Annotated in this window: 215 protein-coding genes, 2 tRNA genes, 1 other RNA gene, 3 pseudogenes and 1 other annotated feature (2 of these 222 running past the window's edge); of the genes and pseudogenes, 126 read left to right on the top strand and 95 right to left on the bottom strand. The window is 50.5% G+C overall.

What is annotated here, in order from left to right; genetic code table 11:
* A protein-coding gene (emtA, locus tag ACU8YC_RS03415) for a membrane-bound lytic murein transglycosylase EmtA (RefSeq protein WP_151225551.1) crosses the window boundary here: on the top strand, nucleotides 1-277 show its end. 335 nt of this gene lie to the left of the window's left edge; 277 of the gene's 612 nt are visible here — the last part of the coding sequence; its start codon lies off the left edge, out of view; its stop codon occupies nucleotides 275-277.
* A gap of 11 nt (nucleotides 278-288) precedes the next feature.
* On the opposite strand, the gene ycgR is transcribed toward emtA, so the two are convergent.
* Nucleotides 289-1,023: a flagellar brake protein YcgR gene (gene ycgR, locus ACU8YC_RS03410; RefSeq protein WP_187258845.1), complete on the bottom strand. Its 735-nt coding sequence runs from the start codon at nucleotides 1,021-1,023 to the stop codon at nucleotides 289-291.
* Nucleotides 1,024-1,224: 201 nt separating this feature from the next.
* Here ycgR and ACU8YC_RS03405 point away from each other — a divergent pair, with 201 nt between their 5' ends.
* Complete coding sequence (locus ACU8YC_RS03405) at nucleotides 1,225-1,479, top strand: GlsB/YeaQ/YmgE family stress response membrane protein (protein WP_151219512.1); 255 nt, start codon at nucleotides 1,225-1,227, stop codon at nucleotides 1,477-1,479.
* Between the two features lie 45 nt (nucleotides 1,480-1,524).
* Here ACU8YC_RS03405 and ACU8YC_RS03400 read toward each other — a convergent pair whose 3' ends face one another.
* The 11 genes from ACU8YC_RS03400 to ACU8YC_RS03350 all read right to left on the bottom strand — a co-directional run bounded on the left by ACU8YC_RS03400 (nucleotide 1,525) and on the right by ACU8YC_RS03350 (nucleotide 15,609).
* Nucleotides 1,525-3,231, bottom strand: coding sequence for an alpha,alpha-trehalase (locus ACU8YC_RS03400; protein WP_446895005.1), 1,707 nt, complete (start codon nucleotides 3,229-3,231; stop codon nucleotides 1,525-1,527).
* A gap of 171 nt (nucleotides 3,232-3,402) precedes the next feature.
* Entirely contained in the window at nucleotides 3,403-4,833 is a 1,431-nt protein-coding gene (gene dhaM, locus ACU8YC_RS03395; RefSeq protein ID WP_446895004.1) for a dihydroxyacetone kinase phosphoryl donor subunit DhaM, read from the bottom strand.
* Nucleotides 4,834-4,843: 10 nt separating this feature from the next.
* The gene (gene dhaL, locus ACU8YC_RS03390) at nucleotides 4,844-5,476 is read right to left on the bottom strand and encodes a dihydroxyacetone kinase subunit DhaL (RefSeq protein WP_020996617.1); all 633 of its coding nucleotides are present in this window, start codon (nucleotides 5,474-5,476) and stop codon (nucleotides 4,844-4,846) included.
* Nucleotides 5,477-5,487: 11 nt separating this feature from the next.
* Nucleotides 5,488-6,558 (bottom strand): dihydroxyacetone kinase subunit DhaK, encoded by a 1,071-nt coding sequence (gene dhaK / locus ACU8YC_RS03385; protein ID WP_151219433.1) that lies wholly within the window; start codon nucleotides 6,556-6,558, stop codon nucleotides 5,488-5,490.
* 325 nt (nucleotides 6,559-6,883) lie between these two features.
* Nucleotides 6,884-8,158 (bottom strand): Glu/Leu/Phe/Val family dehydrogenase, encoded by a 1,275-nt coding sequence (locus tag ACU8YC_RS03380; RefSeq protein WP_151219432.1) that lies wholly within the window; start codon nucleotides 8,156-8,158, stop codon nucleotides 6,884-6,886.
* Nucleotides 8,159-8,479: 321 nt separating this feature from the next.
* The gene (locus tag ACU8YC_RS03375; protein ID WP_286544661.1) at nucleotides 8,480-9,448 is read right to left on the bottom strand and encodes a Csu type fimbrial protein; all 969 of its coding nucleotides are present in this window, start codon (nucleotides 9,446-9,448) and stop codon (nucleotides 8,480-8,482) included.
* Between the two features lie 13 nt (nucleotides 9,449-9,461).
* A complete protein-coding gene (locus ACU8YC_RS03370; protein WP_446895161.1) occupies nucleotides 9,462-11,747 on the bottom strand; it encodes a fimbria/pilus outer membrane usher protein in 2,286 nt (761 codons plus the stop codon).
* A 55-nt stretch (nucleotides 11,748-11,802) separates the two neighbouring features.
* Nucleotides 11,803-12,525 carry a fimbrial biogenesis chaperone gene (locus ACU8YC_RS03365; RefSeq protein ID WP_151219430.1) on the bottom strand — a complete coding sequence of 241 codons (723 nt, stop codon included), beginning with the start codon at nucleotides 12,523-12,525 and terminating at the stop codon, nucleotides 11,803-11,805.
* Between the two features lie 14 nt (nucleotides 12,526-12,539).
* Complete coding sequence (locus tag ACU8YC_RS03360) at nucleotides 12,540-13,070, bottom strand: Csu type fimbrial protein (RefSeq protein WP_151219429.1); 531 nt, start codon at nucleotides 13,068-13,070, stop codon at nucleotides 12,540-12,542.
* Between the two features lie 373 nt (nucleotides 13,071-13,443).
* Nucleotides 13,444-14,175 (bottom strand): MerR family transcriptional regulator, encoded by a 732-nt coding sequence (locus ACU8YC_RS03355; protein ID WP_187253008.1) that lies wholly within the window; start codon nucleotides 14,173-14,175, stop codon nucleotides 13,444-13,446.
* 222 nt (nucleotides 14,176-14,397) lie between these two features.
* On the bottom strand, nucleotides 14,398-15,609 hold the full coding sequence (locus tag ACU8YC_RS03350; protein ID WP_151219428.1) for a diguanylate phosphodiesterase: 1,212 nt from the start codon (nucleotides 15,607-15,609) through the stop codon (nucleotides 14,398-14,400).
* A gap of 321 nt (nucleotides 15,610-15,930) precedes the next feature.
* Between ACU8YC_RS03350 and ycgZ the strand changes: the two genes are divergently transcribed.
* From ycgZ to ACU8YC_RS03325, 5 genes are all read left to right on the top strand, one after another.
* Nucleotides 15,931-16,167: a regulatory protein YcgZ gene (gene ycgZ / locus ACU8YC_RS03345; RefSeq protein WP_151219427.1), complete on the top strand. Its 237-nt coding sequence runs from the start codon at nucleotides 15,931-15,933 to the stop codon at nucleotides 16,165-16,167.
* A gap of 42 nt (nucleotides 16,168-16,209) precedes the next feature.
* The gene (locus tag ACU8YC_RS03340) at nucleotides 16,210-16,482 is read left to right on the top strand and encodes a hypothetical protein (protein WP_286539798.1); all 273 of its coding nucleotides are present in this window, start codon (nucleotides 16,210-16,212) and stop codon (nucleotides 16,480-16,482) included.
* Nucleotides 16,483-16,516: 34 nt separating this feature from the next.
* Nucleotides 16,517-16,783, top strand: coding sequence for a biofilm/acid-resistance regulator YmgB/AriR (locus ACU8YC_RS03335; RefSeq protein ID WP_151219425.1), 267 nt, complete (start codon nucleotides 16,517-16,519; stop codon nucleotides 16,781-16,783).
* A gap of 123 nt (nucleotides 16,784-16,906) precedes the next feature.
* The gene (locus ACU8YC_RS03330; protein ID WP_151219424.1) at nucleotides 16,907-17,122 is read left to right on the top strand and encodes a hypothetical protein; all 216 of its coding nucleotides are present in this window, start codon (nucleotides 16,907-16,909) and stop codon (nucleotides 17,120-17,122) included.
* A 32-nt stretch (nucleotides 17,123-17,154) separates the two neighbouring features.
* Nucleotides 17,155-17,703: a LuxR C-terminal-related transcriptional regulator gene (locus ACU8YC_RS03325; RefSeq protein ID WP_151219423.1), complete on the top strand. Its 549-nt coding sequence runs from the start codon at nucleotides 17,155-17,157 to the stop codon at nucleotides 17,701-17,703.
* Nucleotides 17,704-17,781: 78 nt separating this feature from the next.
* Here the strand turns inward: ACU8YC_RS03325 and ACU8YC_RS03320 are convergent, their stop codons facing one another.
* The 3 genes from ACU8YC_RS03320 to ACU8YC_RS03310 all read right to left on the bottom strand — a co-directional run bounded on the left by ACU8YC_RS03320 (nucleotide 17,782) and on the right by ACU8YC_RS03310 (nucleotide 21,520).
* Complete coding sequence (locus ACU8YC_RS03320) at nucleotides 17,782-19,041, bottom strand: oligosaccharide MFS transporter (RefSeq protein ID WP_210905178.1); 1,260 nt, start codon at nucleotides 19,039-19,041, stop codon at nucleotides 17,782-17,784.
* A 64-nt stretch (nucleotides 19,042-19,105) separates the two neighbouring features.
* A complete protein-coding gene (locus tag ACU8YC_RS03315; protein WP_151225541.1) occupies nucleotides 19,106-20,053 on the bottom strand; it encodes an aminoimidazole riboside kinase in 948 nt (315 codons plus the stop codon).
* 30 nt (nucleotides 20,054-20,083) lie between these two features.
* The gene (locus tag ACU8YC_RS03310; RefSeq protein WP_446895003.1) at nucleotides 20,084-21,520 is read right to left on the bottom strand and encodes a glycoside hydrolase family 32 protein; all 1,437 of its coding nucleotides are present in this window, start codon (nucleotides 21,518-21,520) and stop codon (nucleotides 20,084-20,086) included.
* 173 nt (nucleotides 21,521-21,693) lie between these two features.
* Here ACU8YC_RS03310 and ACU8YC_RS03305 point away from each other — a divergent pair, with 173 nt between their 5' ends.
* The 7 genes from ACU8YC_RS03305 (at nucleotide 21,694) to fucO (ending at nucleotide 29,784) form a co-directional block, all read left to right on the top strand.
* Complete coding sequence (locus tag ACU8YC_RS03305) at nucleotides 21,694-22,689, top strand: LacI family DNA-binding transcriptional regulator (protein WP_210905177.1); 996 nt, start codon at nucleotides 21,694-21,696, stop codon at nucleotides 22,687-22,689.
* A gap of 516 nt (nucleotides 22,690-23,205) precedes the next feature.
* Complete coding sequence (locus ACU8YC_RS03300) at nucleotides 23,206-24,060, top strand: amidohydrolase family protein (RefSeq protein WP_446895002.1); 855 nt, start codon at nucleotides 23,206-23,208, stop codon at nucleotides 24,058-24,060.
* A 13-nt stretch (nucleotides 24,061-24,073) separates the two neighbouring features.
* A complete protein-coding gene (locus ACU8YC_RS03295; protein ID WP_151219419.1) occupies nucleotides 24,074-25,450 on the top strand; it encodes a PTS transporter subunit IIC in 1,377 nt (458 codons plus the stop codon).
* 32 nt (nucleotides 25,451-25,482) lie between these two features.
* Nucleotides 25,483-26,478 carry an aldo/keto reductase gene (locus ACU8YC_RS03290; RefSeq protein ID WP_151219418.1) on the top strand — a complete coding sequence of 332 codons (996 nt, stop codon included), beginning with the start codon at nucleotides 25,483-25,485 and terminating at the stop codon, nucleotides 26,476-26,478.
* 48 nt (nucleotides 26,479-26,526) lie between these two features.
* Complete coding sequence (locus ACU8YC_RS03285; RefSeq protein ID WP_151225538.1) at nucleotides 26,527-27,627, top strand: mandelate racemase/muconate lactonizing enzyme family protein; 1,101 nt, start codon at nucleotides 26,527-26,529, stop codon at nucleotides 27,625-27,627.
* 29 nt (nucleotides 27,628-27,656) lie between these two features.
* Nucleotides 27,657-28,553: a dihydrodipicolinate synthase family protein gene (locus ACU8YC_RS03280; RefSeq protein WP_252837651.1), complete on the top strand. Its 897-nt coding sequence runs from the start codon at nucleotides 27,657-27,659 to the stop codon at nucleotides 28,551-28,553.
* 79 nt (nucleotides 28,554-28,632) lie between these two features.
* A complete protein-coding gene (fucO, locus tag ACU8YC_RS03275; protein ID WP_151219415.1) occupies nucleotides 28,633-29,784 on the top strand; it encodes a lactaldehyde reductase in 1,152 nt (383 codons plus the stop codon).
* A 52-nt stretch (nucleotides 29,785-29,836) separates the two neighbouring features.
* Here fucO and ACU8YC_RS03270 read toward each other — a convergent pair whose 3' ends face one another.
* Nucleotides 29,837-30,493 (bottom strand): GntR family transcriptional regulator, encoded by a 657-nt coding sequence (locus tag ACU8YC_RS03270; RefSeq protein WP_151219414.1) that lies wholly within the window; start codon nucleotides 30,491-30,493, stop codon nucleotides 29,837-29,839.
* A gap of 546 nt (nucleotides 30,494-31,039) precedes the next feature.
* Between ACU8YC_RS03270 and ACU8YC_RS03265 the strand changes: the two genes are divergently transcribed.
* The 4 genes from ACU8YC_RS03265 to ACU8YC_RS03250 are packed head-to-tail and all read left to right on the top strand — an operon-like array spanning nucleotide 31,040 to nucleotide 34,977.
* Nucleotides 31,040-31,960 (top strand): helix-turn-helix transcriptional regulator, encoded by a 921-nt coding sequence (locus tag ACU8YC_RS03265; protein ID WP_151219413.1) that lies wholly within the window; start codon nucleotides 31,040-31,042, stop codon nucleotides 31,958-31,960.
* 38 nt (nucleotides 31,961-31,998) lie between these two features.
* Nucleotides 31,999-33,096 (top strand): chemotaxis protein, encoded by a 1,098-nt coding sequence (locus ACU8YC_RS03260; protein WP_151219412.1) that lies wholly within the window; start codon nucleotides 31,999-32,001, stop codon nucleotides 33,094-33,096.
* Nucleotides 33,097-33,142: 46 nt separating this feature from the next.
* Complete coding sequence (locus ACU8YC_RS03255; protein WP_252837650.1) at nucleotides 33,143-34,714, top strand: cobalamin adenosyltransferase; 1,572 nt, start codon at nucleotides 33,143-33,145, stop codon at nucleotides 34,712-34,714.
* Nucleotides 34,711-34,977: a YkgJ family cysteine cluster protein gene (locus ACU8YC_RS03250; RefSeq protein ID WP_003020821.1), complete on the top strand. Its 267-nt coding sequence runs from the start codon at nucleotides 34,711-34,713 to the stop codon at nucleotides 34,975-34,977. Before ACU8YC_RS03255 ends, ACU8YC_RS03250 begins: the two co-directional genes overlap by 4 nt.
* A 172-nt stretch (nucleotides 34,978-35,149) precedes the next feature.
* Here the strand turns inward: ACU8YC_RS03250 and ychF are convergent, their stop codons facing one another.
* On the bottom strand, nucleotides 35,150-36,244 hold the full coding sequence (gene ychF, locus ACU8YC_RS03245; protein ID WP_016153303.1) for a redox-regulated ATPase YchF: 1,095 nt from the start codon (nucleotides 36,242-36,244) through the stop codon (nucleotides 35,150-35,152).
* A gap of 115 nt (nucleotides 36,245-36,359) precedes the next feature.
* Nucleotides 36,360-36,944, bottom strand: a complete 585-nt coding sequence (pth, locus tag ACU8YC_RS03240; protein ID WP_016153302.1) for an aminoacyl-tRNA hydrolase — start codon at nucleotides 36,942-36,944, stop codon at nucleotides 36,360-36,362.
* Nucleotides 36,945-37,219: 275 nt separating this feature from the next.
* Between pth and ychH the strand changes: the two genes are divergently transcribed.
* A complete protein-coding gene (gene ychH / locus ACU8YC_RS03235) occupies nucleotides 37,220-37,501 on the top strand; it encodes a stress-induced protein YchH (protein WP_003020810.1) in 282 nt (93 codons plus the stop codon).
* Nucleotides 37,502-37,614: 113 nt separating this feature from the next.
* Here the strand turns inward: ychH and lysC are convergent, their stop codons facing one another.
* Nucleotides 37,615-38,976, bottom strand: a complete 1,362-nt coding sequence (gene lysC / locus ACU8YC_RS03230; RefSeq protein WP_187259577.1) for a lysine-sensitive aspartokinase 3 — start codon at nucleotides 38,974-38,976, stop codon at nucleotides 37,615-37,617.
* A gap of 608 nt (nucleotides 38,977-39,584) precedes the next feature.
* Between lysC and ACU8YC_RS03225 the strand changes: the two genes are divergently transcribed.
* Nucleotides 39,585-40,970 (top strand): diaminobutyrate--2-oxoglutarate transaminase, encoded by a 1,386-nt coding sequence (locus ACU8YC_RS03225; protein ID WP_370620159.1) that lies wholly within the window; start codon nucleotides 39,585-39,587, stop codon nucleotides 40,968-40,970.
* A gap of 15 nt (nucleotides 40,971-40,985) precedes the next feature.
* Nucleotides 40,986-42,449 carry a pyridoxal phosphate-dependent decarboxylase family protein gene (locus ACU8YC_RS03220; protein ID WP_278238113.1) on the top strand — a complete coding sequence of 488 codons (1,464 nt, stop codon included), beginning with the start codon at nucleotides 40,986-40,988 and terminating at the stop codon, nucleotides 42,447-42,449.
* 54 nt (nucleotides 42,450-42,503) lie between these two features.
* Here ACU8YC_RS03220 and dauA read toward each other — a convergent pair whose 3' ends face one another.
* From dauA to lolB, 4 genes are all read right to left on the bottom strand, one after another.
* The gene (dauA, locus tag ACU8YC_RS03215) at nucleotides 42,504-44,228 is read right to left on the bottom strand and encodes a C4-dicarboxylic acid transporter DauA (protein ID WP_151225536.1); all 1,725 of its coding nucleotides are present in this window, start codon (nucleotides 44,226-44,228) and stop codon (nucleotides 42,504-42,506) included.
* Between the two features lie 124 nt (nucleotides 44,229-44,352).
* A complete protein-coding gene (gene prs, locus ACU8YC_RS03210; RefSeq protein ID WP_001518537.1) occupies nucleotides 44,353-45,300 on the bottom strand; it encodes a ribose-phosphate diphosphokinase in 948 nt (315 codons plus the stop codon).
* A 266-nt stretch (nucleotides 45,301-45,566) separates the two neighbouring features.
* Nucleotides 45,567-46,418 carry a 4-(cytidine 5'-diphospho)-2-C-methyl-D-erythritol kinase gene (gene ispE / locus ACU8YC_RS03205; protein WP_151219405.1) on the bottom strand — a complete coding sequence of 284 codons (852 nt, stop codon included), beginning with the start codon at nucleotides 46,416-46,418 and terminating at the stop codon, nucleotides 45,567-45,569.
* Nucleotides 46,415-47,038: a lipoprotein insertase outer membrane protein LolB gene (gene lolB / locus ACU8YC_RS03200; RefSeq protein WP_151219404.1), complete on the bottom strand. Its 624-nt coding sequence runs from the start codon at nucleotides 47,036-47,038 to the stop codon at nucleotides 46,415-46,417. The genes ispE and lolB overlap by 4 nt, the downstream gene beginning before the upstream one ends.
* Before the next feature lie 211 nt (nucleotides 47,039-47,249).
* Between lolB and hemA the strand changes: the two genes are divergently transcribed.
* From hemA to kdsA, 6 genes are read left to right on the top strand one after another with little or no spacing between them, the layout of a single operon-like run.
* Complete coding sequence (gene hemA, locus ACU8YC_RS03195) at nucleotides 47,250-48,506, top strand: glutamyl-tRNA reductase (protein ID WP_446895001.1); 1,257 nt, start codon at nucleotides 47,250-47,252, stop codon at nucleotides 48,504-48,506.
* Nucleotides 48,507-48,547: 41 nt separating this feature from the next.
* Nucleotides 48,548-49,630 carry a peptide chain release factor 1 gene (prfA, locus tag ACU8YC_RS03190; RefSeq protein ID WP_446895000.1) on the top strand — a complete coding sequence of 361 codons (1,083 nt, stop codon included), beginning with the start codon at nucleotides 48,548-48,550 and terminating at the stop codon, nucleotides 49,628-49,630.
* A complete protein-coding gene (gene prmC, locus ACU8YC_RS03185; RefSeq protein ID WP_187259579.1) occupies nucleotides 49,630-50,463 on the top strand; it encodes a peptide chain release factor N(5)-glutamine methyltransferase in 834 nt (277 codons plus the stop codon). Before prfA ends, prmC begins: the two co-directional genes overlap by 1 nt.
* Nucleotides 50,460-50,852 (top strand): invasion regulator SirB2, encoded by a 393-nt coding sequence (gene sirB2 / locus ACU8YC_RS03180; RefSeq protein ID WP_187259580.1) that lies wholly within the window; start codon nucleotides 50,460-50,462, stop codon nucleotides 50,850-50,852. The genes prmC and sirB2 overlap by 4 nt, the downstream gene beginning before the upstream one ends.
* A 2-nt stretch (nucleotides 50,853-50,854) precedes the next feature.
* Nucleotides 50,855-51,664 carry an invasion regulator SirB1 gene (sirB1, locus tag ACU8YC_RS03175; RefSeq protein WP_187252325.1) on the top strand — a complete coding sequence of 270 codons (810 nt, stop codon included), beginning with the start codon at nucleotides 50,855-50,857 and terminating at the stop codon, nucleotides 51,662-51,664.
* A 35-nt stretch (nucleotides 51,665-51,699) separates the two neighbouring features.
* On the top strand, nucleotides 51,700-52,554 hold the full coding sequence (gene kdsA, locus ACU8YC_RS03170) for a 3-deoxy-8-phosphooctulonate synthase (protein WP_003020772.1): 855 nt from the start codon (nucleotides 51,700-51,702) through the stop codon (nucleotides 52,552-52,554).
* Between the two features lie 97 nt (nucleotides 52,555-52,651).
* On the opposite strand, the gene chaA is transcribed toward kdsA, so the two are convergent.
* Nucleotides 52,652-53,752 carry a sodium-potassium/proton antiporter ChaA gene (gene chaA, locus ACU8YC_RS03165; RefSeq protein ID WP_003020769.1) on the bottom strand — a complete coding sequence of 367 codons (1,101 nt, stop codon included), beginning with the start codon at nucleotides 53,750-53,752 and terminating at the stop codon, nucleotides 52,652-52,654.
* Between the two features lie 402 nt (nucleotides 53,753-54,154).
* Between chaA and ACU8YC_RS03160 the strand changes: the two genes are divergently transcribed.
* Nucleotides 54,155-54,850 (top strand): gamma-glutamylcyclotransferase, encoded by a 696-nt coding sequence (locus tag ACU8YC_RS03160; protein WP_252837647.1) that lies wholly within the window; start codon nucleotides 54,155-54,157, stop codon nucleotides 54,848-54,850.
* A 54-nt stretch (nucleotides 54,851-54,904) separates the two neighbouring features.
* Here the strand turns inward: ACU8YC_RS03160 and ACU8YC_RS03155 are convergent, their stop codons facing one another.
* Both ACU8YC_RS03155 and ACU8YC_RS03150 read right to left on the bottom strand, forming a co-directional pair.
* Nucleotides 54,905-55,150, bottom strand: a complete 246-nt coding sequence (locus tag ACU8YC_RS03155) for a DUF1883 domain-containing protein (RefSeq protein WP_003020763.1) — start codon at nucleotides 55,148-55,150, stop codon at nucleotides 54,905-54,907.
* A gap of 262 nt (nucleotides 55,151-55,412) precedes the next feature.
* Nucleotides 55,413-55,766, bottom strand: a complete 354-nt coding sequence (locus tag ACU8YC_RS03150) for a DsrE/DsrF/TusD sulfur relay family protein (protein ID WP_151219398.1) — start codon at nucleotides 55,764-55,766, stop codon at nucleotides 55,413-55,415.
* 175 nt (nucleotides 55,767-55,941) lie between these two features.
* On the opposite strand from ACU8YC_RS03150, the gene ACU8YC_RS03145 reads away from it, so the two are divergent.
* A complete protein-coding gene (locus ACU8YC_RS03145) occupies nucleotides 55,942-57,327 on the top strand; it encodes a YchO/YchP family invasin (RefSeq protein WP_210905166.1) in 1,386 nt (461 codons plus the stop codon).
* A 7-nt stretch (nucleotides 57,328-57,334) separates the two neighbouring features.
* On the opposite strand, the gene narL is transcribed toward ACU8YC_RS03145, so the two are convergent.
* Together narL and narX are read right to left on the bottom strand one after the other, a co-directional pair.
* Nucleotides 57,335-57,985, bottom strand: a complete 651-nt coding sequence (gene narL / locus ACU8YC_RS03140) for a two-component system response regulator NarL (RefSeq protein ID WP_045443652.1) — start codon at nucleotides 57,983-57,985, stop codon at nucleotides 57,335-57,337.
* A complete protein-coding gene (narX, locus tag ACU8YC_RS03135; protein ID WP_446894999.1) occupies nucleotides 57,978-59,774 on the bottom strand; it encodes a nitrate/nitrite two-component system sensor histidine kinase NarX in 1,797 nt (598 codons plus the stop codon). The genes narL and narX overlap by 8 nt, the downstream gene beginning before the upstream one ends.
* Before the next feature lie 336 nt (nucleotides 59,775-60,110).
* Here narX and ACU8YC_RS03130 point away from each other — a divergent pair, with 336 nt between their 5' ends.
* The 5 genes from ACU8YC_RS03130 (at nucleotide 60,111) to narI (ending at nucleotide 68,560) form a co-directional block, all read left to right on the top strand.
* The gene (locus ACU8YC_RS03130; RefSeq protein ID WP_252837646.1) at nucleotides 60,111-61,502 is read left to right on the top strand and encodes a NarK family nitrate/nitrite MFS transporter; all 1,392 of its coding nucleotides are present in this window, start codon (nucleotides 60,111-60,113) and stop codon (nucleotides 61,500-61,502) included.
* Nucleotides 61,503-61,897: 395 nt separating this feature from the next.
* Entirely contained in the window at nucleotides 61,898-65,641 is a 3,744-nt protein-coding gene (locus ACU8YC_RS03125; protein ID WP_151219394.1) for a nitrate reductase subunit alpha, read from the top strand.
* Complete coding sequence (gene narH / locus ACU8YC_RS03120) at nucleotides 65,638-67,176, top strand: nitrate reductase subunit beta (protein WP_151219393.1); 1,539 nt, start codon at nucleotides 65,638-65,640, stop codon at nucleotides 67,174-67,176. The genes ACU8YC_RS03125 and narH overlap by 4 nt, the downstream gene beginning before the upstream one ends.
* Nucleotides 67,173-67,883: a nitrate reductase molybdenum cofactor assembly chaperone gene (gene narJ / locus ACU8YC_RS03115; protein ID WP_446894998.1), complete on the top strand. Its 711-nt coding sequence runs from the start codon at nucleotides 67,173-67,175 to the stop codon at nucleotides 67,881-67,883. Before narH ends, narJ begins: the two co-directional genes overlap by 4 nt.
* Nucleotides 67,883-68,560 carry a respiratory nitrate reductase subunit gamma gene (gene narI / locus ACU8YC_RS03110; RefSeq protein ID WP_151219391.1) on the top strand — a complete coding sequence of 226 codons (678 nt, stop codon included), beginning with the start codon at nucleotides 67,883-67,885 and terminating at the stop codon, nucleotides 68,558-68,560. The genes narJ and narI overlap by 1 nt, the downstream gene beginning before the upstream one ends.
* A gap of 94 nt (nucleotides 68,561-68,654) precedes the next feature.
* Here narI and ACU8YC_RS03105 read toward each other — a convergent pair.
* The 5 genes from ACU8YC_RS03105 to ACU8YC_RS03085 all read right to left on the bottom strand — a co-directional run bounded on the left by ACU8YC_RS03105 (nucleotide 68,655) and on the right by ACU8YC_RS03085 (nucleotide 70,542).
* Nucleotides 68,655-68,785: non-coding RNA, RtT sRNA (locus tag ACU8YC_RS03105), on the bottom strand.
* Nucleotides 68,786-68,829: 44 nt separating this feature from the next.
* Nucleotides 68,830-68,914: transfer RNA gene (locus ACU8YC_RS03100), tRNA-Tyr, on the bottom strand.
* A 34-nt stretch (nucleotides 68,915-68,948) separates the two neighbouring features.
* A tRNA-Tyr gene (locus ACU8YC_RS03095) sits at nucleotides 68,949-69,033 on the bottom strand.
* Nucleotides 69,034-69,188: 155 nt separating this feature from the next.
* Complete coding sequence (gene purU, locus ACU8YC_RS03090; protein ID WP_151219390.1) at nucleotides 69,189-70,031, bottom strand: formyltetrahydrofolate deformylase; 843 nt, start codon at nucleotides 70,029-70,031, stop codon at nucleotides 69,189-69,191.
* A gap of 55 nt (nucleotides 70,032-70,086) precedes the next feature.
* Complete coding sequence (locus tag ACU8YC_RS03085; protein ID WP_151219389.1) at nucleotides 70,087-70,542, bottom strand: YchJ family protein; 456 nt, start codon at nucleotides 70,540-70,542, stop codon at nucleotides 70,087-70,089.
* 111 nt (nucleotides 70,543-70,653) lie between these two features.
* On the opposite strand from ACU8YC_RS03085, the gene rssA reads away from it, so the two are divergent.
* The 3 genes from rssA (at nucleotide 70,654) to galU (ending at nucleotide 73,782) form a co-directional block, all read left to right on the top strand.
* The gene (rssA, locus tag ACU8YC_RS03080; RefSeq protein ID WP_210905164.1) at nucleotides 70,654-71,565 is read left to right on the top strand and encodes a patatin-like phospholipase RssA; all 912 of its coding nucleotides are present in this window, start codon (nucleotides 70,654-70,656) and stop codon (nucleotides 71,563-71,565) included.
* Nucleotides 71,566-71,655: 90 nt separating this feature from the next.
* Complete coding sequence (gene rssB / locus ACU8YC_RS03075; RefSeq protein WP_151219387.1) at nucleotides 71,656-72,669, top strand: two-component system response regulator RssB; 1,014 nt, start codon at nucleotides 71,656-71,658, stop codon at nucleotides 72,667-72,669.
* 204 nt (nucleotides 72,670-72,873) lie between these two features.
* Complete coding sequence (gene galU / locus ACU8YC_RS03070) at nucleotides 72,874-73,782, top strand: UTP--glucose-1-phosphate uridylyltransferase GalU (protein WP_446894997.1); 909 nt, start codon at nucleotides 72,874-72,876, stop codon at nucleotides 73,780-73,782.
* A 137-nt stretch (nucleotides 73,783-73,919) separates the two neighbouring features.
* Here the strand turns inward: galU and hns are convergent, their stop codons facing one another.
* Nucleotides 73,920-74,333 carry a histone-like nucleoid-structuring protein H-NS gene (gene hns, locus ACU8YC_RS03065; RefSeq protein ID WP_003020723.1) on the bottom strand — a complete coding sequence of 138 codons (414 nt, stop codon included), beginning with the start codon at nucleotides 74,331-74,333 and terminating at the stop codon, nucleotides 73,920-73,922.
* Between the two features lie 622 nt (nucleotides 74,334-74,955).
* Here hns and tdk point away from each other — a divergent pair.
* The gene (gene tdk, locus ACU8YC_RS03060; protein WP_151219510.1) at nucleotides 74,956-75,573 is read left to right on the top strand and encodes a thymidine kinase; all 618 of its coding nucleotides are present in this window, start codon (nucleotides 74,956-74,958) and stop codon (nucleotides 75,571-75,573) included.
* A 235-nt stretch (nucleotides 75,574-75,808) separates the two neighbouring features.
* Here the strand turns inward: tdk and adhE are convergent, their stop codons facing one another.
* Complete coding sequence (gene adhE / locus ACU8YC_RS03055) at nucleotides 75,809-78,487, bottom strand: bifunctional acetaldehyde-CoA/alcohol dehydrogenase (RefSeq protein ID WP_151219386.1); 2,679 nt, start codon at nucleotides 78,485-78,487, stop codon at nucleotides 75,809-75,811.
* A gap of 489 nt (nucleotides 78,488-78,976) precedes the next feature.
* Between adhE and ychE the strand changes: the two genes are divergently transcribed.
* The 7 genes from ychE (at nucleotide 78,977) to ACU8YC_RS03020 (ending at nucleotide 86,903) form a co-directional block, all read left to right on the top strand.
* A complete protein-coding gene (gene ychE / locus ACU8YC_RS03050; RefSeq protein WP_003020714.1) occupies nucleotides 78,977-79,624 on the top strand; it encodes an NAAT family transporter YchE in 648 nt (215 codons plus the stop codon).
* A 773-nt stretch (nucleotides 79,625-80,397) separates the two neighbouring features.
* On the top strand, nucleotides 80,398-82,029 hold the full coding sequence (gene oppA, locus ACU8YC_RS03045) for an oligopeptide ABC transporter substrate-binding protein OppA (protein WP_151219384.1): 1,632 nt from the start codon (nucleotides 80,398-80,400) through the stop codon (nucleotides 82,027-82,029).
* 121 nt (nucleotides 82,030-82,150) lie between these two features.
* Nucleotides 82,151-83,071 carry an oligopeptide ABC transporter permease OppB gene (gene oppB / locus ACU8YC_RS03040; RefSeq protein ID WP_003020708.1) on the top strand — a complete coding sequence of 307 codons (921 nt, stop codon included), beginning with the start codon at nucleotides 82,151-82,153 and terminating at the stop codon, nucleotides 83,069-83,071.
* A gap of 14 nt (nucleotides 83,072-83,085) precedes the next feature.
* On the top strand, nucleotides 83,086-83,994 hold the full coding sequence (gene oppC, locus ACU8YC_RS03035) for an oligopeptide ABC transporter permease OppC (protein ID WP_151219382.1): 909 nt from the start codon (nucleotides 83,086-83,088) through the stop codon (nucleotides 83,992-83,994).
* An 11-nt stretch (nucleotides 83,995-84,005) separates the two neighbouring features.
* Complete coding sequence (gene oppD / locus ACU8YC_RS03030; protein ID WP_003833364.1) at nucleotides 84,006-85,019, top strand: murein tripeptide/oligopeptide ABC transporter ATP-binding protein OppD; 1,014 nt, start codon at nucleotides 84,006-84,008, stop codon at nucleotides 85,017-85,019.
* Nucleotides 85,016-86,020: a murein tripeptide/oligopeptide ABC transporter ATP-binding protein OppF gene (gene oppF, locus ACU8YC_RS03025; RefSeq protein ID WP_151219381.1), complete on the top strand. Its 1,005-nt coding sequence runs from the start codon at nucleotides 85,016-85,018 to the stop codon at nucleotides 86,018-86,020. The genes oppD and oppF overlap by 4 nt, the downstream gene beginning before the upstream one ends.
* A 46-nt stretch (nucleotides 86,021-86,066) precedes the next feature.
* Complete coding sequence (locus ACU8YC_RS03020) at nucleotides 86,067-86,903, top strand: ion transporter (protein WP_151219380.1); 837 nt, start codon at nucleotides 86,067-86,069, stop codon at nucleotides 86,901-86,903.
* Nucleotides 86,904-86,940: 37 nt separating this feature from the next.
* Here ACU8YC_RS03020 and ACU8YC_RS03015 read toward each other — a convergent pair whose 3' ends face one another.
* Both ACU8YC_RS03015 and cls read right to left on the bottom strand, forming a co-directional pair.
* Nucleotides 86,941-87,270 carry an HI1450 family dsDNA-mimic protein gene (locus ACU8YC_RS03015; RefSeq protein ID WP_151219379.1) on the bottom strand — a complete coding sequence of 110 codons (330 nt, stop codon included), beginning with the start codon at nucleotides 87,268-87,270 and terminating at the stop codon, nucleotides 86,941-86,943.
* Nucleotides 87,271-87,304: 34 nt separating this feature from the next.
* Nucleotides 87,305-88,765 (bottom strand): cardiolipin synthase, encoded by a 1,461-nt coding sequence (gene cls / locus ACU8YC_RS03010; protein WP_151225524.1) that lies wholly within the window; start codon nucleotides 88,763-88,765, stop codon nucleotides 87,305-87,307.
* A gap of 142 nt (nucleotides 88,766-88,907) precedes the next feature.
* On the opposite strand from cls, the gene ACU8YC_RS03005 reads away from it, so the two are divergent.
* Nucleotides 88,908-89,081, top strand: coding sequence for a YciY family protein (locus ACU8YC_RS03005; protein WP_016153268.1), 174 nt, complete (start codon nucleotides 88,908-88,910; stop codon nucleotides 89,079-89,081).
* A gap of 52 nt (nucleotides 89,082-89,133) precedes the next feature.
* On the opposite strand, the gene ACU8YC_RS03000 is transcribed toward ACU8YC_RS03005, so the two are convergent.
* Nucleotides 89,134-89,430: a YciI family protein gene (locus ACU8YC_RS03000; protein WP_151225523.1), complete on the bottom strand. Its 297-nt coding sequence runs from the start codon at nucleotides 89,428-89,430 to the stop codon at nucleotides 89,134-89,136.
* Nucleotides 89,431-89,653: 223 nt separating this feature from the next.
* On the opposite strand from ACU8YC_RS03000, the gene tonB reads away from it, so the two are divergent.
* Nucleotides 89,654-90,370: a TonB system transport protein TonB gene (gene tonB, locus ACU8YC_RS02995; protein WP_151219509.1), complete on the top strand. Its 717-nt coding sequence runs from the start codon at nucleotides 89,654-89,656 to the stop codon at nucleotides 90,368-90,370.
* A gap of 87 nt (nucleotides 90,371-90,457) precedes the next feature.
* Here tonB and yciA read toward each other — a convergent pair whose 3' ends face one another.
* The 4 genes and pseudogenes from yciA to ACU8YC_RS02975 form a co-directional block, all read right to left on the bottom strand.
* Complete coding sequence (yciA, locus tag ACU8YC_RS02990) at nucleotides 90,458-90,859, bottom strand: acyl-CoA thioester hydrolase YciA (RefSeq protein ID WP_151219378.1); 402 nt, start codon at nucleotides 90,857-90,859, stop codon at nucleotides 90,458-90,460.
* 165 nt (nucleotides 90,860-91,024) lie between these two features.
* Nucleotides 91,025-91,564, bottom strand: a complete 540-nt coding sequence (locus tag ACU8YC_RS02985; protein WP_151219377.1) for a septation protein A — start codon at nucleotides 91,562-91,564, stop codon at nucleotides 91,025-91,027.
* A 54-nt stretch (nucleotides 91,565-91,618) separates the two neighbouring features.
* Complete coding sequence (locus tag ACU8YC_RS02980) at nucleotides 91,619-92,362, bottom strand: YciC family protein (protein ID WP_423390996.1); 744 nt, start codon at nucleotides 92,360-92,362, stop codon at nucleotides 91,619-91,621.
* A gap of 28 nt (nucleotides 92,363-92,390) precedes the next feature.
* Nucleotides 92,391-92,477, bottom strand: a pseudogene (locus ACU8YC_RS02975) (YkgJ family cysteine cluster protein); the annotation flags it as partial.
* 284 nt (nucleotides 92,478-92,761) lie between these two features.
* On the opposite strand from ACU8YC_RS02975, the gene ompW reads away from it, so the two are divergent.
* On the top strand, nucleotides 92,762-93,415 hold the full coding sequence (ompW, locus tag ACU8YC_RS02970; RefSeq protein ID WP_151219375.1) for an outer membrane protein OmpW: 654 nt from the start codon (nucleotides 92,762-92,764) through the stop codon (nucleotides 93,413-93,415).
* A gap of 459 nt (nucleotides 93,416-93,874) precedes the next feature.
* Here the strand turns inward: ompW and ACU8YC_RS02965 are convergent.
* Nucleotides 93,875-94,015, bottom strand: a pseudogene (locus ACU8YC_RS02965) (DinI family protein); the annotation flags it as partial.
* Between the two features lie 544 nt (nucleotides 94,016-94,559).
* Between ACU8YC_RS02965 and ACU8YC_RS02960 the strand changes: the two are divergent.
* Nucleotides 94,560-94,835, top strand: a complete 276-nt coding sequence (locus ACU8YC_RS02960; protein WP_151225522.1) for a hypothetical protein — start codon at nucleotides 94,560-94,562, stop codon at nucleotides 94,833-94,835.
* A gap of 186 nt (nucleotides 94,836-95,021) precedes the next feature.
* Nucleotides 95,022-96,491, top strand: coding sequence for a GGDEF domain-containing protein (locus ACU8YC_RS02955; protein ID WP_187252331.1), 1,470 nt, complete (start codon nucleotides 95,022-95,024; stop codon nucleotides 96,489-96,491).
* A 32-nt stretch (nucleotides 96,492-96,523) separates the two neighbouring features.
* Here the strand turns inward: ACU8YC_RS02955 and trpA are convergent, their stop codons facing one another.
* The 6 genes from trpA to trpL form a co-directional block, all read right to left on the bottom strand.
* Nucleotides 96,524-97,330 carry a tryptophan synthase subunit alpha gene (trpA, locus tag ACU8YC_RS02950; RefSeq protein ID WP_187252332.1) on the bottom strand — a complete coding sequence of 269 codons (807 nt, stop codon included), beginning with the start codon at nucleotides 97,328-97,330 and terminating at the stop codon, nucleotides 96,524-96,526.
* Nucleotides 97,330-98,523, bottom strand: a complete 1,194-nt coding sequence (gene trpB / locus ACU8YC_RS02945) for a tryptophan synthase subunit beta (RefSeq protein WP_151225521.1) — start codon at nucleotides 98,521-98,523, stop codon at nucleotides 97,330-97,332. Before trpB ends, trpA begins: the two co-directional genes overlap by 1 nt.
* 10 nt (nucleotides 98,524-98,533) lie before the next feature.
* On the bottom strand, nucleotides 98,534-99,892 hold the full coding sequence (trpCF, locus tag ACU8YC_RS02940) for a bifunctional indole-3-glycerol-phosphate synthase TrpC/phosphoribosylanthranilate isomerase TrpF (protein ID WP_286540750.1): 1,359 nt from the start codon (nucleotides 99,890-99,892) through the stop codon (nucleotides 98,534-98,536).
* A 3-nt stretch (nucleotides 99,893-99,895) separates the two neighbouring features.
* A complete protein-coding gene (gene trpD / locus ACU8YC_RS02935; protein WP_446894996.1) occupies nucleotides 99,896-101,491 on the bottom strand; it encodes a bifunctional anthranilate synthase glutamate amidotransferase component TrpG/anthranilate phosphoribosyltransferase TrpD in 1,596 nt (531 codons plus the stop codon).
* The gene (locus ACU8YC_RS02930; RefSeq protein ID WP_187252333.1) at nucleotides 101,491-103,053 is read right to left on the bottom strand and encodes an anthranilate synthase component 1; all 1,563 of its coding nucleotides are present in this window, start codon (nucleotides 103,051-103,053) and stop codon (nucleotides 101,491-101,493) included. The genes trpD and ACU8YC_RS02930 overlap by 1 nt, the downstream gene beginning before the upstream one ends.
* Nucleotides 103,054-103,076: 23 nt before the next feature.
* Nucleotides 103,077-103,171 (bottom strand) — a sequence feature (Trp leader region).
* A complete protein-coding gene (gene trpL, locus ACU8YC_RS02925) occupies nucleotides 103,148-103,192 on the bottom strand; it encodes a trp operon leader peptide (protein ID WP_133087228.1) in 45 nt (14 codons plus the stop codon). Its footprint overlaps the feature before it by 24 nt.
* 135 nt (nucleotides 103,193-103,327) lie before the next feature.
* On the opposite strand from trpL, the gene rnm reads away from it, so the two are divergent.
* The 3 genes from rnm (at nucleotide 103,328) to rluB (ending at nucleotide 105,799) form a co-directional block, all read left to right on the top strand.
* Nucleotides 103,328-104,206 (top strand): RNase RNM, encoded by an 879-nt coding sequence (rnm, locus tag ACU8YC_RS02920; RefSeq protein WP_446894995.1) that lies wholly within the window; start codon nucleotides 103,328-103,330, stop codon nucleotides 104,204-104,206.
* On the top strand, nucleotides 104,203-104,823 hold the full coding sequence (locus ACU8YC_RS02915) for an L-threonylcarbamoyladenylate synthase (RefSeq protein ID WP_187252335.1): 621 nt from the start codon (nucleotides 104,203-104,205) through the stop codon (nucleotides 104,821-104,823). Before rnm ends, ACU8YC_RS02915 begins: the two co-directional genes overlap by 4 nt.
* 100 nt (nucleotides 104,824-104,923) lie before the next feature.
* Nucleotides 104,924-105,799, top strand: coding sequence for a 23S rRNA pseudouridine(2605) synthase RluB (gene rluB / locus ACU8YC_RS02910; protein ID WP_187252336.1), 876 nt, complete (start codon nucleotides 104,924-104,926; stop codon nucleotides 105,797-105,799).
* A 42-nt stretch (nucleotides 105,800-105,841) separates the two neighbouring features.
* Here rluB and cobO read toward each other — a convergent pair whose 3' ends face one another.
* Nucleotides 105,842-106,432: a cob(I)yrinic acid a,c-diamide adenosyltransferase gene (gene cobO, locus ACU8YC_RS02905; RefSeq protein WP_187252337.1), complete on the bottom strand. Its 591-nt coding sequence runs from the start codon at nucleotides 106,430-106,432 to the stop codon at nucleotides 105,842-105,844.
* Entirely contained in the window at nucleotides 106,429-107,190 is a 762-nt protein-coding gene (locus tag ACU8YC_RS02900) for a YciK family oxidoreductase (RefSeq protein WP_187252338.1), read from the bottom strand. The genes cobO and ACU8YC_RS02900 overlap by 4 nt, the downstream gene beginning before the upstream one ends.
* A gap of 219 nt (nucleotides 107,191-107,409) precedes the next feature.
* On the opposite strand from ACU8YC_RS02900, the gene sohB reads away from it, so the two are divergent.
* Nucleotides 107,410-108,456: a protease SohB gene (gene sohB / locus ACU8YC_RS02895; RefSeq protein ID WP_151219367.1), complete on the top strand. Its 1,047-nt coding sequence runs from the start codon at nucleotides 107,410-107,412 to the stop codon at nucleotides 108,454-108,456.
* A 107-nt stretch (nucleotides 108,457-108,563) separates the two neighbouring features.
* Here sohB and ACU8YC_RS02890 read toward each other — a convergent pair whose 3' ends face one another.
* Nucleotides 108,564-108,815, bottom strand: a complete 252-nt coding sequence (locus ACU8YC_RS02890; RefSeq protein ID WP_003020616.1) for a YciN family protein — start codon at nucleotides 108,813-108,815, stop codon at nucleotides 108,564-108,566.
* Between the two features lie 398 nt (nucleotides 108,816-109,213).
* On the opposite strand from ACU8YC_RS02890, the gene topA reads away from it, so the two are divergent.
* From topA to acnA, 5 genes are all read left to right on the top strand, one after another.
* Nucleotides 109,214-111,811 (top strand): type I DNA topoisomerase, encoded by a 2,598-nt coding sequence (gene topA / locus ACU8YC_RS02885; protein WP_151219366.1) that lies wholly within the window; start codon nucleotides 109,214-109,216, stop codon nucleotides 111,809-111,811.
* 208 nt (nucleotides 111,812-112,019) lie between these two features.
* The gene (gene cysB / locus ACU8YC_RS02880; protein WP_151219365.1) at nucleotides 112,020-112,994 is read left to right on the top strand and encodes an HTH-type transcriptional regulator CysB; all 975 of its coding nucleotides are present in this window, start codon (nucleotides 112,020-112,022) and stop codon (nucleotides 112,992-112,994) included.
* A gap of 293 nt (nucleotides 112,995-113,287) precedes the next feature.
* Nucleotides 113,288-113,449, top strand: a complete 162-nt coding sequence (locus ACU8YC_RS02875; protein ID WP_247605000.1) for a YmiA family putative membrane protein — start codon at nucleotides 113,288-113,290, stop codon at nucleotides 113,447-113,449.
* Nucleotides 113,450-113,452: 3 nt separating this feature from the next.
* On the top strand, nucleotides 113,453-113,623 hold the full coding sequence (locus ACU8YC_RS02870) for a hypothetical protein (RefSeq protein ID WP_187252339.1): 171 nt from the start codon (nucleotides 113,453-113,455) through the stop codon (nucleotides 113,621-113,623).
* Nucleotides 113,624-113,927: 304 nt separating this feature from the next.
* Nucleotides 113,928-116,603 (top strand): aconitate hydratase AcnA, encoded by a 2,676-nt coding sequence (acnA, locus tag ACU8YC_RS02865; protein ID WP_446894994.1) that lies wholly within the window; start codon nucleotides 113,928-113,930, stop codon nucleotides 116,601-116,603.
* Between the two features lie 49 nt (nucleotides 116,604-116,652).
* Here acnA and ribA read toward each other — a convergent pair whose 3' ends face one another.
* On the bottom strand, nucleotides 116,653-117,243 hold the full coding sequence (ribA, locus tag ACU8YC_RS02860; RefSeq protein WP_003020601.1) for a GTP cyclohydrolase II: 591 nt from the start codon (nucleotides 117,241-117,243) through the stop codon (nucleotides 116,653-116,655).
* 202 nt (nucleotides 117,244-117,445) lie between these two features.
* Between ribA and pgpB the strand changes: the two genes are divergently transcribed.
* From pgpB to yciH, 5 genes are all read left to right on the top strand, one after another.
* A complete protein-coding gene (gene pgpB, locus ACU8YC_RS02855) occupies nucleotides 117,446-118,210 on the top strand; it encodes a phosphatidylglycerophosphatase B (RefSeq protein WP_151219363.1) in 765 nt (254 codons plus the stop codon).
* 149 nt (nucleotides 118,211-118,359) lie between these two features.
* Nucleotides 118,360-118,668, top strand: a complete 309-nt coding sequence (locus tag ACU8YC_RS02850) for a LapA family protein (RefSeq protein WP_006684318.1) — start codon at nucleotides 118,360-118,362, stop codon at nucleotides 118,666-118,668.
* Between the two features lie 6 nt (nucleotides 118,669-118,674).
* Nucleotides 118,675-119,844 carry a lipopolysaccharide assembly protein LapB gene (lapB, locus tag ACU8YC_RS02845; RefSeq protein ID WP_151219362.1) on the top strand — a complete coding sequence of 390 codons (1,170 nt, stop codon included), beginning with the start codon at nucleotides 118,675-118,677 and terminating at the stop codon, nucleotides 119,842-119,844.
* A gap of 190 nt (nucleotides 119,845-120,034) precedes the next feature.
* Nucleotides 120,035-120,772: an orotidine-5'-phosphate decarboxylase gene (pyrF, locus tag ACU8YC_RS02840; protein ID WP_446894993.1), complete on the top strand. Its 738-nt coding sequence runs from the start codon at nucleotides 120,035-120,037 to the stop codon at nucleotides 120,770-120,772.
* A complete protein-coding gene (gene yciH / locus ACU8YC_RS02835) occupies nucleotides 120,773-121,099 on the top strand; it encodes a stress response translation initiation inhibitor YciH (protein ID WP_151219360.1) in 327 nt (108 codons plus the stop codon). It begins immediately after the preceding gene.
* 107 nt (nucleotides 121,100-121,206) lie between these two features.
* Here the strand turns inward: yciH and osmB are convergent, their stop codons facing one another.
* From osmB to fabI, 7 genes are all read right to left on the bottom strand, one after another.
* Complete coding sequence (gene osmB / locus ACU8YC_RS02830; protein ID WP_003020583.1) at nucleotides 121,207-121,425, bottom strand: osmotically-inducible lipoprotein OsmB; 219 nt, start codon at nucleotides 121,423-121,425, stop codon at nucleotides 121,207-121,209.
* Between the two features lie 267 nt (nucleotides 121,426-121,692).
* Nucleotides 121,693-122,445 (bottom strand): DNA-binding transcriptional regulator YciT, encoded by a 753-nt coding sequence (gene yciT / locus ACU8YC_RS02825; protein WP_151225515.1) that lies wholly within the window; start codon nucleotides 122,443-122,445, stop codon nucleotides 121,693-121,695.
* Between the two features lie 95 nt (nucleotides 122,446-122,540).
* On the bottom strand, nucleotides 122,541-122,723 hold the full coding sequence (locus ACU8YC_RS02820; RefSeq protein ID WP_151225514.1) for a YciZ family protein: 183 nt from the start codon (nucleotides 122,721-122,723) through the stop codon (nucleotides 122,541-122,543).
* A gap of 182 nt (nucleotides 122,724-122,905) precedes the next feature.
* Nucleotides 122,906-124,897 carry a cyclic di-GMP phosphodiesterase gene (gene pdeR, locus ACU8YC_RS02815; protein WP_187259592.1) on the bottom strand — a complete coding sequence of 664 codons (1,992 nt, stop codon included), beginning with the start codon at nucleotides 124,895-124,897 and terminating at the stop codon, nucleotides 122,906-122,908.
* A 266-nt stretch (nucleotides 124,898-125,163) separates the two neighbouring features.
* Complete coding sequence (locus ACU8YC_RS02810) at nucleotides 125,164-127,098, bottom strand: exoribonuclease II (RefSeq protein WP_151219357.1); 1,935 nt, start codon at nucleotides 127,096-127,098, stop codon at nucleotides 125,164-125,166.
* An 89-nt stretch (nucleotides 127,099-127,187) separates the two neighbouring features.
* Nucleotides 127,188-128,333 (bottom strand): CMD domain-containing protein, encoded by a 1,146-nt coding sequence (locus ACU8YC_RS02805; RefSeq protein WP_446894992.1) that lies wholly within the window; start codon nucleotides 128,331-128,333, stop codon nucleotides 127,188-127,190.
* A gap of 199 nt (nucleotides 128,334-128,532) precedes the next feature.
* A complete protein-coding gene (fabI, locus tag ACU8YC_RS02800; RefSeq protein WP_187252345.1) occupies nucleotides 128,533-129,321 on the bottom strand; it encodes an enoyl-ACP reductase FabI in 789 nt (262 codons plus the stop codon).
* Nucleotides 129,322-129,770: 449 nt separating this feature from the next.
* On the opposite strand from fabI, the gene ACU8YC_RS02795 reads away from it, so the two are divergent.
* A complete protein-coding gene (locus tag ACU8YC_RS02795) occupies nucleotides 129,771-130,460 on the top strand; it encodes an EAL domain-containing protein (RefSeq protein WP_286544724.1) in 690 nt (229 codons plus the stop codon).
* A gap of 40 nt (nucleotides 130,461-130,500) precedes the next feature.
* Here the strand turns inward: ACU8YC_RS02795 and sapF are convergent, their stop codons facing one another.
* From sapF to ACU8YC_RS02765, 6 genes are all read right to left on the bottom strand, one after another.
* Complete coding sequence (gene sapF / locus ACU8YC_RS02790; RefSeq protein ID WP_151219354.1) at nucleotides 130,501-131,307, bottom strand: peptide ABC transporter ATP-binding protein SapF; 807 nt, start codon at nucleotides 131,305-131,307, stop codon at nucleotides 130,501-130,503.
* A gap of 1 nt (nucleotide 131,308) precedes the next feature.
* A complete protein-coding gene (gene sapD, locus ACU8YC_RS02785; RefSeq protein WP_003020556.1) occupies nucleotides 131,309-132,301 on the bottom strand; it encodes a peptide ABC transporter ATP-binding protein SapD in 993 nt (330 codons plus the stop codon).
* Nucleotides 132,301-133,191, bottom strand: coding sequence for a peptide ABC transporter permease SapC (gene sapC, locus ACU8YC_RS02780; protein ID WP_151219353.1), 891 nt, complete (start codon nucleotides 133,189-133,191; stop codon nucleotides 132,301-132,303). Before sapC ends, sapD begins: the two co-directional genes overlap by 1 nt.
* Entirely contained in the window at nucleotides 133,178-134,143 is a 966-nt protein-coding gene (gene sapB / locus ACU8YC_RS02775; protein ID WP_151219352.1) for a peptide ABC transporter permease SapB, read from the bottom strand. Before sapB ends, sapC begins: the two co-directional genes overlap by 14 nt.
* Nucleotides 134,140-135,783 (bottom strand): ABC transporter substrate-binding protein SapA, encoded by a 1,644-nt coding sequence (gene sapA / locus ACU8YC_RS02770; RefSeq protein WP_151219351.1) that lies wholly within the window; start codon nucleotides 135,781-135,783, stop codon nucleotides 134,140-134,142. Before sapA ends, sapB begins: the two co-directional genes overlap by 4 nt.
* 340 nt (nucleotides 135,784-136,123) lie before the next feature.
* Nucleotides 136,124-136,516: a YdeI family stress tolerance OB fold protein gene (locus ACU8YC_RS02765; RefSeq protein WP_187259596.1), complete on the bottom strand. Its 393-nt coding sequence runs from the start codon at nucleotides 136,514-136,516 to the stop codon at nucleotides 136,124-136,126.
* Nucleotides 136,517-136,875: 359 nt separating this feature from the next.
* Here ACU8YC_RS02765 and ACU8YC_RS02760 point away from each other — a divergent pair, with 359 nt between their 5' ends.
* A complete protein-coding gene (locus tag ACU8YC_RS02760; protein WP_446894991.1) occupies nucleotides 136,876-137,784 on the top strand; it encodes an SDR family oxidoreductase in 909 nt (302 codons plus the stop codon).
* Nucleotides 137,785-137,875: 91 nt separating this feature from the next.
* Here ACU8YC_RS02760 and ACU8YC_RS02755 read toward each other — a convergent pair whose 3' ends face one another.
* Together ACU8YC_RS02755 and pspF are read right to left on the bottom strand one after the other, a co-directional pair.
* On the bottom strand, nucleotides 137,876-138,520 hold the full coding sequence (locus tag ACU8YC_RS02755; RefSeq protein ID WP_187259598.1) for a quinolone resistance pentapeptide repeat protein QnrB97: 645 nt from the start codon (nucleotides 138,518-138,520) through the stop codon (nucleotides 137,876-137,878).
* Between the two features lie 95 nt (nucleotides 138,521-138,615).
* Entirely contained in the window at nucleotides 138,616-139,605 is a 990-nt protein-coding gene (pspF, locus tag ACU8YC_RS02750; protein WP_446894990.1) for a phage shock protein operon transcriptional activator, read from the bottom strand.
* Nucleotides 139,606-139,760: 155 nt separating this feature from the next.
* Here pspF and pspA point away from each other — a divergent pair, with 155 nt between their 5' ends.
* The 15 genes and pseudogenes from pspA to ACU8YC_RS02675 all read left to right on the top strand — a co-directional run bounded on the left by pspA (nucleotide 139,761) and on the right by ACU8YC_RS02675 (nucleotide 154,172).
* Nucleotides 139,761-140,429, top strand: a complete 669-nt coding sequence (pspA, locus tag ACU8YC_RS02745; protein ID WP_151219347.1) for a phage shock protein PspA — start codon at nucleotides 139,761-139,763, stop codon at nucleotides 140,427-140,429.
* A 54-nt stretch (nucleotides 140,430-140,483) separates the two neighbouring features.
* Nucleotides 140,484-140,708: an envelope stress response membrane protein PspB gene (pspB, locus tag ACU8YC_RS02740; RefSeq protein WP_151219346.1), complete on the top strand. Its 225-nt coding sequence runs from the start codon at nucleotides 140,484-140,486 to the stop codon at nucleotides 140,706-140,708.
* A complete protein-coding gene (gene pspC, locus ACU8YC_RS02735) occupies nucleotides 140,708-141,067 on the top strand; it encodes an envelope stress response membrane protein PspC (protein WP_151219345.1) in 360 nt (119 codons plus the stop codon). The genes pspB and pspC overlap by 1 nt, the downstream gene beginning before the upstream one ends.
* Before the next feature lie 8 nt (nucleotides 141,068-141,075).
* Entirely contained in the window at nucleotides 141,076-141,306 is a 231-nt protein-coding gene (gene pspD / locus ACU8YC_RS02730) for a phage shock protein PspD (RefSeq protein ID WP_151219344.1), read from the top strand.
* Between the two features lie 190 nt (nucleotides 141,307-141,496).
* Nucleotides 141,497-143,176, top strand: a pseudogene (locus ACU8YC_RS02725) (sugar phosphorylase).
* A gap of 16 nt (nucleotides 143,177-143,192) precedes the next feature.
* Nucleotides 143,193-144,485, top strand: coding sequence for an ABC transporter substrate-binding protein (locus tag ACU8YC_RS02720; RefSeq protein WP_187252351.1), 1,293 nt, complete (start codon nucleotides 143,193-143,195; stop codon nucleotides 144,483-144,485).
* Nucleotides 144,486-144,505: 20 nt separating this feature from the next.
* On the top strand, nucleotides 144,506-145,387 hold the full coding sequence (locus tag ACU8YC_RS02715; RefSeq protein ID WP_151219342.1) for a carbohydrate ABC transporter permease: 882 nt from the start codon (nucleotides 144,506-144,508) through the stop codon (nucleotides 145,385-145,387).
* Entirely contained in the window at nucleotides 145,374-146,216 is an 843-nt protein-coding gene (locus ACU8YC_RS02710) for a carbohydrate ABC transporter permease (RefSeq protein WP_414077911.1), read from the top strand. Before ACU8YC_RS02715 ends, ACU8YC_RS02710 begins: the two co-directional genes overlap by 14 nt.
* Nucleotides 146,217-146,243: 27 nt before the next feature.
* Complete coding sequence (locus ACU8YC_RS02705) at nucleotides 146,244-147,296, top strand: zinc-dependent alcohol dehydrogenase (protein ID WP_252838820.1); 1,053 nt, start codon at nucleotides 146,244-146,246, stop codon at nucleotides 147,294-147,296.
* Nucleotides 147,297-147,312: 16 nt separating this feature from the next.
* Entirely contained in the window at nucleotides 147,313-148,101 is a 789-nt protein-coding gene (locus ACU8YC_RS02700; protein ID WP_151219340.1) for a sugar phosphate isomerase/epimerase family protein, read from the top strand.
* A gap of 10 nt (nucleotides 148,102-148,111) precedes the next feature.
* Nucleotides 148,112-149,167, top strand: a complete 1,056-nt coding sequence (locus tag ACU8YC_RS02695) for a Gfo/Idh/MocA family protein (protein ID WP_446894989.1) — start codon at nucleotides 148,112-148,114, stop codon at nucleotides 149,165-149,167.
* The gene (locus tag ACU8YC_RS02690) at nucleotides 149,164-151,440 is read left to right on the top strand and encodes a glycoside hydrolase family 65 protein (RefSeq protein ID WP_446894988.1); all 2,277 of its coding nucleotides are present in this window, start codon (nucleotides 149,164-149,166) and stop codon (nucleotides 151,438-151,440) included. Before ACU8YC_RS02695 ends, ACU8YC_RS02690 begins: the two co-directional genes overlap by 4 nt.
* The gene (gene pgmB / locus ACU8YC_RS02685) at nucleotides 151,437-152,105 is read left to right on the top strand and encodes a beta-phosphoglucomutase (RefSeq protein ID WP_151219338.1); all 669 of its coding nucleotides are present in this window, start codon (nucleotides 151,437-151,439) and stop codon (nucleotides 152,103-152,105) included. Before ACU8YC_RS02690 ends, pgmB begins: the two co-directional genes overlap by 4 nt.
* A gap of 10 nt (nucleotides 152,106-152,115) precedes the next feature.
* Nucleotides 152,116-153,198: an ABC transporter ATP-binding protein gene (locus ACU8YC_RS02680; protein ID WP_151225504.1), complete on the top strand. Its 1,083-nt coding sequence runs from the start codon at nucleotides 152,116-152,118 to the stop codon at nucleotides 153,196-153,198.
* A gap of 68 nt (nucleotides 153,199-153,266) precedes the next feature.
* Nucleotides 153,267-154,172, top strand: coding sequence for an OmpG family monomeric porin (locus ACU8YC_RS02675; protein ID WP_151219336.1), 906 nt, complete (start codon nucleotides 153,267-153,269; stop codon nucleotides 154,170-154,172).
* Nucleotides 154,173-154,202: 30 nt separating this feature from the next.
* Here the strand turns inward: ACU8YC_RS02675 and ACU8YC_RS02670 are convergent, their stop codons facing one another.
* Nucleotides 154,203-155,213, bottom strand: a complete 1,011-nt coding sequence (locus ACU8YC_RS02670) for a LacI family DNA-binding transcriptional regulator (RefSeq protein WP_187252355.1) — start codon at nucleotides 155,211-155,213, stop codon at nucleotides 154,203-154,205.
* A gap of 228 nt (nucleotides 155,214-155,441) precedes the next feature.
* On the opposite strand from ACU8YC_RS02670, the gene pspE reads away from it, so the two are divergent.
* The 4 genes from pspE to tyrR all read left to right on the top strand — a co-directional run bounded on the left by pspE (nucleotide 155,442) and on the right by tyrR (nucleotide 160,049).
* Nucleotides 155,442-155,759 (top strand): thiosulfate sulfurtransferase PspE, encoded by a 318-nt coding sequence (gene pspE / locus ACU8YC_RS02665; RefSeq protein ID WP_446894987.1) that lies wholly within the window; start codon nucleotides 155,442-155,444, stop codon nucleotides 155,757-155,759.
* Between the two features lie 142 nt (nucleotides 155,760-155,901).
* Complete coding sequence (locus ACU8YC_RS02660; protein WP_151219333.1) at nucleotides 155,902-157,299, top strand: YcjX family GTP-binding protein; 1,398 nt, start codon at nucleotides 155,902-155,904, stop codon at nucleotides 157,297-157,299.
* Entirely contained in the window at nucleotides 157,296-158,357 is a 1,062-nt protein-coding gene (locus tag ACU8YC_RS02655; RefSeq protein ID WP_446894986.1) for a TIGR01620 family protein, read from the top strand. Before ACU8YC_RS02660 ends, ACU8YC_RS02655 begins: the two co-directional genes overlap by 4 nt.
* A gap of 147 nt (nucleotides 158,358-158,504) precedes the next feature.
* Complete coding sequence (gene tyrR / locus ACU8YC_RS02650; protein ID WP_187252357.1) at nucleotides 158,505-160,049, top strand: transcriptional regulator TyrR; 1,545 nt, start codon at nucleotides 158,505-158,507, stop codon at nucleotides 160,047-160,049.
* Between the two features lie 52 nt (nucleotides 160,050-160,101).
* Here tyrR and tpx read toward each other — a convergent pair whose 3' ends face one another.
* Nucleotides 160,102-160,608: a thiol peroxidase gene (gene tpx / locus ACU8YC_RS02645; protein WP_151219330.1), complete on the bottom strand. Its 507-nt coding sequence runs from the start codon at nucleotides 160,606-160,608 to the stop codon at nucleotides 160,102-160,104.
* Between the two features lie 115 nt (nucleotides 160,609-160,723).
* Here tpx and ycjG point away from each other — a divergent pair, with 115 nt between their 5' ends.
* Nucleotides 160,724-161,689, top strand: a complete 966-nt coding sequence (gene ycjG / locus ACU8YC_RS02640; protein WP_151219329.1) for an L-Ala-D/L-Glu epimerase — start codon at nucleotides 160,724-160,726, stop codon at nucleotides 161,687-161,689.
* On the opposite strand, the gene mpaA is transcribed toward ycjG, so the two are convergent.
* The gene (mpaA, locus tag ACU8YC_RS02635) at nucleotides 161,664-162,392 is read right to left on the bottom strand and encodes a murein tripeptide amidase MpaA (protein WP_252838816.1); all 729 of its coding nucleotides are present in this window, start codon (nucleotides 162,390-162,392) and stop codon (nucleotides 161,664-161,666) included. The genes ycjG and mpaA overlap by 26 nt on opposite strands.
* A 184-nt stretch (nucleotides 162,393-162,576) precedes the next feature.
* On the opposite strand from mpaA, the gene mppA reads away from it, so the two are divergent.
* Nucleotides 162,577-164,190 carry a murein tripeptide ABC transporter substrate-binding protein MppA gene (gene mppA, locus ACU8YC_RS02630; RefSeq protein WP_151225502.1) on the top strand — a complete coding sequence of 538 codons (1,614 nt, stop codon included), beginning with the start codon at nucleotides 162,577-162,579 and terminating at the stop codon, nucleotides 164,188-164,190.
* A gap of 64 nt (nucleotides 164,191-164,254) precedes the next feature.
* Nucleotides 164,255-164,545, top strand: coding sequence for a Rho-binding antiterminator (locus ACU8YC_RS02625; RefSeq protein ID WP_187252359.1), 291 nt, complete (start codon nucleotides 164,255-164,257; stop codon nucleotides 164,543-164,545).
* Between the two features lie 8 nt (nucleotides 164,546-164,553).
* Here the strand turns inward: ACU8YC_RS02625 and ACU8YC_RS02620 are convergent, their stop codons facing one another.
* A complete protein-coding gene (locus ACU8YC_RS02620; protein WP_151219327.1) occupies nucleotides 164,554-165,324 on the bottom strand; it encodes a DeoR/GlpR family DNA-binding transcription regulator in 771 nt (256 codons plus the stop codon).
* A gap of 118 nt (nucleotides 165,325-165,442) precedes the next feature.
* Here ACU8YC_RS02620 and ACU8YC_RS02615 point away from each other — a divergent pair, with 118 nt between their 5' ends.
* Nucleotides 165,443-165,826 (top strand): VOC family protein, encoded by a 384-nt coding sequence (locus tag ACU8YC_RS02615; RefSeq protein ID WP_151219326.1) that lies wholly within the window; start codon nucleotides 165,443-165,445, stop codon nucleotides 165,824-165,826.
* Nucleotides 165,827-165,864: 38 nt separating this feature from the next.
* On the opposite strand, the gene ACU8YC_RS02610 is transcribed toward ACU8YC_RS02615, so the two are convergent.
* Nucleotides 165,865-166,896, bottom strand: a complete 1,032-nt coding sequence (locus tag ACU8YC_RS02610; RefSeq protein ID WP_187252360.1) for a mechanosensitive ion channel family protein — start codon at nucleotides 166,894-166,896, stop codon at nucleotides 165,865-165,867.
* A 244-nt stretch (nucleotides 166,897-167,140) separates the two neighbouring features.
* Here ACU8YC_RS02610 and ACU8YC_RS02605 point away from each other — a divergent pair, with 244 nt between their 5' ends.
* Nucleotides 167,141-167,401: a DUF2534 family protein gene (locus ACU8YC_RS02605; RefSeq protein WP_003020403.1), complete on the top strand. Its 261-nt coding sequence runs from the start codon at nucleotides 167,141-167,143 to the stop codon at nucleotides 167,399-167,401.
* Nucleotides 167,402-167,447: 46 nt separating this feature from the next.
* On the opposite strand, the gene uspE is transcribed toward ACU8YC_RS02605, so the two are convergent.
* From uspE to ogt, 8 genes are all read right to left on the bottom strand, one after another.
* The gene (gene uspE, locus ACU8YC_RS02600) at nucleotides 167,448-168,398 is read right to left on the bottom strand and encodes a universal stress protein UspE (RefSeq protein WP_151219325.1); all 951 of its coding nucleotides are present in this window, start codon (nucleotides 168,396-168,398) and stop codon (nucleotides 167,448-167,450) included.
* Nucleotides 168,399-168,677: 279 nt separating this feature from the next.
* Nucleotides 168,678-169,298 (bottom strand): tetratricopeptide repeat protein, encoded by a 621-nt coding sequence (locus tag ACU8YC_RS02595; protein ID WP_151219324.1) that lies wholly within the window; start codon nucleotides 169,296-169,298, stop codon nucleotides 168,678-168,680.
* Entirely contained in the window at nucleotides 169,295-170,101 is an 807-nt protein-coding gene (locus ACU8YC_RS02590) for an SDR family oxidoreductase (RefSeq protein ID WP_286540494.1), read from the bottom strand. Before ACU8YC_RS02590 ends, ACU8YC_RS02595 begins: the two co-directional genes overlap by 4 nt.
* Nucleotides 170,088-170,753: a TenA family transcriptional regulator gene (locus tag ACU8YC_RS02585; RefSeq protein WP_286540496.1), complete on the bottom strand. Its 666-nt coding sequence runs from the start codon at nucleotides 170,751-170,753 to the stop codon at nucleotides 170,088-170,090. The genes ACU8YC_RS02590 and ACU8YC_RS02585 overlap by 14 nt, the downstream gene beginning before the upstream one ends.
* Complete coding sequence (locus tag ACU8YC_RS02580; RefSeq protein WP_286540499.1) at nucleotides 170,750-172,192, bottom strand: AMP-dependent synthetase/ligase; 1,443 nt, start codon at nucleotides 172,190-172,192, stop codon at nucleotides 170,750-170,752. The genes ACU8YC_RS02585 and ACU8YC_RS02580 overlap by 4 nt, the downstream gene beginning before the upstream one ends.
* Nucleotides 172,173-172,829, bottom strand: coding sequence for a thermostable hemolysin (locus ACU8YC_RS02575; protein WP_151219320.1), 657 nt, complete (start codon nucleotides 172,827-172,829; stop codon nucleotides 172,173-172,175). Before ACU8YC_RS02575 ends, ACU8YC_RS02580 begins: the two co-directional genes overlap by 20 nt.
* A 416-nt stretch (nucleotides 172,830-173,245) precedes the next feature.
* The gene (fnr, locus tag ACU8YC_RS02570; protein WP_003020397.1) at nucleotides 173,246-173,998 is read right to left on the bottom strand and encodes a fumarate/nitrate reduction transcriptional regulator Fnr; all 753 of its coding nucleotides are present in this window, start codon (nucleotides 173,996-173,998) and stop codon (nucleotides 173,246-173,248) included.
* A 194-nt stretch (nucleotides 173,999-174,192) separates the two neighbouring features.
* Complete coding sequence (gene ogt, locus ACU8YC_RS02565; RefSeq protein WP_151219319.1) at nucleotides 174,193-174,708, bottom strand: methylated-DNA--[protein]-cysteine S-methyltransferase; 516 nt, start codon at nucleotides 174,706-174,708, stop codon at nucleotides 174,193-174,195.
* Between the two features lie 213 nt (nucleotides 174,709-174,921).
* Here ogt and smrA point away from each other — a divergent pair, with 213 nt between their 5' ends.
* The gene (smrA, locus tag ACU8YC_RS02560) at nucleotides 174,922-175,485 is read left to right on the top strand and encodes a DNA endonuclease SmrA (RefSeq protein WP_151219318.1); all 564 of its coding nucleotides are present in this window, start codon (nucleotides 174,922-174,924) and stop codon (nucleotides 175,483-175,485) included.
* Between the two features lie 12 nt (nucleotides 175,486-175,497).
* On the opposite strand, the gene ACU8YC_RS02555 is transcribed toward smrA, so the two are convergent.
* Both ACU8YC_RS02555 and ACU8YC_RS02550 read right to left on the bottom strand, forming a co-directional pair.
* The gene (locus tag ACU8YC_RS02555) at nucleotides 175,498-176,730 is read right to left on the bottom strand and encodes a GGDEF domain-containing protein (protein ID WP_187252364.1); all 1,233 of its coding nucleotides are present in this window, start codon (nucleotides 176,728-176,730) and stop codon (nucleotides 175,498-175,500) included.
* 66 nt (nucleotides 176,731-176,796) lie between these two features.
* A complete protein-coding gene (locus ACU8YC_RS02550) occupies nucleotides 176,797-178,911 on the bottom strand; it encodes a putative bifunctional diguanylate cyclase/phosphodiesterase (RefSeq protein ID WP_446894985.1) in 2,115 nt (704 codons plus the stop codon).
* Nucleotides 178,912-179,322: 411 nt separating this feature from the next.
* Here ACU8YC_RS02550 and ACU8YC_RS02545 point away from each other — a divergent pair, with 411 nt between their 5' ends.
* The 4 genes from ACU8YC_RS02545 (at nucleotide 179,323) to dbpA (ending at nucleotide 183,416) form a co-directional block, all read left to right on the top strand.
* On the top strand, nucleotides 179,323-180,432 hold the full coding sequence (locus tag ACU8YC_RS02545; protein WP_187252366.1) for a methyl-accepting chemotaxis protein: 1,110 nt from the start codon (nucleotides 179,323-179,325) through the stop codon (nucleotides 180,430-180,432).
* A gap of 155 nt (nucleotides 180,433-180,587) precedes the next feature.
* The gene (gene zntB / locus ACU8YC_RS02540; protein WP_446894984.1) at nucleotides 180,588-181,571 is read left to right on the top strand and encodes a zinc transporter ZntB; all 984 of its coding nucleotides are present in this window, start codon (nucleotides 180,588-180,590) and stop codon (nucleotides 181,569-181,571) included.
* 275 nt (nucleotides 181,572-181,846) lie between these two features.
* Nucleotides 181,847-182,014, top strand: a complete 168-nt coding sequence (gene ynaL, locus ACU8YC_RS02535; protein ID WP_187252367.1) for a proline-rich small protein YnaL — start codon at nucleotides 181,847-181,849, stop codon at nucleotides 182,012-182,014.
* 28 nt (nucleotides 182,015-182,042) lie between these two features.
* Nucleotides 182,043-183,416, top strand: a complete 1,374-nt coding sequence (dbpA, locus tag ACU8YC_RS02530; protein ID WP_187252368.1) for an ATP-dependent RNA helicase DbpA — start codon at nucleotides 182,043-182,045, stop codon at nucleotides 183,414-183,416.
* Between the two features lie 105 nt (nucleotides 183,417-183,521).
* Here the strand turns inward: dbpA and ttcA are convergent, their stop codons facing one another.
* The 5 genes from ttcA to nifJ all read right to left on the bottom strand — a co-directional run bounded on the left by ttcA (nucleotide 183,522) and on the right by nifJ (nucleotide 190,543).
* Complete coding sequence (gene ttcA, locus ACU8YC_RS02525; RefSeq protein ID WP_016156617.1) at nucleotides 183,522-184,457, bottom strand: tRNA 2-thiocytidine(32) synthetase TtcA; 936 nt, start codon at nucleotides 184,455-184,457, stop codon at nucleotides 183,522-183,524.
* A gap of 198 nt (nucleotides 184,458-184,655) precedes the next feature.
* Complete coding sequence (gene uspF, locus ACU8YC_RS02520) at nucleotides 184,656-185,090, bottom strand: universal stress protein UspF (RefSeq protein ID WP_003020369.1); 435 nt, start codon at nucleotides 185,088-185,090, stop codon at nucleotides 184,656-184,658.
* A gap of 81 nt (nucleotides 185,091-185,171) precedes the next feature.
* Nucleotides 185,172-185,384 carry a KTSC domain-containing protein gene (locus ACU8YC_RS02515; protein ID WP_005126657.1) on the bottom strand — a complete coding sequence of 71 codons (213 nt, stop codon included), beginning with the start codon at nucleotides 185,382-185,384 and terminating at the stop codon, nucleotides 185,172-185,174.
* Between the two features lie 145 nt (nucleotides 185,385-185,529).
* Complete coding sequence (gene ompC / locus ACU8YC_RS02510) at nucleotides 185,530-186,654, bottom strand: porin OmpC (RefSeq protein WP_151219315.1); 1,125 nt, start codon at nucleotides 186,652-186,654, stop codon at nucleotides 185,530-185,532.
* A gap of 364 nt (nucleotides 186,655-187,018) precedes the next feature.
* Entirely contained in the window at nucleotides 187,019-190,543 is a 3,525-nt protein-coding gene (gene nifJ, locus ACU8YC_RS02505; protein WP_446894983.1) for a pyruvate:ferredoxin (flavodoxin) oxidoreductase, read from the bottom strand.
* Between the two features lie 276 nt (nucleotides 190,544-190,819).
* Between nifJ and ACU8YC_RS02500 the strand changes: the two genes are divergently transcribed.
* The gene (locus ACU8YC_RS02500; RefSeq protein WP_446894982.1) at nucleotides 190,820-191,086 is read left to right on the top strand and encodes a putative hemolysin; all 267 of its coding nucleotides are present in this window, start codon (nucleotides 190,820-190,822) and stop codon (nucleotides 191,084-191,086) included.
* 13 nt (nucleotides 191,087-191,099) lie between these two features.
* On the opposite strand, the gene hslJ is transcribed toward ACU8YC_RS02500, so the two are convergent.
* Nucleotides 191,100-191,519: a heat shock protein HslJ gene (gene hslJ / locus ACU8YC_RS02495; RefSeq protein ID WP_151219312.1), complete on the bottom strand. Its 420-nt coding sequence runs from the start codon at nucleotides 191,517-191,519 to the stop codon at nucleotides 191,100-191,102.
* Nucleotides 191,520-191,631: 112 nt separating this feature from the next.
* Nucleotides 191,632-192,621 carry a 2-hydroxyacid dehydrogenase gene (locus ACU8YC_RS02490; RefSeq protein ID WP_151219311.1) on the bottom strand — a complete coding sequence of 330 codons (990 nt, stop codon included), beginning with the start codon at nucleotides 192,619-192,621 and terminating at the stop codon, nucleotides 191,632-191,634.
* A 690-nt stretch (nucleotides 192,622-193,311) separates the two neighbouring features.
* On the opposite strand from ACU8YC_RS02490, the gene ACU8YC_RS02485 reads away from it, so the two are divergent.
* From ACU8YC_RS02485 to ACU8YC_RS02440, 10 genes are all read left to right on the top strand, one after another.
* Nucleotides 193,312-195,951 (top strand): YdbH family protein, encoded by a 2,640-nt coding sequence (locus ACU8YC_RS02485; protein ID WP_151219309.1) that lies wholly within the window; start codon nucleotides 193,312-193,314, stop codon nucleotides 195,949-195,951.
* Entirely contained in the window at nucleotides 195,948-196,139 is a 192-nt protein-coding gene (locus tag ACU8YC_RS02480; RefSeq protein ID WP_003020350.1) for a YnbE family lipoprotein, read from the top strand. Before ACU8YC_RS02485 ends, ACU8YC_RS02480 begins: the two co-directional genes overlap by 4 nt.
* Nucleotides 196,140-196,146: 7 nt before the next feature.
* A complete protein-coding gene (locus ACU8YC_RS02475) occupies nucleotides 196,147-196,473 on the top strand; it encodes a YdbL family protein (RefSeq protein ID WP_151219308.1) in 327 nt (108 codons plus the stop codon).
* Nucleotides 196,474-196,582: 109 nt separating this feature from the next.
* Entirely contained in the window at nucleotides 196,583-197,188 is a 606-nt protein-coding gene (locus ACU8YC_RS02470) for a CDP-alcohol phosphatidyltransferase family protein (protein WP_187252370.1), read from the top strand.
* Nucleotides 197,185-198,102 (top strand): phosphatidate cytidylyltransferase, encoded by a 918-nt coding sequence (locus ACU8YC_RS02465; RefSeq protein ID WP_286544810.1) that lies wholly within the window; start codon nucleotides 197,185-197,187, stop codon nucleotides 198,100-198,102. Before ACU8YC_RS02470 ends, ACU8YC_RS02465 begins: the two co-directional genes overlap by 4 nt.
* Before the next feature lie 3 nt (nucleotides 198,103-198,105).
* A complete protein-coding gene (locus tag ACU8YC_RS02460) occupies nucleotides 198,106-198,747 on the top strand; it encodes a lysophospholipid acyltransferase family protein (RefSeq protein WP_151219306.1) in 642 nt (213 codons plus the stop codon).
* Complete coding sequence (locus tag ACU8YC_RS02455) at nucleotides 198,740-200,500, top strand: bifunctional alpha/beta hydrolase/class I SAM-dependent methyltransferase (protein WP_187259613.1); 1,761 nt, start codon at nucleotides 198,740-198,742, stop codon at nucleotides 200,498-200,500. Before ACU8YC_RS02460 ends, ACU8YC_RS02455 begins: the two co-directional genes overlap by 8 nt.
* Nucleotides 200,490-201,794, top strand: coding sequence for a phosphatase PAP2/dual specificity phosphatase family protein (locus ACU8YC_RS02450; protein WP_255588568.1), 1,305 nt, complete (start codon nucleotides 200,490-200,492; stop codon nucleotides 201,792-201,794). Before ACU8YC_RS02455 ends, ACU8YC_RS02450 begins: the two co-directional genes overlap by 11 nt.
* Nucleotides 201,770-202,171 carry a hypothetical protein gene (locus ACU8YC_RS02445; RefSeq protein WP_210905128.1) on the top strand — a complete coding sequence of 134 codons (402 nt, stop codon included), beginning with the start codon at nucleotides 201,770-201,772 and terminating at the stop codon, nucleotides 202,169-202,171. Before ACU8YC_RS02450 ends, ACU8YC_RS02445 begins: the two co-directional genes overlap by 25 nt.
* Nucleotides 202,172-202,269: 98 nt before the next feature.
* Entirely contained in the window at nucleotides 202,270-202,461 is a 192-nt protein-coding gene (locus tag ACU8YC_RS02440; protein ID WP_151219303.1) for a hypothetical protein, read from the top strand.
* 44 nt (nucleotides 202,462-202,505) lie between these two features.
* On the opposite strand, the gene azoR is transcribed toward ACU8YC_RS02440, so the two are convergent.
* Nucleotides 202,506-203,111 (bottom strand): FMN-dependent NADH-azoreductase, encoded by a 606-nt coding sequence (gene azoR, locus ACU8YC_RS02435; RefSeq protein WP_151225490.1) that lies wholly within the window; start codon nucleotides 203,109-203,111, stop codon nucleotides 202,506-202,508.
* Between the two features lie 200 nt (nucleotides 203,112-203,311).
* On the opposite strand from azoR, the gene hrpA reads away from it, so the two are divergent.
* From hrpA to ACU8YC_RS02390, 9 genes are all read left to right on the top strand, one after another.
* On the top strand, nucleotides 203,312-207,214 hold the full coding sequence (hrpA, locus tag ACU8YC_RS02430) for an ATP-dependent RNA helicase HrpA (RefSeq protein WP_446894981.1): 3,903 nt from the start codon (nucleotides 203,312-203,314) through the stop codon (nucleotides 207,212-207,214).
* A gap of 79 nt (nucleotides 207,215-207,293) precedes the next feature.
* Nucleotides 207,294-208,091 (top strand): YdcF family protein, encoded by a 798-nt coding sequence (locus ACU8YC_RS02425; RefSeq protein WP_187252375.1) that lies wholly within the window; start codon nucleotides 207,294-207,296, stop codon nucleotides 208,089-208,091.
* A 200-nt stretch (nucleotides 208,092-208,291) separates the two neighbouring features.
* The gene (gene aldA / locus ACU8YC_RS02420; protein WP_151225488.1) at nucleotides 208,292-209,731 is read left to right on the top strand and encodes an aldehyde dehydrogenase; all 1,440 of its coding nucleotides are present in this window, start codon (nucleotides 208,292-208,294) and stop codon (nucleotides 209,729-209,731) included.
* A gap of 147 nt (nucleotides 209,732-209,878) precedes the next feature.
* Nucleotides 209,879-210,409, top strand: coding sequence for a cytochrome b561 (cybB, locus tag ACU8YC_RS02415; RefSeq protein WP_151219299.1), 531 nt, complete (start codon nucleotides 209,879-209,881; stop codon nucleotides 210,407-210,409).
* A gap of 171 nt (nucleotides 210,410-210,580) precedes the next feature.
* Nucleotides 210,581-211,000 (top strand): translesion error-prone DNA polymerase V autoproteolytic subunit, encoded by a 420-nt coding sequence (locus ACU8YC_RS02410; RefSeq protein WP_005126708.1) that lies wholly within the window; start codon nucleotides 210,581-210,583, stop codon nucleotides 210,998-211,000.
* 2 nt (nucleotides 211,001-211,002) lie between these two features.
* On the top strand, nucleotides 211,003-212,271 hold the full coding sequence (locus tag ACU8YC_RS02405) for a Y-family DNA polymerase (RefSeq protein ID WP_151219298.1): 1,269 nt from the start codon (nucleotides 211,003-211,005) through the stop codon (nucleotides 212,269-212,271).
* Nucleotides 212,272-212,716: 445 nt separating this feature from the next.
* The gene (locus ACU8YC_RS02400) at nucleotides 212,717-212,992 is read left to right on the top strand and encodes a metal/formaldehyde-sensitive transcriptional repressor (protein WP_003833178.1); all 276 of its coding nucleotides are present in this window, start codon (nucleotides 212,717-212,719) and stop codon (nucleotides 212,990-212,992) included.
* 32 nt (nucleotides 212,993-213,024) lie between these two features.
* On the top strand, nucleotides 213,025-214,143 hold the full coding sequence (locus ACU8YC_RS02395) for an S-(hydroxymethyl)glutathione dehydrogenase/class III alcohol dehydrogenase (protein WP_151219296.1): 1,119 nt from the start codon (nucleotides 213,025-213,027) through the stop codon (nucleotides 214,141-214,143).
* 169 nt (nucleotides 214,144-214,312) lie between these two features.
* Nucleotides 214,313-216,001 (top strand): methyl-accepting chemotaxis protein, encoded by a 1,689-nt coding sequence (locus tag ACU8YC_RS02390; protein ID WP_151219295.1) that lies wholly within the window; start codon nucleotides 214,313-214,315, stop codon nucleotides 215,999-216,001.
* 40 nt (nucleotides 216,002-216,041) lie between these two features.
* Here ACU8YC_RS02390 and pcaQ read toward each other — a convergent pair whose 3' ends face one another.
* Nucleotides 216,042-216,965, bottom strand: a complete 924-nt coding sequence (gene pcaQ / locus ACU8YC_RS02385; RefSeq protein ID WP_151219294.1) for a pca operon transcription factor PcaQ — start codon at nucleotides 216,963-216,965, stop codon at nucleotides 216,042-216,044.
* Nucleotides 216,966-217,196: 231 nt separating this feature from the next.
* On the opposite strand from pcaQ, the gene ACU8YC_RS02380 reads away from it, so the two are divergent.
* From ACU8YC_RS02380 to rimL, 5 genes are all read left to right on the top strand, one after another.
* Nucleotides 217,197-218,099: a DHHA2 domain-containing protein gene (locus ACU8YC_RS02380; protein WP_187252377.1), complete on the top strand. Its 903-nt coding sequence runs from the start codon at nucleotides 217,197-217,199 to the stop codon at nucleotides 218,097-218,099.
* Nucleotides 218,100-218,219: 120 nt separating this feature from the next.
* Nucleotides 218,220-219,563, top strand: coding sequence for a 2-oxoadipate dioxygenase/decarboxylase HglS (hglS, locus tag ACU8YC_RS02375; RefSeq protein WP_210905125.1), 1,344 nt, complete (start codon nucleotides 218,220-218,222; stop codon nucleotides 219,561-219,563).
* Nucleotides 219,564-219,756: 193 nt separating this feature from the next.
* Nucleotides 219,757-221,412 (top strand): glucan biosynthesis protein D, encoded by a 1,656-nt coding sequence (locus tag ACU8YC_RS02370; RefSeq protein ID WP_151225483.1) that lies wholly within the window; start codon nucleotides 219,757-219,759, stop codon nucleotides 221,410-221,412.
* Between the two features lie 164 nt (nucleotides 221,413-221,576).
* Complete coding sequence (locus tag ACU8YC_RS02365) at nucleotides 221,577-221,801, top strand: YdcH family protein (protein WP_003833168.1); 225 nt, start codon at nucleotides 221,577-221,579, stop codon at nucleotides 221,799-221,801.
* Nucleotides 221,802-221,902: 101 nt separating this feature from the next.
* A complete protein-coding gene (rimL, locus tag ACU8YC_RS02360; protein ID WP_151225482.1) occupies nucleotides 221,903-222,448 on the top strand; it encodes a 50S ribosomal protein L7/L12-serine acetyltransferase in 546 nt (181 codons plus the stop codon).
* Here rimL and ydcK read toward each other — a convergent pair.
* Nucleotides 222,440-223,420 carry a YdcK family protein gene (ydcK, locus tag ACU8YC_RS02355; RefSeq protein WP_187252380.1) on the bottom strand — a complete coding sequence of 327 codons (981 nt, stop codon included), beginning with the start codon at nucleotides 223,418-223,420 and terminating at the stop codon, nucleotides 222,440-222,442. The two genes, rimL and ydcK, sit on opposite strands and share 9 nt — an antisense overlap.
* Before the next feature lie 113 nt (nucleotides 223,421-223,533).
* On the opposite strand from ydcK, the gene tehA reads away from it, so the two are divergent.
* From tehA to ACU8YC_RS02340, 3 genes are all read left to right on the top strand, one after another.
* The gene (gene tehA, locus ACU8YC_RS02350; RefSeq protein ID WP_446894980.1) at nucleotides 223,534-224,535 is read left to right on the top strand and encodes a dicarboxylate transporter/tellurite-resistance protein TehA; all 1,002 of its coding nucleotides are present in this window, start codon (nucleotides 223,534-223,536) and stop codon (nucleotides 224,533-224,535) included.
* Nucleotides 224,535-225,131 carry a tellurite resistance methyltransferase TehB gene (gene tehB, locus ACU8YC_RS02345; protein ID WP_187252382.1) on the top strand — a complete coding sequence of 199 codons (597 nt, stop codon included), beginning with the start codon at nucleotides 224,535-224,537 and terminating at the stop codon, nucleotides 225,129-225,131. Before tehA ends, tehB begins: the two co-directional genes overlap by 1 nt.
* 142 nt (nucleotides 225,132-225,273) lie before the next feature.
* A complete protein-coding gene (locus ACU8YC_RS02340) occupies nucleotides 225,274-225,945 on the top strand; it encodes a DUF3313 domain-containing protein (RefSeq protein ID WP_151219288.1) in 672 nt (223 codons plus the stop codon).
* Nucleotides 225,946-225,981: 36 nt separating this feature from the next.
* On the opposite strand, the gene ACU8YC_RS02335 is transcribed toward ACU8YC_RS02340, so the two are convergent.
* Complete coding sequence (locus ACU8YC_RS02335) at nucleotides 225,982-226,890, bottom strand: DMT family transporter (RefSeq protein WP_187259624.1); 909 nt, start codon at nucleotides 226,888-226,890, stop codon at nucleotides 225,982-225,984.
* 186 nt (nucleotides 226,891-227,076) lie between these two features.
* Between ACU8YC_RS02335 and ACU8YC_RS02330 the strand changes: the two genes are divergently transcribed.
* The gene (locus ACU8YC_RS02330; RefSeq protein ID WP_151225481.1) at nucleotides 227,077-227,946 is read left to right on the top strand and encodes an AraC family transcriptional regulator; all 870 of its coding nucleotides are present in this window, start codon (nucleotides 227,077-227,079) and stop codon (nucleotides 227,944-227,946) included.
* Here the strand turns inward: ACU8YC_RS02330 and ACU8YC_RS02325 are convergent.
* Nucleotides 227,929-229,095, bottom strand: coding sequence for a benzoate/H(+) symporter BenE family transporter (locus ACU8YC_RS02325; protein WP_446894979.1), 1,167 nt, complete (start codon nucleotides 229,093-229,095; stop codon nucleotides 227,929-227,931). The two genes, ACU8YC_RS02330 and ACU8YC_RS02325, sit on opposite strands and share 18 nt — an antisense overlap.
* A 105-nt stretch (nucleotides 229,096-229,200) precedes the next feature.
* On the opposite strand from ACU8YC_RS02325, the gene ACU8YC_RS02320 reads away from it, so the two are divergent.
* A complete protein-coding gene (locus ACU8YC_RS02320; RefSeq protein ID WP_151219286.1) occupies nucleotides 229,201-229,737 on the top strand; it encodes a helix-turn-helix domain-containing protein in 537 nt (178 codons plus the stop codon).
* 79 nt (nucleotides 229,738-229,816) lie between these two features.
* On the top strand, nucleotides 229,817-230,686 hold the start of the coding sequence (locus tag ACU8YC_RS02315; protein ID WP_151219285.1) for a peptidase U32 family protein. Its footprint extends 1,092 nt past the window's final position; only the first 870 of its 1,962 coding nucleotides appear in the window; its start codon is at nucleotides 229,817-229,819; its stop codon lies off the right edge, out of view.

Raw genomic sequence — 230,686 nt, 5'->3', positions numbered from 1 at the left:
CAATATCTCGATGGGGGCCGCCTACCTGAGCATTCTGGAGACCGGACCGCTGGCCGGGATCGAAGATCCGCAGGTGATGCAATATGCACTGGTGGTCTCGTACGCCAACGGCGCGGGCGCACTGCTGCGGACGTTCTCATCCGACAGGAAAAAAGCCATCAATAAGATCAACGATCTCAGCCCGGATGAATTTATTGAACATGTTGCGGATAATCATCCGGCGCCGCAGGCTCCGCGTTATATCTGGAAGCTTCAGCAAGCGCTGGATGCGATGTAAAGCCGGGGATGCTAACCGCGCACCTTGTTCGACTTTTCCCGGGCTTCGCGCTCAAGGGAAAAAATAATCCGCTGTAAGTTCCGCTCCACCGCCGGGCCGACGTTGAGAAAACGAAAGCTCAGGCGGGGAGTGGTAATAGTTTCGTTTTTACTGTCGATAACTTTGCGTTCGCTAATGGAAATAAGCTGGGCGTCAACGTGATACACCCCCCATTGCTCCATGTTCAGCTCAACCTGCGAGAAACGCATGCCTTCTGTCAGGCCTTCCGGTTTTGCCGTTTCTAACAGCCCGCCCATACCACCGAGAGACAAATCGAATAAGCGAAAACACAGCGTACTGTTGTCCGGCATTTTTACCGTGCAGCGATAGGGGGGATGCAGTGGAGCACCGATGCGGAAATACTCCCGACGCTGGACGAACCACAGGGAAGGCGGCAACGATGAGATAAATGCTGGCAGCCGCTGATATTCGCCTTTCTTAAGCTGCGGCAGGGTGAATTCCACTTTGGCGCCCTGCGTTTCGGCGATAATCGAGATCTGAGTGGCTCGCTGCACAGCCTGGTTTTCGTATTCCTGACTGCCAAAATCCATGATCAGTTCGTCCGGGCTGACCGCCAGTATTTTGCTGATGAACTGGCCACCTGACCAGGATATACGCAGCGGAACCTGCTGCGAATTCAAGTCCCGGAGTACGCCTAACACCGCTAACGGATTTTGCTTCAGGAACTGCTCATTGTAGTTACTCACACCTAATGACTCCTGGATGCCTGGTTTATCGTTGGATTATCGGCATCAATCAACGGAACTTAATACAAATGAATGAAATTTTTTACCCACGCCAATGAATTCAGTCTGCGTGAAAACAACATATAACGATGGTTTGCCTATACTTTAAAGGCTGGCGCAAGAATGTCTTGCGCGTGCGTTCACTGGAAAGAGGGCCTGAAAATGGGAATTATTGCCTGGATTATTTTTGGTCTGATTGCGGGGGTTATCGCCAAACTGATTATGCCGGGGCGCGATGGCGGTGGATTTATCCTGACCTGTATTCTCGGTGTTGTCGGCGCTGTGGTCGGTGGATGGTTGGCAACGATGTTTGGTATCGGCGGTGATGTCAGCGGATTTAATCTCCACAGCTTCCTGGTGGCCGTGGTCGGCGCGATTATTGTGCTGGGTGTCTTCCGGCTTGTACGACGAGATTAATCGAACGGCCCCTCAAGGGGCCGTTTCTCTATAATAGAAAGTTGATCAAGGCGTCGGTTGAGTCTGTTTGTTAGGCTCAGCTGGTGTTGTACTTGCCGGGGTTGGTCGCGATGCGGGTACGCTGTCACAAGGCTTTTCTTTGGCGCAGATCAGGTCGAGCATTTTTAGCGTTACGCCGTTGGTCCAGCCAAAACCATCCTGCAACGGATATTCCCCACCGCCGGTACCTGTGGTGCTCACATCATACTTTTCAACCAGCTTTTGCTCACGATCGTAGGTGTGCTGCACGTTAGTGAGGAATCGCCAGGTCACGTCCATCGCAACGTCATCCTGGCCGTAATTCTGTAACCCGGATGCTGCGACCCACTGCAGCGGGGCCCAACCGTTGGGGGCATCCCACTGCTGACCGCTTTTCACCGATGTGGTAGCAAGGCCGCCGGGTTGTAGCAGATGCGCCTGGGTTGCCGCGGCCACTTTGCTGGCGCGATCTTTAGCCGCGGCATTGACATACAGCGGGAACAGGGCAGCGGCAGTGAGTTGGTTGCGTACTTTATGACTCTTCAGATCGTAGTCGGCATACCAGCCTTCTTTGTCGTTCCACAGATACTTTTCGATCCCTTTTTGTCGGGCATTGGCGAAGCCTTCATACTGTGCCGCTTTAGCATCATCACCTGCGGCTTTGCTGGCGAGGGCGATCATCTTTTCCATTTTGAACATCAATGCATTGAGATCGACCGGAACAATGCTGGTGGTTCGCAGGGTGCCTAATTGATTAGGGTTATCCATCCAGCGGGAACTAAAGTCCCAGCCAGAAGCAGCGGCAGAACGCAGATCGCGGTAGATTTCTGTGGCCGGTCGGTTCGGGTTGCTTTTAGCGGTGGCGATATCCTCCACCCAGGACTCTGGCCTTGGCGTATCGCGGTCATCCCAGTAGCGGTTCAAAATGGTGCCGTCATCCAGTTTTACCACGCGCTTATTCTGCTGACCGGGCTGGAGCGTGTCGACGCCTTCCATCCAGTATGTGTGCTCTTTGAGCATTTGCGGGAGGTATTTTTTCAGCGCGTCATCCCCGTCGTGCTGTGCCAGCAGCTCAACCATAAAGGCAAAGAACGGTGGTTGGGAACGGCTCAGATAGTAGGTGCGGTTGCCGTTAGGAATGTGTCCCCAGGCGTCTATCTCGTAAGCGAAGTTTGCCACCATGTCCGAGACCTTATCCCAGTGATTGCTTTCGGCAAGCCCCAGCATGGTGAAATAGCTGTCCCAATAGTATATTTCGCGAAATCGCCCGCCAGGCACCACATACGGCTCCGGAAGTGGCAACAGAGAGTCCCATTTTTCAGCGTCGGTTGTCGAACGGGTGAGGACCGGCCACAGTCCGTCAATGTGCTCGCGTAATGATTGCCCGGCCGGGGGAACGTATTTCTCGCCGTCTTTCGGCAAAGTGAAATTCACCTCCACAAAATGGCGTAAATCAAATCCGGATTGATTTTTCTGCATCCGGTAATCGGCAAGGATCATGAGAGGATCGCTGTTAGGAACCGCATCAGCAAAGGTTTTCTGGTCAGGAAACAGTTTGGCCGTTTGTATATCGTTAAACAGAGGTCCAAGCAGGATATCTGGCGGCTGCGGCGGAGCGGCTGGTGCGTCTTCTGCATTGACGGCAAAAGAGGAAAGGGCAAAAAAGGTACTGGCGAGTGTCAGTTTTATTGCAACAGAAAGCAGGCCTGGATGGCGAGTTGCAGGTGTTATCATCGGTTAATCTCCTTAGCGGCGTGCCAAAGTAGCGGCATTTACCATGAGAAAACCTTAGTTCAGGATCGACTGTTGCGTGTGATTGACGCCCCATTTTGCGAATAAACAGACATTTCCCGACGTGGGCAAACAGGATGCACACCCTTGGTTGGGAAGGGTGTGCAACCGTCATCAATCCGCGTGGGTGATTCGTTGCGTCACGCAGTCAAGAGTCAGGGCGTCACCCATTTTGATGCTATCAACAGCCTTGCCCTGCTGACATACGTAACACAACCCCATGGCACGGGCGATAATTGCCGGGTGGGAGGCATCGCTCCCGTCTCGCAGACAGACGCCCTGGACTGCCTTCGGATCGAGTTGCAGGATCGTAGATGGATAGATGACATCAGCGACCAGAATAGTGGGGCGAATGAAGGCGGGAATTTGCACGATCTCCCCCGTCAAATGCTGCAGCGAACGCGATAATAAATCTTCTATATCAATGTATCGGGCCTGCAGGTAGGGATCGTCGAGCTGTAAATACTGCTGGCTGAGATCGCTCAGCACGTGATGCCAGGCCCAGGCAGCGCTACACTGTGTCTCCTGCATTAAATCGCAGGCCATATCAAACAGATCGGGATCGTCCAACAGCGTGTGATGACCGGAGAAAATAGCGGCGATATCAGCGGAATATCGCTCTTCCGCAAGCGCGGTTAGTGCGCTTAAATCGTTCAGCGTGTTTTGGATAGCGACCCGTAATCGCTGCTGGTCTGCCTGAGGTGATGCTGTAGGCTGCTGGCTGACCTCTGGTGAGAACGGTGTATAACAGAATGCCGTTCCCGTTGCCTGTGGGGGGACCTGCGTGGCTACGTTATCAGCATTCGCGGGCTCGAGCGATTCACCAAAATTCTCTGCCGCCAGCCGTTTGAATGCGGCCAGCGCATCTTCTGCCTGTTCGCCCTTGGCAATCAGGCGCAGCATATCGTTACAGCGCACCTGCAGCAGAGCTATCTGATTCAGGCTATCAGGCACGACGCACTTGCCATTTTTCTCCAGCCACATGTCGGCGTTAAAGCCGGACAGCGCGGAAACCAGCCGTGAAGCTGGGCGAACGTGGATGCCGTTAGGGTTTTTCACCACAATGGCAACTGAACGTGCATCTGCATCGGGTACTAATTCAGGAGACGTTGACTTTGCTGCAGATGGCGAAGGTAAACCCAATTGCTCACATTTGGCGTCGAGGGCGTTCATGGCATCACAAATGACCCGTTCGATATTCGCCCCTGCGGCAGCACTCACCGTTGCGGCCAGCGTGCCTTCAACCAGCGGCGCGGCACACAGACGCACTTTGGCGGCAATCGCAGGATCGAGCAGTTCCAGCGCGGTTTCCGCACTCAGTAGCGCACTCCCAATATCCATCATCACCAGCACGTGATCTGTGTCGGCTACGGACTCGATGGCTCCCATCACCTTAATAGGATCGGTGCCAATCGGATTCTCAGGATCGTCAATGCCTGCGGCAATGGCGATTTTGCAACCATCACCCATTAACATCTGCCGGGCTAGCGTGCCGACGCCTTCGCCCAACTGGGCGCTGTGAGAAACAATAACCAGGTTTACCATCGCTTTATCCTTACTCTCTGGACGCCTGAGCCAGCATTTGCATCATAAACATAACGGAGGTTGCGCCGGGATCCTGATGTCCAATGCTGCGCTCACCAAGATAGCTGGCGCGACCTTTGCGGGCCTGCATGGTGATGGTGCTTTGTGCAGCGGCTTCCGCTTGTTGGCTTGCTGCTTCCAGAGCCGCCTGGACGCTCAGCTTCTGCTCGCAGGACTGGCGTAAAGACTCCACTACCGGCAGCCAGACATCACACATGGTTTTGTCGCCAGGTTCAGCTTTACCGCGGCTAATCACACCCTCTGCGCCATCTCGCATCATTTGATATAACTCTTCAAGCGTCAGGCTTTGATGGGCCTGCGTTACCTGGGCGGCGCGGATAAAAAAGGTGCCAAACAGTGGACCACTGGCACCCCCGACGCTAGAGAGCAGTACCATGCCGGTATTTTTCAAAATAAAACCGATGTCTTTATCGGCGATGGACGGGAGCTTTTCGACGACTTTGCTAAAGCCACGATGCATGTTCAGACCGTGGTCGGCATCGCCGATTTCCCGATCGAGACCGGTGAGAAAATCACTTTCGGTGGTGAAAATTTCACCGCAGCGATAGAGCCAGTTAACAATCTGCGTTCTGTTGAGGGACATCATGAATCTCCTTATTTACCCCAGTTGAGGGCGGGGGTGTGAACCGGTGCATCCCATAAGTTCAGCGTTTCGTCATCCACCTGTAACAGGGTGATTGAGAAGCCGGTCATATCCAGAGAAGTACAGTAAGAGCCGATCAGGTTGCGCTCAATGACAATACCTGCATCCTGGCAACGGCTTTCGAGGCGGTTGTACACGCCGAAGAGTTCTGACAGCGGCGTTGCACCGAGATTATTGACCAGCGCAATGACGCGGTCGCCGCTTTGTAACGCACGTTTGCTTTCTTTACCTTCCTGCCACGCGCCCTGAACGTTGTCCCAGTGGCGGAGTGTACGACTGTAGTTGCCGTTTGCCAGCAGGGTATCGAACATTTCATCTACGGTCTGATCAAGAGAGGTGAAGGTGCGGCGGTCAATGCCCGGCTCCCCATGAATACCCACGCCAAACTCCATTTCGTTATCCTGCAACGTGAACGACGGTTGTCCGGCGGCCGGAACGGTACAAGCACCAATGGCTATCCCTATGGAGTGGCCCAGGTTATTCAGTTTACGACCCAGCGCTGCGCAGACTTCGAGTGAGTCACCGCGTTCGGCAGCCGCGCCGACCAGTTTTTCGATCAATACGGTATTCGCCACGCCACGCCGACCGGCGGTATACAGACTGTCTTTCACTGCTACGTCATCATCCACTACCATGGTGGTGACCTTGACGCCGCTTTCGTGCAACAGCTCGGTGGCGGTTTCGAAATTAAGAATGTCACCGGTGTAATTTTTGATGATCAGCAGTACGCCTTCGCCGCCATCAATTTGCATGGCGCATTCGAACATTTTATCCGGGGTAGGTGAGGTAAAAATCTCTCCCGGACAGGCGCCAGAGAGCATACCCTGACCAATATAGCCGCAGTGCATCGGCTCGTGCCCGCTGCCGCCGCCGGAAAGCAGCGCCACTTTGCCCATTACCGGCGCATCAGCGCGGGTGACATAGACCGGATCCTGATGCAGCGCCAGGGAAGGATACGCTTTCGCCAGTCCGGCGAGTTGTTCATTCAGTACGTCTTCAACACGGTTAATCAATTTTTTCATTATTTATGCTCCGCAGACAGTCCTGGATGGCTGCCGGATTCGGGCAGGCATCTGATGTAGGGTATCGGTTTGTACATCGCCACGGCGACTGCTCGCTGCCGATAAAGTAATTTTGCACACGGGTTTGCAAAAGAAAATTGCTGTAAATGGCGTTTCAATACGAAACATAGCAGCATAATAATGTTCCGTATTGGAACGTCATGGTGCATAAAACAGCGAAAGTGAGAGGTCGGGTGGTATTTGTGCGGAAAGTATTTGAACGGGTTTTTATGGAAAACACACCACCTGCAGAGCGGGTGGTGTGGAGGCATGGTTGATTTCGGCGTTAGCCCGGATAAATTCCGCGATCTTTACGTGCCAGCAGAATGCGTTCGCAGGCAACGATGTAGGCTGCAGTACGCAGGGAGCAGGATTTCTCTGCGGCTTTTTCCCACACGTGCACCATCGCATCGGTCATAATTTTGTCCATGCGATTGTTGATCTCTTCTTCGCTCCAGAAGAAGCTTGCCATATCCTGAACCCATTCGAAGTAGCTGACGGTTACGCCGCCGGCGTTACATACCACGTCAGGGACAACGATGATACCGCGGTTTGCCAGAACGTCGTCGGCGTCCGGATAGGTTGGACCGTTGGCACCTTCGAGTACCAGTTTACAGGTCAGCGTTTCCGCGCGTTGGCGGGTGATCTGCCCTTCGAGTGCAGCCGGGATCAGAATATCCATCTCCAGACTCCAGAAGGCTTCGCTGGCAATGGTTTCAGCGCCCGGGAAACCGGCAATCTGTTTGTGCTCCAATTGCCAGGCAGACAACGCGGCCATGTCGATTCCAGTGGTGTTAAACAGCGTAGCGGTGTGATCCTGAATCGCGACGACGCGTGCGCCAGCTGCCGCGAACAGTCTGGCTGCTTCGCTGCCAACGTTACCAAAACCTTGCACCGCGACGCGGGCACCTTCAACGTCGATATTGGCACGACGCGCCACTTCCAGACCGCTGACGAAAACGCCACGACCGGTGGCTTTATCACGGCCTAACGAGCCGCCGAGGTGAATTGGCTTACCGGTGACCACGCTGGTCACAGTGGTGCCGTGGTTCATGGAGTAGGTGTCCATCATCCAGGCCATTACTTTTCCGTTAGTCCCTACATCCGGCGCAGGAATGTCTTTCTGTGGCCCAATGATAATGCCAATTTCGCTGGTATAACGGCGGGTCAAGCGTTCCAGTTCGCCTTCGGACAGCGAGAACGGATCGACGCGCACGCCGCCTTTTGCACCGCCGTAAGGCAGGTTCAACGCTGCGCATTTGATGGTCATCCATGCGGACAGAGCCATCACTTCATTAAGATCAACATCAGGATGATAACGCACACCGCCTTTGCCCGGACCACGGGAGAGGTTATGTTGCACGCGATACCCTTCAAAATGACGGATAGTACCGTCATCCATCTGCACCGGTATATCGACAATCAGCGCGCGTTTTGGGTGGCGCAGGGTATCCACCCAATGGGAAAGTTCGCCCAGGTAAGGGGCCACACGCTCGATTTGTTGCAGGTAGGTATTCCAGGCAGATGTGCTGCTATCTGAAGCGTAAGATAACTTATCCATGATAAACCTTAGTTATAAAAGTAATATGTTCTTAATTTGGCCGTGGTATACAGTGAATCTCACCATATAAACTTAAATTTAACATTTTTTTCATAGGGCGGTCTGTCCAACCAACACGGATTATCACCATGATTAGTATGGTCTTTAACTTATGATTGAATAATTATTCTTTGTTTTTGCTTGTATTTGGGTTGTTTTGCGTGACTGATAATTTAATATGCAGAATATATAAAAATCGTAATTTGTCAGATTTATGACGCACCTCTAAAAGTAAACAATATGATAACAAAATGTATTTGCTTTATTGCGTTTAAGCTGAAGTCAGTAGGTTACAGCGATGGTGACGGTATCGGCATAGCTGTCAGGCGTGTAGTTCGCACTGGGAACGGTGGCGTAAACCGGGTAGGAGGTGGTTGTCCCTGTACCGTTCCCCGTAACGGTATTGAGTGAAGTATTGCCCCAGACCGTACCGGAAGGTCCTGGCGTCGAGCTAAGCTGGTAGGGGACTTTGTCCGTATTTGACCCCGTGCCCGTCATCACGCCGTTGCCTGTTGTATTACCGTTGGAGGGCTGAAGCCCGATGGTGTAGGGCGTGTTATTGGAACATGCTACGCCCACGGTATTTGACGCCGTTAGATTACGTCCGGTTGCCCTGGCTGGTGCAAAGCTAATGTCGGTAGCAGAGGTGATGTTGCACTGTTTGCTGACGGTCGCCGATACCGTGAAAGGAAGCCTGGCAGCAACGGTATCACCACAGGTGGTTGGCGGGAGAAGTAATCCAGGATTGAGGGTGACAAAGGCTGTCGCCGTCGTATAAGTATCCTGATAGTTACCGGGAACGGCTGAGGTTTGTGGCGTGGCGATCTGTGCTGATACCGTGAGTGAGCCTGTCACTGGCGTCAGATTCAGCAGGTTAAGCTGAACCATTGGGAAAGTCGTTCCCGACTGATACTGGCTCCCCCAGATTTTAGTGTGTCCGGGATCCTGGTAAAGCTGATATGCCAGCGTTTGGGCAGGTGTTCCATTTAATGACATATTCCGGGGTGTTACCTGACCACTGACGGCTGAGGCACCAATATTAAAACAGAGATTGATCCCTGCCAGCGCGTCGCCAAGCTCTTTGGCGCAGGTGTAATTGAACGTCATTGATGACGTTGCGCCCGTTGCCGACAGCGGATTCACCGAACCCAAATTTATGGGCTGCACATTGCTCACCGAACAGGTCACCGCATGGCTAATTGCCGGACAAAAGAGTACGGTAGCGATGAGTAGCAGATGTCTTAATCTCATGAGCGCACTCCTGTTATTGTGGTCGGCAAGCCAGCGGTCCTATTTGCGCAATCCCTTTCGTTGACGCAGGATAGTCAAATTGCACGCGACAACTGCCAGTGTCCGTATCAACGCGTAGCGTATTGTGCTGCTCCAGCGCGTCGAACCAGGTCATCCCATCAAAGCCAACGACAGATGATTGTCCCGTTCCGCTGACGGAATAAGCCATGCTGCCTTCGGGAATGGGGTTACCCTGATTGTCGACAAGAAGGATCTGCGCGGCGCGTACGGCAGTGATGCCAAAGCTGACCAACGCGCCGGAACGATCGGCAGGCGTAGCGTTCGCCTCGACGCGTGCGATCCGCATATTGGCGGGTAGATCCATCGGGTCAATACTGATCAGGTTTTTTTGATAGCTATTCAGCGGCGAGACCAGCAGTAGTCCCTGGTCGTTGCTGCGGCCAATCAGGTTATTTTGCAATTTAATCGGAACATCAGGAACGCCGTCAGTGGATACGACGGCAAAACCATTATTGATTTCCCGTGCTGCAAACAGGCCGCCCCCCATGGTTACCAGCGATCCGGTTGCGCCAGCATAGCCATAATGGTTATGCGGTAAACAGCTGAATCCCGCGTACGCTTTGCCATAACGCCCCAGATATCCGACTTCGCCCTGACCGCTTTGCCGGGAAGCTTGCTGACTGGTGGCCAGATTCCAGCCCCAACCGCCGTCGGCAGGGGGCGTCTTGCTGGCGTTGAGCTGGTAGCTGGTTTCATCGTTGGTGCGTTGTAGCGTGCTGCTGGCGCTCAGATTGTGATCAGTGGTAATCGTTACCATCAAATAAAGACTGCGATCGCGGTTGTCGTCAATGTTCTGATTGAGTCCGGCGTTCAGTGAGATGTTGTCTGTAACTGATTTGAACCAGCTGGCGTTAGCATAGCGCACCGCATTTTCGTGCGGGTAACGAAACTGCAGGTAACTCAGGCTGACGTTACCGGCAGATTCCAGCGAATAGCCAATGACCGTGTTGCTGTTAAGCGTTGGAGGCGGCTCACCATAATGGGTGGCGACATCGCGATAATCACCAGAAGTTGCCGTTGTACTGGTACTGAAATTAAACCGTTCGCCGGACCAACGATAACCAAAACTGTACAGAAATCCGTTCTGCCCTGAATCGGTGCTTGCGGCAAGTGACGTCGAAAATGTGCCGCTGCGGGTTCCCGGGATCCAGTCGTTACTAAAGCCTGCGTTAATCAGTCCATCGCTGGTTTCCGCGTGAGTTCCGGCGGTGAACGTATTGCTAAACCCGCGACGCCATGTACCACTCAATACCGGTGCGCTGGCATAATCGAAAGAGGAGTAACCATAGTTTTCGCGTACCGCGCCTAACTCAGCCGACCAGGCGGTTAATCCTTCTCGCAGAAGTTGTTGATCGTTGTAGAACGAGAAATTTTGTACGCTCGTTCTGCCCAACGCGTCTGTCATCATCACCTGACCCGTTCCCGCGCCGCTGATGTTAGGCAGGGTATTGATCTGAAAGCTACCGGCAGGGACTTCTCCGTTATAGTACCTGACGCCATCGACGTACAGCTCTACGTTTGACGGCAATGTTGCAGAGCCCAGATAAGCAGGGAGGGGTGTAGTTGGCATATAGGGCTGCAGACCAAAATCAGTTCCAATCTGAATGCCGCCGATACGCGTCGGCCGAGACCAGATAAGTGAACTGGTCAGGGTATCGCCAGCGGTTATCGCCAACATCGTTTCGGGAAATGATGTACGCCAGCTGGTATCAAGGCGCTCAACGCTGTTATTTGCATATTCCTCGGTGGAATACTGTGTCAACTGGGTCGTGCTGAGTACGCCTGCGGCACTGAAGGCGCGAAGTTCGCTGAAGGTATTGATTGCGCTTTCATCACCCTGTTGGCTATAGATATCGTAATTGAGCAGCGCTCCGCGTGAGGTTGTCGCCGTCGGCGCGGTTTCTGTGGGCGAGCTAAGCTGCGTGGTCGCAAGATTGAGTGAACTCAGCGGGGCGGTAAGCGAAAGCGTTTGCAACTGAGCGTTGTAGTCTATGGTAAGCTGAGGGATATCGTTCAGGCAGACGACATGAGTGGCGTCTGGCGCAAAGCGAAAGCCCATTTTTCGTAGGGTGTCTGCTCCTGCATAGAACTTTCGATCATCGTAACCCAGATGCACCAGTCCAACGGAATTTCCATTTAAGGTGACGTCGAGATACAGATCGATACCCACAAGTCGCGATGCGCCATTAATAACACCGTTTTCATTCTGGTGATTGTTCTGCGTTTGTGCGCAAACCATTCCCGAAATTAATACCCCATTGAGAAAGCAATAGTTCAGCAGAAGCCAGGATCTGTTAAAGGTCTTGTACTGTTTTTTGGCCATTGATTGTTACTTCGACTTTCCCGCCATAATGCGTATCACTGGCTGACGGAGAGACTATCCAGCGCATTGTTGAGCCGGGCAAAACGTAGCCTAACAGTCCGGGTGTAATGACTTTTTTAGCCCCGCCAGGGCTTATAAAAGTTGCCGCAGATAATTGTGCATGACCATTTCCCAGGTTGCTGACTTCAATAAATTTTTTGCCATCCAGTTGTTGTAATTTCCATTGCAGTTTTGCCTGCGTTTGCGCAGATGATGCCGGTTGGATGAAAACGGGGACGGAATAACGCAGTACAAATTGAAGCTTGTTTTTCTCAACTTTTGCAGGCGGCAACTCATCTATCGATAACCGATAAGCGTCTTCTGCCTGTGTCGAGGGTGGCCCCGTTCGAATAACGCGAATCAATTGACGTTCTCCGGGGGCCAATGCCAGCATCGGCGGACTAATGACCAGCCCCTGAGAGGGCGAAAGTTTGTCGTCGTAAGCGCTTTGGCTCCAGCGAAAAACCCGAACCTGGGCATTAAGCACATTTTCACCTGCGTTACTCAGCCAGATACCATCGGCATTTTGCGTCGCTTGCAGCGTCAACGTGACCGGTGCGATTTGCAATCCGCTGGCGGAGGCAAAGTTGACGTTCGCAACCATCCCTAACAGGCATGCGCAGGCATACTGCGCAACAGGCAGTTTTACTTTCATGTGGTTTCCTGAAGTTAGTAGTTAACGTTAACTGTTACCGTGTCGGCATAGTCGTCAGGAGTGAAGTTGGCGCTCGGTGCGGTGGCATAAACAGTATAAATTTGCGCCAGGCCGGTCCCCGTAGCTGCTACGCCGTTTCCCGGCGCAGTGTCGGTGGCTGTGTTCCCCCACACCGGACCTGTTGCTGATGTACGATTTAGTTGATAGGGCACTTTATCAGTATTGGAGGCAGCATTAGCCACGGAGGACATGGCACCTGAGCCTGTCGTCGTCCCTCCATTAGCGGCTGACGGCGCCAGACCGATAAAATAAGGCGTGGTCTTTGAGCAATTAACCGAAATCGTGTTGCTTGCGCTAGTATTCGTTGCCGTGGTATTCACTGGTCCAAGAGTGATATTTGAAGCCGAACCGGCGGTCACGGTACAGGCCTTTTGAATCGTCATCAGTACCTGAAATGTTCCATTAACGGTTGCTGCATGAGCCACAGGAATAATGGAAAAGGCGCAGCAACAAAGAATTAAGCGTTTGTTTAAGACCAGGGCCATATCCTATACCTTTTTCAAATAACCACATTTATTACCTTAGAAAAACAACAATGTGGCATAAGAAGACATGATTTAACCCTAGAATAAGTATTAGGCCTACGCCAGTTGGACTAATGAAGTTTACTTATGAAAAAGGTGATGGCGTCTACAAAACAATAATACCAATGGGTGAGTATTTTGTTTTTTTTCTGTGCTACGCGCGGGTTAAGACAGGTGAAAAGGGACAATTGATTCGTTCGATGGCACTCAAAATAAGCATCATAAATCAGAATTTGTAAGATCTGTTCTCTTCAGTGTGAAAAAATGAGCAAGTGATAACCCACCTATTTTGGGGGCATCAACATTATGATGCTGTTATGGCCACCCTCGATAGTTACGGACAGTGGAAAATGACTTTGTAACCTTGCTCATTCCAGTGTTGTAGCAGCTCATTTTGTCTTCGGGTTGGCGTAATACCGGTCCAGACAAAAAGCGTTTGCCCTGGGAAAAGTTCTGGTCTTGGTGTTTCAATGGGTTCAGCAAGCACGGCAATATGCCAGCCTGATTGCGATAATCGCCAGGATTCGAGCCATAAACGAGTTCTGTCTTCAACATCCCAGGCCATCAGGATGGCATCTTTCCCTGATTTGCGTCGCGTCTCAGACAGCAGTGTTGCAACATATTCAATCAATGCACCGTCAAGCATACTGTTCATAATGCGGGATGTATTATGGTCAAGCATCAGCCGTTGACGTACGGGAAGAAAAACGTGATCAATTAATGCTTCAACTGGGTAGACACGACCGAGTGAGATAATTTTGGCTCGAAGTTTCGGCGGGTTCACCATGCGAAGAATGCCCATCATCTCTTCTTGCAGTTGATTCCAGTCGTCGTCAGTTTCACGAGTGCTGGTTTCGAGCAATGCTTTAACTTTGCCAACAGGCGTGCCATTGTTAATCCAACGTTTTATTTCCTCTATACGTTGGATATCTTCTTCATCAAAGAGTCGGTGACCACCTTCGCTGCGCTGGGGTTTGAGTAAACCGTAACGCCGCTGCCATGCCCGGAGAGTGACAGGATTTATCCCGCAACGTTCTGCGACATCCCCAATACTGTAATACGCCATAACTCCCCCAAACATTCCCGATTCTCCGTCACCGATATGCAATTCCTGTCAGTTTGTACAACATGCATCAAATTGTACAAAACTGACATATGATTCTAGCAAAATTAAGATTTACTTTACTATCATGTATGGCGCAAATGCTGAAATTTATATTCAACATGAAGGCGTGTGGGGGATATTTTTGTTAAAGAACAGTTAGTTGAATTTAGTAACGATGGGGAATTATTTTTTCTCAGGCCATGCAACAGACGGTGTTCCATTCAGGCAGGCTTGTGCAAAAAGGTTGCCCTGGAAGATTTCAATGCCCGCGGATTCAAGCCACATCCACTCTTCAGGTTTTTCAACGCCGACTGCGGAAATCATAATCTCCAGTGAAGCGCAGCATTTGATAATTGCCTGAATGATGGCCTGCCGTGGTCCACTTTTATGCACATCAGTGATGAGCTCGCGGCTGATCTTAATTCGGTCGGGTTGAAAACGAGACAGAAGCTGAAGCCCGGCAAAACCTGCGCCAAAATGATCTATCGCTACACATATTCCCGCAGCCTTGAGTGACTTCACGGCCTGCGAGAACGTATCAAAGCGCGAAATAACTTCACTTTCGGTAAACTCTACAATGATTTGCTCAGGTACCAGTCCATGCGCCGTGATTTCGTCTATAAGAAAACTCACTGCATCGGGTTCGTTTACCAGGGTCATGGGGAGCAGATTGACTGACAACATTTTGCCATTAAGTCCCAGCGCGCTTGCCATCGCAAAGGCTGTCTTTTTACTCTGCAGGTCTGCAGAATACACATCCTCAGGTTTTAAGCTGCCAAAATATGTTGTGGGGGTATCACCGTCTTTACCGCGGATAAGCGCTTCCAGTGCGATGACTCGCTGCGACATAGGATCGATAATAGGTTGAAAAGCAAAGCTGAAATCTGCATCGGAGGGAAATGTGTCTTCATCCAGGAGGGTACAAGTATTGTCGGTAATAAAACTCCAGTAATCAGGTGCGGGTATTTCAAAATAGCTCGACTTGTCTGTCGCAAGGACAAATGTGCGGAAAAACTGTAATGCCCTGTCATCATAGGTGAGCTGAAACTTCGATGTTCCCTTATTCAGCACGGCTTGCAGGACGTCATTGCGCTCATGTCTTTGTAAATCAAATAACTCCATCCCCACTTTTCCAAATCTTCTCGCTGGAGCGTAATCACACATCAGCTCAACGACATTGTGGTGTCGTGGATCATTACAAATACAACGATAGATCTCTTTTACCTGCTCCTCAGGGCCTTCAAGCAGTTGGAAAAAGTGGCGACCATTAAAGAGTAAGATCCCCGTAACATCTGAGAGTCTGTTTTTAATATTTGCGGCTGTCACCATATCTTCAAGCGCTTTAAGAGGTGCGTCATCACGTAGATGGCTACGATAAATTATGGTTGTGAGCATGGAAATTCCGGGACTATAAGCGGGAAGAAGAAGTATGGACAGTATCAGACAAACCTGATTATGTCGTGATTTTAATACTTTATTCTAACTTTAATTTCACATTTTAAAGACCTTATGAAGATAAAGCCTACCCTGGGTGAGGATCGATTTGTACAATGCGTTCAGTGTTTTAAGTAAGTTGTAATTATTATAACTATTTGATTTAAAACAATTAGCATATTATGGTAAAAATTAATTCATCACGTTGTACACATTTTCGGTACAACTTTGCTACTGTTATAAAACTTAATATTCACCAGCATTTTGTTACAGGAGAAGTACATGCAGCAGCATACTGTTCTTACTGATTCCGCAGGCGCGATTTCTCGTTACTTTGCTAAAGCGCATCTTCCTACCCAGCAGGAAACCTTGGGCGAAATCGTTACTGAGATCCTAAAAGATGGGCGCAATCTCAGCCGCAAATCACTGTGCACCAAACTTCTTCATCGTCTTGAAAAAGCATCAGGAGAGAACGAACAGAAACATTACAATGCGTTGATCGGCCTGCTTTTTGAATAAATGAAAACCCTAATAAGATAATGGGTAAGTAGTGAAGGAGTTATGAAGAAACCTGACAGTGAACGCTTGAAACATGAAATTACAGGTTTGGCTGTGCTAGAAATTTTACGCATGCATACAGACGTTTCTTTAATGGTACTGATTAAGCAATTGCGACTTATGCAGGCCGGTGAAATGGACAGGACACGCAAACAACTAATTGAAAGCGTTATCAATGAATTCACAAATTTTAATCCGGACAAAATAAAAATAAAACCGGACAGAACTATTGATGAGAGTGATTTCAGTGCCAGCAAAAAACCTAAATTACATTAAAGATAATTTTCCAGACTATACAAGCGAGGTTACTATGCTTCATGAAATTAATGTCCACAGTGTTATGGCGGATAAAGCGTTATCAAGTTATTTCCACAATGCCGGTGAGCTTTTAGCCGATGAGTCGGTGGTACTGGGTCAGGCGGTGACAAATGTTATTTTAGCAGGTGATAATGTTAACAATAAAAACATTATTTTAAGCCTGATCGGTTCTCTGGAATCGACAACTGATGTTGTCCAGGCTGATATTATAAGAAAAACCCTGGAAATAGTGTTGCGTTATACAGCTGATGACGTTTAATTTGTTATTATATTAAAATAATAATCAACTTTGTTATATGCAGCAAACTCTACTGCTTCGCTTTTTAGATTAAGACTATGCACAGCAGCCTCTTTTTTATAAATGCATTTCTATGGGGGGGATATGGCTAATTCAATTCCGGAGAATTATATTTTCCGCTGCGCGCTATATAAGGATGTAGAGCGAAAAGTAATGTTAAAACAGGGTTATATAAACAACGATATTCTTGCTCAGGCATTTAGTACGCAGTTGAAGAATGAGAAAAATGTGATATTAACCGATATCTATGCGCAGATTCTGGCCCATCTTCAGCCCGATAAAACTGCGCAGCCCGGTTAGGTCAATGGTGATTTTTCATTGGGGCCATAAAAATGAACATAATTCAGGAACATGCTGGAAACGCGGAATTATGGGTTGATGATATTTTTATCAGGCAAGGATTAAAGAACATCATTGCCGATATCGTTTTTGAAGATGACAAGGCGCGGCTAGTGTTCTTCACCGCTAATCACTTTGAGGCGGTAAAAAAGCAAAATTACGATCTGAATACGCACCGGTTGGTGCTGCTGATCGATGGCCATCTGTATCAGTATCTCAATGAGATTTCATTTTACAGATTGCCGATAGATATTAGCGTTGCCACACTCAAACAGTTTATTATTGATATTACTGGTTTTGCTAGTAATCACGAAAATCAATCAGAGCTAAATATCTCATTGACCGCGCGGGATAAATATATTTTAACGCAGTTAGGGGAGGGGAGAACCATTTTTGAGATATCTGCCCTGTTAAATCTACACTTAAAAACGATTTATCAGGCCAGGCAGAATTTGATCAAGAAACTGGGTTGCTCTGGGCTGATTGATTTTCAGAGGATACTGCAAGCGCAAATTTTCCGGAACTGGCTGAAACATGCCTGAGCTCACCGACAGTTTGTACTTGATGTTGGGGATGTACGACAGGGCCAGTGGCCCTGTCGCGGTATAAACTAAACTTTGCTATTCCATTACGAGTTCATTCCCGCCCTCCTGCTGATGATGCTTTTTACTCAGCGAGAAGAAGCCAAATATCAGCGTTATTACCACAATGCTGGCCATAATCAGGAAAATTTCCTGATAGCCCACCATATCAAACAGCTTACCGACAGGCAGCGACAGCACGATGATGCCAATGGAACTGGCAATATTAAAGCCAATCAGGTATATCGTTGACGATAGGCGCTTATCAAAATTTGCGACGCTGAATTTAAAAACTGAAATAACAAACAGTGGGACTTCCAGCGCGTGCAGCATTTTGATTAAGGAAATAATATAGATATCAGTGAACAACGCAGAGCCCAGGATTCGGCAGGTCATGATTGTGCCACCCAGCAGCAATGCGGATTTAGGCCCAATGCGGTTAATCAGGAATGGAATCATCGCCATGCCAACGGCTTCCATAAACACCTGTACTGAGTTGAGGTAGCCGTAGACGCGCGGAGCCAGTTCAGGGTCGTCAAATAAGCTGGCGTAAAACACCGGGAACATCTGCTGATCGTAGATGCTATAGAACGACCAGGTGCCGACGACAAAGATAACGAAAAACCAGAACTGCGAATCTTTAAAGATGGTGAGAAAATCCTTTCGGGTCAGCGCGTCTGGCTCGGGCGAACGTGTATCCGCGGATGCCGGGGCCGGTGCGTTGGTTTTGAACACCACGTTAATCACCAGGAATAACACCCCCATGACCGACACACACCAGAAGTTAATGTGCGGGTTGATACTGAAGAAGATGCCACCCACAAACGTCCCTGCGGCGTAGCCAAGCGATCCCCAGAAGCGGGCGGTGCCGAATTCAAAGTTGAATTTGCGGCTCACTTTCTCGACGAAGCTTTCCACCAGACCGCAACCGGCGAGATAGCCAAGACCAAAGAAAATGGCGCCTAGTACCATGCCAAGCTTGAAGTTGGAGACCAGCAGCGGTTCATAAACATAAATCAGGAACGGACCGCTGAGCGTGATGACAGTCCCCATCATCCAGATAAGGGGCTTGCGGGTACCGAGCTTATCCTGCAGAAAACCGTAGCCCAGCATAAACAGCATGCTGAAAAACTGGTTTACGGCATACAACATTCCCAGCTCCGTTCCGGACAGGCCTAATTTGCTTTTTAGCCATATGGCATAAAAAGACCACCACAGCGACCAGGCGGCAAAGAAAAAGAGCAGATACCCGGAGGAATACCGGTATTTATCATTACTGAACGGCATCGTTATTTTCATGTTTTTCCAATCCAGATTAGGTCATTGTAAGGTCTTGCTGCCGCGACGTAACGCGTGCTCGGTATTACGGGTTTATCGTTCTGTTTAGTGAAGGTTGTGACTGAATAAAGCGGCTCAGCTGTTGGTTGTTGGGGAACGCGCTAAGCGCGCCACGCTGGGTAGTTGCCAGAGCACCGCAGGCGCTGGCCTGCTCGAGAAGGGAGGACAACGCCGCCGTTGACGCAGGCCAACCTGCACCAGCAAGCGCCGCCAGCAGCCCGGCCATAAAGGCATCACCTGCTCCGGTGGTATCAATGCTTTCGACGTGATAGCCGCTTAAAATCAGCCTATGGTTTTGCCAGAAAGCGATAGCGCCATCGGCACCGCGGGTGATGATTTTCAGGCGTGCGGGAAAACCAGTCAGGCGCTCGCAGGCGGTGTTCAAATCATCGGTCTGTGTTAGCCAAAGCAGTTCTTCCTCCGACATCTTCAGTATGTCGCTCTGCCGCGCGAAGTCGCTCACCTGGTCAAACATCTGCGTCTCATTGCTCCACATTTGCGGACGCAGATTGATGTCGAAGCTTAGCGTGCCACCGGCCTGGCGCATAGCAGCCATCGCCTGGGTAAGCGTGGCTCGGCAGTCAGGGGCGACCAGCGCCAGCGAGCAGAAGTGCAGAATATCGCGGCCAAAGTCGGGCAGGCTCGCCGGGCTGAGAAACTGATCGGCAGATGGATTGACCAGAAAATCAAATTGCCGCTCACCGTCAGGATCCAGCGACACCAGTACGGTGCTGGTGTGTCGCTTCGGATCAAACTCCAGGCTTTTGGTGTCCACCTGCGCTGTCACCAGCGTTTGGTGCAGAAAGCGGCCGAAGGCGTCATTGCCTACGCGGCCGATAAAGCCGCTGTCATGGCCGAGGCGGGCGACGCCGATGGCCACATTGAAGGGCGCGCCTCCCGCACAGGCTTCAAACTGCATATTGTCGCGCGGTAGCAAATCCACCACGGCATCTCCGAGCGTCCAGATTGTCATTATTTTTCCCCAAAGCAGTGAGACGGGTGGTTATTTGGCGGCGAGCGGCCAGGCATGCCCGTTATTAAAAATGGCGTGTCCGTTCTGGCTAAATAAGGTCAGTTGGCGATCGTCCGGTTCAGGATAAATACGGCTGCTGAGGGTGTACTCGCCGTGATTAACAAAGACTTCTACCGACGAACTATCGATAAACAGGCGCAGGTCCAGCACATCATTGGCGGGCAGCGGTACGCTACGGCAGCCCAACAGGCCGTGTTGCGGATAGCGGCGTTCCAGCACCAGACGCTGAGCCTGGGTATCGACGAAGACGCGCAGCCCGTCACCCAGCGCGATGCCGTATTGTTCAGCGTGGCTGCGGGCGATATCGAGGCTCAGTTCGACTTCGAGAGCATGCGCCTGTTCTTCTACCATCAGGGTGCGATTGTTCAGGTCGCTGACCGGCCAGACATGAAGCTGACCGCGTAATGACTCCAGCTCTTTGACCGGGTTCATGCGCAGACGCAAATCTGCATCGAGCGTCACTTCCCGGGGAAGAGTAAGCATGCCCGCCCAGCCGTCGGCCTGTTCTGGCATCGGCGACTCCCACATCGATAGCCAACCGATCACCACGCGGCGACCGTCCGGTGTGAAAAATGACTGAGGGGCGTAAAAATCATGCCCGTGATCCATCTCCCGGAAGGGGTGGGTCACGTGGAACTGATGGTTATCCTGCCATTCGCCGACCATATAGCCGCTCTGGAACAGGTTACGGTAATCGTAGCCGTCGGCGGCGATACCCTGCGGCGAGAACATGAAGACGAGCTTATCGTCCAGCGGGAAGAGGTCCGGGCACTCCCACATGTAGCCCATGCCGTCATTGGCCTGGGCAAGCGTGCTCGCAAACTGCCAGTGCTGCAGATCCTGCGAACGATAGAGCTGTACTTCGCCCACGTCATCGACCCGGGCGCCCACAACCATGTACCAACTGTCTCCCTCTCGCCAGACTTTCGGATCGCGAAAATGGTGAACGCCCTGCGGGGTATCCAGAATCATGCCCTGGCGTTCAAAGAGAACTCCATCGGTGCTGGTGGCCAGACATTGCACCTGATACAGGTTTTCCTCTTTTGCCTCGCCGTCGAATTTGTGCCCGGTGTAGATCAGGGCCAGTTTATTGCCGTCAACCACCGCTGAACCGGAAAAACAGCCGTCTTTATCCTCTGGCCCTTCGGGGGCCAGTGCGATGGGTAGGTGCTCCCAGTTCACCATATCGCGGCTGCGCGCATGGCCCCAGTGCATCGGCCCCCAAACCGGTTGCCACGGATAGTGCTGATAGAACGCATGGTAGTAACCATCAAACCAGGAGAGGCCGTTAGGGTCATTCATCCAGCCCGCCGGAGGGGCGAGGTGATAGCACGGATACCAGCGCGGATTGATACGATCTTTTTGCTGGTTTAGGGCCTTATTGGCCGTTAAGAGTAATGACGTCATTTGCGTGTCCCTGTCAGTGAATTGAGTAGAAGGTAACGTTAACATTCTCAGCTTTCTCGCAGAATTGATGGTAATATCGATGTTAATCACAAAAGTTAACGTTAACATTTTGCGAGTGTTATCAAGATCGCATTTTCAGACCCGGCAAGGTGAACGCCGTTAAAGGAGAGGGTATGGCATCTTTAAAGGATGTGGCGCAACGGGCTAACGTCTCGTTAATGACCGTATCACGAGCGATTAACGAGCCCGAGAGACTGCGGCCAGAAACCTATAAAAAGGTGATGGAAGCGGTAGATGCGCTGGGGTATGTCTCCGATCTCTCCGCGAAAAAAATTCGTGGCGCGAAAACCACGGCTAACACTATCGGGGTGTTAGCGCTGGACACCATGACCACGCCATTTTCCGTGGAGATAACGCTCTCTATCGAAGAGACCGCGCGGGCGCACGGTTGGAATAGCTTTGTGGTGAATATGTTCAGCAATGACCAGCCAGAGAAAATGGTGGATCTGCTGCTGGCGCATCGCCCTGACGGCATTATCTATACCGCGATGGGGTTGCGTCAGGTTCCGGTACCGGAAAAGCTGCATAAGTATCGCTGCGTGCTGGCAAACTGCGAAAGCATCAGTGGTCCTTTTCCCACCTATATTCCTGATGATGAGCAAGGGCAATACCTTGGCGTGAAGGCGCTATTAGCCGCAGGCTATCGTCGGCTGCTGTGCATCCACCTGCCGAAAGGGATTGTGGCGACCGATCGCCGCCGGGCGGGAATGGAGCGCGCCTGTCGTGAGGTGGGGGTTGACCCTGATGCCATGCTCCACCATTATCTCCCACCCGGCGAAAGCCACCATATTGATGCAGCGGAGATTGTCGGCCGCTATATCCATGGCGCGCGACCGATATTTGATGCTGTGGTTTGCGGGAATGACCGCGTGGCTTTTGTTATCTACCAGGTATTGCTGGGCCGTGGGCTGCGCATTCCGCAGGACGTCGCTGTGCTGGGCTATGACAATATGGTGGGCACCGGTGAGTTGTTTTTACCGCCGCTGTCGACGATACAGTTGCCGCATTATGAAATTGGCCGTCTCAGTGCACTGCATCTTATCCAGGGACTCGATCACCGGGATACTGTGCGAGTCGACAGCCCCTGGCTTCCCCGGTCGTCAATATGATTAGCTTAACTGCTTCGTTTCAATAACCGGAGGGATGTGTGCATTCTGTTGAGGGTATCGCTAATTTGCTGGTGGATGTTATAAAACTGAAACTTGGGGGTACTGTTTAGTCACTGTTGAGCGCGCAAGGCTCAAAGTTGGGTCGTATATTAAACTCTCGCCGTAATTTAGGGGTTTCAATAAAATAACCATTATTTATTAATGTTAACGTATCAATATATTGTAACTTACGAAACGTTTACATTTTTTTCCGTTCTTACCCATCCATCGCTCTTCTTTGCTTCTGTAACTTCAGTGGGACGTACAAGCGTCCACCACATTAACCACATGCAATAGTTCATCTTAGTGACATTGGATTTTACGGCGGTTATAGGCATTTACGTCCCCCTTTTTTAGCCTACAGATAAACCGTGAAAATTGTGATCCCGTACTCAGATAGTGCATTCCGTGGTTGCCTTTTAATCACAGACTTTTATTGTATTCTCATTGTATACAATAAAAATACAGAGAGTGAGTATGAGAGTGATTGATACCCATAACCATGTTTGGCAGTGCCGGGGGGAACATTTTTCCTGGATTACAGACGACCTGGCGGCAATTCGACGTGATTTTCTTATTGACGATTTGCAGGCGGTATTGGCTGAAAACAGTATCGAAGGCGCCATTTTAGTACAAGCCATCCCTTCAATTGAGGAGACCGAATGGCTGCTGGATATAGCTGAGCACCACGATGAAGTCAAAGGTGTTGTTGGATGGGTGGATATAAACCACGGGACTGAGATCGTAGAGGATTTGCAGAGACTGCTGAGAAAATCCCGCTATCTGAAAGGGATCCGCTATATGTCTCAAGGCTTGCCTGAGAGTCATTTAGTGACCCCGCAATTTATTCAGGGGGTTCGCAGTGTTGGGGAGCAAGGGTTGGTGTATGAAATGTTGGTTACGCACCAACAGCTTGAGGCGGCAAATCAGCTAATTTCTGCTTGTCCAGAGGTGACCTTTGTTATCGAACATGCGGCAAAACCCGCAGTTCGCGACAGGGAAATTATCCGCTGGCGTGAACAGTTAATGTTGATTGGTGAGGCTTACAGCAATGTTTTTTGCAAACTATCAGGCCTGGTCACGGAAGCAGATTACGCCCGCTGGACGGGACCTGAGCAGGCGAGCCAGGAGCTTGAACCTTATTTTAGCTCGGTTTTTGCCGCATTTGGCCATGAGCGAGTGATGTATGGATCCGACTGGCCAGTTTCTCTACTGGCATTACCGTACGCCGGCACTTTAGGGCTTTACCAGAACTACCTGCAATCTCACCAGGCTCTTTCCAGCGATAACTTCTTTTATCGCGTGGCAGAGAAGGTTTACTCATTAAAGTAACAGGGGGGCACTTATGGAAGTCGTTCAATATATTCTCGGATTTGGCCCGGCAGTGGTCATTCCAATGATTATGTTTTTATTTGCCGTGCTTTTTGGCGCGAAACTTGCCGACGCGGCGAAAAATGCAATGACGGTAGGTATTGGTTTTCTCGGTCTTTCGTTGCTGATTGGTTTTATGGTGACATCACTCAGCAGTTCGACAGAAGCGATGGTAAAAAACCTCAATCTTCATTATGAAGTGTTGGATCTGGGGTGGCCGCTAATTAGCGCCTTCAGTCTGGCTGCACTCTCTCTACCGATAGTTTATACGTTATGTTTTGTCACTAATTTGTTGATGATTTCAACCAACACCACTAAAACCCTTAACGTTGATTTTTGGAATTATTGGCACTTTGTATTTGCCGGAATCATTGTTGAACAGGTGACGGGTTCATTTTGGATGGGGATTTTCGCCAGTTGGATCACATTTATTATTACGCTAAAAATCGCCGATTACATTGCCCCACATGTGCAGAAATTCTGTGACACGCCGAACGTGACTATTACTCAGGCGGAGATCGTCGCCTGGGCTCCGTTGGCATTTTTAATGGATCGTGTAATTGATCGTATTCCGTTGATTAACAAAATTGACCTTAATCTCAGCAAAATTGAAGCCAAACTAGGTTTTTTTGGTAGCCCGTTAGCCATGGGAGCCATTCTGGGGGTAATTATCGGTATGCTTGGTGCGCTACCGTTCAGCGATATTATTAAGAGTGGGATGAATTTTGCGGCGGTAATGGTGTTATTGCCGACGATGGCGGGGGTACTGGTCAGTGGTCTGGTACCAATTACTGAAATTGCCTCTGAATGGGTAAAGAAACGTTTTCCAACAAAGTCACTTTATTTTGGTATTAGTGGTGAAATTGCTTTTAAAAATCCTGCGGTATTGTCTGTAGGTATTTTGATGGTACCACTCACTATCCTGATTAGTACTATTTTGCCTTTTAATACCATGATGCCATTCGCCGATATTCCTTATCTGCCGATATTTGTCGTCTTTGGCACGGTTGCATGCAACGGAAACATGTTCCGTGGATTAATTAATGGCATTGTCATCGTGTGTGGGATCCTATGGTTTGGTTCGGATCTCGCTGTTGTGTCGCAGGCTTTGGCCGAAAAGGCGCAATTGAATGTGCCAAAAGAGATGATGGCCTCATCAATCGATGGCGGCTCACACGCTATATCCTATATTTTCTACAAAATGTTCGAATTGTTAAAAGGAATGAATCCTGCACTCTTGTGTATTTTTTCTATCGTAGCGACCGGGATTATTATTTATGTGCTGAAGTTGATTTTCAATATTAATAATAAATCAATTACAGCACCCTCATTAACTGCAAAAAAAAGTTGACTAAGAATACTGATAAACATCAGGGGAATATTATGATTACTCAGAATACAATTAAAAGTGTAGGGCTTAGTGTACCTTCTTTAACCTTCGGTGCAGCCAGCTTGGCTAATTTATTCAGAACGCTGAGCAATAACGAAGCCATGGACATTGTTGATAAGGCCATTCAGGTTGGCTGGCGCTACTTTGATACTGCACCACATTATGGCAGCGGACTTTCTGAACTGCGTTTAGGTCTGGGATTACGGGGACTGGATCGTAGCGAATATGTTTTGTCCACCAAGGTTGGTCGTCTGCTGCAATCGCGGAAACAAGAGCCTGGTCTTGAGGCGGGGGAGTTCTTCTATGATGAGAACCCGTTTAACCGACTGGCTGATTACTCCTATGAGGGCATCATGCGCTCATACGAAAACTCTATCCAGCGCCTGGGAACCCGTTTTATCGACATTCTCTATGTACACGATCTCGGTACCTATACCTACGGCAATACGGAACTGGAACGTCAACATTTTAGAACCTTCTGTGAGTCAGGGCAGAAAGCACTAGAAGAGCTTAAGCGCAATGGCGATATCAAAGCCTGGGGCGCAGGTGCGAATGAAGAGGCAATCCTTATGGAGGTGATGGATAACGCTGCCCCGGATATCTTAATGCTCGCCAACCGCTACAACCTGCTGGAAACAGACCGCCAGGCGTTCTTTGCTAAATGTGAAAGCAACAATGTTTCGGTGGCTGTTGCTGCACCTTTCGCTACCGGAGTTTTAGTCGCCAAAGATAAATCTAAGGCGTTGTATGAATACGGTTCAGCGCCAGCGCAGGTTATTGAAAAAGTAAATGCGATAGAAGCGCTATGTGCAAAATATGCCGTGCCGATTGGTGCCGCGGCGCTGCAATTCCCATTAAGAAACCAAAATGTGGTCACTGTAACCTGCGGCATTCAATCCGTGGAGCAGGCGTTGACTAATTTTACATGGGCTAACTGGGATATTCCGCAGGGATTGTGGGATGAACTGGTCAGTATTGGTATTCAGTAAGCATCATTTGTAACTTTGCGAAAAAAATAAACAGATATTGAGGATGTAATGAAAATAGTTAAAGCCGAAATCTTTATGGTTGATTTGAAACCTAAAGTGAAACGTGTCGATGCGATTCAGTCTTTTGTATCACAAGAGACGCCGATTATTCGTTTAACAACATCGAGTGGAGAAATAGGTGAAGGTTACACCTACACCATTGGCACTGGAGGCTCATCTGTGGTTGCGCTGTTACGAGATCATCTGTTACCGAAATTGATTGGTCAGGATGCGACGATGATTGAGGGCATCTGGGAATCATTGCTATTCTCAACTCATGCGACCTCGGTTGGCGCCATTACGTCTCTGGCACTGGCAGCCATTGATACCGCATTATGGGATTTGAAGTGTAAGCGCATGAATTTGCCGTTGTATAAAGTCGCAGGTGGCGCGAAATCGCGCATGAAATTATACACCACCGAGGGGGGCTGGCTGCATTTAAGCACTCAGGAATTAGTTGATGATGCGCTAGCCGTTAAGGCGCAGGGATTCTGCGGTTCTAAAATCAAAATTGGTTCTGAAAGTCCGGTGCGTGATATCGAGCGCTTGACTGCTGTACGTGAAGCGGTGGGTGATGAGTATGTGATCATGACTGATTGCAACCAGGCGTTTAAATTCTCGGAAGCCAAACAGCGAGCAACGTTGTTGGAACATATTAATCTTTCATGGATTGAAGAGCCGTTTCTTGCGCATGATGTTGATTCTCACCAGAAATTGTGTGAGTCAACCTCTATTCCTGTTGCTGTGGGTGAGTCCATTTATTCCATCCAGCACTTCAAAGAGTATTTACAGAATAATGCCGCAGATATTATTCAAGTTGATGTGGCTCGTATTGGTGGTATTACACCATGGCTTAAAGTTGCACATATGGCGGAATGCTTTAACAAAATTGTCTGTCCGCATTTCTTGATGGAATTGCATATATCATTATGTTGCGCCATTACTAATAGCCGTTGGTTGGAATATATCCCACAACTCGATAGTGTTACTCTGAATAAGGTGAACATTCGCGAGGGATATGCTTTTCCACCAGAGGAACCTGGTTTGGGTATTCAGTGGGACTGGCAGAAAATACAGGCTGATACTGTTGTTTACCATGTCATTGAATAAAACAATTTTTATTTTCTCAGGAATATATTATGTCTGAAAATCATGCTCAATTTCACGGTGCATGGTGCCCATCAATTACGCCTTTTGATCAACAAGGAAATATTGATTTATCGGCACTGCAACAGCATTTGCGACGATTGAAAGAGGCAGGGACTCGTGTCGTATTGCTAATGGGAAGTATTGGGGAGTTCACTGCATTAACGCTGGATGAACGACTGATGCTTATCCGTGAGACACGGAAAATGTCATCGCTGCCGCTGGTGGCAAATATCTCAGCTACCTGTATGGCGGATATGATACGTCTGGCAGAAGAGGCCTCGCATTGCGAGTATCAGGCAGTGATGATTCTACCTCACTACTATTTTCAACAAACGCCGGCCCAACTATTGGCATACTACCGCGATCTGGGGCAACGCCTGAATGGAAAATGGTTCGCATACAACTTTCCTGCCCGAACTGGATGCGATCTGGACGCGTTACTGGTGGCGCAATTAGCGGCAGAATTTCCCAATTTTGTGGGTGTTAAAGATACTGTTGATTGCCTCTCTCATACTCGCGCCATCATTCAGTCAGTCGCGTCCGTTAGAGACGATTTTGTTGTTCTGTCCGGTTATGATGAATATCTCATCCCAAATCTACTCGCGGGTGGCGCGGGAGTTATTTCAGGATTAAATAATATTTGTCCCGAACTTTTTGTGCGGGCAATTAAAGCCTGGGATGAAAATGATCTTACCCAGCTTACTGGTATACAGCGTGAGATAAGCCGACTTTCTGCTATTTATAATATTGGTAATGATTTTGTTACCACAATTAAAACCGCGGTGGCTCATAAGTTTCAGTATTCTGGAGGGGGGTCAAGAAGCTTTGCGGGGAAATTAACCTGTCAGGAATCGCAACAGATCGACATAATGTTCAGTATCAAATAATCAAAAATCAATAACGGCATTCATTATGCTACGGCAATACAGTATTGCTGTTATACATCTCTGTTATAAGGTATAGAATATGTCTTATAGAATGATATTAAATGAAACCTCATATTTTGGCGTGGGTTCAATTAACGCTATCGTTGATGAAGTTAAAAAGCGAGGCTTTAAAAAAGCGCTGGTAGTTACTGACCACGATCTTATCCAGTTTAATGTGGCGACTAAGGTCCTTGATATTCTTGATAGCGCAGGGTTGCCTTACCAAATTTTTGATAAGGTCATACCTAACCCTACGATTGACATCGTGCAGCAAGGTGTTGAAGCATTTCGTCAGGCGGGCGCGGATTACCTGGTCGCCATTGGTGGTGGTTCACCGCAGGATACGTGCAAAGCGGTAGGGATAATTATTAGCAACCCTGAGTTTGCCGATGTCCGCAGCCTCGAAGGTGGGGCTGACACTCAAAATGCCGCCGTACCGATGATTGCCATTCCAACGACCGCGGGTACGGCAGCAGAGGTGACTATTAACTATGTAATTACCGATGTAGAGAACCGCCGTAAGTTCGTTTGCTACGATCCTCATGCTATTCCGGTCGTTGCTATTATTGATGCTGACATGATGGCCAGCATGCCGCCCAGTTTAAAGGCGGCAACCGGGGTTGACGCATTGACTCATGCAATTGAAGGTTATATTACGAAAGGGGCATGGGAATTAACCGATACGCTTCATTTAAAGGCAATTGAGATGATAGGGCGTTCGCTACGCGGTTCGATACAGGGAATAGACCAGGACGCTGAAGGCATGGCGGTGGGGCAGTATATTGCCGGGATGGGTTTCTCTAATGTCGGGTTGGGTCTGGTACATGGTATGGCCCATCCTCTGGGGGCATTCTATGGTACACCGCATGGCGTTGCCAATGCGGTGCTACTGCCGCATATCATGGCTTACAATGCTGAGTTTACAGGAGACAAATATCGCCAGATTGCGCAGGCTCTGGGCAATACTCAGGCCATGGTGATGCCGATCGAAGAGGCGCGTCAGGCGGCCGTTGAAGCCGTGGAACAACTTAACCGAGACGTTAATATTCCTGTCCGACTGCGTGATATCGGCATGAAATATGAAGATATCGATGCATTGGCCGTTGCGGCAATGGCGGACATCTGTACCGGTGGAAATCCTCGAGATACCTGTATTGAAGAGATTAAAGTGTTGTACCGACAGCTCTACTAATTTTTAATTTTCCAAATGACCGGTAGAAATACCGGTCATTTTATATGTATGCCTATTTAAAGCTGGAGAACAGACGGTTGTATGAGTTGTTGACGTGGTGGGCAATGGCTTCACGGGTTTGTTCTATATCACGGGAAATAATACCGGCGCAAATTTTCAAATGTTCTTTGGATGAATCAATTATTGAATCATTTTTCATTTTGTCTGAACGCAGCATGCGTAACCGGTCATACATGAAGGTCAGTGTTTTAGTCACGATAGCGTTGTGGCAATCGGATAGCATTTGTTCATGTAGTTCGTTATCAGCTTCGAGTAATAAAGACACATTCGAATCATGAAAACCGACTTCAATTTTATCTTTAATTGTCTGGTAGCGTTGCGGATCCTGGTTCTCCCATGACAAATTCAATACCATAATTTCAATGTCTTTTCGGATCTGAAAAATATCGCGTATTTCACTGAGTGTAATGGGCTTAATGGTTTTCGTTTTGTTTTTGGAAGGCTCAATCCAGCCTTCCGTCATCAGACGAAACAAAGCCTCACGCAACGGCGTTCGACTGACATTAAGTTCCTGACATAGCTCATTTTCTGAGATAGCCCCTACCAACTCATTTGCGATGATTTTGGCCTTCAATTGATGATATGTTTTTTCGCTGATGTTCATAGTCTGGCTTTGATGGGGGTCATAATCATGTTTAATGAGATACAAATTAGCCCCTTGTCACTATGAAATCAATGGGTAAGCCTGGTTCTACAACGAATTAGCTTGTGTTTCAACGCCTCAATCAGCAGCACTAACAGCTGCAACCGCGTAAACAGATGGGGAGTTGTTGAAGTGTAAAACCCCCCATTTAGCTCTTCTGCTGCCAGCGCATCCACATCCTTCTGCGGATGATGTTTTTTTACTCAGCGTGAAGAAGCCAAATACCGGCGTTCATATCACGGTGCTGGCCATCATTAAGAAATTCTCCTGACAATCCACCTTTGCAAACTCAACGTTGAATTTGGCTTAGTGGAAGAGATAGCCGTTAGCCAGTTTGTTGAGGATGTATGCAGGCGGTCTTTCTGCTGTCATACCTCTGGCATTTACTCTTGATGAGGAGAGCTTTTTGCCCCTAAAAATTGCCTAATGTGACTAACGGTTAAATAAATTGCCGATTTCTCTAAAAAAAATGATTAGCGTGCCGATACACTGACAGGATATGTCAGTATTTTATATATAATTTGTGTAAGGAAAACAGAAAAGTAGGTGCTTATGGCTGATTCAGCAAGGAGTTGCTCAGCAGAACGTTTAGTCGATATCCTAATAGAGCTACAAACTTGTGGCGTTGTGAATCGCTATCAGTTGATGAAAAAATTTAATATCACTGAACGAACGGTCTATCGTGATCTTAATATGCTTTCCTCTTTTATTGAGGGGAGTGGTGGCGGAGAGTATCGATTGATACCGGTTCGAGCGCAGAATAATAGCGCCTATGCCCTTCATGGCCCACTGGCAAAGCTGCTGGACGCCGATGCGGTTTTTCCTGAGAGAGATGAAGATTTTTGGCTTAACTTAGAAAAAAGAGCTGAAGAACAGCACGTTAGAGTTCAGTTTGGTCGCCCTGAACATTCAGTCAGAAATGATTTGCGAAAGTATTTTAACTTATTAGAAAAAGCGATTCAGAAAAACAGAGTCTGTCATATTTTATATAAAGACAAAACGCGCACTGTTCACCCTTATAAATTAGTTAACCAGAAAAATATTTGGTATCTGCAGGCGACTGAGGACGGAAAACTTAAGTCTTTTTCGTTAAGTAAAATTCGGTGGTTGGATATCCGGAAAGAGCATTTTGCGGTTGATATACCCACACTGTCATTAATTGACGAGCATCGCGATCCCTGGGTGAGTGAAGATACGTTTGAAGTGCGGGTGCGTATTAAACACAGCATTGCTGGCTACTTCGCAAGACGAGATTTACTGCCTCAGCAAGAATTGGTTCGCGAAGAGAATGATGGCGTGACTTTGCTTTGCAAGGCAGCACATCAGAATCAAATTATTCCACTAATTCTATTCTGGTTACCAAATATAGAAATTCTGGAACCAGAATGGTTGAAAAAAACGGTCATCAATATACTGCATAACTACATCACTGGCGATCGCGACCCCGTTCCTGTTCTGGAATGTGATGCGTAGCAGGTAACAACGATTTATTGCAAAGGAGATTATTATCTATGGCATTACCATTCATTATTCTGGGCGTCGCGGCAGCGGCAACGGCGTTTGGCGGCAAAAAAGCTTATGATGGCTATCAGAAAAAATCGGAAGCTGATGATGTATTAGATCGCGCGCAACGTCGCTTTGATAAGCATAAAGAGAGTTTTGATCAGGCAAATGAAACAACGTCGAAAAAACTGGCCGAACTGGGTGAAAAAGAGCTGAAAATCGGTAAAGATTTCAATGAATTTAAAACGATTGCCGACGATCTGTTGGCGCGTATGGCTAAGGATGGGCATAAAGATCTTCGTCTGAAGGTACCGCAGCACAATATCAATAAAATTCAAAGTCTGGCGATTTCCGCCACGGAATACTTGACGACAGTCGTCGGTGCCGGGGTTTCTGGTGCTGCCGCTGGTTTTGCCGTGTACAGCGGTGTTATGGCGTTTGCCGCAGCTTCTACCGGTACGCCGATCGCCGCCCTGTCTGGTGCGGCGGCGTATAACGCCACAATGGCGGCTATTGGTGGTGGTTCCCTGGCCGCAGGTGGGTGGGGGATGGCGGGCGGCGCGATGGTGCTCGGCGGTGCGGTAGTGGCTCCGCTGATTGCTATTGCGGGCTGGGCTTACGATAGCCATGCCGAAAAAGCACTTAACAATGCTTATCAAAGCTCTCGTGAAGTGACCGCGGCGGTGGAAAAAATGAATGCGGCTGAAGCGCATCTGACGAAGGTGCAGCGGTATGTAAATAGTATTTATGAATCAATTACCCGTATGCATAGCGTCTTTGTTCAACACTACTTTGAACCGCTGAAAGCAATGCATGCCATCATTGTTGAACGTCATGAGAAGAATATCACCACCGAAATTAGTGAGTCGGAAGAGATCATGGCGATTATCGACCATGGTTATGAATTAGCCGCCATCATGACCGACGTGATCACCACGCCGCTGTTCAAGCCGGTGACGCAGGAAAACGGAGAAGCCGTTATCGAAGATGGGGTGATCCAACTGCAGACCGACAGCAACGGTATGAACCTGCTGAACAAAGAGATTCTGGACGAAAAACTGTCGGCTTCTGCTTCTGAGTTTGACGCATTTTCTTCTCGTATTTAATCGACCTGCCGGGCGATTCTGCCCGGCATTGCTATGGGTGAGCACAATGAACACAGCCAGGTTTGACTGGGGTGAAGAGTTACATCAGACGGTGGTCAAGAGTCTGACCACCTCTTTTGGGTTGGATTTTCTCTTGCTGGAGGATAAACACGGCGGCGATGTGAATACCATCCATAACGCTCGCGAGGGAGTGTATGCTACCGATGCCGAGCGTCAACGATACGAGCAACGTGAAGGGTATGATTCTCATCATTATCATAGCCACGAAAACTACATTGCCACCAATCGGGCGGGAAAAAAGGCGCACGAAGCTGGTACGTTGACTGATACCTACACCGGTGAGAGATTTGCTGCTAATGATAAAAAGAACCTCGACCATATTATTGCCGCCCATGAAATTCACAACGATCCAGGGCGTATCCTTGCCGAATGCGATGGTGCCGATCTGGCTAATGATTCATCAAATCTGACCTTCACGAATGAGTCGCTGAATAAGGCGAAGAAGGCGAAAACGATGGATGCCTTCGTGCAAACGCTACAAGAACAGTATGCTGCGACTACGCAGGAAATTGCCCGTTTACGCAGCCAGCTAACGCTTTCCGAGCAAGAGCAAAAAAAACTTAATAAGCTGGAAAATAAAGCCGCCGCCGATTTTGAACGGATGAAAGAGGCCGACAAAAAGGCGCGGGCAAAATACAACAGTACGATCAATCGGGAATATTACACCAGCAGCAAGTTTGCGAAGAATGTCGCCACTGCCACAATGAACAATGCGTTTCGCATGGGAACGCGGCAGATGTTGGGGTTGGTTCTGGCAGAGACCTGGTTTGAGTTCCGCGAGCGTATTCCCGTGATCTTTGAGAAGCATCGTCGTTCATTCGATGCCGGAGACTTCCTGCAAGATGCGGCGGAGGCATTACGCGCAGTCTGGCAGCGAGTGCAGGGTAAATTCAACACTTTCCTGACGTCCTTTAAAGACGGTGCCATCGGTGGCGTGCTCTCCAGCATTACGACGACGCTCTTCAATATCTTCTTTACGACTAAGAAGATGATGGTGCGCCTGATTCGTGAGATGTGGAACAATTTGGTACAGGCCTTTAAAGTTATGGTCTTTAATCCTGAGGGGTTAGCGCCGGGGCAGCTAGCTAAAGCGGTGAGCAAGCTGGTGGCTGCGGGTGTGTCCGTGGCTGCTGGGGTGGTGGTTAATGATGCTTTAGCCAAGATGCTCGTCTTTCCTTTTGGCCCGGAACTGGCCGCTTTCTGCGGTGCGCTGGCGACAGGTATTCTGACGCTGGTAATGAACTACTTCCTGGAACACAGCAAATTGATGAAAAAGGTCTGGGAGTTTCTGGATACGTTTAAAGATAAGTATCAGAAAGCACTAGAGTATTATCAGCAGGTGAATGCTGCACTCGATCGTTATCTACTGGAGCTTTCGGCGTTAGAGTTTGCTATTGATACGTCTGCGTTATCGCGCTTCTCGCTGCATCTTAACGCGGTGAATAGTGAAATTGAGCGCGGTTTGTTGCTGCGTGCAGAGGTTGAGCGCCGTAATATTGCGCTACCCTTTGAAGCAGGGAATACCCGCTCTGTGCGTAGCTGGTTAAGTAAGCTATGACGCTAACACCCGCGTTTCCCTGTAACCAGTGCGGCGCTTGTTGTCGCCACGTCGATCGCGCCAGTGAAACGCAATTTCTAGATCGCGGTGACGGCATTTGTCAGCACTATCAGATGGAGACAAAGTTGTGTGCGATTTATGAAACACGCCCGCTTATTTGCCAGGTAGAGAAGCAGTATCAGCTTAACTATCAACAGCAATATAGCTGGCAGGAGTTCATTACGCTTAATCGTGAAGCGTGTTTAATTCTGGAGAAACTGTAGGGCTATGTGCTTCACGAAGGAGTCAGCCTCAATATGTACTCATTTTTGACAGCGTTGTTACGAGATGAATTGAGACATTGTGAAATGAAAAATCCACGCAATTGCGTGGATTTCATAAGTTTTTTCGGTCCCGACGAGGTTCAATGAAACCTCATGAGACAGCAGGTTCTATTTAGACGTTGAACAGGAAGTTCATTACATCGCCATCTTTAACGATGTAATCTTTACCTTCTGCACGCATCTTGCCGGCTTCTTTCGCACCTTGTTCACCTTTATAGGTGATGAAATCTTCAAACGCGATGGTTTGTGCGCGGATAAAGCCTTTCTCGAAGTCTGTGTGAATTTTACCGGCGGCCTGTGGAGCCGTGGCGCCGACCGGGATGGTCCATGCACGAACCTCTTTCACGCCAGCGGTGAAGTAGGTTTGCAGGTTCAGCAATTCGTAACCTGCGCGGATAACACGGTTCAGGCCTGGTTCTTCCAGACCCATTTCCGCCATGAATTCTTCGCGGTCAGCATCATCGAGTTCAGCAATGTCAGCTTCAACAGCAGCACAAACGGCAACCACAACGGAACCTTCGGCAGCCGCGATTTCGCGTACTTTGTCGAGGTACGGGTTGTTCTCAAAACCGTCTTCGTTGACGTTAGCGATATACATGGTTGGCTTCAGGGTCAGGAAGCTCAGGTATTTGATGGCCGCTTTGTCTTCGTCAGTCAGCGTTTTTAGCGCGCGCAGCATACCGGCGTTTTCCAACTGCGGCAGGCATTTTTCCAGTGCAGCCAATTCTGCTTTAGCGTCTTTGTCACCGCCTTTGGCTTTCTTCTGTACGCGATGGATAGCGCGCTCACAGGTATCCAGATCAGACAACGCCAGTTCGGTATTGATAACCTCAATGTCGTCAGCCGGATCCACTTTGTTATTAACGTGGATGATGTTGTCGTTTTCAAAGCAGCGAACAACGTGGCCGATCGCTTCGGTTTCACGGATGTTAGTCAGGAACTGGTTTCCCAGACCTTCGCCTTTAGACGCGCCTTTTACCAGACCGGCAATGTCGACGAATTCCATCGTTGTTGGCAGAATACGCTGCGGTTTGACGATTTCGGCCAGCTGATCCAGACGCGGATCGGGCATCGGGACAACACCGGTGTTCGGCTCGATAGTACAGAACGGGAAGTTTGCCGCTTCAATACCCGCTTTTGTGAGCGCGTTGAACAGGGTGGATTTGCCTACGTTTGGCAAACCGACGATACCGCATTTGAATCCCATGTTTAAATCACCTTAATCTTTTGATATTCAACCTGTTATAGAAAACAGATTGTAGAAAAGTAAATAACTCTGCCCATTATACACAGCACGCGAGAAAAATGCCGCACATCGCTGCTTATTGCGCTTTAAAGGTGTGCAACCGACTCGTTGCTTTGGTCAGGCCATCTTTGAATAGAATCTCGGTACAACGTGCCGCTTCGTCAATCGCTTCATCAATTAACTTCTGTTCTGAAACAGGTGGTTTGCCTAAAACGAACCCGACAACTTTGTTTTTATCACCCGGATGACCAATTCCAACGCGTAATCGGTGAAAGTTAGGGTTATTGCCCAACTTGCTAATAATATCTTTCAGGCCATTATGCCCGCCATGGCCGCCGCCAAGCTTAAATTTGGCAACGCCAGGTGGCAGGTCTAATTCATCGTGCGCGACCAAAATTTCATCGGGATTAATACGATAAAAACTGGCCATTGCACCGACGGCCTTACCGCTAAGATTCATAAATGTGGTCGGTACCAGCAGACGGACATCCTCACCTTCAAGCGTTACTCGGGAGGTGTAGCCGAAGAATTTCGGCTCATCGCGCAGGGGAGCGCGTAATCTCTCTGCCAGTAGATCGACATACCATGCGCCTGCGTTGTGTCGCGTTGCCGCATACTCTGCGCCGGGGTTCGCCAGACCGACAATCAGTTTAATCGTCACGTGTTTTATCCTGAGTGTTTCCATAAACGACGTGTAGTTTACTGTCTGAAGGTGCGCTTGACAAAAAACTGCGTGTTTATCACTAAAAACTGAATAATTGCACGAGTGGACTATTGGAAAATTAGTGTGTTCAGTAGTTTATTTGTAAAGTTTTGTTGCGCGAGTGTTTGTTATTGTGATCGCTGGCGCACTTGCGAATGGAAGTGTTGTCTATACTTTACACATAAGGATTAGGGGTATTTCCTGTAACAACCCAAAAGTTCCGGAGGTGACACATGAAACGCAAAAACGCTTCGCTACTCGGTAACGTGCTCATGGCTTTGGGGTTGGTGGTGATGGTTGTGGGAGTGGGTTATTCAATTTTAAACCAACTGCCGCAATTTAATCTGCCACAGTTTTTCGCACATGGTGCAGTGCTCAGTATTTTTGTTGGCGGTATTCTCTGGTTAGCAGGCGCCAGAGTGGGTGGGCACGAACAAATCAGTGACCGTTACTGGTGGGTACGTCATTATGACAAACGATGCCGTCGTGGTGACACCAATCACCGTCATAACTAAATCGTCCCTCTGTTAAGAGTCCGGCGGTCTGAATGCAAAGCCTTGGTTGTAAAACCAGGGCTCTGCTGGTTTATAAATCTTGCTTGATAGCGCGTTACGGAATAATAGAAGAATTACTCGAATAACCGAGAATGTAATGCTCTAACCGCGCTATCCGCATCGTCAGCGGGTAACAGGATGCACAGGTTGTCATTCGATGCTCCATGGCAAATCATTCGTACCGTATGCTCTTCAAGCCAGGCAAAAACGTCTTTGCAAACCCCCGCAGCCTGAGTCAGTTGATTCCCAACCAAAGTGACGAGTGCCAGTCCGGTTTCTACTTCCACGCGACAGTGGGAGGACAATGCGGTAAATAATGCCGTGGTTAATATATGGTCTTCGCCTGACGTCGCATGAGTGGCATCTAGTGCCAGCGCAATACAATTCTCCGAGGTTGTGACTAAATCTACCGCGACCGTGTGGCGGGCTAAAATGGCAAATACTTGCGCCAGGAAAGCACAGGACGGTTGTGATTCCAGACTGTGTAATCGCAACAGCGTCTGCTTACGGCGCACGGCGAGCGCACGATAACGCGGCGGATTATCGGTGGTGTTATGCACCAGCGTTCCGCCGGCAGCTGCATCCTTACTTGAGCCAACAAAGACCGGAATGCTTTTACGCATCGCCGGAAGCAGTGTTGCCGGATGGAGCACTTTCGCACCATAGGCGGCCATATCGCTGGCCTCGGAGAATGAGATGTGATCAATGCGTTTGGCCCGCGGCGCAATACGCGGATCGGTGGTATATATCCCCGCCACATCGGTCCAAATGTCCACGCGTGCGGCGTGAAGCGCCTCACCGAGAAGCGTCGCCGTGTAATCACTCCCACCGCGTCCAAGCGTAGTAGTGTGTCCGGCGGCATCACGCCCGATAAATCCCTGGGTCACTATGATTGCGTGTTCAAGACGAGGGCGAAGATGGGCCTCGACCTGGTGGTGCAGGGTACTAAGTTCAGGTTCGGCGCAGCCAAAACTCGAGTTGGTACACATCACGCTGCGAGCGTCAAACCACCCAGCTTCGGCATATCGTTCACGTAAAACTTCAGTAAACAACAAAGAGGACATAAGCTCGCCGTGGCTGACCAATTCATCGCTTAGCGCATCGGACGGTGAGACCGTCGCCATTTGCGCAAGGTGGCGTATGTTGTTGAGAAGATTATCGATTTCCGTGCTGATAACGGAGGGCTGCTTCAGGCGGGAAATAATGTTGTATTGAATGGCGCGTAAGGTCTCAAGTTTATCTAATTGCTGATGCGTTTCCAGACCTTCAGAAAGCTCGACCAGTAAGTTTGTGACGCCTGCAGAAGCAGACAGTACGACTAAACGGACATCTTGATCAGCAAGGACAATGCTGGCGCTGCGGTTCATCGCATCAAAATCAGCGACGCTTGTGCCGCCAAATTTGGCAACGACGGATGGTGGATAAATGCGAGTCATAACAATCTCATATCAGGGCGCCATAAAAGTATGGCTAGAAAATTTTCATTCTCGGCATAAGGGAACGATGTTCACCTTACGAAATGTCCGCCCGCGAACATTTCTGCTGACAACCCAGGGAATTCCTGTTGTCGATAACACGTGTCGCCTGTACGCGTTACCGGGTGCTGCGCATTAATTTTATTTACATAGCCTGTAAATAAGCGCGCCATACTAAGTGATTTATATTAAGGGATCGACTTTTTTATTCGATTTATCGGCAAATAAGTGAAAAATCATGTCGTAACAAGAAAGTGCGTACATCATTAATGGTAAAAACGTGTAAAAAAATAATAAAAACATGAAAATCTCATGGTTTTTATAACATCGTATGCGTTGCAATTGGCTACGGCATTGTTAATTAAATAGCTATATTTGTTTAGGATTTAGTAATGGTTGGAGAGGTTTACATATTGAAATTTAAGGGGAAAGTGATTATTTGAGACGTCTAAAAATAAATGATTGAGTCCTAAGCTAAAACAACATATATTAGCCGCGCTTTTTTACAGGTAATCCTTATAACCATTTATTCAATCAGGCGTTAATCTACACCTGGTTGTAGGAGTGATATGATGACGGATAAAGTCCGTATTGATACTTTAAGTGCTAATTCATTACCACAGAGCAATGATACCTTTTTAGCAAGACAGGCTGAGTTTGAATCTAATGTCCGCAGCTATCCACGTAAACTGCCATTGGCGATTGCTAAAGCGCAGGGCGTCTGGATTACCGACGTAGAAAATAATCAATATCTTGATTGCCTGGCAGGTGCCGGAACCCTGGCGCTTGGTCATAATCATCCTGAAGTGCTGCAGAGCATTCAAAGTGTCATCACAAGCGGCTTACCGTTACATACGCTCGATCTTACTACCCCGTTAAAAGATGAATTTTCATCTTATTTACTGTCTTTATTACCGGGCCAGGGCAAAGAATATTGCCTGCAGTTCACCGGACCGTCCGGTGCAGATGCCGTTGAAGCGGCCCTGAAGCTGGCGAAAAAAGTGACTGGTCGTTCCAGCGTGATCAGCTTCTCCGGCGGCTACCACGGGATGACTCACGGCGCGCTGTCTGTGACCGGTAACCTGTCACCGAAAGAAGCCGTCAGCAACATGATGGCGGAAGTGCAGTTCATGCCGTATCCGCATCAATACCGCTGCCCGCTGGGTATCGGCGGCGAGGCTGGCGTTAAAGCATTAACCTATTACTTCGAAAACCTGATCAACGACGTTGAAAGCGGCGTGCGTAAACCGGCTGCCGTGATCCTCGAAGCCGTGCAGGGCGAAGGCGGCGTGAACCCGGCTCCGGTCGAGTGGTTACAGCGTATTCGTAAAGTGACCCAGGAACACGGCATTCTGCTGATCATTGATGAAGTACAGGCTGGTTTCGCGCGTACCGGTAAACTGTTCGCCTTCGAACACGCCGGTATCGAACCAGATATCATCGTGATGTCCAAAGCGGTTGGCGGTGGTCTGCCACTGGCGGTTCTCGGTATTAAAAAACAATTCGATGCATGGGCACCAGGGCACCACACCGGTACTTTCCGCGGCAACCAGTTGGCGATGGCGACCGGCCTGACAACGTTGAAAATCCTCAAAGACGACAAGATTGCCGATAAAGTGGCTGCCCAGGGCGAGTGGCTGAAAGGCAAGCTGGCTGACCTGCAGAAACGCTACCCGGTGATTGGCCATGTACGTGGTCTGGGTCTGATGATTGGTATTGAAATCGTTAAGCCGAAGGAAGCGCAGGATCACATGGGCTGCTACCCGGCCGATGGCGAGCTATCCGCGCTGCTGCAGAAAAAATGCTTCGAAAATGGCCTGATTCTGGAGCGCGGCGGTCGCAACGGTTGCGTGCTGCGTCTGCTGCCGTCACTGCTGATCACCAACGCTGAGCTGGAAATTTTCCTCGATAAATTCGAAAACGCCCTGCTGGGCGCTGGCATTAAGCCGGTTTAAACGGAGTTGGATCGAATGTCAGACCTAAACCCGATTCTGTCCGGCTCGGCGCAAAGCATCGCAGCCTATCAGGATGCTATCGAGCAGAGTACGAGAGCGGTGGTTGAATGGTTGAAGCAGCCTGAGATGTATCAGGGCAAAACCGTTGAACAGCTGCGCGAACGCATCAACCTGAATTTTACGTCTCAGGGCCTGGGCAACCAGGCCGCTATTGAGCGTGCGGTTGAATACTTTCTGAAAGACAGCCTGTTAGTGCACCATGCCCAGTGCGTGGCGCACCTGCATTGTCCGAGCCTGGTGATTAGCCAGGCGGCGGAAGTGCTGATCAACGCCACTAACCAGAGCATGGACTCCTGGGACCAGAGCCCATCCGCCACCATCATTGAGATCAAATTGATCGAATGGCTGCGCGAGCAGGTGGGCTATGCGGCGGGCGACGCCGGCGTGTTCACCAGCGGCGGCACTCAGAGTAACCTGATGGGCCTGATGCTGGCGCGTGATGCTTTCTTTGCACGCCAGGGTCATTCCATTCAGCAGGATGGTTTGATCGGCGATCTGAGCAAAATCAAAGTGTTTTGCTCAGAAAGCGCTCACTTCTCCGTGCAGAAGAACATGGCGCTGATGGGGCTGGGTTACCGCTCAGTGACCCAGGTGAAGACCGATGCGTTCTCCCGCATGGATGTGGCTGACCTGAAAGATAAGCTGGCCCAGGCGAAAGCGAACGGCGAGCAGGTGATGGCGATTGTTGCCACCGCAGGGACCACCGATGCAGGCGCCATCGATCCGTTAGCGGATATCGCGGCGTTGTCGGCGGAGCATCAGATTTGGTTGCACGTGGATGCAGCCTGGGGCGGGGCGTTATTGCTGTCTGAGAAGTATCGCAACTTCCTGAACGGCCTTGAGCTGGCAGATTCTGTCACTCTGGATTTCCACAAACAGTTCTTCCAGACCATCAGTTGCGGCGCGTTCCTGTTAAAAGATGCTCGCCACTATGAACTGATGCGCTATCAGGCGGCGTACCTGAACTCTGATTTCGATGAAGAAGCTGGCGTGCCGAATCTGGTGTCGAAGTCGCTGCAGACCACGCGCCGTTTTGATGCGTTGAAGCTGTGGATGGGGCTCGAAGCGCTGGGCAAAAAGCAGTATGCCGAAATCATTGATAATGGCGTAACGCTGGCACGCGATGTAGCTGAGTTTGTCAAAACTCAGCCGCACCTGGAACTGGTGATGGAGCCGCAACTGGCAAGCGTGTTGTTCCGCTTCCGTCCTGAAAGCGACGATATGGCGTTCGTTGCACTACTGAACCAACGTATTGGCGACGTTCTGCTGGCTTCGGGGAGCGCCAACGTCGGGGTGACTGAAGCGGATGGCATCACCTGCCTGAAGCTGACGCTGCTGAACCCGACGGTGTGTCTGGAGGATGTGAAAGTCCTGTTGGCCAGCGTTAAGGTAACGGCTGAAAAGTTGCTGAAAGCGTAAGCAATAAGCTTGTTATAAAAATGGCTCCCACTACGGGAGCCATTTTTTTGTCTGTCATTTATGGCCTTGCGGCGCTTCCCTTAGCCGGGATAGACGTCCGTTGATGTCCGCCAGCGCGGCGTCTTTATTCGGGAAGAATGCCAGACGCCCGGGGATCGGCTGAATACCTGCGCGAGCCATGGTACGCAGCGGCTGGAATTCCAGGTTAGATACCCGCAGTTCGCAGCCTTCAGGCAGCTTTTTGACAAAGCGCTGGAAGGCGTCCAGACCACCGGCATCCAGTACCGGGACGGCGTCCCATTTCAGCACCACAATGCGTTTACCTGCAATACGCGACTCGAGATCGGTAAATAATCCCTCCGCAGCGGCAAAGAACAGTGGGCCAATGACGCGCAGCACCAGCACATCATCCGGTACGTCTACGTTGACCGGTGCCAGACGCGTCATGCGGGCAATACGGCGCATAAACAGCAGAGAAGCGAGAACGATACCGACGCTGATGGCGATAACCATATCGAACAACACCGTCAGCGACATACACATCAGCATGACAATGATGTCGTCTTTTGGCGCATGACGCAGCAGATCCACCACTTTATGCGCTTCACTCATGTTCCATGCCACCATTAGCAACAGCGCGGCCATGGCGGAAAGCGGTAACCAGGAAAGCAGTGGCGCAAGCACCAGCAGGGCGAGGATCACCAGAATTGCGTGGATGACCGCAGAAATTGGCGAGGTCGCTCCGGCACGGACGTTTGCCGCTGAACGGGCAATTGCCGCCGTGGCAGTGATACCGCCAAAGAACGGGGCGACGATATTGCCCAGACCCTGGCCAATCAGTTCGCTGTTGGCTTTATGCTTGGTGCCGGTCATCCCATCGAGGACGACAGCGCACAGCAGAGATTCGATTGCCCCGAGCATTGCCATCGAGAAGGCTGCCGGTAACAGCGCCTGTAACGAGCTCCAGCTAAGGGTAAAGTTTGATTCTGGCATATTCCACGGTAAAACCAACTGCGGCAGCAGTTGTGGGATACCATTGCCTTGCGAGCCATCGGCCAGAATATAGTGGAACTGAGATCCGATGGTGGCGACATGGCCGCCGGTCAGGTTCACGATCCCCATCACTGCGCAGCCTGCCAGCAGTGCAGGAAGGTGTCCCGGTAATCGGATACCCAGACGTGGCCAGAAAATCAGGATCCCCAGTGTTACTACGCCAATCGCGGCATCACCCACGTTGATGGTCGGCAAGGCCATAAACAGCGCGCCAACCTTCTGCAAATAGTGCTCTGGAACATGGGGCATTTGCAGGCCGAGAAAATCTTTAATCTGCATGGTACCGATGGTGATACCAATACCCGAGGTAAAACCTAATGTCACAGACAGCGGAATATATTCGATCAGGCGGCCAAAGCGGGCGAGGCCGAAAAGGATCAGGAATATCCCGGACATTAACGTGGCAACCAGCAGGCCTGCCAGTCCAAACTGTTGCGACACCGGATACAGAATCACCACGAAGGCGGCGGTAGGGCCAGATACGCTAAAGCGCGAGCCCCCGGTAAGGGCGATAACGATCCCAGCGACGGCTGAGGTATACAGGCCGTACTGCGGAGCAACGCCACTGCCTATTGCCAGCGCCATCGCCAGTGGAATGGCAATGATCCCAACCGTTATCCCGGCGATCAGGTCGCGGGTAAAGCGGGAAGCAGTATATTTTTCTTTCCAACAAGCGTCGATGAGGGCGCGGAAAGGCATCACATGTGAGGAAAATAATCTGTTCACAATAATGTTTCATCCATGGGCGCATCATCTGTCAACTGAATGGCAGGTGAAGGAGGCAAAAGTCATACAAATAAATATTACAGATAAAAAAACCCGCCGCAGCGGGTTTTTGAGCCGGGCTCGATTAATGCTCGAACATAGCAGAGATGGATTCTTCGTTGCTGATACGACGAATCGCTTCGGCCAGCATACCCGACAGGGTCAATGTACGCACGTTTGGCAATGCTTTGATTTCGTCAGTCAGTGGAATGGTGTCACAGACAACGACTTCATCAATCACAGAGTTGCGCAGGTTGTTTGCCGCATTACCTGAGAAGATCGGGTGGGTTGCGTAAGCAAATACGCGTTTTGCACCACGTTCTTTCAGTGCTTCTGCTGCTTTACACAGCGTACCGCCGGTATCGATCATGTCATCAACCAGTACGCAGTCACGACCTGCAACGTCACCAATAATGTGCATCACCTGAGAAACGTTCGCACGCGGGCGACGTTTGTCGATGATAGCCATGTCGGTATCGTTCAGCAGTTTAGCGATAGCGCGGGCACGCACGACGCCACCGATATCCGGAGAAACCACAATCGGGTTGTCCAGATTCAGCTGCAGCATGTCTTCTAACAGGATCGGGCTACCGAATACGTTATCAACCGGTACGTCGAAGAAGCCCTGGATCTGTTCAGCATGCAGGTCAACGGTGAGGACGCGGTCAACGCCAACGCTGGACAGGAAATCAGCGACGACTTTAGCGGTAATCGGAACACGAGCGGAACGTACGCGACGATCCTGACGTGCATAGCCGAAGTAAGGAATAACGGCGGTGATACGGCCTGCGGAAGCACGGCGCAGCGCATCAACCATAACGACCAATTCCATCAGGTTGTCGTTAGTAGGGGCACAAGTGGACTGGATGATGAAAATATCACCACCGCGTACATTTTCATTGATTTGTACGCTGACTTCGCCGTCGCTAAAGCGACCTACAGCGGCGTCGCCGAGTGAAGTGTACAGGCGGTTGGCAATACGTTGTGCTAGTTCCGGGGTGGCGTTACCAGCAAAAAGCTTCATATCAGGCACGAGAAGAACCTCAGGCATGCGTCCATTGGTGGAAAGAATCTGCCGAAAACTGTGCGGGCCGGGCAGAATCCTCTCCATGCGGTGTATTAAAGAGCGCGATGCAACGTCTGGAACAGGGTGACGTTGTCACCGCAACTCAGCTTGCCCGGCTTACTCGGTATCCTTCACGTTTCATGTGCGCTGGCATCAATTCCTCGCACCAGTGACATACGTTTGTATGCTCCTGGCGACTCGTCATTTCGCCATCTTCCTGAAACCCGAAGGATTTAGAGTAACGCTCTTTGCAATGGGGAGAGGTTGACGCCTTTCGCCACAAAGCCTTTGAGCCATTCCGGGGCTTGCTCAAGCACCTGGCGAGCACGAGACTCAGTGTCAAATTCAGCAAAGACACAAGCCCCTGTACCAGTCAGGCGCGACGGCGCGTATTCTAACAGCCAGGAAAGCGCCGCATCAACCTCGCGAAAACGTTTTCTTGCGATAACCTCGCAATCATTGCCGAATTCACATTTTAGTAACGTTTCTATTGACCTTTTTGGCGTATTACGCGGGAGGTCGGGATCTTTAAAAATCACCGGCGTTGGAATGCTGACTCCCGGATGAGCAACCAGATACCACTTTTCCTTCGGCTCGACCGGCGTCAGAATTTCTCCCACACCTTCGGCAAAAGCCGCATGACCGCGTACGAACACAGGAACATCCGCCCCCAGCGTCAGGCCGATCGCCGCTAGCTCATCCACGGAAAGTCCGCACTGCCAGAGATGATTCAGCGCCACCAGAACGGTCGCCGCATTTGATGAACCACCCCCGAGGCCACCGCCCATCGGCAGGCGCTTTTCGATACTGATGTCCGCGCCGATTCCTTTGGGAAGGCGATTGCTTTCAGATGCCGTCGTCATTAGCAAACGCGCCGCACGGACGATCAGGTTGTCTTCATGCGCAACGCCTTCCACCGGAGTTAAAAGGTGAATTTCATCGTCGCTACGCAGCGCAATATCTATCGTGTCGCCGTAATCCAGAAACTGGAACAACGTCTGCAGCGTATGGTAACCGTCCGCACGCTGCCCGGTGATGTATAAAAACAAATTCAGTTTTGCCGGAGAGGGCCAACGGGTCATCATTTCACAATCCAGTTGTCCATTTTCAGCTTAATACGCTGGGAGCCATCGGACAGTTCCATGTTCGCCGGCATCGCCGGCTGGATTTTGCTGTCGTAGGCGCTATAGACCACTTTCCAGTTTTTACCGTCTTTGCTGTAGTTCACTTCACTCAGACGATATTGGTCGTCGAGTTTATAATCGGTGGCGTCTCCCGGCAGTCCCAGGATCCACTGGCGTAAGCTGTTCAATGGAATAGGCATGCCGGTCAGTTTACCAATCATCTCTTCGGCGTCGTCGGCGGTGTAATGCTTACCTTTGTTATCGACAAGCTCGACGTTGCCCGGCTGCGCATTGAGTTCCAGTTCAGTGCTGCCCAGCGGGTTGGTCAGCAAGAGGCGATAGCGATCCTGTCCGGTTTGCTGCCAGAAAAAGCGGGCATACACCTTCTGTTGATCGGAAATATAGGCAAACGCACCGCGCGTCTGATATTGGTTCAGGGCGCGTACTTCCTGCTGGTGCTGTCGCCACTGTGGAGAGTCGGGGCTTTTGCCAGGACCTTTCGGCGCGTTGAGCGTACAGGCAGTAAGAACCAGGGCCGCCAGCGGCAGCAGGCGAATCAGGCGAAAATCAGGCAGGGTCATAATGATGACAAATCCTTGAGATACGTTGCAGTTATAACGCTTAATGCTAGCGCCACCATCAGACATCGTCTACGTTCAAGTTATCTTAATTCGCTTAAATTTGTGCACTAAGCTATTACTCCAAAAGGGGTCAGTCTCTTTTATTGACCGCACGCATCCTGTATGATGCACCTAGTCTAACCTTATCAACGCTGGTACTATTCCCGCAGACATGACCCTTTTAGCGCTTGGTATTAACCATAAAACGGCACCTGTATCGCTGCGAGAACGCGTAACGTTTTCGCCGGATACGCTCGATCAGGCGCTGGACAGCCTGCTTGCGCAGCCAATGGTGCAGGGCGGGGTGGTATTGTCGACGTGTAACCGCACGGAGCTGTATCTCAGCGTTGAAGAGCAGGATAACCTGCAAGAAGCGCTGGTTCGCTGGCTGTGCGAATACCATAATCTCAATGAAGAAGACCTGCGCAATAGCCTGTACTGGCACCAGGACAACGACGCCGTCAGTCATCTGATGCGTGTCGCCAGCGGCCTGGATTCGCTGGTGCTCGGTGAGCCGCAGATTTTGGGGCAGGTGAAAAAAGCCTTTGCGGACTCGCAAAAAGGCCATCTGAACGCCAGCGCACTGGAGCGCATGTTCCAGAAATCATTCTCTGTCGCTAAACGTGTACGCACAGAAACGGACATCGGCGCCAGCGCCGTGTCCGTCGCGTTTGCCGCCTGTACACTGGCGCGGCAGATCTTTGAATCGCTCTCTACGGTAACCGTGTTGCTCGTCGGCGCTGGCGAAACCATCGAACTGGTGGCGCGACACCTGCGCGAGCACAAAGTGAAGAAGATGATCATCGCTAACCGTACGCGCGAGCGTGCGCAGGTGCTGGCTGATGAAGTCGGCGCAGAGGTGATTTCGCTGAGTGATATCGACGCGCGTTTACAGGATGCCGATATTATTATCAGCTCCACCGCCAGCCCGCTGCCGATTATCGGCAAAGGAATGGTGGAGCGCGCGCTTAAAAATCGTCGTAACCAACCTATGCTGCTGGTGGATATCGCCGTACCGCGCGATGTCGAGCCGGAAGTGGGTAAGTTGTCCAACGCCTATTTGTACAGCGTTGATGACCTGCAAAGCATCATTTCGCATAACCTGGCGCAGCGCAAAGCGGCAGCCGTGGAAGCCGAAACGATTGTGGCGCAGGAAACCAGCGAGTTTATGGCCTGGCTACGCGCTCAGGGCGCAAGTGACACAATCCGCGAGTACCGCAGTCAGTCAGAACAGATCCGTGATGAACTGACCGCCAAAGCGTTGGCCGCTCTTCAAAAGGGTGGTGATGCGCAAGCCATTATGCAGGATTTGGCCTGGAAACTGACCAACCGCCTGATTCATGCACCAACCAAATCACTTCAACAGGCCGCCCGTGACGGGGATAGTGAACGCCTGAATATTCTGCGCGACAGCCTCGGGCTGGAGTAGCAGCACACCAATCTTATTTTTTACAGGGTGCATTTACGCCTATGAAGCCTTCTATCGTTGCCAAACTGGAAGCCCTGCATGAACGCCATGAAGAAGTTCAGGCGCTGCTCGGTGATGCGGGTACTATCGCAGACCAGGAACGCTTTCGTGCACTGTCGCGCGAATATGCCCAATTAAGCGATGTATCCCGCTGTTTTACGGACTGGCAACAGGTTCAGGAAGATATCGAGACCGCTCAGATGATGCTCGACGATCCTGAAATGCGTGAAATGGCGCAGGATGAACTGCGCGAAGCAAAAGAGAAATGCGAACAGTTGGAACAGCATCTGCAGGTACTGCTGTTACCTAAAGATCCCGATGATGAACGTAACGCCTTCCTCGAAGTGCGTGCGGGAACCGGTGGTGATGAAGCGGCGCTGTTTGCGGGGGATCTGTTCCGCATGTACAGCCGCTATGCTGAAGCGCGTCGCTGGCGGGTAGAGATCATGAGCGCCAGTGAAGGCGAGCACGGCGGCTATAAAGAAGTCATTGCCAAGATTAGCGGCGAAGGCGTTTACGGCCGACTGAAATTTGAGTCAGGCGGTCATCGCGTGCAGCGTGTTCCGGCGACGGAATCACAGGGCCGTATTCACACCTCTGCCTGTACGGTTGCGGTCATGCCGGAACTACCGGATGCAGAACTGCCGGACATCAACCCGGCCGATCTGCGTATTGATACCTTCCGCTCATCCGGCGCAGGGGGTCAGCACGTTAACACCACCGACTCCGCTATCCGTATTACTCACTTGCCGACCGGTATTGTGGTTGAGTGCCAGGACGAACGTTCACAGCATAAAAACAAAGCGAAAGCGATGTCGGTACTGGGGGCGCGAATTCGTGCTGCGGAAGTGGCGAGACGCCAGCAGACGGAAGCCTCTGAACGTCGTAACCTGTTAGGCAGCGGCGATCGCAGCGATCGCAATCGTACCTATAACTTCCCGCAGGGGCGCGTGACCGATCACCGCATTAATCTCACGCTCTACCGTCTGGATGAAGCGATGGAAGGTAAACTGGATATGCTCATTGAGCCGATTGTCCAGGAATATCAGGCCGACCAACTGGCGGCATTGTCCGAGCAGGATTAATGGATTATCAGCACTGGCTGCGTGAAGCGATAAGCCAATTACAGGCAAGCGAAAGCCCGCGCCGTGACGCCGAGATTTTACTCGAGTTTGTGACCGGTAAGGGGCGCACCTTTATTCTGGCGTTTGGCGAAACGGTGTTAACCGAGGCGCAGCGTCAGCGGCTCGATACATTACTGGAACGCCGTCAGCGGGGGGAGCCTGTGGCACATCTGACCGGCGTGCGCGAGTTCTGGTCGCTGCCGCTGTTTGTGTCTCCGGCTACGCTTATTCCACGTCCGGATACCGAGTGTCTGGTTGAGCAGGCGCTGGCTCGTCTGCCTGCCTCTGCGTGTCGTATTCTCGATTTGGGAACCGGTACGGGCGCCATTGCGCTGGCGCTGGCAACCGAGCGTCCGGATTGCGCGGTGACCGCGGTTGACCGCATGCCCGATGCTGTAGCACTGGCAACCCGCAACAAACAGCATCTGGCTATCGACAATGTTTGCGTGCTGCAAAGCGACTGGTTCAGTGCTTTGCAGGGGCAGCAGTTTGACATGATTGTCAGCAATCCGCCGTATATCGACGAACAAGACCCGCACCTCGAGCAGGGCGATGTACGTTTTGAGCCGCTATCGGCACTGGTGGCGGGCGAGCAGGGAATGGCGGATATCGTGCATATCATTGACCAGTCTCGACAAATGCTAACGCCCGGCGGTTATCTGCTGCTGGAGCACGGCTGGCAGCAGGGACAGGCCGTCCGCGACGCCTATACTCATGCCGGTTACCAGACAGTTGAAACCTGCCGTGACTATGGCGGCAACGAGCGAATTACGCTTGGACGCCTTCCATCATGAGTTCCTTCAGAGTGTTACTCAACGTCCATCTCATCAGCATTGCGCTTTCTGTTGGTCTGTTGACGCTGCGTTTTTGGTGGCGTTACACCGACTCACGTCTTGCCTGCGCACGCTGGACGCGCATTGTGCCGCCAGTTGTGGATACCGTTTTATTACTCAGCGGCGTGGCGTTAATGCTTAAAGCGCACATCCTGCCATTCACTGAGCACGGGACATGGCTGACTGAAAAGCTGTTTGGGGTTATCATTTACATCGTTTTGGGTTTTATTGCGCTCGATTATCGTCGGGCGCGCAGTCAGCAGGCGCGATTAGTCGCATTTCCGCTGGCGCTGGTGGTGCTGTACATCATCATTAAACTCGCCACCACAAAAATACCGTTACTGGGGTAAGCATGAGGTCGTTAGCTGATTTCGAATTTAATAAAGCGCCATTGTGTGATGGGATGATCCTGGCGTCGGAGACAATCCGTCTGGATTTTCCAACACAAACTGTCTATGACGAACTGGAACGTCTGGTTAGTCTGGCGCAAGAAGAAATTAGCCAGCTCCTGTCTCAGGATGAGCAACTGGAAAAACTGCTGGCACTTTTTTATGGCGAATGGGGGTTTACGGACACCCACGGCGTCTATCGTCTTTCTGATGCACTATGGCTTGACCAGGTTCTGAAAAATCGTCAGGGCAGCGCCGTGTCGCTGGGCGCGATCTTATTATGGATTGCCAACCGACTGGAACTGCCGTTGGTGCCGGTGATTTTTCCGACACAACTCATCCTGCGTATTGAATCGCTCGATGGCGAAATGTGGCTAATCAATCCGTTCAATGGCGAAACGTTAAATGAGCACACGCTGGAAGTCTGGTTGAAAGGGAATATCAGCCCGGTTGCGGAGTTATTTAACGAGGACCTGGATGAAGCGGATAACGCGGAAGTGATCCGCAAACTGCTGGACACGCTGAAATCATCGCTGATGGAAGAGCGGCAAATGGAACTGGCCCTGCGTGCCAGCGAAGCATTATTACAGTTTAATCCTGAAGACCCGTATGAAATACGCGACCGTGGATTAATCTACGCGCAGCTGGAGTGTGAGCATGTTGCGCTGACCGATTTAAGCTATTTCGTTGAACAGTGTCCGGAAGACCCGATCAGCGAAATGATTCGTGCGCAGATTAATACTATTTCGCACAAACAAATTGTATTGCATTGATTAATGACACTTTACCTACCGTTTAAGGCGATCCTATGAAACAAAAAGTGGTTAGCATTGGCGACATCAACGTGGCAAATGACCTGCCGTTCGTGCTGTTTGGCGGAATGAACGTGCTGGAATCCCGCGATCTGGCGATGCGCATTTGTGAGCACTACGTAACCGTTACTCAAAAGCTGGGTATCCCTTACGTGTTCAAAGCCTCCTTTGATAAAGCCAACCGTTCTTCCATCCACTCTTACCGTGGACCGGGTCTTGAAGAAGGGATGAAAATCTTCCAGGAACTGAAGCAAACTTTTGGCGTAAAAGTGATCACCGACGTCCACGAAGCCAGCCAGGCGCAACCTGTTGCTGACGTGGTGGATGTGATTCAGTTGCCGGCATTCCTCGCTCGCCAGACCGATCTGGTGGAAGCGATGGCGAAAACCGGTGCCGTTATTAACGTGAAGAAACCGCAGTTCGTAAGCCCTGGTCAGATGGGTAATATCGTGGATAAATTCCATGAAGGCGGTAACGATAAGGTTATTCTCTGCGACCGTGGCGCGAACTTTGGTTATGACAACCTGGTTGTGGATATGCTGGGCTTTAGCGTGATGAAAAAGGTCTCCGGCAACTCGCCGGTGATTTTCGACGTGACCCATGCGCTGCAGTGTCGCGATCCGTTTGGTGCAGCAAGCGGTGGGCGTCGTGCGCAGGTTACCGAACTGGCGCGTGCAGGTATGGCAGTCGGTCTGGCAGGCCTGTTCATTGAAGCGCATCCGGATCCAGCCAATGCGAAATGCGATGGCCCATCCGCGCTGCCGCTGGCGAAACTGGAACAGTTCCTGACGCAGATTAAAGCCATTGATGACCTGGTGAAAAGCTTCGACGAGCTGGATACCGAGAACTAAGTCATTTTGTATACCTGACAGAGCTTGTGCTTATCAGGCCTACGAAAGGAAATAAAAAGCCGGACCCGACAAGTTGAGTCGGGTCCGGCTTTTTTCATCAGGCAAATATTGTCATCAGATAGGCGATAAACAGCGCCAGATGAGCCGCACCGTTAAGCACATTGGTGCGTCCAGTGGAGAAAGAGATATGGCACAGTACCAGTGATGAAACCATCACAATCATCTCTGGCGCGCCCAGCGCAAACACTAAATCATTTCCGGTTGCCCATGCGATCAGCGTCACCACCGGTACGGTCAGTGAAATAGTGGCTAATACCGAACCGAAGAACAAATTCATCGCCCGCTGTACCTGATTGCTCAGCACCGCTTTTAGCGCGCCCAGTCCTTCAGGAGAGAGGATGAGTAACGCGACCAGGAAACCGGTAAAGGCTACTGGTGCATTCAGTTCTGTCAGCAATGTCTCCAGTGGGCTGGCGTTCATCTTGGTTACGGCGATAACGGCGATCAGATGAATGATAAGCCAGGCGGCGTGCCACATATTGCTGTGTGCTGACGGCTTACCGTGATGCGGGTCGTCATCGTCGCCTTCGTCTTCATGCTCGTAAATAAACAGGCTTTGGTGGGTTTTGGTTTGAATCAGCAAAAATACACCGTACATTGCCGCAGAAATTAATGCGACCAACAGCGCCTGCGCCGTCGTGAAATTCGCGCCCGGTAAAGCCATTGGGAACACCAGTACAATAATGGCCAGTGGGAACAGGGCGATTAAATACTGTTTAATACCAAACAGGTTCATATACTGTGTAGCAAATTTACGTCCACCCAACAGTAATGAAAAACCGACCAGACCGCCGGTGACGATCATAATGATTGAATACAGCGTATCGCGCATGAGGGTAGGCGCAGCATCACCGGTCGCCATTAATGCCGAGATCAAACTGACTTCAAGAATAACAACGGACAGGCTGAGGATCAGTGACCCGTAGGGTTCGCCAAGTCGATGCGCTAATACATCCGCATGACGGACAACGCTGAATGCGCTGCTTAATATACCAATAAGGGCCAGCGCATTAATACCGATGACCACTGGTAGTGACTGACTGCTCCCCCAGAAGAACAGGACTACCAGCGCCAAAATCGGGAAGACGAGAGAGGTCTCCTTGTGGCGGGTTTTTACCGCCTCATGTACTTGTGTCATTGAACTAATTCTCCATCTCTGCAGGTATTTATAATTATAAAAGTATTAAAGAATGTAAAAAATAACAGATCTTTCGGTAATTCCGATCTGATTTTACGTAATTTTACGGCATGGAACATTTTTTGCATCAAAGCGAACAAAATTGCATATCTTGTTTATAGAGTATTTAAATAACAAAGCATTAGATTTTACCGTCAACAAGAATTGCTAATAGTACTGATACAAATGATAGTGCAGGGTTTAGCAACGCGAGAGGATATAAAGTGCCGTTGACGCTTTGTTGCCTTGCAAGCGAGCGGCGAATTGCCTATTGTCCAGCTATTGGTTTCAAAATGAGCAGTAAAAAGCCTGGAAGGCGTCAAAAAAGTTGTCGCACGGAAGCAGTAGTGGCGGAGGTGTAAGGTGTTAACGCGTGATTTTTTATTGAATGCCGACTGTAAGACGGCGTTTGGTGCTATTGAAGAATCACTACTCTGGTCAGCGGAACAACGGGCAGCTTCACTGGCCGCCACGCTTGCTTGCCGACCCGATGATGGACCGGTGTGGATCTTCGGTTATGGATCGTTGATGTGGAATCCGGCCTTAGAGTTTGATGAGTCCTGTACCGGGACGTTAGTCGGCTGGCACCGTGCTTTTTGCCTACGCCTGACGGCGGGGAGAGGAACGGCGGGTCAGCCTGGACGCATGTTGGCCTTGAAAGAGGGCGGACGCACCACCGGCGTAGCCTACCGCTTACCGCACGCGTCGTTGGAACAAGAGCTTTCTTTACTGTGGAAGCGTGAAATGATAACCGGATGCTATCTGCCCACCTGGTGCCAGTTGGCGCTGGATGATGGTCGGACGGTGAACGCGCTGGTCTTCATTATGGATCCGCGCCATCCGCTGTTTGAGTCAGACACGCGTGCGCAGGTGATCGCTCCGCTTATTGCTGCGGCGAGCGGGCCTTTAGGCACCAACGCCCAGTATTTGTTCTCGCTGGAACAAGAGCTGGTTAAGTTGGGGATGCAGGATGACTGTCTTAACGATCTGGTGATTACGGTCAAACGATTGTTGGGAGAGAATCTGCCGGAGGGCGTTATGCGACCAGGGTATGCCTGAACCCCGCCAGGAACTGAATGCCCGAAAGCCAGACGCTTTTCGGGCATTTAACGCTTAGGCTGCAATATAACTTATCGAATGCTCAAGCGACTGGCTGTGGCTGTCGATCAGCACATTCCAGATGCCCGTATAGGGCACGGTCAGCCATGCGTTATCACGATCCTGCACGCTTAAAATGTCGGACTGCGTGTCTTTGACGTGATTTTTCTCGCTCATCAAATGGATATGACAGCGCTCAGAACAGCGCACAACCACCGTATCGCCACCAAATAACTTTAAACTCGCCTTCACTAATGCCATTTTTCACCCCGTTCTTGAAAACAACGTACTTTCTGTCGAAAGTGCTGCGTGATGTTGTTCACATTTCACTCATTGCATAACACCAAAGGGGGAGCAACAGGATGCTGATTTTGATCAAAAAATGGCATAACGATTAAACAAAAGTGACAAAATCCCTCAAAAGGGTTGAAAGGGCGTGCTAACGTTCAACGAAACCGCGCCCATCTACAATTAAATCCGGAAATTATCGACACTTTCAGTGCGCTTGCCTGAAAACGTTGTATCAGAAGGTCAATACCTTATCTGCATCCAGCGTCCATTGCGCCAGTTCAACCAGCGTGCCGACGGCCACTCCGTCAATTAACGGTAGCGCCGTGATCCCACGGCCATCGGTGCAGGTTTTGCACAGTTTCACCGGAACATTTTGCGCCGTCAGAATCTCCAGCATTTGCTGAATATTGTATCCTTCAGCGGGTTTCTGGCCACGCAATCCCGCAGTTACCGCGTCTGACATTAAAAACAGACGCAGGTCGAGAGAGCCTTCTTGTTCGCGCAAGGCGATAGCCAGACGCAGGCTGTTGAATAACGATTCGCTTCCGTAGGCCGCACCGTTCGCGACGATCACTATCTTTTGCATTTTTACTCCTTTTGCTGCATATGAGCGTTAATAACTGACACGTATGTTACACCTCTTTCTCGATGCCAGGATAATGCCGAAAAAGGTGGGAAGGGCTGAAAATCAATGCTGAAGACGTTATGGTTTAAGGTAAGTATGCCGCTGTGGCTAATTGATGTAAGAAACCGCTAACGATTTGAGCCATAATATTTATTTATCTCTCGCTGTATTCTCACTCTTGCCGTTGGCAGGCGGTACTGCCAGTGCGCAATCGTCTTTCATTCATCAGGCGGAAAACCCTTTCGATAACAATAGTGATGGCTTGCCCGATCTCGGCATGGCACCGGAGTCGCGGGCGGGCGAAAAGCACTTTGCCGAAATGGTCAAAGCGTTCGGTGAAGCCAGCATGACCGATAACGGGCTTGATACGGGTGAACAGGCGAAGCAGTTCGCGTTTGGTCAGGTGCGTGATACGGTTAGCGAGCAGGTGAATCAGCAACTGGAATCCTGGCTCTCTGTGTGGGGAAATGCCAGCGTTGGGTTGCAGGTTGATAACGAAGGCAGTTTTAACGGGAGTCGGGGGAGCTGGTTTATCCCGTGGCAAGACAATCAACGTTATCTCACCTGGAGCCAGCTGGGACTGACGCAGCAGGATGAAGGACTGGTCAGTAATGCGGGGATTGGGCAGCGCTGGGTACGTGACGGTTGGTTACTGGGTTACAACACCTTTTATGACAACCTACTGGATGAAAATCTGCCCCGGGGAGGTCTCGGTGCAGAGGTATGGGGCAAAAATTTGCGCTTATCTGCTAACTATTATCAGCCGTTTTCCTCCTGGCAGGAGCGCTCTGTGACCCAGCAACAACGGATGGCCCGCGGCTATGATCTGACCGCGCAAATGCGCATGCCATTTTACCAACACCTCAATACCAGCATCAGTGTGGAGCAGTATTTTGGCGACCAGGTAGATCTTTTTCATTCGGGCACCGGGTACCACAACCCGGTGGCGATGAATCTCGGGCTGAGCTATACGCCGGTGCCGCTGATCACAGTGACAGCGCAGCACAAGCAAGGTGAAAGCGGCATCAGCCAGAATAACCTCGGCTTCACGCTCAATTACCGATTTGGCGTGCCGCTAAAAAAACAACTGATGGTCAGCGAGGTGGCAAACAGCCGTTCGCTGCGCGGCAGTCGTTATGACGATCCGCAGCGTAACAATCTGCCGACGCTGGAATATCGCCAGCGTAAAACCCTGTCGGTATTTTTGGCCACGCCACCGTGGGATCTCAAAGGGGGAGAGACGGTGGCGCTGAAATTGCAAGTACGTAGTCAGTATGGGATTCGCCACCTGACGTGGCAGGGCGATACCCAGGCGTTGAGCTTAACGGCTGGCAGTAATAGCAGAAGCGCGCAGGGCTGGACAATTATTATGCCAAAATGGGACAGCAGAGAAGGGGCGATGAACCGCTGGCGGTTGTCCGTGGTGGTAGAAGATGAGCTGGGCCAGCGTGTCTCTTCCAATGAGATCACGCTCTCACTGACCGAACCGTTTATTAACGTTTCGGAAAATGATCCTCGTTAATGCATTATCAGAAAATGCGTTCCTGATGCACCCATACCGCCGCTTCAACGCGTGATTTGAGCTTCATTTTCTTCAGCATATGTTTCACATGAACTTTTACCGTACTTTCGGTGATGTCCAGACGGCGGGCGATCATTTTGTTCGGCAGGCCCTGGGCGATCAGCTTAAGAATATCGCGTTCGCGCGGTGTCAGTTGGGTGACATCACGATCCGACGTTGCACGATTGGCGCGCAGGCTGGCGGCCAGAACCGGGGTTAGTGCTTCGCTTAGCACCATTTCACCAGCGGCTGCCTGCTGCAATGCTTTCAGCAAATCTTCCGGCTCCATATCTTTCAACAGATAGCCGTCGGCGCCACGCTTCAGTGCGGTAACCACGTCTTCTTCATGATTGGATACGCTAAACACCACGATACGGCCCGACAGCGATTTCTCACGCAGCTTGTCGAGTGTTTCCAGACCGTTCATGCCGGGCATGTTGAGATCGAGAAGGATCAGATCGGGATCAAGGGATTCTGCCAACTCAATACCCTGCTCGCCATTGCTGGCTTCACCGACCACGGTGATATCGGGCGCCATGCTGACAAGCTGTTTTACACCGGTTCGCAGCATCGGATGATCGTCAATCAACAGGATGGTTGCCGGTTCCTGATTACTCATGGGTATCTCCTTGGACTTCTGTGAAGTTTGTTTCGGGAATAAAAGTGACAGCAACTTCAGTACCGCCTGTCTCGCGACGGCGTACACGGCAATCGCCGCGCAAGCTCTGCGCGCGGTCACGCATGATTATCATACCGTAGTGGTTACTGCGTTCGGCGTTTTCTGGTACGCCACAGCCGTTATCTTGTACTGTCAGTTTGACCTGCTTGCCATTTTGCACCACCGTCACGACCACTTCATTGGCTTGCGAGTGTTTAAGAGCGTTGCTCAGGGCTTCGCGGGCAATTTGTAGCAGGTGAATCGCCTGATGTGAAGGGACCAGACGCGGCGGCAACTGATAATCCAGCTTAACCGTAAATCCAAAACGGGCGCTGTATTCCTGACAGCTGGCTTCCAGCGCGGGTCGCAATCCAGGTTCCGTCAGCTGTAAACGGAAGGTCGTCAACAGCTCACGCAGTTGCGCCCACGAAGCATTCAGCTCATTACGAATTTGGCTGAGCAGCTCGCGGCAGTTATCTGAAAGCGCATCGCCCTGCATCTGCAAACAGCTAACCTGCATCTTCATACAGGAGAGCGATTGTGCAATAGAATCATGAAGTTCGCGCGCAATGGTGGCACGCTCTTCCATCACGATCAACTGCTGCTGACGCTCCTGATGCCTGTCGAGTGCAAGCGTTGCGGTCAGTTGCTCAACCAGCGTATCGACCAGCTGCTGTTGATCGTGGCTGAGATGGCGTCCGTACGGCAACGTGGCGAGCAGAATACCATATTGTGTATGTGTATCGGTCAGACGCCATTTCAGTGTGATACCGCCGTCAATGGCAGGTAGCGTCCCACGTGGACACAAATGACAGCCTTTCTCATCACAACTGGCATCGGACTGACAGGTAAATTCCTGGTGGTTATCTTCATCTTCCAGGTCATAGACCCGCAGTTCTATATCATGCAGCAGGGTTAAATTTTGCAGGCCGTTCAATACCGGGGAGAGGCGTTCGCATAACGGCACCTGTGAGTGCAGACGGCGGTTGGCTTGCCACAGGAAAGAGAGGATTTGATTTTTATGCTCCAGCCCCGCCGTTTTCTCCTGTACGCGTTGTTCCAGCACGGCATAACTCTCAGCCAGTTCTTCCGACATGTTATTCAGTGCCGAACCCAGAGCCGCCATCTCATTACGCCCGCTAATATGCGCGCGTTGGGTAAAATCACGCTGGCTGACCGCTCGCGCCATTATCAGCAGCTGTTTCCAGGGCTGTAACAGACGCACCCGCAGCCAGATAATAGTGAAGACCAGCAGCAATGCCATAAATATGGCCATCAGGCGATGCAGCAGGACGACGCGTTCAATACGTAATTCGGTAGTATGATCAAAGGCGGTAACCAGTTTATCCAGTCCAACCACAAAGCGCGTAACATCCTGCGCGACCGCATCAGGTGTCTGCGCATGTAAAAGCCCCGGTGCCAGTTCGGTATGCCAGTAATCCTGTAATGCTTTTAACTGCATTTGCTGTCCGTCGCGCTCAGCAGCACGCGTCAATTCCGGACTAAACGCCGTTTTCTCCATTTCATCCAGTAGCGGTTGATCATTAGCATCCAACGGGATAGCTGCCAGCAGGCGATAGCTTTGCATACGTAGCGAGCCTGCTTTGTTGATTGCATGCGCGCTACCCTGAACGCCCTGAACCAGCCAGCCGGAGACAGCCATACCTGCCACGCCGATGGCAGTGGACAACAAAACAATCAGCGCCACCTGGTTGACCAGCGTCAGCGGAGAGAGACAACGTTTAAACATGGTGACTTGTTCCTTCGGATTTCGCAGAACAGAAAACCTTATTGAATGACGATGCTGCAGGCAGTGGCGTTATTCTCGACGATACACTGGAGTATACCCATACCTCAAACGGGCTACCTCTTAATTGCCGTCAGGGGGAGTGTTCATGGACGAGGGGGAGTAGGGGACGGCAGAGGCGTGAAAAACCACATATTTTTTACCTAAGTTATGTACTCACTTAGGGTAATGACAAATTTTAGGCCTGAATAATGACACCTTTTCCTTTGATTTATATCAACTTACCTCCAGCTGTAAACCCTAATGTTGCAGGCATCGAAACAAGTATCAGAGGTGTCTATGAGTCACTCATCTGCCCCGGAAAGGGCATCTGGAGCTGTAATTACCGAATGGCGGCCGGAAGATCCCGCCTTCTGGCAACAGCGTGGTCAACGAATCGCCAGCCGTAACCTGTGGATTTCCGTTCCTTGCTTGCTGCTGGCGTTTTGTGTGTGGATGTTATTTAGCGCCGTGGCGGTGAATTTACCGAAAGTTGGATTTGATTTCACTACCGAACAACTGTTCATGTTGACGGCATTACCCTCGGTGTCCGGCGCGTTGCTGCGTGTACCGTACTCCTTCATGGTTCCCCTGTTTGGTGGCCGTCGCTGGACGGCATTCAGTACCGGTATCCTGATCATTCCTTGTGTATGGTTAGGCTTTGCGGTGCAGGATACCTCCACGCCATTTAGTACCTTTATAATTATCTCTCTGCTGTGCGGTTTTGCCGGCGCGAACTTTGCTTCCAGCATGGCAAATATCAGTTTCTTCTTTCCAAAACAGAAACAGGGTGGCGCGCTGGGGCTGAACGGTGGCCTGGGCAACATGGGTGTCAGCGTGATGCAGTTGGTCGCTCCGCTGGTGGTTTCACTGTCAATCTTTGCCGCGTTCGGTAGCCACGGCGTTGCACAACCGGATGGCACGCAGTTGTATCTGGCAAATGCCGCATGGATTTGGGTGCCATTCCTCGCTATTTTCACGCTGGCCGCATGGTTCGGTATGAACGAACTGGCAACCTCCAAAGCCTCGCTGAAAGAGCAATTACCAGTGCTGAAACGCGGGCATTTGTGGATTATGAGCCTGCTGTATCTGGCGACCTTCGGTTCCTTTATCGGTTTCTCAGCTGGATTTGCGATGCTGTCGAAAACGCAATTCCCTGAGGTGCAGATCCTGCATTACGCCTTCTTTGGCCCGTTCATTGGTGCTTTGGCGCGTTCTGCAGGTGGCGCAATCTCTGACCGTCTGGGCGGAACCCGTGTCACACTGGTGAACTTCATGCTGATGGCTATTTTCAGTGCCTTATTGTTCCTGACGCTGCCATCAAATGGTGTCGGAGGCAACTTCATTGCTTTCTTCGCAGTGTTCCTGGCGCTGTTCCTGACGGCCGGGCTGGGGAGTGGTTCAACCTTCCAGATGATCTCCGTTATCTTCCGTAAACTGACGATGGACAGAGTAAAAGCTGAAGGCGGTTCAGAAGAGAAAGCGATGCGTGAAGCAGCAACCGATACGGCGGCGGCGTTGGGCTTTATCTCTGCTATTGGTGCGATCGGCGGCTTCTTTATTCCGAAAGCATTTGGTACATCCCTGGCATTAACCGGTTCTCCGGTCGGTGCGATGAAAGTCTTTTTGATCTTCTATGTCGCTTGTGTGGTTATCACCTGGGCGGTATACGGACGTCATTCTAAAAAGTAAAAAAGCAGTAACTGTTGATTATCCATTGCGCGGCGTTAGACCGCGCTTTTTTTTGCTTATCATTAGTTACAACATACTTATCATGTGGGCACAACAACTGCCTGTGAGTATGGTGCTTTCACGATGCCAGGCAGGGGGGATACCCCTTAATACCCACTTATAAAGAATTTAACATTTGTATGATAAGTGTATTTAAAAAAAATTATTATAATTCAGTTAGTTGACTGATTTATAGGTATCCCACTAAGGGGGTATGTGAAAATTGTCCCTCATTTTTCATCCCTGTCTGCCTTGATCGTTATCAATTCTTACGTCCTTTCAGAGCGTTACCTTCGCTCTCAATCAAGCAATGTCGATTTATCAGAGAGCCGTCAGGCTCCTACAGGAGAAAACCGATGAGTAAATTCCTGGACCGGTTTCGCTACTTCAAGCAGAAGGGCGAAACCTTTGCCGATGGGCACGGCCAGCTTCTCAATACTAACAGGGACTGGGAGGATGGATATCGCCAGCGTTGGCAGCATGACAAAATCGTGCGTTCAACCCACGGGGTAAACTGCACCGGCTCATGCAGCTGGAAAATCTACGTCAAAAATGGTCTGGTAACCTGGGAAACCCAGCAAACTGACTATCCTCGCACTCGTCCGGATATGCCAAACCACGAGCCTCGCGGCTGTCCGCGCGGTGCAAGCTACTCCTGGTATCTCTACAGCGCTAACCGTCTGAAGTACCCGCTGATGCGTAAACGTCTGATGAAGATGTGGCGTGAAGCAAAAAGATTACACAGCGATCCGGTAGATGCCTGGGCGTCTATTATCGAAGACGCCGACAAAGCAAAGAGCTTCAAACAAGCGCGCGGTCGTGGTGGTTTCGTTCGTTCTTCCTGGCAGGAAGTGAACGAACTGATTGCTGCGTCTAACGTGTATACCATCAAGACCTATGGCCCTGACCGCGTCGCTGGCTTCTCGCCCATCCCGGCAATGTCCATGGTCTCTTACGCTTCTGGCGCGCGCTACCTGTCGCTGATCGGCGGTACCTGCCTGAGCTTCTACGACTGGTATTGCGACTTACCGCCAGCATCTCCGCAAACCTGGGGTGAGCAAACAGACGTACCTGAATCCGCCGACTGGTACAACTCCAGCTATATTATTGCCTGGGGATCCAACGTACCTCAGACCCGTACCCCGGATGCGCACTTCTTCACTGAAGTTCGGTATAAAGGCACCAAAACGGTAGCAATTACGCCGGACTATGCAGAAATTGCCAAACTGTGCGACCTGTGGCTGGCACCGAAACAAGGGACCGATGCGGCGATGGCGATGGCGATGGGCCACGTCATGCTGCGCGAGTTCCACCTCGATAATCCGAGCCAGTACTTCACCGACTACGTACGTCGCTATACCGACATGCCAATGCTGGTGATGCTGGAAGAGCGCGACGGCTACTATGCTGCTGGTCGTATGCTGCGTGCGGCGGATTTGGTTGATGCTCTGGGCCAGGAAAACAATCCAGAATGGAAAACTGTTGCTATCAACAGCAACGGCGAAATGGTTGCGCCAAACGGTTCAATTGGTTTCCGTTGGGGCGAAAAAGGCAAATGGAACCTTGAGCAGCGTGACGGCACATCTGGTGATGAAACCGAACTGCAGCTCAGTCTGCTGGGGAGTCAGGATGACATCGCTGAAGTAGGTTTCCCATACTTTGGCGGTGAAGGTACTGAACATTTCAGCAAAGTAGAACTGGAAAACATTCTGCTGCATAAATTGCCGGTTAAACGTCTGCAACTGGCCGATGGTTCTACCGCACTGGTGACCACCGTTTACGACCTGACCATGGCCAACTACGGTCTGGAACGTGGTCTGAACGATGAAAATTGCGCGACCAGCTACGATGACGTGAAAGCGTATACCCCAGCATGGGCAGAGAAAATTACCGGCGTATCACGTGCTCAGATTGTGCGCATCGCCCGTGAATTTGCGGATAATGCCGACAAGACGCACGGTCGTTCGATGATTATCGTCGGTGCGGGCCTGAACCACTGGTACCACCTCGATATGAACTATCGCGGCCTAATCAATATGCTGATTTTCTGCGGTTGTGTGGGTCAGAGTGGTGGCGGCTGGGCACACTATGTCGGCCAGGAGAAACTGCGCCCTCAGACCGGCTGGCAGCCGCTGGCGTTTGCCCTTGACTGGCAGCGTCCGGCGCGTCACATGAACAGCACCTCCTACTTCTATAATCACTCCAGTCAGTGGCGGTATGAGACGGTCACCGCGCAGGAACTGCTGTCTCCGCTGGCAGATAAATCCCGCTATAGCGGCCACCTGATTGATTTTAACGTTCGCGCTGAACGTATGGGCTGGCTACCATCTGCGCCGCAGTTGGGTACCAACCCGCTGTATATCGCGCAAGAAGCGCAGAATGCAGGTATGACACCGGTGGATTACACCGTGAAATCCCTGAAAGAAGGCTCGATTCGCTTTGCGGCGGAACAACCTGAAAACGGTAAAAACCATCCGCGTAACCTGTTCATCTGGCGTTCTAACCTGCTCGGTTCTTCAGGTAAAGGACATGAGTACATGCTGAAGTACCTGCTGGGTACCGAGCACGGTATTCAGGGGATGGATTTGGGCCAGCAGAACGGCGTGAAGCCAGAAGAAGTGGAATGGCATGACAACGGACTGGACGGCAAACTGGATCTGGTGGTGACGCTGGACTTCCGTCTGTCGAGCACCTGTCTGTATTCCGACATCGTGCTGCCTACCGCAACCTGGTATGAAAAAGATGATATGAATACTTCGGATATGCATCCGTTTATTCATCCGCTGTCTGCCGCCGTTGACCCAGCCTGGGAGTCGAAAAGCGACTGGGAAATCTACAAAGGCATCGCGAAGACATTTTCTGAAGTCTGCGTAGGCCACCTCGGGAAAGAAACCGACGTCGTTACGCTGCCAATCCAGCACGATTCTGCCGCCGAACTGGCGCAACCGCTGGATGTAAAAGACTGGAAAAAAGGCGAATGCGACCTGATTCCGGGTGTTACCGCGCCGCACATCATGACCGTTGAGCGTGACTATCCGGCAACCTATGAGCGCTTTACTTCTATCGGTCCTTTGATGGAAAAAATCGGTAACGGCGGTAAAGGTATTGCCTGGAACACCCAGAGCGAAATGGATCTGCTGCGTAAGCTCAACTACACCAAGGCGGAAGGCCCGGCGAAAGGACAGCCTTGTCTAAACACGGCTATTGATGCCGCTGAGATGATCCTGACACTGGCCCCTGAAACCAATGGTCAGGTCGCCGTGAAAGCCTGGAAAGCGTTGAGTGAATTTACCGGACGTGACCATGCACATTTGGCGTTGAATAAAGAAGACGAAAAAATTCGCTTCCGTGACATTCAGGCGCAGCCGCGAAAAATTATTTCCAGCCCGACCTGGTCTGGTCTGGAAGATGAACATGTGTCTTATAACGCCGGTTATACCAACGTTCACGAACTGATCCCATGGCGTACGCTTTCCGGTCGCCAGCAGTTGTATCAGGATCATCAATGGATGCGTGATTTCGGTGAAAGCCTGTTGGTTTACCGCCCACCTATCGACACACGTTCAGTGAAAGAGGTGATGGGTGAGAAGTCTAACGGTAACCCGGAAAAAGCGCTTAACTTCCTGACGCCGCACCAGAAATGGGGTATCCACTCCACCTACAGCGACAACCTGCTGATGCTGACATTGTCACGCGGTGGTCCGATCGTGTGGATGAGTGAAGTCGATGCGAAAGAACTGGGTATCGAAGATAACGACTGGATCGAAGTTTTCAACAGCAACGGTGCGCTGACCGCACGTGCGGTTGTCAGCCAGCGTGTGCCGGCCGGGATGACCATGATGTACCACGCGCAGGAACGCATCGTTAACCTGCCGGGTTCAGAAATCACCCAGCAGCGCGGCGGGATCCATAACTCGGTGACCCGTATTACGCCGAAACCGACCCACATGATCGGCGGCTATGCGCAACTGGCATACGGTTTTAACTACTACGGTACCGTCGGTTCAAACCGCGATGAGTTCGTAGTTGTACGTAAGATGAAGAACATTAACTGGTTGGATGGCGAAGGCAATGACCAGGTACAGGAGAGCGTAAAATGAAAATTCGTTCACAAGTCGGCATGGTGCTGAATCTCGATAAGTGCATCGGCTGCCACACCTGTTCAGTGACCTGTAAAAACGTCTGGACCAGCCGCGAAGGTATGGAATACGCCTGGTTCAATAACGTCGAAAGTAAGCCTGGTGTTGGTTTCCCGAATGACTGGGAAAATCAGGAAAAATGGAAGGGCGGTTGGATCCGTAAAATCAACGGTAAGTTGCAACCGCGCATGGGTAACCGTGCGCTGCTGCTGGGTAAAATCTTTGCTAACCCGCATCTACCGGGCATGGATGACTACTACGAGCCGTTTGATTTCGACTATCAGAATCTGCACACCGCGCCGGAAGGCAGCAAAGCGCAGCCGATTGCCCGTCCGCGCTCGCTGATCACCGGTCAGCGGATGGACAAAATTACCAGCGGTCCTAACTGGGAAGAAATTCTGGGCGGCGAGTTCGAAAAACGCGCCAAAGACCAGAACTTCGAAAACATGCAGAAGGCAATGTACGGCCAGTTCGAAAACACCTTCATGATGTATTTGCCGCGCCTGTGTGAGCACTGCCTTAACCCGGCGTGTGTGGCGACCTGCCCGAGTGGCGCTATCTACAAGCGTGAAGAAGATGGCATCGTGCTGATCGACCAGGACAAGTGCCGTGGCTGGCGTATGTGCATCACCGGCTGCCCGTACAAGAAGATTTACTTCAACTGGAAGAGCGGGAAGTCCGAGAAGTGCATCTTTTGCTATCCGCGTATCGAAGCGGGTCAACCGACCGTTTGCTCCGAAACCTGTGTTGGTCGTATCCGTTATCTCGGCGTACTGCTGTATGACGCAGATGCGATCGAAAGCGCGGCCAGCACCGAGCACGAAAAGGATCTGTACCAGCGTCAACTGGACGTGTTCCTCGATCCGAACGATCCAGCGGTTATTGAACAGGCGCTGAAAGATGGTATTCCGCTGAGCGTCATTGACGCTGCACAACAGTCTCCGGTTTACAAAATGGCGATGGACTGGAAGCTGGCGCTGCCGCTGCATCCGGAATACCGCACGCTACCGATGGTCTGGTATGTGCCGCCTTTGTCACCGATTCAGTCTGCCGCGGACGCGGGTACGCTTGGTAGCAACGGTATTCTGCCGGACGTTGAGAGTTTGCGTATCCCGGTTCAATACCTGGCGAACCTCCTCACCGCAGGCGACACACAGCCGGTACTGTTGGCGCTGAAACGTATGCTGGCGATGCGTCACTACAAACGTGCGGAAACCGTTGACGGTAAAGTTGATACCCGTGCGCTGGAAGAGGTGGGATTAAGCGAAGCGCAGGCACAGGAAATGTATCGTTATCTGGCGATTGCTAACTACGAAGATCGTTTCGTGGTACCGAGCAGTCATCGTGAACTGGCGCGTGAGGCGTTCCCGGAGAAAAGCGGTTGCGGCTTTACCTTCGGTGACGGTTGCCACGGTTCTGATACTAAATTCAATCTGTTCAACAGCCGCCGCATCGACGCTGTTGATGTGACCAGCAAAACGGAGCCGCACCAATGATTGAACTCGTCATTGTTTCGCGTCTGCTCGAGTACCCGGATGCTGCCTTATGGCAGCATCAGCAGGAACTTTTCGATGCACTCGCGTCATCTGAAAACCTGGATAAAGAGGATGCCCAGACCCTGGGCGTTTTCCTGCGCGATCTCACTGCGCAGGACATGCTGGATGTGCAGGCAAGCTATAGCGAACTGTTTGACCGTGGTCGCGCCACCTCGCTGCTGTTGTTTGAACATGTACACGGCGAGTCCCGCGATCGTGGTCAGGCGATGGTCGATCTGATGTCGCAGTATGAGCAGCACGGTTTGCAGCTCGACAGCCGCGAGCTTCCCGATCATCTTCCGCTGTATCTGGAATACCTTGCGCAACTGCAGAAAAGCGAAGCGTTAGCTGGATTACAGGATATAGCACCAATTCTGGCGCTGCTCAGCGCACGTTTGCAACAGCGTGAAAGCCGTTATGCGATGCTGTTTGATCTGCTGTTAAAACTGGCGAATACCGTTATCGACAGCGATAAAGTGGCTGAAAAGATTGCGGATGAAGCGCGTGATGATACCCCACAAGCGCTGGATGCAGTTTGGGAAGAAGAGCAAGTGAAATTCTTCGCCGATCAGGGGTGTGGCGAGTCGGAAATCACCGCTTATCAGCGTCGTTTTGCCGGGGCCGTTGCGCCGCAGTATCTGAATATCACCACCGGAGGACAGCAATAATGCACTTCCTGAATACGTTCTTCTTTGACATCTATCCGTACATTGCAGGTTCAGTCTTTCTGATCGGCAGCTGGCTGCGTTATGACTACGGACAGTACACCTGGCGTGCGGCGTCCAGCCAGATGCTGGATCGTAAAGGGATGAACATGGCGTCAAACCTGTTTCATATCGGGATTCTGGGTATTTTTGCCGGTCACTTCCTTGGTATGTTAACGCCGCACTGGATGTATGAAGCGTGGCTGCCGCTCGAAGTGAAGCAGAAGATGGCGATGTTTGCGGGCGGGGCATCCGGCGTGATGTGCCTGGTTGGTGGCGTTTTACTGCTTAAACGCCGTCTGTTCAGCCCACGTGTGCGGGCAACCACGACTGCAGCAGATATTTTGATTCTTTCCCTGCTGGTGGTTCAGTGTGCGCTGGGCCTGTTGACCATTCCGTTCTCTGCCCAGCATATGGACGGCAGCGAGATGATGAAGCTGGTGAACTGGGCACAGTCTGTGGTGACTTTCCACGGCGGAGCGTCTCAATATCTGGATGGTGTTGCGTTTATTTTCCGTATGCACCTGGTGTTGGGGATGACGCTGTTCCTGTTGTTCCCATTCTCGCGCCTGGTGCACATCTGGAGCGTTCCGGTCGAGTACCTGACGCGTAAATACCAGATTGTACGAGCGCGTCACTAATCGGTTATCTGTATTAGACAAACCCTGCTTCGGCGGGGTTTTTTTATGGTTGTTTGCAAGAAGATGTATTTAGCTGAAGTGTTACTGGAGAAGTAGGTGGTGGGGGAAGGATTACTCAGCGCTGCGCGCTTCGCCCTTCGGGTCGTTGCCTGCGGCAACGCTTTCTCGCTACGCTCGAATCGAACCTTAGTCGAAGCTTCTCATCCTTCCCTATTGGGCGGTTCATGGGGCACTACAGATGAATTCGGTGTTGGTGCTATATGAAATGATGGTGGTGGGGGAAGGATTCGAACCTTCGAAGTCGATGACGGCAGATTTACAGTCTGCTCCCTTTGGCCGCTCGGGAACCCCACCTGGGGTATACTGATTTTGTGAACTAGCTGAATAATGGTGGTGGGGGAAGGATTCGAACCTTCGAAGTCGATGACGGCAGATTTACAGTCTGCTCCCTTTGGCCGCTCGGGAACCCCACCACGGGGTAATGCTTTTACTGGCCTGCTTCCGTTGGAAGCGGGGCGCATCATATCAAATGATGCGCCGCTGTAAAGCATTCCTTTGCTTAACATGAACTGTTTGCGTACTTTTCATCCGTAACGCAGTAAAGCTAATCAATTCATATTATTGGTGATTACAGAATAATCGTTCGGTTACCGTAAACAAAGACGCGTTGAGCCAGAACCTGATACAGCGCGCGGCTTAATACATTTTTCTCAACGTCACGACCTGCGCGCATCATATCTTCTGCACTGTAGGTGTGATCCACATGAATCACGTCCTGCATAATAATTGGACCTTCATCGAGATTATCATTCACATAATGCGCCGTCGCACCGATGATCTTCACGCCGCGCTCATAGGCTTGATGGTAAGGGCGAGCACCAATAAACGCTGGCAGGAATGAATGGTGGATATTGATAATCTTATTCGGGAAGCGGGAAACAAATGTAGGTGTCAGAACGCGCATGTATTTTGCCAGCACGACATAGTCCGGTTGGTGCGCGTCGATAGCGTCGGCCATTTTCTGGTCATGCTCGTCACGCGTTAAACCTTCATGGCTGACCAGCTCAAACGGAATATCGAATCGCTCAACCAAGGAGCGCAGCGTCTCGTGGTTGCCGATCACCGCAGCGATTTCAACATCCAGTCCGCCATAATTGGCCTTCATTAACAGATCGCCCAAACAATGAGCTTCTTTAGTGACCAAAATGACGATGCGACGGCGGCCTGCTGGCGTTAATTCACGAATGGAGCCTTCGGGTAAGGCGCTATCCAGATCGGCAAGCAGCGTGACGTCGTTAAAAATACCCTCCAGTTCGGTACGCATAAAAAAACGCCCGGTACGGTGGTCCACGAACTCATTGTTTTGCACGATATTCAGCTCGTGTTTGTAACAGATATTCGTAATGCGTGCGATCAGACCTTTTTGGTCCGGGCAAATAGTACGCAGTACTTTTCGTTGTAATGAATGCATTTGCAGCGGTGATCCTGTTGAGAATGTTTGCAAAATTGATACTGTCGGGCGTTGACTAGCCGCAGCACTTTTTAAATTTTTTACCGGAGCCACAAGGGCAGGTATCGTTTCGTCCAATTTGAGGGCGTGTACCGTCTATATAGTACCACTGACCGTTTTCTTTTAGAAAACGAGAGCGCTCGATAATTACGCCTGTTTTACCTTGTTCTGTAAACCGTGCGACAAAGCTGACATAGCCGGTATTTTCTGCGTCTGTCGTCTCTTGTTCAAAAACGGTCAGTCCGAGCCATTCGGTATGGCTAAATCCTGCGATAATGTCGTCGCGAAACGCGGTTGCATGACAGTCTGGATGCCAGGTTTTGATCAGGTAATCTGCGTCCTTCATCACAAAAGCGCAGTAGCGAGAACGCATGAGGTGTGACGGCGTAGGTGCTACTTGTTCGCCAGACACATAACGGTAGCAACATAGGCTATACTCGACAGCGCTACCACAGGGACAAACCTGAGACACAAAATACTCCCTGGAATAAAAAAACGGCGTAAAAACGCCACGGTGGCACTATGTTAACTGAGCCGTAGTGATGTTGCTACGTCTGCAAGCCAGGGGAAGTCTGTAGGTACAATGAGAAAAATAAAAATTGGGCTGGCGCTAGGTTCCGGCGCAGCGCGAGGCTGGTCGCATATTGGTGTGATTAAAGCCCTGAAACACATGGGCATTGATATTGATATCGTTGCGGGTTGTTCTATCGGCTCGTTGGTGGGCGCCGCTTATGCCTGCAATAAATTACCTGCCCTTGAGCAGTGGGTTTGCTCATTCAGCTATTGGGATGTTTTACGCCTGATGGATCTCTCGTGGCGTAGAGGTGGATTGCTGCGCGGTGAACGTGTATTCAATCAGTATCGTAATGTCATGCCGGTAGAAGCTATTGAACAATGCTCACGTCGTTTCGCAACGGTTGCCACAAACCTGAGCACGGGTCGGGAGCTATGGTTCACCGAAGGTGATTTGCATCTCGCTGTCCGAGCCTCCTGCAGTATTCCCGGTCTGATGTCTCCCGTGGCGCATAATGGTTACTGGTTGGTCGATGGTGCAGTGGTGAATCCCGTACCTGTGTCCCTGACCCGCGCGCTGGGTGCTGACATCGTTATTGCCGTCGATCTGCAACACGATGCGCATCTTATGCAGCAAGATTTACTCTCCTTCAACGTCAGCAGTGATAGCGAATTGAGTGGTGACACTGACGAGCTTTCCTGGCGTGCCCGCCTGAAAGAGCGTTTGAGCAACATTACGGCCAGGCGTGCGGTCACCGCACCGACGGCGATGGAAATCATGACGACCTCTATTCAGGTTCTGGAAAACCGTCTGAAACGTAACCGCATGGCTGGCGACCCGCCGGATATTCTGATTCAGCCGTTTTGTCCGCAAATATCCACGTTGGATTTCCACCGCGCTAGCGCAGCAATTGCTGCCGGACAACTGGCGGTCGAGAAGAAAATGGATGAACTTCTACCCTTGGTGAAAACCAACGTCTAACGCATTTTTTATCAACACTTAAGCAAATTCTGACAGGCGTGAGTAGCAATAGCATGCCACTATTTACTAAAGCCAGTCAGGGGGGAGAATATGACGCAGCCATTGGTCGGAAAACAGATTCTTATCGTTGAGGATGAGCCGGTATTTCGCTCACTCATGGACTCATGGTTTTCCTCTTTGGGGGCGACAACAGCGGTAGCTGGCGATGGGCTTGAAGCTCTGGAATTACTCGGACACTTTAACCCAGACTTGATGATCTGTGATCTGGCTATGCCAAGAATGAACGGCCTCAAACTGGTGGAGTATCTGCGTAATCGTGGCGATCAGACCCCGATACTGGTGATCTCCGCAACGGAAAACATGTCCGACATCGCTAAGGCGCTGCGCTTGGGGGTGGATGATGTGCTACTGAAACCAGTAAAGGACCTTAACCGCCTACGTGAAACCGTCTTTGCGTGCTTGTATCCCAATATGTTTAATTCACGTGTGGAAGAAGAAGAACGGCTGTTTCGCGACTGGGATGCGATGGTCGGCGATCCGGCTGCTGCGGCAAAGCTGTTACAAGAATTACAGCCTCCGGTGTCACAAGTGATTTCACACTGTCGAATCAATTATCGCCAGTTAGTGGCCGCCGATCAGCCGGGGCTGGTACTGGATATTGCGCCGCTCTCGGACCATGACCTTGCGTTTTATTGCCTTGATGTGACAAGGGCAGGGGATAACGGTGTCCTGGCAGCATTATTACTGCGCGCGCTATTTAACGGTTTGTTGCAGGAACAGTTGGCACATCAAAATCAACGGTTACCGGAGCTCGGTGCGTTATTGAAGCAGGTAAACCATTTACTGCGCCAGGCTAATTTGCCTGGACAGTTTCCCTTGCTGGTGGGCTATTACCACAGCGAATTAAAAAACCTGATTTTGGTATCTGCAGGGCTGAATGCGACATTAAATACGGGTTCCCACAACGTACAAATCAGTAATGGCGTTCCGCTGGGCACTTTAGGTAATGCGTATCTTAATCAACTAAGTCAACGCTGCGAGTCCTGGCAATGCCAAATTTGGGGGGCTGGTGGTCGTTTGCGCCTGATGTTGTCTGCGGAATGAACAATTGACAGGTGTGGGAATCAAATTGGTTCACCTCTCTCATGCTGCGGGTGCTACTATCAGCGCCAGATTTATTCGTATTTATCTTAATTATACCGACGCGCGTCCTTTTCAGACCAGAAGCTTGTCGCTGTACTGATATACTGGGATGCGATACAGATTGATGAACACGTTCAATACATGAACAGTCCAGGAGAGTTTTAAATGGCTGCCCTTAATTCGAAAGTCAAAAAGGCTGTTATCCCGGTAGCGGGATTAGGAACCAGGATGTTACCGGCTACGAAAGCTATCCCGAAAGAGATGCTACCGTTGGTTGATAAGCCATTAATTCAGTACGTCGTAAACGAATGTATTGCTGCGGGCATCACTGAAATTGTGCTTGTTACTCACTCGTCTAAAAATTCGATTGAGAACCACTTTGATACCAGCTTTGAACTTGAAGCTATGCTGGAAAAACGTGTAAAACGTCAACTTCTGGAAGAAGTGCAGTCTATTTGTCCGCCGCATGTCACTATTATGCAGGTGCGTCAGGGGCTGGCCAAAGGTCTGGGTCACGCGGTATTGTGCGCACATCCGGTAGTGGGTGATGAACCAATTGCGGTTATCCTGCCGGACGTAATTCTTGATGAATACGAATCTGATTTATCACGCGACAACCTTGCCGAAATGATTCATCGTTTTGATGAAACAGGCAGTAGCCAGATTATGGTTGAGCCGGTAGAAGATGTTACCGCTTATGGTGTTGTTGATTGTAAGGGCGTTGAATTAGCTCCTGGCGAAAGCGTACCGATGGTTGGCGTTGTTGAAAAGCCGAAGGCCGATGTAGCGCCATCTAATTTGGCCGTTGTGGGGCGTTACGTGCTGAGCGCAGATATTTGGCCTCTGCTGGCTAAAACCCCTCCGGGAGCGGGTGATGAAATTCAGCTGACTGATGCTATTGATATGCTGATTGAAAAAGAAACGGTTGAAGCTTATCACATGAAGGGCAAAAGCCATGACTGTGGTAATAAGCTGGGTTATATGCAAGCGTTCGTAGAATATGGTATTCGCCATAATACACTGGGTGCTGAATTTAAAGCCTGGCTGGAAGAAGAGATGGGTATTAAGAAGTAACCTCCAGGTATTACCAGGTAAGAACGGCGCTGTTAACCCAGCGCCGTTTTTTTATACCTAATCCAGGTATGGATAGAGCGAAGTAGCGGCAAAAAAAATCCCGCCATTGGCGGGATTTTGAACAGCGTAATTCTGAATTATTCCTTGATCAGGAAGTCATCCAGTTGTTTACCTTGTTCTTCCATCGCTTTTTTGATCACAGCCGGTGTACGACCCTGGCCAGTCCAGGTTTTAGTTTCACCGTTTTCGTCAACATAGCTATATTTAGCCGGACGCGCAGCACGTTTAGCTTTGGTGCCAGATTTAACAGCAGCCATGCTATTCAGCAGTTCGTTCGGATCAATGCCGTCAGCGATCAGCATTTCACGATATTGTTGCAGTTTACGAGTACGTTCTTCAACTTCAGCAGCGGCAGCGCTTTCTTCTTCACGGCGCTCGCTAACTACAACTTCTAATTTTTCCAGCATTTCTTCAAGCGTTTCCAGAGTACATTCTCTTGCCTGCGCACGAAGAGTACGGATGTTGTTCAGAATTTTAAGTGCTTCGCTCATTGTAGTAATCTCAAACTTATATTGGGGGTGGTTTGTTGAGCTAATAATAGAGCGATAAATTCAGTTGTGCAATAGCCAGGAATGTAAGGAATTCAAAATTGCGCTTTATTTAGTATCAGAATTAATTCTTCTGTCATAAATTCCACGTGCTGTTGGGCATAAAAAAGGCTTATTGGTGAGGGGGCTTCTCAGCAGTTGAGAGTAAAAATTCAAGATTCAGGTCACATTTTATGGTGTACAAATAGTATCTCTTTGCAGTGATTTCAACCTTTTGTATTAGTTTTGCTTACGTGAATTCACTAATACAAGGCGACTGTGGGTAGATTCAATAACAATAAGGAAAGGGTTTCTTTATTGCCACAGGATGAAAAACCGCATGGATAAATTTCATGAGCACTATTTGTGAAAGAGTATGTATATACACATCCAGTTTCAGGTTATCTGGGCTATGGCAGAGTGTACTCATGCTCTCATGTAACTTAAAAAACTGGTTATTAAGGCGACACTGAGCGAGCCTGTATGCGCATTTATACGCCTTTGGGAGCAACGCTACGCCGACACTTTCGTGAAATATGATACAATCCCGCCCATATTTATTTCCCCAGGTGAGGGCCTTCGGTCAATGGCACAGCTATATTTTTACTATTCTGCAATGAATGCCGGTAAGTCGACTGCATTGCTGCAATCTTCGTACAATTATCAGGAACGTGGGATGCGTGCTGTTGTATATACAGCGGAAATTGATGACCGTTTTGGCGCTGGAAAAGTAAGTTCACGTATAGGTCTGTCGTCACCTGCAAAATTGTTTAACCAAAATTCATCATTGTTCGAAGAGATTCGTGCTGAAAACGAGCTGCAAAGAATTCACTGTGTACTGGTTGATGAGTCGCAGTTTCTGACTCGGCAACAGGTTTATGAATTATCTGAAGTAGTCGATCGGCTGGATATTCCCGTGTTGTGCTATGGTTTACGCACAGATTTCCGTGGTGAATTATTTGGCGGCAGCGAATACCTGCTTGCATGGTCTGATAAGCTGGTTGAATTAAAAACCATTTGTTTCTGTGGGCGTAAGGCCAGTATGGTTTTACGTCTTGATCAGGCTGGAAGACCCTATAACGAGGGCGAGCAGGTCGTTATTGGCGGGAATGAACGTTATGTCTCGGTTTGTCGTAAACATTATAAACAAGCGCAGTCTGAGGGCTCTCTGACGGCGATACAAGAGCGACACAGCCACGATTAACCCTTAGCGCTTACGCGCGCTTAGTCACGCAGGGTAGGCCGCGACATTCGACAATGTTCTCTACCCTGTCAGGTTCTCTCTGACGCAATTCTTACACCGTACTGGCCCCACTCCAACAGAACCATCCTCTATACGCCTCTGAATTACGTATATGCCTGTTCCGATAGAGTAGGACATAAAAAAACGGCCCCAATGTGGGGCCGTTTAGAGTGAAACTAAAACTTATCTGGTCGAATTAAGCGGATTTCTTCGCTTTCTTCTCAGCTTTCGGTGCTGCTACTGTTTCAGTCTTAGCTGCGGCCTGGCCTTCGCTGTACTCACGACCGTAGTAGGTATCCAGCAGGATCTGTTTCAGTTCAGAAATCAGCGGGTAACGCGGGTTAGCACCAGTACACTGGTCATCAAACGCATCTTCAGACAGTTTGTCCACGTGTGCCAGGAAGTCAGCTTCCTGAACGCCAGCTTCACGGATAGACTTAGGAATACCCAGTTCAGCTTTGATTTCTTCAAGCCAGCCCAGCAGTTTCTGGATTTTCGCAGCAGTGCGGTCGCCCGGTGCGCTCAGACCCAGATGATCTGCGATTTCAGCATAGCGACGACGAGCTTGTGGGCGGTCATACTGGCTGAATGCAGTCTGTTTAGTCGGGTTGTCGTTGGCGTTATAACGAATAACGTTGCTGATCAGCAGGGCGTTCGCCAGACCGTGAGGAATGTGGAACTGAGAACCCAGCTTGTGCGCCATTGAGTGACATACACCCAGGAAGGCGTTAGCAAACGCGATACCGGCGATGGTTGCTGCACTGTGTACACGTTCACGAGCTACCGGGTTCTTAGAACCTTCATGGTAGGACGCCGGCAGGTTTTCTTTCAGCAGTTTCAGCGCCTGCAGTGCCTGACCGTCAGAGAACTCAGAAGCCAGTACGGAAACGTAAGCTTCCAAAGCGTGAGTTACGGCATCAAGACCACCGAACGCACACAGGGACTTCGGCATATCCATGACCAGGTTAGCATCAACAATCGCCATATCCGGAGTCAGCGCATAGTCTGCCAGCGGGTATTTCTGCCCGGTTGCGTCGTCAGTAACAACAGCAAACGGAGTCACTTCAGAACCGGTACCGGAAGTGGTAGTAACGGCAACCATCTTCGCTTTGACGCCCATTTTCGGGAACTTGTAGATACGTTTACGGATGTCCATAAAGCGCAGCGCCAGTTCTTCAAAGTGAGTTTCCGGATGCTCGTACATAACCCACATAATTTTCGCGGCGTCCATCGGGGAACCACCACCCAGCGCAATGATCACGTCTGGTTTGAAAGAGTTAGCCAGCTCAGCACCTTTGCGTACAACGGTCAGAGTTGGGTCAGCTTCGACTTCAAAGAACACTTCAGTTTCAACGCCAGCAGCTTTCAGCACGGAAGTGATTTGATCAGCATAACCGTTGTTAAACAGGAAGCGGTCGGTCACGATCAGCGCACGTTTGTGACCATCGGTAATCACTTCATCCAGTGCGATTGGCAGAGAGCCACGACGGAAGTAGATAGATTTCGGAAGTTTGTGCCACAACATGTTTTCAGCTCGCTTAGCAACGGTTTTCTTGTTGATCAGGTGCTTAGGACCAACGTTTTCAGAGATGGAGTTACCACCCCATGAACCACAACCCAGAGTCAGGGAAGGTGCGAGTTTGAAGTTGTACAGGTCACCGATACCACCCTGAGATGCAGGGGTGTTAATCAGGATACGTGCGGTTTTCATCATCTGGCCGAAGTAAGCAACGCGTTCTGGCTGGTTGTCCTGGTCGGTGTACAGGCAAGAGGTATGACCGATACCGCCCATCGCAACCAGTTTTTCAGCTTTATTAACGGCGTCTTCAAAGTCTTTCGCACGGTACATCGCCAGCGTCGGAGACAGTTTTTCGTGAGCAAACGGTTCGCTTTCGTCAACAACCTTCACTTCGCCGATCAGAATCTTGGTGGTTTCTGGTACGGAGAAGCCTGCCAGTTCAGCAATTTTGTATGCCGGCTGACCAACGATGGCCGCGTTCAGCGCGCCATTTTTCAGGATAACGTCCTGAACAGCTTTCAGCTCTTTACCCTGCAGCATGTAGCCACCGTGAGTCGCGAAACGCTCACGTACTGCGTCATATACAGAGTCAACAACAACAACAGACTGTTCAGAAGCACAGATTACGCCGTTATCGAAGGTTTTAGACATCAGAACGGAGGCAACAGCACGCTTGATATCTGCGGTTTCATCGATGACAACCGGGGTGTTACCTGCGCCTACGCCGATAGCTGGTTTACCGGAGCTGTATGCAGCTTTCACCATGCCTGGACCACCAGTAGCAAGGATCAGGTTGATGTCCGGGTGGTGCATCAGCGCGTTAGACAGTTCTACGGAAGGTTGATCGATCCAGCCGATCAGATCTTTCGGCGCGCCAGCAGCGATGGCTGCCTGCAGAACGATATCAGCGGCTTTATTGGTCGCATCTTTAGCACGCGGATGCGGAGAGAAGATGATGGCGTTACGCGTCTTCAGGCTGATCAGCGATTTGAAGATGGCAGTAGAAGTTGGGTTAGTGGTTGGAACGATACCGCAGATAATACCAATCGGTTCAGCGATGGTAATGGTACCGAAAGTGTCGTCCTCAGACAGCACACCACAGGTCTTTTCATCTTTATATGCGTTATAGATGTATTCTGAAGCGAAGTGGTTTTTAATCACTTTATCTTCGACGATGCCCATGCCGGATTCGGCAACGGCCATTTTCGCGAGAGGGATTCGAGCGTCTGCGGCAGCCAGAGCGGCGGCACGGAAGATTTTGTCAACCTGTTCTTGAGTGAAACTGGCATATTCACGCTGGGCTTTTTTTACGCGCTCTACAAGTGCGTTAAGTTCAGCGACATTAGTAACAGCCATAATGCTCTCCTGATAATGTTAAACTTTTTTAGTAAATCATCTGCTCGATACGAGAGTATAGACAGATCGACGAAAATTTGTGTAACGTTTTGAAAATCAAACGGTTAATTAACGTCCGTTTTACCTTGATTTACTAAAAGAGCTTATGCGTTAGCGTCAGTTAACTCTAACGCGTTACCTCCAGGTGGCGTAAGCAAGATTACTCACTTCTGAGTAGTAATTGCGTGATCTGGATCAATATTTCGCAAAGCTGACACCTTTCAGCAGGCCCTTTTAGCGTTTATCGGTAAGTGTTAATGAATTGATGTGATGAATTCCAATGACATTAGCATATTCAATACATATTAATAACACTCACTATTGGTAGCGTATTTACGTAGATAAACGCAGATAGAAGGTGAAGTATGCTGACAAAAAGCGTATCTTCAGCGCGGATTTTATCAATTTTTTTATGACTCATTTTATCCGGCTAACGCTTCGGAGCTAACCGTGATCCAAACGCTATTTGATTTTCCTGTCTATTTTAAATTTTTCATTGGGTTATTTGCGTTGGTCAACCCGGTGGGGATTATCCCTGTCTTTATCAGCATGACCAGCTACCAAACGGCTGCAGCGCGCAACAAAACCAACCTTACGGCAAACCTTTCGGTTGCCATCATCCTGTGGACTTCGCTGTTCCTTGGTGACGGTATTCTGCAACTTTTCGGTATCTCGATAGACTCGTTCAGGATTGCCGGCGGCATCCTGGTGGTGACTATTGCGATGTCGATGATTAGCGGAAAACTTGGCGAAGATAAGCAAAATAAACAGGAAAAATCAGAAACCGCTATTCGCGAAAGCATCGGTGTTGTGCCACTGGCCTTGCCTCTGATGGCAGGGCCGGGGGCGATAAGCTCAACTATCGTTTGGGGCACGCGGTATCATAGTGCGATTAACCTGTTTGGTTTTTTTGTGGCAATTGCGCTGTTTGCCCTGTGCTGTTGGGGGCTGTTCCGTATGGCGCCATGGTTAGTTCGCCTGCTGGGCCAAACGGGCATCAACGTCATTACGCGTATTATGGGATTGCTGTTAATGGCTCTGGGGATTGAGTTCATTGTTACTGGAATCAAGTCTATTTTCCCCGGTTTGCTTGCCTGATATCCCTCTTTTGCATCAACGGAGCCACTATCGGCTCCGTTTCCTTTCATTATCAGTAAAACTTCTCACTAAAGTTGAAAAGTAGCACAACAAAAATAATAAAAACTTATGTTTAGCTCTTTTGTTATTCATTGAATTTATAGATATAACTCTCAACAGTCCGCCTGTGGTGGCTAAGTGTCGCTGTTATTTTAGTAACATCATACTCTGGGGCTTGCTGTAGGATTATCGAAATGTTATTAGTTATTTCAGCGTTTTTTTTAGATGAATGTGCTAATTAATAACCAATTGTTAAATTAATGTGTATTTGAGCGCGGTGTTGATACCGGACAGGGTAGTTAACAATGCTTGATGTTCAACGTTATGATTTTTAATGATTTTTTGTGATAAATCTTCATTCGAAAGACTTTTCTACTGAGATTTATTTTCAATAAAAGAGAATTGGTTAACAAATTTGTAAAATGTATTGGCGGTTAAGAAACGCATTTGATACTTTCCGGTCAGGTATTTTGCAGAAGATTTCACGTTGATGAGAATCATTTTCAATTGATTTCTCTCAACAGGGTAACAGCGTGTTTCCGGCAGGGGAAACACGATCGATAATCGACGCAAGGCGGTCGTACGAATCGCCAGAATAAATAGAGTCGGTGATAGCAAGCAGTAAAACAATAAACCACCTGACGGCAGAAAATCTCCGATGCCGTACAGGGATCCTGACAGGATTAACAGTCTGGTTAAAAAGCCAGCCATAATAATGAGGGAGTACAAACACAATGACTAACATCACTAAAAAAAGTTTAGTAGCTGCGGGGATCCTAACTGCGCTAGTCGCTGGAAATGCTGCCACAGCAGCAGTTGTGCCAGCCGGTGTGCAGCTTGCTGAAAAGCAGACTCTGGTGCGTAATAACGGTTCGGAAGTTCAGTCGCTCGATCCACATAAAATCGAAGGTGTGCCTGAATCCAACATCAACCGTGACCTGTTTGAAGGTTTATTAATCAGTGATGTTGATGGCAAACCATCACCAGGCGTAGCTGAAAAATGGGAAAATAAAGACTTTAAAGTCTGGACATTCCATCTGCGTAAAGATGCAAAGTGGTCTGACGGTACGCCAGTCACCGCGCAAGATTTCGTGTATAGCTGGCAGCGGCTGGCTAACCCAAATACCGCGTCACCGTACGCCAGCTATTTGCAGTACGGCCACATCGTCAATATTGATGATATTATCGCCGGTAAAAAGCCGGTCACCGATCTCGGCGTTAAAGCTCTCGACGATCATACATTTGAAGTCACCCTGAGCGAGCCGGTTCCTTATTTCTACAAACTGCTTGTGCACTCATCCGTTTCACCGGTTCCTAAAGCCGCAGTTGAAAAATACGGTGAGAAGTGGACCCAGCCAGCTAACATCGTCACTAACGGTGCTTATAAACTGAAAGACTGGGTTGTCAACGAGCGCATTGTGCTTGAGCGTAATACTAACTACTGGGACAACGCGAAAACCGTTATAAACCAGGTTACCTATTTGCCAATTGCTTCTGAAGTGACTGACGTGAACCGCTATCGCAGCGGTGAAATCGACATGACCTATAACAACATGCCGATCGAGTTATTCCAGAAACTGAAAAAAGAGATCCCGAACGAAGTTCACGTTGACCCGTACCTGTGCACCTATTATTACGAAATCAACAATCAGAAAGCACCGTTCAACGATGTTCGCGTTCGTACTGCCCTGAAACTGGCGTTGGATCGTGACATTATCGTCAATAAAGTGAAAAACCAGGGCGACCTGCCTGCATATAGCTTTACTCCTCCTTACACCGATGGGGCAAAATTGGTTGAACCAGAGTGGTTCAAATGGTCTCAGGAAAAACGTAATGAAGAAGCGAAAAAACTGCTGGCTGAAGCAGGCTTCACCGCTGAAAAGCCGTTGACCTTTGACCTGCTGTATAACACCTCAGACCTGCATAAGAAGCTGGCCATCGCAGCGGCATCCATCTGGAAGAAAAATCTGGGTGCCAACGTGAAGCTGGAAAATCAGGAGTGGAAAACATTCCTCGATACGCGCCATCAGGGTAACTATGATGTTTCGCGTGCGGGTTGGTGTGCGGATTACAACGAACCAACATCCTTCCTGAACATGGTGCTGTCCGACAGCTCCAACAACACTGTGCACTATAAGAGCCCAGCGTTTGATAAGCTGATTGCCGATACCCTGAAAGTGACTGATGAAGCACAGCGCAGCGAACTGTATTCAAAAGCGGAACAGCAATTGGATAAAGATTCTGCGATTGTACCGGTTTATTACTATGTTAACGCCCGTCTGGTGAAACCGTGGGTTGGCGGATACTCTGGTAAAGACCCGATGGATAATATCCACGTCAAAGACTTGTATATTATCAAGCATTAATGGCAAGACGTGGGGCATTTTTATTGCCCCACAGTGTCTTTTTTCTTCGAACTATTAATACCGCTTTACCTGAAGGTCGGGGTAGAAGGGGTATAAAGGCACACGCCAGAAGGTACGGGCAATGTTAAAATTCATACTACGTCGCTGTCTGGAAGCGATTCCGACGCTATTTATCCTTATTACGATTTCATTCTTTATGATGCGCCTTGCGCCGGGAAGCCCATTTACCGGGGAACGCGCGTTACCGCCAGAGGTACTGGCAAATATTGAAGCGAAATATCATCTTAACGATCCTATCTCAACGCAGTACTTCAGCTATCTGAAGCAGCTGGCACATGGCGATTTTGGGCCCTCCTTCAAATACAAAGACTACACTGTCAACGATCTCGTTGCCTCGAGCTTTCCGGTTTCAGCGAAGCTGGGTGCGGCAGCCTTTATTCTGGCGGTACTCGTCGGTGTAAGCGCTGGGGTGATAGCCGCGCTCAAGCAAAATACGCGCTGGGACTACACGGTGATGGGAGTAGCAATGACCGGGGTCGTTATCCCCAGCTTTGTAGTCGCTCCATTGTTGGTCATGATATTTGCCATAACCTTGAAATGGTTGCCTGGCGGGGGCTGGAACGGCGGGGCGCTGAAATTTATGATCCTACCGATGGTGGCGTTGTCACTGGCCTATATCGCCAGTATCGCCCGTATTACTCGTGGTTCGATGATTGAAGTGCTGCACTCTAACTTTATTCGCACTGCGCGCGCAAAAGGGCTGCCGATGCGGCGGATTATTTTCCGCCATGCGTTAAAGCCGGCGCTGTTGCCCGTCCTGTCCTATATGGGACCGGCATTTGTCGGCATTATCACCGGTTCAATGGTTATTGAGACCATTTACGGCTTGCCGGGCATTGGCCAGCTATTCGTCAATGGTGCCTTAAACCGCGACTATTCGCTGGTTCTGAGCCTGACCATTCTGGTGGGTACGCTGACCATTGTGTTTAACGCGATTGTCGACGTGCTGTATGCCGTTATCGACCCAAAAATTCGTTACTGATACTGGAGCTCGCTATGATGTTAAGTAAGAAAAACAGCGAAGCGCTGGAGAATTTCAGTGAAAAGCTGGAGGTCGAAGGCCGCAGTCTGTGGCAGGATGCGCGTCGACGCTTCATGCATAACCGCGCTGCGGTCGCAAGCCTGGTGGTGTTAGTGATTATTGCGCTGTTCGTGACGCTGGCACCAATGCTGTCGCAGTTTACCTACTTCGATACCGACTGGGGCATGATGTCCAGCGCGCCGGACACGGAATCAGGACACTATTTCGGCACCGATTCGTCGGGTCGCGACTTGTTGGTTCGCGTGGCGATTGGCGGACGTATCTCGCTGATGGTCGGTATTGCCGCAGCGCTGGTGGCGGTAGTCGTCGGTACACTATACGGCTCTTTGTCGGGCTATCTCGGCGGCAAAGTCGACTCGGTAATGATGCGTCTGCTGGAAATCCTCAACTCCTTCCCGTTCATGTTCTTCGTGATCCTGCTGGTTACCTTCTTTGGGCAAAACATCCTGCTGATTTTTGTTGCTATTGGGATGGTCTCCTGGCTGGATATGGCGCGTATCGTGCGTGGACAAACGCTGAGTCTCAAGCGCAAAGAGTTTATTGAAGCGGCGCAAGTGGGAGGGGTATCTACCGTGCGCATCGTTATCCGCCATATCGTGCCGAACGTACTGGGCGTGGTGGTGGTCTACGCTTCATTGCTGGTGCCCAGCATGATCCTGTTTGAATCCTTCCTGAGCTTCCTGGGATTAGGTACACAGGAGCCATTAAGTAGCTGGGGTGCACTGCTGAGTGATGGTGCCAACTCGATGGAAGTCTCGCCATGGCTGCTGCTGTTCCCGGCAGGTTTCCTGGTGGTAACTTTATTCTGTTTTAACTTTATTGGCGATGGCCTGCGTGACGCCCTCGACCCGAAAGACCGTTAAGGAGTGCAGTCATGAGCGTAATTGAAACCTCAACCGCACCGCTCGCGCAACAACAGGCTAACGCACTGCTGAATGTAAAAGATCTGCGCGTGACGTTTGCTACCCCCGATGGCGATGTGACCGCGGTTAACGATTTAAACTTTTCTCTTCGAGCAGGAGAAACGCTGGGTATTGTTGGGGAATCCGGTTCCGGTAAATCGCAAACAGCCTTTGCCCTGATGGGCCTGCTGGCGGCGAATGGCCGTATCGGGGGCTCTGCAACCTTCAACGGGCGTGAAATTCTGAATTTACCGGAACGCGAACTGAACAAACTACGTGCCGAGCAAATTTCGATGATTTTCCAGGATCCGATGACGTCTCTTAATCCGTACATGCGGGTCGGCGAGCAGTTGATGGAAGTTCTGATGCTGCATAAAGGCATGAGCAAAGCGGAAGCTTTTGAAGAATCGGTCAGAATGCTGGATGCGGTGAAGATGCCGGAAGCGCGTAAGCGTATGAAAATGTACCCGCATGAATTCTCAGGCGGGATGCGCCAGCGCGTCATGATCGCCATGGCGCTGCTGTGCAGGCCAAAACTACTGATAGCCGATGAGCCGACTACCGCGCTCGATGTGACGGTACAGGCGCAAATTATGACGCTACTGAATGAACTGAAAAGCGAATTCAACACGGCGATTATCATGATCACCCACGACCTTGGCGTTGTGGCTGGTATTTGCGATAAAGTTCTGGTGATGTACGCCGGACGTACCATGGAATATGGTAGTGCGCGGGATGTGTTTTATAAGCCCGTTCATCCGTATTCGATTGGGTTGCTGAACGCTGTACCTCGTCTGGATGCCGAAGGGGAAGAGATGCTGACTATCCCGGGCAACCCGCCGAACCTTCTGCGTTTGCCAAAAGGTTGTCCATTCCAGCCGCGTTGCCCGCATGCGATGGAAATCTGTAGCAGTGCTCCGCCACTGGAGGAGTTTAGTCCGGGCCGCCTGCGCGCCTGCTTTAAACCGGTGGAGGAACTGGTATGACTGCGGTGACCGAACAACGAAAAGTGCTCCTTGAAATTGCCGATCTTAAAGTCCATTTCGACATTAAAGACGGCAAGCAGTGGTTCTGGCAGCCGGCTAAAACCCTGAAAGCAGTTGATGGCGTGACCCTACGGCTGTATGAAGGCGAAACCCTGGGCGTGGTCGGCGAATCAGGTTGTGGTAAATCGACCTTTGCCCGTGCGATTATCGGCCTGGTGAAAGCCACCGATGGAAAGGTTGCCTGGTTGGGTAAAGATTTGCTGGGCATGAAACCCGATGAATGGCGGGAAGTGCGTAGTGATATCCAGATGATTTTCCAGGATCCGCTGGCATCATTAAACCCGCGCATGACCATTGGTGAAATTATTGCCGAACCGCTGCGGACTTATCATCCGAATCTGCCTGGTCAGGAGGTCCGTGACCGTGTGAAGGCGATGATGATGAAAGTTGGCTTGCTACCGAATCTGATTAACCGCTACCCCCATGAGTTTTCCGGTGGTCAGTGTCAGCGTATTGGTATTGCCCGCGCGCTGATCCTTGAGCCTAAATTGATTATTTGCGATGAACCGGTTTCCGCGTTGGACGTATCAATTCAGGCTCAGGTGGTGAACCTGCTGCAACAGTTACAGCGTGAAATGGGATTATCGCTCATCTTCATTGCTCACGACCTGGCGGTGGTTAAACACATCTCCGACCGCGTGCTGGTCATGTATCTTGGACACGCGGTGGAATTAGGGACCTATGATGAGGTGTACCATAACCCGCTGCACCCTTATACCAAAGCCCTGATGTCTGCGGTACCCATTCCCGACCCTGACCAGGAAAGGAACAAGGTTATCCAGCTACTGGAAGGCGAATTGCCGTCGCCTATTAATCCTCCTTCCGGCTGCGTGTTTCGTACGCGCTGTCCGATTGCCGGGCCGGAATGTGCAAAAACGCGCCCGGTTCTTGAAGGAAGTTTCCGACACGCTGTTTCCTGCCTGAAAGTAGACCCGCTATAATCCTGAGGGCTGACAAAGGTCAGCCCTTCTTTTTGGTGAGGTATTTGTGCCAGGTCTAGTCTCTTCTGTCCGCCGTGGGCTCTATCGCAAATTATTCGATTTAAACACCCGTTCGGGGCGTCGCTTTGAAGGTATGTGCGCGCTGTTCGCATTGCTTAGCGTTATTGTTATCTTCATTGAGTCCGGAGTAGGGACGCAATACCATTTAACGTATGATGAATGGCATATTTTTATTTGGCTGGAGGTCTTTATTACTCTGGTCTTTACCCTCGAATACTTTCTACGTTTATGCTGCTGGGCCAATCCCGCAAAGTATGTGTTTAGCTTCTGGGGAATAATCGATCTTGCCACCATTTTGCCGCTGTATGTAATGTGGTTGTGGCCTGAAATCAGTCTGAGTTATGTCTTCGCCTGGCGCGCGATGCGCGTTCTACGTGTGCTGCGTATTCTGAAGTTGCTGCGCTTTATGCCTTCCCTGCGAGTGTTCTGGAACGCCATCAAAAGCGCCCGCCATCAGCTCATACTGTTCTATTCCTTTATTGCCATTCTGATGATTGTTTTCGGTGCGTTGATGTACCTGATCGAAGGACCAAAATATGGTTTTACCACGCTAAATGCGTCGGTGTATTGGGCCATTGTCACGGTCACTACTGTTGGCTATGGCGATATCACGCCACACACGCCATTGGGGCGCATGGTCGCGTCTTTGCTTATCCTGATTGGTTACTCTGTGATTGCGATACCGACTGGATTGATTACCACACATATGAGCAGCGCGTTTCAGAATCGCCAGAATTTACGTAAATGTCCGCAGTGTCAGCAAGGCCAGCATGAACATAGTGCGCAGTTTTGTAACCGCTGTGGAAGTAAACTGCCGGGTTAAAAATGAAAAAAGCTGCGAGAGCAGCTTTTTTGTTTGATTATTCGCGCCAGAGAATATGGCACAGCTTGTGATCTTTTTCGCGACACAATAAAACGCGCGCAAAAATATCGTTAATCTCGCCGTCTTCAGTATCTGCAAGACCAATCACCACTTCGGCAAAGAAATCAGGGTTCAGATCAAAATCAACGTGATCCTGCCAGTCTTCTGCCGGGTCGAATAACTCCGCACCGCCGCGTTCTTCAAACTGCAAATTGAACAGAATGATGTCGGCTGGATCCAGGTTGTCCGCAGCCAGTTCGAGAAAAATGTCGTAAGCCTGCTCAAGCGTTTCGTCTTCAGTCAGGCGATTGTTCAAATCCATATCCATAATGACTACCTGTTTACTGTCTGATGGGCACGTTTTACAGCAACGGACTAAAGAAGTAAAACAGTCGCTCTGCAATCCGCTGCCAGAGTGGTCGTTTTAACCACAAACGGGCATCAAGCAGGCGAGAACGCGAAATATAATCATCCTGCACTGCGGCGAGATCGCCGCCGAATCCTGCATCGTCAATCACCAGCGTAATTTCAAAATTCAGCCAAAGGCTACGCATATCCAGATTAACGGTACCGACGAGGCTCAGTTCGCCATCGACCAGTACGCTTTTGGTATGCAACAAACCGCCTTCGAACTGATAAATTTTAACGCCTGCCGCCAGCAACTCAGTGAAAAAAGCCCGGCTTGCCCAGCCAACCAGCAGGGAGTCATTCTTACGCGGAAGAATGATACTGACGTCGACCCCGCGCTGCGCCGCCGTACAGATCGCATGCAACAAATCGTCGCTGGGAACGAAGTAGGGCGTGGTCATAATTAAATATTCACGTGCGGAATAAGCTGCAGTTAACAGCGCCTGATGAATCAAATCTTCAGGGAAACCAGGACCCGAGGCGATAGTGTGAATGGTATGACCGCTGGCTTGCTCAAACGGCATGATATTAACGTCCGGCGGCGGGGGCAAAATGCGCTTGCCGGTCTCAATTTCCCAGTCGCAGGAATAGACAATACCCATCGCGGTAGCTACAGGGCCTTCCATTCTCGCCATTAAGTCAACCCATTGCCCGACGCCAGCATCTTGTTTGAAAAAGCGCGGATCGACCATATTCATGCTGCCGGTATATGCAATGTAGTTATCGATCATGATCATTTTGCGATGCTGGCGCAAATCCATACGGCGTAAAAACACACGCATCAGGTTCACTTTCAGCGCTTCAACAACCTCAATACCTGCGTTACGCATCATTGCCGCCCATGGACTGCGGAAGAACGCAACACTGCCCGCGGAGTCCAGCATCAGTCGGCAGTGAATCCCGCGTCTGGCGGCAGCCATTAATGACTCAGCGACCTGATCGGCCATACCACCCGGCTGCCAGATGTAGAACACCATCTCAATGTTGTGGCGCGCCAGTTGAATATCGCGGATCAATGCCTGCATTACGTCATCTGAGCTGGTGAGCAGTTGCAGTTGATTTCCCTTAACGCCAGCGATTCCCTGGCGACGCTCGCACAGCTTAAATAAGGATGAGGCGACGCTGCTGTTTTCTTGCGCAAAAATATGCTTACAGGCTTTAAGATCGTTCAGCCATTTGGCCGTTGACGGCCACATTGCCCGGGCGCGTTCGGCGCGACGTTTACCCAGATGGAGCTCACCGAAGGACAGATAAGCAATGATCCCTACTAATGGCAGAATATAGATGATCAAAAGCCAGGCCATTGCGGAGGGCACTGCGCGTCGTTTCATTAGAATGCGTAATGTTACGCCAGCAATGAGTACCCAGTAACCCAGAATGACCAGCCAACTCACCACGGTGTAGAAGGTTGTCATAAATTTAAAAATCCTTTTGAAAGCGTATTGTTAAGAGTTTACGCATCAGGATTCATCTGGCAAATAAAAACACGGGAAAACCACTGGTCTGCATGCGGTGTGGCGTTATAATGGCCGCTCAGTGACTGAAAGAGTAGTAAACATGAAGCGTAGTAGAACGGAAGTGGGACGCTGGCGGATGCTGCGTCAGGCGAGCCGTCGTAAAGCACGTTGGCTTGAAGGGCAATCGCGTCGTAATATGCGCATCCACACCATCAGAAAGTGCATCCTCAACCATCAACGTAACTCGTTGCTGTTTGCGATCCACAATATCTGATCTAAAAGGGCACCGCTGGCGGTGCCCAAAGTCTCAGCTTTTTGTTCTGTTTTTAAAAAACTTTCTTATACGGTTTTACTGAAACCTGTGCATAAACGCCTGCCGCCACATACGGATCGGCTTCTGCCCACGCCTGTGCGGCTTCTAAAGATTCAAATTCAGCAATCACCGTCGAGCCGGTAAAGCCCGCAGCGCCTGGCTCATTACTGTCAACCGCTGGCATAGGACCTGCCGTGAGCAAACGGCCTTCATCATGAAGAAGTTGCAGACGGGCCAGATGAGCAGGGCGTACGGAAAGACGTTTTTCGAGAGAATCTGCGATATCTTGAGCATAAATAACGTACAGCACGGGTAGAGCTCCTTGAACGGTAAAAGTCATATTTACGTTATTGGAAAGGCCCGGTAACTGCAACGGAAAGATTGCTGATATGTTAAGGCCACACTCCGAAAATGGTTATTTTTCATAAAATCGCGTTTTAAATCTGAGTTACCTTCACGGTCTTATTGAATATGATTGCTATTTGCATTTAAAATCGAGGCCTGGTTTTTTTACTGAAACGATTATGACTTCAATGACCCTTGATTTACCTCGTCGCTTTCCCTGGCCAACGTTACTTTCTGTCGGCATTCACGGTGCTGTAGTGGCAGGTTTGCTGTATACCTCGGTACATCAGGTTATTGAACTGCCTGCACCAGCGCAGCCTATTTCCGTTACGATGGTCGCGCCTGCCGATCTTGAACCGCCTCAGGCGGTTCAGCCACCGCCTGAACCCGTCGTCGAGCCAGAGCCGGAACCAGAGCCGATCCCGGAGCAGCCAAAAGAAGCACCGGTAGTGATTGAGAAACCGAAGCCCAAACCTAAGCCGAAGCCAAAACCGGTGAAAAAGGTTGAAGAGCAACCGAAACGCGATGTGAAGCCCGCAGAACCGCGTCCGTCGTCTCCGTTTGAAAATACGGCACCTGCGCGTCCAATGACCAGTGCTGCTCCGGCAACCACTAAGCCAGCGGTAAGCGCGCCTTCCGGGCCGCGCGCCTTAAGTCGTAATCAGCCACAGTATCCTGCGCGTGCCCAGGCGCTGCGTATTGAAGGTCGTGTTAAGGTCAAATTTGACGTGACCCCAGATGGTCGTGTCGAAAATGTGGAAGTTCTGTCCGCGCAGCCTGCAAATATGTTTGAACGTGAAGTGAAAAATGCGATGCGCAGATGGCGCTATGAGGCCGGTAAGCCAGGTTCTGGCCTGGTGGTGAATATCGTTTTCCGCCTGAACGGCACAACGCAGATCGAGTAAGCATTATGCCGGATTTGGTGGTACGCCGCCATCCGGCAATGAGCGAAAGATTGAAATACTACTGGATGGCGCTGCTAATGCGTACTGTCAGGACAAGGTTGGGATCGGACGCGGTTTACCGTCTTTATCAACAGCTACGTAGATAAACAGGGCTTCGGTAGCTTTATAGCGCTGACCGATAGGTTCAGAAGCAACTTTCTTCACCCAGACTTCAATATTAATGCTGATCGAGGTCGTCCCGCGTTTTACGCAGCGCGCATAGCAACACACTACGTCGCCTACGGCAACCGGGCGCAAAAAGCTCATTCCTTCAACCCGCACTGTTACCACACGACCGTGTGCGATCTCTTTGGCCTGAATAGCGCCACCTATATCCATTTGTGACATCAGCCAGCCACCAAAAATATCGCCGTTCGCGTTGGTATCGGCAGGCATAGCCAGAGTGCGTAAAACCAGTTCGCCCTGGGGAGTGTTATTCGTTGTTGTCATTGTAGAACCGACTATAGAGAAAGATTACAGGCGCGATGCTACTAGAATTTACGTGCTGAGAACAGAGGGGATACGGCGTGCGCAGCGGATGTGAGCCGGGTTTATAGCAACAAGGAACGCGAGGGGATAAAAATTCGCCAGATCCGTAGATCTGGCGAACATTAATTACGATTTATCTTCCTGCGGAAGGTGGCGGTAAATATAAACTCCGCTCAGCAACGTAAAGAGTAAGGTCAGGGCGGTCAGGCCGAATACCTTGAAGTTGACCCAAATGTTCTGCGGCAGCCAAAACGCGATATAGATGTTTGCCAGACCGCACAGGATGAAGAAAACGGCCCAGGCTAAATTAAGCTTTGACCATACCGGCTGCGGCAGGGAAAGCTCTTTACCTAACATGCGCTGAATGAGCGGCTTTTTCATCACCCACTGGCTAACCAGCAGCGCACCGGCAAATAGCCCGTAAATCACCGTCACTTTCCATTTAATGAATTCATCATTGTGGAAGAAGATAGTCAGGCCACCGAACACGGCTACCAGAATAAAGGTGATTAATGCCATCTTCTCGACCTTACGATAGCGAACCCAGCTGTAAATCAAAACCACAGCCGTCGCGACAATCAGTGCCGAGGTTGCCGCATAGATGTCGTAAAGCTTATAAAAAGCAAAAAAGACAACCAGCGGTAAAAAATCAAGAAACTGCTTCATTCTTCGATTCCGTCATCAAAAGCACCGGGTACAAGCCCGGTATGCGTTCAGGGTTTATTGGCGAATCAGCATATATAGGCGAAACAAATAGATCAGCAACACGGCGGAGATCATGTTGCTCAGCGTATTCGCCAAGACCGCGCCTACATTCGGCGTAAGTACCGCAAAACTTGGCGCAAAAAGCAACAGCAACGTTTTTGCCAGCAGCCAGCCAATCACCGCGGGCGCAACCAGACGCATATTTGACCACGCCAGACGCATACTGTTGCGCATAGCAGCAAAGACACCCATTTTGTCCTGTACCATCATCACCGGCGCGAGTGCCAGCAGGATGGCCAGCAAAATACCGGGTACAACGACCAGCATAATACCGATTTGCACCAGCAGAGTAGTCAGAAAAATCAGAATAAACAACTTAGGCAAAACTGGCGCGCTGGCACCAATGGCACGTAATGCGCTGACCCGATGCCCTGCTGAAATGAGCTGAATCATCAGGATGATACCTCCCGCGAGGATGGCATTACCAATCAGACCGGAAAACGTCGACGCAGCAGAAGCGCGTAGCAAAATTTGCTGTTGCTCCGGGGTCATGTTTTGCACCAGATCGAACAATCCCACACTGCTGGTTAACTGATCGCCTTCACTGAGATGCGCAATTTGAGCGTCAGTGGGAGAAAAGGCATGCCCTAACACCACTGTGATAAACGCGCACAACAACGATACCAGCAAGATGGTAATGAATTGATTACGGAAAAAGTTTCCCGCGTCACGGTAAACGGATTTCGCCGTGATAGACATGCACTCTCCTTGAGTTTTGCAGGTGTTCATTTGCGGGCAATTGTACCCTGGATAACTCTACAGTGGCAGCATCACGCGATGTATGGAAAAGCATATCTTTGTAAAGCCCTGGTAATTTTCGACTATCCGTTCAGCATCATGCCAGAGCGCTGTGTGTTATTTGCGCATCGCGACCAAAAAACATCGTCTGAAAGGCAAAAATGCGAGGGGTGTTTGCGAAGTGAAAATATATCAAAATTGATCTGAATTAATTTAACCTGGATTTTGAATGCAAGTTCTAACTTAATCTGGATCAATAAATGTTAAATTATCAAAGTCAATGTGATCCAGGTTTGATCACTTATTACTCCAATGTGGGTATATTCGTTCCGCTTTTATAACCATAACGATGGAGCGGACATGAAAAAATTAACAGTTGCAGCATTGGCTTTAACAACTCTTCTCTCTGGTAACGCATTTGCGCATGAAGCCGGAGAGTTCTTTATTCGTGCGGGTTCTGCCACCGTCAGACCGACGGAAGGCGCAGGTGGCACGCTGGGTAGTCTGGGTGGCTTCAATGTCAGCAATAACACCCAGTTGGGGCTGACATTTACCTATATGGCAACCGACAATATCGGTGTAGAACTCCTGGCCGCTACGCCGTTTCGCCATAAGATTGGCACTGCCAAAACAGGTGATATTGCGACCGTTCACCACTTACCGCCAACCTTAATGGCACAGTGGTATTTCGGTGATTCCAGCAGCAAACTGCGTCCTTATGTTGGTGTCGGGGTGAACTACACCACTTTCTTCGATGAAGGTTTTAACAATAACGGTAAAGAAATCGGTTTATCGGATCTGAGCCTGAAAGATTCCTGGGGTGCAGCAGGGCAAGTTGGTATGGATTATCTGATCAACCGCGACTGGTTGATTAATATGTCAGTCTGGTACATGGATATCGATACTACTGCGAAGTACAAATCTAATGGTGCTGTTCTGCCGCAAGCCCGTTATAGCGACAGTGTACGCCTCGATCCGTGGGTGTTTATGTTCTCTGCGGGTTATCGTTTTTAAGTTCTTCTGCAAAACTGGTCATCAAATGACCAGTTTTTTTCCATTTTTTTACACGCGTGTCGTTGTAGCGATCGGTCATAACTTTACTGCTATGGCCCAACAAAATTTGTGTGTCGACATCTTGCTCCCTGAAGATACTCTGGATACCTTTCGCAAATCATTATAAAAAAAAGGGGCTGCGATAAGACGCCCCAATGCTTGCATGTTATTCAACTTTTTATTGTTATTCAGGGAATTTACGGGTAGGTAAACTCCACAAATAACACTAAAAAAATGGGCCACACACAGCCCGAATATGAGTCAAAGCAATTATGATCCAATCAAGAAAGGCGTGTTTCACCAGGCTTAGCACCACTACTGTTCCTGATGCCCATTCTTTATGTCATGAGCAGGAGGGAACATATATGATAAATATCAATAATTCAGCCATGTATGACGGTGCTGCCTGCACTTTCAGATAATGCTAAAAGGCGGTGTAACCCGAACATCAGCATCGTGGAAGATCCGGTGAATCCTCTCAGTCAACTCGCCCAGAATGATATCTTTTGCATCTGGCAGACCATCAAAATTCTTTTTGTCATAAACCCGTTCCACGAACATTGCTTGTCGGGGAATTCAGGATCAAGCGATACCGAAATCGCCCTCAGCCCCACCTGTTATTTTAGTTAAAAATATTAGATATCAATCACAAAGATTTAATGACAACCGGCTTCGAAATGACTATAAATCTACCCACTCGCTACGGATATAGCGTATCCAATATGCACTGCTGTGTGATTACGGGTGTCTGTGGATGTCAGCAGGCACCCGGTTTTTCATCATCGACTACACACAGCAGCTACCATGTCTGGCAAATTCTGTATTTGGGCGGTGTTTCTCCCCATTATTTCCCCAGAGCTTCCCCACTTATAAAGATGCAACGCTGTCCTTAATCAAGGGAGACATTTGCAATGAAACGAAAAACTTACAGCCCAAAGCGGAGGTTTATGTTCTCTGCGGGTTATCGTTTCTAAGTTAGTGATTCAAAAGCTGAAAGGCTGATCGCTTCCTGGTAAGCTTTTTTATTGTCCGTTTTCACTCCCTGCCTTTCCTCAATTCGATGAGATGCTACTCTTTAAGCAAACTGGCTTTAAGGGGATTGACGATGAGGTTGACCCGTCACCAGCTGCAACACAAAATTTCCCTTCTGGAAGCATCCATAAACGATGATACGGCAGAGTTTGCCGTGTATGCTGCGCGCGAGTTATTGAAATACATGAACAAGGTTGAAATTCTGGAGAAGAGCCTTGCCGTAACGATCACGCTGCCTTACTGCAGCGCCAGTCCGGTTTGCGAGATTGAGGCGGGCTATGCCGCAGGCGTGAGCGACTGTCGTGAGGCCATTCGTCGTGCAGGGTATCCGATTGAAGGTGATGATTAGTTTGCATTTATGTTAACAAAAATGTTCTTTTATTGTATAAACCTGTAACTTTCGTGCACGAGTGCGCTTACTATTTCAACTCATTAGTCTCTGGATAGTTAACATTTTTATCCAAGTACAACGCTGTTATGCAACAACATAAACGGGTAACCGGTTTGGTGATACTGTTAACTATCGGGGGGACTCGTGAAGATTGTGCAGGATAAGCTCCGAAACAGGCAGGCTCTGCTGGTATCTGGGCTCATTACGTTGGTTTTTACCTCGTTGTTTCTGTTTATCATTTATGAACAGCGTATGGCGGCCGCCAGTGAAGGCGTTAGCCGCCTGCAAGCTCACATGTTGGATATTTTTAACGATAATGAACTGATTGCCGATGCGATTGGCGAGCGTTACTACCACATCAAAACCGGCGAACAGTGTGGTGTTATGGCACAGTTTGTTCCACGAAATAAAGATGAATGGGGAATTAACGCCGACCCAAAGCGGGTTCATTCTGCAACAGGGACGATTATTGCTCAGCAACCCAGCCATAATGCGCTGTGTATGTATGCTGCAGCGGAGTTCATTCGTGGAATGGTTAATGAGCTAAATCCAGGCAGCTTCGATGCGCACCGTTACATTATCGCCAGCAATTCAGATTATTTTTACTGGTTTATGGCTTCCGACTCGCGCAATTTTAGTTTTTCTGACTCCGAAATGGCGATGGATATTACTCATTTTTTCTATCCTCCCGTCGATTTCTATACCCGGTTGTTGCAAAAAAACGTCAAAAATAAAGCCCTAAGTTCAACAAACTTCTATACCGATAAAATTACTGGTGAAAAAGCCTACAGCGTGGTGAGCTATATTTACGATCTTTCTGGTAAAGAGATATCAGATCAAATCGTGGCCTATCTGGTCTATGATCATTCGAAACCCGAGCTGGAGGAAGCGTTGGCAGAGGCGTTTGATAATCAAATTCTTCCCGGATTGAACGTTGAGTTGGTGAATCTGACCAACAAAGAGAGCCTCTGCTTATCCGGCAAATGTGCGGGACAATCCAGCTATTTGGTGCGCAATTTTTCAGAAAAATATGCGCTGCACTATTCGATATCATTAGGCCGTTTCATGGCGCGCGATACGCAAGCCGGTATTGTTATTCTGCTGGCGCCGTTCTTTTTCATCATCATTACTTTCTCGCTAAAATCATGGCTGAATGAAAGCGACCTGAAAGTTTATATTGATACGCTGACCGGCTGTTTTAATCGCCGAATTCTCGACATTATCAAACGCCGGGATTTATCACATTGCTCGGTAGTGTTACTGGATTGCAATAAGTTTAAGGCCGTCAATGATACCTGGGGGCACGCAGCAGGGGATCGTGCGCTGCAAATTATCGCCAACAGAATGTTGTCTAACACCCGTACCAGCCACGATCTTGTGATTCGCACCGGCGGAGATGAATTTATGATCCTGCTGTTTCGCTCTCAGGCCAGTGATGCGGTCGCAATTGCGGAGCGTATAAGTGGACAGGTGACCAGCCATGTATTTGTGGTGGAAGGCAATACTATACCCTTGTCAGTGTCGTGGGGGATTGCAGAGGTGAAGGGTGATCTGGATGCGGCAATCCAGAATGCGGATACGGCCATGTACAAAATGAAGCAGGCCAGGGAGTAAAACCGCCAGAAGCCTCTGGCGGTTTAATTAACTTACTGTAGGGTAGCGGCTTTCATCGCGCTGACAAACGCTTTCAGCTCAGCCAGCATCTGTTCTGGTGCCGCAACATTCTTCTCAATGATTTTCACAATCGCCGAGCCGGAAATCGCGCCAGCAGCGCCAGCTTCAATTGCACCGGCTACCTGTTCAGGCGCAGAAATACCGAAGCCTTGTAAAGAAGGCGGAGCATTATATTCTTTCAGCTTTTCGACTAAATGATGCAGGGGTAGTGCCGCACGGTTTTCTGCACCGGTCACTCCTGCTCGTGAAAGCAGGTAGGTATAACCTCGGCCATAAGAGGCAATCTGACGCAGTAGCTCTTCATCGGCATTCGGTGGGCAAATGAAAATGGGTGCGATGCTATGACGTAGTGCCGCCGCTCTGAATGGCGCGGACTCCTCAACGGGAACATCGGCCACTAATACAGAATCTACACCCACTTTTTCACACTGAGCGTAAAACTCGTCAATGCCCTTGCTAAACACCAGGTTGGCATACATCAGCAAGCCAATGGGAATCGTCGGGTGCTTCTGGCGAATCAGGGCCAGCATTTCAAAGCATTGTGACGGCGTAACGCCTGCGGCAAACGCACGCAGTGTAGCCTCCTGAATGGTTGGACCATCAGCCAGCGGATCGGAGAATGGAATGCCGAGCTCAAGTGCGTCGGCACCGGCTTCAATCAGCGTATCTATGATTTTCAGTGACTGTTCAACAGACGGATCGCCCAGGGTGACGAAGGGGACAAAAGCACCTTCCTTGCGGTCCTTCAGCTGTGCAAACAGGTTTTCGTAACGTTCCATCAGATTTCCCCTCGCGCTTTCAGAATATCGTGTACGGTGAAAATGTCTTTGTCGCCGCGACCGGAGAGATTAACCACCAGTAGCTGCTCTTTTTCAGGGGTTTCACGCATCATTTTCAACGCGTGCGCCAGGGCGTGAGAGGACTCTAGTGCCGGAATTATCCCCTCGTGCAGACACAGTGTTTTGAAGGCTTCCAGCGCTTCATCGTCGGTGATCGAAACATAATCGGCGCGACCAATGCTGTTCAGATACGCATGCTGTGGCCCGACCGATGGGAAGTCCAGCCCGGCGGAAATAGAGTAAGACTCTTCAATCTGTCCTTCATCGGTCTGCATCATCGGGGACTTCATACCGAAGTAAATCCCAACACGACCATGTTTCAACGGCGCGCCATGTTCCCCAGACTCAATCCCGTGACCGCCAGGCTCTACGCCGATCAGCCCGACGCTGGTTTCATTAATAAAGTCGGCGAACATACCGATAGCGTTAGAACCACCGCCCACGCAGGCGATAACGGCATCCGGCAGGCGCCCCTCTTTTTCAAGGATTTGTGCTTTGGTTTCTTCACCGATCATGCGCTGGAATTCACGCACAATGGTCGGGAAGGGGTGCGGACCTGCCGCCGTCCCGAGCATATAGTGCGCAGTATCGTAGCTGCCAGACCAGTCGCGCAGCGCTTCATTACAGGCATCTTTCAGCGTTGCGGAACCGCTGTGAACCGGGATCACTTCAGCGCCCATCAGACGCATACGGAAAACGTTAGGCGACTGACGTTCAACGTCTTTCGCACCCATATAAATACGGCATTTCAGTCCCAACAGGGCGCTGGCAAGGGCAGACGCCACGCCGTGCTGACCCGCACCGGTTTCGGCGATGATCTCAGTTTTACCCATACGCTTCGCCAGCAACGCCTGACCCAGAACCTGGTTGGTTTTGTGCGCGCCGCCGTGCAGTAAATCTTCACGTTTAAGGTACAACGTGGTGTTGGTGCCTTGAGTAATGTTCTGGCATTTGGTCAGCGCCGTTGGGCGGCCAGCATAGTTTTTTAGCAGGTCTGTAAACTGCGCCTGAAATTCAGGATCCTTTTGTGCGCTAACAAAAGCTTCTTCCAGTTGGCGCAGGGCAGGCATCAGAATCTGTGGCACATACATACCGCCAAATTCACCAAAGTACGGATTGAGTAATGTTGTCATGTCCTTTTCCTTAATATGCGCGCAGCGTCTGAAATACCGAAGCCAAAAGACGTGCATCCTTGATGCCCGGCTGTGACTCTACGCCAGAATTGAAATCGAGACCGGCACAGCCGGCTTTTGCCGCGTCAACGCAGTTATCTGCGCCAAGTCCGCCAGCCAGTAATACGTTATCCAGCGATTGTCCGCCTAAGAGAGACCAGTCGAAGCGTTGTCCGCTGCCGCCCTGACCGTTGTCGAATACGTATTTATCGACATACTGATAATCACGGGCTGGCAACGTCTCGCTGACGCTCAGCGCCTTCCAGATTTGTACCTGTGCGGGTAGCGCATTGCGTAGCGCGTCTACGTAGGCCTGGTCTTCACTACCATGCAGTTGCACTGCAGTGAGTCCCAGAGCAGCCGCTGTATCACGCACGTCGCTAATTTCTGTGTTGCGAAACACCCCGACGTATTGCAGCGGCGCGCCGGTCATGACCTCTCGCGCCTGATCAACGCTGACCGCGCGTGGCGATGTGGGTACAAAAATCAGTCCGCCATAAATCGCGCCGGATTTATACGCCGCGTTGGCATCCTGAGCCCGGGTTAAACCGCAGACTTTATTCTCGCCGAGCAGTACGCGACGCACGGCGGCATGCAGATCATCATGCGACATCAGTGCGGAGCCAATCAGAAAACCGTTAGCGAAGTGGCTGAGTTCGCGCACCTGTCCATAGGTATTGATGCCTGACTCGCTGATGACGGTAACGCCGTGGCCCAGGCGCGGCGCCAACTGGCGGGTACGATTCAGATCAATCGACAAGTCGCGTAAATCACGGTTATTGATGCCGACGACTTTGGCGCCCAGTGCGATAGCGCGCTCCAACTCTTCTTCGTTACTGACTTCGGTTAGTACGCCCATTTTCAGACTGTGGGCGACGGCGGCAAGTTGACGGTATTGCTCATCATCAAGTACCGACAACATCAGCAGACAGGCGTCCGCCTGGTTGAAACGCGCCAGGTAAATCTGGTAAGGATCGATAATAAAGTCCTTACACAGAATAGGTTGTGGCGCGATGCGGCTGACGATAGGCAGGAAATCAAAGCTGCCCTGGAAATATTTCTCATCGGTCAGCACGGAAATCGCGGAAGCATAATGTTTATATACGCCCGCAATCTGTGCCGGATCGAAGTCATCACGGATCACGCCTTTTGATGGCGATGCTTTTTTGCATTCCAGAATAAAGGCGGTGCGCGCACCTTGCAGCGCATCGTAGAAATCACGAGAGCTGGGTTGAACATCATTTTGAAAGCTGGCCAGCGGTTGTTGCTGTTTGCGGGCTTCTACCCAAATCGCCTTGTCTGCGACAATTTTCGCTAAAACGGTTTGCATCATTTACCCTCTTGCTGCCAGTGCAGTGACACGGTCATAGGCCGCACCGCTACGCAGTACATTAATCACGGTTTGCGCATTGGCTTTTAAATCTTCTTCACCGTGCAAGCGCATTAACATGGCGACATTCGCGGCCACAGCAGCTTCATGAGCGGCTTCACCTTTACCTTGTAACAAGCGACTAAGAATGTCACGGTTTTCTTCCGGCGTGCCGCCAGCCAGCTGTTCCTGGTGGTAAGGCGTCAGGCCAAAGTCTTCCGCCGTCAGTTGATAGCTCTTAATTTCGCCATCATGCAGCTCTGCCACAATGGTCGGCGCATGCAATGAAACTTCATCCATTCCACCGCTGTGCACCACGGCTGCTCGCTGATATCCGAGCACGCGTAGCGTTTCGGCAATCGGCAGCACCAGTTCCGGACTGTAAACGCCAATCAGCGCCAGCGGCGGATGCGCCGGGTTAATCAACGGGCCGAGTACGTTAAACAGCGTGCGGGTTTTCAACTGTTGGCGTACCGGCATGGCATGGCGAAAACCGGTGTGGTATTTCGGTGCAAACAGGAAACACACGCCGAGATCGTCAAGCGCCTGGCGGGATTTATCGGCGTTCATATCCAGATTGATGCCAAATGCCGCTAACAGATCCGAAGATCCCGATTTGCTGGAGACACTGCGGTTACCGTGTTTGGCCACTTTCAGCCCGCAAGCCGCTGCAACAAAGGCGCTGGCGGTGGAAATATTGATACTGTTGCTGCCGTCGCCGCCGGTACCGACAATATCGGCAAACAGATAATCAGGTCGTGGGAACGGGGCAGCATTTTCCAGCAGCGCGGTTGCCGCACCGGCAATTTCATGCGGATGCTCGCCACGAATTTTCATGCTCACCAGCGCCGCTGCCAGTTGTTCGGGTTTCAGTTCACCGCGGACCACGGCGGAGAACAGCTGGTGGCTTTCCTGCTGAGACAGCGTCTGCGCCTGATACAGTTTCTCCAGAATAGGTTGCAGCGTATTGGTCTGTTCAAGCTTCTGTTGCGCCCAGGCCAGCGTTTGCTCCAGCAGACGCGCACCCTGGGTGGTCAGAATGGACTCCGGATGGAACTGGAAGCCGCACACGCGATCGGTATCGTGACGCACCGCCATCACCATGCCGTTAAAATGGGCGTTGATGGTCAAACCGGCCGGAACGTTGCTACCAACCAGAGAGTGATAGCGTGCTACCGGTAGCGGATTTGCCAGACCGGCGAACATCGCCTCGCCGTCGTGTTCAATGCTGGACGCTTTACCATGCAGGATTTCCCCGGCCTGTCCCACATATCCACCATAGGCCTCAACAATGGCCTGATGCCCCAGACAAATACCGATGATTGGCAGCTTGCCGCGCAGGCGGGTTAACAGCTCCGGCATGCAGCCCGCTTCGCTTGGCGCACCAGGACCTGGAGAGAGCATCAGCACCGGATTTTTCATAGTCGCTAAGCGGTCAATTAACGTCTGTGCAGGAATATGGTTACGATAAATCACCACGTTGTGACCGTTAGTCCGCAACTGATCTGCCAGGTTATAGGTAAAAGAGTCGATATTATCGAGCAGCAGAATGTCAGCCATCAGAAAGTCTCCTGTGCGTGGTGTGCGGTGGCGATAGCACGCAGAACCGCACGCGCTTTATTACGGGTTTCATCGGCTTCAGACTGCGGAACAGAATCCAGAACAATCCCGGCACCGGCTTGTACGGTGGCAATACCGTCTTCCACGAGGGCGGAACGAATCACAATGCAGGTATCCAGATCGCCATGGGCGGTGAAGTAACCTACGGCGCCGCCATAGCTGCCACGGCGTCGACCTTCTGCCTCGGCGATAAGTTGCATGGCGCGAACTTTCGGCGCGCCGCTTAGCGTGCCCATATTCATACAGGCGCGGTACGCATGCAGCACATCCAGATCGCTACGCAGTTCGCCGACAACGCGAGAAACCAGGTGCATCACGAAGGAGTACCGATCCACTTTGGTCAGATCAGCAACGTAGCGGCTGCCCGGCGTACAGATGCGCGCCAGATCGTTACGCGCCAGGTCAACCAACATCAGATGCTCTGAAAGCTCTTTATGATCGGTACGCATCTCCAGCTCAATACGACTGTCGAGATCGCGGTCAAGCGAACCGTCCGCCCGACGGCCGCGTGGGCGAGTCCCGGCAATGGGATAGATTTCAATCTGGCGGCTGGAGGCATCGTATTTCAACGAGCTTTCTGGTGAAGCACCAAACAGCGTGAACTCGTCGTCCTGCATGAAAAACATATACGGGCTGGGGTTACTTTTCTTCAGTACATAGTAGGCAGCCAGCGGCGAAGGGCAGGGTAGCGAGAAACGGCGGGATGGTACCACCTGGAAAATTTCACCCGCGCGAATGGCCTTTTGCATCCCACGGACCACTGCACCAAACTCTTCATCACTCTGATTGCATTCGCAGCGCATCTGCGGGACTTCAGTGACGGGCAGCGGCGGCGCAGGTTCGGTAAGCTGTTGGCTCAGTTGCGCCAGACGGGCATTAAGACGCTGTCTTTCTGCATCGTTGGGGGTAAAAACGCTGGCCTGAATGCGGGTGCTTTTTTTCTGGTGGTCGATGACCATCAGCGTTTCTGCCAGATAGAAGCAGTAGTCAGGGCAACGGTTGCCCGCTTCAAGCTGAGGTAAATCTTCGAAACCGGCAACCAGATCGTAGGAAAACAGACCACCGAAGAACATCGCTTCACGTTCTTGCGCAGGAACATTAACCAGCCCTTGCAATAAACGGAACGCATCAAATACAGAAAGGGAACATAAACGGGCGTCTTCATCCAGCAGCGGGCTGACGGCAGGGAATCGCAGATGACGTCCATTCGGCTGTTGTTCGTTGTCAACGCCAGCTGGCAGGGCCGCATCCAGCAGGGGCAGCAGCGATGCGCCGTTTGCGGATAATGCCTGAATAGTGACAGTGTCACCGATGGCAGTAATACGCAATGCGCTGTCGACCAGCAGCAGACTCTTCAGATCGTCTTTGCTGTCGATATCTGCAGATTCCAACAACAGCGTTGCCGGACGTGCGCCGCAAACCTGATGAAACAGTGCTGTTGGATTCTCACGGTAGGCGGCATCGCAGGCAAGCAATTCGAGCGTCGGTTTTTGTGTTTGCATCGTTATTCTCATTAATTTTGTTCAAAAAAAAGCCCGCTCATTTGGCGGGCCGGGTATCTGGTTGCATATTGCAGACGTAAGACACTGCCCGAAATCAGGAAGTGCGCCACCAACCATGCAGGATAAATGTTGCTTTCATCTCAGATACCTTCTTCATGTGAACTTGTGTACTAGTTAACTAGTTCGATGGAGTAAAGTCAACACCTGATTTCAGTATATTTGTCGAAACCGTTATGATGGGTGTGTTACGACATTTATTGAAACGGGAGCCGCCTTGAGCGACACGAATTACGCAGTGATTTATGACCTGCACAGCCATACTACAGCTTCTGATGGGCGGTTAACGCCAGAAGCCTTAGTACACCGTGCGGTAGAGATGCGAGTCGGTACACTGGCGATCACCGATCATGACACCACGGCGGGCATTGCGGCGGCAAGAGAAGAAATTTCACGTTCAGGTTTAGCGTTAAATTTGATTTCTGGCGTTGAGATATCAACGGCCTGGGAAAACCATGAGATCCATATAGTGGGTCTGAACATTGATATCGCTCATCCGATGATGCGCGAGTTTCTGGCGCAACAGACGGAACATCGCCAGCAGCGCGCGCGCCTGATTGCTGAGCGGCTCGGCAAAGCGAACATTCCCGGTGCATGGGAAGGGGCGCTGCGACTGGCTGATGGCGGGGCGGTTACACGGGGGCATTTTGCGCGTTACCTGGTGGAATGTGGCAAAGCCGCAACCATGGCGGATGTCTTTAAAAAATATCTTGCCCGTGGGAAAACCGGTTACGTTCCGCCACAGTGGTGTACAATAGAACAAGCTATTGATGTCATTCATCATTCTGGCGGTAAGGCAGTTCTGGCTCATCCAGGTCGGTACGATCTTAGCGCTAAGTGGCTGAAAAGACTGGTTGCGCATTTTGCTGAACACCGCGGCGACGCGATGGAGGTGGCACAGTGCCAGCAGTCTCCCAATGAACGAACCCATCTGGCAACGCTTGCGCGTCAGCATCAACTGTGGGCATCGCAAGGGTCGGATTTTCATCTACCCTGCCCGTGGATTGAACTGGGGCGTAAACTCTGGTTGCCCGCAGGCGTAGAAGGCGTCTGGGAACTTTGGGAGCAGCCCGAGACCACAGAGAGGAAAGTATGAGCCAGTTTTTTTATATTCATCCTGATAACCCGCAGCAGCGACTGATCAATCAGGCCGTTGATATCGTGCGGAAAGGTGGGGTGATCGTCTATCCAACTGATTCCGGCTACGCGTTGGGTTGTAAAATTGAAGATAAAGGTGCAATGGAGCGCATTTGCCGTATCCGCCACCTGCCGGACGGGCACAACTTTACGCTGATGTGCCGTGACCTGTCTGAATTGTCGACCTATTCCTTTGTCGACAACGTGGCCTTTCGTTTGATCAAAAACAACACGCCGGGCAACTACACCTTCATTCTGAAAGGGACGAAAGAGGTTCCGCGCCGTTTGTTGCAGGAAAAGCGTAAAACTATTGGCCTGCGTGTGCCCTCGAACCCGATAGCACTGGCGCTGCTTGAAGCGCTGGGCGAGCCGATGCTCTCCACGTCACTGATGCTGCCGGGCAGTGAATTTACCGAGTCAGATCCGGAAGAAATAAAAGACCGTCTGGAGAAACAGGTGGATTTGATTATCCACGGTGGTTATCTTGGCCAGCAGCCGACCACGGTCATCGATTTAACCGACGATTCTCCGGTGGTGCTGCGGGAAGGCGTCGGCGATGTTAAACCTTTCTTATAAGGGCGCGAACCGCTATACTACGCGGCCTTAAAATGGCGCTGACTGGCGCCGTTGATTCTCCTGTTCGACGCCTGTGAAGGCGACATCTAAAGGAAGCTCTATGAGCGAAAAGTTACAAAAAGTGCTGGCGCGCGCTGGCCACGGTTCTCGCCGTGAAATTGAATCTATTATTGCCGCGGGTCGCGTGAGCGTTGATGGCAAAATTGCCACGCTCGGCGATCGCGTTGAAGTCACGCCGGGTCTGAAAATCCGTATCGACGGTCATCTGATTTCGGTTAAAGAGCCTGCGGAGCAAATCTGCCGCGTTCTGGCCTACTACAAGCCAGAAGGTGAACTGTGTACCCGTAACGATCCGGAAGGTCGTCCGACCGTATTTGATCGTCTGCCAAAACTGCGCGACGCGCGCTGGATTGCAGTGGGGCGCCTGGACGTGAATACCTGTGGTTTACTGTTGTTCACCACCGACGGTGAGCTTGCGAACCGTTTGATGCACCCAAGCCGCGAAGTTGAACGTGAATATGCGGTGCGTGTGTTTGGCCAGGTTGATGACGCGAAACTGCGCGATCTGAGTCGTGGCGTGCAGCTGGAAGATGGTCCGGCTGCGTTTAAAACGATCAAGTTCAGCGGCGGTGAAGGGATCAACCAGTGGTATAACGTCACGCTGACCGAAGGGCGTAACCGTGAAGTCCGTCGCCTGTGGGAAGCCGTAGGTGTGCAGGTAAGCCGTTTGATCCGTGTCCGTTACGGTGATATCCCGCTGCCGAAAGGCCTGCCGCGTGGTGGCTGGACAGAGCTTGATCTTGCTCAGACCAACTATCTGCGTGAACTGGTGGAGCTGAAACCAGAAACGACCTCCAAAGTGGCCGTCGAGAAAGATCGTCGCCGCATGAAGGCAAACCAGATCCGTCGTGCGGTAAAGCGTCACTCTCAGGTCGGCAGCAGCCGTCGTCCGGGCGGTCGCAGCAACAACGGTTAATTTTGCTGTCGTAGAGATCAAAAGGGCCCAGTGGGCCCTTTTTTAGTAATCGATCCCTGGCTGGGCTTTCACGCCCGCTTCAAACGCATGCTTGACCGGGCGCAGCTCGCTGACCGTGTCAGCTAACTCCAGAATATCGCGATGACATCCACGCCCAGTGATAATGACCGTTTGATGGGCTGGGCGCGCGTTCAGGGCATTGATGACCTCTTCAAGCGGCAGGTAGTCGTAAGCCACCATGTAGGTCAGTTCGTCCAGTATCACCATATCCAGCTCAGCATCGGCCAGCATCCGCTTACCGTGTTCCCACACGGCCATACAGGCAGCGGTGTCGGACTCGCGGTTCTGCGTTTCCCAGGTAAACCCTGTTGCCATGACCTGAAACTCTACGCCGTGAGGTTCGAGTAAGTTACGTTCCCCGTTTGGCCATGTGCCCTTAATAAATTGCACCACGCCGACTTTTTTACCGTGACCTACTGCGCGGGTGGCGGTACCGAACGCGGCGGTGGTTTTTCCCTTACCATTACCGGTGAACACGATGATAATCCCGCGCTCATCTTTCGCTGCGGCAACACGGGCATCAACCCGGTCTTTTACGCGCTGCTGGCGCTGTTGATAGCGTTCTTCACTCATTGGGCTATTCCTGGTTTACGGCCCGGCTGGGCATCGAAAGTCATACCGGTTTTACGGCGGCTGTCATCGCCCATCAGCCACAGATAGAGCGGCATGATATCGGCGGGCGTTTTCAATTTTTGCGGATCTTCGGTCGGGAATGCGCTGGCTCGCATGTCGGTACGTGTACCGCCAGGATTGATACAGTTTACGCGCAGGTGGCGGTTCTGATATTCATCTGCCAGAACCTGCATCATTCCTTCGGTAGCAAATTTGGAGACGGCATATGCCCCCCAGTTGGCGCGCCCCTGGCGACCGACGCTGGAGGAGGTGAAGACCAGCGAGCCGGCATCAGATTTGAGCAACAACGGCAGCAATGCCTGTGTCAGCATAAAGGTCGCATTGACGTTTACTTGCATCACGTCCTGCCAGACCTGCGGGTTTTGTTCGCTCATCGGGCAAATATCGCCGAGCAACCCGGCATTATGCAGTACACCATCCAGACGCGGGAAATGCGCGGCAATGCGTTGTGCGAGCTGGTGGCATTCAGCGGATGTGCAGTTGAGCAGATCCAGCGTAAACCAGTGTGGTTGCGTACCGTTTTCATCGGCGATGGTGCGGGCAACCCGGCGCAGTTTCTCTTCGTTGCGTCCAAGCAGAATAACGGTCGCGCCGTAACGCGCGTAGGTCTGAGCGGCCTCACGCCCGATGCCGTCGCTGGCTCCGGTGACCAGAATAATGCGGTCCTGTAGAAGGTCTTGTTTAGGTTGATAATGCACGGCTACTCCTCGGCGACGTCTGGCCATCTCGTTCGCGATAACTTTTGGGCTTTATGCCTTAAACCCTGTTCTTTTTCAATCAGCCAAAGGCAATAACACCGCAAAATGAACGCGTTGTCATGCTTTTTGCTGGTTCCTCACTGGATGGAGAAGCAAGACGGGTTAACAAGGCTGTTGTACACTGAGCAAAAGTAGCGTTGTTTAACCAAGGTGGGTCTTGTGGAATTGTTGTCTGAATATGGGCTGTTTTTGGCAAAAATTGTCACTGTCGTAGTGGCTATCGCGGTGGTGGTGATGCTGATTGTAAATGCGACACAACGCAAACGTCAGCGTGGAGAATTACGGGTTATTAATCTCAGCGATCAATATAAAGAGATGAAGGAAGACCTGTCGCTGGCCCTGTTAGATGGGCATCAGCAAAAACTTTGGCACAAGGCGCAGAAAAAGAAACATAAGTTGGAGGCGAAAGCGGCTAAGGCTAAAGCGAAACAGGGAGACAGCACGTTATCTGATAAGCCTCGGGTATGGGTTCTCGATTTTAAAGGCAGTATGGATGCCCATGAGGTCAGCGCATTACGCGAAGAGGTTACAGCGGTGCTGGCGGTCGTTAAACCTCAGGACCAGGTGGTGGTTCGTCTTGAAAGTCCGGGCGGCGTGGTACATGGCTATGGTCTGGCCGCCTCGCAGTTACAACGCTTGCGCGATAAGCAGATCCCGCTAACCGTCACGGTAGATAAAGTCGCTGCCAGCGGCGGATATATGATGGCCTGCGTGGCGGATAAAATTGTCTCGGCGCCGTTTGCTATCGTCGGCTCTATTGGCGTCGTCGCGCAGATCCCGAACTTTAACCGTTTCCTGAAAGGGAAAGATATTGATATCGAGCTGCATACCGCCGGACAGTATAAACGTACGCTGACTTTACTCGGTGAAAACACGGAAGAAGGGCGGCAGAAATTCCGCGAAGATCTGAACGAAACGCATCATCTGTTTAAAGATTTTGTGCAGCGCATGCGTCCGACTCTGGACATTGAGCAGGTTGCCACAGGGGAACATTGGTTTGGTCAACAAGCACTGGCAAATGGGTTAGTGGATGAGATCAATACCAGCGATGAGGTGATCCTCGGGTTGATGGAAGGCCGCGAGGTATTAAACGTACGTTACCTGCAGCGTAAAAAACTGATGGATCGTTTCACCGGTAGTGCGGCGGAGAGCGCTGACCGTTTGCTGATGCGCTGGTGGCAGCGGGGACAGAAACCTCTGATGTAAATCTTCATTGCCGGGTGGCGATGCAAACGCGTCTTACCCGACCTACAGATATGCACTAACGTAGGCAGGATTAAGCTCAGTCGCCATCCGGCAAATGATTTCTCGCGTTAATCGATCAAGTGATACTTTTCAGAAAGTACGTGCGCCAGGTGTTTAAACATATTAAACACAGCCGTACTTTTGGGCGTCGGTAGCCCTTGCTCGTCTAAAAAGTAATCTCCGCTGAAAACCAGTACACCATTTCGCTGTGTAACTCCGGTGGCGACAATCCCCGCCAGCGTGTCCTCATGCTCACGAATGATTTTGTTGGCTTCAATCAGCAGTGTTTCGCGATCGATGGGTTGAGTGTCTTTATGCATGATTTACTCCTTAAACAAGGACATTAGTCTACGCTGAGCCCAGCTTATGGGCAAATATTCCCTGACATAAATGAAGGTTTTACGGCGGTGTTACAACTGGCGATATTTGTTTTTGCATGCTAATAAAGTTGCGTAACGCATTTTATCAGGTACAGTGTGACGCTTTCGTCAATCTGGCAACAGATTTGCTTGACATTCGACCAATACTTCGTCGTGCTATAGCGTTTGTGAGCAAAAAAGCCTGTTAACTCAGTTATATGAGAGTTACATTGCAAGCGCGAATCAGTTTAAGGGGTTGATATCCGCCGACGCAGAGACCATATCGATGTCTCGTCGCCAGTGGAAGGTGAATCAACGTGCGACGCATTCTGGAAGAATCAAATTAGGTAAAGGTGAATATGGGTAAAGCTCTTGTCATCGTTGAGTCCCCGGCAAAAGCCAAAACGATCAACAAGTATCTGGGTAATGACTACGTGGTGAAATCCAGCGTCGGTCATATCCGTGATTTGCCGACCAGTGGCTCAGCAACTAAAAAGAGCGCCGACTCAACCTCCACCAAAACGGCTAAAAAGCCCAAAAAGGATGAACGTGGCGCTCTCGTCAACCGTATGGGTGTTGACCCGTGGCACAACTGGGATGCGCGCTATGAAGTGCTGCCCGGTAAAGAGAAAGTGGTTTCTGAACTGAAGCAACTGGCTGAAAAAGCCGACCACATCTATCTCGCAACCGACCTTGACCGCGAAGGGGAAGCCATTGCGTGGCACCTGCGGGAGGTGATCGGTGGCGATGACACCCGCTACAGCCGCGTGGTGTTTAACGAAATTACCAAAAACGCTATTCGTCAGGCATTTGAAAAACCAGGCGAACTGAACATCGACCGTGTAAATGCGCAACAGGCGCGCCGCTTTATGGACCGTGTTGTGGGCTATATGGTGTCGCCGCTGCTGTGGAAAAAAATTGCGCGTGGTCTGTCAGCTGGTCGCGTACAGTCAGTTGCTGTGCGTCTGGTGGTTGAGCGTGAACGCGAAATCAAAGCATTTGTTCCAGAAGAGTTCTGGGAGATTGATGCCAACACAACCACGCCAGGCGGTGACGCGTTACCGCTCGAGGTGACGCATCAGAATGATAAACCGTTCCGTCCGGTCAACCGGGAACAAACGCTTGCCGCCGTTAGTCTGTTGGAAAAAGCGCGCTACAGCGTTCTGGAACGTGAAGATAAGCCGACCAGCAGCAAGCCGGGCGCGCCGTTTATCACCTCTACGCTACAGCAGGCCGCCAGCACGCGTCTGGGTTTCGGTGTGAAGAAAACCATGATGATGGCGCAACGCTTGTATGAAGCGGGCTATATCACTTACATGCGTACTGACTCAACTAACCTCAGCCAGGACGCGGTGAACATGGTCCGCGATTACATCAGCGATAATTTTGGCAAAAAATATTTGCCGGATAGCGCGAACCAGTACGCCAGCAAAGAGAACTCGCAAGAAGCGCATGAAGCTATTCGTCCTTCCGATGTCGCCGTACAGGCGGAATCGCTGAAAGACATGGAAGCCGATGCGCAAAAACTGTATCAACTGATTTGGCGCCAGTTTGTTGCCTGTCAGATGACGCCAGCTAAATACGACTCAACCACGTTGACCGTAGACGCGGGTGATTTCCGTCTGAAGGCGCGCGGTCGTATTCTGCGCTTCGATGGCTGGACAAAGGTAATGCCAGCGCTGCGTAAGGGCGATGAAGACCGCATTTTACCGGCGGTAGAAAAAGGCGATACGCTGACGCTTATCGAACTGACGCCAGCACAGCACTTTACTAAACCGCCTGCACGTTTCAGTGAAGCCTCGCTGGTTAAAGAGCTTGAAAAGCGTGGCATTGGTCGTCCATCAACGTATGCGTCGATCATTTCTACGATTCAGGATCGCGGTTATGTTCGCGTGGAAAACCGTCGTTTCTACGCAGAAAAAATGGGTGAAATCGTCACCGATCGTCTGGAAGAAAACTTCCGTGAACTGATGAACTACGATTTTACCGCGCAGATGGAAGACAGCCTCGATCAGGTCGCGAATCACGAAGCCGAATGGAAGGGCGTGCTCGACAACTTCTTCACTGATTTTACTCAGCAACTGGATAAAGCCGAGAAAGATCCTGAAGAGGGCGGTATGCGTCCGAACCAGATGGTGCTGACCAGCATTGATTGTCCGACCTGCGGACGCAAGATGGGGATTCGTACCGCCAGTACCGGCGTTTTCCTTGGTTGTTCCGGTTACGCGCTTTCCCCGAAAGAGCGTTGCAAAACTACCATTAATCTGGTGCCGGAAAACGAAGTACTGAACGTGCTGGAAGGCGACGATGCGGAAACGAATGCTCTGCGCGCCAAACGTCGCTGCCAGAAATGCGGCACGGCGATGGACAGCTACCTTATCGATCCTAAGCGCAAGCTGCATGTATGTGGTAATAACCCTACCTGCGATGGCTATGAGATTGAAGAGGGCGAATTCCGCATCAAGGGTTATGACGGTCCTATCGTTGAGTGTGAGAAATGTGGCTCTGAGATGCACCTGAAAATGGGGCGTTTTGGCAAGTACATGGCGTGTACCAACGACGAGTGCAAAAATACCCGTAAGATCCTGCGCAACGGTGAAGTCGCTCCGCCGAAAGAAGATCCGGTTCCGTTGCCGGAACTGCCGTGTGAAAAATCTGACGCGTATTTCGTGTTACGTGATGGTGCTGCAGGTATCTTCCTCGCGGCAAATACGTTCCCGAAATCACGTGAGACCCGTGCGCCGCTGGTGGAAGAGTTGTACCGTTTCCGCGATCGTCTACCGGAAAAACTGCGCTATTTGGCAGATGCACCGCAGACAGATCCGGACGGCAACAAGTCCATGGTTCGCTTCAGCCGTAAAACCAAGCAGCAGTACGTCGCCGCTGAGAAAGACGGTAAGGCGACCGGCTGGTCCGCGTTCTTCGTTGACGGTAAATGGGTAGAAGGGAAGAAATAACAGTATTTTGGCTGAATTTCTCCTTAAAGGGTCGCATAAGCGGCCCTTTTTGTTTAGGCCCTATTATTTTTTATCATGCCTATACAGATCACATAGAAATGATATAGTGGTTATAGTTAACAGACTTTTTATTATTAAATCGTATTAGCAGCGCTTAGCAGCTTGCTTTGAAACGATGATTTGATGGCGCAAATCGGGATGGCTTAATATGAAATTACAGCAGCTTCGCTACATTGTTGAGGTGGTGAATCACAACCTTAATGTCTCCTCAACGGCGGAAGGGCTTTATACCTCCCAGCCCGGTATCAGTAAGCAAGTTCGTATGCTGGAAGATGAACTGGGTATCCAGATTTTTGCTCGTAGCGGTAAGCACCTGACGCAGGTTACGCCAGCGGGGCAAGAAGTCATTCGTATTGCGCGAGAAGTTCTGTCGAAGGTGGATGCCATTAAGTCCGTTGCGGGCGAACATACCTGGCCGGACAAAGGCTCGTTATATATCGCCACCACGCACACCCAAGCGCGTTACGCTTTACCGAACGTGATTAAAGGTTTTATCGAGCGCTATCCTCGCGTCTCATTACATATGCATCAGGGATCGCCGACGCAAATCGCCGAAGCCGTCTCGAAAGGAAATGCAGATTTTGCTATTGCGACGGAAGCTCTGCATCTGTACGACGATCTGGTGATGCTACCTTGCTACCACTGGAATCGTTCGATCGTCGTCACACCTGAGCATCCGTTGGCGGGCAAATCCTCGGTATCCATTGAGGAACTGGCGCAGTATCCGCTGGTGACTTACACGTTTGGGTTTACAGGACGCTCGGAGCTGGATACCGCGTTTAACCGTGCGGGTCTGGAGCCGCGTATTGTCTTTACCGCGACTGATGCCGATGTTATTAAGACCTATGTCCGCCTGGGGCTCGGCGTCGGTGTGATTGCCAGTATGGCAGTAGATCCCGTCTCAGACCCAGACCTTGTGCGCGTGGATGCGCACGATATCTTTAGCCATAGCACCACTAAAATTGGTTTTCGTCGCAGCACATTTTTACGCAGTTATATGTATGATTTTATTCAACGTTTCGCGCCGCATCTGACCCGCGATGTGGTGGATACGGCGGTGGCGCTGCGTTCCAACGATGATATTGAAGCCATGTTTAAAGATATTAAATTGCCTGAGAAATAATAACTGCTGTTACCCCGTCGGTATCCTTAAGCGTAAAGCGATACCGACGGGATACTCTGAATTTATTCATTATTTCCGCTCCCTATATTAACCATAGTTTATTTATGGAAAATATTTCCTAAAGTAGTTTCAAATTACTCAGCGTGCCAAAAATACCTGTCAAATATTTATAACCGATCAAACAATTGATTTATTTATCAGGTCGAGTACTAAAATTAACTGGCTTTTTTTTACCTTTTTTATTAGGATTCCTCTTATCTAATGATTAATTGTACCGATTGTTTGGTGCCTAAATGATAAGTGATTTCGATAGTATGAGGTTAGCGATGCCTTCAGGAAACCAGCCGGCACGCCGGGATCCCGCGATGAAACGTAAAGCCTGGTTCGCTGTGTTTCTTGGCTCTACCGTGTTTTGGATTATTGTCGCGCTCGTGGCGTGGAACGTGTGGGGGTAGGTCATGTCCGCAGCGGAACAGCATTCTATCGTGACGCCATCTCCTGATGACCATGAGCAGGAGAGCCATCGCGGCGCAGAGAATAAACCGAATATTCCTGCGTCCTGGGAACTCACTCCTGAACAACGGGCGTTTATCGACCTGTTTACGGAAGATGATGAACAGGAACAATAATTGATATCTGTTTTATAACTATTATTATTTTGTCGTTTGTATATCTAATAATTTATTCCTAAAACATGCGTGAGCCACGCTAATCAGCGTATTATCGATTGGTCATTACCTGCTACACAATCACCGTATTAACTTTCATCGTTTAAACTCTTCTTCTCGCCATTTACTTCACTTGCCACTTTAGATTGTTTCCGCTTTTTATCAATTTGAGTTGTTATCAAAGCGTTACATTTTGTTTGTGTTATCTTTAATACTAACCCTGAGGAAAATCAGGGGATCCAACCCTGTCATTTAAGGAGGAGCTATGTCGTCGACCCTACGAGAAGCCAGTAAGGACACATTGCAGGTTAAAGATAAAACCTACCGCTACTACAGTCTGCCGCTGGCCGCGAAATCACTGGGTGATATCACCCGTCTCCCCAAATCGCTAAAAGTTTTGCTGGAAAACCTGCTGCGCTGGCAGGACGAAAATTCAGTTACTGAAGACGATATTCATGCGCTTGCGCATTGGCTGAAAACTGCCCATGCGGATCGCGAAATTGCCTATCGACCTGCTCGCGTTCTGATGCAGGATTTTACCGGCGTGCCGGCAGTGGTCGATCTGGCCGCCATGCGCGAAGCGGTGAAACGTCTGGGCGGGGATACGGCAAAAGTGAATCCGCTTTCGCCAGTGGACCTTGTTATTGACCACTCGGTAACGGTGGATCGTTTTGGTGATGACGACGCTTTCGAAGAAAACGTTCGTCTGGAAATGGAACGAAACCATGAGCGTTATGTGTTCCTGAAATGGGGACAACAGGCATTTAGTCGCTTCAGCGTTGTGCCACCGGGGACGGGGATTTGCCACCAGGTTAACCTTGAATACCTCGGTAAAGCCGTCTGGAGCGAATTACAGGACGGTGAATGGGTGGCTTACCCCGATACGCTGGTCGGTACTGACTCCCATACGACAATGATTAATGGTCTCGGTGTGCTGGGCTGGGGGGTGGGAGGCATTGAAGCGGAAGCGGCAATGCTGGGTCAACCTGTCTCAATGCTTATCCCGGATGTTGTGGGCTTCAAGCTGGTGGGCAAACTGCGGGAAGGCATCACCGCGACCGACCTGGTTCTGACCGTCACCCAGATGCTGCGTAAGCACGGCGTGGTCGGAAAATTTGTTGAGTTTTACGGTGATGGTCTGGACACCTTACCGCTGGCCGATCGAGCGACCATTGCGAACATGTCACCCGAATACGGTGCAACCTGCGGCTTCTTCCCGATCGATGACATCACCCTTGAATATATGCGTCTGAGTGGACGCAGTGAGGAGCAGGTTGATCTGGTTAGTGCCTATGCTAAAGCGCAGGGCATGTGGCGAAACCCTGGCGATGAACCCGTATTTACCAGCTCGCTGGAACTGGATATGGGCAGCGTAGAAGCAAGCCTTGCCGGACCGAAGCGTCCGCAGGATCGTGTTGCGCTGGCGGATGTACCGAAAGCATTTTCGGCGAGTAATGAACTTGAGGTAAATAGCTCGCTGAAAGACCGTCAGCCGGTGGAGTACACCATGAGCGGTCAGCAGTATAAACTGCCTGATGGCGCAGTGGTGATAGCGGCAATCACCTCCTGTACGAACACCTCTAACCCCAGTGTATTGATGGCGGCGGGGCTACTGGCGAAAAAAGCAGTGACGCTTGGTCTGAAACGTCAGCCGTGGGTGAAAGCCTCGCTGGCACCAGGATCAAAGGTGGTTTCTGACTATCTGGCACAGGCCGGATTTACACCGTACCTTGATGAGCTGGGATTTAACCTTGTGGGTTATGGTTGCACCACCTGCATTGGTAACTCAGGGCCGTTACCCGACCCTATTGAGACAGCCATCAAAAAAGGCGATCTTACCGTTGGGGCGGTGCTTTCCGGCAACCGTAACTTTGAAGGCCGTATTCATCCGCTCGTGAAGACCAACTGGTTGGCGTCTCCGCCACTGGTGGTGGCCTACGCCCTGGCGGGGAATATGAACATCAATCTGACGAAAGATCCGCTGGGTCATGACCGAAAAGGTGACCCCGTGTATCTGAAAGATATCTGGCCGACTGCCCAGGAAATCGCCCGTGCCGTTGAGCAGGTCTCTACCGCCATGTTCCATAAAGAATATGCTGAAGTTTTTGAGGGCACACCGGAATGGAAAGCTATTGATGTTGATAGAGCTGATACCTATGGCTGGCAGTCCGATTCAACTTACATTCGCTTGTCGCCGTTCTTTGATGGTATGCAGGCTACGCCGGATCCGGTTCAGGACATCCATGGCGCACGTATTCTGGCTATGCTCGGCGATTCCGTCACCACCGACCATATTTCACCAGCCGGTAGTATTAAGCCGGACAGCCCGGCGGGTCGCTATCTGCAAAGCCACGGCGTTGAGCGTAAAGATTTTAACTCCTACGGTTCACGACGTGGGAACCATGAAGTGATGATGCGCGGTACGTTTGCTAATATTCGCATTCGCAATGAGATGGTACCCGGTGTAGAAGGCGGCATGACGCGTCATTTACCTGGAACAGAGGTGGTGGCTATCTATGATGCGGCGATGCAATATCAGCAGGAGAACATTCCGCTGGCGGTCATTGCCGGTAAAGAGTACGGCTCCGGCTCCAGTCGCGACTGGGCGGCGAAAGGCCCGCGCTTGCTGGGGGTCCGCGTGGTTATCGCTGAGTCTTTTGAGCGAATTCACCGTTCTAACCTGATTGGCATGGGGATATTGCCGCTGGAATTTCCGCAGGGCGTCACGCGTAAGACGCTGGGATTAACCGGTGAGGAAGCGATTGATATCACGGAGCTACAAAATATTAAACCAGGCGCGGCATTTCCAGTGAATATAGTACGCGCAGATGGGCGCAAAGAGGTGATTCAGTGCCGCTGTCGTATTGATACCGCGACGGAGCTAACGTATTACCAGAACGATGGTATTTTGCACTATGTGATTCGTAACATGTTAAATTAAAAGATAAAAAGCCTGCGAGAGCAGGCTTTTTTACAGGCGGTGACAACGCTTACTTGCCCAGCAAATGTCCCATCTTGGCGGCTTTAGTGTCCAGATAATGTTCATTGTTTGGGTTACGGCCTACAATCAGCGGTACGCGTTCAACGATATTGATTCCCGCTTCGGTCAGAATCTCCACTTTCTTCGGGTTATTGGTCAGTAAACGTACTTCGTCCACACCCAGCAGTTTGAACATATCTGCACACAGCGTGAAATCGCGCTCGTCTGCTGCAAATCCCAACTGATGATTTGCTTCAACGGTATCATAACCTTGGTCCTGCAACGCGTAAGCGCGAATTTTGTTGAGCAGGCCAATGTTGCGCCCTTCCTGACGGTGATAAAGCAGAATACCACGCCCTTCTTCAGCAATGTGGGTGAGTGCTGCTTCAAGCTGGAAACCACAATCGCAACGCAGACTAAACAACGCATCGCCGGTCAGACATTCGGAGTGGACGCGAGCCAGGACAGGCGTTTGGCCTGTAATATCGCCAAAAACCAGGGCGACATGATCGTGTCCGGTTGCCAGTTCTTCAAATCCCACCATCAGGAAATCACCCCAGGGGGTCGGCAGTTTGGCTTCTGCCACACGTTTAAGCTGCATGTAATTCTCCAGATTATGCTGGCACTCGTCGTGCCGTCGCCTGTCGGCTTCTGTTCTGTATTGCACTATTTTGCCATAAGGCAGCGACGTTCACCTAATCGTGGCAACGGATTCATTTTTGGAATGGCACAAAATTGTCAATTTTCCCAGCATACGTATTTTTCAGTTATGATTGTGAGACTTATCGACAAAAGGAGAGGCAATGCTTTCAATTGCAAAGCGTACGGCAGTTGGCGCCGGACTGCTACTGATAATGCCGGTTACCGTATGGGTATCAGGCTGGAACTGGCAGCCGGGACACAATGTCTGGTGGTTAAAAACCCTGTACTGGATAACAGAAACGGTGACGCAGCCGTGGGGAATTATCACTCACGTTGCGCTCTGTGTATGGTTTCTCTGGTGCCTGCGTTTTCGTCTTAAAGCCGCGATAATGCTGTTTGCTATCCTGGCGGCGGCAATTTTAGTGGGGCAGGGCGTGAAGTCCTGGGTAAAAGACAGAGTGCAAGAGCCAAGACCCTTTGTTGTGTGGCTGGAAAAAACGCACCATATTCCGGTTGATGAGTTCTACACTTTAAATCGTAAAGATCGCGGGCACTTAGTTAAAGAACAATTGGCTGAACAACAGGATATTCCAACGTTTTTACGCAAGCACTGGCAGAAAGAAACGGGCTTTGCCTTTCCGTCCGGGCATACGATGTTTGCCGCCAGTTGGGCTTTACTGGCTGTAGGACTGTTATGGCCGCGCAGACGTACGCTGACGATTGTGTTTTTGCTTATCTGGGCGACGGGTGTTATGGGTAGCCGTTTGCTGTTGGGCATGCACTGGCCGCGTGATTTGGTCGTTGCAACGCTGATTTCGTGGCTGCTGGTGACGCTGGCAACATGGCTCGCGCAGCGAGTATGCGGACCATTAACGCCGCCTGTGCAGGAGGCAAAAGAAATCGCGCAACGTGAGCAAGAAAGCTAGCTATGATTGATTTTTCAAATTTTGCCCTTAAATCAGAATGCGGAAAGCGCTTTTCCATTTCGCACTCGTTGTGAAAATGGTAATTTAAAGGGCTCAACGCGGTAAGTTGTACACGATTTATTCGCTTAAACCACATAACGGGAAGTAATGTGAAATATTTACTCATTTTCTTACTGGTGTTGGCGATTTTTGTTATCTCGGTGACATTAGGTGCGCAAAACGATCAACAGGTTACGTTTAATTACCTGTTGGCTCAGGGTGAGTATCGTATCTCTACGCTGCTTGCTGTATTGTTTGCCGCAGGTTTTGCCATTGGTTGGTTAATTTGCGGCCTGTTCTGGCTGAAGGTTCGTGTATCTCTTGCACGCGCCGAACGTAAAATCAAACGACTGGAAAACCAGCTTGCGCCTGCGACCGACGTTGCGGTATCTGCCGATTCGTCGGTTGTGAAGGAATAATTATTTATGTTGGAGTTGTTGTTTCTGCTTTTACCTGTAGCCGCTGCCTATGGGTGGTATATGGGTCGCAGAAGTGCGCAACAAACCCGGCAGGATGAAGCTAACCGTCTCTCCCGCGACTATGTCGCAGGGGTTAACTTCCTTCTGAGCAACCAACAAGATAAAGCGGTGGATTTGTTCCTCGATATGCTAAAAGAGGATACAGGCACCGTTGAGGCTCATCTCACCCTCGGAAACCTGTTCCGCTCTCGCGGTGAAGTCGATCGTGCAATCCGCATCCATCAAACGCTGATGGAAAGTGCCTCACTGACCTACGAGCAGCGTTTGCTGGCCGTACAGCAGTTGGGGCGCGACTACATGGCCGCGGGTCTGTACGACCGAGCTGAAGACATGTTCAATCAGCTTACCGATGAAACAGACTTTCGCGTTGGCGCATTGCAGCAACTACTGCAAATTTATCAGGCAACCAGCGAATGGCAAAAAGCCATTGATGTGGCGGAACGTCTGGTGAAGCTTGGTAAAGATAAGCAGCGCATTGAGATAGCGCATTTTTACTGCGAACTGGCCTTACAGCAAATGGGTAACGACGATATGGATCGTGCCATGACGTTGTTGAAAAAAGGGGCCGCGGCAGACAAAAACAGTGCACGGGTATCCATCATGATGGGCCGCGTGTATATGGTGAAAGGCGATTACGCCAAGGCGGTTGAAAGCCTGCAGCGGGTGATTTCCCAGGATAAAGAGCTGGTCAGCGAAACGCTGGAAATGCTACAAAGCTGCTACCAGCATCTGGGGAAAAACGATGAGTGGGCAGAGTTCTTACGTCGGGCCGTTGAGGAGAATACTGGCGCCGCTGCTGAGTTAATGTTGGCCGATATCCTTGAAGCACGTGAAGGGACTGATACCGCACAGGTTTACATCACGCGTCAGCTTCAACGCCATCCTACAATGCGCGTGTTCCACAAGCTGATGGATTATCATCTCAACGAAGCAGAAGAAGGGCGTGCCAAAGAGAGCCTGATGGTTTTGCGTGATATGGTTGGGGAGCAGGTGCGCAGCAAACCACGCTACCGCTGTCAGAAATGCGGATTTACTGCATATACGCTGTACTGGCACTGCCCGTCCTGCCGTTCATGGTCAACCATTAAGCCTATTCGCGGACTTGATGGGCTGTAGTTTTTAAAAAAACCTCACTTTAGTTACAACATACTAATTGATGTATGATAAATCCATCCTCAACCTCCGCTGCCTATTCGCCTGGCAGAAATGTAATCGCGCCTGTTAATTTTCTATTACCGCAGGTAGAATGCACGCCGTTTACTCATTTTGCGCCACTGCCGGCGCCCATCTTCAAGAAGGTCTGGTCATGACGTTTACTGCTTCATCTTCTTCTCGTGCTGTTACTGATTCTCCTGTCGTTGTCGCTCTCGATTATGCTAATCGTGATAAAGCATTAGCTTTTGTCGACAGAATTGATCCTCGTGATTGCCGTTTGAAAGTGGGCAAAGAGATGTTCACGCTTTTTGGACCTCAGCTGGTTCGCGATCTTCAGCAGCGTGGTTTTGACGTCTTTCTTGATTTGAAATTCCATGATATTCCCAATACCACCGCCCATGCGGTTGCAGCTGCGGCCGATCTTGGTGTGTGGATGGTTAACGTTCATGCCTCTGGTGGGGCGCGTATGATGACTGCAGCCCGTGAAGCTTTAGCGCCGTTTGGTAAGGATGCGCCGCTGCTAATTGCGGTGACGGTTCTGACCAGTATGGAAGCCAGCGATCTTGCCGACCTTGGCGTGACGTTGTCACCTGCCGAGCATGCTGAAAGACTGGCTCGTCTCACTCAAAACTGTGGCCTGGATGGGGTCGTATGCTCAGCGCAAGAAGCGGTGCGATTCAAGCAGGCCTTTGGTCAGGCATTTAAGCTGGTGACGCCGGGAATTCGTCCTGAAGGTAGCGAGGCGGGCGATCAGCGCCGTATTATGACGCCAGAACAGGCGCATTTAGCCGGTGTGGATTACATGGTGATTGGTCGTCCGGTCACGCAGTCGGTCGACCCAGCTCAGACGCTGAAGACGATCAATGCCTCCCTGAAACGAGGTGCATAAATGAATGATTCAAACTCTCGCCTGGTCTACTCAACCGATTCCGGGCGTATTGATGAACCGAAAACGGCGCCTGAGCGTCCAAAAGGCGATGGCATTGTGCGTATCCAACGTCAGACCAGTGGGCGCAAAGGCAAGGGGGTGTGTTTGATCACCGGTGTTGATCAAGATGATGCCGAACTGGCCAAATTAGCGGCGGAACTGAAGAAAAAGTGTGGTTGCGGCGGAGCAGTAAAGGATGGCGTGATTGAGATACAGGGTGATAAACGCGACCTGATTAAATCGCTGCTGGAAGCCAAAGGAATGAAAGTTAAGCTGGCAGGCGGTTAATAAAAAAAGCCACGGTATTGATCCGTGGCTTTTTAAGAATAACGATTTTAATCGTAATGACCTGAAAAAAGTAAACGTATTATTATACCGAGCCAGTCAACCGTAGATTATTTACCCACCTGGTGGCCAATAATACCACCTACTGCAGCACCACCCAGCGTACCAAGCGTGCTACCGTCAGTCAGGACTGCACCACCTATTGCACCTGCACCAGCACCGATTGCGGTGTTACGATCGCGTTTGGACCAGTTAGAGCAGGCGCTCAGCGACATTGCCAGAGTAATCGCCAGAATGGCAGCGGTCATTTTTTTGCTCGTTACTAACATAATACTTTCTCCTGAATTATTGATTCACGGAATCCAGTGTTCTTTAAGAATAGCGCTAAATTAAGACTATCGAAGATATTTCCGTGAAACCGTTTAGCGAAGGCATACAAACACTATCCTGAAGTTGGATGTTCGTTCCTGTTATATCGCTAACATTAATTTTACGACTTTATCCTGTTAACGACAGGTAAAAAGTCTTAATTGGACTGTCAGATAACTCTCAGAGAGCAGATGATTTGCCTGTCAACAAACCATCTGCTGAAGATATTATGGGTGGGTATCAATGATATTGACGGTTAACCCTGAATGCTCGAGCTGCATTTGTACGCTGGCACTAAGTCCAGAGTCCGTCACTACGCGACTGAATCGCTCTAACGGACCCAGCGTGTAAGGGTGAATGGCTTCGAATTTTGAGCTGTCGGTAAGTACAATAACTTCTGCGCCTTTTTCCAGCACCGCGTTAACCACGTCAGAACGCATCATGTCGCGTCCGGTAAAACCGGTATCAGCTTGCCAGCCATCGATGCCGATAAAGGCTTTGCTGAAGTGTACCTGCTGGATAAACTGGCGTGTTAAGGGACCGACCATACTCTCGCTTTTTTTCTGATAAATGCCACCGAGAAGAATCACTTCGCAAGGCGTTTCTTTGAGCAAATGAGCAATGTAGCTGCTCACAGTAATGATGGTGACATCTTTTTGCTCTGCCAACGTTCTGGCCAGAAGGGCATTGCTGCTGCCGTTCTCAATAAATACGGATTCACCAGGGCTGACCAGCGATGCGGCGAATTCAGCCAGTTCACGCTTCAGGGTGAAATTGGTCATCATGCGCGTTTCAACGTCATCGCTGTTCAGTGAAACAGCAAAACCATGCGCTCGGCGTAAATAACTCTGTTTTTCCAGCGTGTTCAGATCCTGTCGAATCGTCACTTCTGAAACTCCGGTGATTTTTGCCAGATCGGCGACGCTCATCTGACCTTTATCTGTCACCATCTGCAAAATAGATTGTTGTCGGGAATTCATAGTATTAATTTTATTGCGATATCGTATAGGAATTTAAACGGAAACTGCATTACCTGCAGTTCGCTGATAGCAGCGACATCAAAAGAACAATGTCATCAGATCTCCCACGGAGCCTTATGCTTTTTCGCCAAAGATTCGGCATCTTCTTTGATCGTGTTTAACAGCTCAGCCTTAAGAATTTCAAGATTGTGGATGGCTGAGTGGTAATCACCTGCAACGAGGATATCCAGCACGGTATCAATACGTTCGGCCAGACGCTGAGCGTCGATATCAGACATGGTTGTCATCCTAATGGCAATAGAGTTTGAATTTCATGATGCAGAATTTCATGGCAAAAGAGAAGGGAAAAATAGTATTAAGCAGAACGATTGAAGAATATTATATATTCTGTGATTACATGCAGATAGGTTCCTCATCTCATATCCACTTATGATTATTCACTACGTGTAACCTCTCTGCATTAGCGCATTTTTTTATTCAGATGTCGTCGATACCAACGCTCAAATGCGGCGGCCGGCATTGGTTTGGCGAATAAAAAACCCTGACGCTCATTGACGCCATTTTTGGTCAGAAACGCATCCTCTTTCGCGCTTTCCACACCTTCAGCAATCACCTGTAGGTTGAGCGCCTGTGCGACCGCAACAATGGCCCGTACCAGCGATTGCGAAATCGATTGTTTGTGTACATCTCTGACAAAGGTTTGATCCAGTTTTATTGCATCAAGCGGGAAGCGAGCCAGTTGGGACAGCGACGAATAACCGGTACCAAAATCATCTAAATGGATTTGCGCACCTAACTGGCTAAACTGCTGAATCACGGACAGCGCCAGTTGCTCATTTTCAATCAAACTGCTTTCTGTTAACTCAACATCGATAGGGCAATACTCAAAATCAAGTTCGTGAAGTACTTGCTTAAGCGCGGTAAAAAGCGTCTGGTCGGCGAGCTGTCTGGCAGAAACGTTTACCGCCACACGTAGGTTTATGCCCTTGGCGCGCCATTTCGCGACCTGGCGCACAACATCGAGAATAACCCAACGACCCAGCGGGACGATAAGCCCCGATTCTTCGGCATAGGAGATAAATTCCAGCGGTGGAATGAGGCCGCGTTCCGGAGATTGCCAGCGAACCAGAGCCTCAAGGCTACGTACTTCGCCGCGCCAGGTTATCTTTGGCTGATAGTGGATAACCAGTTGATCGTTTTCCAGTGCCTTACGCAGATTGGTATCCAGCCACAGATATTCAAATACCCGCTGATTCATTTCCGGGGAGAAGACACAAAACTGCCCGCGACCGCCTTCTTTCGCAGTGTACATGGCAGTATCCGCGTTACGAATAACGCTCTCGCAGTCCTGACCATGCTGTGGTGCGAGGGAAATACCAATAGAGCATCCGGTATAGATTTCAATCAGGCCGATGCGAAAGGGTTGACGCAGGCGTGTCAGAATACGCGACGCGGTGGCTTCCAGTGAACCCTGGGATGTTTCGGTGGCAAGGACAATGAACTCATCACCGCCAAATCGTGCCAGTAACTGGTTTTCGCCAAGGCAACTGAGGATTGCCAGCGATACGCTTTGCAATAGCTGATCGCCAAACATATGCCCGTAGGCATCGTTTACCTTTTTGAAGTTATCCAGATCGAGGTACACAATCCCGACCTGCATTTCGCCCGCGTTCTCAATCGCATTGCTGATCAGATCATGAATAGCGTTGCGATTGGGTAATCCAGTGATCGAGTCAGTATTCGCCAACAACCGCAAACGCTCCTGGGCGCGGCGTTCTTCAGTGATATCGGTCCCGGAACAGATCAGAAAAATTTCGTTCTTTCCGCTACCGTTATGCACAAATTTATTACGAAATAAAAACAGACGCTGTCCTTTACAGGTCTTCACCCAGCGTTCAACTTCATACGAGTTACCTTCGCGAAAAAAGACCTCGATATTGCGTCGTGACGCGGCCGCTTCACGTCGACTCATAAATAATGTGAATACACTTTGGCCAATGACTTCACGTTCTTTGAGTCCGGTATACTCTTCGCAGAGTCGATTAAACCGCTGAATGTTGCCCATGCGATCAAGAATGACAATGACTGAATTGGCTTCAGAAACCACCTGTTCGGCAAAAGAGAGGCCGTGAGCCAGATCACGGGCGACGGAAGGGGTGTCATCCCAGGCGGATGCGCTACCGGCCCATTCACGCTTATTGATTTTTCGGCCGACCAGATGCACGGGAATGTTGTCATCTTCAATTGGTAACGTCATTAATAAACTTGATGTAATTACCGTCATCTCGCGAATGCGATCGGCTTGTTCCGGGGATAATTCGATAGTCTGATCGGCCTCTGACGTTTCTTCGACAGATAAATGCAGGATGTTGCAATCCTCTGACAAACGCCAGTAAGGGTTATTAGTGCCCACATAGCTATACAACGTAATCAGCTCCCGGACGTCTTTCATGATGTGTACTATCCCGTTTAAAGCGCATAGAGCCTCAAAAGTATGGGTAGCCATGATTCATTCAGGGTGATTATGGCTGAACGTATTGTTTTTTTTATATATTTATGTGTAATCCAGAATCCGTAAAAAGCAAAGCCAACGGAACTGAAAATAGTAAAAAAATTAAAATTAGCCGAATGAAAGAAGTGTAGTGCGTGGTGGAAATTTGGGCGAAAAAAAGAAAACGACCTTTCACACAATGAGAAAGGTCGTTGGCTTGATGTGTGTTATACCGCTGGGCGCGCAATAACGCTGCGGGTTTCCATCCGTACTTCAGCGATAGTTACGTCAATCACATCCGTGACTTTGTAAACAACTTCACCTTTAATTTGCACGGTGCCGCTTTCCTGGCTGCATACCAGTTCGTCACGAACGGCGTGCAGGAACGGGGCTGGAATAAATGCAACAGCGCCATTATCAACTAAGCGCACGCGCATGCCACCGCGGCTGACGTCAATGATCTCAGCCGCAAAGTGGGTGTCGGTACCGGCTTTGTCACTCAGGAAACGGGCGTATAACCAGTCTCCCACATCACGCTCAGCCATTCGGTTCAGGCGACGACGTTCCGCCATTTGCACGGTGGTATCATCCTGAGGGCGGGCGATGGATTCGCCTTTGATGACGGCCTTGAGCAGACGGTGGTTGATCATGTCGCCATACTTACGAATCGGAGAGGTCCAGGTGGCGTAAGCCTCCAGACCCAGTCCAAAGTGCGGACCTGGCTCGATACTTATTTCAGCGTAAGACTGGAAGCGGCGAATGCGGCTGTCGAGGAAACCGGAAGGCTGTGCATCAAGTTCGCGACGCAGTTTGCAGAAACCTTCCAGCGTCAGAACTTCCTCAGCATCCACGTGCATACCATGGGTTTTCAGCAGCGCAGCCAGCGCGTCGGCGTTCGCAGGATCGAATCCCATATGGACGTTATAAATCCCGAAGCCCAACTTGTCGCGAAGTACTCGGGCGGCGCAAATGTTTGCCGCAATCATGGACTCTTCCACAATACGGTTAGCGATGCGGCGCGGCTCAGCGACGATGTCCAGCACTTCGCCTTTTTCACCCAGAACGAAACGATAATCCGGGCGATCTTTAAATACCAGCGCATGGTTATGACGCCATTCACCGCGGCTGAGGCAAATACGATGCAGCAGGCGAATTTGCTCAGCAATCGCCTCATTTTCAGGCTGCCAGTTACCCGCGCCCTCCAGCCAGTCGGAGACGTTGTCGTAGACCAGCTTCGCTTTCGATTCAATCATTGCGGCGAAGAAGATGATGTTGTCTTCAATCGCGCCATCTTCGGCGATGGTCATACGACAGGCCAGAACCGGACGCACTTCATTTGCACGCAGAGAACACAAATCGTCAGACAGTTCACGCGGCAGCATTGGGATATTGAACCCCGGCAGATAGTTAGTAAACGCGCGAACTTTTGCCGTTTTGTCCAGCTTGCTGTCTTCAGCAATCCATGCTGTAGGGTCAGCAATGGCGACGGTTAACTGCAGTTTGCCGTCGGCCAGTTCTTCAGCATATAGCGCATCATCCATATCTTCGGTGCTGGCGCTGTCGATGGTAACAAAGTTGAGGGCGGTTAAGTCCTGGCGTACCAAACCCTCATCCAGCATCTCAGTTGCCACACCGTCAGGTGCTTCTTTTTCAAGATTATGACGTGCCAGCGTCACCCACCACGGAACAAAGTGGTCATCAGCAAACGTGATAAATTGGGTTAGCTCGGCATGGAAGGTGCGATCGCCTTTCAGCGGGTGGCGGCGCATTTCAGCGACGGCCCAGTCACCTTCTTTAAATTCATGCTCAACACCGCGGGCGGCACGGCAAGGGATAGCATCTTTCAGTAACGGATGATCCGGCACGATGGCGAGACGGTCATTTTTGCCCTGAACTTTACCCACGAAGCGCGTCAGGAAGGGTTCAATCAGTTCTTCCGGCTCGGCAGATTCACGATCTTTTTCGGTATGGATAACGGCAACAATGCGGTCGCCATGCATCACTTTTTTCATCTGCGGCGGCGGAATGAAATAGCTTTTTTGTGCATCGACTTCGAGGAAGCCAAAGCCTTTTTCCGTGGCTTTTACCACCCCTTCAGCACGTGGCGTCTGGGAATGCAGTTGCTGTTTAAGCTGCGCTAGCAGCGGGTTGTCCTGAAGCATAATTGTCTATTTTCGTGGCTAAAAGAGCGGCTGACAGTTTTACGCGATTCTATCAGTTGCGGCAAGCGCTCTTTCAGTAAGTGGATCGGTTAACAAGTCTCGCCCAGCGCGATTTTCAAGCGATTCAACCATCCGCACAATCCGCTCCAGGTGAGCAGGTTAATAGCCTGCTCCGAAGAGAGCCCCTGATCGAACAAAGGCGTTAACAATGCGGCGCTAAAGCGGTCGGGCGCTCGTGTCAACCATTGTACCGCTTGCAGGGTGGCGCGCTCAACCGGATGTCGTTGTTCCCAACGCTGTAATTCACGTTCATCCAGGCGAAGCAGGGCGATAACGTCGACTAATTCATTTGCTGTATGCGCCTGCTCGTTAAAGCAGGCCACGCTGCCGTTAATTCGTGACGTCATTAGCGCCGCCAGTGAAAATGCCTGTACTGATACAGCGCTGCGCCGGGCACTGGAAATCAACGTCGTGAGTAAATCCAAAATGACCGGTGCATGTATCAGTAATGGCACCAAGGCTTGCAGCTCATCCGGATACGCTCTGGCAGTGTTCTCATCATGGGGGAGGTATTTTTCGATCGGGAATGGTGCAGCATGCCAGGTTGTGTTTGTGGCGCTGAAGGATGAAGCCTGAGCGAACTGCTGTATATCCAGCCCTGGTATTCGCCGTAGCGGATGACCAGACCAGGCCTGAAACAGGGCCACGGTTCGGGCCTGAAAACCGACGAAGCCGATGATTTGATTCATCAGAATATTATCGCTGGTGGTCAGTCCGACCGCCTCCAGATGCTGACGGTCGCGTTCGTCTATCACGGCAGGAGAGCTGGCAAGTTGGCGAGCATATTGGGTGATTTGCGCCAGTCGATGGTTACTTTCCCGCGAGGAGTCCGGACCAGGAAGCGGTGTTAAACGCGCAGCATAGTGATTACATAATCGCTGGACGCCATACACCTGAGCGACGGTCAGGGCTGTACTCATCCGTTCATAGGCGCTGAACGTATGCGTCTGATTCAGGTTTTCATGAGCCGGGAAGAGCGTCAGGGCAAGTTTACGGGCAGGGGTTAACCAGGATTCAAAGGGCGAAAGAGCGTCATCAGGTAATGCCAGATCCAGTAAAAAGCTGTCGTCGACATGAGCGGCTTCCGGCACCAGCGGCAGAACTTTTTGCGGATACGTGCTGGATTGCGTCTCATGATACCAGTGGCTTTTACCTTCAATTCGGCGTTGTTCCATGGGCGTTCCTTGGTCTAAAAGTGGCGACCCGGACTCGTCGTCATACTACTACGCCGGATCGTTTGCGCTGCAATATCCTGACGTAAGCGGATGAGGGGATAAAAGATTGTTACGTGATAATAAATATCAGAAAGGCATATGTGGTGGCTGACAGAGGAGAGTCATGGGCGGCACAAAACCGCCCATCGAGATCTTAGGCTTATTTAAGTTCCAGCTCGTTCATTGCGGCGATACTGAAGCCACCGTCAACGTGAACTACTTCACCAGAGATACCGGCAGCGAGATCGGAGCACAGAAATGCTGCGGAGTTGCCCACATCTTCAATGGTAACGGTGCGGCGAATCGGCGTAACCGCTTCACAGTGCGCCAGCATTTTACGAAAATCTTTAATGCCAGAAGCGGCGAGTGTACGGATTGGACCTGCGGAAATGGCGTTCACTCGCACGCCTTCAGGCCCCATCGCGTTGGCCATATAACGCACGTTCGCTTCCAGAGAGGCTTTCGCCAGACCCATCACGTTGTAGTTAGGGATGGCACGCTCTGCGCCCAGATAGGATAGGGTCAGCAGCGCAGAACCCGGATTCAGCATGGAACGGCAGGCTTTTGCCATCGCCACAAAGCTGTAAGCGCTGATGTCATGAGCAATTTTAAAACCCTCTCGGGTGACTGCATTCACATAGTCGCCATCCAGTTGGTCAGCAGGCGCGAAGCCAATGGAATGAACGAAACCGTCGAATTTAGGCCAGGCTTTGCTCAGCTCAGCAAACATTGCGTCAATACTGGCGTCTTCCGCCACATCACACTGCAGTGTGATACTGGAACCCAGTTGAGCTGCAAATTCTTCCACGCGGCCTTTCAGTTTGTCGTTCTGCCAGGTGAAAGCGAGTTCTGCGCCTTCGCGATGCATTGCCTGGGCGATTCCCCAGGCAATGGACAATTTGCTGGCAAGACCTGTTATCAGAATGCGCTTACCGGAAAGAAAACCCATAGTTTAATCCTTATGGCGATTGTTTATCTTTTATTAATCAATAAGTCATCATTGGAATTGCGTGAACGTCCTGCATTGGTCTGAAGTTATCTCCACCCCTGTCTCTTATTGAATGGTAATCAGTCCTGAGTGACCTTCCGCTCTCCAATACAGGCGTGGAGTATACCACTCTGGCCGGGGTCTGCCTCATCCAACCCACGATCCAACGGAGTAGTTGAGAAAGAATAAAATGCATCGATACACAGGTATTAAAAGACAATCTGTCTTCACTAGCTTATGATTTTACTTATGGCAATACTGGAACATTCTTAAAATACATAAACGTATAATATTCAGTAAGTTATTATATATTGCTTTTATCGATCAATATTGATTCATTGATCGATATTATTGATTGATTGTGATTAAAAGTGCATTATCAGGACGTTATGATCAATTGGAGTGGTCTTATGCACTATCATTTCATCGCGGAACCGATGAGAGACACCACTGATACGTTACTGGGTGTAGAGATGAGCGCCCGGTTTGTTTCAGATACGGTTCTACCGTTATATCCAGAGCTCATCATTTCAGCGTGGAATAGCGAACAAAAGCGTAATTTCATGCTCGAGCAAATTCGATTAATTGCTGAAAAGCGTGATTGGTTTGAGAACCACAACCTTTTCTGTACCCTAAACCTCATTGAAGAAATGGCGCTGCTGGCGATTGGCGACCCGATCATCAAATCAGCACTACGTGCAATGCCTTTTATTGCACTCGAACTTTCAGAACGTTTCCTGACGAATACCCTGTGCCTGAATGATCTGCTGATTAATTCGCTTTGCGGTGGCCCAAACGCCTTATGGCTGGGCGATCTTGGATCCGGCAGCGTTGGAGCCAGTCCACTGGTTTGCGGCCAGTTTGACGTTGTGAAACTGGATCGTGGGTTTTTCCTGGAACAGGTTGAAAAACCGATGTTCCCGGTGTTGATTAAAAACATCCGTGAATACTGCAACCGTATTGCGGTAGAGGGTGTGGAAACAGCACGTCTTATCGACGAGGCAGGCGCTGCGGGCGTATGGGTGATGCAGGGAACCCTTTTCCCTTCGGTTGCGTTTACTGACGTTGATACACTGCTCTTACCCAGTCTTTACCACTGATTGCAAATTGGCCCTCCGGTTGAGGAGGGCTGCAATTTTGCTAGCGATCTTTTCGCCAGGCATCAGCGGTAAGCGCTTCGCCGAAATGACCGGCAATCAGGCGGCGGGTAAGTTCGTGCAGCGGGGAGGCCAGAACATCCGCTGTACTGCCGCGTTCAACCACTTCGCCCTGGTGCATGACCAATACCTGATCGCTGATATGTTTCATCATGCCGATGTGTTGGGTTACATAGATATACGATATTCCCTGTTTTTCCTGTAATTCCAGCATCAGGTTGATGAGCTGTGAACGCATCGACATGTCCAGAGAGGCCAGGGCTTCGTCAGCGATAATGACTTTTGGACGCAAAATGAGCGCACGAGCAAGGCCCAGACGCTGTTTTTGCCCTGGGGCTAGCATATGCGGGTAGTAGCTTACGTGATCGGGCAGTAGCCCAACCATGCGCATGGTTTCAACGATCTGCTTACGGCGCTGTTCAGGTTCAAGGTCGGTATTCAGACGTAGCGGGAAATCGAGGATTTGCGAGATACGCTGCCGTGGATTGAGCGACGTTGACGGATCCTGGAAAATCATACGGATACGCTGGCTGCGGAATGAATAATCGCCATATTTTAACGGGTGATCGTCAATCAGTAGCTCACCGCTGGTGGGCTCAATCATACCTGCCAGCATCTTTGCCAGCGTGGACTTGCCGGAACCATTTTCACCAATGATGGCAAGCGTCTGGCGCTCGCGTAGAGTGAAGCTTAGTGGCTTAACGGCCTCAACGGTCTGGCGGCGGAATAAGCCCGTCCGGTAGCGAAAGGTTTTGCTCAGATTACGCACTTCGAGCAGGGTTTCTACCATCTCACTCTCTCTCCATATTCAGCGGGAAATGACAGGCGTAGAGATGATTCTTTGCTCCGGTCAGTCTTGGGGTTTCAATGCATTCGCGCTGAGCATAAGGGCAGCGTGGGCCCAGACGACAACCTATGGGTAATTGTTCTAACAATGGAATGGCTCCTGGCATGGTATTCAGGCGGCTTTTATGCGGCATTGCGCTACCAAAATCAGGAATGGCGCGAATTAACGCCTGGGTATAAGGATGGTGCGGAATGGTGACCAGATCTTTACTGGGCGCTGTTTCCACCGTTTGTCCGCAGTACATCACGTTGATTTTGTCTGCCCACTGGCTGAGCATTTGCAGGTCATGGCTTATCAACAAAATGGTGGTATTGCTATTTTGGTTTAGCCGCGTCAGCAGGCGGAAAATTTGCGCCTGGGTGGTGGGTTCCATCGCATTCGTCGGCTCATCGGCAATCAGCAAGCGCGGCTGGTTAGCCAATGCGATTGCGATCATCACTTTCTGGCATTCGCCGTCGGTAAGCTCATATGGGAAGCTGCGCATAGCATCTTTATGATCTTTTATTCCGACGCGGTGCAGGAGCTCAATTGCGCGGCGTTTGCGCCAGCCGATGCGCTGCCACCAGCGGCCTTTGTAAGTCCATGCCGGAATATTTTGCATTAGCTGTCGTCCGATACGCTCGGACGGATCGAGACACGACTGCGGTTCCTGAAAGATCATGGAAACGTTGTGGCCAACCAGCTTGCGTCGTTCACGGGCGGAAAGACGCAGCAGATCGATATCATCAAAGCGCATGCGGTCTGCGGTTACGCGCCAGTTATCTTTAGCAACGCCACAAATGGCTTTGGCGATCAGACTTTTGCCGGATCCAGACTCGCCGACCAGGCCGCGAATTTCACCTTCATTGAGGGTCATGCTGACGCGGTCAACCGCCTTCACCCAGTCGTCGCCGGTCCTGAATTCAATGGTCAGGTTGCGGATATCCAGTAATGGCATTATTCCACCCCCGCAATAATTGCGCGGCGTACGCCGTCACCCAGCAGGTTAACCAGCAGCACGCTTATCATAATCGCCGCGCCTGGCAGCATGACTGTCCACGGTGCGACATAAATCAACTCCAGCGCGTCGCCAAGCATGGCGCCCCATTCTGGTGATGGCAACTGCGCGCCAAGGTCGAGAAAACCCAGCGCGGCGATGTCCAGAATCGCCATCGACAGCGCACGGGTGATTTCAGTAATAAGCCCGGCGGTAATGTTGGGCAGAACGGCAAACCACAGGATATTGAGCGTAGTTGCGCCGTCCAGACGCGCGGCAATAACGTACTCTTTTTCCAGCTCGTCATGCACCATGCTGTAGACGGAGCGGACCATGCGCGGCAGTAATGCCAACCAGACGGCAAACATTGCATGCGTCAGATGCGGCCCGGCAAAGGCCACCACGATGATCGCCAGCAGCAGCGAAGGGATCGAGAGCAAGGTGTCCAGAATATGGTTTAGCACCGCTGAGCGCAAACCGTGCGTCGCACCGGCAACCACGCCCAGCAGCAGACCACACAGCGTGGCGGCGAGGGTGACGACAAACGCGCCACCAACGGTCGGGGCTGCTCCGCTGAGCAGGCGGCTTAGTACGTCACGCCCCAGATCGTCAGTTCCGAGGAAAAATGAGACTTCACCATAGCGCGACCATGAAGGCGGTAAAAGCTGATAACCGAGAAACTGCTGGTCGATGCCATAAGGCGCAAACCAACCACCAAAAATACACAGAATCGCCAATCCCGCGCAGCCATACAGGCCGATCATCGCCGACGCATCGCCGTAGAAATTGCGCCAGGCGGTGCGCAGCGTACCCGGCGGGCGCTTTTCGCTGTAGACGCTATCGTAAGGCATACCATTCCTTATGTTTCAGAGGGTTAGCCATAGCACCCAAAATATCAGAGATGACGTTGACGATGATAACCAGTGAACCAATCACCATGACGCCCGCTGAAATCGCTGCGTAATCCTGCTGGCGAATCGCGTTAATCAGCCAACGGCCAAGGCCTGGCCAGCTAAAGACCATCTCGGTGATCATCGCCAGCGTCAGCATGGTCGAAAACTGTAATCCCAGGCGTGGGATCACCGGCGGAAGGGCATTGTGCAACACGTGGCGACGTAAAATCGTGAACCGCGACAGACCGCGCGTGGCAGCCGCTTTAACGTAGTTTTGATCAAAGACCTCAATGGTGCTGATACGCATCAGGCGAATCACTTCCGTGGTAGGGGCGACGGAAAGCGTTAACACCGGAAGCACCATGTGACGGATTGCGCTGATCAGCATTTCATCACGCCAGGGAGAGGTGGAGATCCACGCATCGATGATGGCAAATCCGGTAACGGGTTTCACTTCGTAGAGCAGATCAAACCGCCCTGAAACGGGAAGCCAGCCCAGGGTCAGTGAGAAGAGCAACGTCAGTAACAATGCCAGCCAAAAAACTGGAATGGAAAATCCCATCAACGCTAATGCACTGATACAACGGTCCTGCCATTTGTTGCGCGTGATACCAGCCAGCATGCCAACGGGGATGCCGACCATTAGCGCAAAACCAAAGGCCAGAATGCACAATTCCATCGTCGCCGGGAACACCTCCTTCAACTGTTCCGAGATCAACTGGCCGTTAATACTGGACACTCCAAAATCCCAGTGAATGAGGCCATTGAACCAGAACACCCAGGCATTCCACAGCGATGCGCCCTGTAACGGCGCATGAGGTGTGAAGTAGCTCAGGCTGAATCCAATAAAGGTCAGAAAGAACAAGGTGACCAGCAGCAACAAAAATCGACGCAGGGTGAAGATAATCATGGTTTTTTCACCTCATCCTTCTTTTCCCTGGAAACCCCGGCAAAAGAGGCATTGCCGAACGGGCTGAGCACCAGCCCTTTGATATCGTAGCGGTAAGCCTGTAGACGCAGTGAAGAGGCCAGCGGCAGGATCGGTAGTTCTTTCGCAAGAATATTTTGCGCTTCGTCATAGGCATCGATTCGCGATGATAGCTGCTGTGAAGAGAGGGCTTTGCGCAGAATGCGGTCAAACTCCGGATTACACCAGTGGGCGAAGTTGGTCTGCGAGTTGATGGCGGCGCAACTTAGCAACGGTCGGAAAAAACTGTCAGGATCGTTACTGTCCGTCGCCCAACCGGATAACGTCAGATCATGGTTCATATCCATTAATCGCGCCTCCTGAAAACGACCTTCTACCGGAATAATCTTCACTTTCACACCTACCTGAGCCATGTCTGCCTGAATCAGCTCGGCGGTTTTCAGTGGACTTGGGTTCCAGGCCTGAGAGCTGGTGGGAACCCAAAGCTCTAACGTCAGGTTCTCCAGCCCCAGCGCTTTTAACTGTTCGCGCGATTTTGCCGGGTTGTACTCTGTAATTTTAGCCTCGTTGTCATAAGCCCACGAGGCGCGAGGCAAAATAGATGCTGCAGTTTCTGCCGTTCCATAGTAGATGGACTGCATCAACCGTTGGTTGTTAATGGCCAGCGCCAGCGCATGCCGCACATCAGGGTTATTCAACGGCGGTTTATTGGTGTTGAATGCCAGATAGGCAATGTTCATGCCTGGGCGCAGCGTCAGGCGCAGGCGTGGGTCATCACGCAAAATGCTGAGCTGGCTGGCGGCAGGCCAAGCCAGAACGTCGCATTCTCCGGTCAGAAGTTTCGATAGACGTCCGGTGCCGCCGGAGCCAAGGTCCACAACCACCTGCGGCATCAGCGGAGTACCACGCCAGAATTTTTCATGGCGTTGCAGTCGAATATATTGCCCAGCGCGATTCTCAGAAAGCAGGTATGGGCCCGTGCCGACAGGTTGTCTGTCAAGCAGTTCCTGACGATCCTGTTTTGCTAGCTTAGCCGCATATTCTGCCGACATCACGGAGGCATAATGTGTGGCGAGATGCCATAAGAAGGAGGCATCAGGTTGTGTTAAGCGGAATTCGACGGTGTTGTTGTCCAGTTTGCGTACGCTTTGGACGTTATCGGCAAACTGTAGACTGTCAAAATAGGGGAAACTGCTACCGTTCACATTGTGCCACGGATGCTGGCGATCAAAGATTCGCTCGAAGGTAAATACCACGTCGTCCGCATTCAGTTTGCGGGTGGGGGTAAACCATGCGGTCTTCTGAAACTGTACGTCGCGACGCAGATGGAAGCGGTAAGTTGCGCCGTTATCCAGTACCTCCCAGCTTTCAGCCAGTTCAGGCACGAGTCGATATGTGTACGGGTCGACATCAAGCAGTCGGTCATACAATTGAGCCGCCAGCGTGTCGACGATCAGGCCGCTGCTCGCTTTTTGTGGATTGAAGGTATTGACCTGTCCGCTGACGCAATAGACGAAGCCGCTGTCACGAATATCAGCTTGCGAGGCCTGCTCAGGCGCAGCAACAGCCTGACCACTCAAAAATCCAGCCATCACGATCAGAGATGATAAAACCAGGCGCATAATTTTAAAGGGTTATTTTAAAAGAGGCTATCTTACTAATACTTAATGACATTTGCCATTACCGTTTGTGTTTGGGGACGTCAGGGGTGATAACCGCGAATTCAACCTCGCAACATGGTCAAAATTCATACCCACTATCCACTTTGAATATACTCTATTAACTATCTTAGCATTTTCATGACCCATCTGACTCGCTTAAACGTGGGATTCGCTGGCAGACAGAAAAATGTGAGGGGAGAGAGGGGGAGAAATGACCATGACGGGCAGAAGAGAGCATTAGCAAAACCGTGAGAATAATGAAAATCTACCGGGAAGAGTGGCTTCTTTCCCGGTTATTGCGTTACTTCTGGAGTTTATTTACTCGTATTACTGGTGGTTGCATTTTCGCGTCGAGACTACCGTTAATACTGATCATTTGATCGGGTTTAACCGTTCGACCATCGAAAACCGCGAGTGGAATTAAAGTATGGATACTGCCGGTTTTATCACGAAAGATAAATTTGTCTCCGCCTTGATCCTCGATGAGATTACCTCGCAGAGAAATGGTCGCACCATCATGCATAGTTTTGGCCTGTTCGACAGTCATGATTCTTGCATCTTCAGTCCCACGATAACCTTCATCCAGAGCGTGGGGTGGCGGTGGAGCAGTATCCTTTTTCAACCCGCCGATATCATCAGCAAGCGCTGGCGACAATAAAAAACAACACAATAATGGCGCTATGGATAATTTCATACGTTCTCCATTTTGAGAGGGTTGAGATATTAATTATGGTTGCTATTTATTAATAAAGCGAACTGGATAAGTCTCAAATGATTACGTGAAAATTAAATCTAACGCTGATGGGTGCGCTGAGATTAAAATGGTGATTTTTTATATAAAGCTATGATTTATATCGATTTATTATTTTTTATATTAAACCTGGATTAATCTCATTGTGTACATTGAAGTCGTGATGTGGCTATAAATACAGCGGCGTGTGGGAGCGAGAATTAATATTATGAGGAATTAGGTTTAGGTGAGTAATATAGGTCATGTCACTCATTTTGGTCTACGCTTATTAGTCTTTGTGATAATTGATGAGAGGTAATTGAATGGCTGACTTAAATAAGAAAAAAAAGACCATCAATAAAACTAATTCTGCGCGTTTTCCGACGCCGCCTTTTCCACGGCAGCAACAACCCTTTCCTGGGCTGGCGGGGAAAATGCAACCGCGTCCCGACCATGGAGAAGACAGCTATCAGGGAAGCGGTCGCTTGAATGGGCGCAAGGTATTAATTACCGGTGGGGATTCGGGAATTGGTCGTGCTGTTGCTATTGCCTATGCTCGTGAAGGTGCTGATGTTGCGATCAACTATTTACCTGAAGAAGAAGACGATGCGCGTGAAGTAGTCGACCTGATAAAAAAAGCAGGCAGAAATGTTTTGGCTATCCCCGGAGATATCCGTGATGAAACTTTTTGCGGCAATCTGGTAAAACAGGCGGTAAAAGGACTGGGAGGGTTGGATATCCTCGTCAATAATGCGGGGCGTCAGCAATTTTGCGAGTCAATTGAGGAACTCACCACAGAAGATTTTGATGCAACATTCAAGACCAATGTCTACGCTATGTTTTGGATAACCAAAGCGGCTATACCCCATCTTTCACCAGACAGCGTGATAATTAATACCTCCTCGGTACAGGCTTATGAACCAAGTGAAATCCTGCTTGATTATGCTCAGACCAAGGCAGCGATCGTGGCATTTACTAAATCGCTGGCGAAGCAACTGGCCCCGAAAGGGATACGGGTAAATGCTGTAGCGCCGGGACCATACTGGACTGTGCTGCAGTGCTGTGGTGGTCAACCCCAGGAAAAAGTGGAGAAATTTGGTGCAAATGCGCCGCTGGGCCGCCCTGGTCAACCGGTGGAGATTGCGCCGCTTTATGTCACTTTGGCCGCTGAAGAGAACAGCTATACATCCGGCCAGGTCTGGTGCTCTGATGGGGGGACAGGAACTCTTTGACGCTCATGCGCTCTGCGTTGAAAGTCACTTTTAAGGTGAGTGCGGACACCATCGTATAAGGGCGGGAGCGGTACTTACCGCTCCCTGAATGTTAACCAATCACAGCGATACCAAGCCGCTCCATCAGCAACGCGGCCTGGTAGCTGTCCAATTTGACACCTTGTAAATCGACGCCCCGAATATCTAAATTACCCAGTTCGGAATTGGTCAAATCACAATGCGTAAAATTTGCAGTCCGCCAGTCGAACGACGAAAACTCGCCGCCGGAGAGATCTGAACCACTGAAGGTCGCACCCAGCACCTGAGTTCCCATCCATCGGTTTTCCCACAATTCGCACTTTTCAAGCACGGCCTTCGAAAAGTTGGCGTAGCTTAGATTGGTATTAGTGATATATGCGCTGCAAAACCAGGTGCGCGTGGTGATCATATTCATAAAGCTTGCACTGCGAAAATCTGCACCCTGTGCGCGGCAGTGACGAATTTCAATGCCCAGCGCACTGGCGTTGCGAAAATCCGCCATTGATAAATCACAGCTTTTAAAAATGGCATCTTTCAGCATTGCGCGACTGAAATTGCACCCTTTCTGGTTTTCTCGATCATAGAACTGACAGCCGATAAATTCAGTACCGCTAAGGTCGACGCCCGAAAAATCACAGTTTAAAAAAGTGCTATTTTCAACTTTTTCACCGGTGAAGCGGTTTCTGTCAATTTTTTCGCCAATTAATGACAACGTCATAATCTGGTGCCTGTCTTTTTATACAGTGGAATGGCATGTTAAGCTGTTTTAACGTTATGCGTCAAACCATCCAATATCACGTAGAAAAAAGTAGATTAAATCTGGTGTTTCTTCAGCAAAGCGCGTAGCTGATGATAAGTCAAACCTAATAATTCAGCGGCTTTTTTCTGATTAAATTTTGCCTGCTGTAAGCTGGTCTGTAACAAGTCTTTTTCCTGCAGCCGCTGGAACTCACGCAGATCCAGCGGTAAAGCAACAGATGCCGGTGTTGTTTCCGCTACCTGCGGCTGCGAAACGTGACGGCAGAAGGGGTCAATGATTATCTCATCCAATGGGAAATCGCTGGTACCGTGCCGGTATACGGAGCGCTCCACAACGTTTTTCAGTTCACGAATATTGCCCGGCCAGCGATAGTGGAGGAGGGTTTCTCTGGCCTCAGCGCTAAACCCAGGAAACAGGGGTAACCCGATCTCGCGGCACATCTGAATAGCGAAATGCTCGGCCATTAACATGATGTCGCTTTGACGCTCGCGTAACGGGGGCAGTTGCACCACGTCAAAGGCCAGACGATCCAGCAGATCTGCGCGGAAAGTGCCTTCGCTGACCATACGTGGCAGGTCTTCATTGGTCGCACAAACAAGGCGAACGTTAACCTGCAAGGGCTGGCTGCCGCCGACACGCTCCAGCTCGCCATATTCAATTACGCGCAGCAGTTTTTCCTGCACCAGCATTGGTGCGGTCGCCAGTTCATCAAGAAACAGCGTACCGCCATCAGCACGTTCGAAACGCCCTGGATGGCGTTTTTGCGCCCCGGTAAAAGCCCCTGCTTCGTGACCAAACAGTTCGGAATCCAGCAAGTTCTCGTTGAGGGCCGCGCAGTTAAGCGAGATAAACGGGCCTTGCCAACGGGTGGAGAGATAGTGCAGGCGGTTGGCGATAAGCTCTTTCCCAGTACCTCGCTCACCAATGACCAGTACAGGTTTATCCAGCGGTGCCAGATGAGAAACCTGCTCCAGTACTTCAATAAAGCTGTTTGCTTCGCCCAGTAGATTGTCTTTGTATTCTGCCATGATGAAATTCACCATTTGTTAGTGTTATTCACCAATTTACCCTAATTATCTCGTCAGGTAAAATTAGATATAATTATTAAAATCAATACCTTAAAAAGTTGGCACGCCAAGTGCATTACGTAAACAGCAGGGCATCGCCCGATATCAGAACAGTAAGTGAGGATTACATTATGGGTATTTTTTCTCGTTTTGCCGACATCGTGAACGCCAACATTAATGCGTTGCTGGAAAAGGCTGAAGATCCGCAGAAGCTGGTGCGGTTAATGATCCAGGAAATGGAAGATACCCTGGTTGAGGTGCGGTCAAACTCCGCCCGCGCACTGGCAGAAAAGAAACAATTATCTCGCCGTATCGAACAGGCGAGTGCACAACAGGCAGAGTGGCAGGAAAAAGCCGAGCTGGCGCTGCGCAAAGAGAAAGAAGATTTGGCGCGTTCTGCGTTAATCGAAAAGCAGAAACTGACCGACCTGATTGCTTCTCTCGAGCATGAGGTGACGCTGGTTGACGATACGCTGACGCGTATGAAAAAAGAGATCGGTGAGCTGGAAAATAAACTCAGTGAAACCCGGGCTCGTCAGCAGGCGTTAATGCTGCGCCATCAGGCGGCGAGTTCTTCCCGCGATGTTCGTCGTCAACTGGACAGCGGCAAGCTGGATGAAGCGATGGCGCGCTTTGAATCTTTCGAGCGACGTATCGATCATATGGAGGCTGAGGCTGAAAGTCATAACTTCGGCAAACAGAAGTCTCTGGATCAGCAATTTGCTGACCTGAAAGCAGATGATGAAATCAGCGAGCAGCTGGCGCAACTTAAAGCCAAAATGCAGCAAGACAAGCAATAATAACATCTGGCGGCGCCCGAACGCGCCGCCGCTCATCACCTGTAAGGAGTACTCATGAGCGCGCTATTTCTGGCTATCCCGTTAACCATCTTTGTGTTGTTTGTTTTACCGATTTGGCTCTGGCTGCATTACAGCAACCGTTCCAGTCGTGGCGAACTGTCGCAAAGTGAACAGCAACGTCTGGTCGAACTCAACGATGACGCACTGCGGATGCGCGAGCGCATTCAGGCGCTGGAAGACATCCTTGATGCTGAACATCCAAACTGGAGGGACCGCTAATGGGAGGCGTTAACCTGAACAAAAAACTGTGGCGTATTCCGCAGCGGGGCATGGTGAAGGGGGTTTGTGCTGGGATTGCGCATTATCTCGATGTGCCTGTGAAGCTGGTACGGATCCTGGTGGTGTTGTCAGTCTTTTTTGGTCTGGCTTTTTTTACCTTCGTCGCCTACATCGTGCTGACGTTTGTGTTGGACCCGATGCCGGACAATGTGGTTTCCGGCGAGCAGCAGCCTTCAAGCGGTGAACTATTGGACGCTGTCGATCGTGAGCTGGCCGCAAGTGAAAAGCGTTTGCGTGAAATGGAGCGTTATGTGACGTCTGATACCTTTTCATTACGCAGCCGCTTCCGCCAACTGTGAGGTTAGAAATGAACAATCGCTGGCAACGTGCCGGGCAAAGGGTTAAGCCGGGCTTCAAAATAGCAGGTAAGCTGGTGCTTCTGACTGCGCTGCGCTACGGCCCGGCGGGGGTAGCAGGGTGGGCGGTGAAATCCGTCGCCCGACGCCCGCTAAAAATGCTGCTGGCGCTGATTCTGGAGCCGGTATTGAGTCGGGCTGCAGCAAAATTGTCGAAACGCTATTCAGGTAATCAAACCTGATATCTGAATCAGCAAAAGCAAGCAACAACTAATCAACATCCCCTCAGTTAATTTGCGGCAGCTCACAAATACGATTTTTTGGCTGCCAAATTTCTTTTATACCCCCCTCAGGAGTACCTCGGCTGATTGACAGCTTATTTTCGTCAGAGTAGTCTCTTGATTCATGGGACCGCTACCACGGAAATCAAAAGTGAATCAAAAGATCCAAAAGTGCCTGACTGAAGTTTATGGTGATGCATTGACTTCATGTCACTATCAAGCGCTGGTTGCACGTTTAGAAAAATCACAGAAATTAATTAAAAAAAAGCGTAAAACGCATTGGGACGAGGGTGATGTTGTTCTTATTACCTATGCCGATCAATTCCACGGGGCTGATCAGAAACCGCTGCCGACGTTTAATCAGTTTTATAATAAATGGCTTAAGTCGACATTTTCTCATGTGCATTTGTTGCCATTCTATCCGTGGTCTTAGGACGATGGCTTTTCGGTGATTAATTATCATCAGGTTGCTGAAGAGACCGGTGACTGGAATGATATTAAGCAACTGGATGAATCCAGTCGACTGATGTTTGATTTTGTTTGTAACCATATGTCAGCCAAAAGTGAATGGTTTAATAACTATTTGCAACAGCTTGACGGTTATGAGGATTTCTTTATTGCAATGGATCCTGAAATGGACCTGAGCAACGTAACGCGTCCACGCGCATTACCGTTACTGACACCTTTTACGCTGAAAGATAATACCGTGCGCCATTTATGGACGACGTTCAGCGACGACCAGATCGATCTCAACTATGCCAATCCGTTGGTGTTATTGGCGATGGTCGATGTGCTGCTGAGTTATCTTGAGCAGGGCGCGGATTATGTCCGCCTGGATGCGGTTGGTTTTATGTGGAAAGAGCCGGGGACGACCTGTATTCATCTGGATAAAACGCATCAGCTTATTAAACTGTTCCGCGCGATTGCAGAAGTCGCTGCACCGGGTACGGCGATCATTACTGAAACGAACGTTCCGCATAAGGATAACGTGTCTTACTACGGTAACGGTCATGATGAGGCGCACATGGTGTACCAATTCTCGCTGCCTCCGCTGGTGCTGCATGCGGTACAACGCCAGGATACGACAACTTTATGTCAGTGGGCACAATCACTGGAACTCCCCTCCAGGGAGACGACCTGGTTTAATTTCCTTGCATCACATGATGGTATTGGTCTCAACCCATTACGGGGTCTGTTACCTGAAGATGAAATCACGCAACTGGTGACAAAATTACAGCAGGAAGGCGCGCTGGTTAACTGGAAAAATAATCCTGATGGTAGCCGCAGTCCGTATGAAATTAACGTGACATATCTGGATGCGCTAACGCCTGGTAATTGCAGTGATGCCGAACGGTTCTCCCGATTTATTCTCGCACATGCCATTTTGCTGAGTTTTCCGGGCATACCTGCGGTTTATATTCAAAGCATTCTTGGATCACGAAATGACTATGAAGGGGTGGAAATATTAGGGTACAACCGTGCGATTAATCGTAAAAAATATTCGGTAAGACAAATAGAAGCAGAGTTGAAAGATGAAACCAGTTTGCGCCATGCTGTTTATTATGAATTATCCAGATTAATCGTCATTCGCCGTAATAATAAAGCCTTTCATCCTGATAGTGATTTTCAAATTAGTAGTGTTACACCGGCAGTAATGCTAATTAAACGTACGGCAGATACAGGCGAAAAAATTACCGGCGTATTTAATGTCAGCGATCATACTCAAACCATTAGTATTGATATTGAAAATAGATTTGATTTGATTAGCGATAAAGCTATTTCGGGTAAGGAATTAACGTTGCACGCCTGGCAGGTCATGTGGGTTAAGTAATAAAAAGGAACATTTCATGTTTAAAGCTAAAATTGTGCTGATTTCAGCACTGGTTTCCTGCGCCCTGGTTTCCGGGTGCAAGGATGATAAAAAGTCCTCTGTCGCGATTGAATTTATGCACTCCTCTGTAGAGCAGGAGCGTCAGGCGGTTATTGCGAAACTGATTGAGCGTTTTGAAAAAGAGAACCCGGGCATCAGTGTCAAACAGGTTCCAGTGGAAGAAGATGCTTACAACACCAAAGTCATTACCCTGGCGCGCAGCGGTTCATTGCCTGAAGTGATTGAAACCAGCCATGACTACGCGAAAGTTATGGATAAAGAATCCCTTATCGATCGTAAAGCGGTGGCGCAAGTCATCAACGGCGTAGGTGAAGATGCTTTTTATGATGGCGTTCTGCGTATAGTGCGCACTGAAGACGGAACTGCATGGACCGGAGTTCCGGTCAGCGCCTGGATTGGCGGGATCTGGTATCGCAAAGATGTGCTGGCTAAAGCCGGACTTCAGGAACCCAAAGACTGGCAGCAACTACTGGAAGCGGCGCAGAAGCTCAATAATCCTGGCAGTAAGAAATACGGTATTGCGCTGCCTACGGCGGAAAGCGTTTTGACCGAACAGTCATTCTCCCAGTTCGCGCTTTCTAACCAGGCCAACGTTTTTGATGGGCAGGGAAAGATAACGCTCGACACGCCTGAGATGACCCAGGCGCTGCAGTATTACCGCCAACTTGCCATGAACACTATGCCGGGCTCTAACGACATCATGGAAGTTAAAGACGCTTTCATGAACGGCACGGCGCCGATGGCGATTTACTCTACCTATATCCTTCCGGCGGTGATTAAAGAGGGTGATCCTAAAAATGTCGGCTTTATGGTCCCGACAGAAAAAACTTCCGCTGTTTACGGCATGTTGACGTCGCTAACCATTACCGCGGGCCAAAAATCTGAAGAAACAGAAGCAGCAGAGAAATTTGTCATCTTTATGGAACAGGCCGACAACATTGCGGACTGGGTCATGATGTCGCCAGGGGCCGCGCTGCCGGTCAACAAAGCGGTGGTGAATACCCCGACATGGAAAGATAACACTGTCATCAAAGCGCTGGGTGAATTACCCGATCAACTGATTGCCGAACTGCCAAATATTCAGGTCTTTGGCGCCGTGGGTGATAAGAACTTTACCCGCATGGGCGACGTAACCGGCTCGGGTGTCGTGAGTACCATGGTGCACAACGTGACGGTAGGCAAAGCTGACCTTTCATCGACTATCAAAGCAAGCCAGACAAAACTGGATGACCTTATTGAACAGCGCTAATGGGGAAATGGAAAGCCGTGATGAATAAGTTCTTTTCAGGCCGATCCGATATGCCATTCGCCATGCTGCTGCTGGCCCCTAGCTTGCTGTTGCTGGGCGGTTTAGTGGCGTGGCCGATGATATCTAACATCGAAATCAGCTTTATGCGTCTGCCGCTGAATCCGCAAATCGAGTCAACGTTTGTCGGCCTGAGCAACTATATCCGTATCTTATCCGATCCTGGATTCTGGCATTCACTGTGGATGACGGTCTGGTATACCGCGCTGGTCGTGGCAGGGAGCACGATACTGGGACTGGGCGTGGCGATGTTCTTTAACCGTGAGTTTCGTCTGCGGAAAACGGCGCGCTCACTGGTCATCCTCTCTTACGTAACGCCATCAATATCGCTGGTGTTTGCCTGGAAATACATGTTCAACAACGGCTACGGCATTGTGAACTACCTCGGCGTGGATCTGTTGCATCTTTACGATCAGGCGCCGCTGTGGTTCGACAATCCCGGTAGCAGCTTTGCGCTGGTCGTACTGTTCGCTATCTGGCGCTATTTTCCGTATGCCTTTATTTCGTTTCTGGCGATTTTGCAGACTATCGATAAATCGTTATATGAGGCAGCGGAAATGGATGGCGCGAACGCCTGGCAACGGTTTCGTATCGTCACGTTACCAGCGATTATGCCCGTGCTGGCGACCGTGGTGACGCTGCGCACGATCTGGATGTTCTACATGTTCGCCGATGTTTATCTGCTGACCACGAAAGTCGATATTCTCGGGGTCTATCTCTATAAAACAGCGTTTGCATTTAATGACTTAGGTAAAGCGGCCGCGATCTCTGTTGTCCTCTTCGTCATCATTTTCGCTGTTATCCTGCTGACCAGAAAACGGGTGAACCTCAATGGCAACAAATAAGCGCACGCTTGGCCGCATTGGCTTTTACTGTGGATTAATTGTCTTCCTGGGCATCACGTTATTTCCATTTTTTGTGATGCTGATGACTTCATTTAAAAGCGCAAAAGAGGCGATCTCGCTGCATCCAACGCTGTTACCGCAGCAATGGACGCTGGAACATTACATCGACATCTTCAACCCGATGATTTTCCCGTTTGTTGACTACTTCCGTAATAGCCTGGTGGTATCGGTCATTTCTTCTGTGGTGGCGGTGTTTCTCGGCGTGCTTGGCGCGTATGCGCTTTCTCGCCTGCGTTTTAAGGGACGGATGACCATCAATGCCAGCTTTTACACGGTGTACATGTTTTCAGGGATCCTGCTGGTAGTGCCGCTATTCAAAATCATTACGGCTCTTGGCATCTATGATACTGAAATGGCGCTAATTATCACTATGGTTACCCAGACGTTGCCGACAGCGGTATTCATGCTGAAAAGCTACTTCGACACCATTCCGGATGAGATAGAAGAGGCCGCGATGATGGATGGGTTGAACCGTCTGCAGATCATCTTTCGTATTACCGTGCCGTTGGCAATGTCTGGTCTGGTTTCGGTCTTTGTGTACTGCTTTATGGTGGCGTGGAATGACTACCTGTTTGCTTCGATTTTCCTTTCCAGCGCCAGCAATTTTACCTTACCGGTCGGTCTGAACGCGCTGTTCAGTACACCTGACTATATCTGGGGACGCATGATGGCTGCATCGTTAGTCACTGCATTGCCGGTGGTCATTATGTATGCGCTTTCCGAACGTTTTATTAAAAGTGGTTTGACCGCTGGCGGCGTGAAAGGTTAAGCGGCCAGTTTAATTAAGGAGTTGTAAATGAAGAAGTTAGTTGCCACAGAACCGCGCGTTGCAGCGCTGGTGGAATATGAAGACAGAGCGGTATCCGCCAATGAAGTTAAAGTTCGCGTTAAATTTGGCGCGCCGAAACATGGCACGGAAGTGGTCGATTTTCGCGCAGCCAGCCCGTTTATTGACGAAGATTTTAACGGTGAATGGCAAATGTTTATGCCGCGTCCGGAAGGGGCACCGCGCGGGATCGAATTCGGTAAATTCCAGCTTGGCAATATGGTGGTGGGCGATGTTATTGAGTGTGGCAGCGATGTGACCGAATACGCCGTTGGCGATTCAGTTTGCGGCTACGGTCCGCTGTCGGAAACAGTCATCATCAACGCGGTGAATAACTATAAGCTGCGTAAAATGCCGCAGGGCAGCTCGTGGAAAAACGCCGTCTGCTATGACCCGGCCCAGTTCGCCATGAGCGGTGTGCGCGACGCCAATGTGCGCGTTGGTGACTTTGTGGTCGTCGTGGGCTTAGGCGCAATTGGCCAGATTGCCGTGCAACTGGCCAAAAAAGCGGGCGCGTCGGTAGTGATCGGCGTAGATCCTATTGAACATCGCTGTGATATCGCTCGCCGTCATGGCGCGGACTTCTGCCTGAACCCGATCGGTACCGACGTAGGTAAAGAGATTAAAACGCTGACCGGCAAGCAGGGCGCGGATGTGATCATCGAAACCAGCGGCTATGCGGATGCGTTGCAGTCGGCGTTACGCGGTCTGGCCTATGGTGGAACCATTTCCTATGTCGCTTTTGCCAAGCCTTTTGCAGAAGGCTTCAACCTGGGCCGTGAAGCGCACTTTAACAACGCCAAAATTGTCTTCTCCCGCGCCTGCAGTGAACCGAATCCAGATTATCCGCGCTGGAGCCGCAAGCGCATCGAGGAAACCTGTTGGGAACTGTTGATGAACGGTTACCTGAACTGTGAAGAACTGATCGACCCGGTTGTGACTTTTGCCAGCAGCCCGGAAAGCTATATGCAGTATGTCGATCGCCATCCGGAAAAGAGCATCAAAATGGGTGTGACGTTTTAATTAAGGAATGCAGAAGATGAAAATTGGAACACAGAATCAGGCTTTTTTTCCGGAAAATATTCTCGAGAAATTCCGTTACATCAAAGAGATGGGGTTTGACGGTTTTGAAATTGACGGCAAATCGCTGGTTAATAACCTTGCGGAAGTAAAAGCGGCGATCAAAGAAACGGGTCTTCCCGTCACCACTGCCTGTGGAGGTTATGACGGCTGGATTGGTGATTTTATCGAAGAGCGTCGCTTGAACGGTTTACAGCAGATCACTCACATTCTCGAAGCACTGGCCGAAGTCGGTGGGCAAGGCATTATTGTCCCGGCTGCATGGGGCATGTTTACCTTCCGCTTACCGCCGATGACCTCACCGCGTAGCCTTGCGGGCGATCGTAAAGCCGTCAGTGATTCATTGATTTACCTCGATAACGTTGCCGGGCGTACGGGGACGGTGGTGTATCTGGAGCCGCTCAACCGCTATCAGGATCATATGATCAACACTCTGGCGGATGCCCGTCGCTATATCGTGGAAAATAATCTGAAGCATGTGCAAATCATTGGTGATTTTTACCATATGAATATCGAAGAAGACGATATGGCACAGGCGCTACATGACAATCGCGATCTGCTGGGTCACGTCCATATTGCGGATAACCATCGTTATCAGCCGGGAAGCGGTACGCTGGATTTCACTGCACTGTTTGACCAGTTACGTGAAGATAATTATCAGGGTTACGTTGTGTACGAAGGGCGCGTACGAGCAGAGAATCTGCCGGAAGCGTATCGTCAGTCACTGGCCTGGCTGCGTACCTGCTAAGAGGATTTCCGTGAAAAGTGCACTGACAAGCTCTCCGCTTCGTGTCGCCATTATCGGCGCCGGGCAGGTGGCGGATAAAGTTCATGCTTCGTACTACTGCACCCGCAACGATCTGGAACTGGTGGCTGTCTGTGACAGCCGCCTGGCACAGGCGCGGCTGTTTGCAGAGAAATACGGGAATCCGAAGGTTTGGGACGATCCAGAGACGATGTTACGTGAAGCTAAGCCAGATATCGTCAGCATTTGCTCGCCTAATCGCTTTCATTATGAACACACCATGTTGGCATTGAACGCTGGATGCCATGTGATGTGCGAGAAACCTCCGGCAATGACGCCAGACGAGGCGTTGGAAATGTGTAAAACGGCGCGTCGGGTGGGAAAAGTGCTGGCTTATGATTTTCATCATCGTTTTGCGCTGGATACACAACTGCTTCGTGAACAGGTGATGACAGGCGTGTTGGGTGAAATCTATATCACTAATGTTCGCGCTTTGCGCCGCTGTGGCGTGCCTGGCTGGGGGGTATTTACCAATGAAGAACTGCAGGGCGGTGGACCGCTAATTGATCTCGGTATTCATATGTTGGATGCCGCCATGTATGTGCTGGGGTTCCCGGCGGTAAAGCGTGTTAACGCGCACAGCTTTCAACGTATTGGCACGCGTAAAAACAGTGGGCAGTTTGGGAAATGGGATCCCACTACATATACCGTGGAGGATTCTTTGTTCGGCACGATTGAATTTCATAACGGCGGTATCCTGCGCCTGGAAACCTCTTTCGCGCTGAATATTCCTGAACAATCGATTATGAACGTTAATTTCTGCGGCGATTTGGCGGGGGCGACGTTATTCCCGGCCCAGGTTTACACCGACCGTGATGGTACGCTTGACGTGCTGCTTGCGCGCGAGATGGCTGATGACAACCGTCATTATCGCAGCATGGAAGCCTTCGTTAACCATGTCCAGGGCGAGCCTGTCACTATTGCTGATGCAGAGCAGGGCGTCGTTATTCAACAACTGGTTGCCGCACTGTATCAATCGGCTGAAACAGGGACCTATGTAGACTTATGACGAAGCCAGTAAATTTAACTGAACCAGTTTTTTGCCCACACAATCTGAATAAATATGCGTCACTTATGACGATCGGTAATGGCTATATGGGGATCCGCGCCAGCCACGAGGAAGCTTACACTTTACAGACGCGCGGTATGTACCTTGCAGGTCTTTATCACCGGGCAGGTAAAGGCGAAATTAATGAACTGGTTAATCTACCCGATGTAGTCGGAGTGGAGATCACGCTTAATGGCGAGATTTTCTCGCTAACCAGCGGCGTGATTGAAAGCTGGCATCGTGAACTGGATTTTTCCTGCGGGGAAGTTCGCCGTGAGCTTATCTGGTGTGCATCTGATGGGGCGCGTTTTGCCATTGAGAGCCGGCGTTTTGCCTCGGCCCAGAAACTGCCATTGTTGGCGATGGAAATCGTCATTACGCCTCTGGATGCCGATGCCTGCATTGGTATCTCGACCGGTATTGATGCCACGATCACCAATCATGGTCGCCAGCATCTGGATGAAACGCAGGTCCGGGTCTTTGGACAGCATCTTATGCAAGGGATTTACACCACCCAGGATAATCGTAATGACATCGCTATCGCCACATATTGCGATGTAGATGGCGCAGCGCAGCGTTGCTTCACTGCGAAAGAACGTCGCTTATTACAACACAACACCGTGCAGGCGCAAGCCGGGCAGCGCGTCACGCTGACGAAAATGAGTTGGGTTGACTGGACGAGCGAACGCAACCTGTCGCTTGAGACCTGGGGACGCCAGTCGCTGCGTAACATTGAAGAATGCGCGCAACAGGGATATGACGCTCTGTTGGCTGAGTCGAGCACCAACTGGCATGCCTGGTGGCAAAGCCGTCGTGTTCAGATTACCAGTACTGATATCAGCGATCAGCAGGCACTGGACTATGCGCTCTATCATCTGCGTGTGATGACCCCAGACCACGATGAGCGCAGCAGTATCGCGGCCAAAGGTCTGACGGGCGAAGGGTATAAAGGGCATATCTTCTGGGATACTGAGGTCTTTTTGTTACCATTTCACCTGTTTACCGAACCGAAAACCGCGAGAAGTCTATTGCGTTACCGCTGGCATAATCTGCCGGGGGCGCGTGAGAAAGCCCGTCGCAACGGTTGGCAGGGCGCGCTGTTCCCGTGGGAGAGCGCTCGCAGCGGTGATGAGGAAACGCCTGAATTCGCGGCGATCAACATTCGTACCGGGTTGCGGCAAAAAGTGGCCTCCGCACAGGCTGAACATCACCTCGTGGCGGATGTGGCCTGGGCGGTAATCCATTACTGGCATGCCACCGGGGATCTAAACTTCATGACACGTGAGGGCATGACGCTGCTGATGGAAACGGCGAAGTTCTGGATTAGCAGGGCTGTCATGATTAATGGTCGTTTAGAGATCCACGATGTGATTGGCCCGGATGAATACACTGAGCATGTGAACAACAATGCGTTCACCAACTACATGGCCTGGTACAACGTAGAGCAGGCGCTGGGTTTTGCCCGTAGATTCGGGTATAGCGATGAAACGTTTATTTATCGTGCAGAACATTTTTTACAGCATCTGTGGCGACCGGAAGTGCAGCCCGATGGCGTGCTGCCTCAGGATGATACGTTCCTGCGCAAACCGGCTATCGATCTGTCGCAGTACAAAGCCCAGGCGGGCAAGCAGACGATTTTGCTCGATTACTCCCGCGCGGAAGTCAATGAGATGCAAATTCTCAAACAGGCCGATGTCGTGATGCTGACCTACATGTTGCCAGAGCAATTTAGTCTGCAAACGTGTCTGGCAAATCTGCGTTTTTACGAGCCGCGCACAATTCATGACTCCTCTTTGAGTAAGGCGATCCATGGGATTGTGGCTGCGCGTTGTGGTGATTTGGCTCAGGGGTATCGGTTCTGGCGAGAAGGATCGCTGATCGATCTCGGAGAGGCACCACATAGCTGCGATGACGGTATTCATGCAGCAGCGACGGGGGCCATCTGGCTGGGGGCAATCCAGGGATTTGCTGGTGTGAACGTGCGTTACGGGGAGTTACATCTTGCGCCAGTATTACCTGCTCACTGGCAGAGGCTCTCTTTTCCGCTGCGTTGGCAGGGCTCCACTCTGCAGATAACTATCAATGATGCCGAAATCCGTATTCACAGCACTGAGCAGATTACCCTTTGGGTCAATGGCGAAAAAGTCTCGTTGCAAGGAGAGACCGTATTCAGCAATAGCGGCATCATTTCGCCTACGCATGGGACCGCTACCACAGAAGGAGGCGATGAATGATCTTCAAACCACAGGCCATCATTTTTGATTTAGATGGCGTGATTACCGACACTGCACATCTGCATTTTCTCGCCTGGCGACAGGTAGCTGATGAAATAGGAATTGAGATCGACGAAGCATTTAATGCCAGCCTGAAAGGGATTAGTCGCGGCGAATCGCTACAGCGTATTTTGCAATATGGCGGGAAAGCGGGGGCGTTTTCTCCTGAAGCCTGCGCACAATTGGCCGAGAGAAAAAACAGACTCTACGTCCATTCTTTGCGCCAGCTAACGGTTAACTCAGTATTACCGGGAATTCGTGAGCTGTTGATGACGTTGCGTGAACAGCAGATTCCGGTGGGACTAGCTTCTGTATCGCTTAATGCTCCCGCTATTTTACACGCGCTTGATCTTAGCTCTTATTTTGATTTTTGTGCGGATGCGGCGCTGATCACCCGCTCAAAACCGGATCCGGAAATTTTTCTGGCAGCCTGTGCGGGGCTTGGCGTTGACCCGCGGCAGTGTATTGGCATAGAAGATGCTCAAGCGGGAATTGAGGCGATCAATGCTTGCGGCATGCTTTCTGTTGGCATCGGTACAGGGCTGAACGAGGCAGGCTTGCAGCTTCCTGCAACCGAATTTCTGACGTGGCCGTGCTTATCGGCTTTCTGGCAACACGACAAGTAAAGGATTCAACATGGCACAGCTTTCGTTGCAACACATCCAAAAAATATACGATAACCAGGTGCATGTCGTTAAAGACTTTAATCTGGAAATTGAAGATAAAGAATTCATTGTTTTTGTTGGCCCTTCCGGATGTGGGAAGTCAACAACGCTGCGTATGATCGCCGGTCTGGAGGAGATCAGCGGTGGCGATCTACTGATTGACGGTAAGCGGATGAACGATGTGCCGGCCAAATCACGCAACATAGCAATGGTTTTTCAGAACTACGCGTTGTACCCGCACATGACCGTGTATGACAACATGGCGTTTGGCCTTAAAATGCAGAAAATTTCGCCTGCCGTAATTGAGGAACGCGTCAATTGGGCGGCGCAAATCCTTGGTCTTCGCGATTATCTGCAGCGTAAACCCGGTGCATTATCTGGTGGCCAGCGTCAGCGCGTGGCGCTGGGGCGTGCAATTGTTCGCGAGGCGGGGGTTTTCCTGATGGATGAACCCTTATCGAATCTCGATGCCAAACTTCGCGTTCAGATGCGGGCAGAAATTAGCAAACTGCATCAGAAACTCAATACCACCATGATATATGTTACCCACGATCAAACCGAAGCCATGACCATGGCGACGCGTATTGTGATTATGAAGGATGGCATAGTTCAACAGGTTGGTGCACCAAAAACGGTTTATAACCACCCAGCAAATATGTTTGTCGCCGGTTTTATTGGTTCACCGGCCATGAACTTTATTCGTGGTGCGATTGACGGAAATAAGTTTGTTACTGAAACACTGAAGTTAACGATTCCAGAAATTAAATTGGCAAAATTAAAAGCACAGGGCTATGAGCATCAGGCGGTCACGCTGGGTATTCGCCCTGAGGATATACATCCGCAGATTGAAAATGAAAATAGTGTATTGGCAAAAATTAGCGTTGCAGAACTCACCGGCGCTGAATTTATGCTTTATACCGTTGTTGGGGGGCATGAGTTGGTGGTCCGTGCCGGTGCAGTTAATGATTATCACGCAGGAGAAAACATCACAATTCATTTTGATATGGCGAAATGCCATTTCTTTGATGCTGAAACTGAAGTGGCTATTCAATAAAATTCCGGGGGGATAAAAATCCCCCAACCCTTGGGGCATTTTTGCGAGTATTTTAACAAGGAATAATAATGAAAACCCTACTGTCCGCGACTGCGCTGATAATCAGCGCAGGAATGGCCTGCGCGCAGGCTGCTGAAAAGAATGACTGGCACTTTAATATCGGTGCTATGTACGAAATAGAAAACGTTGAAGGTCAGGGCGAAGATATGGATGGACTTGCTGAGCCGTCCGTCTATTTCAATGCGTCCAATGGACCGTGGAAAATATCGCTGGCCTATTATCAGGAAGGACCGGTTGATTACAGCGAGGGCAAACGTGGGACCTGGTTTGATCGCCCGGAACTCGAAGTCCGTTATCAGTTCCTCGAAAGCGACGATGTTAATTTCGGTTTGACCGGTGGTTTCCGTAATTACGGTTATCACTATGTCAATGAACCGGGAAAAGATACCGCCAATATGCAGCGTTGGAAAGTTCAGCCGGACTGGGATGTTAAATTGACCGACGATCTGCGTTTTAGTGGCTGGCTGGCGATGTATCAATTCGTCAATGATTTGAGCACTACGGGTTACGCCGATAGTCGTGTCGAGAGTGAGACTGGGCTGAATTATACGTTTAACGAAACGGTGGGCTTAACGGTTAACTATTATCTTGAACGCGGTTTCAATCTGGCTGATTCACGTAATAATGGTGAGTTCTCAACCCAGGAAATTCGTGCTTATTTGCCGCTGTCTTTCGGCAATACGACTCTGACACCGTATACTCGTATAGGGCTTGATCGCTGGTCAAACTGGGACTGGCAGGACGATCCGGAACGCGAAGGTCATGATTTTAATCGTCTTGGTTTATTGTATGCCTATGATTTCCAGAACGGTTTATCCATGTCACTGGAATATGCTTATGAGTGGGAAGATCATGACGAAGGTGAAAGTGACAGATTCCATTATGCTGGTGTAGGTGTGAATTACGCATTCTAAAATGTACTGGGGCATATAATGCCCCAGTTTTTACACCAGTGAATCGGCCAATGATATTTGCGTGCTTACCGTGATATTCTGTAATCCTTTCTCACCGGCAATCAGCTTAAATAACAAATTGCAGCTTTGCTCACCCAGTTGTTGGGTGGGTACATCAATTCCGCCAGGAACTGGGGTCAGCATAAAAGACAGCAGTTCATTACTGTAACCGACAACGGCAAGTTGTTGCGGGATAGTAATGTTTTGCTCGGCCGCTACGCGATATAAACTCATTAACTTTAAGCTGTCGGTGGCAAATACAGCGTCGGGTAACGGCTGTTGGCTTAGTAGTTTTCGTGATGCGAGCAGGGCGGTTTCATGGGTATATCCCCCGTCAATAACCCACTCGTCATGCATTTTGATATTATGCGCTTCAAGACTGGCTTTATAACCATTAACGCGATCAATAGAAACATGAACGTCAAGCGGTGCATGTAAACAGGCTATATTGCGGTGTCCACTCTCAATTAGTGCATTGGTTAACGTAATACTGTCGCGATAGTTATCGGTATCTACAGAATAAACATTGGAATAGTCACCTTCGACTTTACCAATAACTACGACCGGAACATTGTATTTATCCAGCCTTGCAAAAAATGATTCATCGGCGGGAGAACTCAGCATAATGATCCCTTTGATCAATTTCTGCTTAATTTTGCTCTCGCATTTTTGCAAGTCATCTTCAGTGCTTCGCGACGTCTGTAATATGACATCAAAACCGACCTCTTCAGCCTTAGCTGTAATTGCATGCAGCACTTCAGAGAAAAACGGATTCCCGGCGGTTGTTTTTGCAGAACGGGTAGATATCACCATTATTGCATCAAACCCGGAAGAGGTGAGGGCGCGGGCAAGTTTATTGGGCTGATACTGTAACTCATCAATAGCGCGCTGCACTTTTTCAAGCGCTTCTGGCGAGATGTTGGTTTGCTTATTAAGCACGCGCGATACCGTGGATTTTGATACGCCAGCGGCTCGTGCAATATCATAAATGGTAGGAGACATAGTTCCCAGGCTCCGTCCGAGAGTCAATGGCGGACATATTATGGAGTTAATTGGCGAATGACAACAATCTCGGAATACGGTTAGAAAACTCAAAAGGCTAACCGCACTATGTGTGTGCTGATGAACAATCGTCCACGGACGCAGACGGTGATAATACGATCGCAATATTTTCTTAAGAACTGGCGTATAGTGTAGGGGTTAAATCCAACTATCAGCCAGGAAGATATTATGTTGAAGAAAAGCGTATTCGCGTTGGCACTGGTCATCGGCATGCCGGTTTATGCTGCCGAGCACTGGGTTGATGTTCGCGTTCCTGAACAGTATCAACAGCAGCATATTCAGGGGGCTGTCAACATCCCGTTAAAAGAGCTCAAGGCGCGTATCGTAACTGAAGTTCCTGATAAGAACGATACCGTGAAGCTCTACTGCAACTCCGGGCGTCAATCAGGGCAGGCGAAGGACATGCTGACTGAAATGGGCTACACGCAGGTGACTAACGAAGGTGGCATCAATCAGATTGCGCTGCCAAAAGTAGAAAATAAGTAAACCGCTCGCATTTCTTCTGCTACAGGCGGTAAGAATTATACCGCCTGATATCGCTCAGGTAGTTGATAAGTAAGAATTGACCCCTATCTTTACTTCCTGTTTGTTATAATTTATTCGGTTCCTTCAGCAAAACGGGATGGCGATGAAGCGACTTAAAAATGAACTCAATTCGCTGGTTAATCGCGGCGTAGACCGGCATTTGCGGCTGGCTGTCACCGGACTTAGCCGTAGCGGTAAGACAGCATTTATCACCGCGATGGTAAACCAGCTACTCAATATTCATGCTGGTGCGCGTCTGCCGTTGCTCAGTTGCGTACGCGAAGAGCGTCTGCTCGGCGTTAAGCGGGTTCCACAACGCGACTTTGGCATTCCGCGCTTTACCTATGATGAAGGATTGGCTCAGCTGTATGGCTCTCCGCCGACCTGGCCAACACCGACACGTGGTGTGAGTGAAATACGCCTGGCGCTGCGCTACAAGTCCAATGACTCGTTACTGCGCCACTTTAAAGACACCTCCACGCTGTATCTGGAAATCGTCGATTATCCGGGAGAGTGGCTGCTTGATTTACCGATGCTGGCACAGGACTATTTGAGCTGGTCGCGTCAAATGACCGGATTATTACAAGGGCAGCGTGGTGAATGGTCGGCAAAATGGCGGCAGTTAAGCCACGGGCTTGATCCACTGGCACCTGCTGATGAAAACCGCCTCGCAGAAATCGCTGCTGCCTGGACGGAGTATCTGCATCAATGCAAGCAGCAGGGGCTGCACTTTATTCAGCCGGGCCGTTTTGTCCTGCCAGGAGATATGGCGGGCGCGCCTGCGTTGCAGTTTTTCCCGTGGCCGGACGTTGATGCCTGGGGAGAATCGAAGCTGGCGCAGGCAGATAAGCACACCAATGCGGGTATGCTGCGCGACAGATTTAATTACTACTGTGAAAAAGTCGTGAAGGGATTTTATAAGAATCACTTCCTGCGCTTTGACCGTCAGATTGTGCTAGTTGATTGCCTGCAACCGCTCAACAGCGGGCCACAGGCGTTTAACGACATGCGTCTGGCGCTGACCCAACTGATGCAAAGCTTCCATTACGGACAGCGCACGCTGTTTCGTCGGCTGTTTTCACCGGTGATCGACAAACTGCTGTTTGCCGCCACCAAAGCGGACCATGTCACCGTCGATCAGCACGCTAATATGGTGTCGCTATTGCAGCAGTTGATCCAGGATGCCTGGCAAAACGCCGCATTCGAAGGCATCAGCATGGATTGTCTGGGTCTGGCATCGGTGCAGGCAACCACCAGCGGCCTGATCGATGTGAAGGGTGAGAAGATCCCCGCGCTGCGTGGTAATCGCCTGAGCGATGGCGAACCGCTGACGGTCTATCCTGGTGAAGTACCCGCACGTTTACCTGGACAAGCGTTTTGGGACAGCCAGGGTTTCCAGTTTGAGGCATTTCGCCCGCAGGTGATGGATGTCGATAAGCCCTTACCGCATATCCGTCTTGATGCCGCGCTGGAGTTTTTAATAGGAGATAAATTGCGATGAGCGAGCCATTAAAACCGCGTATCGATTTCTCAGGTCCGCTGGATGTGGAACAAAATGCGGCGTTTAAAGCACAGCAGATGTTTAACGAAACGGAAGCGCAGACTTTTTCTCCGGCGACAGTGGATGAACCACTGGAAGATGAAGGTCAGGCAGAAGCCGTCATTGATGCGGCCCTTCGCCCTAAACGCAGTCTGTGGCGCAAGATGGTGATGGGTGGGCTGGCACTGTTTGGCGTGAGCGTTGTCGCTCAGGGAGTGCAGTGGACCATGAATGCCTGGCAGACTCAGGACTGGGTTGCGCTGGGAGGATGTGCTGCTGGCGCATTGATTATTGGCGCGGGTGTGGGGTCGGTTGCGACAGAGTGGCGTCGGTTATGGCGTTTGCGCCAGCGCGCGCACGAGCGCGATGAAGCGCGAGATCTGCTCCACAGCCACGGAACCGGGAAAGGACGCGCATTTTGTGAAAAGCTGGCGCAGCAGGCGGGTATCGATCAGTCCCACCCGGCGCTTCAGCGCTGGTATGCCTCAATTCATGAAACGCAGAACGATCGTGAAGTAGTTAGCCTGTATGCGCATCTTGTGCAGCCGGTTCTGGATGCGCAAGCCCGGCGTGAGATTAGCCGTTCAGCGGCGGAGTCCACGCTGATGATTGCCGTCAGCCCGCTGGCGCTAGTGGATATGGCATTTATCGCCTGGCGCAATCTGCGGCTGATTAATCGCATCGCATCGCTGTATGGTATTGAACTTGGTTATTACAGCCGCCTGCGCTTGTTCCGTCTGGTGCTGCTGAATATTGCTTTTGCCGGAGCCAGTGAACTGGTGCGGGAAGTGGGAATGGACTGGATGTCGCAGGATTTAGCCGCCCGCTTATCGACACGTGCCGCTCAGGGCATTAGCGCGGGCTTATTAACGGCGCGTCTGGGTATCAAAGCCATGGAACTATGCCGACCGCTACCGTGGATCGATGACGATAAGCCTCGACTGGGCGATTTTCGCCGCCAACTGATTGGTCAGGTGAAAGAGACCTTACAAAAGAATAAATCTCCGCGCGAAAGCTAGCCAATAATCGGGCACCGATCGTACAGCTTTACGTCCAGGTGCCCGTTTTTCCAACGAGCTGTCAATATTTGTTGACAGAGTTCTTCCTGCAAACCCAATACTGTCTTATCATTTAATACATAATCCCTTGTCCAGGTGAAGGTTCCTATGCGTTTGGAAGTCTTTTGTGAAGACCGACTTGGTCTGACCCGCGAATTGCTCGATTTACTGGTGCTGAGAAGCATTGATTTGCGCGGTATCGAGATTGACCCCATCGGGCGAATTTACCTCAATTTTGCGGAACTGGAGTTCACCAATTTCAGTAGCCTGATGGCTGAAATCCGCCGTATTTCTGGCGTTACGGATGTACGTACCGTACCCTGGATGCCTTCAGAGCGTGAACATCTTGCGCTGAGTGCGCTGCTTGAGGCGCTACCAGAACCGGTCCTTTCTCTGGATATGAAAAGCAAAATTGAGATGGCGAATCCTGCGAGCTGTCAGCTTTTCACTCACACGCAGGATCGTATGCGCAATCATACCGCGGCCCAGTTAATCAACGGGTTCAATTTCCAGCGCTGGCTCGAAAGCAATCCGCAGGATTCGCATAGCGAGCATGTGGTGATTAACGGACAGAACTTCCTGATGGAAATTACGCCAGTCCATTTGCAGGGAGAAAATCAGGAGCAGATGCTGACCGGTGCCGTTGTTATGCTACGTTCCACCCTCCGGATGGGACGTCAGTTGCAAAATATGACCACGCAAGATCTAAGCGCGTTCAGCCAGATTATTGCCGTCAGCGCCAAAATGAAACACGTTGTGGAACAGGCGCGTAAGCTGGCAACGCTGAGTGCGCCGCTGCTGATTACCGGTAATACCGGCACTGGCAAAGATCTCTTTGCCCATGCCTGCCATCTGGCGAGTCCACGTGCGTCGAAGCCGTATCTGGCGCTCAATTGCGCATCGATTCCTGAAGATGCGGTCGAAAGCGAACTATTTGGTCATGCGCCGGAAGGCAAAAAAGGCTTCTTTGAGCAGGCGAATGGCGGTTCGGTTCTGTTGGATGAAATTGGCGAAATGTCGCCGCGTATGCAGACCAAACTGCTGCGTTTTCTCAATGACGGCACGTTCCGTCGCGTGGGAGAAGATCATGAAGTTCATGTTGATGTTCGCGTGATTTGCGCGACGCAAAAGAACCTTGTGGAGCTGGTGCAAAAAGGGCTTTTCCGTGAAGATCTCTATTATCGTCTGAATGTACTGACGCTAAACCTGCCGCCGCTGCGCGATTGCCCGCAAGATATTATGCCGCTTACCGAACTGTTTGTGGCACGTTTTGCCGACGAGCAGGGCGTACCGCGTCCGAAGTTGTCCGCCGATCTTAGCACGGTGTTAACCCGCTATGGTTGGCCGGGTAACGTGCGCCAGCTTAAAAATGCTATCTATCGGGCGCTGACCCAGCTTGAAGGCTATGAGTTGCGTCCGCAGGATATTTTACTGCCGGATTATGATGCGGCTACGGTAGCGGTCGGAGAAGAAGTGATGGAAGGATCGCTGGATGAAATTACCAGCCGCTTTGAACGCTCAGTGCTGACGCAGCTTTATATGAATTATCCCAGCACGCGCAAACTCGCCAAACGCCTCGGTGTTTCGCATACCGCGATTGCTAACAAATTGCGAGAGTATGGACTGAGTCAGCAGAAAAAAAGCGAAGAGTAATGCCATAAATGAAAATGCCTCCATCCGGAGGCATTTTTGTATGTAGGCTGGCTTAAGCTTTCAGAACGTCCAGCGCAGCGGTGTAGTCTGGCTCGTTGGTGATTTCATTGACCAGTTGGCTGAAAACGACGTTGTCATTTTCATCGATAACAACCACGGCGCGTGCGGCCAGGCCTTTCAGCGGACCTTCAGCGATTTCAACGCCGTAGTTTTTCAGGAATTCTGCATTCCGCAGGGTGGACAGCGTGATAACGTTGCTCAGACCTTCCGCGCCGCAAAAGCGAGAATGGGCGAATGGCAGGTCGGCTGAGATGCACAGTACGACGGTATTGTCGATTTCTGTCGCCAGTTGGTTAAACTTACGTACCGATGCCGCGCAAACGCCGGTATCGATGCTTGGGAAAATATTCAGCACTTTGCGCTTGCCTGCGAACTGGCCCAGCGTAACGTCAGACAGGTCTTTAGCCACAAGGGTAAAAGCCTGAGCTTTGCTTCCAGTCTGAGGAATAGAGCCGGCAACTGCAACCGGGTTGCCCTGGAAATGAACGGTTTGTGACATGGTTATCTTCCTGTTTACATATAGTTAACGTCGAGGCTAGTTTATGCCATCAACAGTTAACACGGCAAACGCTATTTGCGGATATCCGCTTCAGGGACTGTATTAAGGAAAACAAATGAGAACAGTTAAGGTATATGAGGAAGCCTGGCCGCTGCACACTCCCTTTGTCATTGCCCGTGGGAGTCGAACTGAAGCGCATGTGGTGGTGGTCGAAGTGGCAGAAAACGGCGTCACAGGTATTGGCGAGTGTACGCCGTACCCACGCTACGGCGAAAGCGATGCCTCTGTGCTGGCGCAAATTATGAGCATTGCGCCACAACTGGAAAACGGACTGACGCGTGAAGATCTGCAAAAACTGCTGCCAGCGGGAGCGGCGCGTAATGCCGTGGACTGCGCGTTGTGGGATTTGAGTGCGCGTCAACAGCAGCAGTCGCTGGCAGAATTAGCAGGAAGTAAACTGGCTGAGATAGTGACGACGGCGCAAACCGTGGTGATTGGCACGCCGGAGCAAATGGCGGCGAGCGCGGCTGCGCTATGGGGTAATGGCGCAAAACTGCTGAAAGTGAAACTGGATGAGCGCTTAATTAGCGAGCGGATGGTTGCCATTCGTGCCGCTGTACCCGATGCCACGATTATTGTCGACGCTAATGAGTCCTGGCGGGCAGAAGGCCTGGCGGCTCGCTGTCAACTGCTGGCTGATTTAGGGGTTGCGATGCTGGAGCAGCCACTGCCGGCACAGGACGATGCCGCACTGGAAAATTTTGTGCATCCGCTGCCCATCTGCGCAGATGAAAGCTGCCACACCCGTAGCAGTCTGAAAGCGTTGCATGGACGCTATGAAATGGTCAATATCAAACTCGACAAAACCGGTGGCCTGACGGAAGCGCTCGCGCTGGCAACTGAAGCACGAGAGCAAGGATTTGCGCTAATGCTGGGCTGTATGCTGTGTACCTCCCGGGCGATTAGCGCGGCGTTACCCCTTACGCCACTGGTTAGTTTTGCCGATCTTGATGGCCCAACCTGGCTTGCAACCGATGCGGAACCAGCCTTGCATTTTACGACCGGACAGCTTCATCTCTAGGGTGCCAGCGCAGGAGATTGGACATGGCCAGCAGATATTTCTCGCTCGCTTCATCTGATGAAATAGGGGGGAATTCGGCGGTGATACAGTGTAAGTTCAGGTCTGCGCACCAGCTTCCAAAAGAGCCGGGCGTTTCATAACCTACGCTGGTTACAAGCGGCAATTCAAACGACTGCGCCAGCCACACGCCTAATTCGCTGCGCCTGGGATCTTCAATACAGGCCAGCGGATCGTGAAAAGAAACTACCCACGCTGGGTGAATTCGGTGAATAAGCTGACACAGCGCCTGGGTTTCTGGTTCTGAGCCCGGCTTTTCGCCGGTCAACAACACCACATCACGCTCTTCTGCGCTGCTGTTCCAGCGATATACCGTTTCGCCCGCTTTCCAGTTTGCAGCGGGAAAGTTACGGTTAAGATCCACGCCGTTCGCATTGGCACGCAGTCCGAGCTGACAACCGTCAGGGTTAACCGCCAGCACGACATGATGACGTCGTAAGGAAGGGTTAAGCGTACGCAGTGCGCAGGAAAGGGTGACGACCGATGAGTTCTCGTCGCCGTGCGTTCCTGCCAGTATCAGACCGCTTTCACGATCGGCAGCCATTGCGGGAAACCAGATCAGCGGTGCGCCGAGCAATGAACGTCCGTAATGTTCGGTTCCTGGCGGAAATGCGCCGCGCTCGGCACGGGGGCGGGTAACGGTCATAGTCATCTCTGAATGCTGGGATAGTTACTCGCAGTGTTGTGCAAAATGTATGGATAATCAAATCGTTTTCACACACTTATCTTTTCAGGTGTAATATCACTTTCTTGTCGGAAGTTAATTGCATTTCCTGCTGGCGATACAAATAATTACACATTCACTTAGTAGCCGGAATTGAGGGTATCTTATGCAGCATTCTGTTTCAGTAACCTGTTGTGCGCTGTTAGTTAGCAGCATTTCATTATCCTGGGCTGCTGATGTTCCCAGCGGAACGGTACTGGCAGAGAAACAAGAACTGGTGCGTCATATAAAAGATGAACCGGCGTCACTGGATCCGGCAAAGGCCGTCGGGCTTCCTGAAATCCAGGTTATCCGTGATTTATTTGAAGGACTGGTCAACCAGAATGAGAAGGGCGAGATTGTGCCTGGCGTTGCCACCCAGTGGAAAAGCAACGATAACCGTATCTGGACGTTTACGCTACGCGACAATGCGCAATGGGCTGATGGTACGCCGGTAACGGCACAGGATTTTGTCTATAGCTGGCAGCGTCTGGTTGATCCGAAAACGCTGTCGCCGTTTGCCTGGTTTGCTGCGCTGGCAGGCATTAACAATGCACAGGCCATCATCGATGGAAAAGCCACGCCGGATAAGCTTGGCGTTAGCGCGATTGATGCGCGTACGTTGAAGGTTCAACTGGATAAACCACTGCCCTGGTTTGCCAATCTGACGGCGAGTTTTGCGTTTTATCCGGTACAGAAAGCCAATGTTGAGAGCGGCAAAGAGTGGACCAAACCCGGCAATCTGATTGGTAACGGCGCTTATGTGCTCAAAGATCGCGTCGTGAACGAAAAACTGGAAGTTGTGCCAAACACGCATTATTGGGATAACGCCAAAACGGTGCTGCAAAAAGTGACCTTTCTGCCAATTAATCAGGAGTCGGCAGCCACCAAGCGCTACCTTGCGGGTGATATTGATATCACTGAATCCTTTCCGAAAAACATGTATCAGAAACTGTTGAAGGATATTCCGGGCCAGGTTTATACCCCGCCTCAGCTTGGCACTTACTATTATGCCTTCAATACCCAGAAGGGACCGACTGCTGATTCCCGCGTGCGTCTGGCGCTCAGCATGACGATCGATCGTCGTTTGATGGCGGAGAAAGTATTGGGGACTGGTGAAAAACCCGCCTGGCATTTTACGCCGGATGTTACGGCAGGATTTGTACCTGAACCTTCGCCGTTTGAGCAAATGAGTCAGGAAGAGTTGAATGCTCAGGCGAAAACGCTGTTGCGTGCAGCAGGCTATGGTCCTCAGAAGCCGCTGAAACTGACGCTGCTGTACAACACCTCTGAAAACCACCAAAAGATTGCTATCGCTGTGGCTTCTATGTGGAAGAAGAATCTCGGCGTTGACGTAAAACTGCAGAATCAGGAGTGGAAAACCTATATTGACAGCCGTAATACCGGCAATTTTGATGTGATCCGCGCTTCCTGGGTGGGGGACTACAATGAGCCTTCGACGTTCCTGTCGCTATTAACATCGACCCATACGGGCAATATCTCCCGCTTTAATAATCCGGCATACGATAAAGTATTAACTCAGGCTACGTTGGAAAATACCGAGAAGGCGCGGAATGCGGATTATAATACGGCAGAGAAAATTCTGATGGAACAGGCACCTATTGCGCCTATCTATCAGTATACCAACGGGCGTTTAATCAAACCGTGGCTGAAAGGGTATCCGATTACTAACCCTGAAGATGTGGCATACAGTCGCACAATGTATATTTTGAAACACTAATATTGCAGGCACGTTCGGGACGTGGTGTTAGCCATTTCCCGAACAGACAAGGCAAGGTGGAGTGATGAAAGCGACGGAAAAATATTATCCGATAGATTGCGATCTTCATGATTATCTGGAAATCGCTTGCCTGTACCACTATTGGTTACGCATTGAGCTAACGGATAGCAGATGTTTTGATGCCAAAGCGTTGACGACGTGTACCACAACGGATAAAGAAGAATTTCTGCTGGTGGAGCACGATGAAGACCAGCAAACAATTCGTCTGGATCACCTGTCAACGATCACTGCGCTGACGCCCGGGGCGCTCTTTAGCACGGTGAGTTTTCAGCGAGCCATAAAGAAAGAACTGTAGTACAGATGTTATACGGTATAAATACGAATATCGTGCGCCTGGAAAGCCGTGGCATACTCTTTGCTAATATTATCCTCGACAACAATCACATCGATATTGCTGCTTTCGGTGACGACATAACGGGCGACAGCCGGGATCTTCTCCGCTGTCAGCGCGACGATAGTTTCATTGCACTGCTTGATCACTGCTTTTTTGAACTCACAATCCGCGTAATCAAATCCCGTTAAGCCAGGTTCAGGCGACATTGCACAACCGCCAATAAATCCCTGATCGAATAAAATACCCTGCACCTGTGCAATAGCGGCGGCCCCCACACATCCTCCTGAAGATCGCTGTACTGCACCGCCCAGTATAATGACGTCAAACAGCGGTTTTTTTAGTAAAACGGCGGCAATCTCCGGTGAATTTGTCACCACGGTTAGCGCCAGCTCGGCGGGCAGGGCTTCAGCCATTGCCATATTGGTACTGCCCGTATCGATAAAAATGCAGCTTCCTGATTTAACCAGTCGGGCGCATCTCTGCGCGATATTGCTCTTTTTCGCCACATTAATACGCTTACGCACGCTGATGTCTTCGGATTCAGGGAGGGCAATGACTGCGCCGCCATAGACTTTTTTACATACGCCATCTTTACTCAGCTCATGCAGGTCGCGGCGGATTGTGTGTTCTGAAACGCCCAACCTGCTGGCGAGTTCGGAACAGATGACCCTGCCGTTTTCCTGCAGGATCTGATAAATGAGCGCCTGGCGCTGTTCCGGAAATGCGGCGTAATCGAGCATGTGTACTCCAGAAAAAATAAACATCGAGCAATAACAAGCATAATCGTGCATTATGGTTCACGATGTCAACACCCCTTAAAGGGGCGTCCTGTAGTAGATATTATGAGAGAGGTTCGCTATGAAAGTTGCGCATATGGCGTTATGGACACGGGATCTTGAACAGCAAGCGCAGTTCTGGGTTACGTTTTTTGACGCAAAGATCAACGAAAAATACTGCAGTAAAACCAATCCTGGATTTGAATCTTATTTTGTCACTATTGGTGAGGATATTGCGATTGAGTTAATGACGAAGCCTGGATTGACACAACGAACTCCTGACAATAACACTTCAGGATGGGTGCATCTCGCCATGTCAGTGGGGGGGAGAGAAAATGTTGATGCTATGGCAACACTGGCAAAAGAACAGGGGATATTAGTCTCTGACCCACGTACTACTGGTGACGGATATTACGAAGCAGTGATACAGGATCCTGATGGAAATTTAATTGAGATAGTAGCCTAATCCCTTAAAAAATTTGGTGCAGGATCCGTATCATCATTTTAATTGGCAGACGCTTGTGTGGTGGAGTTCTCCATATACAGCGTCTGGCTGGGGAATGCAAAGTCGGCGCCGTTTGCCTGGACTATCGAAATAATTTTCAAATAAACGTCTTGTTGTACTGCGAGCCACTCCTGCCAGACGGTGGTTTTCGTGAAGCAATACACCATGATATTCAATGATGAATCAGCAAATTCATTAAAATAAACCAACAGAGTTTGTTTCTGGTCTATTCCAGGATGGTTTTGCAACATTTGTCTGACTGATTCAACAACGTTACCGACTTTATCAGCATCCTCATATCGTAACCCGATCACCGTTTTGATGCGTCGGTTAGTCATCCTCCCCGGGTTCTCTACGCTGATGGAAGAGAAAACCGAGTTTGGTACATATAGCGGGCGATGATCGAAGGTTTTTATTTTGGTCATTCGCCAGCCGATTTCTGTTACCGTGCCTTCAATATTACGGTCCGGGGAGCGGATCCAGTCGCCGATGCTAAACGGTCTGTCGAAATAGAGCATAATGCCAGAGAAAAAATTGCTCAGAACGTCTTTACCCGCCATACCTACAGCGATGCCGCCAATACCGCCGAAGGTTAACAGGCCGGATAAGCTCATGCCGAAATGCTCGCCGTACAGCAAAATGATAGCGACCACGATAGTAATCTTAATGATACGCGACAGGATCCTCGCACTGGTGATATCTCTGCCTTTATTAATCTGCGTTTTTTCAAACTGATTAATCATCAAAAAGAGTTTGGTGGTCAGGATCAGCGCAATCAACGAGGTGCAGATAAAATCGACCACGCTGGAGGAGATAAATTTCAGGCTGTAACTTTCGATAATGTTATTGGCAATACTGCCAAACGTCCCAATGATAACGGCATAGATAAAAAATTGCGCGGCATGAAATATGAATCCTTTGCAGCGTCGCTCTCCTCGATGATACCAGACACTCATCAGGATCAGTGCGGCACAGCAGCTGAGAATTACTGTCAAATTAAACGCGTTATTTATAAACAGTTCAGCGATCATGATTCTTCCAGGCAGCTCCGTGTTAGCGAAATATCATCTGATATCCTAATCCTTGAATATTTTACTCAGTTCAGGCGATCAGAGCATTATTCTCCAGGATAGAAAAATAATGCAATTAGCGCTATTTTCGGCGAAATCGCGCTGGCGTCAACCCTGTGTATGGTTTATGTAGCAGACAGTCAGTTGATGTCATGGTATTGTTAGCGCAAAGTAACAAAGTTTTCATCTGCAAAAGGACAGTACTATGATCATGGCTAAGCTGAAGACAGCAAAGGGGCGGAAGTTTCTGTTGTGCCTGCTTGGGGTGTTTATTATCGCAGCGTCGGTCGTGACGCGAGCGACGATCGGCGGCGTTATTGAACAGTATGACATTCCGCTATCCGACTGGACCGCCTCAATGTACGCCATTCAATCTGCAATGATTTGTGTCTACAGTATGGTGTTTACGATTTTGTTGGCTATCCCGCTTGGTATTTATTTCCTCGGCGGTGAGGAGCAGCACTAGGTGTTGAAATGCCGGATGATATCGTCATCCGGCATGTGTTGCGCGGTTAGTCGTCTTCTTCGTCGTCCAGTTCAACAGGTGTTTGATACTCATCCGGCTTGATAACCAACAGGTCGCAGCGTAGGTGATCGATAACCTGTTCCGCGGTGTTACCAAGGAACGCGGCCGAAATACCGGTACGACCGACGGTACCCAGCACGACAATACCTGCCTGCAAGTGCTCGGCTAAATCAGGAATAACTTCTTCAGGTAAACCTTTTTCAACATGCGTCATTTTCTCATCGATACTGAATTTCTGACGTAACGCCTTCATCGCCAGCAGGTGCTGTCCGCGGATCGCATCGTTGTAAACACTGGGGTCAAACTCAGGCAGTTCAATCGCGATGTTGATTGGCGTCACGGGATAGGCCCCCACCAGATGTACTTCGGTATGGTTAACCTGTTCTGCCAGTTGCAGCGTCTCTTTGACCAGTTTTTCATTGAGCGCGTTGTGATAAGCCTCTTCACTGGCGAGGTTGACCGCAACCAGAGCTTTACCCCCTTCAGGCCATGGCTGGTCTTTGACCATCCATACCGGGCTTGGACATTTACGCAATAAATGCCAGTCTGTGGGGGTGAAAATTACGGCTTCGAGGCGGTCGTGTTGGTGCGCCATTTTGAGGACCAGGTCATGCTGAGCACTGATAACTTCCTGGATGATGGCTTCAAAGGGACGGTTGTGCCAGACCACTTTTATCTCAAGAGGGATCCCTGCTTCGATATAGTATTTCGCTTGTTCACGTATCCATGCCGTTCGTTGGCTGATAACTCCCTGACGCATTGCCGTACGTTCATCGGGCGACAGCAGCGTAGTCATCTCATAGGAAAAGTCATAGATCGGCAAAAAGGCCTTAATTTTGCCACCAATCCGTTGATGCAGATAAACAGCTCGCCTTAATGCTGGTTGATCGTCCTGGTTTGGATCGATGACGACCAGCATATTTTTGTACATAGCCATACAGGGTCTCCTTACAACTGTCATCGCAGTTTGTAACTAAAAGAGTAACCCAATAATGTGGATTGAAACAGGGGATAACCTCCTGCCAGATCAATAAATTGGGAAAATTTATATATTTTATTCACATCTTGCTAAAACTAAACGACTTTCCTCCGAATTTGTGTCCGTTTTAGGCATCCTGGTGTAGCGCTGTCGGCATACGGTTATTTAGTATAATGATCTGATCCTTCTGTTGTAGCGTAGTCTGCCGGAGGATATAGAAGGCAAGGGTTTGTATATTTACTGAATACTTTCCAGGTCTTTTGCTATATCACGATGGCGTCCCTGGTCGGCAATCTCACGCCCCTGGCGAGGCGGTGCTTTAAGCGCTTTTTCCAGATAGCGTTTTCCTTCGTCAGTCTTTTTCTCTTTTAGCAAAAAGTCGCCATAAAAATAGTTTGGATCGATGCCATCAGGATTGATCGCCAGTGCTTTTTTCAGCATTTCGTCGGCTTTGTTTTTATCACCAAACCCAATCGGCCAGCCGGGAACCTGATAATACAGCGCCCCAAGGCTGGTCCAGGCAGATCCCTGTAAAGCATTGGGGTCGATGCTGATCGCTTTTTCCAAATCGCTACGTGCCTGTTTGACCAGACTCAATGCACCCAGCCCTCCTTTAGCCCCCGCCCAGCTACTGTCGATAATCGCCGACCAGATAAGCAATGATGCATCAGCATTATTTTTCGCCTGACTCGCACTATGGGCCCGCTGACTCAGTGCGGTAAAGCAGCTCTCTTTTTTCGCTTCAAGGGTTTGATATTGGCAAACTGACCAGTCGTGCTGGAGATTTTCCAGTGTGGTAGTCGCCATGGCAGAGACGGGAAAAGCTGCCGTCAGCAGCAACGTTTTCAAAATTTTCATTTGTCTTCACCTTTGAATAAGCTCTGGGTATAGGATTGGATCACGGGTAATTTTTTACCCAGCGCGTTGTCTACTATACCGGGAAACCAGGCATTGATTTTTACGAACAGACGCTCCATCACGCCGAAGCGGTAGAGTTTCTGCTCTGTCTCAAGGAGATGCACCAGACGTATGGCGACAAATTGCGGGGAATCACTGCCATTACCCAGTTTGCGGTTAAGCGCGTAAACCTCGTCACTGTTGAGCGTAGTTTCGGTGGTGCGCGGCGCGGCATACAGTACGCAGATACCATTCCCCTTTAATTCGCGCCCCAGCGCCTCCGAGAAACGATGCGTGGCTGCCTTGGTGGCGCTATACACGCTCCAGGCAGGGTGACCAATTTCACCAAATATCGAACCAATGTTCAGGACGATGCCCTGCGGATTAAACTTATCCAGCATGGCGCGGGTTAACAGGGTGGGGATTTCGATATTGGTTCTAATCTGTTCCCGAATATCCTCAAAAGACTGTTGTTCAAACAGTGCAAAACGACTGGTTCCGGCATTGTTGATCAGGATATCCAGTTTGTTCTCATCTTTGAATCTGCTGGCCAGCGCGACGATTTCCTCATCAGTATAACTGTTCATCAGCGCAATATGATGCCGTTCCGGATTGGGAAGCGTTTCTTTCAGAAGCATCATTGCCTGCGCATTTCGTCCTACCAGGTACAGTCTGGCTCCTTTGTGCGCCAGCCTTTGCGCCAGCGCTTGTCCGATACCACCGCTGGCGCCAGTCAGCAGAACGGTTTTATCATGCAGGTTCATGCGTGGTCTGCCCCAGTTGATTAAGCATCTCTGTGTACAGGCGATAGACACGACGAGCAGCATAGATAATGGCTGCCTGATCGGCTTCGTCAGTCACGGTATCCATAAGTGAGGCGAAAAACTTAAGATGCCCCTGATCAAGTTCACCGTGTGAACGCAGGTAGGTTGTCGCCTGTTCTGGCAGCCCCAGTGTCCGTTCCACCTGGGCTGCAATCGCGGTAGCAATAGATACGCTGGTTCCCTCCAGTACCTGTACCATGCCAAAAATACTCATAGGATTGATCCGTTCAATGCGGTAGTAGAGCCAGGCAACCATCATTTCTATCGGTATCCCTGGAGTGCCATTGCGAACGCTTTGCGCATCACCGCCGCAAGCCTGAATATCGTTCAGGATCCATTCCTGATGCCCGTACTCTTCGTCAATATATTCAGCAATCGCGCCCCGAACAGCTTCATGTGAGGCTGGCAAGCGGCTGCCAGCACTCATCAACAGGGGGACGGTATGGCTGACGTGATAGTAAGCCTGTGTCAGAAAAGCGATATACAGGTCGCGCGAGATATCACCAGCCTGGCAGCGCGCGATGACAGGCGAGGAGAGTAAACTGCGGCGTTCGGCCTCAGTCTGTTGTTGTAATTTGTTATAAAAGCTCATGATGACTCCTCTTCACTACAGGTGAGAATATGTTGCCAGAGGGATTGCCGGATGAGTTCCCGGCGTGGGCGGCCATTTGCAGTGAGCATGCCAGGCTCTGAAATAGCTGAAGTGAATAACAAACGATGGAACTGCGCATAATCAGGCAGTCGAGCAGAAACAGCCAGTAGTTGCTCGCGGGCCTGCGTCTGTTGCCCGTCGACGGCATCGACGAGTGCAACGTTATGCCTTAAGCCTTCGCCAAAAATCACGATTCGGCGTACAGCCGGGCAGGCCATGGCCTCTGCCTCAGGCCATTCAGGTGAAAAATTACGACCAAAGGCGTTTATCTGCACGTTCTTCAGGCGTCCCTGAATACTAACAAACCCGTGGTCATCAACACTGCCAAGATCGCCGGTAGCAACTGTGGGGGAGGCGGGCGCGGCTCCCAGATACCCCAACGCGTTGGCCGGGCTGGTGACACACAATTGTTGCTGGTCATCAACATGGATCTGGATACCAGGCAATGGCCGACCGACGCTGTTCTCTTTTATGGCGTCGGGAAGATTGAGGGCAACGACAGAGCCACATTCGGAGAGGCCATACCCTTCATATACTGGTAAGCCACTCAATATCGCCATTGTCAGCAATGAAGCCGGAACCTTGCCGCCACCTGCGGCGACAAAACGTAAAGATTGCGTACTGCCCGGTACCTGCTTGTGCAGATGCAGTAACACCCGTAGCAACTCCGGTACCAGCACCAGGCTTTGTGGGTTCCAGGTGGTCAGCGCCTGAAGAAACTGGACTGGATTAAAGCGGCTGGAACCTTCAAACCCAATCCGGGAGGGCGGGATAATCACCGTCTCAACGCCAAGTAGCAGAGGGATGTAAACGCCGCACAGATTCTCCAGCAGGATACTGAGGGGCAGTGTCACCAGGTGTTTTTCCAGATTCAGGGGTTGCAGTGCGCCTGCTAACGTTTGAGCCATCCATACCATACCATCCAGACTCAGACAGACGCCTTTTGGCTCTCCGGTTGTACCGGAGGTATACGTTATCTTTGCCGTTCCTGCCGGCAGAGTCACGGGGTCCTTTACTGCACGGATTTGCAGTCTTCCGAGTACAAAATCGTGTTCCTGCCAATCCGCCAGGATTTCCCCACCGATTTGTGCATCCACAGAGGCTGATGATCGTACCCAGGCTTTCTGTTGCCCGCTGAAAAAGGAGGGGACAGGGATGATTACCACTCCACTTACCAGGCATGCGAGATCGATGATCGCCCATTCAGGGCTGTTATCCATTTCAAGTGCCAGCCGTTTTACCTTGAGGGAAGATAATTGTTCGGCCACTGCCTTAACGGCTTCATGGTATTGCTGCCAGCTCCACGAGCGAGAGTCTCCCTGCAGGGCGAGGGCATTTGGCTGAAGCGTAACCTGTTTCTCAAGCATGTTCAGAAACATAAGATCCTCCGGAAGGGGTTATCCAGGGAGCAGCAGGCGGATCAGCAAACATTCCCAGCAACAGGCTGGTCTGACTCAGTGTGGTTTGCCCACCATGTAACTCTCCCGCCATAATTTGTGGGTCATGTTCGTAATAGCTCCCCCATTCACGCGCAGCTTCGCCAAGCCTTGTCGGGTCAGCAGGCATCAATGTGACTGGCTGAAGATTCAGACGGAAAAAGGTATTGCGTATTTTTTTAGTTCCGGTAAAGACAATCCACGAATAGCAGTATTGATTGAGAAGCAGGCATAGCGCCGCATACATTATTCGGGCGCTAGCCCCGTCGCTCGCGGCAAAATTACCAATTTCAACCATTGAGTCACGTGAAACGGGATGTAACAATCGTGCAGACAGCACGGCTTCAACCGGGACATCAAGATAATGTTCGAGGTATAGCGTACCCATTGAGGCTGGCTGGACGCCACATGCTGCTTTTAATTCTCCGTTGGCATCGAACATTCCAAGTAACCATGGCATGCAACGCGGAAGAGATGCATGATAAAACTGAGAATAACTTTCACGAATAAACACTGAAATATCATTCTGCTCACGTTCACCAGGAAGCCAGCGCAACGTATAAGGAGATAAGATTCGCATAGGAAGACCTCTTTTAGCGTCTTTTCAGTATGGCGAGTCAACATTATGTTAACATTAAGTTGAGCATGAACCTGGTAATTGCATCCAATACCGCGACAATAATGTGTAGAACCCGAATAAACAGAATGTATTTATGCGGAAGTACATTCTGTAAATGGCTAGTCATGATTTCGGTGCTTTAACTGCAAGATATTACGTCAAGCTGACAGGAAATAATTAACGGTACTTTTGGGTGCATTTTGAGACGTAGGGGCGGGTTTTGGGCGAAACAATAGCACTATTGTCTGAGCCCATCGAAATTTATGTGTATCAAATAATCGGTAAATCATTGAAAGAGGGGAGAACCTTCTGCCAGATCGGTAAATCAGGAAATTTAGCGATTTGACAGAAGGATAATTGCGATGCTTGCGAAAAGATTACGCAACGTTACGCGTGTGGCCAGCAAGAACGGCCAGTGCATCGCTATTCTCAATAGTGATGTATTTACCTTTCACTGCGAGCATGCCACTTTTCTGGAAACGTCCTAGTAGTCGGCTGATGGTTTCAACCGTCAGACCGAGGTAGTTACCAATATCGCCACGGGTCATCGTCAGACGGAATTCGCGCGGGGAGAATCCGCGTTGGGCGAAACGACGGGACAAGTTATAGATGAAGGCCGCTAAGCGTTCTTCTGCGTTCTTCTTTGACAACAGCAGGATCATATCCTGGTCACCTTTGATCTCGCCGCTCATCAGACGCATCATTTGCTGACGCAGGTTCGGCATTTTACCGGACAGGTCATCAAGGGTTTCGAAAGGAATTTCGCATACCATTGAGGTTTCCAGCGCCTGGGCAAAGCTCGGGTGATGGCCGCTGCCAATCGCATCAAAGCCAACCAGGTCGCCTGCCAGATGAAAACCGGTAATTTGCTCATCACCTTGCTCGGTAATGGTATAGCTTTTAATCGTTCCGGAGCGGATAGCATAGAGTGATTTTAGCTCATCACCTGCTTTAAAGAGCGTCTGCCCCTTTTGGATAGGCTTTTTGCGCTCGATGATGTTATCGAGCTGGTCAAGCTCATGCTCGTTAAGTGTGAACGGGATGCAAAGCTGGCTGATGCTGCAATCCTGGCAATGGATAGCACAACCGCCAGACTGAATGCGCCGTATAATTCGCTTTTCCGGGATCATAGGTCTGCTCAAGCCGTAATTGATATTTGTCAATTTTAACATCTTTTTGGTGAGCGCGTAAGTCTGAGCTACTCCCAAGAGAGAATAATTCAGGCATAACTGAGGTAAATGATTGTATCTTATTGATTGAAAACACTTAATTTAGGATCGCATTGTACGGAAGTGTGATGAATAAGGCATTAATTGCCTGGGATCTAGAGTAACAAATAGCCTTCGTGACGTAATAACCACTCTTTTCGTTGCACGCCGCCGGCATATCCGGTCATGGTGCCGTTACGTCCAATGACGCGATGGCAGGGGACCACAATGCTCACCGGGTTTGAACCATTAGCCGCTCCGACAGCTCTGGCGGCGCCTGGACGTCCCAGTTGTTCGGCAAGTTGACCGTAGTGCATGACCTGTCCACAGGGGATAGTGCGCAATGCTTGCCAGACTTCGCGTTGGAAAAGCGTGCCAGCGGTTGCTGTTTCCAACGAATCAATAATGCTGAGGTTCCCGGCAAAATACTCCGACAGCTTATCGCTTAGTCCGCCAGGATTTTTGACGGCCATACGCTGATAGCCTTCTGTGCGGTAATGAATATCCAGCAATTGTTCCATGCGATCGCTGTGTTGGTCCCATTCCACCGCGCGCAGGCGAAATTGCTCATCACAAATAACCCATAGCGGGCCAAGCGGTGTGTCGATGATGTCTTCCAGTAAGTTAAGCATCCGTATCTCTCATTACAGCGTTCAGGCGAGGTGACACATTATCACGCCATTGACCGTTGCAGCTATACCCCTAAAAACGGATATCTGCATGTTATGAGTAGATCTTTTCAGTGGAGTCAAGCGGGTGAATTACTGGAAATAATCGTAAACCGTTGTCGGTATAATAGTGCGCGGTTATGATAACGTTCGTCGTAATTCGCTGGAGGATGAAACATGAACCTGGATGATAATTCGCTGTTTCTTGATGCGATGGGGGATGTTCAACCGCTGAAGGGCTCCGCCGATGTACATTGGCAGCCAACGCGTAATATTCGCACCCCGGCGCGTATCGACACGCTTCAACTGGATAACTTTCTCTCTACGGGGTTTCTCGATATTGTTCCGTTGAGCGAGCCGCTGGCTTTTCGGCGCGAAGGTTTGCAGCACGGTGTGACAGATAAACTGCGAACCGGAAAATATCCGCAGCAGGCGAGCCTTAATCTCATCCGCCAACCCGTTGAAACATGCCGTCAGATGCTCTTCAGTTTTATTTTGCAGGCACGGCAGGATGGGTTACGTAACGTGTTAGTGATACATGGCAAGGGGCGTGACGATAACGCTCATGCCAATATTATTCGCAGTTATGTGGCGCGCTGGCTGACAGAATTTGACGATGTGCAGGCCTACTGCACCGCATTGCCGCATCACGGCGGCAGCGGGGCATGCTATGTGGCATTACGTAAAACAGCGCAGGCAAAACAGGAAAACTGGGAGCGTCACGCGAAGCGCAGTCGCTAATCAACGTATACATCAGGCGGCCAAGACTCTGTTTCTGCCTTCGTGCTTGGCCTTGTATAGCGCGTCGTCAACGCGTTTGAATAATTCATCAATACTTTCGTTCGTTTCATGTCGGGCAACGCCAATGCTGACGGTAAAGCGGGGAAGGCCAGGGAGAGTCACCTTTGCGACCGTCGCGCGGATCACTTCTGCAAGGTTGAGAGCAACATCCAGCGACGTTCGCGGCAGAAGCAGCACAAATTCTTCACCACCCCAGCGAAAAATAAGATCGTCTTTTCGTGCACAGGATTCCAGTGTGCGTGCCAGCGCGCAAAGTACTTCATCGCCTTTCAAATGGCCAAACAGATCGTTAATGCTTTTAAAGCGATCAGTATCGATCAGCAGCAGGCTGTAGTCCTGCGTCAATGATATCGCATGCGTTTGCTCCGGCTCGGTTACCTGATAAAAATGTCGGCGGTTAAATAATCCCGTTAAAACATCTCGCATGGCCGCACGCTCAAGCTCCTGTTCCAGCCGCTTTTGCTCGGTAATGTCATGAATAATGCACAACATGAGTTTATTACCGTATATTTCGATCGGTCCGGCGTAAGTTTGTACATGACGGGAAGTCCCATCAGCCAGTTTATGGACAAAATGCAAAGGCTTATGGCCACCGGGTAGATGGGCGATCTCATGCATCACCGGAAGTATACGGCGGCCCAGCATATTGATTTCCCATGTATGTTTCTGACACATCACATCATGAGTGTATCCATAAAAATTGAGCGCACTGAGATTCGCATCAACGATCAACCCATCGCGGGACGGATCAATAAGTAACATTGGCGCGGAGTTGGTCTGGAAAAAACGTGCATAAAATCCCTGTTTTTTCCGCTGGTAGGTTGCTGAACGACTCGCCTTCAGACCCTGCGCAGTAGGTGTTTCAATACCTTCGAAAAGGATGACTTCACCCATACCCGGCAGGGCTTTAATGGAGAGGCGACTTGCCATCGCGGCCTCCTCACCCTCGCGATAAACCGTGAGAATTTCCACAATATGGTGAAGATTTCGCAAGTCGCTGAGATACATGGTTAAATCATTTTGAACATGCGCTGAAAATGTTCCCATGCGGAGCGGGGAAAAACAGAGATCATGCATTAGCTCCCGTGCAACGTTATTAGCGAATACCAGCTCTTCGGTATGTGGCAAAACAATCCATACCGGAAAGGTTAATAAATCCAGTGAATGCAGCTCGGTTGTGCTCATCGATAATCCCGTTATCTTTATCTGCTGTGTTGCCCGTTAAAAGGCGAATATTTTAGATATTGCGTCTCACAATGTTATTGATTGTCGGTGAGACAAGGGTTGTACGACTGGCATTTGTTTGATGCTGGTTTCTGGTTGTATCAGTTCATGAATCTTATGTGCTGGTAGCGGTTTTGCAAACAAGAAACCTTGCAGCATGCAACAACCCATCTGTGTAAGGAGTATTTCCTGTTCCTGGGTTTCTATTCCTTCTGCCACCACACGCATATTCATGGAGTGAGCTATGTCAATAATGGTAGACACAATTTTTGTGTTTTTGCTGTTCTCACTAATATCTTTGACAAATATCCTGTCAATTTTTAATTCTCGCGCTGGAAGAGACTTCAGCATCAATATATTTGAATAACCCGTACCGAAATCATCAATAGAAACGGTGATCCCCAAAGTAGAGAAAGCATTCAGGACTTCAACGCTGCGTTTTAAATTTTTAAGGGCGGTGCTTTCAGTGAGTTCCAGCGTGAGACAGGCTGGTGGTAGCTGATATTGTGCCAGGGCATTACAAACAACATCAATAATATCATGCTGTTCAAATTGGGCGGGTGAGAGGTTAACGGCGAGCGTCCATTCTGTATTCCCTTGTAATTTCCATTGATACAACTGCAAGCATGCCTGCTGGATAACCCATTTCCCAACGGGAATAATCAGGCCCGTATCTTCCAACGCAGGAAGAAATTCGGCTGGCAGCAGCATGCCGCGTTCCGGATGATGCCAGCGTAATAATGCTTCAAAACCGGTCAGGGAATGATCTCCAGCGGTATATTTGGGCTGATACCATAGCTCAAACTGGTTGCGTTCAAGCGCTTGTGACAGTTCCTGTAAAAATGTCGGCGGCGTATCCGCGATAGCTTCCATTTCAGGATGATAAATAGCCCAGCCGTTTCTGCCCGTCTGTTTGACATGATACATCGCCATATCAGCCTTCACTTTTAGCTCATGCAGCGTTGAGCCATGTTCAGGATAAATGCTGCTCCCCGCACTTAGCGAAACCCGAATGGTATGCCCGAACAAGCTAAAGGGCTCACCGATCACATCGGCAATCCGCGTCAGCAGGGTGGAGATAACCTGCTGGTTGCAGTCAGGGACCAGCAAGATAAATTCATCTCCCCCCAGTCTTGCCAGCGTCATTGAGTCATCAAGGCAGCTGAAGATTCGCTGTGTACTGGCAATCAGTAGCTGATCGCCAATGTGATGTCCCCAGGTATCGTTAACGACTTTAAAACGATCGAGGTCGATAAATACCAACGCGAAATGCTGTTGATGCAGTTTAGAATGCCGAAGGCAGGCCACTAAACAGGTGTCTATTTGCGTACGATTAGCGAGACCGGTCAGCGCGTCGAAGTGAACCTGATGCTCAAGCTGGCAGTTCAACTGATGCAGGTTGTCAGCCAGTCGGGAGGTACGGAGTTGCGAATCCACCATCGAAACCACCAGCATGATCCCCAATATAACAAGCGTGACGGCGCAGACCCAGATAGAAAGCTCCAGCGTGCTGAGACCATCGTGCGCAGTGTGTCCAAAGTGGGTGAACGTAGCAGCTCCCATACCGGTGTAATGCATAGAGGCTATTGCCACCGCCATAATAAAAGCAGCAATAAGCCGATTTATTAGCGCTCGACGGTTATTTTGGCGTAAATGAAAGGCCAGCCACAAACCGACCCCAGATGCAGCGACGGCAATAATCACAGAGAGCAGGATTAGTGAGCGATCCCAGGTTATAGCCACATATTCGATAATGGCATACATGCCAACATAGTGCATTGTGACAACACCAGCGCTTAATATACTGGTAGCAATGATCAGGCGTTTTGTTGATAGTGTATTACCAGAAATAGCGATATTGATGGCGACTGTCGCAGAAATGAGCGCAATAAAGAACGAAAACGCTGTGAGGGATAAATGATAATTTATTGGCATACTCATTTTCATGGCCAGCATACCAATAAAATGCATCGACCAGATCCCCATACCCAGCGTAGCGCCGCCAGAGAGTCGCCAGAAGGTAGATTCACGTCTGCTGGAAATTGCCACTTTGCCCGCACTGTCGAGAGCAATAAAGGAGGCAATAAACGCGACCACAAAGGAAATCCCAATCAATACAGGGTCCCACGACACGTGCAACATCTTACTACCTATCGAAAAAAAGACGTGATGATAAATTTAGCAGGTTTTGTCCAGTTAACCTGATAAAACCGGGAATGTCCTTGTATTTTTACAATGACTATTAGAGGGAAGGGGCGAACATTGAAAATGACAATCCTTTACTTATACAAATATTCATCGGGTTTATGATTCTGTGCATTTTGTGCGCACGGCGTGCTTGCCATCACAATAATCTAACGACAAGCTTCAGCCTCATTTTTTGTAGGGTAAAATACTTAATTAATAAAAACTACCAGTATAATTGCCTGCCTTAAGTGAAAGGATTACAAACTCTCATTGAAAGTTCGTCTTTCGTCTCAGCGCTATGGAAATCTTGATTGCAGATGCTATAAAAAATAATATCCATGTTATTTCTTGGCACACAGGACTAAAATGTTAAATGATATTAGTGTCAGAACCTTTATTATTTTATTTCTGCTCATTACGGCGTTTTTTCTAAATGTCGTTGAAATATTTCTTTCGGCCCCCCCAGAGATTATCATTGGGACTAACTCAGTAAGCTTAATTTCTATATTATGTCTATGGTGGTACATGACGAAATATTTGGTCATGCCAATTAATACGGTTAAAAGAAGCATTGAGGAAGTGACGTCCGGGAATCTGGCGATCAGTATTCCAGAGTTTGGCAATAACTGTGCGGGGAGATTAATACCCGGCATTAATAGTTTATCAAGTAATATTTCAACACTGGTTAATGAGATCAGAACATCCTCGCAAACGGCTATGGCGCTTTCTGAACAGCTCGCGGAACGCAGCGCTGAGTTATCAGTAAAGACAGAGCAGCAATCCGGTGCATTAATGCAAACGGCTGCTAACATGGATGAAATAGCGGTCAGCACGCGTAACAATGCAGAGAATACGCAAATGGCGAGTGCTAAGGCCAATATTGCAACGCTATCTGCCCAGCAGGGGGGGGATTTAATGGTGCAGGTCGCAACCAATATGCAGTCGATCACCGAATGTGCGCAGCAGATGACAGAAATTATTACCATGATAGATGGTATTGCATTCCAGACAAATATTCTGGCATTGAATGCCGCTGTAGAAGCGGCGAGAGCGGGAGAGCATGGCAAAGGTTTTTCCGTGGTAGCCGCAGAGGTGCGAATGCTCGCGCATCGTAGCGCAGATGCCGCTAAGAATATTAAACATCTGATTGCCCAAACTCATGAAAACGTTCAGCAAGGTGCGGCTATTGTGCGTGAAGCTGAAAAAAATATGCAGGATATTGTTGGTGGTGCCGGGCAATTAAACCAACTGATGAGCGAGATATTAACCACTACGCAGGAGCAGGAGAAAGGGATCATCAGTATTACTCATGCTCTCGCGGAACTGGAAAACGTGACTCAGAGTAACGCCATTATGGTGGATGAACTGTCAGACTCTTCGGATATTCTGAAAAATCAAGTGACAGACCTCCAGTCTCGAACGCACAAGTTTCGCTTAAGTCACGCCTTTGATTCTGAGAGACGCCAACGGGCTTAACAGAATCGCCTCGCAACAAGCGCCGCATTTGTCGGCGCTTTACTTATTATCAGATACTTTTATGAGTCATTTCAGCACAATGGGACAATGAGATATTGCTTAACATATTCTGACGGCTAGACTAACGAAAAAAGCTGAATGTTTGTGGAGGCGCTGTGGAAGCCATTAAGGGAACGGATGTTAATGTGCCGGATGCCGTATTTGCATGGCTGTTGGATGGCCGTGGTGGGGTGAAACCACTGGAAGATAACGATGTTATCGACACTCAGCATGCCTGCTGGCTGCATCTTAATTATACTCATCCTGAAAGTGCGCAATGGCTGGCGACAACGCCTTTACTTCCCAATAACGTGCGTGATGCGCTGGCGGGTGAAAGCACGCGTCCGCGCGTCAGCAGAGTAGGAGAAGGTACGTTAATCACGCTGCGGTGTATCAATGGCAGTACAGACGAGCGGCCTGACCAACTGGTAGCGATGCGTTTATATATGGATGAACGTATGATTGTCTCAACGCGTCAGCGCAAAGTGCTGGCACTGGATGACGTAGTCAGCGACCTCCAGGAAGGTACAGGGCCAGCTGATTGTGGCGGTTGGCTGGTGGATGTCTGTGATGCACTGACCGATCATGCCAGCGAATTTATCGAACAGTTGCACGACAAAATTATCGATCTGGAAGATAACCTGCTCGATCAGCAGATCCCGCCGCGTGGCTTCTTGGCATTACTGCGTAAGCAGTTAATTGTGATGCGCCGTTATATGGCACCACAGCGTGATGTCTATGCCCGTCTGGCGAGCGAACGGTTGTCCTGGATGACTGACGACCATCGGCGACGGATGCAGGATATTGCTGACAGGCTGGGGAGAGGGCTGGATGAAATCGATGCCTGTATTGCCAGGACCGGTATTATGGCAGATGAAATTGCGCAGGTGATGCAGGAGTCTCTGGCTCGCCGAACTTATACAATGTCATTGATGGCAATGGTTTTTCTTCCCAGCACTTTTTTAACCGGGTTGTTTGGCGTTAACCTCGGCGGTATCCCTGGTGGTGGTTGGCAATTTGGCTTCTCACTTTTTTGTATTCTGTTAGTGGTCCTGATTGGTGGTGTTACTTTATGGTTGCATCGTAGTAAATGGTTGTAACAACAACGTTTTTTAGTGACTTTTGCGCATGAAAACGTGCGGGTTTTTGAGCGAAGTCAATAAACCATCTACCTATTCGGGGCAATATCTCTCTCGCAGGTGAATGCAACGTCAAGCGATGGGCGTTGCGCTCCATATTGTCTTACTTCCTTTTTTGAATTACTGCATAGCACAATTGATTCGTACGACGCCGACTTAGATTAGTCGGCTTTTTTTTGCCTGCAGGAAATCAACGTCTACCCTAAAAGAGTCAGTCTCAATAACTGGAGGGGTATATGAGTTGTCTGATTGTATCGCCACACACTGATTCACTACCGACCGATCCGGTTCCCATTCCCGATCCCATTCCTCGTCCGCAGCCAATGCCGGATCCGCCACCGGACGAAGAGCCGATTAAATTGTCGCATCGTGGGCGCAGATCTGCGAGGATACGCGCCTGCTGAATGTAAGTTTTTATCGCGAGATTAAATTGTGACTGCTTTTTCAACCCTGAATGTTCTACCTGCTACCCAACTCGAGAATCTTAACGAGCTGGGTTATCTTGAAATGACGCCTGTTCAGGCTGCTGCATTACCGGCAATCCTGGCAGGTAAAGATGTTCGCGTGCAGGCTAAAACCGGCAGTGGCAAAACGGCGGCTTTTGGTCTCGGATTATTACAGCATATTGATGCCATGCTGTTTCAGACACAATCGCTGGTGCTGTGTCCGACGCGTGAGCTTGCCGACCAGGTGGCGGGTGAGCTGCGTCGCTTAGCCCGCTTTCTGCCAAACACCAAGATCTTAACGTTGTGCGGTGGGCAGCCTTTTGGTGCACAGCGTGATTCTCTGCAGCATGCGCCTCATATTATTGTCGCCACGCCGGGGCGTTTACTCGACCACCTGCAAAAAGGCACCGTTTCTCTGGATGCTTTGAATACACTGGTCATGGATGAAGCCGACCGTATGTTGGATATGGGTTTTAGCGATGCGATTGATGATGTTATCCGCTTTGCGCCTGCTTCTCGCCAGACCTTGCTGTTTTCTGCGACCTGGCCGGAGGCCATTGCCGCCATCAGTGGCCGGGTGCAACAAAATCCATTAACCATTGAAATTGATACCGTTGATTCGCTACCGGCGATTGAGCAGCAGTTTTTCGAAACCTCCAGCCACGGCAAAATTCCGCTGCTGCAAAAATTGCTCAGCCAGCATCAGCCTGCTTCATGTGTCGTTTTTTGCAACACCAAAAAAGACTGTCAGGCCGTGTGTGACGCACTGAATGCGGCGGGGCAAAGTGCTCTTTCACTGCATGGCGATCTGGAACAGCGCGATCGCGACCAGACGCTGGTGCGTTTTGCCAACGGCAGCGCACGCGTTCTGGTTGCCACCGATGTCGCTGCGCGTGGCCTGGATATTAAATCACTCGAGCTGGTGGTTAACTTCGAACTGGCGTGGGATCCGGAAGTTCATGTCCATCGTATCGGACGTACCGCGCGTGCCGGCAACAGCGGTCTGGCGATTAGCTTCTGTGCGCCAGAAGAAGCCCAGCGAGCCAATATTCTTTCAGAAATGCTGCAACTGAAGCTGAACTGGCTGCCTGCGCCCGCTAACGTCTCGGTTCTGCCTCTTGAAGCAGAGATGGCGACGTTATGCATTGATGGCGGTAAAAAAGCTAAAATGCGTCCCGGCGATGTTCTGGGTGCACTGACGGGTGATATTGGACTGGATGGTGCCGATATCGGTAAGATTGCCGTTCATCCGGCGCATGTTTATGTCGCTGTTCGTCAGACTGTAGCGCATAAGGCATGGAAGCAATTGCAAAATGGTAAAATTAAAGGCAAAACCTGCCGGGTTCGTTTATTGAAATAAACGCCCACTGAAATGTCTGGTGGCGCTTTGCTCATCAGGCCTACAGGCGCGTATGCACATTGTAGGCCGGATGAGACGTTTATGCCGCCATCCGGCATTCTCGACTTACTTCACTTCCACCACGTTCAGACGCAACTCATCCAGTTGAGCATCATCTTCTTCTGGTTGCCAGCCCGCAGGCTGCAGCGGGATCTCTTCACGATCGAACGCTAAATCACCACCGTCCACAACCTCTGAACCGTGCCTGATGCCTTTAAAATCGAACAGATTGATATCGCTTAGATGTGAAGGTACAACGTTCTGCATCGCGCTGAACATGGTTTCAATGCGCCCTGGATAGCGTTTGTCCCAGTCGCGCAGCATGTCGGCAATGACCTGACGCTGAAGGTTCGGCTGTGAGCCGCACAGGTTGCACGGAATAATCGGGAAACCCTTCGCTTCGGAGAAGCGCTCGATATCTTTCTCGCGGCAGTAAGCCAGTGGACGAATAACGATATGCTTACCGTCATCGCTCATCAGCTTCGGCGGCATGCCTTTCATTTTCCCGCCGTAGAACATGTTTAAAAACAGCGTTTGCAGGATGTCGTCACGATGGTGCCCGAGCGCGATCTTGGTGGCGCCTAACTCAGTTGCCGTGCGATACAGAATACCGCGACGCAGGCGAGAGCAGAGTGAGCAGGTCGTTTTGCCTTCAGGGATTTTATCTTTGACAATCCCGTAAGTATTTTCTTCGACAATCTTATACTCAACGCCCAGCTGTTCCAGATACTCTGGCAGGATGTGCTCCGGGAAACCAGGTTGTTTCTGATCGAGATTAACCGCAACTAAGGAAAAACTGATTGGGGCACTTTGCTGCAAATTGCGCAGGATCTCCAGCATGGTATAGCTGTCTTTCCCTCCGGAAAGGCACACCATAATGCGATCGCCGTCTTCGATCATATTGAAGTCGGCAATGGCTTCGCCCACGTTACGACGCAGACGTTTTTGCAACTTGTTCAGGTTGTATTGTTCTTTCTTGCTAATATCTTGATTTTGCGACATTTAATAGAGGCTCAATTCATAGTGTGGCATCAGAAGAGTATGCATCACGCCGGATAGTCCGGCAAAAAAAGTCTGATATGAAAACAGTGGCGTGTATGGTACGGATAAGCGGGAAAAATGTCAGCACATTTAGGGCAGGAATCGTGAGGTATAAGTGGTAGAAATAAAAAGCCCGCAGCGATGTGCGGGCCAGACAGCTTAGCGGACTACCAGTACCGAACACTCCGCGTGACGTACCACCGCTGCGGCGTTAGAGCCCAGCAGGTAGGTGGTGATGTCAGGTCGGTGTGAGGCAATAATGACCATATCAGCCGGTAATTTTTTAGCAATCTCCAGAATCTTATCTTTCGGTGCACCTTCTGCGACATGAATGTGCACTCTGTCCGTTGGGATATTGAACTTCTTGATAATCTCTTCCAGTTGAGATTTTGCTTCGGCTTTCAGATCGTCCATGGCCGGTAACTCTGCTGAGTAGGCCAAACCCAGGGAAGCGTAATAGGGCAGTGACGGAATAACGGTCAGAAAATGGACCTGCGCATCGTCAATTTTGGCCTCCGCTTCAACATGGGCAATAACGCGTTGAGTTAATTCTGAGTCTGAAATATCGATGGGTACAAGAATCGTTCTGTTCATAAAACCTCCTGTTTAAGCATCCACTTAAAGCTTACCGCGTAATGGCACTTTATGTACAATGACAAAGATCACATTTTGGCATCACTTTATTTTGATTTCAGGAAACTTGCCTCTTATTACGCCGTCGTAAAATCGACCTTTAGAGACCACGCTCAGGAAATCACGAAAAATACGCGCAGGGACATGCTGATATTGCAGGGTAGCCAATTGGTGAAAGCGAATTTCCAGCGTGTGAGAGGATTCGTCATAGCCGACGGATGCAATACGGGATGATTTTACAGGATGATGATTCATTGCAGGTATCCTCTACTACAGGTCTTAATGAAGATATCATCTATCAAAGAGGTGTTTTAATACAATAGATATAATATTTCGATCTGAATAAAACAGATTGGTTACCAAAGAAAGGATAGCCCGCTGTTGCCAGCGGGCTGACGGATTAGAACTGGTAAACCAGACCTAATGCGACAACATCATCAGTAGAGATGTTGTTACGAGTGTAGAAGCTGTCATCTTCGTCCAGCAGGTTGATTTTATAATCAACATAGGTGGACATGTTTTTGTTGAAGTAGTAGGTAGCGCCGATATCAGCATATTTAACCAGGTCTTTGTCACCGTCGGTAGCGTTCAGGTCTTTCCCTTTAGACATCAGGAAAGATACAGCCGGACGCAGACCGAAGTCGAACTGGTATTGTGCAGTGACTTCGAAGTTCTGGGTTTTATTGGCTACGCCGCTGTCGCCGTACGGTGTCATGTTACGGGTTTCGGAGTACATGGTTGCCAGGTAGATGTTGTTGGCATCGTATTTCAGGCCGGTCGTCCACGCGTCAGCTGTATCCCCGCCGGCAACGTTGCCACCAGCTTTACCTGCGTTAACCTGATCGTTAGTACGGTCAGAAGTAGAGTATGCCGCACCGAAGCTTACACCCATACCCAGATCGTAAGTAGAGGAGATACCGAAGCCATCACCGTTAGAGTTCTGAACGTTACGATCGCTGCCGTTACCGGTGCCTTCCTGTTCATCACCCGCTTGTTCGTTCGCACCCTGATACTGCAATGCAAAGTTCAGGCCGTTCACCAGACCGAAGAAGTCAGTGTTACGATAAGTTGCTACGCCGTTAGCACGGCCAGTCATAAAGTTATCAGCATAGGTGTAGGAGTCGCCGCCAAACTCTGGCAGCATATCGGTCCAGCCTTCTACGTCGTACAGTACGCCATAATTACGACCGTAATCGAATGAACCGTAGTCGCCGAATTTCAGACCTGCAAAGGCCAGACGTGTGAAGTTGTTGTTGCGGTTGCTTTCAGTGGTGTTGGCATTGACCTGATATTCCCATTGACCGTAGCCGGTGAGCATATCGTTGATCTGAGTTTCGCCTTTGAAACCGCCACGAACATAGGTCTGATCGCCATCTTTGTTGGCGTCATCAGAGAAATAACGCAGACCATCTACTTTACCGTAGAGATCTAATTTGTTGCCGTCTTTATTATAAACTTCAGCAGCGTGAGTTGCGCCTGCAGCCAGCAGGGCAGGAATGACGAGAGCCAGTACTTTTCTGTTCATTGAAATAATCCTTTAGTTTTTTTATTTACCTGTGACTACCCATACGGGGAGTAAAAGCATGCTAAAGGATAAGTTCCGTAAAGGGATAAATATGAATTGTTACGCCTTAAGTATAACCTTAAATAAATAATTCTACAGAAATGGTGATAATTACGATGAATATATAAAATGGATATATATAAAATAAAAATTATACAAGTGAATTGTGTTGAGTTATTCTGCGCGGGTTATATGCCTTTATTGTCACTTCTTGTTTTTCGTTGGGGGATTTGTCTCAGGACTGATTAGCCAGCGAATAAATTGACAAGCCCGAACAAACTGTTCGGGCTTTTTTTTATCCTCGACTAATACTTAACGACACGTATTAATCGGTGCTGCTTTTTTCCGCTTTCCCTGCCAGTTGGGCCAGGAAGTCATAGCGTTTTTGCAAATCAGCGGTCGCATCCTTCCACAATTGCTCGGCCACTTCCGGTTGCTGTGTGTTCAGACGGCGGAAGCGCTGCTCGTTCATCAATGTCTCAGCCAGCGCGTCTGACGGCGGGCGAGAGTCCAGCGCCAGCGGCAGTTTACCTTCGTCTGCACGGCGCGGATCAAAGCGATACAGTGGCCAGAATCCGGTTGCCGTGAGCTGGCGCATCTGATCGTGGCTTAACGCGAGGTCGTAGCCATGTTCCTCACATGGGCTATAGGCGATAATCAGCGACGGACCTGGATAGGCTTCCGCTTCCTGAATCGCTTTCACCGTCTGATTCAACTGCGCCCCCAGAGAAATCTGTGCAACATACACGTGCCCGTACATCATCATACTGACGCCAAGATCTTTACGTGCCTTGCGCTTGCCGTGTTCACCAAATTTGGTGACGGCTCCGAGCGGTGTGGCTTTCGACGCTTGTCCACCTGTGTTGGAGTAGCACTGGGTGTCCAGTACCAGAATATTGACGTTCTCGGTCAGGCTCAGGACGTGATCCAGGCCGCCAAAACCAATATCGTAAGCCCAGCCATCGCCGCCAATCAGCCAGATGGATTTCTCGACCAGTGCGTCGGCATCGGTTAACAGTTGCTGCGCGCCTTCGACATCTTTCAGATGCTGGCGCAGCGCGGCAACTTGTTCACGACGTACTTCTGGCGTTGCTTCGGCGTGCAGGGCGTCATTCAGTTCAGCCGGAATTTTATCGGCAAACTGTTCCAGTAAGCGCATAACGCGCACACGGTGTTGATCCACCGTCAGACGGAAGCCCAGACCGAATTCGGCGTTATCCTCAAACAGTGAGTTTGCCCACGCGGGTCCACGGCCGTTGGCGTCGGTGGTATACGGTGTTGAGGGCAGGTTACCACCATAAATCGATGAACAGCCGGTCGCATTGGCGATCAGCATGCGGTCGCCGTAAAGCTGCGTAAGCAGTTTGATATACGGCGTTTCACCACAACCGGAGCAGGCACCAGAATATTCAAACAGCGGCGTTATCAACTGCGAGGTACGAATATCAATGCGTTCCAGTTTAGTGCGATCAATCTCAGGCAGATCAAGGAAGAAGTCATAGTTAACTTTTTCTTCTTCAACATGCTCAAGCCGCGACATCATATTGATGGCCTTGATCTCCGGGTTTTGCCTGTCTTTCGCCGGGCACACTTCGACGCACAAATTACAGCCGGTGCAATCCTCTGGCGCAACCTGCAGAACATATTTCTGACCGCGCATATCGCGTGATTTCACATCCAGAGAGTGCAGGCTGGCAGGGGCGTTTTCCATCGCTTCTGGTGAGACGACCTTGGCGCGGATAGCCGAGTGCGGACAGGCGGCAACGCAGTGGTTACACTGAGTACACAGATCTTCTTTCCAGATGGGGATCTCTTCGGCGATATTGCGTTTTTCCCAACGCGTGGTGCCCATCGGCCAGGTGCCGTCTGGCGGCAGCGCTGAAACGGGGAGGGCATCGCCCAGGCCGGCGAGCATTGCCGCGGTGACGGTTTTCACGAAATCAGGCGCGGCATCAGAAACCACCGGTGGGCGGTTAGCGCTATGTGGATCAACCGACTGCAGCGCCACTTCGGCGACCGACTCACGCGCCAGGGCCAGCGCCTGCCAGTTACGTTCAACCAGGTCCTGACCTTTACTGCTATAGCTTTTGGCAATCGCCCCCTGCAATTCAATCAGCGCGCTGTCACCTGGTAAGATTTGCGTCAGATGGAAAAATGCCATCTGCATCACGGTGTTAATACGCGCAGCCAGACCACACTCGCGGGCGATTTTCGCCGCATTAATAACGTAGAAACGTGCTTTCTTTTGATTCAGAACCGCCTGAACTTCCTGTGGCAGACGCGCCCAGACTTCATCCACGTTGTACGGCGTATTTAGCAGGAAAATACCGCCCGGTTTCAGGCGCTCGGCCATCTGATACTTATCGATAAATTGCAACTGATGACAGCCAACAAAATCGGCCTGTGACACAAGATAAGCAGAGCGAATAGGTTGCTCGCTGACGCGCAGGTGAGAAACTGTCAGACCGCCTGCTTTTTTCGAGTCATAGACGAAATAACCCTGCGCATACCACGGTGTCGAGTTACCGATAATCTTGATATTGTTTTTGGTGGCCGACACGCTACCGTCACTGCCCAGCCCATAAAACAGTGCTTCAAGCTTCGCGGTACCGGGTAGGGTGTTTTCCGGTAGTGGTAGTGACAGGTTGGTGACATCATCATAGATACCGACCGTAAAGCGAGGTTTCGGCTTCGCGCTAGTCAGCTCATTAAAGACCGCCATGACGCAGTCCGGTCCATACTCTTTGGAAGAAAGTCCATAACGTCCGCCAATCACGCGTGGTAGGGTTTCCCGCTCGCCGCAATTAAAGGCTTCCGCCAGCGCGGTCATCACATCCAGATACAGTGGTTCTGCCTGGGCACCCGGCTCTTTGGTGCGATCCAGAACGGCGATGCTCCGTACGGTTTCCGGCAGGGCGCGCAGTAGATGTCTGGCAGAGAATGGGCGGAACAGACGCACTTTCAGTACGCCGACTTTCTCGCCGCGAGCCTGCAACTCTTCGACGACTTCTTCGCAGGTGCCAATTGCCGAGCCCATCAAAATAATGACGCGTTCTGCCTGAGGATGACCGTAATATTCAAAGGGTTGATACTGGCGGCCCGTCGCCGCGGCGAAGTCGTTCATCGCCTGTTCGACGTTTTCGTAAACCGCGTTGTACCAGGGGTTTGTCGCTTCGCGCGACTGGAAGTAGGTATCCGGGTTTGCAGATGTACCGCGAATAACCGGATGCTCCGGATTAAGCGCGCGGGCGCGGTGAGCATCGATTTCCGCCTGCGGCATCAGTCCGAGGATCGTGTCATCGGCCAGCGGCACAATTTTATTGATTTCATGCGAAGTACGGAAACCATCAAAGAAATGAATGAACGGAACCCGACTTTTCAGGGTGGCCATTTGCGAAATGAGCGCAAAGTCCTGTGCTTCCTGCACGCTACTGGCACACAGCATCGCACAACCCGTCTGGCGCACCGCCATTACATCGGAATGATCGCCAAAGATCGACAACGCGTGAGTGGCAATCGTACGTGCCGCCACGTGCAGTACAAACGGGGTCAACTGACCGGCCAGTTTGTACAGCGTCGGGATCATCAGCAACAGGCCCTGCGATGAAGTAAACGATGTAGAGAGCGCGCCGGTCTGCAATGCGCCGTGAACGGTCGCGATCGCACCGCCTTCCGACTGCATTTCTACGACGCGAGGAGTATCCCCCCAGACGTTTTTAAGCCCGTTCCCGGCCCAGGCATCCGCTTGTTCAGCCATCGTCGAACTGGGCGTAATCGGGTAGATGGCGATAACTTCGCTGGTACGAAATGCGACCGAAGCAACCGCACCATTACCGTCAATTGTGATCATACTGACACCCTTACATTGCGCAAAAAGAGGGACCCGCATAACCGCGGCGAATCCTGTAGTTATATCTTTCTATTTTAGCAAAAGCGCTAAAGACAGATTTTCGCTTTTGTGTCCTGGGAATAATCAGAATGAATGGTTTGATCAAAGGAGCAGCCAAAAAATTGCCAGAAAATGTAAACAACGCGCATAAATGCGCATTTTGCCTCTCGACGGCGGTGTTTCCGCTGCCTATTATTTATGGCTGTGTCGTTTGGTTAATATTCAGAGGGGAGTAAAATGCGCGCAGTGTTTTGGGTAGGGTGTGCCGCGTTATTATTATCGGCTTGTAGCAATGAACCTGTTCAACAGGCAACCGCCGCTCATGTCGCACCGGGAATGAAGGCCGCAATGTCCAGTTCTGGGGAGGCAAATTGCGCCATGATTGGAGGTTCGCTCTCCGTTGCACGCCAACTGGATGGTTCAGCCATCGGCATGTGTGCGTTACCCAACGGCAAACGCTGTAGTGAGCAGTCGCTTGCCGCCGGAAGCTGTGGTAACTATTAAGCCACCGCGTTTCCTACATTAAATCCGCAAGTTTATACGTCAGCGTTTGTTCCGCTGTCGCCAGCGTTAATTGGTCAGCTGTCAGATCGACCTGTGCGCCTTGCTTAAACATGCCGCTGACGATCCCGTCGAGCGCATTAAGCTGTGGATCGGCGCACATCATGCGGGTCATTGCCATATCTTTGACCTTCAACTCGCCGTCGGACAGCTTGCCCTGACCGTGGAATTGATTACACATCTTTCCCGATACCGTCATGTTTTCGCCAAAACTTAATTCGGGTGGATTATTAGCGATGGTGACGGCTTTACCATTCACGCTCTGCAAAACGAAGCGGTGGTGCTGCAACTGTTCGCGATTGACGGAAACTTTTCCATTGCTCACACAGCCAGCCATCAGCATGCTGAGCGCAATCAACGTGACAACTTTCTTCATTGTATTTCTCTGGGTTTGTGACGGGGAAGCATTTAATATAATAATGATACTGTGTGTTTTATCATCGGTGATTGTCTGAAAATGCTCCCCTGAAGCCAGGGGAGCACGGAAATCAGAAGAGGGCGTTTGGACAGGTTTCGCCTTTGGAGATTTGTGCCAGATTCTGTAGCGTAGTCTCAGAAATACTGGTTAGAGCTTCGGCTGTCAGGAACGCCTGATGCCCGGTGAACAGCACGTTATGGCAGGCCGACAGGCGACGGAACACATCATCCTGAATCACGTCATTGGATTTATCTTCAAAGAACAGATCGCGTTCGTTTTCATACACGTCCATACCCAGAGACCCAATTTTCTGGTTTTTCAGCGCATCGATAGCGGCTTGCGAATCGATCAACGCCCCGCGACTGGTGTTGATAACCATCACGCCATTTTTCATTTGCTCAAAGGCTTCGTGATTGAGCAAATGATAATTCTCTGGCGTTAATGGACAGTGCAGGGAGATAACATCGGACGCCGCAAACAGCGTTTTCAGATCGACATATTCAACGCCTAACTCCAGCGCAGCAGCGCTTGGGTAGGGATCAAACGCCAGCAGGCGCATACCAAAACCTTTCAGGATCCGCAGGGCCGCAATACCGATTTTACCGGTACCGATCACCCCAGCCGTTTTGCCATACATGGTAAAACCGGTCAGCCCCTCAAGAGAGAAGTTGGCATCACGTGTGCGTTGATAGGCACGGTGAATACGGCGATTCAGCGTCATCATCATGCCAATCGCATGCTCAGCGACGGCTTCCGGTGAATAGGCTGGTACACGTACTACCTGCAGACCCAGCTCTTTTGCCGCGTCGAGATCGACGTTGTTGAACCCGGCACAACGCAGCGCGATATATTTCACGCCATGCTTTTTCAGCTCTTCCAAAACAGGGCGGCTGCCATCATCGTTGACGAAAATGCACACGGCTTCACAGCCATGGGCGGTTTTAGCTGTTTTTTCCGTCAGCAGAAAGTCAAAGAATTCAAGTTCAAAACCAAAAGTCTCGTTAACCTGCTGCAGATACTTCTTGTCGTACTGTTTTGTACTATAGATGGCGAGTTTCATAAGACTTTCTCCAGTGATTTTGACGTCACATTAATTCAATTAAAATTATTTTACAAAATATAAAAAATTATTGATAGTCATGGACGTAATGAATAATTCCAACGCATATCTGGTTAGTGTGGGCAGATTACGCGTTTTCAACAACTGGAGAATTTTCATCCAGCTCATGACGGTCAATACAACGTGGTTAAAAAGCCAGCCGAATCACATCCAGGCAGCTACGCTTATACAGGTAGCAAATATCGGGAGGAGTCATGTTAACTCACTCTGAAGCAAAACGATGGGCCACCTTAATGCTGAAGGCGGCATTATGTGATGGTATGAAACCTGACGAGATTTCCCGACAGGTACATCTGGTCTGCGATCATCACGGTAGGGAGTGCCTGGAAGAACTTATTGAGGAAATTCTGATCGAAGCGGGCCGTATAGGACCTAAACATAGCGATGGACAACTGAGGCCTCATTAAGTCCGAATCTTTATCTGCCAGACGGCACGTGTGACAGCGTGCCATATGAAATAATAGTCTATCTTATTGAATAATTATTAATTTCCTTAGCGAACCAAAAAGTCATAGATAATACATATGTCTCTTAGGCATCTATTCTTAATGTGGGCATATCCAGCTAAACATGCCACAATACTGGCCTAAACCGGCTTAAATTTTTGCTAAATCAGGATATTAACTACCCATGAAGGGTAAATATAAAGCCGTTCTGGCACTTCTCTTATTATTGATTCTCGTGCCGTTGACGCTGGTCATGACGCTTGGCCTGTGGGTTCCCACGCTGGTGGGCGTCTGGTTGCCTGTCGGCACGCGCATCGCGCTGGATGAGAGCCCACGGCTGACACGGCATGGGCTGCATATCCCGGAGCTTCGCTATTTGGTCGATGATTGCCCACTAGCGCGTGTTACTCAGGCGGATCTTTCTCATCCCAGCCGCTGGTTGCTTAATGTCGGGACAATTGAGCTCGACTCGGCTTGCCTGGCCAAATTGCCGCAGGCTGAGCCTTCTCCGGTTGCGCCAAAAACGCTGGCAGAATGGCAATCGATGCTACCTAATACCTGGATTAACATCGACAACGTTATTCTTTCTCCCTGGCAGGAGTGGCAGGGGAAACTGTCTCTCTCGCTTACGCCTTCGACCCAGCAACTACGCTATCAGGGTGAAAAAGTTAAATTTCAGGGGCGTCTGCACGGGCAAAATCTCACGGTAAATGCGCTGGATATCGCAGCATTTGAAGGCCAGCCGCCGGTAAAACTGGTCGGTGAATTTACTATGCCGCTGGTTCCTGATGGACTACCGGTGAGCGGTCATGCGGTTGCTTCTCTGAGTTTGCCGCAGGAACCTTCGTTGGTTGACGTCGAACTGGAGTGGCAAGAAAACAGCGGGCAATTGATCGTCATGGCCCGCGATAATGCCGATCCGCTGCTCGATCTTCCGTGGGAAATAACCCGTCAGCAACTCACCATTAGCGACGGTCGCTGGAACTGGCCTTATCAAGGATTCCCGCTCAGTGGACGGTTGGGAATGAAAGTTGAAAACTGGCAGGCCGGGCTGGAAAATGCGATGGTGAGCGGGCGACTGAACATTCTGACGCAAGGCGATGCTGGTAAAGGAAACGCCGTATTAACTCTGGGACCGGGTAAGCTCGGTGTGGATAGTAGCGACATGCCGTTGCAGCTGATCGGCGAGGCGAAACAGGATGACCTGATCTTCTACGCCAAGTTACCTGCCAGACTCACCGGAAGCCTGAGCGATCCGCAGCTGGCTTTCGAGCCAGGAGCATTGCTGCGTTCGAGTGGACGTGTGATTGACTCGCTGGATATTGACGAAATTCGCTGGCCGCTGGCAGGCGTAAAAGTAACGCAACGCGGTGTGGATGGCCGTCTGCAGGCTATTTTGCGCGCGCATGAAAATCAGATGGGCGGTTTTGAGCTGCATCTGGATGGTCTGGCCAATGATTTTCTTCCTGACGCGGGGCGCTGGCAGTGGCGATACTGGGGCGAAGGCAGTTTTACGCCGATGCATGCCCGCTGGGATGTGGCGGGTAAAGGGGAATGGCATGACAACACCCTGAAGCTGTTTGATCTCTCCACCGGCTTTGACCATCTGCAATACGGCACCATGCAGGTGGAAAATCCGCGTCTGGTGATGGATGAGCCGATCGTGTGGGTACGAGATGCCAGCAAACCGACATTCAGTGGCGCGCTGTCGCTGGATGCAGGGAACACCACCTTCACTGGAGGAAGCGTATTACCGCCATCAACTCTGAAATTTAGCGTGGAAGGTACCGACCCGACAGTTTTCCAGTTCAAAGGCCAGCTTCACGCGGGGGCGATTGGACCCGTACAACTTAATGGCCGCTGGGACGGGATCCGCCTGCGCGGTCAGGCCTGGTGGCCAAAACAATCGCTCACCGTTTTCCAACCGCTCATCCCACCTGACTGGAAAATGAAGCTGCGCGAAGGTGAGCTGTATGCTCAGGTCGCATTTTCAGCGGCGCCGGAGCAGGGTTTTGAAGCGGGTGGTCATGGGGTATTAAAAGGCGGTAGCGCCTGGATGCCCGATAACCAAATCAATGGCGTCGATTTTGTGTTGCCGTTTCGATTTAGTGAAAGCGCGTGGCAACTTGGCACCCGTGGACCTATTTCACTGCGTATCGCGGAAGTGGTGAATCAGGTGACGGTGAAAAATATTGCCGCCGATCTGCAGGGGGCGTATCCCTGGAGTGAAGACAATCCGTTGCTGTTAAGCGATGTCAGCGCTGAACTGCTGGGGGGCAAAGTCATCATGCAACAACTGCGAATGCCGCAGCACGATCCGGCATTATTGCGGGTGCAGAATATCTCTTCCAGCGAGCTTATCAGCGCGGTTAATCCCAAACAATTCGCCATGTCTGGCCCAGTCAGCGGCGCGTTGCCGTTATGGCTGGATAACGAAAAGTGGATCATCAAAGACGGCTGGCTGACCAACCCCGGTCCCATGACGCTGCGTATTGACAAGGACACGGCGGATGCCGTCGTCAAAGATAATATGACGGCGGGTGCGGCCATTAACTGGCTGCGTTATATGGAAATAAGCCATTCCTGGACGAAAATAAATCTGGATAACCTCGGTGTTTTAACTATGCAGGCAACGGTGACCGGCAACAGTCGGGTGGATGGCAAAGTGGGAACGGTTAATTTGAATTACACCCACGAGGAAAATGTATTTACGCTATGGCGCAGTTTGCGTTTTGGCGACAATTTACAGGCATGGCTTGAACAAAATGCAGCGCTGCCGAAAAACCATTGCACGGAAGGCAAGGAATGTGAGGAGCAACAATGAAAACGATAGCTGCGATGCTGGGTTTGCTGGCGTCATCTCTGCTGGTCGGGTGCACACCCAGAATCGAAGTGGCTGCGCCAAAAGAACCGATCACGATTAATATGAACGTCAAAATCGAACACGAGATCCATATCAAAGTCGATAAAGACGTTGAGAGCTTGTTGAAATCGCGCAGCGATCTGTTCTGAGGTTACGATGAAAAAACAGCTTGCAGTGATCCTGGTGGCTCTGAGTTTACTCAGCGGCAATGTGTGGGCCTTAACTCTGAATGAAGCCAGAACTCAGGGGCGGGTTGGCGAAACGCTTAATGGTTATCTGGTGGCATTGAAAACCGATGCCGAAACGCAGGCGCTGGTGAGTGAAATTAATAAAGCGCGAAGCGCCAGCTATCAGCAACTGGCTGAGAGCAACAACATTCCGGCTGATGAAGTGGCGAAAATGGCCGGACAAAAGCTGGTTGCCCGCGCTAAACCGGGAGAGTACGTCCAGGGCATCAATGGTAAGTGGTTACGGAAAGAATAACCTGACTTGTTAGTAAAGTCTGATTTTGAGTTCAGTCGAAAAAACTATCAGGCAGGCGGGGAGTGATTAATCTACTATAGTCAAACAGACATATTATCAAGGAATGATGATGACGCTTTATCAGATCAAACCCGCCTTTCAAGCGCTGTTACGTCCATTGATGTTTTGGCTCCATAAGAAAGGCGTCACAGCAAATCACGTTACCCTCGCCGCGATGGCGCTTTCTATTGTGACCGGTGTCGTACTGGCGATTTTCCCCCAACCTGAATTTTTTGTTCTCCTGCCAATCGTATTGTTTATTCGAATGGCGCTTAATGCACTCGATGGCATGCTGGCACGTGAATGTCACCAACAATCACGCCTTGGGGCTATTCTGAACGAGAGTGGGGATATTCTGTCCGATCTGGCGCTTTATCTGCCGTTTATGCTGCTCCCAGACAGTAACGTAATACTGGTTATGGTGATGTTGTTCTCTGCAGTAATGACTGAGTTTTGCGGCGTCCTGGCACAAACGATTAATGGCGTTCGCAGCTATGCCGGGCCGTTGGGTAAAAGTGATCGAGCGCTGGTATTTGGCGCTTGGGGTCTGGCGTTGGTTCTGTGGCCGCAGCTTGTGCAATGGAACAATCTGGTGTGGGGCGTTGCTACGCTCCTGCTGCTATGGACGGTAATTAATCGCTGTAAAAGTGCATTACGCGAAGCGGAGGGGAAATGATGCTGCTGGAGAAGTCGCTCGCAGTCATTTTTGCATTGCTGCTGGTTGCAACGGCAGTGAATGGATTACTGGTGTGGCGACGACCGGACAAAGACTGGCGGGAACTGACGTTACGTATTCGTACCTGGTGGATCATCATCATCCTGTTTTCTCTGGCTATTTTAAGTCCACACTGGCTGGCACTGACCTTTTTTGCGTTGGTGAGCTTTATGGCGTTAAAGGAGTTTTTGACGCTGGCGCCGTCGCGTCAGACCGATCGCATGCCTCTGCTGTGGATGTTCATTGCTATTCCGATTAACTACTGGCTGATTGGCATCAATTGGTATGGCATGTTTGTGGTGTTTATCCCGGTCTACGCATTTTTATTCTTACCCGTGCGGATGGTCATTGCGGGCGATACCCAGGGTTTCTTGCGCTATGCTTCGCAGCATCACTGGAGCCTGATGACCACCGTTTTTGCCTTCAGTCATGTCGCTTTTTTACTGGTTCTGCCTGATGATGGCATGCAAACTGGCGCATTGCTGGTGCTGTTTCTGGTTGGCTTAACGGAATTCAACGATATTGCGCAGTATCTGTGGGGTAAATCGATTGGGCGCATCAAAATAACGCCCAGAGTCAGTCCTAACAAGACGCTGGCGGGATTGGTTGGCGGCGTAGCGACTACCACGCTGGTGGCGTCGCTGCTTGGGCCGTTGATGACACCGCTAAACATTCCGCTGTCGCTGTTAGCGGGTTTGATTATCGGCATCAGTGGTTTTTGTGGCGATGTGGTGATGTCGGCAATCAAGCGCGATATCGGCGTGAAGGATAGCGGAACATTGCTGCCAGGTCATGGCGGGATCCTTGATCGGCTGGATTCTCTGATCTTCACCGCGCCGGTATTTTTCCATTTCATTCGCTACTTTTGCTATTAACTTATGCTGAACTCAATTCTGAGAATGCTGTTTACGTTATGCATCGTCTGGCCGGTGATTTGGCTGTGGCTTGGGCTGCGTATCAGGCATAAAGAGCGTTTGCCCACACGAGGCCCGGCAATTATTGTCGCCAATCACAACAGCCATATGGATGTTTTTGCGTTGCTTTCGCTCTTTCCGCTGCGCCGTCAGTCGTCAGTTCATCCAGTGGCTGCCGCAGACTATTTTCTGCGTAATAAAGCAATGGCCTGGTTTGCGCTAAATATTCTCAACATTATTCCCATTTCGCGAAAGGGCGGAGAAATCAATCCGCTGGCGCAGTGTGAACAGGCATTACGCAACGGTAAGATCCTGATCCTCTTTCCTGAAGGTACGCGGGGCGAGCCAGGAATATTGTCGCCGTTGAAATCTGGATTGTGGCATCTCAGTCAGCGTGTGCCGGAGGTACCGATCATTCCCGTCTGGCTACGTGGCACTGAATCTGTCATGGCGAAAGGGAATCGCATACCGCTGCCGCTGTTTATAGACGTCAATATTGGCTGCACGTTGAATTTTCATGGTGATAAACACCTCTTCATGGATGAACTAAAGCAACAACTGTTGCTGTTGGAGCAACAAACTAAAGGAATGCATTCTCATGAGTAATATTCGAGTACCTGAGGAACAACAATTTGTAACCAGCGACAGCACCGAGCTGTTTTACCGTCACTGGCCGGCAACTGCGCCGGGTGCGACACCGAAAGTGATTGTCATGTTCCATCGCGGTCACGAACACTCCGGGCGACTGCAACATATCGTCGATGAGCTGGCGATGCCTGACACCGCATTCTATGCCTGGGATGCGCGCGGTCACGGCCACTCTCCGGGCCAGCGTGGCTACAGTCCTTCGCTGGCGCGTTCGGTGCAGGATGTTGAAGAGTTTGTGCGTTTTGCCGCCGCTGACAGTCATGCAGCAATGGAAGATGTGGTGGTGGTAGCTCAGAGCGTAGGCGCGGTATTGGCTGCGACCTGGGCTCACGACTATGCGCCCACCATTCGCGGGTTAGTGCTGGCGTCACCGGCGTTTAAAGTAAAATTGTATGTGCCGTTTGCGCGCCAGGGGTTGGCGTTAATGCACCGATTGCGCGGCCTGTTTTTTGTTAACTCTTATGTTAAGGGAAAATACCTGACGCACGATGCCGAGCGTGTGGCGAGCTTTAATCTTGATACTCAGATTACCCGGGCCATTGCGGTGAACATTCTGCTGGATCTCTACAAAACGGCAGAACGCATTGTCAGTGATGCCGCCGCCATTACGATGCCTGTGCAGTTGTTGGTATCCGGAGATGATTTTGTTGTGCATCGCCAGCCGCAAATTGATTTTTATCAGCGCTTGAGGAATCCGCTCAAAGAGCTGCACGTGTTGCCAGGTTTTTACCACGATACGTTGGGAGAAAAAGACCGGCATCTGGCGTTCGATAAAATGCGTGATTTTATCACCACGCTTTACGCTATGGCGCCACAGCGTTTTGATTATAGCAATGAAGATCGCTGGAGCCCTGGTGCTGATACCTGGCGGATGCTCAGCGGGGGACCCGCGCCGTATTCTCTCGACGACATTGCATACCGTGGCTTGCGCTATGGAATGAAGCTCCTGGGCACACAATCGACGGGCGTTCGTTTGGGATTCGAAACTGGTTTTGATTCCGGTAGCACGCTGGATTACGTCTACCGTAATCAGCCGCAGGGCAGCAGCGCGCTGGGACGTTTGATTGACAAAAACTACCTCAATAGCGTGGGCTGGAAAGGGATCCGTCAGCGTAAGATCCATCTGCAGATGCTGATCGGTCAGGCGGTCGCGCAACTGGCGGAGCAGGGCACGCCGGTACATGTAGTGGATATTGCTGCCGGACATGGACGATATGTGCTTGATGCGTTGGAAGGTGAAAAGGCTGTACGTTCAATTTTACTGCGTGATTACAGCGAGCTGAACGTGATTAAGGGGCGCGAAATGATCGCCAGCAGAGGTATGACTGACATCGCGCGTTTTGAACAGGGCGATGCCTTCAACCGTGAACAACTGGCTGCGCTGGAACCTCGTCCCGGTTTGGGGATTGTATCCGGTTTGTACGAGCTCTTTCCTGAGAATTCGCTGGTTAAAAACTCTCTGGCCGGGCTGGCTGATGCGATAGCGCCTGGGGGCATATTGATTTACACCGGTCAGCCGTGGCATCCGCAGCTTAAAACGATTGCCTGGTCGCTGACCAGTCATAAAGATGGCAAAGCGTGGGTGATGCGCGTGCGTACGCAGGGCGAAATGGATGCGTTGGTCCGAGAAGCGGGCTTTGATAAGTGCACACAATTGATTGATGAGTGGGGTATTTTCACCGTTTCCATGGCGGTGCGTCGTGCTTCCTGAACAGCGTAAAGTCATGGTGCAGGCCGTGGGTTGGTTATTGCTGCTGGCACCTTTTTTTTTCCTTACGTACGGCCAGGTGAATGAGTTTACCGCCTGGCAGGACGCTCAGTATCAGAACGTTGGCAGTATCGTTTTCGGCTGGGAGTCTGCCATTCCGTTTATTCCGTGGACTATTCTCCCTTACTGGAGTCTGGATCTGTTTTACGGGTTATCCCTGTTTATTTGCACCACGCGTTTCGAACAGCGTCGGCTGGTGCTCAGGCTGGTACTGGCATCGGTGATTGCCTGCGCGGGGTTTTTACTGTTCCCGCTACAGTTTAGCTTTACCCGCCCCGAAGTGACGGGGGCTGCGGGGTGGTTATTTGCACAGCTTGAACAGTTCGATTTGCCCTATAACCAGTCGCCGTCGCTACATATCATTCTCTGTTGGCTACTGTGGCGGCATTTCAATCGCCACCTGACCGGCGGCTGGCGCAGACTGTGCGATGGCTGGTCTTTACTGATCGCGATATCGGTGCTGACCACCTGGCAGCACCATTTTATTGACGTTATCACCGGGCTGGCGGCAGGAATGCTGATTGACTGGCTGGTACCGGAACAGCGTCGCTGGCGCTGGTGTAAGCCGGATGCCGCGCGTCTGAGGCTGATGCGCCGGTACCTGTTGGGCTCGGCATTATGTTCTATTGCCGCAGTGTCGCTGACGGCATGGTTGTTATGGCCTGCACTGGCCCTCTTGATGGTCGGCTGTGGTTACGCTGGATTCGGCGCGGCCGTGATGGCTAAAAATTCGCAGGGCCGACTGCCTTGTACCGTTTACTGGCTGTCATTACCGTGGCGTGCAGGAATGTGGCTGTCAATGCGCTGGTTTACCCGCCATTTGCCCGCGGCATGTTCGGTAGCACATGGCGTCTATCTTGGTAGTTTTCCGCGCTTTGTGCCCGCGCAAAAAGCGGTGCTCGACGTGACTTTTGAGTTTTCGCGTGGGCGGGCGACGGCCTCGCGTATGTATCACTGTGTACCGATGCTGGATTTAGTGATCCCGGATGAAGCTGAACTTCAGCAGGCGGTAGGCACTCTGGAGACTCTGCGTGAGGCACAGGGCACGGTATTGGTTCACTGTGCGTTAGGACTGTCGCGCAGCGCAATGGTGATAGCGGCGTGGCTGTTACACTATGGTCATTCGACAACGGTAGAGCAGGCAGTAGCGCAGATTCGGACGAGTCGACCGCAAGTGGTACTGACTGATAAACATCTGGAGATGCTGCAACAGTGGCAACGGAAAGTGACAACGTAACAAATAGTGAAGCACTTCAGCATGGTTTGCTCCGACATACGCTGGCAAGCTGGCGGTTTATTCTGCTGTTTTCCCTCCCGCCGATGGTGTGGGTGCTGTTTGTTGCTCCATCAGGTGTACTGCGTGCCATCATAGCGTTGCTATGTGCTGTAGTCTGGTTTAGTTGTTGGCGACTGTGGCTCGATGAGCGTTATTTTTCGCTGATTAATACGCAAAACAATGAGCTGGCCGGAAGCGCGCTGTGTTTTATCTGGCGACGCGAACGGTTGAAAACGTTAACGCTGGCTGAACGCCAGTCTGGTGCATTGCAGCAATGTCGAAAAACACTGTTTCTGGTTGTGGTTCTGTGGGCTGTCTGGTTGGCGCTATTGATGTAGCGTTTGTCAGGATTATTCATCGACATCGCAATAGTTGCCACACGGCATCAAACTGAGGCTGATATAGTTCAACACCGATCGCGTCGCGGAGTGACATCATGTGGCTTTTCAAGTGGTATGTCTGGAATCGTTGGGTATTCAAGCTGTTAAGCCGGGATGTCGCTGAACCGGAACAGTTTTTGCGCCATTGCTGGGAAGAGAATCTGGCAAAGTGCAGGGATTATGCAACCATCTGGCGTGATATTAACCGCATTCACGGCAAGCAGGTTCGAGTGCAGGTAAAGAAGTAACTACAGATGAAAACCCTCCCACCGCATGGTGAGAGGGTGAGTTATCAGGCAGTGACGACGCTGTCGATAGCGGCTTTCGCATCGGATTGTGCTTTGGATGCTACTTCCGGGCCATAAGCAATCCCTTCGGCGAACACGAAGTTCACATCGGTAATCCCGATGAAGCCGAGGAAAACTTTCAGATACGGAGCGATCAGATCGGTTGGGGTATCTTTATGAATACCGCCGCGACTGGAGAGGATCACCGCACGTTTGCCGGTCACCAGACCTTCCGGACCTTTCTCCGTATAACGGAAAGTCACGCCAGCACGGGCAATCAGGTCGAAATAGTTTTTCAGCTGCGTTGGGATGTTGAAGTTATACATCGGCGCGGCGATAACAATCACATCATGCGCTTTCAGTTCTGCAATCAGCTCATCGGACAGCGCGAGCGCTTCTTGCTGGCGTGGCGTCAGCGGCGTATCGCTCGGGCGCATCGCACCCACCAGTTCGCCATCCAGCACCGGAACAGGATTTGCAGCCAGGTCACGGACGGTGATTTCATCAGCGGAATGCTTTTCACGCCACTGCTCAACAAAATAATCAGACAACTGACCAGACTGAGAGTACCCTGCCAGAATACTGGATTTAAGAACTAATACCTTGCTCATGGGTGTTTCCTTTTATGTGTTTGAAGGGGGAGGCCCCGTTGCTTGTTGACACTTTATTCACAATCCTGTCGCAGTGATAGCGCAATATATCGAACTCTATGTTCGAAATTATTGAACAACACATGAAAAGCGCCGATGTGGTACTCTATACCTATCATCTACAAGAGATTTAACCCGGCAGAACACTGCCTTTTAACGCTATGACAGAACAACAAAAATTAACCTTCAACATGCTGCAGCAACAGCTGGACTCACTGATGCTGCGCGACAGACAGCGTTTTGCTCGCCGCCTCCACGGCGTGAAGAAGGTTAAAAATCCTGATGCACAACAGGCCATTTACCAGGAGATGGCAAAAGAGATCGCGCAGGCAGCAGGTAAAGTCGTGCTGCGCGAAGCGGCTCGTCCGAAGATTACCTATCCGGAAAACCTGCCTGTTAGTCAGAAAAAGCAGGATATTCTGGAAGCCATTCGCGACCATCAGGTGGTGATTGTTGCCGGGGAAACCGGCTCTGGTAAAACCACTCAGTTGCCGAAAATCTGTATGGAGCTGGGGCGCGGGGTGAAAGGGCTGATTGGCCACACCCAACCGCGTCGTCTGGCGGCGCGCACCGTGGCGAACCGCATTGCGGAAGAGTTGCAAACTGAGCCGGGCGGCTGTATCGGGTATAAAGTCCGTTTCAGCGATCATGTCAGTGACAACACCATGGTTAAGCTGATGACCGACGGTATCCTGCTGGCGGAAATCCAGCAGGATCGGCTGCTGATGCAGTACGACACCATCATCATCGATGAAGCACATGAACGCAGTCTGAATATCGATTTTCTGCTCGGCTATTTGAAAGAACTCCTTCCGCGCCGTCCGGATCTAAAAATTATTATCACTTCGGCGACCATCGACCCGGAGCGTTTTTCAACGCATTTCAATAACGCGCCGATTATCGAAGTCTCCGGTCGAACGTACCCGGTAGAAGTGCGTTATCGCCCGATTGTTGAAGATGCAGATGACACGGAACGTGACCAACTGCAGGCAATTTTTGATGCTGTAGATGAGTTAGGCCGTGAAAGCCAGGGCGATATTCTGATCTTCATGAGCGGCGAGCGCGAAATTCGCGATACTGCCGATGCGCTGAATAAGCTGGATTTGCGCCATACCGAAGTGCTACCGCTATATGCGCGTCTTTCCAACAGTGAGCAGAACCGCGTATTCCAGTCGCACAGCGGCCGCCGTATCGTGCTGGCGACCAACGTGGCGGAAACCTCGCTAACCGTGCCGGGGATCAAATATGTGATCGACCCGGGCACTGCGCGTATCAGCCGTTACAGCTACCGTACTAAAGTTCAGCGTTTGCCGATTGAGCCGGTATCGCAGGCTTCTGCCAACCAGCGTAAAGGCCGCTGCGGTCGTGTTTCGGAAGGGATCTGTATTCGTCTGTATTCCGAAGACGATTTCCTGTCACGCCCGGAGTTTACCGACCCGGAGATCCTGCGTACCAACCTGGCATCCGTTATTTTGCAGATGACTGCGCTGGGGCTGGGTGATATCGCGGCATTCCCGTTCGTTGAAGCACCGGATAAACGCAATATTCAGGACGGGGTACGCCTGCTCGAAGAGTTGGGGGCGATAACCACCGATGAACAGGCAACCGCGTATAAGTTAACGCCGTTGGGGCGTCAGCTGTCGCAACTGCCGGTCGACCCGCGTCTGGCGCGCATGGTGCTGGAAGCGCAAAAGCATGGCTGCGTACGTGAGGCGATGATCATTACCTCGGCGCTGTCGATTCAGGATCCGCGCGAGCGTCCAATGGATAAGCAGCAGGCTTCCGACGAGAAGCACCGCCGTTTCCACGACAAAGAGTCTGATTTCCTTGCGTTTGTAAACCTGTGGAACTATCTCGGCGAGCAGCAAAAAGCGCTGTCGTCAAACCAGTTCCGTCGCCAGTGCAAACTTGATTTTCTGAACTACCTGCGCGTGCGAGAGTGGCAGGATATCTACACGCAACTGCGCCAGGTAGTGAAAGAGTTGGGTATTCCGGTTAACAGCGAACCTGCTGAGTATCGGGAAGTTCACGTTGCGCTGTTGACCGGATTACTCTCACATATCGGGATGAAAGATGCCGATAAACAAGAATTTACCGGGGCGCGTAACGCACGCTTCTCGATCTTCCCTGGTTCTGGTTTGTTTAAAAAACCACCGAAATGGACGATGGTTGCCGAGCTGGTGGAAACCAGCCGCCTGTGGGGACGTATTGCCGCACGTATCGATCCCGAGTGGGTGGAGCCGGTTGCCCAGCATCTGATCAAACGTTCATACAGTGAACCTCACTGGGAACGCGCGCAGGGCGCAGTGATGGCGACAGAAAAAGTCACCGTTTACGGCTTACCGATTGTGGCCGCCCGTAAGGTGAACTACAGCCAGATTGATCCAGTGCTGTCGCGTGAACTGTTCATCCGCCATGCGTTGGTGGAAGGCGACTGGCAAACGCGCCATGCGTTTTTCCGTGACAATCTGAAGCTACGGGCTGAGGTGGAAGAGTTAGAACACAAATCACGCCGTCGCGACATTCTGGTCGATGATGAGACGCTGTTTGAGTTTTACGACCAACGCATCAGCCATGATGTGGTCTCCGCTCGTCACTTTGACAGCTGGTGGAAAAAGGTCAGCCGTGAAACGCCCGATCTGCTCAACTTTGAAAAAAGTATGCTCATCAAAGAGGGCGCGGAAAAGATCAGTAAGCTGGATTACCCGAACTTCTGGCATCAGGGCAATCTCAAACTGCGCCTGAGTTATCAGTTCGAACCCGGAGCCGATGCGGACGGCGTGACCGTACATATTCCGTTGCCGCTGCTTAACCAGATCGAAGAGAGCGGTTTTGAATGGCAAATTCCGGGGCTGCGCCGCGAGCTGGTGATCGCCCTGATTAAATCGCTGCCGAAACCCGTTCGACGCAACTTCGTGCCTGCACCGAACTATGCGGAAGCGTTTTTAGGCCGAGTGACGCCGCTGGAATTGCCGTTACTGGACTCGTTGGAGCGTGAATTGCGCCGAATGACGGGCGTTACCGTTGACCGTGAAGACTGGCATTGGGATCAGGTGCCCGATCACCTAAAAATCACCTTCCGGGTAGTGGATGATAAGAACAAGAAGCTGCAGGAAGGGCGTTCGCTGCAGGATTTGAAAGATGCGCTAAAGGGTAAAGTTCAGGAAACATTGTCTGCGGTGGCAGATGACGGTATCGAGCAGAGCGGATTGCACATCTGGAGCTTCGGCCACCTTCCGGAAAGTTACGAGCAAAAACGCGGTAACTATAAGGTAAAAGCGTGGCCAGCGCTGGTAGATGAGCGTGACAGCGTTGCTATCAAACTGTTTGATAATCCGCTGGAGCAACAGCAGGCGATGTGGTGCGGTTTACGCCGCCTGTTGTTGTTGAATATTCCATCTCCAATCAAATATTTGCATGAGAAGCTGCCTAATAAAGCTAAGCTGGGGCTGTATTTTAACCCGTACGGTAAAGTGCTGGATTTGATTGACGACTGTATCTCCTGCGGTGTGGATCAACTGATTGACGCTAACGGCGGTCCGGTGTGGACCGAAGAGGGGTTTGCGGCACTGCATGAAAAAGTTCGGGCTGAACTGAACGATACGGTGGTGGATATTGCGAAGCAGGTCGAACAGATCCTGACTGCAGTGTTTAATATCAATAAACGTCTGAAAGGGCGCGTGGATATGACCATGGCGCTGGGACTTGCGGATATCAAATCACAGATGGGTGGGCTGGTGTACCGTGGGTTTGTTACCGGCAACGGTTTCAAACGTCTGGGCGATACATTGCGTTATTTGCAGGCTATTGAAAAACGTCTGGAAAAGCTGGCTATCGATCCGCATCGCGATCGCGCACAGATGCTGAAAGTAGATAGCGTGCAGCAGGCCTGGCAGCAGTGGTTCAATAAACTACCTCCCGCGCGGCGTGAAGATGATGATGTCAAAGAGATCCGCTGGATGATAGAAGAGCTGCGCGTCAGCTATTTTGCCCAGCAGCTTGGTACGCCGTATCCGATCTCCGATAAACGTATTCTGCAAGCGATGGAGCAGATTACGGGGTGACACGGTGCTGGACCTTAGGCCGGATAAGGCATAGTCGCCATCCGGCATCTGTACCCGGTAAAGAATAAACACCAGGAGTATGAGTATGAGTCAGTTTCCGATACTTTCCGCAGCCACCCTTGCGGCTATAAATACCGTAGGGCAATGGTTGGCGCAGAATGATTTTATGGAAAATGTCACCGTTCAGTCAGACTGCGTGATTCTGGCGGGCAACGCGGTTATTCCGACCATCGACGCTGCTTGTCGGATCGCGAAAGAACAACAGGTTCCTTTATTGATTAGCGGTGGCATCGGTCATTCTACGCGCTTTCTGTATGACGCGATTGCTCAGCATCCTCGCTATAACATCATTCGCACTACCGGACGCGCTGAAGCCGCGATCCTTGCCGATATCGCTCACCAGTTCTGGCTGATTCCGGGTGAGAAGATTTGGGTGGAAGACCAGTCAACAAATTGCGGTGAGAATGCCCGGTTTAGCTGTGCATTGTTGAATCAGGCGGCAGAAAACATTCATACCGTTATTGTGGTGCAGGATCCTACTATGCAACGTCGCACGATGGCGACGTTTGAGCGCGTAACCCGTGATGATCTGCATGCGCCGCGCTGGCTGAGTTTCCCTGGTTTCAGCCCCGAACTGGTCCAACAGCAAAACGGCGTGGATTTTGTACCCGCCGCAGAAGGCCTTTGGTCGGTGGATCGCTACCTGTCTCTCATTACCGGTGAGCTTCCACGCCTGCGTGACGATGCCGATGGTTATGGGCCTTGCGGCCGCGATTTTATCGCCCATGTTGATATTCCTCAGAATATTGAGCAAGCCTGGCAGCAGTTGCGAAATGACACTGCGTTGACTGACTTACTGGAGAGCCGCTCTCTGTAACGCCTGCTGCCCGTTTGTCGGCGTTTTGCGGCAAACGGGCAGAAATCCCGACTGTTTTTTTCCCTTTATCATCACTTTACCAAACGCTTTTATGAAGCCGCTCACAGAACAGCGATGACAGCCATAATCTGACATGCATGATTGATATTAATTAACAATAGTTTCACTTGTTAAAAACAAATCAATCACAGGAGAACCGCATGTCAGTACCCGTACAACATCCTATGTATATCGATGGGCAGTTTGTGACCTGGCACGATGACGCCTGGATTGATGTCGTCAATCCGGCCACGGAAGAGGTAATCTCACGTATTCCCGATGGACGTGCCGAAGATGCGCGTAAAGCGATCGATGCCGCGCAGCGTGCTCAGCCGCAATGGGAAGCCCTGCCTGCCATTGAACGGGCGAACTGGTTACGCAAAATTTCTGCGGGCATCCGCCAGCGAGCCGATGAAATCAGTGCGTTGATTGTGGCGGAAGGTGGAAAGATCCAGCAACTGGCTGAGGTTGAAGTCTCATTTACCGCCGACTATATCGATTACATGGCGGAATGGGCGCGTCGCTATGAAGGCGAGATCCTGCAAAGCGATCGTCCGGGCGAGAATATTCTGTTGTTTAAGCGCGCTCTGGGCGTGACCACGGGCATTCTGCCGTGGAACTTTCCGTTTTTCCTGATTGCCCGCAAGCTGGCTCCCGCATTGCTGACGGGGAATACCATTGTTATTAAACCGAGTGAATTCACACCGAATAACGCCATCGCCTTTGCCAAAATTGTTGATGATATCGGCTTGCCGCGCGGCGTATTTAATCTGGTGCTCGGACGCGGTGAAACGGTCGGTCAGGAGTTGGCTGGAAATCCGAAGGTAGCGATGGTGAGTATGACCGGCAGCGTCGGCGCGGGCGAGAAAATTATGGCCGCGGCGGCTAAAAACATCACTAAAGTTTGTCTGGAGCTGGGTGGCAAAGCGCCTGCAATAGTAATGGATGATGCTGACCTTGAACTGGCCGTGAAGGCGATTGTTGATTCGCGAGTGATCAATACCGGACAGGTATGCAACTGTGCAGAGCGTGTGTACGTGCAGAAAGGCATCTATGACCAGTTCGTCAATCGTCTGGGTGAGGCGATGAAAGCTGTGCAGTTTGGCAATCCGGCCGAGCGCAATGACATTGCAATGGGACCGCTGATTAACGCTGCTGCGTTGGCGCGTGTTGAGCAGAAAGTTGCACGCGCGGTGCAGGAAGGAGCCAGACTGGTGTTGGGCGGTAAAGCCGTTGCCGGCAAAGGTTATTACTATCCGCCGACGTTACTGTTAGACGTGCGCCAGGAGATGGCGATTATGCACGAGGAGACGTTTGGCCCGGTGCTGCCGGTGGTGGCGTTTAATACGCTGGAAGAAGCGCTGACAATGGCCAATGACAGTGACTATGGTCTGACTTCATCGATTTACACGCAAAACCTGAACACGGCGATGAAGGCGATTAAAGGGCTGAAGTTTGGCGAAACCTACATTAATCGTGAAAACTTCGAGGCGATGCAGGGGTTCCATGCGGGCTGGCGCAAGTCCGGGATTGGTGGGGCAGACGGTAAACATGGTCTGAGTGAATATCTGCAAACGCAGGTGGTCTATCTGCAGTCCTGAGTTTTACTCTACACCTGGCGGTGCATCCGCGCCAATAGCTGTTTTGAGGTTAAACGCAACTGACTGAAAATAGGTGAACAAAACTTAATGAATTTTTAACAAAAGCCCGTTATGTTGACGCATTATTGTTTTTATTCAGGAAATGTTATGGGGAATAAGTATTCTGGCCTGCAAATTGGTATTCACTGGCTGGTCTTTTTGTTGGTCATTGTGGCCTACAGCGCCATGGAGTTTCGCGGATTTTTCCCGCGCAGCTATCGCCCCGTGTTCAATATGGTGCACGTCTCCTGCGGTATCACCATTTTAACGCTGATGGTGGCGCGCTTGCTGGTCAGGCTCAAATATCCAGCACCGCCGATTGTGCCAAAACCGAAGCCGATGATGACCGGGATGGCGCATCTCGGGCATCTGGTTATCTATCTGTTGTTTATTGTGCTGCCGATTATTGGCCTGGTAATGATGTACAACCGGGGTAACCCGTGGATTGCATTTGGCATCGTTATGCCACATGCAGCAGAGGCCAACTTTGATGTAGTGGATATGCTGAAGTCCTGGCACGTGACGCTGGCCAACCTGGGCTATTTTGTCATTGCTCTGCATGCCGCAGCGGCCCTGATGCACCACTATTTCTGGAAGGACAATACGTTGTTGCGCATGATGCCGCGAAAACGCTCCTGAGGTAATGCCCCACAAATGTGGGGCATTTTTTTAGCCAATTATTTTTCCAGACATCATAAAAGCTTATCGACAAGATGGTTAAACAACGCTCAATTCGCCACTCTTGTCACTTGATCGCTGTCCTTATTAAAACTACTGTATATAAACACAGTTAATGAGAGGCAGATTATTATGTTGTTTTTCCAGCCTGCGGAACGCCGCGAAATTAAACACTTTCCGCTATTTAGCGATCTTGTACCCTGTGGTTTTCCATCTCCGGCACAGGACTACGTTGAGAAGCGTATCGACCTTAATGACCTGCTGGTACGGCATCCCAGCGCAACCTATTTTGTTAAATCATCTGGCGACTCCATGAGGGGAGCAGGGATCGGCGAGGGCGATTTGCTGATTGTCGACAGCGCCAGAAAGCCTGCCCATGGAGATATCGTTATTGCCGCTATTGAGGGTGAATTCACCGTTAAACGTCTGCAATTACACCCAGTTATCATGCTGAAGCCAGAGAACAGCGCCTACGCGCCGATCATGATTAGCAGCGAGGACACGCTGGATATATTTGGCGTGGTGACATTTATCGTTAAAGCCGCGGGCTGATTATGTTTGCTCTGGTGGATGTTAATTCATTTTATGCCAGCTGTGAGTCGGCATTCCGGCCCGATCTGAAAGGCAAACCCGTTGTCGTTCTTTCAAATAATGATGGCTGTGTCATTGCCAGTAGTGCGGAAGCAAAAGCGCTTGGCGTTAATATGGGCGCACCGTATTTCAAACAGAAAGATCTGTTCAGGCGTTATGGCGTGTTCTGTTTTAGTTCGAACTACGAATTGTATGCGGATATGAGCAGCAGGGTGATGTCGATTCTGGAGGAGTTGTCGCCGCGTGTGGAGATGTACAGTATTGATGAAGCCTTTTGCGATTTAACGGGGGTGCGAAACTGCCGGGATCTTACGAATTTTGGTCGGGAAATCAGAGCTACCATTTTACAGAAAACACGTCTCACGGTTGGGGTTGGCATCGCCCAGACCAAAACGCTGGCCAAACTGGCGAATCATGCAGCCAAAAAGTGGCAGGAGCAAACCGGCGGAGTCGTGGATCTCTCAAATATTGAACGTCAGCGTAAACTAATGGCCGCACTTCCGGTTGATGAAGTCTGGGGTGTCGGGCGCCGTATCAGCAAGAGACTGGATGCCATGGGCATTAAAACGGTTCTCGATCTGGCGAATACCGACATTCGCTTCATTCGTAAACATTTCAATGTCGTACTTGAGCGAACCGTTCGGGAATTGCGCGGTGAACCTTGTCTGGCGCTGGAAGAGTTTGCGCCGGATAAGCAGGAAATTATCTGCTCAAGATCGTTTGGTGAAAAACTCACGGATTACAACGCGATGAGAGAGGCAATTTGCACCTATGCTTCACGCGCTGCGGAAAAGCTGCGCAGAGAGCACCAGTATTGCCGGTTTATCTCTACGTTTATCAAAACCAGTCCGTTTGTTCTGAATGAACCTTATTACGGAAACAGCGCGTCGATAAAACTGCTGACGCCAACTCAGGATAGTCGGGATATTATTGCAGCGGCAACGCGCAGCCTGGATGCCATCTGGCGAGCGGGGCTGCGTTACCAAAAAGCGGGCGTTATGTTGGGGGATTTTTTTAGCTCTGGCGTTGCGCAGCTGAATCTTTTTGACGACAACTGCCCACGGCGTAACAGCGATAAACTGATGGATGTACTGGATACGCTTAATGCTAAAAAAGGGAAAGGAACGCTCTACTTTGCCGGACAAGGGATACAGCAACCGTGGGCGATGAAGCGAGACATGCTTTCACCGCGTTATACCACGAGATACAGCGATTTGTTGCGGGTTAGGTAGTAGCGTTGCACATTTCTCTATATTACTCATATAGTATTTTCCGTATAAAAAATGAGTAAATAATAATGCAGATCATTGCTACTACATAAAATGGCCACAATAAAGATGTTCTGAGCGTATCGATTAAATCAAATTCGAGGTCATGTATTTTGTCCCCGCGGATTAACAGCGTGAACATGACGACAAATTCCACGGCGTATATTATAAAATAATGATAAAAATTCATAATTATTCTAGTTATTGGATAATGAATCCATTTTACGTGTTATATCCATATAATTATAGTTAGTATTACAGAACAATTATCTTCGTGCCGACCATTCAAAATGCTCATCAATCCTGCAAAACGGGATTATCTTCATTGGTGAATAGTAAATAAACCTAATTTGTTACAAATAGATTAAAAACAGTGATACTATAGGGGGGTATAGGATTTGGAGGGCGTATGCCGCATTCACCTGAAGATAAAAAACGCATTCTCACCCGTGTACGCCGTATTCGCGGTCAGGTTGATGCACTTGAGCGCGCGCTGGAATCTGGCGAACCGTGTCTGGCGATCCTGCAACAAATTGCCGCCGTACGCGGTGCATCCAATGGCCTGATGGGCGAAATGGTTGAGATTCACCTGAAAGATGAACTGGTCAGTGGGGAGACAACGCCAGACCAACGAGCTGTGCGCATGGCTGAGATCGGCCATCTTCTGCGTGCTTATCTAAAATAACACCATCACCTTGCAATAATGGGAAGAGACAAATGAAATCACGTGCAGCAGTTGCATTTGGCCCCGGCCAACCGTTAAAAATTGTCGAAATCGACGTTGCACCGCCAAAGAAAGGTGAAGTGCTGGTTAAAATTACCCACACCGGCGTGTGCCATACTGACGCTTTTACGCTCTCAGGTGACGATCCGGAAGGTGTGTTCCCGGCGGTACTGGGTCATGAAGGCGGCGGCATTGTGGTTGAAGTGGGGGAAGGCGTCACCAGCCTGAAACCGGGCGATCATGTGATCCCGCTGTACACCGCAGAATGTGGCGAGTGCAAGTTCTGTAAATCGGGTAAAACTAACTTGTGTCAGGCCGTGCGGGCGACACAGGGCAAAGGTCTGATGCCGGATGGCACAACGCGCTTCTCGTATAATGGCGAGCCGATTTATCACTATATGGGCACCAGTACCTTCAGCGAATACACCGTTTGCGCAGAGATCTCGCTGGCGAAGGTTAACCCGCAGGCTCCGCTGGATAAAGTGTGTCTGCTGGGGTGTGGCGTGACCACCGGTATCGGAGCGGTCCATAACACCGCGAAAGTGAAGGAAGGCGATACCGTAGCCGTATTTGGTCTGGGCGGTATTGGCCTGGCAGTGATTCAGGGCGCGGTGCAGGCAAAAGCCGGGCGTATTCTGGCCGTTGATACCAATCCGGAGAAATTCAAACTGGCGGGTGAAATGGGGGCGACCGATTTCATCAACCCGAACGATTACGATAAACCGATTCAGGACGTGATTGTCGAACTTACCGACGGTGGCGTGGACTTTAGCTTTGAGTGCATCGGCAACGTTAACGTGATGCGTGCAGCACTGGAGTGCTGTCATAAAGGGTGGGGCGAAAGCATCATTATTGGCGTGGCGGGTGCTGGTCAGGAGATCAAAACACGTCCATTCCAGTTAGTGACCGGGCGCGTGTGGCGCGGTTCCGCGTTTGGCGGCGTGAAGGGGCGCACTCAGCTTCCTGGCATGGTCGAAGAAGCGATGAGTGGGAAAATTCAGTTGGATCCCTTTATTACCCATCGTTTACCGCTGGAGCAGATTAACGAAGCGTTCGATTTAATGCATCAGGGTAAATCCATCCGTACCGTTATCCATTTTGGTGATAACTGATTCATGGGCCAGCGGATTTGACCGCTGGCACTTTCCTGAATTTTTTAGAATTATGTTGTGAAAGTGTGACGAATCCGGCGCTTTTCACGGTAAGTAAACCTCCCGGATTGCCGATGACTATCTAACGGGCGTGTTTTCACGCATAAACCCTACAAGAGAGTCGACGGTCATGGACAACACTACATCGATGCAAGCCCAGTATAAACTGGGCTTTCTGCATCAAATCCGGCTGGTTCCGCTGTTTTCCTCCATTCTCGGTGGCATCCTTCTGTTGTTCGCCTTAAGTTCGGGGCTGGCAAGTTATTTTCTTATGCAGGCCGATCGCGATCAGCGCGATGTAACCGATGAGATTCAGGTTCGGATGGGGTTATCTAACAGCTCTAACCACTTACGCACCGCGCGTATCAACATGATCCATGCTGGTGCGGCGAGCCGTATTGCTGAAATGGATGACATGAAGGCCAATATTGCCGAGGCAGAAAAACGTATTAAGCAATCGCAGGACGGTTTCAATACCTATATGGCGCGTGCAGTGAAAACCACTGCCGGTGAAGCGTTAGACGCTGAACTGAGTGCCAGTTTCAAAGCCTATATCGACGGCTTACAACCTATGCTGAAGTACGCTAAAAACGGCATGTTCGAAGCGATCATCAACCATGAAAATGAACAGGCCAGACCGCTGGACTCTGCTTACAATAAGGTGTTGTTAAAAGCGATCGACATTCGTACCGCCAGGGCGAATCAGTTAAGCGAACAGGCACACCAACGTACACAGCTTGGCATGGCCTTTATGCTGGGCGCATTCGTTCTTGCACTAGCGCTGACCGTGATGACGTTCATCGTTCTGCGCCGTACCGTCATTCATCCTCTGTTGCGCGCGGCACAGCGCATTGAGCAAATTTCAGTAGGGGATCTGACGATGCAGGAGGAACCGACCGGGCGCAGCGAAATTGGCCGCCTGAGCCGCCATCTGCAAACTATGCAACGGTCGCTGGCGAAGACAGTGGGCACGGTTCGTCAGGGCGCGGAAGAAATTTATCGCGGTACCAGTGAGATTTCGGCAGGGAACACCGATTTGTCTTCCCGTACCGAGCAACAGGCCGCGGCGATTGAGCAAACAGCAGCCAGCATGGAAGAGTTGACGGCTACGGTGAAGCAAAATGCCGACAACGCGCATCATGCGAGCAAGTTGGCGGAAGATGCTTCCGGCAAGGCCAGCCGGGGCGGGCAGATGGTTTCTGGCGTGGTTAAAACCATGGGAAATATCTCAACGAGTTCGAAGAAAATTTCTGAAATTACCGCCGTTATTAACAGCATTGCCTTCCAGACTAATATCCTGGCGCTGAACGCAGCGGTAGAAGCGGCGCGGGCAGGAGAGCAGGGGCGAGGGTTTGCCGTCGTAGCCAGTGAGGTGCGTACGTTGGCAAGCCGCAGCGCCCAGGCGGCAAAAGAGATTGAAGGGTTGATTAGCGAGTCAGTCCGGCTGATTGACCAGGGGTCCGGAGAAGTGGTCGCAGCAGGCAATACGATGACGGATATTGTCGATGCGGTAAAACGCGTGACCGACATTATGCTGGAAATTGCAGCGGCCTCCGATGAACAAAGCCGGGGCATCGTCCAGGTGAGTCAGGCTATTTCAGAGATGGACAAGGTCACGCAGCAAAACGCCTCGCTGGTTGAAGAAGCATCCGCCGCTGCAGCATCTCTTGAAGAACAGGCAGCACGCTTAACGGAAGCCGTCGGCACATTCCGTTTAACCGGGACAAGCGCAATTAAACGCGCTCAGGTGGCGCCTACGCCGGGTCATTCACGTCCGCAGGCGGCAACGGCCAACGGCGATAACTGGGAAACGTTTTAAGCATCAATAAAGGGACCAGATGGTCCCTTTATTTTTGGCATCAAAACGGCACGGTTTTGCGTATTGCGGCGATAAGGATCTGCGCGGCCTGAGAGAGTTGCACATCGACACGAGTAAGAATACCGATGGGTTCAGCCGCACCGTGAGTGGGAATTGGTAATGACACCAGTGTCGCCTGGCGCAGATCTTCTCTAACCGCGCCTGATGGGACAAACCACACATAGTCGTAATCAACCGTCAGTTGGCGGGAGAGCGATGCTGACAGCGTTTCAATACAACCCGACGGCATTTTACAGCCCTGACTTTGCAACAATGTCTCTGCGTGCTGGCGAGGTGCGGTTCCTTTCGGCGAAACCACCACTGGCCACTCCATTACCCGGCTCAGCGTGATGGTTTCTTGCAACAATGGATGGTTAGGACGCACGACCAGTTTGAGTGATTCCAGAAATAATAATTCGTAGTTCAGACCGACCATCAATTCCGGATCGGCCATACGACCAATGCCGAGATCAATTTCTCCGGACTTTAAACCTGCCAGGATCATCGGATTACTCATGGTGGCAACCTGCAGCGTGGTTTCCATTTGCTGTTTATGGAATGGGCCAATTACCGCCGGCAGAATGCCCAGCGCCGCGGTGGGTAAGGCGCCAATTCGTACGACATCAGTCTGCGACTCTTCGCGCTGGTTTAATGCTTGTCCGGCGGTGTTAAGCGCATCCAGCACTCTTACCGCGTGGGTAAGAAACTGTTCTCCGGGCAGCGTTAACTGCGCGCCAAGACGGCCACGCTCAAAGAGCCGGGTACCGGTCAGTTGCTCCAGTTCATTCAGCGTTTTGGAGAGGGCCGGTTGGCTCAGGTTAAGGGTCTCAGCCGCGCGCCCCAACGTTCCCTGTTGTGCAACGGCGACAAAAGTATGAAGGTGGCGCAAGCGAATGCGCTGATTGAACAGAACATTTTTTTCCATAAGCGATGTTAAAAACAGAGCCGTATCGATGACAAGTGAAGTTGTTTGTTTTTGATAACTTGATAGCAAAATATTATTAACATTTATCGTATTTTACTTACAACTAATTTATTTTGCTTATGTTTTGTACAGCATGTACAGGGGGATAGGATCATGGAAGGGAATGTATCCGGTCGATATACTTTCGTTATTGTTGGCTTTTGAACCCTTCTCTTCACAAGGCACTGATTGATGATACACGTAATAGGGCACCTTAATCCCGATAGCGATGCCATTTGTACTGCCGCAATGACGGCGCGTTGGCTTACTTTACGCGGTCAGCAGGCGACGGCATGGCGTCTGGGCGAACCGAATCGCGAAACGCAATTTATCTTTGAGCATGCAGGGCTGGAAATGCCTGGGCGGCTGACGTTTCCGCTGACCGATCTTGATGTCTGGCTGGTCGATTTCACTGAGCCTGCTCAGGGGCCGGAATCGCTGGCAGAAAGTAACGTCGTGGGCATTATCGATCATCACCGACTCGGGGGATTAATGACCCGTCTGCCGCCTGAAGTGTGGGTGAAACCCGTCGGTAGTAGCGCGACGCTGTTATGGCAACTGATGACGGAAGCTGAGCGCAGCCAGTTGTCTGCCGCCGAGGCCGTTTTATTGCTGGGTGCCGCGTTGAGTGACACTGTCACGCTTCGTTCCCCGACCACGACCCCAGATGACCGCCTGGCAGTTGAGGCATTAACCCTAAAAACTGGAGTGGACCTTGACGTTTTCAGTCGCGGTCTGCTATCTGCCAAAACCAGCGTGGAAGGCATGACCGCCCACGAACTTCTGCAGAAAGACATCAAATCCTTCACCATCCATGGGCATTCGGTTTGTGTGGCACAGCTTGAGCTGTATTCGCTGCAACAGGTGGATGCGGTGCTGGACGATTTACGTCATGAAATGGTGCGTTATGCAGAGGAAAAGAATGCCGCACTGGTTGTTCTGATGCTCACCGACATTAATCTGGGCGACACCAGCCTGTGGTTTGCTGGTTGTGAACTCTCAGACATCCCGCAGCCCTGTAAAGTTGAAGGTATGCTCAGCCGTAAAAAACAGATGCTGCCGTGGCTGGAAACGCATTTAAAACCACGTCAGTAGGTTCTGTTCATCGTCAGTAAGGGTGGGAAATTTACGCGAGGTCACACTTTGTAAATTCTTCCCACCGGAGTCTGCGGTGTTCTCTACACTCCAGGTAATATTCACTGGAGGCATGACATTATGGCGAACACCATCACGGCAGATGAGATTCGGGAACAATTTTCGCAGGCAATGTCAGCAATGTACCAGCAGGAAGTCCCGCAATATGGCACGTTGCTGGAACTTGTCGCTGATGTGAATCTGGCGGTACTGGAAAATAATCCGACGTTGCATGAAAAACTGGCTAATGCGGATGAGCTGGCGCGGCTAAACGTTGAGCGCCACGGCGCTATTCGGGTGGGCACTGCGCAGGAACTTTCTACGCTGCGCCGGATGTTTGCGATTATGGGTATGTATCCGGTGAGTTATTACGATCTCTCCCAGGCCGGCGTTCCCGTACATTCCACGGCTTTTCGGCCCATCGACGATGCGTCGCTTTCGCGCAATCCGTTTCGGGTATTTACCTCGTTATTACGCCTCGAATTAATCGAAAACGTCGCGTTGAGGCAAAAGGCCGCGGAGATCCTCGCGAAACGCGACATATTCACCCGTCGTTGTCACGAACTTCTGAATGAATATGATGCGCAGGGCAGTTTTACGCAGGCGCAGGCGCATGAGTTTGTGCATGAGGCGTTGGAAACCTTCCGCTGGCATCAGCATGCCACGGTTGATGAAGGAACCTACCACGCATTACATGACGAGCACCGACTGATTGCCGATGTGGTGTGCTTCCCTGGTTGTCATATCAACCATCTGACGCCGCGTACATTGGATATCGACCGGGTGCAGTCGATGATGCCCGAATGCGGTATTGAACCCAAAATACTGATTGAAGGGCCACCGCGTCGCGAGGTGCCCATTTTATTGCGTCAGACCAGTTTTAAAGCGCTTGAAGAACCGGTGTGGTTTGCCGGGGAGATGCGCGGCACCCACACGGCGCGTTTCGGTGAGATCGAACAGCGCGGCGTGGCCCTGACGCCGAAAGGCAGAGCACTGTATGACGAACTGCTGAATAAGGCGGGAATGGGAAAAGACAACCTGACGCATCAGTTGCATCTTCAGGAAGTGTTCAAAGCATTCCCGGACAGCGAGTTTTTGCTGCGCCAGCAAGGGCTCGCCTGGTTCCGTTATCGCCTGACACCGTCGGGCGAGGCGCATCGACAGGCAATCCGTCCGGATGACGACCCGCAGCCGCTCATTGAGCGAGGCTGGTTGGTTGCGCAACCCATCACCTACGAAGATTTTTTACCGGTAAGTGCCGCAGGAATTTTCCAGTCAAATCTGGGGAATGAAACGCAGGCTCGCAGCCATGGAAATTCCAGCCGCGACGCGTTTGAACAGGCGCTGGGTTGCGCGGTGTATGATGAGTTTGCGCTGTATCAGGAGGCGCAAGATCGAAGTAAACGTCGCTGTGGTTTACTTTAACGGAATTTACATGGGATTCGGCCTGTTCCCATCGACATAAAATATTTTCGATTTTGTACAGATAATCGGCGACCAACAATTGGATTATTAATGAATTTTGTCTAGAGTGAGCGGTCAGAAATGTGCACTCTCTTGCCGCTGATTATGACCGGCGCGGGACCATTTACACGACCAGAAGGATTCACTTTCAGGCATGAATCGCAGACGATTTATTAAAGGTTCAATGGCAGTGGCCGCCGTGTGCGGAACCAGTGGTATTGCATCACTCTTTTCCCGCGCCGCCTTTGCGGCAGAGTCTGACATTGCAGACGGAAAAACCGTTCGTTTTGATTTTTCCGTTCTGCAATCGATGGCTCATGATTTAGCACAGAAGCCATGGGGTGGCGCACCGCGCGCGTTACCTGACACGCTGGCGAAACTGACGCCGCAGGCCTACAACAGCATTCAATATGACGCAGAGCAGTCTCTGTGGAACAATGTTGAAAATCGTCAGCTTGATGCGCAATTCTTCCACGTGGGAATGGGCTTCCGTCGCCGTGTACGCATGTTCTCGGTTGATGCCAGTACGCATATGGCACGTGAAATTCACTTCCGTCCGGAACTGTTTAAATACAATGATGCGGGCGTGGATACCAAACAACTGGAAGGGCAAACTGACCTCGGCTTCGCCGGGTTCCGCGTATTTAAGGCGCCAGAGCTGGCCCGTCGCGACATCGTTTCTTTCCTGGGCGCCAGTTATTTCCGCGCCGTGGATGACACCTACCAGTATGGATTATCGGCTCGCGGTCTGGCGGTAGATACCTACACCGACAGCAAAGAAGAGTTCCCTGATTTTACCGCTTTCTGGTTCGAAACGGTCAAACCGGGCGCAACCTCCTTTACCGTGTATGCGCTTCTTGATAGCCCAAGTGTTACTGGCGCATTCAAGTTCGTGATCCACTGTGAGAAAACGCAGGTGATCATGGATGTACAAAACCACATCTATGCGCGCAAAGACATCAAGCAGCTCGGCATTGCGCCGATGACCAGCATGTTTAGCTGCGGCAACAATGAACGTCGGATGTGCGACACCATTCACCCGCAAATTCATGACTCCGATCGTCTGGCTATGTGGCGAGGTAACGGCGAGTGGATCTGCCGCCCGCTGAATAACCCGCAAAAACTGCAGTTCAACGCCTATACCGATAACAACCCGAAAGGGTTTGGTTTGCTGCAGCTCGATCGCGACTTCTCACATTACCAGGACATCATGGGCTGGTACAACAAGCGTCCAAGTCTGTGGGTCGAACCGCGTAACCAGTGGGGCAAGGGGACTATCGGCCTGATGGAGATCCCGACGACCGGTGAAACGCTGGATAACGTCGTTTGCTTCTGGCAGCCGGAGAGGAAGATCAAAGCTGGCGATGAGCTGGAATTCAAATATCGCCTGTACTGGAGCGCTCAGCCGCCAGTGCGTTCGCCGCTGGCTCGCGTGATGGCGACCCGTACAGGCATGGGCGGTTTCCCGGAAGGATGGGCACCGGGCGAGCACTACCCGGAAAAATGGGCACGACGTTTTGCCGTTGATTTCGTCGGTGGCGATTTAAAAGCCGCCGCGCCGAAAGGTATTGAACCGGTAATTACGCTTTCGAGTGGTGAAGCGAAACAGATTGAGATCCTTTACGTTGAGCCTATCGACGGCTACCGCATCCAGTTTGACTGGTATCCGACCTCTGACTCAACCGATCCGGTAGATATGCGTATGTTCCTGCGTTGCCAGGGCGACGCTATCAGCGAAACCTGGCTGTATCAGTACTTCCCGCCAGCGCCGGATAAACGCCAGTACGTTGACGACCGCGAGATGCGTTGATCCTCATCTTTATGGCTCTCCGTCGGGGAGCCATATTCGTCATTTTCTTAAAAAACGCTGTACACTATTTACTCGATCCTGCTCGCATTTTTCCCTGACTTAAACCGATAAGCTGAAGGTGTGTATTTCTTATACACATTCTTGTCCACTAACAGGGAGAAAGTATGTTTCCAGAATACAGAGACCTTATTTCCCGACTGAAATCCGAGAACCCTCGCTTTCTGTCCTTATTCGAAAAACACAACAGCCTTGATCATGAGATCTCCAGACTGGAAGGTTCGGATGGTCGTGGGTATAGTTTGGACATTGTTCGCCTTAAGAAACAGAAACTCCACCTGAAGGAAGATCTGCTCAAAATATTGCAAAAAGAGAGTGTCAGTGAGAGCTAAATAAAACGGCACTTGCTGTGTAAAAGGGCTTCCAAAAGGGAGCCCTTCCTGTTTTATTTGATGAGCAGGGTTGCCTGCTGAACCAGCATAACGGAATAAAAATGTCAGAAGTGATTACCATCAATGAAACGCTGGAACTGCGTGCCGTAGAAGAACAACACGTCACGCCTCTGTATCAGCTTGTACTTAAAAATAAAAGCTGGCTCCAGCAGTCGCTGAACTGGCCGCAGTTTGTTACGTCAGAGGAAGACACCCGCAAGAACGTGCAAGGCAATATGATGTTGCATCAGCGCGGTTACGCCAAAATGTTCCTGATTTTTGCGCAAGGAAATATGGTCGGGGTTATCTCGTTTAACCAGATAGAACCGCTGAACAAAGCCGCGTATATCGGCTACTGGCTGGATGAGGAACATCAGGGCAAAGGGATCATGTCTCTGGCGCTACAGGCATTGATTCACCATTATGCGCAGCGTCAGGAGATCCGCCGCTTCGTGATTAAATGCCGCGTCGATAACCTTGAGAGTAATCAAGTGGCGCAGCGCAATGGCTTTTTGCTGGAAGGATGTATGAAACAGGCGGAGTTCCTCAATGGTGATTACCATGATGTGAATCTCTATGCCCGAATCATTGATAGCACCTCAGAATAAGCCTGCGATCGGTGTACGCGTAATGCGCTGCTCGCCGTTGATCACCTTCGGGCCGTGCAGATGAATGGCATCGCCATCAAATGCTTCAATATGCGCCTGGTCGCTTATTTCAATGTGATGCTCGATCAGCACTTCGCCCAGCACGCAGGCGTGGCCTTCAATCAGGATGTGGTCGTCAAGCAGGAGCGGCCCGCCGCGTAACTGCGCATGACCGCCGACGAGCACATGGTGCTTCAGTACGCAGTTGCCCTCGACCACCGCGTTTTCCGCCACCTGCGAGCTATAACGTAGGGTAGGAATGGCATCTTCATCGGTTCCGGCAATGACGTGTGCGTGTCCGTAGACTTTGGCGCAATCGCAGATCCAGACATTGTTCTCTGCATTACCTTCAATCCTTGCGCAATCAAACACTTCTGCCCGATGTTCAATAAAGGCATAGTTGATTTTTGCATCACCATAAAGTTGTGCCTGATGCACTACACGCGAGCTGCTGACAAAAGCGCGATCGTAAATTTGCAGGATCTGGTCATGTTCAGGGGTAAGTCCCCTGGCGGCAATGATTTCAGAGCCACACACCACGCGCGCATCACCGAAGAGAAGACACTCACCGCGAACGACTGAATCCTGAATAATGACATTGTCACGGATGTGAGCGTGATGACTGATCTCAGCCCGGTCAATCCACGCGGTATCGCCAATCTGAGCGCCATCTCTAACCACGCTTGCCTGCGTGATACGAGCATTTCCTGTAATTTTTGCGCCGGAAAAAGCGAGCGCGTTTTCATCGTAAATCCAGCAATCGCCGTTTTGCGACAGCACGCTTTCATTATCAATCCAGCCGCCGGGAGTACCGGCCTGGACATCATTAAAATCAGTGAGCGCAATGATTTGGCGTAGTAATACGCTTTTTTTATTGCCATTATCCTGATAACTAAAAGAGCGAGGTTCATCGCTTAGACGATATTTGGTCATAGCTCGTTTCCATGTTGCGCGCCTTAGTTAAACGTAGCAAAGTTTTCCGGACTGGCTAAATCAGCGGAAATTCCATAAAATGCATTTCAAATATACTTTAAAAAATAAACAAAATGAGTAAGAACAAGCACAGTGAACAGGTCCTCAATCTTCCTGCTGGTTATTTTGGCATGGTACTGGGCATCATAGGGATGGGATTTGCGTGGCGTTATGCCAGCCAGGTGTGGCCTGTAAGCCACTGGATCGGCGACGGTTTAGTCATCCTCGCAATGGTCATTTGGGGGCTGCTGACGCTGGCCTTTTTTAATCGTTTACTGCGTTTTCCACATAGCGTTTTGGCAGAGGTTCGCCACCCGGTGATGAGTAGCTTTGTCAGTCTGTTTCCGGCCACAACCATGCTGGTCTCGATTGGTTTTGTCCCGTGGTATCGACCACTGGCGCTTGGATTGTTCAGCATTGGGGTTGTGATCCAACTGGCGTACGCGGCGTGGCAAACCGCGGGACTATGGCGCGGGGAGCACCCAGAAGAAGCCACCACGCCGGGGCTGTATCTGCCGACTGTCGCCAATAACTTTATTAGTGCAATGGCCTGTGGTGCGCTGGGTTTCAACGACGCAGGGCTGGTTTTTTTGGGCGCTGGGGTATTTTCCTGGCTCAGCCTGGAGCCAGTGATCCTGCAACGTTTACGCAGTTGCGGCGAACTGCCAACGGTATTACGTACTTCGCTTGGCATTCAGTTGGCGCCTGCGCTGGTCGCCTGCAGCGCCTGGCTTAGCGTCAACGGCGGCGAGGGGGATACGTTGGCCAAAATGTTGTTCGGCTATGGTCTGCTGCAACTTCTTTTTATGCTACGCCTCATGCCGTGGTATCTGTCTCAGCCCTTTAATGCGTCTTTCTGGAGCTTCTCGTTTGGCGTGTCGGCTCTGGCGACAACGGGGCTGCATCTGGGAAACGGCAGCGAATCAGGATTTTTTCATACGCTGTCGATCCCACTGTTTATTTTTACCAATTTTATCATTGCATTATTACTGGTACGTACGTTTGCATTGCTGATGCAGGGAAAACTGCTCATCCGCACAGAGCGTACTGCATTACTGAAATCTGAGGATAAATAATGACCCTTTGCGACGAAAACTACTTTACTGAGAAATACGATTTAACCCGTACGCATTCCGATGTCGTAGAAGCAGCAAAAATTGTTAAGCCAGGTAAAACATTAGATCTGGGCTGCGGTAACGGTCGTAACAGCCTGTACCTGGCAGCAAACGGTTATGACGTAACAGCATGGGATAAAAATCCCATGAGCATCGCTAACCTTGAGCGTATCAAAGCAGCCGAAGGGCTGACTAATCTGCAGGCGAGCGTCGCGGACCTTAATGCGTTGAGTTTTGACGGTGAATACGACTTTATTCTGTCTACCGTAGTGCTGATGTTTCTCGAAGCGAAAACCATTCCGGGACTTATCGAAAATATGCAGCGTTGCACGAAATCGGGGGGATATAACTTAATCGTTGCGGCGATGGATACCGATGATTTCCCGTGCACCGTTGGCTTTCCGTTCGCGTTTAAAGCGGGGGAGTTACGCAACTATTATCGCGGATGGGAACTGCTGAAATATAACGAAGACGTGGGCGAACTGCACCGTACAGATGAAAACGGCAATCGCATTAAGCTGCGTTTTGCGACTATGCTGGCCCGCAAAATCGGCTAATGGCTTATGCTCTGCGTTCAACGCTTTTACGTCGAACGCAGAAAGAAAATTTGTGTGATGCGTACCATTTTTCGCACAACTAGCATGGTTTCCTTTTGCTACTATTTCAGATGCATATCTGCAAATACTAAGGGATCATTCCATGCGTGCTCAAACTTTATTTAAAGTTGCAGTGCTTACGGGTTTACTGGCGTTATCAGGCTGTGCGTCAAAAATCACGCAGCCGGATAAATATTCAGGTTTTTTAAAAAATTACTCAGGCCTGAAGGAAACGAAATCGGCAACAGGACAACCTGTGCTGCGTTGGGTTGATCCCAACTTCAATGAGTCCAACTATGACAGTATTGTGTATAACCCGATAACCTATTATCCGATTCCTAAACCAACGACTCAGGTTGGACAACAGGTGCTGGATAAACTGTTGAGCTATACCAATACGCAGATGAAAACCGCGATTAGCAAACGTAAACCTCTGGTGACGACCCCCGGTCCGCGTAGCCTGATTTTCCGTGGCGCGATTACCGGTGTTGCAACCAGCAAAGAAGGGCTGCAGTTCTATGAAGTCGTTCCGGTTGCGTTGCTTGTAGCGGGTACACAAATGGCGACAGGCCACCGTACCATGGATACTCACCTCTATTTTGAAGGTGAGTTGATCGATGCAGCAACCAACAAGCCAGTGATTAAAGTGGTACGGCAGGGTGAAGGTAAAGACCTGAACAACGAAAGTACGCCAATGGCGTTCGAAACGTTGAAGAAAGTTGTTGATGACATGGCGACAGATGCCTCCATGTTTGATGTCAACACAAAACCGTAATGCTGAGCGCACCATCTTTGGATGGTGCGTTTTTTATTATGCCGTCCGACGGCGGTAAAGCAGTTTTCCCATTAACGCCTCCGGGCGAGCAAACATCACCAGATTACCCAGCAAAATCAGCAGTAATCCAGCAATTGCGTTAACCTGCCAGATGTATCCTTCATACAATGTTGACAGCGTCAGCGCGACCAGCGGGAAAAGCAGCGTACTGTATGCCGCCTTACTGGGACCAATACGCCCTACGAGTGTGAAATAGGCACCGAAAGCAATCACCGAGCCAAAAATAGCCAGATATAACAGCGCGCTAATATAGCTGAAAGTCCACTGCGGCATGAAGTTATCCCCGCGCACCAGCGCAATAACGGCGATCAATAGCGTGCCATACAGCATGGCCCAGCTGTTGGTGGTTAATACTTCCAGCCCTTTTTTCTGGTGACGTAGGCTTATCATATTGCCCAATGAGAAACCAAAAGTACCAAGGGCGCTTAAGCCAATGCCCAGCAGCAGCGAATGGTTGAATCCGCTGTTGAGCAAATCCTGCCAGAACAAAGTGACAATGCCCGTCAATCCCAGGCCGGCTGCAATATAGAAACGCAGCGGTGGTTTTTGCCCAAAAAAGATAAAACTATTGACCGCATTGAACAGAACGGCCATTGAGAAAATTACCGACTCCAGGCCGGTATTAATCCATGCCGCAGCTGTGTAAAAACACCAGAAGTTGAAGCAAAAAACGCATCCACCTTGCAACAGGCAAAACAGATGATCGCGACCGGACAGTTTGCGTAATTTCCCGCTAACCAGAAGGGCAACAATCATTACCGAGCTGGCCACGGCAAAGCGCCAAAAGATAGAAACCGGGGCAGAAACAGGGCCTTGCTGCAAATAAATCGCAATCCATGTTGTTCCCCAAATGACGACGACCAGACAGTACAACAGTGCGTTCATACAACTCTCTCATTTTTGTAATCAGGCTCACACTGTGTCACGGCTGGCGGCAGGGGGCTTTCATCGGCTTGCGGCGAACTTGCAAAATCTTGCGCTTTTTTAGCGTAAGAAACGAAAAGTTGGCTGTTAACAACATGTAGCTGATATAGACTGAAAGCCTGCTAATCTATTTTTGAACGTGATGGTATGTCTCAGCCCTACGATGCCTTTGAAAAATTACGCAAACATAATGCCGTGCTGCATGAATCAGTTGCGTTACATTCGGGGATCCAACTGGCCGCCTGGTCAAACAAGCGCGATACTATTACCCAGTATTGCGATCACCACACGCTCAGTTTATACATCGCGGATGGCTACGAGAGTTATCACAAGACGGCGGAAGGCTGGAAGAATGGCGGCGGGCCGGATCGTTTTTGCCTGATGCCAAAAGAGAGCGAATCCAGTTGGGATATTCGCGACGACCTTTCCTTCGTTCACCTCTATTGTACGGATACCCATCTGCGCGAAGTGGGTGAAAAAGTCTGGGACAAAAGCCCCTATAGCTTCACGCTGGACGAGCATACATTTGGCAGCGATCCGGGGATCACAGCGGTTTATCGTCAGTTTTTGCTCGGTAACGACTGGCAGCAACCGGCCAATCATCTTACGCTCAGCGCCGCATCTTCACTGCTGCTAACGCATCTGATCCAGCATTACAGCAATGTACAATGGCGGTTGCCCACAGTCACAGGAGGGCTTGCACCTGCCACTTTGCGTAATGTGCTGGCCTATATTGAAGCGCATCTGGCGCACCCGATAACCCTGAGCGATCTGGCAAGCGAGGCGGCGCTTAGTGATTTCCACTTTGCCAGAATGTTTCGCCAGTCGATGAATATGGCGCCGCACCAGTATGTGATGCAACGTCGGATGGCGCTGGCGCAGAATCTGGTTTGTTATTCTTCACGCAGTTTGTCGGATATTGCGATGGCCTGTGGGTTTAGTTCGGCGAGTCATTTTAGTAACCGGTTTAAACAGGTAACGGGTAAAACGCCAACGCAGTTACGTGCGGCGAAATAACGTCAAGACTGCGTAGCAAAAACCGCCGACGACCAGCCCCCAGAATGCAGACCCAACACCCCACAACGTCAGACCGCTGGCCGTGACCAGAAAAGTAACGATAGCCGCATCGCGCTCGGCCTCATTATGCAGTGCCTGATACAAACTTCCGCTAATCGTACCGAGCAAGGCGAGGCCAGCCAGCATCTGGATCCAACTTACGGGCAGGGCCGCCATCAGTCCTGTGACCGAACCACCAAAAACCCCGGCCAGTAGATAGAAAACGCCTGCCGCTGCGGCGGCGAGCCAGCGTCGTTTGGCATCAGGATGTGCTTCGGGACTTTGGCAAATTGCTGCGGTTATGGCGGCAATACAAATAGAGTAAACGCCAAAAGGCGAAAACAGCAGCGCCAACAGGCCAGTGAAAACAATCAGTGGTGATACGGGTAACGCATAGCCTGATGCTTTCATGGTGGCAATGCCTGGAGCATTTTGCGAGGCCATGGTGACCAGAAACAGCGGCAGCGCAATGCTGATACTGTGGGCAAATGAAAAGTGTGGGGCAATAAATTCAGGAAATACCGGCGACAGATTAACACCGCTAGTGACAACGTCACCTTTAATCAGCGCAATGGCGATACCTACCAGCATCGCGGCGAGCGTCGCATACCGTGGGGCGATGACTTTACACACCAGCCATGCCAGCAGCATGCTCCCGCATAAGATAAGTTCGTTATTCAGGCTATTAAATGCCTGCAAACCAAAACGCAGCAGGATCCCGGCCAGCATGGCAGATGCCAGTGAATGCGGAATGATTTTCATCAAACGGGCAAACAGCCCGGTTACGCCGCACAGCACAATCAGCGCATTAGCCACAATAAAAATGCCGATAGCATCCTGAATCGTGATGCCTTGCAGGCCCGTAACCAGCAGCGCGGCACCGGGCGTTGACCATGCGGTGAGAACAGGGGCGCGATACCATAATGTCAGCGCCAGCGTACTGACACCCATTGCTATCCCCAGCGAGGTCATCCAGCCCGCGATTTGTTCAGTCGTCGCCCCTGCGGCCAGAGCGGCTTGCCAGATGATGGCTGCGGAGCTGGCATAGCCGACCAGGACAGCCACAAAACCGGACAGAACGGTAGGCAGAGGGATAGAAAATGCGCGCATATTCACTCCTTGTGCGTTATAACGGTCAGGCACTGTAACACTGTGCGTTATAGCGTACAAGTGCTAAACTGTAGGTCCGTGAAAGGAGACCGATGAAGGAGAAAAATGGACAACTTAACCCAGTATCTGGCTACTACGCTCCGGACGTTACGTCACCAGCGAGAATGGAGCCTTTCACGCCTGGCGGAGGAAACCGGTGTATCAAAAGCCATGTTGGGGCAAATTGAGCGCAACGAGTCCAGCCCAACGGTGGCGACATTGTGGAAAATTGCCACTGGACTGAACGTGCCGTTTTCGACGTTTATTTCACCGCCAGAGTCAGACAATACGCCGGCATTTGATCCTCAGCAGCAGGCGATGGTCGTCACATCGCTGTTCCCGTGGGATCCGCAACTGTGCTTCGATCATTTTTCAATCCTGCTGGCACCCGGTGCACTCAGCGAATCAACTCCGCATGAATCCGGGGTTATCGAGCATGTTGTGGTGATTAACGGACTGCTGGATATGTGTATTGAGGGGCAGTGGCGTACCATTACATCCGGCGAGGGAGTTCGTTTTGCCGGAGACAGGGCACATAGCTACCGTAACAGCAGCGAACAAACGGTGCACTTTCATTCGCTGATCCATTACCGACGTGGTTAATCGGGAAAACTATTCCGAAACGCCCCGTTTGTGACTACAATAACCGCCATTTTTACCGCTTGTGGATGATAACAACTGTATGCGCCAGCAGCCTCATCACCTTGAATTGTTAAGCCCGGCCCGGGATACCGCCATTGCCCGTGAAGCCATTTTGCACGGCGCAGACGCCGTTTACATTGGCGGCCCGGGTTTTGGCGCGCGTCATAACGCCAGTAACAGTCTGAAAGATATTGCCGAACTAGTGCCTTTCGCCCATCGCTACGGGGCGAAAATCTTTGTGACGCTAAATACCATTTTGCACGATGATGAACTGGAACCCGCACAACGGTTAATTACCGATCTGTATCAGACCGGTGTTGATGCCCTGATTGTGCAGGATATGGGGATTCTGGAACTGGATATTCCCCCCATTGAGCTGCATGCCAGCACCCAATGTGATATTCGCAGTGTTGAGAAGGCGAAGTTTCTTGCTGATGTCGGATTCACCCAGATTGTCCTGGCGCGCGAACTGAGCCTTGAGCAAATTAACGCCATCCATCAGGCTACTGACGCAACCATTGAATTTTTCATCCACGGTGCGCTGTGCGTTGCCTATTCAGGCCAGTGTTATATTTCTCATGCTCAAACCGGACGCAGTGCTAACCGTGGCGACTGTTCTCAGGCCTGCCGCCTGCCGTATACCCTGAAAGACGATCAGGGGCGCGTGGTGTCCTATGAAAAACACCTGCTGTCGATGAAAGACAACGATCAGACCGCCAACCTCGGCGCATTGATTGACGCAGGTGTGCGTTCCTTCAAAATTGAAGGGCGCTACAAAGACATGAGCTATGTGAAGAATATTACCGCGCATTATCGTCAGATGCTGGACGCTATCATCGAAGAGCGGGGAGATTTGGCCCGTTCTTCAGCTGGACGCACAGAACATTTCTTCACCCCGTCTACGGAGAAA

The organism is Citrobacter sp. VF227 (assembly GCF_052950715.1).
This window is presented reverse-complemented; position numbering and strand designations above follow the sequence as displayed.

Coding starts and splice junctions, on each gene's coding strand:
- pgmB (WP_151219338.1), top strand. CDS start 151,437: ATGATCTTCAAACCACAGGCCATCATTTTTGATTTAGATGGCGTGATT.
- oppA (WP_151219384.1), top strand. CDS start 80,398: ATGACTAACATCACTAAAAAAAGTTTAGTAGCTGCGGGGATCCTAACT.
- hemA (WP_446895001.1), top strand. CDS start 47,250: ATGACCCTTTTAGCGCTTGGTATTAACCATAAAACGGCACCTGTATCG.
- oppD (WP_003833364.1), top strand. CDS start 84,006: ATGAGCGTAATTGAAACCTCAACCGCACCGCTCGCGCAACAACAGGCT.
- ACU8YC_RS02605 (WP_003020403.1), top strand. CDS start 167,141: ATGATCATGGCTAAGCTGAAGACAGCAAAGGGGCGGAAGTTTCTGTTG.
- tehB (WP_187252382.1), top strand. CDS start 224,535: ATGACCCTTTGCGACGAAAACTACTTTACTGAGAAATACGATTTAACC.
- chaA (WP_003020769.1), bottom strand. CDS start 53,752: ATGACACAAGTACATGAGGCGGTAAAAACCCGCCACAAGGAGACCTCT.
- ACU8YC_RS03125 (WP_151219394.1), top strand. CDS start 61,898: ATGAGTAAATTCCTGGACCGGTTTCGCTACTTCAAGCAGAAGGGCGAA.
- narI (WP_151219391.1), top strand. CDS start 67,883: ATGCACTTCCTGAATACGTTCTTCTTTGACATCTATCCGTACATTGCA.
- ACU8YC_RS02370 (WP_151225483.1), top strand. CDS start 219,757: ATGAATCGCAGACGATTTATTAAAGGTTCAATGGCAGTGGCCGCCGTG.
- ACU8YC_RS03265 (WP_151219413.1), top strand. CDS start 31,040: ATGGCTGATTCAGCAAGGAGTTGCTCAGCAGAACGTTTAGTCGATATC.
- ACU8YC_RS02340 (WP_151219288.1), top strand. CDS start 225,274: ATGCGTGCTCAAACTTTATTTAAAGTTGCAGTGCTTACGGGTTTACTG.
- ACU8YC_RS03225 (WP_370620159.1), top strand. CDS start 39,585: ATGATGACGGATAAAGTCCGTATTGATACTTTAAGTGCTAATTCATTA.
- lolB (WP_151219404.1), bottom strand. CDS start 47,038: ATGACCCTGCCTGATTTTCGCCTGATTCGCCTGCTGCCGCTGGCGGCC.
- rssB (WP_151219387.1), top strand. CDS start 71,656: ATGACGCAGCCATTGGTCGGAAAACAGATTCTTATCGTTGAGGATGAG.
- dhaL (WP_020996617.1), bottom strand. CDS start 5,476: ATGTCCCTCAACAGAACGCAGATTGTTAACTGGCTCTATCGCTGCGGT.
- ACU8YC_RS02320 (WP_151219286.1), top strand. CDS start 229,201: ATGGACAACTTAACCCAGTATCTGGCTACTACGCTCCGGACGTTACGT.
- ACU8YC_RS02755 (WP_187259598.1), bottom strand. CDS start 138,520: ATGACGTTGTCATTAATTGGCGAAAAAATTGACAGAAACCGCTTCACC.
- ychH (WP_003020810.1), top strand. CDS start 37,220: ATGAAACGCAAAAACGCTTCGCTACTCGGTAACGTGCTCATGGCTTTG.
- ACU8YC_RS03250 (WP_003020821.1), top strand. CDS start 34,711: ATGACGCTAACACCCGCGTTTCCCTGTAACCAGTGCGGCGCTTGTTGT.
- sapD (WP_003020556.1), bottom strand. CDS start 132,301: ATGCCATTACTGGATATCCGCAACCTGACCATTGAATTCAGGACCGGC.
- galU (WP_446894997.1), top strand. CDS start 72,874: ATGGCTGCCCTTAATTCGAAAGTCAAAAAGGCTGTTATCCCGGTAGCG.
- ACU8YC_RS02365 (WP_003833168.1), top strand. CDS start 221,577: ATGTTTCCAGAATACAGAGACCTTATTTCCCGACTGAAATCCGAGAAC.
- ACU8YC_RS02335 (WP_187259624.1), bottom strand. CDS start 226,890: ATGAACGCACTGTTGTACTGTCTGGTCGTCGTCATTTGGGGAACAACA.
- ribA (WP_003020601.1), bottom strand. CDS start 117,243: ATGCAGCTTAAACGTGTGGCAGAAGCCAAACTGCCGACCCCCTGGGGT.
- cls (WP_151225524.1), bottom strand. CDS start 88,765: ATGACAACCTTCTACACCGTGGTGAGTTGGCTGGTCATTCTGGGTTAC.
- ACU8YC_RS02515 (WP_005126657.1), bottom strand. CDS start 185,384: ATGAATCATCATCCTGTAAAATCATCCCGTATTGCATCCGTCGGCTAT.
- ACU8YC_RS03285 (WP_151225538.1), top strand. CDS start 26,527: ATGAAAATAGTTAAAGCCGAAATCTTTATGGTTGATTTGAAACCTAAA.
- cobO (WP_187252337.1), bottom strand. CDS start 106,432: ATGAGTGAAGAACGCTATCAACAGCGCCAGCAGCGCGTAAAAGACCGG.
- pyrF (WP_446894993.1), top strand. CDS start 120,035: ATGACGTTTACTGCTTCATCTTCTTCTCGTGCTGTTACTGATTCTCCT.
- ACU8YC_RS02760 (WP_446894991.1), top strand. CDS start 136,876: ATGGCTGACTTAAATAAGAAAAAAAAGACCATCAATAAAACTAATTCT.
- ACU8YC_RS02690 (WP_446894988.1), top strand. CDS start 149,164: ATGACGAAGCCAGTAAATTTAACTGAACCAGTTTTTTGCCCACACAAT.
- ACU8YC_RS02410 (WP_005126708.1), top strand. CDS start 210,581: ATGTTGTTTTTCCAGCCTGCGGAACGCCGCGAAATTAAACACTTTCCG.
- pspA (WP_151219347.1), top strand. CDS start 139,761: ATGGGTATTTTTTCTCGTTTTGCCGACATCGTGAACGCCAACATTAAT.
- uspF (WP_003020369.1), bottom strand. CDS start 185,090: ATGAACAGAACGATTCTTGTACCCATCGATATTTCAGACTCAGAATTA.
- fnr (WP_003020397.1), bottom strand. CDS start 173,998: ATGATCCCGGAAAAGCGAATTATACGGCGCATTCAGTCTGGCGGTTGT.
- ACU8YC_RS02585 (WP_286540496.1), bottom strand. CDS start 170,753: ATGAGCTTTTATAACAAATTACAACAACAGACTGAGGCCGAACGCCGC.
- ACU8YC_RS03130 (WP_252837646.1), top strand. CDS start 60,111: ATGAGTCACTCATCTGCCCCGGAAAGGGCATCTGGAGCTGTAATTACC.
- ACU8YC_RS02465 (WP_286544810.1), top strand. CDS start 197,185: ATGATGCTGCTGGAGAAGTCGCTCGCAGTCATTTTTGCATTGCTGCTG.
- aldA (WP_151225488.1), top strand. CDS start 208,292: ATGTCAGTACCCGTACAACATCCTATGTATATCGATGGGCAGTTTGTG.
- ACU8YC_RS03310 (WP_446895003.1), bottom strand. CDS start 21,520: ATGACGTCATTACTCTTAACGGCCAATAAGGCCCTAAACCAGCAAAAA.
- ompW (WP_151219375.1), top strand. CDS start 92,762: ATGAAAAAATTAACAGTTGCAGCATTGGCTTTAACAACTCTTCTCTCT.
- trpA (WP_187252332.1), bottom strand. CDS start 97,330: ATGGAACGTTACGAAAACCTGTTTGCACAGCTGAAGGACCGCAAGGAA.
- hslJ (WP_151219312.1), bottom strand. CDS start 191,519: ATGAAGAAAGTTGTCACGTTGATTGCGCTCAGCATGCTGATGGCTGGC.
- ACU8YC_RS02395 (WP_151219296.1), top strand. CDS start 213,025: ATGAAATCACGTGCAGCAGTTGCATTTGGCCCCGGCCAACCGTTAAAA.
- ACU8YC_RS03375 (WP_286544661.1), bottom strand. CDS start 9,448: ATGAGATTAAGACATCTGCTACTCATCGCTACCGTACTCTTTTGTCCG.
- ACU8YC_RS02380 (WP_187252377.1), top strand. CDS start 217,197: ATGATACACGTAATAGGGCACCTTAATCCCGATAGCGATGCCATTTGT.
- ACU8YC_RS02625 (WP_187252359.1), top strand. CDS start 164,255: ATGAAAGCGACGGAAAAATATTATCCGATAGATTGCGATCTTCATGAT.
- ACU8YC_RS02550 (WP_446894985.1), bottom strand. CDS start 178,911: ATGTTGCACGTGTCGTGGGACCCTGTATTGATTGGGATTTCCTTTGTG.
- ACU8YC_RS02610 (WP_187252360.1), bottom strand. CDS start 166,896: ATGATCGCTGAACTGTTTATAAATAACGCGTTTAATTTGACAGTAATT.
- ACU8YC_RS02890 (WP_003020616.1), bottom strand. CDS start 108,815: ATGCATAAAGACACTCAACCCATCGATCGCGAAACACTGCTGATTGAA.
- ACU8YC_RS02470 (WP_187252370.1), top strand. CDS start 196,583: ATGACGCTTTATCAGATCAAACCCGCCTTTCAAGCGCTGTTACGTCCA.
- ACU8YC_RS03300 (WP_446895002.1), top strand. CDS start 23,206: ATGAGAGTGATTGATACCCATAACCATGTTTGGCAGTGCCGGGGGGAA.
- ogt (WP_151219319.1), bottom strand. CDS start 174,708: ATGCTTAACTTACTGGAAGACATCATCGACACACCGCTTGGCCCGCTA.
- ynaL (WP_187252367.1), top strand. CDS start 181,847: ATGAGTTGTCTGATTGTATCGCCACACACTGATTCACTACCGACCGAT.
- ACU8YC_RS02820 (WP_151225514.1), bottom strand. CDS start 122,723: ATGTCTGATATCGACGCTCAGCGTCTGGCCGAACGTATTGATACCGTG.
- pgpB (WP_151219363.1), top strand. CDS start 117,446: ATGCTTTCAATTGCAAAGCGTACGGCAGTTGGCGCCGGACTGCTACTG.
- ACU8YC_RS02455 (WP_187259613.1), top strand. CDS start 198,740: ATGAGTAATATTCGAGTACCTGAGGAACAACAATTTGTAACCAGCGAC.
- smrA (WP_151219318.1), top strand. CDS start 174,922: ATGAACCTGGATGATAATTCGCTGTTTCTTGATGCGATGGGGGATGTT.
- sapB (WP_151219352.1), bottom strand. CDS start 134,143: ATGATTATCTTCACCCTGCGTCGATTTTTGTTGCTGCTGGTCACCTTG.
- ACU8YC_RS02720 (WP_187252351.1), top strand. CDS start 143,193: ATGTTTAAAGCTAAAATTGTGCTGATTTCAGCACTGGTTTCCTGCGCC.
- pspF (WP_446894990.1), bottom strand. CDS start 139,605: ATGGTGAATTTCATCATGGCAGAATACAAAGACAATCTACTGGGCGAA.
- ACU8YC_RS03260 (WP_151219412.1), top strand. CDS start 31,999: ATGGCATTACCATTCATTATTCTGGGCGTCGCGGCAGCGGCAACGGCG.
- ACU8YC_RS02555 (WP_187252364.1), bottom strand. CDS start 176,730: ATGAGCACAACCGAGCTGCATTCACTGGATTTATTAACCTTTCCGGTA.
- ACU8YC_RS02575 (WP_151219320.1), bottom strand. CDS start 172,829: ATGCGAATCTTATCTCCTTATACGTTGCGCTGGCTTCCTGGTGAACGT.
- ACU8YC_RS02875 (WP_247605000.1), top strand. CDS start 113,288: ATGATAAGTGATTTCGATAGTATGAGGTTAGCGATGCCTTCAGGAAAC.
- pspE (WP_446894987.1), top strand. CDS start 155,442: ATGTTGAAGAAAAGCGTATTCGCGTTGGCACTGGTCATCGGCATGCCG.
- tyrR (WP_187252357.1), top strand. CDS start 158,505: ATGCGTTTGGAAGTCTTTTGTGAAGACCGACTTGGTCTGACCCGCGAA.
- ACU8YC_RS03370 (WP_446895161.1), bottom strand. CDS start 11,747: ATGGTTTGCGCACAAACGCAGAACAATCACCAGAATGAAAACGGTGTT.
- hrpA (WP_446894981.1), top strand. CDS start 203,312: ATGACAGAACAACAAAAATTAACCTTCAACATGCTGCAGCAACAGCTG.
- ydcK (WP_187252380.1), bottom strand. CDS start 223,420: ATGACCAAATATCGTCTAAGCGATGAACCTCGCTCTTTTAGTTATCAG.
- narX (WP_446894999.1), bottom strand. CDS start 59,774: ATGTTTAAACGTTGTCTCTCTCCGCTGACGCTGGTCAACCAGGTGGCG.
- ompC (WP_151219315.1), bottom strand. CDS start 186,654: ATGAACAGAAAAGTACTGGCTCTCGTCATTCCTGCCCTGCTGGCTGCA.
- ACU8YC_RS02545 (WP_187252366.1), top strand. CDS start 179,323: ATGTTAAATGATATTAGTGTCAGAACCTTTATTATTTTATTTCTGCTC.
- prmC (WP_187259579.1), top strand. CDS start 49,630: ATGGATTATCAGCACTGGCTGCGTGAAGCGATAAGCCAATTACAGGCA.
- fabI (WP_187252345.1), bottom strand. CDS start 129,321: ATGGGTTTTCTTTCCGGTAAGCGCATTCTGATAACAGGTCTTGCCAGC.
- ACU8YC_RS02710 (WP_414077911.1), top strand. CDS start 145,374: ATGGCAACAAATAAGCGCACGCTTGGCCGCATTGGCTTTTACTGTGGA.
- dhaK (WP_151219433.1), bottom strand. CDS start 6,558: ATGAAAAAATTGATTAACCGTGTTGAAGACGTACTGAATGAACAACTC.
- tpx (WP_151219330.1), bottom strand. CDS start 160,608: ATGTCACAAACCGTTCATTTCCAGGGCAACCCGGTTGCAGTTGCCGGC.
- ACU8YC_RS02425 (WP_187252375.1), top strand. CDS start 207,294: ATGAGTATGAGTCAGTTTCCGATACTTTCCGCAGCCACCCTTGCGGCT.
- ACU8YC_RS03335 (WP_151219425.1), top strand. CDS start 16,517: ATGCTTCATGAAATTAATGTCCACAGTGTTATGGCGGATAAAGCGTTA.
- ACU8YC_RS03365 (WP_151219430.1), bottom strand. CDS start 12,525: ATGAAAGTAAAACTGCCTGTTGCGCAGTATGCCTGCGCATGCCTGTTA.
- ACU8YC_RS02930 (WP_187252333.1), bottom strand. CDS start 103,053: ATGCAAACACAAAAACCGACGCTCGAATTGCTTGCCTGCGATGCCGCC.
- ACU8YC_RS03405 (WP_151219512.1), top strand. CDS start 1,225: ATGGGAATTATTGCCTGGATTATTTTTGGTCTGATTGCGGGGGTTATC.
- mpaA (WP_252838816.1), bottom strand. CDS start 162,392: ATGACCGTTACCCGCCCCCGTGCCGAGCGCGGCGCATTTCCGCCAGGA.
- ACU8YC_RS02615 (WP_151219326.1), top strand. CDS start 165,443: ATGAAAGTTGCGCATATGGCGTTATGGACACGGGATCTTGAACAGCAA.
- ACU8YC_RS02485 (WP_151219309.1), top strand. CDS start 193,312: ATGAAGGGTAAATATAAAGCCGTTCTGGCACTTCTCTTATTATTGATT.
- yciH (WP_151219360.1), top strand. CDS start 120,773: ATGAATGATTCAAACTCTCGCCTGGTCTACTCAACCGATTCCGGGCGT.
- tonB (WP_151219509.1), top strand. CDS start 89,654: ATGACCCTTGATTTACCTCGTCGCTTTCCCTGGCCAACGTTACTTTCT.
- cybB (WP_151219299.1), top strand. CDS start 209,879: ATGGGGAATAAGTATTCTGGCCTGCAAATTGGTATTCACTGGCTGGTC.
- oppF (WP_151219381.1), top strand. CDS start 85,016: ATGACTGCGGTGACCGAACAACGAAAAGTGCTCCTTGAAATTGCCGAT.
- ycgZ (WP_151219427.1), top strand. CDS start 15,931: ATGCAGCAGCATACTGTTCTTACTGATTCCGCAGGCGCGATTTCTCGT.
- ACU8YC_RS02795 (WP_286544724.1), top strand. CDS start 129,771: ATGCACTATCATTTCATCGCGGAACCGATGAGAGACACCACTGATACG.
- ACU8YC_RS03315 (WP_151225541.1), bottom strand. CDS start 20,053: ATGACAATCTGGACGCTCGGAGATGCCGTGGTGGATTTGCTACCGCGC.
- nifJ (WP_446894983.1), bottom strand. CDS start 190,543: ATGATCACAATTGACGGTAATGGTGCGGTTGCTTCGGTCGCATTTCGT.
- hglS (WP_210905125.1), top strand. CDS start 218,220: ATGGCGAACACCATCACGGCAGATGAGATTCGGGAACAATTTTCGCAG.
- ACU8YC_RS03295 (WP_151219419.1), top strand. CDS start 24,074: ATGGAAGTCGTTCAATATATTCTCGGATTTGGCCCGGCAGTGGTCATT.
- ACU8YC_RS02980 (WP_423390996.1), bottom strand. CDS start 92,362: ATGTCTATCACGGCGAAATCCGTTTACCGTGACGCGGGAAACTTTTTC.
- ACU8YC_RS03305 (WP_210905177.1), top strand. CDS start 21,694: ATGGCATCTTTAAAGGATGTGGCGCAACGGGCTAACGTCTCGTTAATG.
- ACU8YC_RS02700 (WP_151219340.1), top strand. CDS start 147,313: ATGAAAATTGGAACACAGAATCAGGCTTTTTTTCCGGAAAATATTCTC.
- prfA (WP_446895000.1), top strand. CDS start 48,548: ATGAAGCCTTCTATCGTTGCCAAACTGGAAGCCCTGCATGAACGCCAT.
- purU (WP_151219390.1), bottom strand. CDS start 70,031: ATGCATTCATTACAACGAAAAGTACTGCGTACTATTTGCCCGGACCAA.
- ACU8YC_RS02660 (WP_151219333.1), top strand. CDS start 155,902: ATGAAGCGACTTAAAAATGAACTCAATTCGCTGGTTAATCGCGGCGTA.
- trpD (WP_446894996.1), bottom strand. CDS start 101,491: ATGGCTGACATTCTGCTGCTCGATAATATCGACTCTTTTACCTATAAC.
- cysB (WP_151219365.1), top strand. CDS start 112,020: ATGAAATTACAGCAGCTTCGCTACATTGTTGAGGTGGTGAATCACAAC.
- ACU8YC_RS03380 (WP_151219432.1), bottom strand. CDS start 8,158: ATGGATAAGTTATCTTACGCTTCAGATAGCAGCACATCTGCCTGGAAT.
- ACU8YC_RS03150 (WP_151219398.1), bottom strand. CDS start 55,766: ATGCAAAAGATAGTGATCGTCGCGAACGGTGCGGCCTACGGAAGCGAA.
- ACU8YC_RS02590 (WP_286540494.1), bottom strand. CDS start 170,101: ATGAACCTGCATGATAAAACCGTTCTGCTGACTGGCGCCAGCGGTGGT.
- ACU8YC_RS03360 (WP_151219429.1), bottom strand. CDS start 13,070: ATGGCCCTGGTCTTAAACAAACGCTTAATTCTTTGTTGCTGCGCCTTT.
- yciT (WP_151225515.1), bottom strand. CDS start 122,445: ATGAATTCCCGACAACAATCTATTTTGCAGATGGTGACAGATAAAGGT.
- sapC (WP_151219353.1), bottom strand. CDS start 133,191: ATGCCTTACGATAGCGTCTACAGCGAAAAGCGCCCGCCGGGTACGCTG.
- ACU8YC_RS02480 (WP_003020350.1), top strand. CDS start 195,948: ATGAAAACGATAGCTGCGATGCTGGGTTTGCTGGCGTCATCTCTGCTG.
- ACU8YC_RS03255 (WP_252837650.1), top strand. CDS start 33,143: ATGAACACAGCCAGGTTTGACTGGGGTGAAGAGTTACATCAGACGGTG.
- ACU8YC_RS02870 (WP_187252339.1), top strand. CDS start 113,453: ATGTCCGCAGCGGAACAGCATTCTATCGTGACGCCATCTCCTGATGAC.
- adhE (WP_151219386.1), bottom strand. CDS start 78,487: ATGGCTGTTACTAATGTCGCTGAACTTAACGCACTTGTAGAGCGCGTA.
- ACU8YC_RS02460 (WP_151219306.1), top strand. CDS start 198,106: ATGCTGAACTCAATTCTGAGAATGCTGTTTACGTTATGCATCGTCTGG.
- pdeR (WP_187259592.1), bottom strand. CDS start 124,897: ATGAAAGACGTCCGGGAGCTGATTACGTTGTATAGCTATGTGGGCACT.
- ACU8YC_RS02715 (WP_151219342.1), top strand. CDS start 144,506: ATGAATAAGTTCTTTTCAGGCCGATCCGATATGCCATTCGCCATGCTG.
- ACU8YC_RS03290 (WP_151219418.1), top strand. CDS start 25,483: ATGATTACTCAGAATACAATTAAAAGTGTAGGGCTTAGTGTACCTTCT.
- ACU8YC_RS02985 (WP_151219377.1), bottom strand. CDS start 91,564: ATGAAGCAGTTTCTTGATTTTTTACCGCTGGTTGTCTTTTTTGCTTTT.
- ACU8YC_RS03325 (WP_151219423.1), top strand. CDS start 17,155: ATGAACATAATTCAGGAACATGCTGGAAACGCGGAATTATGGGTTGAT.
- tdk (WP_151219510.1), top strand. CDS start 74,956: ATGGCACAGCTATATTTTTACTATTCTGCAATGAATGCCGGTAAGTCG.
- ACU8YC_RS02620 (WP_151219327.1), bottom strand. CDS start 165,324: ATGCTCGATTACGCCGCATTTCCGGAACAGCGCCAGGCGCTCATTTAT.
- narH (WP_151219393.1), top strand. CDS start 65,638: ATGAAAATTCGTTCACAAGTCGGCATGGTGCTGAATCTCGATAAGTGC.
- ACU8YC_RS02670 (WP_187252355.1), bottom strand. CDS start 155,213: ATGTCTCCTACCATTTATGATATTGCACGAGCCGCTGGCGTATCAAAA.
- pspC (WP_151219345.1), top strand. CDS start 140,708: ATGGGAGGCGTTAACCTGAACAAAAAACTGTGGCGTATTCCGCAGCGG.
- ACU8YC_RS02580 (WP_286540499.1), bottom strand. CDS start 172,192: ATGTTTCTGAACATGCTTGAGAAACAGGTTACGCTTCAGCCAAATGCC.
- azoR (WP_151225490.1), bottom strand. CDS start 203,111: ATGAGCAAGGTATTAGTTCTTAAATCCAGTATTCTGGCAGGGTACTCT.
- fucO (WP_151219415.1), top strand. CDS start 28,633: ATGTCTTATAGAATGATATTAAATGAAACCTCATATTTTGGCGTGGGT.
- narL (WP_045443652.1), bottom strand. CDS start 57,985: ATGAGTAATCAGGAACCGGCAACCATCCTGTTGATTGACGATCATCCG.
- ACU8YC_RS03220 (WP_278238113.1), top strand. CDS start 40,986: ATGTCAGACCTAAACCCGATTCTGTCCGGCTCGGCGCAAAGCATCGCA.
- lapB (WP_151219362.1), top strand. CDS start 118,675: ATGTTGGAGTTGTTGTTTCTGCTTTTACCTGTAGCCGCTGCCTATGGG.
- rluB (WP_187252336.1), top strand. CDS start 104,924: ATGAGCGAAAAGTTACAAAAAGTGCTGGCGCGCGCTGGCCACGGTTCT.
- ycjG (WP_151219329.1), top strand. CDS start 160,724: ATGAGAACAGTTAAGGTATATGAGGAAGCCTGGCCGCTGCACACTCCC.
- oppB (WP_003020708.1), top strand. CDS start 82,151: ATGTTAAAATTCATACTACGTCGCTGTCTGGAAGCGATTCCGACGCTA.
- acnA (WP_446894994.1), top strand. CDS start 113,928: ATGTCGTCGACCCTACGAGAAGCCAGTAAGGACACATTGCAGGTTAAA.
- ACU8YC_RS02325 (WP_446894979.1), bottom strand. CDS start 229,095: ATGCGCGCATTTTCTATCCCTCTGCCTACCGTTCTGTCCGGTTTTGTG.
- ACU8YC_RS02680 (WP_151225504.1), top strand. CDS start 152,116: ATGGCACAGCTTTCGTTGCAACACATCCAAAAAATATACGATAACCAG.
- ACU8YC_RS02765 (WP_187259596.1), bottom strand. CDS start 136,516: ATGAAATTATCCATAGCGCCATTATTGTGTTGTTTTTTATTGTCGCCA.
- hns (WP_003020723.1), bottom strand. CDS start 74,333: ATGAGCGAAGCACTTAAAATTCTGAACAACATCCGTACTCTTCGTGCG.
- ACU8YC_RS03320 (WP_210905178.1), bottom strand. CDS start 19,041: ATGAAAATAACGATGCCGTTCAGTAATGATAAATACCGGTATTCCTCC.
- ACU8YC_RS02675 (WP_151219336.1), top strand. CDS start 153,267: ATGAAAACCCTACTGTCCGCGACTGCGCTGATAATCAGCGCAGGAATG.
- pspB (WP_151219346.1), top strand. CDS start 140,484: ATGAGCGCGCTATTTCTGGCTATCCCGTTAACCATCTTTGTGTTGTTT.
- ACU8YC_RS02595 (WP_151219324.1), bottom strand. CDS start 169,298: ATGAAAATTTTGAAAACGTTGCTGCTGACGGCAGCTTTTCCCGTCTCT.
- narJ (WP_446894998.1), top strand. CDS start 67,173: ATGATTGAACTCGTCATTGTTTCGCGTCTGCTCGAGTACCCGGATGCT.
- ACU8YC_RS02400 (WP_003833178.1), top strand. CDS start 212,717: ATGCCGCATTCACCTGAAGATAAAAAACGCATTCTCACCCGTGTACGC.
- oppC (WP_151219382.1), top strand. CDS start 83,086: ATGATGTTAAGTAAGAAAAACAGCGAAGCGCTGGAGAATTTCAGTGAA.
- mppA (WP_151225502.1), top strand. CDS start 162,577: ATGCAGCATTCTGTTTCAGTAACCTGTTGTGCGCTGTTAGTTAGCAGC.
- rssA (WP_210905164.1), top strand. CDS start 70,654: ATGAGAAAAATAAAAATTGGGCTGGCGCTAGGTTCCGGCGCAGCGCGA.
- ACU8YC_RS02810 (WP_151219357.1), bottom strand. CDS start 127,098: ATGCTTCAGGACAACCCGCTGCTAGCGCAGCTTAAACAGCAACTGCAT.
- ACU8YC_RS02475 (WP_151219308.1), top strand. CDS start 196,147: ATGAAAAAACAGCTTGCAGTGATCCTGGTGGCTCTGAGTTTACTCAGC.
- ACU8YC_RS03015 (WP_151219379.1), bottom strand. CDS start 87,270: ATGGATATGGATTTGAACAATCGCCTGACTGAAGACGAAACGCTTGAG.
- ACU8YC_RS03340 (WP_286539798.1), top strand. CDS start 16,210: ATGAAGAAACCTGACAGTGAACGCTTGAAACATGAAATTACAGGTTTG.
- ACU8YC_RS02405 (WP_151219298.1), top strand. CDS start 211,003: ATGTTTGCTCTGGTGGATGTTAATTCATTTTATGCCAGCTGTGAGTCG.
- lysC (WP_187259577.1), bottom strand. CDS start 38,976: ATGACTCGCATTTATCCACCATCCGTCGTTGCCAAATTTGGCGGCACA.
- pcaQ (WP_151219294.1), bottom strand. CDS start 216,965: ATGGAAAAAAATGTTCTGTTCAATCAGCGCATTCGCTTGCGCCACCTT.
- ACU8YC_RS02390 (WP_151219295.1), top strand. CDS start 214,313: ATGGACAACACTACATCGATGCAAGCCCAGTATAAACTGGGCTTTCTG.
- dhaM (WP_446895004.1), bottom strand. CDS start 4,833: ATGGTAAACCTGGTTATTGTTTCTCACAGCGCCCAGTTGGGCGAAGGC.
- ACU8YC_RS03330 (WP_151219424.1), top strand. CDS start 16,907: ATGGCTAATTCAATTCCGGAGAATTATATTTTCCGCTGCGCGCTATAT.
- ACU8YC_RS02915 (WP_187252335.1), top strand. CDS start 104,203: ATGAGCCAGTTTTTTTATATTCATCCTGATAACCCGCAGCAGCGACTG.
- ACU8YC_RS02440 (WP_151219303.1), top strand. CDS start 202,270: ATGTGGCTTTTCAAGTGGTATGTCTGGAATCGTTGGGTATTCAAGCTG.
- ACU8YC_RS03355 (WP_187253008.1), bottom strand. CDS start 14,175: ATGGCGTATTACAGTATTGGGGATGTCGCAGAACGTTGCGGGATAAAT.
- ACU8YC_RS03005 (WP_016153268.1), top strand. CDS start 88,908: ATGAAGCGTAGTAGAACGGAAGTGGGACGCTGGCGGATGCTGCGTCAG.
- ACU8YC_RS02705 (WP_252838820.1), top strand. CDS start 146,244: ATGAAGAAGTTAGTTGCCACAGAACCGCGCGTTGCAGCGCTGGTGGAA.
- pspD (WP_151219344.1), top strand. CDS start 141,076: ATGAACAATCGCTGGCAACGTGCCGGGCAAAGGGTTAAGCCGGGCTTC.
- sapF (WP_151219354.1), bottom strand. CDS start 131,307: ATGGTAGAAACCCTGCTCGAAGTGCGTAATCTGAGCAAAACCTTTCGC.
- tehA (WP_446894980.1), top strand. CDS start 223,534: ATGAGTAAGAACAAGCACAGTGAACAGGTCCTCAATCTTCCTGCTGGT.
- topA (WP_151219366.1), top strand. CDS start 109,214: ATGGGTAAAGCTCTTGTCATCGTTGAGTCCCCGGCAAAAGCCAAAACG.
- sirB2 (WP_187259580.1), top strand. CDS start 50,460: ATGAGTTCCTTCAGAGTGTTACTCAACGTCCATCTCATCAGCATTGCG.
- ychF (WP_016153303.1), bottom strand. CDS start 36,244: ATGGGATTCAAATGCGGTATCGTCGGTTTGCCAAACGTAGGCAAATCC.
- ACU8YC_RS03400 (WP_446895005.1), bottom strand. CDS start 3,231: ATGATAACACCTGCAACTCGCCATCCAGGCCTGCTTTCTGTTGCAATA.
- yciA (WP_151219378.1), bottom strand. CDS start 90,859: ATGACAACAACGAATAACACTCCCCAGGGCGAACTGGTTTTACGCACT.
- rimL (WP_151225482.1), top strand. CDS start 221,903: ATGTCAGAAGTGATTACCATCAATGAAACGCTGGAACTGCGTGCCGTA.
- ACU8YC_RS02805 (WP_446894992.1), bottom strand. CDS start 128,333: ATGGAACAACGCCGAATTGAAGGTAAAAGCCACTGGTATCATGAGACG.
- sirB1 (WP_187252325.1), top strand. CDS start 50,855: ATGAGGTCGTTAGCTGATTTCGAATTTAATAAAGCGCCATTGTGTGAT.
- ACU8YC_RS02490 (WP_151219311.1), bottom strand. CDS start 192,621: ATGAAACTCGCCATCTATAGTACAAAACAGTACGACAAGAAGTATCTG.
- osmB (WP_003020583.1), bottom strand. CDS start 121,425: ATGTTAGTAACGAGCAAAAAAATGACCGCTGCCATTCTGGCGATTACT.
- ACU8YC_RS03155 (WP_003020763.1), bottom strand. CDS start 55,150: ATGGCATTAGTGAAGGCGAGTTTAAAGTTATTTGGTGGCGATACGGTG.
- ACU8YC_RS03280 (WP_252837651.1), top strand. CDS start 27,657: ATGTCTGAAAATCATGCTCAATTTCACGGTGCATGGTGCCCATCAATT.
- sapA (WP_151219351.1), bottom strand. CDS start 135,783: ATGCGCCTGGTTTTATCATCTCTGATCGTGATGGCTGGATTTTTGAGT.
- ispE (WP_151219405.1), bottom strand. CDS start 46,418: ATGATGACCCGTTGGCCCTCTCCGGCAAAACTGAATTTGTTTTTATAC.
- ACU8YC_RS02500 (WP_446894982.1), top strand. CDS start 190,820: ATGCGCGCAGTGTTTTGGGTAGGGTGTGCCGCGTTATTATTATCGGCT.
- ACU8YC_RS02655 (WP_446894986.1), top strand. CDS start 157,296: ATGAGCGAGCCATTAAAACCGCGTATCGATTTCTCAGGTCCGCTGGAT.
- trpB (WP_151225521.1), bottom strand. CDS start 98,523: ATGACAACATTACTCAATCCGTACTTTGGTGAATTTGGCGGTATGTAT.
- ACU8YC_RS02960 (WP_151225522.1), top strand. CDS start 94,560: ATGAGGTTGACCCGTCACCAGCTGCAACACAAAATTTCCCTTCTGGAA.
- trpCF (WP_286540750.1), bottom strand. CDS start 99,892: ATGCAAACCGTTTTAGCGAAAATTGTCGCAGACAAGGCGATTTGGGTA.
- uspE (WP_151219325.1), bottom strand. CDS start 168,398: ATGGCTATGTACAAAAATATGCTGGTCGTCATCGATCCAAACCAGGAC.
- ACU8YC_RS02330 (WP_151225481.1), top strand. CDS start 227,077: ATGTCTCAGCCCTACGATGCCTTTGAAAAATTACGCAAACATAATGCC.
- kdsA (WP_003020772.1), top strand. CDS start 51,700: ATGAAACAAAAAGTGGTTAGCATTGGCGACATCAACGTGGCAAATGAC.
- ttcA (WP_016156617.1), bottom strand. CDS start 184,457: ATGTCGCAAAATCAAGATATTAGCAAGAAAGAACAATACAACCTGAAC.
- ACU8YC_RS03350 (WP_151219428.1), bottom strand. CDS start 15,609: ATGCTCACAACCATAATTTATCGTAGCCATCTACGTGATGACGCACCT.